Origin of the sequence: Pedobacter anseongensis, from assembly GCF_037482965.1 — a bacterium.
Lineage (GTDB): Bacteria > Bacteroidota > Bacteroidia > Sphingobacteriales > Sphingobacteriaceae > Pedobacter > Pedobacter anseongensis.
The window spans coordinates 461371-692056 of record NZ_JBBHKB010000003.1; the positions used below are offsets into that span (position 1 = coordinate 461371).

The following is a 230686-nucleotide window of genomic DNA, read 5'->3' on the forward strand; positions in this document are numbered from 1 at the left end:
TGTACGGCTTGTTGTCGCTCACTTGGATCGGTAACTTCTTCATACTTACCCCATAAAAGCACACTTTTCCAACGAAAAGTATCGATAATCTCATCTACCTGAAAACAGACATTTGGGTTTTTGCGCATGGCCTCAATTTTTTTTCCACCAGCAGAAAAAGCATAGATTGAATTTTTCCGATACACATAGTTAATTGGAATAATATACATTTCTGTTTCTGCTTGGCATCCTAACCTTCCAATGTGCAGCTTTGAAAGTAATGCACTGATTTCGTTTTGTGTGAGTTCGCCCAACATAGCTATTTTTTCTAAAGGAGACCGCAATGAATAGAACTGCCATCCTTTCTCAAATGTCGCATCGAAAACCAAAACTAGGAATGACTTGGGTCAATTGTAAGTATGATTGACCTCAATACTAAATACCTTCAGCACCAGTAAATTTGCTGGGGCGAATAACTAGGTTTAAAAACCTTATGTACCCTGCCTATTTCCAATAGTTCAGTCCATTCCACTATAAAAATCGGCTTTACCAATGGAAATTGCCGACGGGCCATCCTGCATTAGTCCATTTTGAGATGGAGAAACCTGGGACTTGCAGTCGATGGAATACCTTAAAAGCCCGACGGGTATTAAAATATTACCGCCAAAATAACGATCAGCTGATACCGATCCGCCAAAACTTCCCCGTTTATAAAATCCTGCCATCATCCATTTCTATGATACTTCCCGACTTATTTGCAAAACTTTCGCTATGCGTTACGATCAACAGGGTCTGTTGAAAGTTGTCTGCCAATTCTTGAAAAATATCGAATACCAGATCTGCATTTTTCTTATCGAGATTACCAGTAGGTTCATCACCCATGATAATCGCTGGGTCATTAATCAGCGCTCGGGCAATAGCTACACGTTGTTTTTCACCTCCAGAAAGCAGGTTTGCTTTCTTATGGCACAAATGTTCGATCTTCATCTGCTTAAGCTTTTCCATTGCCCTAAATTCAATCTCAGCCTTCGAATACCTAGCCAGCTTCAAGGCGGGGAGCATCACATTATCAAGTACGTTGAATTCATGGATCAGATAGTGAAACTGGAATACAAACCCGATCTTTTCATTTCTTACTTGAGCTAAAGTAACCTCTTCCTTACCCGTCATGCAAACTTGATCGATCCATAACTCACCTTCATAAGCGGTATCCATAGTAGAAAGTATATAAAGTAACGTAGATTTGCCACATCCAGATCTACCTACTATCGAAATAAATTCAGATTTTTTTACAACAAGATTAACATCCTCAAGAACTGTTAGCGCTACTGGGTCGTTAAAACTCTTGTAGATATGTCTACATTCCAAAATTACATTCCCCATCTTATTTCCCCCTTATAATTGAAACAGGATCAGTTCTACTTGCTTTTTTCGAAGGAAACCATCCAGCTAAATAAGTAGTGATCATCGAGAAAGCAAAACCGATAATATAAAAAACCAAACTATAATTTACAGGGTAAGTTGTTATCGTAGGTAAAGCTCGTGTAGTAAAAGGTACTTGATCTATGGCAAACGATAACAAAAAGCCAACACAAAGACCGGCAATCCCACCGGCCACACCTATCGCTAAAGCAATGATTAAAAATATCCGCTCAATATCCTTGCCGCTAAATCCGATAGCCTTAAGAATGGCAATTGTATCCATCTGCTCATAAATCATCATGTTGAGGATATTGTAAATACCAAAACCCGCAACGATGAGCAAAGTAATACCTACCGAATAAGAAATAATACTCCGTATGGAACTACCGGTTTCAAACTGGGCATTTGCCGTTTGAATATCTTCTGCATCTATCGAAAATAACTTACTATATTGAGTTGCAATAACTGGAGCCTGATCTATATTTTTGAGCTTTAAAGCAATATCTGTTACATAACTCCCCGATTTACCCATCAATTTTTGGACGGTAGCTAAGGAGGCGTAGCTCTGAACTTTATCGATGTCGGCTAATCCAGATTGAAAGAAACCTACCACCTTCAGCGGGAAGCGCCTGCCATCTGCGGTAGTCAAATAAACGATATCTCCTATCTCAACCAAGAGCTGGTCTGCAAGAATCTTTCCCAATACTATCCCATTTTTCGTATTTTTTAATTCAATAGGATCTGTACCAATAACATAGTCGCCAAAATGAAATAGGTTAACTTCAGACTCCACATCGATCCCGTTTACTACACCGGTGATATTGATGGCCCCAGCAGAAAAAAAAGATTGCGCAGTAACCCTAGGCGCGGCACCTAAGATAGAAGAATCTTGCTTAACTGCTCTAAGTAAAGCTTGGCTATTATAAATATCGTTTCTGTTATATCCAGATTTTAAAGATCTTATAAAATTGTAATTCTCACGATACAGATTATAAAGCTGCACAGGTTGATGAGTACTAGGTTTAATTTCCTGATATAACCTAACATGCGGTATCCGATTTAATATAAGCCCATCAAGCAGCTCATTTAAGCCGCTCATAAATCCGAGCAGGGCAATAAAGGCCGTAACCCCAAAAGTTACACCAATTGCTGCAACCAAAGTCTGCTTCCATCTTGCCAATAAAAGCGAGGTGGCGATATCAAAGATAAGAGATAGGCTCATGGTGTAGGTCGGCGTATTTTTTCTGAAGCAGTAATACCCTTCGTAATTTGTACATTTCGGTAATCTTTCAATCCTGTAACAACTCGTCTTTTTTGTCCATTTTCCAACAATACATACGTATTGTCTACTAAATAGCTTCTAGGGATAAGTAGCACATTTTTCATTGCATGTATAATAATATTAGCCTCAGTTGTCAAATTAGGATACATCATCTTTGGCTGCTTTAGAAACCTAGCCTCAGTTTTGATAGTTCGAGAGCTTTGATCCATCAAGGTACCTATTTTGGTAATAACCGCCTCAAATACTTGTTGCCCATAACTGTCTAAATGTACCAGCACTTTTTGGCCAATTTTGATGACCACGATATCTTTTTCATCCACATCCAGTTCTAGTATAAACACCTTGGCATCGCCTAGTAATGCTACTGGGCTTTGCGAGCTCACCAGCTCTCCTGGCTCCTTTAGCAGCTTATAAACCTTTCCATCAACCTTGCTGCGGACAAAATATTCTGCTGCCAAAGCACTTTGAACTTGCAGGTTCTTAGCAGCTAAATCTGAATCATAGCTAAGCTTTCGCTTAAGTTCATTATATTTTAAAATAAGCGACTCATAGGCAATTCTAGAATTCTTAAAGTTAAGTTCCATTTGCTCAAGTTGATTTAATGTGCCAACTGAATTCTTCCATAGCTCCTTTTGACGTTCAAAAAGATGTTCATCATTTACCATTTTGGCTTTCGCAAGATCAATCTGAATGTGAAGTTCCTTTAATGATTCACTCCACAAATTCGCTTCGGCATAACGACGAGAAACTGCAGCGCTCTCTTTTGTAAGGTCAACTGCATCTGCGCTAATTCTTAAAATGGGATCATTTTTACGTAGCAAATCTCCTTCTTGAACGAATATTTCCTTAACGATTCCATTCACGGCAGAAAAAGCCTCGTACTGGTCAAAACTTTTTATCCTACCATTGGCATAAACCGATTCGGTTATATCTTTAACTTCAGGATAAATATATTCGTGTTTTGGAGAACAGGATGAAAGGATAATTACAATGCCGATCACTTTAACTAACTGGGCCAAGTGAAGGTTTAGGACAAAATTTGTTAGCCCCATTTTTCGGATAAGCCTCATAACTTGATAATGGAAAGACGAAACTATTTATGCTCGCATTCAAAAATACAACTGCCTTTACGTTAGCAAACTGATCCAAGTCACAATTTTATCTGTTTTCTATTACTCGCTCGAGCAATACAACACTAAAATGATACCTATCAACAATAAGAAGCAGGTAAATCATTTTTTATTGGCTGCTAGATACTAAATTTGAATAGTTTAAACGCTTTACTTTAGTACGGATGAAAATTAACAACCAAATCAAACAAATTTTTATTATTGTGAGTTACTTATTAACTTAGAAAGAGCTCTTCTCAATTCTTTTACAATGGATCATATCGACTATTACAAAATACTAGAAATACCAAAAACGGCTACCGCCGCTGAGATTAAGTCGGCCTACCGAAAATTGGCACGAAAATACCATCCCGACCTTAACCCGAACAACAAAGAGGCAGAGAAAAGATTCAAAGAAATTAATGAAGCCAACGAAGTACTCAGCAATGCTGATCATAAAAAGAAATACGACGAATACGGAAAGGACTGGAAACACGCAGATGAAATTAAGAATGCTAGGCAACAACAATCAAGGTCAGAAGGGCAGCCATTTGGAGGTAGACAGCCCTTTAGCGGTGGCGAACAGTTTTCGGGAGAAGACTATTCCGATTTTTTCAGTTCGATGTTTGGAGGAGCCCGAAGCCATGGCAGGCAAACGAAGTTTAGAGGACAAGATCTTAACGCAGAACTACAACTTAATTTAACGGATGTTTACAAAAGCCAGCAACAAACCCTCACCATCAATGGCAAAAAGATAAGGTTAAATTTTCCAGCTGGAATAGAAAATGGACAAACCATTAAAATCAAAGACCACGGATCACCAGGAGCCAATGGTGGCCCTAATGGCGACTTGTATATCACTTTCTCTATCGTAAATAATACCAAATTTAAAAGAGAAGGTAAAAATCTTTATAGTGATGTAGCACTCGATCTGTATACCGCCCTGCTAGGTGGAGAAGTAGTGGTCGATACCTTCGACGGAAAGGTTAAGCTAAAAATACCGCCAGAAACACAAACGGGTACAAAAGTAAAACTTAAAGGAAAAGGGTTCCCTATCTATAAGAAAGAAAATGAATACGGCGATTTGTTTATTAACTACCAAGTAAAACTACCTGTTTCCCTCTCAGATAAAGAAAAAGAATTACTTAAAGAGCTACAAAAAATTAGAAACAATGGAGACAAATAATTTGATTCAAATAGAACATTTCTGTGTAAATTGTGATGTAGAAGTTTCTTTTATTAATTCATTAAATGAATACGGACTCATTGACGTGATTATTCTGGAGGAAAAAAAGTATATATCTCATGAGCAATTGAAGGATGTAGAAAAAGCGATTCGCTTTTATTATGAATTAAATATTAATATGGAAGGCATTGACGTAATTTTCAATTTACTTAAACAAATATCCGTTCTACAACAGGAATTGAAGACAGCCACGGACAGAATAAATTTATTTTAGCCCATTTACTAAAACATTAAATGAGTATTGGTTGGTGTGGGAAGATATTTCTTGCACAGAGTGTATACAATACATCTTCAAATAGCATGATACAAAAAAACGCAAAAAGCCTGCAATCATACGATGTGCAGGCTTTATTACTTTTTAATTCAACTTAAGCGGAGGAAGAGGGATTCGAACCCTCGGTACCGTTGCCAGTACGACAGTTTAGCAAACTGTTCCTTTCGGCCACTCAGGCATCCCTCCAGTTCTCGAAATATCCGTTTCGAGGTTGCAAATATAGCAATTCAAATAGCTTTGCAAAAAAAAATTACGTTGTTTGTAAATAATCTATTCGAACATGATAAATGCTCATAAGCATTGTCTTGAATATCAGCTTTATAGTTTCAAGATCTTTTAGCGTCAAATCGCAATTATCTAATTGATCTTGCTCTAGTTTGTAATTAATTATACGTTCAACTAAGGCATTTATACTCTGTGCGTCCGGGTTTTTTAAACTTCTCGACGCTGCTTCTACCGAATCGGCCAACATTAAAACACCAGTTTCTTTCGAAAATGGAATAGGCCCAGGATAGCGAAAAGTGTTTTCATCGACAAATTTCTCAGGTGAATTCTTTAAGAACGACTGATAAAAATAATCTACACGCGTGTTGCCATGATGGGTACGGATAAAATCGATTACATTCTCAGGTAATTTGGCTTTACGTGTAATCTCAATCCCTTTGTGCACATGCTTAATAATAATTTGTGCGCTCTGTTCATAAGGTAATTTATCGTGCGGACTAACAGCTGTATTCTGATTTTCGATAAAATATTGTGGATTTTCCATCTTACCAATATCGTGATACAAAGCACCAGCCCTCACCAAGAGGGAGTTACCTCCTATTTTAAAGATAGCTGCCTCAGCCAAATTGGCCACCTGTAAGGAGTGCTGAAAAGTTCCAGGTGCCTTAAACGCTAACTCCCTTAGGAGTTTATTATTAGTGTTCGTTAATTCGATTAAGGCTACATCCGAAGTAATTCCGAATACTCTTTCAAATGCATAAATAAGCGGATAGGCTAGTAATGAAAGCAACACACTAAAAATAAAAGGCAAGAAATTAACCCACTCTATTTGCTTAAATGAACCCTCTCGTAACAGAGCAATCCCCACAAACGAAACAAAATAAGCAGCTAAAATAAACGAAGCCGAAATTAATAACTGCTCTCTTTTTATTAAATTTTTGATGCTATAAATAGCAACCATACCTGCTGTGGTTTGAAAAAACACAAATTCAAAGCTGTTTGGAACAAAAAAACCAGCAATCAACACCACCAACAAATGCAAATAAAGCGCTAACCTCGTATCAAATAAAATCCTAATGATTATTGGAACAATACAAAATGGAATGTAATAAAGACTGGGCAAGTTTACTTTTATAGCCCAAGTTAAAGACAATAACATGAACGTTATCACCAGTAACAGTAAGGATAACTGCCTATTGTCTGCGAAAATATCTTTCCTAAATAGATATAAGAAAATCATTAATAACGTAATGATTAAACTTACGATCATCACCTGGCCTAAAAAAACCAATCGATTATCACCCACGGTCTTGGTTTGAGCTTCGTATGTTTCCTTAAACGACAGTAATTTCTGATAGATTTCATCATCAATAACTGTACCTTTAGCCACAATCACTTCATCTTTCTGAACCATTCCTCTTGTAGTAGAAAGACTGTTTACAGTATTTTTTTGAACAATTGTAGTTAATTTCTCATCAAAAATAAGATTGGGCTTTAAATGACTCTCTACCAAATCGATTACCGTATTACGGATACTCACTTTAGTAGAGCTAAAGTTATTTTTAAAATAGTCTAGCGCACTTTCCGTTGTAAAAACGTCCTGCGAATTACTTTTTGTAGATACATTATCTTTTAGCAAAGAAAAATCATAATACTTCCCAGTTTTTTGATGCTTTGGTACAATACCGATTATGCCCTTATCATAAACCAATGACAACATTGCCAATGCACGCTTTTTATTAACCTCCTTTTCGGTTTCAGTTAAGGCGTTCGACTTCCACTTTACATCAAATTCGTTCAAGAAAGCTTCACGCTGATCCTTAAAAACGTCGTTGTTATACTTATATATTGGAAACACGTTATCGAGCGCCTCGTCTCTATCCGTTGTGAGTTGAGGTGTAGTTTTTAAAATCGCAAAGCTGAAAGGAGAAACCAAATCTTTATTTAACCACGTTTTTCCCTTCTCAAACTCATACCTAAATCGGGGCTGTTTAGGCAAATAGAGTGTAATCAGTAAAACACAAATCACCATCATCACATATTTAATGTTCGATGAATACTTGCGGTAAAGTACTTTAGGGTTATTTCTAATCTTAGCCAAATGAGTACAAATTGATTAATTCAAAATTAAGATTAATTTCTCATATACAGCCAAAAAACTAAACAACCAACAAAACCAAAAAGTTATTTGCATAAACATTTGCTTTTATCAAGAATTATTCTTCACTTTATGATATCAAATTAATATCAATTATGTATCAAGAAAAAATTATAAAGCCAGTATCTGGTTACCTAGCAGCTACACTATTTTTAGGGCTTTTGGGCATCTCAATTCTTTGTTTCGCTTTTGAAGCATTTGTGTTAGGCGGGATTTTATTAACCCTTAATTTTGTATTAGTGGGTCCAGGATTAATTATTGTAAATCCTAACGAATCAAAAGTGCTTACGCTCTTCGGACAATACGTAGGAACAGTTAAATCTGACGGTTTCTTTTGGGTTAATCCATTTACAACAAAGACTAAATTATCATTACGCGCAAGAAATTTAAATGGCCAACAATTAAAGGTAAACGACAAAATGGGCAACCCTATCGAAATTGCGGCCGTAATTGTTTGGCAAGTAAACGAAACTGCAAAAGCCACTTTCGCAGTAGAAAATTATCTTCAATATGTAAATATACAAAGTGAGGCCGCAGTGAGGCACTTGGCAAATAGTTTTGCGTACGACCATATGGAAGACGAAAGTGCCGAAATTACCTTGAAAGATGGAGCCGAAAAAGTAAGTGTGCTGCTAGAGCAAGAATTAAACGAGCGCTTATCTAGGGCAGGAATTGATGTAATTGAAGCTCGTATTTCTCACTTGGCCTATGCACAAGAGATTGCTAGCGCCATGCTCCAACGCCAGCAGGCCACTGCAGTAATCGCTGCCAGACGCTTAATTGTTGAGGGAGCAGTTGGTATGGTAGAGATGGCCTTAGAAAAATTGTCTCAAAAAGGAATTGTAGACCTTGATGAAGAGCGCAAAGCAGCAATGGTAAGTAACCTTTTAGTGGTACTTTGTGGCGATAGACATGTACAACCTGTTGTAAACACAGGCACATTATACAACTAATGGAATTCGAAGAAAAACAGAAACTGGAACTGTGGTGGCTCTATATTCTAATAGGGCTAGAAACCATTATTTTGGGCAGCATCTTGTTTTTAGATAAGGGCGGAATGAGTTTCGAAAAATTAAAGGAAATTTATTTTGCACCTATTTTAGGAATTCTTCTACCCTATGTTTTGGTTTATTTCGTAACCCAAAATTCCCTCATTTTAAAAGTAGATCAATTTGGAGTAACGTATCGCTATTGGCCATTCACTTCAAAGCGAACCATTTCTTGGACAAGAATCGATAAAATGTATCTTCGAAAATACGATGCCTTGGGCGAATATGGTGGTTGGGGCGTAAAACATCGCCTTTGGTTTAAGTTTAACGATAAAGCCTATATTTTTAACGATAATAACACAGGTCTACAACTAGAGTTGAATAACGGAAAAAAAATACTCTTCAGCACCAAAAAGCCCGACGAACTTAACCTCTTTTTAATTAATCTAAAACGCACAAACAACATAGGAGCAATCGAAACCGATGTCAGACAAAGATAAAAAAGCCTTTGCGTTACGAATAAACCCTGCCCTACTTAAAGAGATAGAACAATGGGCCGCTACCGAATTTAGGAGCACCAATGGGCAAATTGAGTTCTTACTTAATGAAGCAATAAAAAAAAATAAAAAGCGGAAATAGGAAATAGGAAATGGGAATAGATGTAATCTACCTATATTTGCATCACCAAATATAGTTAAAGATAAAACATGAAACCATAATTAGTTATCACTGTGAAAGCGCTTCATATAAACTAATCATAGCTTCATACCAATTAAAAACATGTATAAACAGATGAAAGAAGTAGTAATTATAGCTGCCGTTAGAACACCCATTGGCAGTTTTGGCGGTTCGCTTGCCGGATTTTCGGCCACCCAACTAGGAGGATTTGCAATCAAAGCAGCCGTGGAAAAAGCCGGCATTAAACCAGAAAGCATTCAGGAAGTATACATGGGCAATGTACTGTCGGCCAATTTAGGGCAAGCACCTGCCACCCAAGCGGCAAAATTTGCTGGCCTACAAGACCTACCTACTACCACCATTAACAAAGTTTGCGCATCGGGTACCAAAGCCATTATGCTCGCCGCGCAAAGTATTGCTTTAGGGCAAAATGAAATTGTAGTTGCTGGAGGAATGGAAAGCATGAGCAATGTGCCTTACTATTTAGATAAAGCTAGAAATGGCTATCGTTTAGGACACGGCCAAATTACCGATGGTTTAGTAAAAGATGGTCTTTGGGATGTATATAACGATTACCACATGGGCTCAGCAGCCGAACTTTGTGCCGAAACCTGCAACATCACTAGAGAAGCTCAAGATAATTTCGCCATCGAATCTTACAAAAGAGCACAAGCCGCACAAATTGCAGGCAAATTTAATGAAGAAATCACACCTATTGAAGTGAAAGATAGAAAAGGAGAAATTACATTAATTAATAATGATGAAGAACCCTATGCTGTTAGATTTGATAAAATACCAGGCTTAAAACCCGTATTTAAAAAAGATGGCACAGTTACCGCAGCAAATGCATCCAGTTTAAACGATGGCGCTGCTGCTTTGGTATTAATGAGCGCCGATAAGGCTAAAGAACTCGGCTTAAAACCTTTGGCTAAAATTATTGCCTATGCTGATGCGCAACAAGCCCCAGAATGGTTTACAACAGCACCTTCAAAAGCAATTCCCTTAGCTTTAAATAGAGCCAACTTAACTTTAGCTGATGTAGATTATTTCGAAATTAACGAAGCATTTTCTGTTGTTTCCTTAGCAAATAACCAAGAGTTAAACCTTAGCTCCGAACAAGTAAATGTAAATGGCGGAGCAGTTGCCATAGGCCACCCACTAGGTGCTTCTGGCGCCCGAATAGTGGTAACCTTACTTTCGGTATTAGCGCAAAACAACGGTAGAATTGGTGTGGCTGGTATATGTAATGGTGGCGGCGGCGCTAGTGCAATAGTTTTAGAAAATCTTCGTTAATACTGTATTATAATCAGCATGGTTAAACAATGTATGCTATTAATTGTAATTGTATGTTGTGTATTCAAATCGAATGCACAGCATACTTACAACTTAAATAACACACCCCAACTTGATAAATTTCAAGATTCCCTACTCATTTTAAGCGAAGAAACATTTTCAGCAAAAGAAGACTTATTACGTTTCGAGAAAAATTCTGCCTTTATTAAGAAATTTATTGCTGCCCTAAAAATTAACGGGTCTTTTACTTATGGTTTCGACTCGCTTAAAAGAATTTCAATCTTAAAAGCATCTGATAATTCGTTCCGAATAATAACCTGGTTTGTCCCCCTAAACGACGGCACCTATCGCTATTACGGCACCATACAAATGGCAACGGCCAATGGAACCTTAAAATTATTCCCACTTAACGATGCTACATCCTCACTTACCGACCCCTATGCCATAACCAATTCTAAAAATTGGTTGGGCGCCCGCTATTACGAAATTGTACCGATGGTGATTAATGGTAAACAACCCTATTTTATCCTCTTAGGTTGGAAAGGCAACAACCTAAAAACCTCTAAAAAAGTGATTGATGTACTATCGTTCGAGAAAAATGAACCGGTTTTTGGAAAAAATATTTTCGAAACCACAAAAAATGAAGCCCTAAAAAACAGAGTGATCTTCGAGTATAGCAAACAAAATACAATGACTTTAATTTGGGATAGGAAAGTGAACATGATCGTTTTTGATCACCTGGCGCCCTACGAACCTAAAATGGTCGGTAATTTTGAATTCTACGGCAGCGATTTAAGCTTCGACGCCTATAAAATTACCTGGGGTCAACTTTCACTCTCAGAAAACGTGCCTTTAAGAAACGAAGCTACTGCAAATGAAGATTCCTATAAATCACCTAAAAAAGCATCTCAAGTTCTAAATCAGTAGCGATAGCCGCAGATGCACTGATTTATTTTTCCTTAATAGGCTCAAATTTAGTCCCAAAATGCGCGAATCTGCGACTATAAACACATCTTATGCAATCCGCATAAAATAGTTACGCTATAATATCAATAATCTTACTTAATTTGCATAGTAAACTAAACACACAAAACACTAAACTTATCATATGGCAAATGAAACCTCTACGCTAAGCCAAGACCAGGCATTAGACCTTCACCTCGAAAAAAGCGGTGTAGCAACCGATAAATTAATTAACCACCCTGTCGGATTATTTGTGCTATTCTTTACCGAAATGTGGGAAAGATTTAGCTACTACGGAATGCGGGCCTTATTGGTGCTCTTTTTAGTAAGCGAAGCAAGTAAAGGTGGCTGGGCATGGACCCGTCCAGAAGCCCTAAGCCTATATGGATGGTATACCGGATTGGTCTATCTTACACCCATTGTAGGTGGCTTTATTGCCGATAGATTAACAGGTTATCGCAAAGCGGTAATTTTGGGTGCTTTAATTATGACCATGGGTCATGCTTCGATGGCAATGGAGGGCGTTAGTTCGAATTTTTTTTATCTGGGTCTTGTTTTAATGATGGTAGGAAACGGTTTGTTTAAACCGAATATATCATCGATGGTTGGTAAATTATATCCTGCTATTAGCGATAAAAAAGATGCCGCTTACACCATTTTCTATATGGGCATAAACTCTGGTGCTTTTTTAGGAATTTTAATGTGCGGTTATGTTGGTGAAAAAATTGGATGGCATTGGGGCTTTGGATTAGCCGGGATTTTTATGTTTTTTGGAATGTTACAATTTTATTTTGGCCAAAAAATATTTGGCGTAATTGGCCAAAAAAACGACAATAAAATTAAAATAGTTGAAGGCGAAGAAGTGTTACCTAAAAAAGTGGTCAAAGAGCGCTTAGCTGTAATTTTTGTGCTTTCTATATTCACCATTTTCTTTTGGATGGTATTCGAACAAGCTGGTGGTTCGATGACCATCTTTGCAAAAGATTATACCTTAAGAAGCTTAACGGGCAGCTCTGGAACACTCTTTAAGTGGGCAGATGCCGCACTAACCATCTTTCCTTTGATAGCAGTTAGCGTGGTGTTGTTCGGGCTGGCCAAAAAAATTGCTAAAAAATACCCTGCTACCATATTCTTTACTGCCCTTAGTTTTATTATTATGTGGGGATTGGCCATTTGGAAAGTGGAAAAAGAATTTAGTGCAATAAATACTGAAGTTCCAGCTTCGTGGTTTGGAATTCTAAATTCCTTCTTCATTGTAGCATTAGCCCCATTTTTCTCTAAAATTTGGGAAACCAAATTTAATCCTAGCGGACCAGTTAAATTTGGCATGGGCTTAATTTTTGTAGGATTAGGTTTTGCAGGGCTAGCCTACGGCGGAAGAGATATCGCCGCTGGTGCCAGTGTTGCCCAAGTAAGCATGTTTTGGTTAATATTTGCCTATTTCTTCCATACAGTTGGCGAGTTATGTGTTTCTCCAGTAGGGTTATCGTATGTAAGTAAATTGGCACCTGCCAAACTAGTTGGCTTAATGTTCGGCGTTTGGTTTACCTGTACGGCTATTGGAAATTGGCTTGCTGGCGCGACAGGAAGCTTAATTGATAAAATTAGCACCGAATATTCGATCTCTACTTTCTTTTTAATTTTCACCATTCTTCCTATGGCGGTAGGATTAATTGCATTTGCCCTTACTCCGCTGTTACGTAAATGGATGAATGGAGTACATTAATAGCTATTGGCTATGGACAATTGACCAAAAACCAACAAACCAAAAAACCGAAAAGTGTCTGACAGCTTAGTCATTATCCCAACATATAACGAGAGAGAAAACATTGCGAAAATTATTCGCAAGGTTTTCTCTCTTTCTTTTGCTTTTGAAGTGCTCATTATTGACGATGGTTCCCCCGATGGCACCGCTGATATCGTTAAGGCTTTACAATTAGAATTTCCAAATCAATTGCACCTCGAACAACGAAATGGAAAGTTAGGCCTTGGAACAGCATACATTCACGGCTTTAAATGGGCATTAAGCAAGAACTACCAATATATCTTTGAGATGGATGCAGATTTTTCTCATAATCCAGAAGATCTTGTCCGATTAAGGGAAGCATGTTTACCATTCGGCCAAGATGTTAACAGCAACGCTGATGTGGCTATTGGCTCAAGATATGTTAAAGGTGTAAATGTAGTAAACTGGCCAATGGGACGCGTTTTGATGTCTTATTTCGCATCCATGTATGTGCGTTGGATTACGCGCATTACTATTCAAGATGCAACAGCTGGATTTAAGTGTTATAGACGATTAGTATTAGAAACCATCCCCATGGATAAAATTAAATTTGTGGGTTATGCTTTTCAAATCGAAATGAAATTTACAGCCATTAAATACGGATTTAAAGTAGTTGAAGTGCCTATTATTTTTACTGACCGAACCGAAGGCACCTCGAAGATGAGCACTAGGATTTTTAGAGAAGCTTTTTTAGGGGTGATACAAATGAAGATAAATAGTTGGTTTCGCAAGTATAACCGTTAACCTCTTCCAGATCTTATCATCCCTCCGAAATCTAATCGATTAAACATCGCATTCACAATCATCACCAACCGCTTCGTTCGTGTAGGTTCTGTTTTAGCAGTATTTAACCAATTGATAAAATAATTTTGATGCGATTTTGGCATGGATAAAAAACGTTCGAGCAATTCTTCTTCATCCGCCAAGCAAACTTCAAGATCATCGGGTATCTCTATTTTAAAATCAACATCAAACTCGAGATTCAATACCACCGAGGCACCACATTCTTTTCTTAATGCTTTTCTTAACGATTTTTTGAGTGGCAAAATGAATCCATCAAATTTTACAGGCATCATACACATTCCACTCACCGAAATTTGATCAATAAAGCCTCTCACGCGAACTTCTCGGCGATTATCAGCCTTTATCTGCTCTGCAGTTTCTTGAGGAATAAAAACATAAGACCATCCTGTTTTTTCACCATTGGTTTCAAATCGTTCTATTTCGGCTTGGAGGGTTATCATTGCACTAAATTAGAAAACATTTAACCAATATTGAAACGCTAAAAAAGCTAGAATTTCTCTTCAACACCCAACCCAAACAAGGCAAAATCATACTTTACTGGATCATTTGTATCAAATTCTTTGAGTTTCGTGGTTAATTCTACCGCAGTAAGCCAATCCGTTTGTTTCCTTTTAATTAACCCTAACCTTCTCGACACACGATCTACATGTACATCGCAAGGGCAAATTAAAGCCGATGAAGGAATGGCTTGCCACAAACCAAAGTCTACTCCACAATTATCTTTCCTCACCATCCACCTTAAAAACATATTTAGGCGCTTGCAGGTCGATTTTTGCAGCGGTGATGAAATATGCTTAATCGTCCTCCGAGGAAAATCTTCTAAGCTAAAAAAATAAGCTCGAAAATAGTTCAAAGCTTTTTCTGCGGTAAAGTACTCCATTTCAGCTCGCATGCAAGGCGATGAAGATAGCTCAATCCCAGCATTTACCTCAATTGGTAAATAGGCTAGATTAAATTGTTGTGGGGGCAAAAAAGCAGTTTCTAAGCTGTTCCACTGCTGGTAGTGTTGCTTAAAAAAAGATACAAAATACAACAAATCAGTATCGTTAAAGGTGCGATGCTTAAAGCCTAAAAGCGCTTTTAAATCCGCATCGCTATGATGAAGCATAAACTGATGAGGTTGATTATCCATCCTTAAAAACAGCTCGTTACATTTATTAATAATGGTTTTGCGCTGCCCCCATGCTAAAATTGCCGCAAAAAATGCAGCAATTTCAATGTCCTGTTTAACGAGGTACTGATGCGGAATACAAATTGGATCATTAGCGATAAAGCTAGGCCGATTGTATTGCGAAACTTTAAAATCCAAGAAATCTTTTAATTCATTGGTCATTTATTAATTGATCTATTGTTATATTCGTCTTTTCGAACGAGTGTAACGATGAGAAATCTAGAGAAAACATCCATAGATCTCTCGTCGCTCCCTACGGTTGCTCCCTCGAGATGACGATTCTTTCGTAGAAATATGTTTAAGAATCCAACCCCGCAACCCACAACCCAGAACTAACTTAAAGCCTGCTCTAAATCCGCCAATAAATCGTCGATATCCTCCACCCCAACACTTAAACGTAGCAAATTATCAGTTACACCAACTTTTTCACGCTCTGATTTGGGTATAGATCCATGAGTCATCGTAGTTGGGTGATTAATTAACGACTCTACCCCACCTAACGATTCCGCCAATGAAAACACCTTAAACCGTGAAGCAATTCTAAAGGTCTCCTTTAAATCAGCATCTTTCAACGTTATCGACACCATGCCCCCAAATCCTCGCATCTGCTTTTTTGCGATATCATGATTTGGATGGTCTTCGAATCCTGGCCAATAGATTTTATCAATTTTTGGATGCTTCTTTAAATAATGAGCAACTTTTTCTCCATTTTCGCAATGCGCTTTCATACGTAAATGCAACGTTTTAATCCCTCTTAACACTAAAAATGCATCCTGAGGACCAGGGGTTGCGCCACAAGCATTATAGATGAAGAATAAATCCTTATACAATTGTTCATCGTTCGTTAAAAGTGCACCCATTACCACATCAGAATGGCCACCGATATATTTAGTTACGGAATGCATTACAATATCAGCCCCTAAATCGATTGGGTTTTGAAGATAGGGCGATGCAAATGTATTATCAACCGTTAGCAAAATATTATTTGCCTTGGTAATTTTAGCCACGCCTTCAATGTCAATAATTCGCATGGTCGGATTGGTAGGAGTTTCTATCCAAACCAATTTTGTATTTTCATTTAAATAAGGCGTAATGTTTTCTGGATCTGATAAATCTAAAAAATGAAACTTGATGCCATATTTTTCATAAACCTTAGTAAAAATACGATACGATCCACCATATAAATCGTTTCCAGTAATTACCTCATCGCCAGGCTTTAATAATTTTAAAACTGCATCGGTTGCCCCCATTCCGCTGCTAAAAGCCAATCCGAATTTACAATTTTCGAGTGCCGCTAAACAATCTTCCAATGCCTTACGTGTAGGGTTTGTACCTCTCGAATATTCGTAACCCTTATGTGCTCCCGGCGATTTTTGCCAATAGGTAGAGGTTTGATAAATCGGGGTCATTACTGCGCCCGTAGTAGGATCTGGCTCTTGACCAGCATGAATGGCTTTTGTTGCAAACTTCATAACTATAAATTATTTGGTTGTATCTCTGAATTAAATAAATAACCTAAGCGCTTACCTGTTGGATAACCACTTGCGGCTACGATTGATTGTTTTTGGTGAAGGGTTACCGCTTTAACCTGCGCAAAGGGCGGAAGCAATAAATCACTATTGATACATAATAGAATAGATTTTTCGATAATATCAGTTAATTTTTCTTCTGTAATCGTATTGGCAGCAAAATCTTCATATAAAAAGCCTAATGCGCCGTCGCCTTCTACGATAAAATGTTTTTCTTTATTCACCAAAATACGTGCTATTAACGAACCTTCATCCGATAACCGATTATATTTAATCGAATCGGCTAAAAAATTATGCACATAAATAACACCGCAATAACTTAAACTTTCATCAGCTTTAACATAACTGCTTTGAAATAAAGAATGTCCCGCTTCAAAATTAAACACATTACTATGCATCGAAATCATCAACATATCGCCAGAAAATTTCAATTGCGCTTCAAATTGATTATTTTCTTTATAATTAATTTCAACTGTAGGATCTTTCTGTGAATAATCTTGATGAAGCTTTGCTGCTATCCTAGAAAGTATCGTTTTAGTTAAACCAAATACTTCAGCCGTACTACGATAAATTGCCTGCTTTAAAGAAGCTTTGCTTTCTAGTTGATTCAGTATTTCTTTATAGTTATTTTCTTGCATTTTTTGATAAAATAGACTCTAGACTTAAGACTCATGCCTCCAGACTTATTAATATGCTCTCGCAAACAATACTCTCTGTATAGAAGGTTTACCCGTAACCATACATACGCCATCTTCTAATGTGTTGTTTAAAGGAATACAACGTATGGTAGCTTTGGTTTCCTCTTTAATTTTTTTCTCCGTTTCGGCTGTTCCGTCCCAATGTGCAGCAATAAAGCCCGTTTTACCATCTAATAAGGTCTTAAATTCTTCATACGAGTTCGCCTCAGTGATATGCTCTTCTCTAAATTGGTGTGCTTTATTATAGATATTTTTTTGAATCTCTTCTAACAAGTTAGCAATGTAAATATCCAAGCCGTCTTGAGGTACGGTAAACTTCTCTTTCGTGTCTCTTCTAGCCAATTCTACCGTTCCATTTTCCATATCTCTTGCACCAATAGCTAAACGTATAGGCACCCCTTTTAGTTCGTATTCTGCAAATTTAAATCCTGGGCGTTGGCTGTCTCGATCATCGTATTTTACCGAAACGCCCAAGCCTTTTAGTTTCACTTTTAGCTCATCAACAAAGCTTGTAATTTTAGCCAAATCTTCCTCTCCTTTATAAATAGGCACAATAACTACTTGGATAGGCGCTAACCGAGGAGGTAATACTAAGCCAGCATCATCACTATGTGCCATTACTAAAGCACCCATTAATCGTGTCGATACACCCCAAGAAGTTGCCCAAACATGCTCTAATTTTCCCTCTTTACTCGTAAATTTTACATCAAAAGCCTTCGCAAAATTCTGCCCTAAAAAGTGAGAGGTACCTGCCTGCAATGCCTTTCCATCCTGCATTAACGCCTCGATACAATATGTTTCTAATGCACCAGCAAAACGCTCGGTCGGAGTTTTTTTACCCTTAACCACAGGTACAGCCATCCAATTCTCAGAAAAATCGGCATATACATCTAACATTCTTTCCGTTTCCTCGATAGCTTCTTGTGAAGTAGCATGTGCAGTGTGCCCTTCTTGCCATAAAAACTCAGTCGTACGTAAGAATAAACGCGTACGCATTTCCCAACGAACCACATTGGCCCATTGATTAATTAACAAGGGCAAATCACGATACGACTCAATCCAACCTCTATAAGTATTCCAAATAATAGTTTCAGAAGTGGGACGAACAATCAATTCTTCTTCTAATTTTGCCGTTTCGTCGACCACAATATTCCCATTTCCATCATTTTTTAAACGGTAATGTGTCACCACTGCACACTCTGTGGCGAAACCTTCTACATGAGCCGCTTCTTTAGAAAAATACGACTTCGGAATAAATAAGGGGAAATAGGCATTACTGTGGCCGGTATCTTTAAACTTTTGATCTAATACCGCCTGCATTTTCTCCCAAATGGAGTAACCGTATGGCTTAATTACCATACAACCCTTAACTGAAGAGTGCTCAGCTAGGTCGGCCTTTATAACAATATCGTTATACCACTGCGAATAATCATCATTTTTACTTGTAATGCCTTTGCTCATAACTATTTGGAACGTTTTTTGTGTTAAATATCTTGTATAATCGAATACAAAGCTATAAATTTATACCTACAATTTGGTTGCACACACAAACAAAAAACACACATATGAACACTAACCATTTATTCACTAGTATGCTCGCGGTATCGGCCTTGCTCGTTACTTCCTGCTCAACATCGAAGTTGGCTAAAAATAATGCCATTCAAGACGATGTTTACAATACTACTGCTCAAGCCAAAGAATACAAAGAAGCGGCCCCAGTAGAACAAATCGCACAAACAGATCAAAGAACAGACGATTATTATGGCACAAGCGATCCGTATTACGATATGGATTATGCTACTCGTATTAATCGCTTTTATTATGCTAATCCATGGCGTACGTATTACGATGGATACTATGGATATAGCCCTTTCGGGTTCAATAATTTTTATAGTCCATTTTATGGAAATGCTTTTGGATGGAACGATGGATATTATAATAATTTCTATAATTCTTATAATTACTGGGGATATTATGGTGCGCCTTACTACAACAATTATTGGGGCTTGTACTCCTACTATAACCCGTACCTATGGGGCGGTGGTTACTACGGCGGAGGTGGTGGTTATTATGGTAATATCGGAGGTGGTATACGTAACAGCGCAAATTATGGCCCACGCCCCACTAGAGGAAGCGAAAATGGCATAAATAGAGCAAATGGTTCTAGTTATACCGGTGGTTCAAACGGTATTGGCGATAGAGTTTCTTCTGCTGGAAGTAGAGCTGAACGCTATAACCCTACTAATGGTTCAACTGCAGGCCGTCCAAGTGGAACAACAACCAGTTCAACACCAACCCGATCAACTGAAAGAGATTCTAGACCAACACGGTCTAACGATGCCCCTTCAAGACCAACCTACACTCCACCAGTACAAAGTTCTCCTCCTCCATCAAGCAGCAGCAGTGGCTCAAGAGGTGGATCATCAGGTAGCAGTAGTAGCGGCTCATCATCGGGTGGCGGCAGACCAACTAGAGGGGGTGGTAGATAATCCAAAATTCATATACATCATGAATACCATCATGAGCATACTTTTACAAGCTTAAAATATGCTCATGGTTGCTTTCATCGCATTTAAAAATCAAATCATACTTTGATGAAAAAAATTATAAAACTAGTACTGGTAGCTATAGTAGCTATCAATAGTGCTTCTTATGCACAATATACAAGCGATGCCTTACGTTTTTCACAAACCAATTATGGCAGTACAGCACGGTTTAAAGCTTTAGGAAATGCGCAGATTGGCGTGGGTGGGGATATGAGTTCGCTTGGCGCAAATCCGGCAGGTTTAGGGTTATTTACCCGTTCTGAATTTAGTTTAACTCCTGAATTTAACCAAACGGGTATAAACGCCACTTACCTTAATCAAAACATGAATACCACAAAAAGTCAGCTAAATGTAAACCAACTCGGCGCTGTATTTTTTAGCCCAACGTACAAAAGAAAAGGACAAGATACTAAAAGAGGCTTGGTAAGTATGGTATATGGATTAGGTTACAACCGAAACAATGATTATGGGAGCGAAAATAATTTTTCTGGCATAAACAAAACTTCATCTATTGCCGATTATTTTGCAGAAATAGCGGGATCATCTAACCCTAACAATTTAACTGAAGGAACACCTGAACGCATTGCCTACGATAATTATTTAATTAGTTATGATGATGTTGCAAAAAACTATTATCCAGAAACTTTTGCAGACAACACCACAAGCAATGCGCAAAGCAAAAATGAATTGAGAACTGGAGCAGTTTCTGAATTTAATTTTGCTGCAGCTGCTAATATTAGCAACCAAGTTTACATTGGTGCAAGCATAGGCTTGTTAAACATTAGATACAATAGTGATGCGCAGTATGTAGAAACCGGTAAAGCAAGAGAGTATTTGAATGATAACTTAACCGGCAATAACATTAATTACAAATTGCTATTTAATCAAAATCAAATTACCAAAGGTTCTGGCTTAAATGGAAGAATTGGTGTTATTTTTAGACCTGTAGAGGCCTTAAGATTAGGCGCTACCCTACAAACACCTTCATGGTTTGTCATAGAAGATAGTTATACCGAAACACTCGATAATCGTGGTACAGTTAGAGGTTCATCAGATAGCAAAACATATGATTTCACCTATAACTTGCGTACACCTTTAAAAGCATCGTTAGGAGGTAGCTATATTATCGCTGGTCAGGCCCTCCTCTCTGCCGATGTCGATTTTATTGATTATGCAAGCACAAAATTTTCTACAAATGCTGATTATGTTGATATTGTTACCATTAACGATAATAACACATCCGTTCGAAAAAATTTCACTACTGCTGTTAATTATAGATTAGGCCTCGAATATAAAATTGATTTAATTAGCCTAAGAGGTGGATATTCGGTAAATGGAAGTCCATACAAAACAGACGAAACCGGTGTATTCGATTCTAAAGCATACAGTGGCGGAATTGGCTATCGCACAGGAAAATATGCTATTGATTTAGCCTACCAACGTGTAGAGAACACAGGTACTGTTAGCCCGTATACCTTAAATAATGGCAATGAGCCAGTGGCGAATACGGTTAATACAAAAAACAATGTCTTCTTAACCTTTGGGGTTAGATTTTAGCTAAGCGATTATTTATCAAAATAATTTAACCTTTTGTATTGAAATTGTTATCTTCACTTTTTAATTTAATAAAAAGAAGTTATGACAGGTACAGTAAAATGGTTTAACGATGCTAAAGGATTTGGTTTTATAACACCAGAAGAAGGCGGTAAAGATATATTTTGCCACCATTCTGCAATTAAAGCTACAGGACAAAGATCGTTGCAAGAAGGACAAACAGTAGAATACGAAGTAAAGGAAGGAAAAAAAGGTCCGGAAGCTGAAAACGTAAGAGTAGTCGGATAATAAGGATAAGTTTTTTTATTTATTTATTTGATGCAGAAAATGCCACCAATAATTTGGTGGCATTTTTGTTTCAAAACATATTTATTTCATAAGTGTTATAGACCAGTATGGCCATCATCCAATTCACCAATAAGGGAATTTATTGCAAAAAAGGCAATTTTTACATCGATCCTTGGGAACCTGTAAATCTTGCAGTAACCACACATGGCCATGCTGATCATGTAAAATGGGGCAATAAAAATTATTTGTGCCACGAGCTTACCAAACCCATCTTAACTACCCGGTATGGCTTAGAAGATACTATTCAAACCCTTCCCTATTCTAAATCAATTAATATTAATGGGGTAAAACTGAGTCTACATCCTGCCGGACATGTAGTTGGCTCTTCACAAATTCGATTAGAATATAAAGGTGAAATCTGTGTGATTTCGGGCGATTACAAAGTAGAATACGACGGCATTAGCACAGCTTTTGAGCCCATAAAATGCCATACTTTCGTGTCGGAAAGTACATTTGGCCTACCCATTTACCATTGGGAAACCCAAGAAGTTATTTTTAATCAAATTAAAGATTGGATTGCCCAAAATCTGCTTAAACAAAAAACCAGCATATTAGTAGCCTATAGCCTTGGAAAAGCACAGCGATTGATTAAAAACCTAGCCGGCAATTATCCTATTTATGTCCACAATTCTATTGCCAATTTAAATGATGCATTTGCTAAAGCAGGTGTTAATTTGCCCGAAACTATCCGAATAATGCCTGAAACAAAAAAAGAAAATCTTCAGCAAGGGATAGTGATTATCCCCCCTGCTTTGGCTGAGGGTAAATGGGTAAAAAGCCTAATGCAACCTGCTATTGGTATCTGCTCGGGTTGGATGATGGTAAGAGCTGGAAGAAGATGGCGTAGTGCAGATGCAGGATTTGCCTTAAGCGATCATGCCGATTGGCCAGGTTTACTTACAGCGATTAAAGCTACGGAGGCAGAAAAAGTATTCGTAACCCATGGGTCAACTGCAGTTTTTTCTAAATACCTAAATGAAATAGGAATTGAAGCTGAAGAAGTAAGTACAAAATACGGTTCCGAAGAAAATGATGAGGAAGAAGCCCCAATTAAACCAGCAGAAACACCTTGAAACGATTCGCAGCATTGATACAACAGCTCGAACAGAGCAATAAAACGAACGACAAAATTGCCGCATTGGTAGATTATTTTAACACAGCAAACGAAAAAGATAAGCCCTTTGTTATCGCTATGTTTACGGGTAAAAAACCAAAACGCCCGCTTAATACTTCACTAATTAAACAATGGGCAATTGAATTAAGCACCATTCCTGAGTGGCTCTTCATCGAAAGCTATCATAGCGTAGGTGATCTTAGTGAAACCATTGCCCTCGTTCTGCCCCCTGCAAAAACCCAAATCGATAAACCCCTATATCGGTGGATTAATGAACTTGCTGCTTTACAAACACAAACAGATGCGCAAAAAAAGGATTTTATTCTAAAAGCTTGGAGTGGATTAAGCACGCCTGAACGGTTTATATTCAACAAATTAATTTCGGGAAATTTTCGGATTGGCGTTTCAAATAAAATGCTAGTTAATGCAATTGCAAAGCAAAGTAATAAAGAAAGCAGTAAAATTATGCATTCCATTATGGGAAAGTGGAACCCCAATGAAATTACCTACAAAGCATTAACTGAAGGCGAACATGTAAACACAGACAATTCGTGGCCCTATCCTTTTTGCTTAGCCTATGCCCTCGATACCACACCAGAAAATATGGGTTCACCCACAGATTGGCAAGCTGAATGGAAATGGGATGGAATTCGGGGCCAAATTATAAAACGAAATGGAGAATTATTTATATGGTCGCGTGGTGAAGAATTAGTGACTGATCAATTTCCGGAGCTTCATTTTTTAAAAGATCAGCTTCCTGATGGAACGGTTTTAGACGGAGAAATCCTATCGGTTAAAAATGGTGAAGTACAATCGTTTAGCACATTGCAACAACGGTTGAACAGAAAAACAATCACTAAAAGTCAGCTCGCCAACGCCCCAATTGGCTTCTATGCTTATGATTTGTTAGAACATAAAGGAATCGATATTAGGTTGAATGATTTGGCACAAAGGAGACGACTTTTAGAAAATGTAATTTTAGGTCTAGAAACCCAAAACCTAGTTTCTCTTTCACCCATAATTCAATTCGAAACCTGGGAAAGTCTGACCGAACTTCGCTTAACCGCAAGAGAAATAAATAGCGAAGGAATTATGTTAAAAAAATTGGATTCAGTTTTTCATAGTGGCCGTAAACGGGGCGACTGGTGGAAATGGAAAATTAATCCCTACACCATCGATACCGTGATGATTTATGCACAAAAAGGAAGTGGCCGACGGGCTAATTTCTATACCGATTACACCTTCGCCGTGCGTAATGGAGATCACTTAATTACCATCGCAAAAGCATATTCAGGGTTAACCGATAAAGAAATTAAAGAAGTAAATTCCTTTGTAAATAAAAATGCTATAGAGAAATTCGGTCCCGTGCGAACCGTGAAGCCTGAACTAGTATTCGAAATTGCATTCGAAGGCATTGCCGAAAGTAAACGCCACAAAGCGGGTTTGGCTTTGCGTTTTCCGCGCATCGCCCGCTGGCGAAAAGATAAAAAAGCAGATGAAATTAATACCTTAGACGATCTTAAGCAGCTACTTGAAGCTTCAAATACTACAGGTTTAAAATCCGAAAGCAAGCCCTAATCAATCATTTAAAAGCATGTATGCAAAAAACACCCGGCTATAAAAAAGTAATCGACTGGCTAAAATCAGATGGCAAAAAACCTTTCGATTTTCAAAAAGAAGCATGGCAATATTATGCCGATGGTTATAGCGGATTGGTTAATGCCCCTACCGGATTTGGTAAAACATTCTCCTTATTCTTGGCAGTTGTAATTGAGGGTTTAAATAATGAAGCCACAAAAAAAAACGCTAAAGATCGGTTACAGTTAATTTGGATTACTCCACTCCGCTCTTTGGCAAAAGATATTGCCCGTGCAATGCGAGAAACAGTGTTAGAACTGGGCCTAAACTGGCATGTTGCCGTTCGCAATGGCGATACTTCGCAAAGCGAAAAATTACAGCAAAAAAAATCAATGCCCGAAATTTTGCTCATCACTCCAGAAAGTCTACACTTGTTGTTAGCCCAAAAAGGCTCTTCTATGCTGTTTCAAAACCTAAAATGCATTGTGGCCGACGAATGGCATGAACTCCTTGGAAGTAAGCGCGGGGTAATGGTAGAATTAGCCGTTTCTAGAATTAAAGGCCTAAATAAAGGAAAAATGTTAAGAATTTGGGCAATTTCGGCAACAATTGGAAATTTAGAAGAGGCATTAGACGTAATTTCTCCAGACATCACTAAAAAAAGAGTAATCGTTCGCGCCAAACTGAATAAAAAAATCATAATTAAATCAATTTTACCAGATGATATCGAGACACTGCCCTGGGCAGGTCATTTAGGCTTAAAACTAGCTTACAAACTACTTCCCATTATAAAAAAAAGCGAAACCACACTCATTTTTATCAATACTCGAGGTCAATCCGAAATGTGGTATCAGCACTTGTTGAATTTAGAACCTGATCTTGCGGGTCGAATCGCCATTCATCACGGATCTATCGATTTCGAACTGCGCAACTGGATTGAAGAATCGCTACATACTGGACTATTAAAAGCCGTTATTGCCACTTCATCTTTAGATTTAGGGGTAGATTTCAAACCTGTTGACACCGTTGTGCAGGTCGGATCGCCTAAAGGTGTGGCACGTTTCTTACAACGTGCTGGTCGCTCTGGCCACTCTCCAGGCGCCACTTCAAAAATCTATTTCTTGCCAACACACGCACTCGAGTTGGTCGAAGCCGCAGCCATTAAAGATGCCGCAAAAAACAATAATATAGAAAGTAGAGAACCCATGGTTTTAGTGTTCGACACCCTGGTCCAATATTTAGTAACGCTGGCCGTTGGCGATGGGTTTAACGACCAGCAGATCTATCAGGAAGTTAAAAATACGCATGCCTTTAAATTACTATTGCCCGAAGAATGGGATTGGATGATGCAATTTATCACCTCTGGTGGCGACAGTTTAACGGCCTATCAAGAATTTAACAAAGTAAGCAAAGATCTCGAAGATGGACTTTGGAAGGTAAAAAGTCGACAAATTGCCATGCGCCACCGTTTACACATCGGCACTATCGTGAGCGATGCCATGCTTAAAGTTAAATTCCTTTCTGGGGGGTACATTGGCATGGTGGAAGAATATTTTGTTTCTAAACTAAAACCAAATGATAGTTTTACGCTTGCTGGTAAAATTTTAGATTTCGTACAAATTAAAGACATGACCGTAATTGTACGGAGAAGTAAAAAGAAAAGGGCGATGTCGCCAAGTTGGTTAGGTGGTCGCTTACCCCTATCTTCAAATTTAGGCGCCGTTCTTCGAAGAAAATACAACGAAGTTTTAAACCAACATCATCAGGATGAAGAATTGGATGCGGTTTATCCTTTATTCTTAACCCAACAAGAAAGATCTCATGTCCCCAGAGAAAATGAACTTTTGGTTGAGATGATTAACAATAAAGAAGGCTTTCATTTATTTGCTTATCCATTTGAGGGCAGGTTGGTACACGAGATACTTGCGGCATTGGTAGCTTATCGATTAAGTAGATTGGTACCGATAACGTTTTCTATCGCCATGAACGATTATGGATTCGAGTTATTGAGTGACACCGAAATACCTATGGATGATGCGATTGCCTATGATGTGTTTTCTCCAGTTAATTTAGCACAAGATATTAAACTTAGCATTAATTCTACCGAAATGGCAAGACGAAAATTTAGGGATATTGCTTGTATAGCTGGATTAGTTTTTCAGGGCTACCCCGGAAAATATGTTGCAAATAGGCACCTACAATCGTCTGCAGGTTTATTTTTTAGTGTTTTTAGTGACTTCGACAAACACAATTTACTATTGCGTCAAGCCTACGATGAAGTTTTTTATCAACAATTAGAAGAGCCGCGTTTAATGGCGGCCTTGCAACGCATTCAAGAAAGCATCATTGTAATTACCTATCCGAAGCGCTTTACACCACTTTCTTTCCCAATAAAGGTAGATAGCTTGAGGGCAAACATGAGTTCGGAAGAGTTAGAGCATCGGATAGAAAAAATGAAGGTAGAAGCCAAATGAGAATAGTAGTTGCTTAACTTTGTCAAACTATTCAATTTGTGGAGAAATTATCGAAAATATGAGCATAAGCATTACGATTTGTGAAGAGGAATTAACTTTAGCTAAAGAACGAGCATTATTTTTACCCAAACAAAAATTACTGGTAATTAGCGATTTGCACCTCGGTAAATCAGCTCATTTTCGGAAAGCAGGTGTTCAGGTGCCATCAACCCTTGCAAAAGATGATTTGCAACGGTTGGCGATAAGTATCGATCAATATGAGCCAGAAACTCTACTCATAAATGGCGATATGTTTCATCATGAACTGAACACGGATGTTGATGATTTTGAAAAATGGAAACAAAATTACCCCTTACTTAAATTTGTTCTTGTAAAAGGGAATCACGACCGCCTAACGAACAAACATTACAACGATTTAAATATTGAAGTTCACGAACCCAGCTTCTGTACCAATAAATTTTGCTTTATACACGATTCTACCCAATGCAAGGAAGAAACACTTTATCCTGTTAGCGGACATGTCCACCCAGGTATAACGGTATTGGGTAAAGCTAAACAACGACTTAAATTCCCTTGTTTTTACTTTGGAGAAAAATATGCAATACTGCCTGCATTTAGTGTATTTACGGGATTATTTAATGTAAAAGCTAAAAAAAGTGATCAAATTTATGCCATTACGCCTAGTCAAGTTATAAAGGTTTAAGGTTTTTTTATACCAACATGCAACATTTAACAAGAAATTGCGACTACCTTATAGAAACGATTTTTTAATTAACAGCAAAGCAAAAAAATTGGCGCCCATACAGAAAAAAACAGATCATGAATTAATTGCCCTATGTCAGGCAAACAATGATTTGGGCTATTCCGAATTGTATACGCGGTATGCAAAGCGCATTTATAACTCGATCCATCGAATCGTTTCGCATACTGCAGAAGCTGAAGATATTCTTCAAGAAACATTTTTAACTGCTTTTAAAGAAATTGGCAAATTAAGTGGAATAGCAAGTTTTGAGGCTTGGGTAAAAAGAGTGGCAATTAATAAAGCTATTTCGCATCTAAGGAAAAAGAAAATAGAATTTTCTGATTTAGATACTACAGAAATAGTTGCAGAGAAAGAATACGATACACACGAAAATGAGTTATTCGAAACCCAAGTAGATGATGTGAGAAAAAGTATAGACCGCTTGCCTCAAGGTTATAAAACTATAGTTTGTCTCTATTTATTCGAAAACATTCCACAAGAAGAAATTGGCGCAATGTTAGGAATATCGCATAATACGGTAAGAACTCAATACCACCGTGCAAAAAAGAAGGTTTTATTATCACTAAAAGATAAAATTTACCATGAATGATCCTTTAAAGAAATATGTACAAGAACACCGAGACGACTTCGATACGCTCGAACCGTCTGCCGACATCTTGTTTAAGCTTAAAAAAGAGTTGAATCAGGGTCCTAAAGAAAAAACAGGGATGATGCGTTTAATCGTTAACCAAAAGTGGTTAGTGGCGGCTTCTGTTTTACTGATCCTATCCATAACGTATTATTTTATAACGAATGATAACCATCAAAGCATAAAGACACCACAAATAGTTAAAAATGTAACTCCAAATAGATCAGAGGCTGTTATAAATGAAGCTGTAGAGATGAATAAAATAACACCTAAAATTGCGGTTAAAAAACACAAAAAGCAGCCGAAAGGCATCGATATGCTTTCTGCATACCACGATTTAACTGATAGCACCTCTGCAAGTACACGTTTAGCGGCTATTCTTAAGATTCAAAAATCGAATAAAATTAGCTATGATGTAATTGATAAAATGACAGCAACGTTAAACCACGATTCGAATAGCAATGTTCGATTGGCTGCTCTTAATTTAATGAGCAAATACGCACATGATAGTTACGTAAATAATGCATTTATGCTGTCACTCTCTAATCAAAAAGACCCTTTGTTGCAATTGGGATTAATGGAATTGCTTAAACAAACCGATAATCCTAAGCTCGACGATAAACTCTACGCACTTGCCACCGATCCTACAACGCTTTCTGAAGTTAAAGATCAAGCATATTTTATATTACTCAATCAAAATAAACTTTAAACACAAATTTTAAACACAAACAATATGAGACAGAAATTAATAATTTTAATCGCATTTTTAAGCGTTAGCTTATATGCAAATGCCCAAGAATATCGAGTGGCGAAATCGAGTGGCACACTCAAACTTAACCTCACTAGCGTAATCGTAGAAGGTTACGACGGAAAAGAAATTGTTTTTTCAGGGCAGAAAGTAGTAGATGAAGAAACTACAGACGAAAGAGCAAAAGGGCTTGTTCCAATTAGTTCTTCTAAATATGTTGATAATACAGGACTAGGAATTAGTGTTACTGAAAATGGACAGGATTTGAATGTAAATTTGGTAGCTAAAAAACCAATTGGTATGCTAACAGTTAAAGTTCCAAATAATATTAAAGTTTCAATCATTAGCAATAATAATGGTCTTTTCTATACCTATACTTCTGCAATTAGTACAACACATAGTAGTACCGACAGTAGCCTTAACCCAGAAGTTAAAACTAAAACGGCCAATGATATCCTGATTAGAAATCTAAAAGGTGAAATCGAGGTATCCGTGTATGCGAACAAGGTTAGATTAGAAAACAATACTGGCCCAATGAGCATTAAAACGGTATCAGGTCCCATCGAAGCAGTGTTTTCTGGCGAAATTAAAGGTCCAGTTTCAATCATCTCCGCTACAAATTATGTAGATGTTACATTGCCATCAACTACAAAAGCCAATATCGAAATGAGCAGTAATTTTGGAAAATTGTACGCAGGTAAAGAATTTAAAATAGATTTGGATAAGGTAGACGAAAAAAGCGTATATAGCATCAGTACAAATGGCGAGCGTTATGCAACAAGGCTCTCTGGCCTAGCTTCGATTAGAGGCGAGAACGCTACCTCAGTTTCTGGCATACAAACAAGAACAAAAGGTAAAATAGCTGCTACTGCTAAGCCTAAAACCGATGAAGTTGTAGTTTCAGGTTATGGAACAAACGTAATTGCTTCTAAAAATGAAAAAGTAAAAGATACCTTAAGTGCAATAACTGTTAATGGCATTCAAATCAATGGAAATGGGAACATAGCATCAACTACAGGAGTTAACGGACAAGTAATTACAGGGCCTATATATTTAAATGCAGACAATCTTGGTAATTTCCCTGGTAGAGTTTCTTACAATGCTATTTTTAGCAGCGGCGACAGAATAAAAGGCAAATTAAATGGCGGCGGTGTCGATTTAATCTTCAAATCGACCAACAAAAACGTGTATTTAAGGCAACAATAGCACCACACACACAAACTATATCGTTAATTGGCAGTTACGAAAGTGGCTGCCAATTCTTTTTGTAGGCTTTCCATCCAATTCATAAACATCTCTTCCTCTATTTTCACAATTTCTTTAGCATGCATTTCCCAATCTGGCGAAAATTCATTTAATTGATTTATCATCTCTTCTAAATGCCCCTCTTCCTCTAAAATGATCGATTTTACGGTAACTTTACTCTCGTTTTCGGTTAGTACTGCCTGATAAATTGGGTAAAGTTCGTCTGCCCTTACTTCGATGGCATAGGTTACAAATAGATAAGCAGCAAATTTTAAATCCGAGCCCGACAACTTAAAATGCTTTTTCAAATACCTACATACGTTAACATCGAGTGTATTTAAATAGTAGCGCGTGTGGTTTGGCACCAATAACTCGGCATTTTTATAGGTTTTGCAAAGCGAATCATTAAGTTTTGCCAACTGCTTTTTTAAATAATACGCATGGCGATGTTCTTCAGCAGCATGCTTTAAAATCAATAACGTTACCTCTTCTTTATGTTCGGCGGCAGAAATTTTTCTCGCTCCGGCATTTTCCATAAAAGAAAGCGTATTTAACCATTTTGTGTGCAAAATGGTATCTTTTACAATGTTCGAAAGAAGTGTAGCTAAGTGCATATTATATTTCGTCTAGGGCTTGAATAATTGAGCTGTAAATATACGTCAGTTCTTCGTTAGTGATAATATATGGCGGTAAAATATATATGATATTTCCTAAAGGCCTCAATACAATCCCTTTATTCAAAAAGTAAGTATATAATTTATCTCTTAACGAACTTAAATAAGTAGTCGATTCGCCCGTTTCCCACTCTATAGCGATAATGGTTCCTGTCTGACGACTCGTTTTCACTTTGGGATGATTTGCAATTTTCTCCCTAAATAATGAATGTTGATGTTGAATTCGCTTAATATTTGGCAACGTTTTTTCGTCCAACAAAACATCTAAACTCGCCAGCGAAGCTGCACAAGCTACCGGATTAGCCGTAAAAGAATGTCCGTGATAAAGTGTCTTTAACTTATCGTCGCTTAAAAAAGCATCAAAAATTTTGGCATTGCAGGTGGTTATTCCTAGAGGCATTGTTCCACCTGTTAAGCCTTTGCTCAAGCAAAACAAGTCGGGCTTTGCACTTAACTGCTCGCAAGCAAAGTAAGTTCCTGTTCTTCCGAAGCCAGTCATCACCTCATCGGCAATGCATAAAATCTCATTTTCTTGGCAAGCAGCTAATAATTGATCCAAGTATTTTGCCTCATACATTTGCATCCCCCCTGCCCCCAAAATTAGCGGTTCGAAAATGAAACATGCGAGTTGAGATTTTAGGTGAGAGATGTGAGATGTAAGAGACGATACATTATCGGCATTGGGCAAATCGATAAATTCCACATCAAATAACATTTCATTAAAGGGATCGGTAAAAATGCTTCTTCCGCTTACCGACATCGCCCCGAATGTATCCCCGTGATAGGCATCTTTAAAGGCCAATACTTTTTTTCGTTGTGTATTGCCTTTATTACTCCAATATTGAAAGCACATTTTTAAAGCCACCTCAACAGCAGTTGATCCATTATCACTATAAAATACTTTCTCTTGCTTTCCGGGAAGCAGTGGCAATAATCGTTCTGCCAATAGAACAGCTGGCTCATGTGTAAAACCTGCAAAAATTACATGTTCCAACTGCAGCAATTGTGCCGAAACTTTAGCTGCAATATGTGCATTGGCGTGTCCATGGATATTTACCCACCAGGAAGATACCGCATCAATGTATTTATTCCCTTGCTCATCTATTAAATAAACCCCCTCTCCTTTTACTATAGGCAGTTGCGGTAAGGCCCCCTTCATTTGCGTGTACGGATGCCAAATTATCTTTTTATCTCTTTCTTGTAAAGTCATAGTACGTGTTGTTTCAAGGGCTTGATAGTGAACTTAAAAGCCAAATAAATAATTAATAGTATGAGTACCAACGTGCAGCTTAACGATCCTTCTACACCAAATGTACCGCCCGAAAAGTAGTTTTCTCCAATGGGCTTTGCAACAAGTACACCGGGGGTATCGCTTCCGCTAACTTTATAGCCTAATAAAATTCCTTGAGTAAAATTCCATCCTAAGTGCATGCCTATGGCCCAATTTATACTACGATGATATAAAGTGAATAAGGAAAATAGCATGCCTGCCAAGCTAATATTAATCAAAGCTAGTGCTGTAAATCCAGGATTTAGACTATGTAAAAGTCCAAAAATTAAACCATTAACTACCACAGCTATCGCTATTGGATAAGTTTCGGCTAACACAAATAATTGGTAAGTTCTTGAAAACAGCTCTTCAAAAACAGCAACAATTAAAAAATATAGAATATAAAATAAGAAAAAAGCAAGGCTGATCTTACCTGGCGAAAAGACTACAAAACCTTGAAGCAGTAATAATCCTCCACATACCAATAAAATAATCATCCCCATTAAAGTTCCGCTTAACACTTCTTTAAACGCATTTTTTTTTGATAAAAAGAAAGAGCTGATTGTAGTTGGCTTATATATTTTTGTCATAAAAAATAGGGCAGCAAAAATCGAAATCATGAGCAAAGGTTCGGTAATTATCATCGTATACACCTCATCAAGATCTTTTATACCTGGTATCCATTGTAAAGCACCAACTGGTAACGAACAAACGATAACACAAATGATAAATACCACCAATTTCACAATTGGCATTAAGTAATAAAGTAGCTGCTTACGCATAATTCATTTTTTTCAGTAGACTAACCACCGTCTTATCTGTTCTAAAGGTTACATCCTTTTCTTGAAGGTTACTAATTTTGGCCCATCGAAAGGATTGAGTAGATTGTTCATCAAAATCAAATAATGTCGATTTAACATCCAGTTTCAATGGAGAAATCGGCTTAACGATATAATATACACTAATCACTTGACTCTCGTTAAACGAAGATTTCTCGTAAAAATCTGTGGTATAAAAATGAGAAAGTACTTCAATAGCAACATTGCATTCCTCCATAAATTCCCTTTTCAAAGCTTCGATTAATCCTTCACCGAACTCTACACCACCGCCTGGGAATTTTATAAAATCCATCCCATGCTCGCGTTCATCGCTCAGTAGCACATCGTTGCTTTCGTTAATTAGCAAACCGTATACCCTTACGTTAAAATAGCTCATTCATTAAAATGTTTTTGATTTTTGGTCGCATTCTCCATCGTCCATTTTATCTCGCCCTTAAAAGCTTCTTGTCGAACCAAACAATTTGGCATTTTGCAATAATTACAACAAGCAGGCAAACAAGGATCGGCGTGAATAAAAAGCTCCGTTTTATAATCGCCAGAAACATTTATGAGCTTGTCTATGTTCGATATTTCTTGATGCACTGCATTTAAATCGAAATAATAAGGCAGTGTTACATGACAATCAACATGCAGTTCTGCACCATATTGCTGTGCCCTCAAATTATGTACATCAATCCAACTACACTGCCTATTTTCTTGAAGTATTGCTACAATATCTTTAACTAATTCGATATTACTTTCGTCCATTAAGCCCCCTACTGAGCGCCGGGTTAGCTTATAGCCGTTAAAAATGATATACATGCCCAATGCAATCGAAATTACCCCATCTAGCCAATAAACCTCCGTAATTTGTATCAGGATAATGCCAATCACTAATCCGCCACTGCTAATCGAATCGCTTAATAAATGTTTTCCATCAGCTTCTAAGGTGATCGATTTATGTCTTTTCCCTGTTCTAATAAGGTAGAAACCAATCATTAAGTTAATTAGTCCGGTTGAAGCAATGATTATTGCACCTTCATATAATTGCGTTATTTCTTTCGGATAAATTAAATCATACCCAGATTTAAAAATGATGATAATTCCAGCCAGCCCAATTAAAACGCCTTCAACAAAAGCAGAAAAAAACTCTACTTTTCCGTGTCCGTACGGATGATTTTCGTCTTTTGGCAATGTGGTTAAATAAATACTATAAAAAGCGAACGAACTTGCCAGCACATTTACAATGCTTTCTGCGGCATCAGTTAAAATAGCATTAGAATTGGTTAAAAAATAGGCTACAAATTTAGCGAGCATTAAAAAAATGCTCACACAAAGGGAAATTAATATCGCTTTCTTTTTTGGTTGCAATGTTGAGGAATTATCATTCAAAAGTACGGTTTCGGCAGTAAACTTAGCTACATTTATTTTATATATACAGTAATTGCACTGTATATAAAGTAGATGCAGCTTATTCTCGTCCCCCCTTGAAATTTCTATTTTAGGGGAAATAATACTAAAAAGTAATTTTTTTACCTGCTATTGGCAATCGATTTTTATATTTGCCCTTTCACAGCAACATTATGACATTTTTATCCGAAAGAATTAATAACCTATCCGAGTCCGCAACCCTTAAAATGACTAAACTTGGTCGCGAGTTAACGGCTAAAGGGATTAACATTATTAGCTTAAGTATCGGTGAGCCCGATTTTAACACCCCAGAACACGTAAAAAACGCTGCTAAAAAGGCATTAGACGAAAATTATACCCGCTACTCGCCTGTACCGGGCTATCCTGAGTTACGTAAGGCAATTTGCGATAAATTAAAGAAGGAAAATAATTTAGATTACGATATTTCTCAGATTGTGGTGTCTACAGGTGCAAAGCAGTCGCTATCGAATGTAATATTAACCTTAATTAATCCAGGAGAAGAAGTAATTATTCCAACTCCTTATTGGGTTTCGTATTCTGAAATGGTTATTCTTGGAGAAGGAAAATCAGTTTTTATCGATACCACAATAGAAAGTGATTTTAAAATTACGCCTGAGCAATTAGAAGCTGCCATTACACCAAAGACAAAACTTTTTATGTTTTCGTCGCCCTGTAATCCAACTGGATCGGTTTATAGCAAGGAAGAATTAGCTGGATTAGTTAAAGTATTTGAAAAGTATCCGAATATTTTCATTCTATCGGATGAAATTTATGAGCATATCAATTTTGTAGATAAGCACGAGTCGATTGCTCAGTTTGAAAGCATTAAAGAGCGTGTAATTATTGTAAATGGTTTTTCTAAAGCATTTTCGATGACGGGTTGGAGACTAGGCTACATTGCAGCAAGTAAAGAAATCGCAGCTGCAAATGATAAGATGCAAGGTCAAACCACCTCAGGAACATGTTCTATTGCGCAGCGCGCAGGTATCGCCGCATACGAGCAAGGTTTAGAAACTGTTTTGGAGATGAAAAAAGCATTTGCTCGTCGCAGGCAATTGGTGTATGATCTGCTAAATGATATCCCAGGTGTGAAAACAAATTTACCAGATGGTGCTTTCTATTTTTTCCCAGAAATTAGTTCGTTTTTTGGAAAGAAAGATGCAGAAGGAAATGTAATTAAAGATTCGGCCGATTTAGCATTGTATTTATTAAACGTAGGTCACGTTGCAACGGTGGGTGGCGATTCGTTTGGTAACAACAATTATATCCGTATCTCTTACGCTGCATCAGACGAGAGTTTGGTTGAAGCGTTGAGAAGAATTAAGGAAGCCTTAGGGAAACTAGCTTAATCAGAAAAGCAAATTTACATACAAAGGAGAGCCATAGCTCTCTTTTTTTTGGCTTATTTTTTTTTAAACAGCGTTCACTGAGAATTTCACAAAGAACATAGAGGGTTTAGGTAATAGGCTTACTTAAACCGCAAAGGTTGCAAAGGGTATTTCAAATTTGAGTTCGTATTTAACACCACCCAACTTTGCGCTCTTGACGTTTAAAAAACAAGTTTTAAAGTAAAAAAACTTCCAGTTGGTTAAAAAACAAGCTCCATACACGCTGTGAAATTCTCTTTTTCTCCTGTTTAAATAAAACCACCTACGACCTTATCGCTTCTACCGGATCCAATCTCGAAGCGGAAAATGCTGGCCAGAAACCAGAAATCATTCCGATAATAACTGAAATCCCAATTCCAAGAACAATATTTTTAAAGTATAGGATAATTTCGATATCAAATCCATGGGTAAACACGAGGGTAATTAGATAAACTAATCCTAACCCCAATGCCCCGCCCATAATACAAAGTGCAATGGCTTCGAACATGAACTGAAGTAAGATAAAATAATTTTTTGCACCTAATGATTTTTGAATACCGATAATATTGGTTCGTTCCTTAACCGAAACGAACATGATATTCGCAATACCAAAACCACCTACTAAAATCGAAAATCCACCAATCACCCATCCTGCAACGTTTACCATACCGAACATTACATCGAGTGCACCAGAAATCATCGTCGTTTTGTTTAGAGAAAAATCATCTTCAGCACCAGGCTGAATTCGACGAATAGATCTCATCACTCCTTTTAATTCACTTTCTACATCTTCTAAACTGATATTATCTTTACCCCTCACGGTAACTTGTGGATTGTAACGTTCATTATTGATATCAAAAATTCCTTTTGCAAAATTTAACGGAATAAGTACATTTTTATCTTGCGACATCCCCATCATATCCTCACCTTCTCTTTTAAAAACACCCACAACCGTTACTCTCCTACCCATAATCTTAACCTGTTTACCTATTGGATTTTCGCCATCGAACAAACCGTCTGCAACTTCTGCACCGATTATACAAACCGGAGAACCCGATCTACCTTCACCTTCTGTAAAATACCTTCCATCCTGAAAATCAAGATTCCACGTTAAATTATATTCTTGAGAGGCCGCATTTAAGCCAATTCCTTCAACAGAGCTGCTTCTATATTTAATGGTTCTATTGTTCGTTGATACTTCAAAGCAAACGCCTTTTGCAAGTTCCAATCGATTTTTTAAACCATTATAATCTCTTAAAGAAGGCTCTGGGCGATTTACATACTTCCACCATGGAAAATTGTCGTTAAATATCCATGGCCATTTATGAACAAAAAGTGTATTTGATCCAAGCTTATCAACACTACTCTGTAACTTATCACGCAAGGTATCAACCGCTGTAAATACGGTAATAATGGTAAAAATACCGATAGTAATGCCCAATAAAGAGAGCATTGTCCTGAGTTTGTTTTGGCGAAGCGCATCAAATGCAAACCTAAAACTTTCGCCTATAAGCCTAAAAATTATCATAATTAATATTTAGACCAAAAATAGAACAAAAGGTTACAGATAATGCAGTATATTATAAAAAATACAATTGGTTAATTGTCAATTCGCTAATTAGTTGATTTTTTTGCACGCTATAATGAGCACATTGTCACATTATCAAATTAGCTAATGGTAAATTATAAAAACCTAATATTAATTCGTAAATTTGCGCCCTAATTTACTACATCAAAAAACATGAAGTTATCTCAATTTAAGTTTAATTTACCAGATTCGCTTTTAGCGAACAATCCTGCAGAAAATAGAGACGAAGCCCGTTTAATGGTTTTGCATAAAGATAGTGGCAAGATTGAGCATAAAATTTTTAAGGATGTTTTAGGCTATTTTGATGATCAGGATGTAATGATCTTGAACAACACAAAAGTATTTCCAGCTCGTTTGTATGGAAATAAAGAAAAAACTGGCGCAACCATTGAAGTTTTTTTATTGCGCGAATTAAATAAAGAACTACGCCTATGGGATGTTCTGGTTGATCCAGCTCGCAAAATCCGCGTAGGAAATAAATTATATTTTGGCGACGATGATCTTTTAGTAGCTGAAGTAGTTGATAATACAACTTCTCGTGGTCGTACCATTCGCTTTCTATTTGATGGAACAGATGAAGAATTTCGTAAAAATGTAGAGATTTTAGGCGAAACTCCACTTCCTAAATACATTAAGCGTAAAGCAACTCCCGAAGATAAGGAACGTTATCAAACCATTTTTGCCAAGCACGAAGGTGCTGTAGCCGCTCCAACAGCGGGCTTGCATTTTAGCAGAGAATTAATGAAACGCTTAGAGTTAAAAGGCATTGATTTCGCAGAAGTTACTTTGCATGTTGGTTTAGGAACATTTAGACCTGTTGAAGTTGAAGATTTAACCAAACATAAAATGGATTCAGAGCAGTTTATTATTGACCAAGCTGCTGTCGACATTGTAAATAAAGCATTAGATAACAAAAAAAGAATTTGCGCCGTAGGCACCACCTCTATGCGCGCAATCGAATCGGCCGTTTCTTCTGGAAAAAAATTAAAAGCTGCGAACGATTGGACAAGTAAATTTATATTCCCTCCATACGATTTTAGTATTGCAAATTGCATGATTACCAATTTCCACACCCCTGAATCTACGCTATTGATGATGGTAAGTGCATTTGGTGGATATGAAAATGTAATGAATGCCTATCAAGTTGCCGTAAAAGAAAAATATCGCTTTTATAGCTTTGGAGATGCGATGTTGATTATATAGTATAGCGTACAGGGTATTTAGTATTGCGATTGGATGTTTTATCTCACTACGCAGTGCTCATTACTCAATACTCCTTAAATATGAAATATTACGCAATTATTGTAGGTGGCGGTTCTGGTAAAAGAATGCAACAGGTAATTGCAAAACAATTTTTGTTATTAAAAAATAAGCCGATAATGATGCATACATTATCGGCTTTTTCTAATTCTACTTTTAAGCCAGCACTTATTGTAGTTTTACCTCAAGACTTACATGCGCAATGGCAAGAACTATGCCATACGTACAATTTCAATATTCCACATTTATTAGTTAGGGGTGGTGAAGAGCGCTTTCACTCTGTTAGAAATGGACTAATGGCCATAAAGGGCGATGGGATTGTAGCAATACATGACGCCGTTAGGCCCTTAGTTAGTGAAGCCTTAATTGAACGTGGTTATGAAGCTGCAGCGAATTACGGAAATGCAATTGCTTGCATAAAAGCAAGCGATTCGATTCGAAAAGTTAAAAACGAAAAAAGCAAAATCCTTAATAGAGAAGAAATAGTCTTAATTCAAACCCCGCAAACTTTCGAGATTGGCCAATTGCGAAAAGGCTATCAGCAGCACTATAAACCTAAATTTACAGATGACGCCAGTGTGGTAGAAAAAGCAGGATTTCAAATTAATCTTATCGAGGGGGAAAGAAACAACCTGAAAATCACTTATCCTGAAGATCTGGAACTTGCTAGTTTTTTAATACGTTAACACTTTGACAATCTTTAAAAGATTGTCAAAGTGACAACTGTGCTATGCCGCACCCCTTATTACTCTTAAAAGTACAGCAACAATTGCTATAACAATCAGAATATGGATTAAACCACCTGTGTAATATCCTCCTAAGAAGCTTATTGCCCAAATGATAACTAAGATAACTGCGATTACATAAAGTAGATTTCCCATGGTGTTTTTAGATTAGGTTAATTTTGTTTTTTATACCACACTAACAACAGTTAATCTAAAATTGTTTGAATAGCTTTGACAAAGTTATAAGCAACTAAGCAAGAACGCTGTTAAAGCAAAAAAAAATCCCGGTTTTAAGCGGGATTTATGGTATGACTAATATTCGTCTTCGTTAAAGAAAAAATCATCTTTGGTGGGATAGTCGGGCCAAATTTCCTCTATGGTTTCATAAGGCTCACCATCATCTTCCAGCGCTTGTAAATTTTCAATCACCTCTACAGGTGCACCAGAACGTATACCGTAATCAATTAATTCGTCTTTTGTTGCAGGCCATGGAGCGTCTTCCAAGTGCGATGCCAGTTCTAATGTCCAATACATATTCTTATTATTAAAATTATTCCTATTTCTATTTGCGCAAAAGTATGTTAAAAAAAATGAGCAAAACAAATATTTTTTTCCACTATTTACAAACGAGGTATCCAGATGTTTTCTGCAGTTCCTCCGTCTGCATTTAGTTTCCTTCCCAAAACAAATAAATAATCGCTTAATCTGTTTAAATAAATTGTAATGTTACTGTCAACAAAACTCTCTTCAGCCAAATGCACAGTTAATCTTTCCGCCCTACGGCAAACACAACGTGCTAAATGACAATAAGATACAATTGTATTTCCTCCGGGTAGAACAAAATGTTTTAACTCTGGCAAATCTTCATTCATCTTATCCATTTCCTGTTCTAACAGCTTAACATCACTGTCTAAAAGGTCGGGAATTTTCATTTTAGAACGTTCGGGATCTGATGCTAAAGAAGACCCAATTGTGAATAACCTATCTTGAATTTCTTTAAGCACTTCTTGATGATGCGCATCGATAGGTTGACAAAGAATTAAACCTATGTAAGAGTTTAGTTCATCAACAGTTCCATAAGCTTCGATCCGAAGATGATATTTTGGAACACGAGTACCTCCTATTAAAGAGGTCTGGCCTTTATCGCCTGTTTTGGTATATATTTTCATTTATGGAGAGTGAAATTTGAGACGTGAGATTGACCACTTTGGCCTCAAACCTCCTATCTCATCTCTATTTAGCTAATTTTTTCAAAATCACTACCCTTTTTTTCCAAATTACTTAAACGTGGAGAAACTGTCTTTATATCTTCATTTGCGTAATCTTTTTCAATCAACCCATCGCGCATACGTACAATTCGATGCGCATGCTGTGCAATGTCCTCTTCGTGAGTAACTAAGATAATGGTATTTCCTTTACTATGAATTTCTTCTAAAAGTCCCATAATTTCTATGGAAGTTTTTGTATCGAGGTTACCTGTTGGCTCATCCGCTAAAATAATAGAAGGGTTATTAATTAGCGCTCTTGCCACGGCAACCCTTTGGCGTTGACCGCCTGAAAGCTCATTTGGCTTATGCGTTACACGATTTCCCAAGCCTACATTTTCGAGCGCTTTGGTGGCACGTTCGTCTCTTTCCTTCTTACCTGCACCCGCATAAATTAACGGCAAAGCTACATTATCTAAAGATGTTGAACGAGGTAAAAGGTTAAACGTTTGAAATACAAAGCCAATTTCTTTGTTTCTTACTTCGGCTAAATCGTTATCGGTCATCTGGCTCACATTAATCCCGTTCAGAATGTAATCGCCTTTGCTCGGCGTATCTAAACAACCTAAAATATTCATTAAAGTAGATTTACCTGAGCCCGATGGGCCCATCAGCGCAACAAATTCGCCTTTCTGAATTTCTAAACTAACTGATTTTAAAGCGTGGATAACTTCTGAACCAATTACGTATTTACGACCTATATCTTTAATGGTAATGAGTGCTTTGTGCATCTGTTTGAATTTATTTTTCGTTTTTAGACCATTATAACCTACCGAATGTTACAGGATAAGTTACTTTTGCTCATGATATAACTTATTTTTATCTATAGTGAAGCTATCATGAGCATTTACAGGGCTATGGCTGCTTATGCTGGTTTCAATGATTTTCGGAACAAAAAAGAAATTTTCGTTATGAACAGCCGAATTTTTTAGTCCTTCTGTGGTCGAGATTTCATTTTTAGCAACATCCGCTCTCCACACATTAGCCTGCTCATTCATGTAAACTAAAGGCTTTACATCCTCAGTATCCAATTCATTTAATTTCTCCATAAAAGTAAGAATCTTATTCATTTCTACCGTCAATGCATCAACCTCATTATCCTTTATCTCAATTCTGGCCAAATCAGCAACTTTATGTATGGTTTGTTGATCTATCTTCATCTTATTAATTTACTGTTAATCTTTTTAAACACCTCTTCCTTTAACTCTTCAGCACTTTCAACGCCTAATATACGAGTTGAAATAGGTTCGTGTATATAAATATTTCCAATTCCTGGTCTTGTGCCATATTTAGCACCATCATCCCACATTAATTCCCAAACATTTATACTACTTACAGGCACTATGGGAATATTTTTTTCGATAGCCAAACGAAACGGCCCGTTCTTAAACTCATGCAAGATAGGCGGATATAAGTCGTCGATTTTCCCTTCAGGAAAAATAATTAAACTCATTCCGTTTTCTAAGTTATCTCCAGCCTTTTTAAACGCCCTAAATGCAGAAATCTTACTTTCTCTAGAAACTGCAATATCTATTGTTCTAAAAAACATACCCAAAACTGGATTTTTCATCAATTCCTCTTTTCCCATAAAATGAAATCTTCCTTTTGCTAACATGCAAAACAACACAATGTCTAGATTAGAAGTATGATTTGCACAATAAATATAGGTTTGTTTTGGATCAAGTGGCTTTTCAAATTCGAAATTAAAGAATACACCTGCAATGGCTGTACAAAAAAAAGAATTTAAGGCCCTTAAGGCATTTAAAATCCTATAATACCTCGGATTTTTAGTAAAAACAAAATATAATGGAGAGAAAACAACAAAAAGCAACAAAATCCAGAATATAAAATAGAAATAATGTACCCGTTTTAGCAGCTTCATGATGATTCAAAATTACGATTTTTTTGGCTTCTTAGCTGATGTATAATTCTTAGCCTTTTTTAGCCGCAGATACGCAGATTTTACGTACTAAATTTCTTTCTGATATAAATAATTATAAATGAGTAATATCATATATACAGCAGGTTAAATATTGTAAAATTTTCCCTTGTATCTAATATTTTTTCCATCTTCAATCATAAATTAAATGGATAATGTATAACATTTCAAATTTTCCACATCAAGCCGAAACTTACGAATTAATTGGAATAGCAATGGAAATTCACAGCATTTTAGGAAAGGGATTTCTTGAAATTGTATACAAAGATGCCTTCGAAATTGAATTAAGGAATAGAAGAATTAAATTTGAACGTGAGAAAGAATACTATAATAAATTATAAAGATGAAATTTTGCCACATCGTTTTTATGCAGATTTTGTAATAAATGATAAAATTATATTAGAATTAAAATCTAAGGATGGGATAATTGACGCCCATTATGCTCAAGTACTAAACTACCTCGCTATTTCTAAACTAAGAATTGGCCTTCTAATTAATTTCCATAGCCAATCGTTAGAATTTAAAAGAATAATTCTCTCAAAATAAGAAAAATAATCTGCGCATCTGCGGCCAAAATATAATCTTTGTTCATAAAACACTACCTTAGTACTTCATGCTAACCGTAAAAGATCTATCCGTTAATTTTTATAATCAAGAAGATAAAACTTGGTTTGAAGCTGTTCATAAAGTAAATTTTACTTTACCAAAGGGAAAAGTATTAGGTATTGTTGGCGAGTCAGGTTCTGGAAAATCAGTTACCTCTTTTTCAATCATGCGTTTGCACGATGCAAAAAACACAGAAATTACGGGCACAGTTGATTTCGAGAAAATCAACCTGCTGAATTTATCGGCTGAAGAAATTAGAGCTTTTAGAGGAAATAAGATTTCAATGATCTTTCAAGAGCCAATGACCTCCTTAAATCCAGTATTTAGCTGTGGATTTCAAGTTCAGGAAGCTATTATGTTGCATCAAAAAGTTAATAAAGAAACCGCAAAAAAGCTTACAATAGATTTATTTAAGGAGGTTCAACTTCCACGACCCGATCATATTTTCGAGAGTTATCCACACCAACTGTCTGGCGGACAGAAACAGCGGGTTATGATTGCCATGGCTTTAAGTTGTAATCCCGAACTGCTTATCGCGGATGAGCCCACCACTGCACTTGATGTAACTGTTCAAAAAACGATATTAGACCTATTGCTACGCCTAAAAGATGAACGCCATATGGGTATGATTTTCATTTCCCATGATTTAGGGGTGATGAGCGAAATCGCTGATGAATTATTGGTGATGTACAAAGGTGAAATTGTAGAGCAGGGCTCAGCGAAGCAACTTTTCGAAAACCCTCAACACCCTTATACCAAAGGCCTTTTAGCGTGCAGACCAAGTCCACACCGCCTGTTAAAAAAATTACCAGTAGTAGCCGATTTTTTGAACGAAAACAAAGAAGTCGGGTTAAAACATTTACTTGAAATTAATAGGTACACCGAACAAGAAATTAATCAACGCAGGCATAAGTTATATATTCAAAAACCTTTACTTCAAGTTCAAAACTTAAATACATGGTATCCCGTTAAAAAAGGACTATTTAGTAGGGCGACTGATTTTGTAAAAGCGATAAATGATGTCAGCTTTGACGTATTTCCTGGGGAGACCTTAGGTCTTGTAGGCGAATCGGGTTGCGGAAAAACCACATTGGGGAGAAGTATTTTGAGATTAGTAGAACCCACCTCTGGTAAAATTATATTTGACGGGATCGATTTAATTGGCTTAAAGAAATCTACACTTACTAAAATGAGGCGTGATGTACAAATTATTTTTCAAGATCCCTATTCTTCATTAAATCCTCGAATAACTGTTGGAAATGCAATTATGGAGCCTTTACAGGTGCATAAAATATTCACCAGTGAAGCAGAACGTAAAGCACATGTAATTAATCTATTAGAAAAAGTAAATCTCAAAGCCGAACATTTTAATCGCTATCCACATGAGTTTTCGGGTGGTCAGCGCCAACGCATCGTCATTGCAAGAGCTTTAGCTTTACAACCAAAATTCATTATTTGCGATGAGTCGGTTTCGGCTTTAGATGTGTCGGTACAAGCGCAGGTTTTAAATCTTTTGAGGGCGTTACAGGAAGAATTTGGCTTAACTTACATTTTTATTTCACACGATTTGGCTGTTGTAAAACATATTTCAGACCGTATGATTGTGATGAATAAAGGTAAAATTGAAGAAGAGGGCTTCCCGGAGCGTATTTACAATTCGCCCGTGGCAGAATATACCAAAAAGCTAATTGCCGCAATACCCGGAAAAGTAAACATTCAAGCGGCTTCCTAACATGTTACGTTATTTTATTTTAGGTTTTATCTTTCTATCCTTGCAAGAAACAAGAATACCCAAAGTCGTGGTTTCCGAATTTATTTTCGAAGATGCACCTTTTAAAGCTTGCCATGCATCAACATTGGTAGAATTATCAAATCATAAGATAATGGCCGCTTGGTTCGGGGGGAGCAACGAAGGAAATAAAGATGTTTGCATCTGGGCTTCCATAAAAACTAATGAAACATGGAGTGTGCCGGTTAACATTGCCAATGGGGTTCAAAGCGACACCTTAAGTTATCCTTGTTGGAATCCGGTATTATTCAAAACCAAAACGAACCTTCTTGTCTTATATTACAAAGTTGGCCCTAATCCACGAGCTTGGTGGGGAATGATGAAAACATCGAAAGATAATGGCAACACCTGGTCTAAAGCGATAAAATTGCCGGAAGGATTTTTAGGGCCAATTAAAAATAAGCCTTTGCAGATCGCTTCTGGTGAGATTTTATACCCCTCCAGCACCGAAAGCCCAGATGAAAAAGTGTGGCAAATCCATTTAGAAAAAAGTGATAGTCGGGCTAAGCATTTCAAAAAAATCCTGATAAATGGTGGAGCATTTGGCGCGATACAACCCTCCATTCTTCACTATAAAGACGGCAAATTACAATTGCTGTGCAGAAGTAGGCAGAATGTAATTGTAAGCAGTTGGTCTACCGATCATGGGAACAGTTGGACAACGTTAAAACCCTTAACCTTACCCAATCCGAATTCTGGAATAGATGCAGTTAGTTTAAAAAACGGGTGGCAAGTATTGGTGTATAATCCGTTAGCTGCCGGAAAGAATTGGTGGGAAGGGCGGTCGATACTTAAACTAGCCGTATCAAAAAATGGCGTAGACTGGAAAGATGTATATACGTTAGAGCAACACGATGGTGGAGAATATTCTTACCCAGCTATTATTCAATCTGCAAATGGCGCTGTACATGTAAGTTATACGGCGGAACGCAAAAAGATAAAATACGTTGAACTACGTTTTTTTTAATTTCCATCTGCTAAACGTACTTGAAATCCCAAATCTTGCATAGGCATATTTATCGTTAAAATAAATGTTATAAGGATCTTCTCCATAATAACCGAAGGTAGCCATCAAAAATACATTTTGCATAAAAGGAAAGCTGTAATTAACGGATAATTCAGCATTTAATCGTTTTTCTGAAGCAAAAAATTGGTAATTCGTTAGGGAATTAATCGCGTAAGAAATAGAACCATTTATTCGCCATTTTTCCTTTTCGATATCATTTTCCGGATTTTGATAGACACGGAAAGAAATATCATAGTTTATGCGGGTAAATCCAAAATCGCCAGCTAGGGCTGGCTCATAAGCGAACCATTTATGCCATTGTAAACCAATCTTATGATGAAGCCCATAATAATCGCCATTTAACAATTTATCTGTATAATGCCCAAATCGATAGTTTGTTGTTAGATAATTCGTACTAAAATTACCGTTTAAGGTGTTAATTGCTCCATCTGCTAATATTGCACTACCGTCTTGTCCGTTAGAATGATGGGTAAAACTCAATTCAGCATAACTATAGTGTTCAATGTTTTTTGAAAAACGAAAATATAAGGTACCGCCCAATTTAAAACTGGGCGTTCTTACCCCTGCAGATTTTTCATTTCTTACCCGTACCGTAAATTCTGGATTCACAGAGAAGGCTATTGGCAAAGCTTTTGAAGCCAATACCATATAACTTGTAGTTAATTTACCATTAACTACATACTTGGTAGGTGCTCCTATTTCACCGAATGGCGAGGTATATGAAAGCTCGCTGTTTTCTTTGTATAGTTGGGGATAAGCAAGGTTTGCATTTTGCTTTAATTGCTTTAATGAATCTATGTTTTTTTGTGCAAAACTTAAGATTGGTTTAACTGCAAAGAAAACAATGAGGATTAGTTTATTCATATTTATATTTATATAAACGATTAAAACTTGGCTTGGGTTTTCTAAACCGCAAAGATGTGGAGCCTAAAGGTAGGGTCCTAGCTATCCTATTGCATCGATTAAACTTTGCGCTCCTTGCTACCTTTGCAGTTAAAATGTGTGTTAAATTTCCATATAATTCCCTATCCTAATCGTACATTTGCTATCTTCGGTAACCTACAGAAATGGCTATGGCTAAAAACAAAAATTCGCAAGTAAAACTCGTTTTAACTCAAATGATTAGTGACATTTTTACAAAAAATAAAAATGTTGCCTTAAATCATAAACAAGTAGCTGCAAAATTAAATTTAAAAGACCTCGATTCTGCCCATACCATCTTAGAGATTTTGGTAGAACAAGCCGAGAAAGGAATATTTATTCGTCCAGAAAGAGGCAAATTCAGGCTTAAAGACCTTAAAACATTTGTAATTGGGACGGTTGATATGACTGCAGATGGTTCTGCCTTTATTGTACCAGACGATGAATTTGAAAAAGATATTTTCGTTGCTCCACGTAAACTACGAAATGCATTACATGGCGATAAAGTTAAGGTGTATGTGTTTGCTAAAAAAACAAGCGGGCGCAAAAATGAAGGCGAAGTTGTCGAAATCATCAATCGTGCAAAAACCGATTTCATTGGAGTAGCGAAAATTTCAGAACGGTTTGCATTTGTGATACCCGACGACAGGAAGATGCTACATGATATTTTTGTGCCACTTAGCGATCTCAATGGCGCTAAGAATGGTCAAAAAGTACAAGTTTCGATAACAGACTGGCCAGAAGGCGCAAAAAATCCAATCGGAAAAATCATCAATGTTTTAGGCACACAGGGTGAAAACAATACCGAAATGAATGCGATATTGGCCCAATATGGCTTTCCACTAAGTTTTCCAGCCGCTGTTGAAAAAGAAGCAAACGAAATCCCAGAAACCGTAAGTGAAGAAGAAATTAAGGGCAGGAAAGATTTTAGAAATACCCTAACATTTACCATAGACCCAGCAGATGCCAAAGATTTTGACGATGCCATTTCCTTTAAAAAATTGCCAAATGGCAATTACGAAATTGGTGTACACATTGCCGATGTATCGCATTACGTAAAGCCAAAGACTGAATTAGACAAAGAGGCTTATGAGCGGGCAACTTCTGTTTATTTGGTTGACCGGGTTATCCCAATGCTTCCAGAGCGCTTAAGTAATGGGGTGTGCTCTTTGCGTCCTAACGAAGACAAACTGTGCTTTGCGGCCGTTTTTGAACTCGATGAGCAAGCCAATATCCTTTCGCAATGGTTTGGAAGAACGGCTATCCACTCTAATCGACGTTTTAGTTATGAAGAAGCACAAGAAGTAATAGAAACGAAACAAGGCGATTATGTGGAAGAAATTTTAAAGTTAAACGAACTGGCATACATCCTAAGAGATAAAAAATTTAAGGATGGTGCCATTAGTTTCGAAAGTACAGAAGTTAAATTTAAGCTCGATGAGCATGGAAAACCTACTGGCGTATATGTAAAAGAGCGTAAAGATGCACATAAGTTGATTGAGGATTACATGTTATTAGCGAACAGAAAAGTAGCCGAATTTATTGCTAAAAAGGGAAAGGGCAAGCAAAAATACACATTTGTATACCGTTCGCACGATTCACCTAACCTAGAAAATCTAAACAATTTTGCAACATTCGCCTCTCGCTTCGGCTACAAAATTAACATGAAAACCGATAAGGAAATTGCGAAGTCGCTAAACTATTTAATGGAAGATGTTGAAGGCAAGAAAGAGCAAAATATATTAACACAATTGGCTATCCGTTCGATGGCAAAAGCCATTTATACCACTAAAAAAACGGGGCATTATGGCTTGGCATTTGATTATTATACCCATTTCACCTCCCCTATACGTCGTTATCCCGATGTAATGGTTCACCGCCTTTTGGCCTTATATTTAGAGGGCGGTAAATCTGCAAACGAAGAAGAGTATGAAACGGCAAGTTCCCATGCATCTGCTATGGAAAAACGTGCCGCTGATGCAGAAAGAGCATCGATAAAATACAAACAAGCTGAATATTTAGAAAATAACGTAGGCAGTATATTCACTGGAATTATTTCGGGAGTTACCGAATGGGGAATGTATGTAGAGATTATCGAAAACAAATGTGAGGGTATGATTCGATTACGAGATATATCGGATGATTTTTATGTACTCGACGAGAAAAATTACTGCATCGTTGGGCAACGAAAACATAAAAAATATCAACTTGGCGACGAGGTACAAGTAAAAGTTAAAAAAGTTGATTTATCAAAACGTCAGATTGATTTTTCATTAATACAAGGGTAAATGAGACTTGTATTCTCTTTTTTATTAATTGCTATGTTCAGCACGTTGCTTAAGGCCCAAACCTTGCAAGGAAAAGTGATTGATTCTAAAACTGCCGAACCTATACCCTTCGTTTCGATAGGCATTATAGGCACGAATACAGCAACGGTTACTAACGAAAATGGAGAATTTGTACTTAAAGTAGAAAAATTTCCAATAAAGCTAAGATTTAGCCATGTAAGCTACCTCATTCTCGAAACCCCTATTAGTGAAGCGCAAAATGCATTAACCATTAGGCTTAGCGCAGCTGCTATTAACCTGAACGAAGTAGTTATTCGTGCCGATGAGGGTAAAAAGCTATTAAAATCGGCATTAGAAAAGGCAAAGCAATATTTAAATACTCCTTTTTATGCCAATGCCTTTTACCGACAATTAACATCTACGAATGATAGTCCGACCGAAATTCATGAGCTCTTTTACGATTTAAAATGGGATGTGAAATATGTACAAGGTTGGATAGCCAAGCAAAGTAGGTTTGCAGAGATAAACGATCCCTCAAAGTTTTCGTTAAACAATCAATCTTTTCTAACTTTTGCTTATGCAGGTTATGTTTTTCCTGATAAGAAAAGAAGATATGTAAGCATTAGCTATTTAGACGATTATGAAATAGAGGTAGACCGATATATTGAACAAAAAGACCAAGATATTGCGGTGGTGACCTGTAAGCTTAAAAAAACGCGTAAAAATCTATTTTATGTAAATTCTACCTATTACATTGGGGTAAAAGATTTAAAAATCTATCGCTTAGAGAATAAGATCTATAATTTACCGATCGAACTTTCGCCTAATTTAATTCAGAAGTTTCCTCCAATTGTAGAAACGATCGCAACCTTTAACGGCATTAACCGTTCCATTTCTGTATTAGAAAGCATGTCTACTAAAGTGTATTTAAGCTTAAGAAGTAACAACCGTGTGATAAATTCGGTAATAAGTTCGTTATTAACCGTATTTAAAATTGATGATATGCTAAAAAATCAGCAATTTAAGGGTCTAGATAGTGATACAAAAGATAAAAAGGTAATTCAATCGATAAAGTACGATGCTAATTTCTGGAAAAACAATCCGATTGTTAAGCAAACTACTTTAGAAGATGCCTTTATTAAAATGATGGAAAGCAAACAAGCGTTTGGCACCATGACTAATCCGTAAGCAATGCATAACCCAATACAATTATTAGAAATTATAGAGAAAGCGATTCCAAAAATAAATTACCCTAAGCATCCTGCTAATTTATACGAGCCGATACGCTACATTATGAATTTAGGAGGTAAGCGGATTAGGCCCGTTATGGTTTTAATGGCCTCTGAATTGTTTAATGATGAGGTAAGCATTGCATTAGATGCTGCCTTGGCGATTGAAACATTTCATAACTTTACCTTAGTTCATGATGATATCATGGATAACGCACCCTTGCGTAGAGGCGCCCAAACCGTGCATGAAAAGTGGGGAAATAACAACGCTATTTTAAGTGGAGATGTGATGATGGTTGAGTCGAATAAACATCTTTCTAAAGTAGACATTAAGGTATTAAAACCTGTGTTAGATACGTTTAATGCTACTGCACAGGGTGTTTGTGAAGGGCAGCAGTTGGACATGGAATTTGAGCAGCGTAACAATGTAAGTATTGCCGAGTATTTAGAAATGATCAGGCTAAAAACGGCCGTTTTACTAGGAGGAGCAATGAAATTAGGCGCCATAGTTGGCGGTGCAAGTGAGCAAAATGCCGATTTATTATACCATTTTGGCGAGAATTTGGGTATTGCCTTTCAGCTTCAAGACGACATTTTAGATGTTTATGGCAATCCTGAAAAATTTGGAAAGCAGGTTGGCGGAGATATTATTGCGAACAAAAAAACCTTCTTGCATTTAAAAGCATTGAGTTTAGCTCAACTTGAAGAAAGCAATGTATTAGTAGCTGAGAACGATAGCCCCGAAATTAAGGTAGAACACGTCACCCGTTTATACAACAAATATCAAATTAAAGAATTGGCAACGGCCGAAATGGAAAAGCATTTAGCTTTGGCAAATGAGGCGTTGAATAATTTAGCAGTTGAAGATTATAAAAAAGAGAACTTTAGGGCCCTGGTTCAGCAAATTTTAGAAAGAGAGCATTAAGCAGCAGTAGAGTTCTCTACTGCTGCCTTGTTGGAGATGACGATTTTTTTTCTACCCCAAATTCGTCCTATCGAGTGAGCGACCTTAAGAGCGACGAGATAGCTATAAGAAAATTATCCCCTAGTTCTCTCCTGCTGCCTCGTTCGAGATGACGATTTTTTTTACTTTTCAATTCGTCCTATCGAGTGAGCGACCTTGAGAGCGACGAGATATCTATAGGAAAATTACCTCCTAGTTCTCTCCTCGTACCTCGTTCAAGATGACGATTTTTTTTCCACCCCAAATTCGTCCTATCGAGTGAGCGACTTTAAGAGCGACGAGATATCTATAAGAAAGTTATCTCATAGATATCTCCTCGTACCTCGTTCGAGATGACGGTTTTTTCTACCCCGGATTCGTCCTATCGAGTGAGCGACCTTGAGCGACGAGATATCTATAAGAAAGTTACCTCCTAGTTCTCTCCTCGTACCTCGTTCGAGAAGACGGTTTTTTTCTACCCCAGATTCGCCCTATCGAGTGAGCAACCTTAACAGCGACGAGATATCTATAAGAAAGTTATCCCCTAGTTCTCTCCTCGTACCTCGTTCGAGATGACGGTTTTTTCTACCCCAAATTCGTCCTATCGAGTGAGCGACCTTAAGAGCGACGAGATATCTATAAAAAAATTATCCCCTAGTTCTCTCCTGCTGCCTCGTTCGAGATAACGATTTTTTTCCACCCCAAATTCTTCCTATCGAGTGAGCGACCTTAAGAGCGACGAGATAGCTATAAGAAAATTATCTCATAGTTCTCTCCTCGTACCTCGTTCGAGATGACGATTTTTTTTACTTTTCAATTCGTCCTGTCGAGTGAGCGACCTTAAGAGCGACGAGATATCTATAAAAAAGTTACCTCCTAGTTCTCTCCTCGTACCTCGTTCGAGAAGACGGTTTTTTTCTACCCCAAATTCGTCCTATCGAGTGAGCGACCTTAAGAGCGACGAGATATCTATAAGAAAGTTATCTCATAGATATCTCCTCGTACCTCGTTCGAGAAGACGGTTTTTTTCTACCCCAAATTCGTCCTATCGAGTGAGCGACCTTAGGAGCGACGAGATAGCTATAAGAAAATTATCTCATAGTTCTCTCCTGCTGCCTTGTTGGAGATGACGATTTTTTCTACCCCGGATTCGTCCTATCGAGTGAGCGACCTTAAGAGCGACGAGATATCTATAAGAAAGTTACCTCCTAGTTCTCTCCTCGTACCTCGTTCAAGATGACGATTTTTTTTCCACCCCGGATTCGTCCTATCGAGTGAGCGACCTTGAGCGACGAGATATCTATAAAAAAATTATCCCCTAGTTCTCTCCTGCTGCCTCGTTCGAGATGACGGTTTTTTTCTACCCTGGATTCGTCCTATCGAGTGAGCGACCTTAACATCGACGAGGTATCTATAAGAAAATTATCTTCTAGTTCTCTCTTCATACCTCGTTCGAGATGACGATTTTTTCTACCCCGGATTCGTCCTATCGAGTGAGCGACCTTAAGAGCGACGAGATATCTATAGGAAAGTTACCTCCTAGTTCTCTCCTGCTGCCTCGTTCGAGATGACGATTTTTTCTACCCCGGATCGTCCTATCGAGTGAGCGACCTTAGGAGCGACGAGATAGCTATAAGAAAATTATCTCATAGTTCTCTCCTGCTGCCTTGTTGGAGATGACGGTTTTTTTCTACCCCGGATTCGTCCTATCGAGTGAGCGACCTTGAGAGCGACGAGGTATCTATAGGAAAGTTATCCTCTAGTTCTCTCCTGCTGCCTTGTTGGAGATGACGATTTAATTAAACTGTCTCAAATTCCCACATTCACGAATTTGCAAATCCTCAAATTAAAAAAAAGTCAAAAAAAAATCCCGATTTCTCAATCGGGATTTTTTATGCTTTGACTATTTCTTACTCAGCAGCATCATCTTTAGCTGCTTTTTTAGCAGGTGCTTTTGCTTTAGGAGCTGCTGCTTTTTTAGCAGGTGCTTCTTCAGTAGTTTCTGCTGCTGCTACTGGAGCTTCAACAGTTTTCTCCGCTACAGCTTTCTTCGGGGCGGCTGCTTTAGCTACCGGTGCTGCATCTTCTACCACAAGAGGTAAAACAGATACATAAGATTTATTGTCTTGTTTCTTTTTGAACGTCACGATACCTGGTACCAGTGCAAATAAAGTATGATCTTTACCAATACCTACACCTTTATCTGGGTGATGTTTTGTACCACGTTGACGAACGATAATGTTTCCAGCGATAGCTTCTTGACCACCAAAGATCTTGATACCTAGACGCTTGCTATGCGATTCACGTCCGTTTCTAGAACTACCGGCTCCTTTTTTATGTGCCATTTTATTATAATTTGTTAATTAGCAATGTGCTAATTAGTGAATTGACGAATTAATTAACTACAGAGTGATACTCTCAATCTGGATTTTGGTGAAATACTGGCGGTGACCATTTTTCTTTTTATATCCTTTTCTACGTTTCTTTTTGAAAACGATTACTTTATCACCTTTTAAATGAGACACGATTTTAGCTGTAACCGATGCACCTTTTACTGCAGGAACCCCTACTGTAATTTTTCCACCATTATCAACCAACAATACATTGTCAAATTCAATACTAGCGCCTTCATCTCCTTGTAAACGGTGTACAAAAAGATGCTGGTCTTTTGCAACTTTGAATTGCTGCCCTGCTATATTTACTATTGCGTACATTGTTAAATAATTATTTTTTTAATTGTATATTTTTATCGAGGTGCAAATATAGAACAAATACTATTCAAACACAAATAGATAAGGAAAAATTAATAAGATTTTTAGGATTATAAGAATTTAGGACAAAAAGAATTTTGTTTATTACGAAAATTTCGTAGATTTACGAAAATAAAATAATTATAGAATTACCTGAAAAGAAATAATTACACATTTATAAATTCCAGAAAAATGAAAACTTCACTCAAACTTCTGTTCTTAATGTTAACAACCAAAACTGCTTTCGCTCAAGATCCAGATAAGGTACTCGCCAGAGTTCGCTACACCTACACCATCAAAACAGATACGCTTAAAAACGGAAAAGAAAGAACTGAAAATATGATTCTTTTTGTTGGAAAAAATGCTTCTTTATTTACCAGCATGAATAAAATTTCATATGAACGCTCAGAAGATCAAAAAAATCTCGCTAGATCCATTTCGCGAGCAGGGATGGGAAGTGGTGTTCCCACTGCAGTAAAGATTGATCGATCGGCAGGAGAATGGCTTACGAAAACCAATTACTTATTTTTTAATAAGGAGAAAAAAATGATCACAAAAGAAGAGATCATTGGCACTAGCTATTTAATTGAGGAAGCAATTCCAGAAATTAACTGGAAAATCACAAAAGATACAGCTACATTTTCTGGCTTAGCTTGTCAAAAAGCAACAGCTACTTATGAAGATAAAAATTGGACGGCTTGGTTCGCGCCCAGCTTACCCTTTCAGTCTGGTCCATGGAAGCTTCAAGGCTTACCAGGTTTAATAGTGGATGCTTTTGATGAAAATAAAGCCGTTCAGTTTGAATTTTCTGGTTTTGAAAAAGCAAGTGAAGGCGATTTTGTAAGGGCCAACGATATCAGAAAAAGACCAAATGCAGTTGCAGGCGATATCAATACAGTAGATGTAGGAATGGGGCTTGATGTTGCAGGTGCCTATTTTGATAATACTATTCTATTATCTACTTATCGAACAGCTAAAACCACAAGGAAAGAATACGATAGACTTAAAGCCGCTTACCAAAAAGACCCAAGAGGCTTTAGTAAAGCGCAATACGGATTTTAATAAACATACGATCATGAAAAACACATTTATAGTATTTCTTTTCCTACTTTCTACTAACACCTTTGCTCAAAAACCCGACCCTGTGATAGCTAGGGTGCACTATACGTATATCAGCAAAAGTGATACGCTTAAAAATGGAAAAGCACGCGCAGAAAATATGATCCTATTTATCGGTAAAAACACATCATTATACGCTAGCTATGATAAAATAAAACACGAAATTTCAGAAGAGCAAAAATTTTGGGCCATGATTGCAAGCGGCGGTGGGAAAGGAAAAGGTGTTTTTATCATAGACGATACCAATAGCAAATGGATGACCACCACCGCTAACCTTTTTTACGTGAAAGAAAATAAATTCTTTATAAGGGAGATTATTGCCTACAATGCCTACCTTGTAGAGGAAACAGCCCCTAAAATCGATTGGAAAATTAGTAAAGACACCGCAAGCTTTTCGGGGTTAGCCTGTTTAAAGGCAACAGCCAATTTCGAAGGTAAAAACTGGATTGCCTGGTTTGCTCCAAGCGTACCTTTTCCGGGCGGACCGTGGAAGTTAAATAGTTTACCAGGACTAATTATCGAAGCATGCGATGAACAAAAAGAAATCCAATTTCAGTTTGGCGGATTGGAAAATGCTAAATTAGGAGATCATGTACGCGACAGAGATATAACAAAAGGCCCTAATGCAAGCCCAAATAGCTACAACGCAATCGATCAGGCGATTGGTCGTGATGTAGGAAATGCGTATTTCGAAAACATCATTAGATTACCCATTGGCGCAATTAAAGTAACCAAAAAAGAGCTTGAAAAATTTAAAGATGCACTTAAAAAAGACCCTAAGGGTTTTAATAAGGCGCAATCAGGCAATTAAGATGAGTAGAATCCACAAATTGCTTCTTAAAACAGAAATTATGTGTGTAAATGATGATATGTAAATTTTGTAAATTGATGTAAAAAAACACGAGTTCATGATTGGCTTAGTAGGTTAACTTATATTTACCCAACTACAATTTAATTCAATTATGAATTTTTTTATCAGCTCTTTTCTTTTCTTAATCATTAAATCATTTTGTTTTGCTCAAATTCCTGATAAAGTTTTAGCAAGGGTACATTATACCTACATTAATAAAACAGATACCTTCAAAAATGGTAAAATTCATCCTCAAAATATGTTGTTATTTATTGGCAAAAATGCGTCTTTATATACGAGTTGCGATCGATTAAATCATCAGTTAGCAGTTGATCAAAAAATAAGAGCGAAAATGATGAGCCAAAATCTATTAAAATTGACGAGAGCGAATTAAAATTGATGGAGGCTACAAACCTGCCAGAAAGCAATCTCCACTTTTGAAGGAAAAAACAGATAAAAATTATTTCTTTATATCGGCAATTAGTTAAATAGTGTTAAAAGATTTTTCAAGTTACGAACAATTCGTAGATTTACGATAAATTAATTGTTTATTAACCAAACCAACACAACATGAAAACACTTTTTACATTCCTCATCGCTATCGCGATAACCTCATCTGCCCTCGCACAAAATCCTGATAAGGCTTTAGCTAGAGTTAGGTACTCATTTAGTCACATTCAAGATACCACGCAAAAAGATAAGCCCTATACCGAAAATATGCTTTTGGTAATCGGGAAAAACGCATCCGTTTATACGAGCTACGACAAAATTAACCGTAATCTAGAAATGGAGAAGCAAATTCAAGAACAAATGAAAAACCAAGCTGGAAGTGGGCAGATGACCATTAAAATCGGAAGTGAAGGCGTTATTCCTAAAGCAATTAATCCATTAGATTATTTCTTTTATGCAAATGAAAATAAGTTTTTCACCAAAGAGCGTATTTTTAACAACTACCTAGTCGAGGAAGATGCTCCTAAAATAAATTGGAAAATCACTAAAGATACCGCTAGTTTTTCAGGGGTAAAATGCCAAAAAGCTATTGCTAATTTCAAAGGCAGAACGTGGACAGCATGGTTTGCACCAGACCTGCCATTTCAAAGCGGTCCGTGGAAATTAAATGGCCTCCCTGGACTTATCATCGAAGCGATAGACGAAACCAAAACGGTACGCTTCCAATTTGCAGGAATCGAAAACATTAACCCTGAAGAAGCAAAATCGGTAGCGCAAGACGGACCAAAAATTGTAGTTCCTGGTGGCACGTTGGCAACAAGCGTTATGGGCATGGATGGCAATGCCTATCTAGGTGCAGAAATTAAACTTCCTACAGATGCGATTAGAACAAATAGAAAAGAGCTAGATAAGCTTAAAGAAGCGAGAGATAAAGATCCTCAAGGGTTTATGAATGCACAAATGGCAGCTCAAGGTGTACAAGTAGGAAATGTGCAACGATCGGTTAGAGTTGGAACAGGCCCTGCAATCAAAAAAATTGTCATCAACAACCCAATCGAGTTACCAGAGAAGAGCAAGTAGGCCATCACCAAACAAACACACAAATGAAAACGCTATATATACTAACAGTACTATTCCTTTTCCTTGGGATAACATCCGTCTTTGCGCAAAATAAGCTGAAAGGAAAAGTAAAGGATACCAAGGGAGCGCCTATTGCGTCTGCCAATATTAACTTAAAAGACAAAGAAGGAAATATTTTAAGCTTTACCCGTACCAACGATAAAGGTGAATATACGCTTTCTTTAACAGACGAGGTTAAAAATTTATCGTTAGAAGCTACAACAATTGGATTTGCCAAAAAAACCATCACCATTACCGAACTAAATAAAAGCTACGACCTGGTTTTAGAAGACGACCAAATTAACTTAAAAACCGTTGTAGTGAAGAATCGACCTTCTCTAACTGCCAATGGCGATACTTTAAATTACAAAACATCCGATTTTGCCGACAAACAAGATCGAAGTATCGGCGATGTATTGAAAAAAATGCCAGGAATTGAAGTCGGAGAAGATGGGAAAATAAGTTATAATGGCAAGGGAATTTCGGCTTTATATCAGGATGGAGATAATCTATTAGACGATAAATACAGTATTGGAACCAAAAGCATTCCGCATGATGCAGTAGATAAGGTGCAAGTAATAGAAAAAGACCAACCCATTAAAATGCTTCGAAAAAACAACATGAGCGACGATGTTGCTTTAAACTTAGTTTTTAAAGATGAGGCCAGGTTAAAGGTAATGGGCGATATCAAAGCAGGAATTGGCACCCCCGATCGATTCGACGGTAATGCCAATGCCATGATGTTTAAAAAGAAAGTAAAATTCATTAATAACATTAAAGGAAATAACATTGGGATAGATCCAGGAATGGAACTAACCTCATTTAATATGATGCAGTCGGACAATAGTAGGCCAAGTGGATTCTTATCAGCCGGAGCAGCAGGTGTACCTACTTTACCTCAGCGAAGAACCCTATTTAACAAAGCTGGACAGGCAAATCTAAATAATTTATACAATTTCAATAAAGACGTTCAAGCAAAAGTAAATTTTGCCTATTTATACGACCAACGTAACCAAATGTATAGTAAATTCTCAGAAACATACTTATCGGGGCAAACGATTACCTATAACGAACTTCAAGAAAATGCAATTAATCCACAAAAATTGCAAGGTAAGCTTAACTTGATTTCAAATGCAGAGACACATTATTTTAACAACACCTTTACGGTTAACTTTAACCCTATTAGAACCAGTTCTAACGTAATAACAAATGGAATTGCCGCTAACCAGTGGTTAAAACAAGACCCTTTCGATATATCTAATGAGATGAGTTATCGAAAAAAACTAAAATCCGACAATACATTTAACTTCTACTCCATTTTCACTAGAACTACAGCTCCAGAACTACTGAATATCAATCCCGGTTTAAACGAAGCCATTTTAAACAATGGAAAGCCATTTGCGGGTTTAAATCAATATGTAAAACTTCCAACTTGGTATACCAATAATTATACTTCATTTGGAGTAATAAAAGGCAATTTTGTTCAAACCTATAGAATTGGCTTTAATATCCAACACCAAAACCTCAATTCGGAATTATATCGTATACAAAACGATCAAACTACTGAGTTGATTTCGCAGAACATGACTAATGATCTAGATTGGCTTAGAACTAAGGTGTATACAGATGCAACTTATGAATACAATTCTGGAAAATTTAAAAGCAGCTTAGGATTACCTGTGAGTTATAATTTAATTAGATACGAAGATCAATCGAAAACTTTAAATCAAACCCTAAACAAAGTTTTTATTAACCCTTCGTTAAATCTTAAATATCAAACAGGTCCAGAAAATTATATTTCGGCAAGTTATAATTACAATAACGAAATAGGTGGCCTCGACGATGTATATCAAGGCACAATTTTAAAGAACTACCGCTCACTTTTTTCTAATAACGCCCCAATTTCGGAGCGTAAAACGCAAGGCCTTGGAGGAGCATTTAATTTTCGTAAAGCCATGCAAATGTTCTTTTTTAATGCAGGTATAAATTATTCAAAAACTACTCTTAATACTATTTCTTCGTTTACATTGAGCAATAACATACAACAACGTATTGTTTTACCTTACGAAAATGACGTGAAAAGCTTAAGTGTAACCGCGAATGCCAGCAAGTATCTTTTTAGCTTAAGAAGCACCATTAATGCTGGGGTAAGCTTTACTAAAAGTACATTTGAGCAGTTACAAAATAATCAATTATTACCTTTTACTGCCCAAATAAAGAGCTTTAAGGGAGGGATAGATTCGAAAATAACGAATTACTTAAACTGGTCGTATACCGGAACGCTTTCGGCAAGCACCAACACAACCACTAATGGAATTAAAAACAACAACCAACAGTTAAGACAACAATCGTCTATTACTGCTACCGCATTTAAAAGTGTATTTTTTACGCTAGCTGCAGAACATATTTTTACGCATCAAACTACGCAGCCCGATTTAAAATACTTGTTTGCCGATTTTAATGCAAGATATAGATTTGTTAAGCTTAAAACAGATTTGGAATTTGGTGTAACCAATTTAGCGAATATCAAGAAATTTGAAGCCAATTATCTTTCTGCAAACTCTTTTTCATCCGGAACTTATACCATTCCTGGAAGAGTAGCCATGATGAAAGCGACGTTTAATTTTTAGTTGCAACCCACAACAAAACCCCTTAAGCCGTAAAAAGTTTAAGGGGTTTTTTCAACGATTAAAGTCCCAGGAATTCGATTAGTTGCTTTTACGACAACCGATTTTATATCCTCAGCTTTGATCTTTTGAAGGTCTTCATGACGAATTGGCTTTCCATTAACGATATAAATAGGACTACCAATCAATGTTCTAGTGCTATCTTTAACATTATCCATTTTAGAACGATAACCTACTACAACAATTTCGTTTAATTTTGTTTCATCTTGATTTGGCAAAGGATTTCCAGTTTTTCTTAAAGTAATGCTAATATTTTCTACTTTGGGAGCTCCTGTTCTTCTTTTAGAAATAGAGTCTGGAGTATAAGAAATTGCTTCAGAACCTAACTTCACTCCTCTCATTACACCTTTAAACGAAGATATAATTTGATCATTCCTCCTAAATCTTTCCAACTCAAGCAAATCTGTGGTTGCGCGAGGTGTATCCGCTAACGCTGAACTCAAATTAACGATGTAGCGAATATTCATTACCGTGTCTCTTTTTAACTTATACGATAGTTTTAGATTAGATTTTCGTTTAGTGATAGACTTTACCACGGGAGGCTCGATTTTAACATCGGCCGGCTCACTAAACAGACTTACATGATCTAATGCTTTGGTTAAGGGTAATAATTGCTTACTTACTTCCTTTTTATTTACGGTAAAAGCCAGTGTAGTAATTAATAAAACTGGTAGTATTAATGCATAAATAATTAATTTTTTTGGTGATGAACGTTTTGCATTCATCATTTTTATCCGTTTTTTTAAATCCGATATGTTAAAATTATTAACCAGGGCTACACTAGCTTGCAAATTACCTACTCCTAATAAACTATACTGATACGCCTTCTTATCCATACCTTTTTTTACAATTTTAGCATCGGTAATAAATTCGATGTTCTCTTTTATTGCACGTTTCATTAACCAAACACCTGGGTTAAACCAATAAAAAACAACACTAATTTCGGCTAAAATAATATCTAGGGTATGCCATTCTTTCACATGAATTTGTTCGTGTGCTAAAATGGTATCCAATTCACTCGCCGAGTGGATAGCTGGATTAACATACACCGTTTGCCAAAATGAAAATGGACTCACTTTACCATTTAAAATTCGAACATTAAGATTACGAATAGCACCTGGTGTAGAACGTTGATGTACACGATATAACGATGCAAATTGAGCAGTTAAACGAATAGCCATAACAGCTACACCTAAATAAAAGAGCACCATCACAATTTCCCAGTAGTTGATAATTGCATAATTATCAATCAATTTATTCACATCAATTGTGGGTACCAAAGCCACAACATTCGGATTTAGCTGCTCTTGTCGATTAAAAAATTCCGTTAAATTAATAAAGGGGTAAATGGTTGAAAAAATTATTCCAACAGCTAAAAAGGCTCGATTTACAGTATAAAAAGTTAATCGACGTAAAACAAGATAATAGGCTGCAGCAAAAAGCAACAACACCAAGTTTATTTTAAATAGCATTAAGATTACCTCTGGCATGGCGATTCTATTTTTCTGGATTCTCGATCAAATTGATAATTTCTTTTAGTTCTTCAGCACTTATCTTTTTGTCTTTTGCAAAAAAAGCAACTAATTCCTTATACGAACTCTGAAAATAACTGTTTACAAAACCAGTCATAAACCGTTTTTTATACTCTGTTTCCTTAACTTTTGCGCTATAACGATAGGCATTTGCAAATTTTTCGCTCTTTAAAAACCCTTTACGTTCTAAGTTCTTAATGGTTGATGCTAGGGTAGTGTATGGAGGTGCAGGATCTGGCATTACGTCCATAAAATCCTTTATAAATCCCTTTCCAACTTGCCAAACGGCAAGCATTGCTTCTTCTTCTTGTAGTGTTAACTTATCCATATTTACGATTGTATCGTAAATTTACGATACTTGCGTTATAAAAACAAATAAATTAACGCGCCATTTATTATCTATGATATCTTCCTTCTGCCTCATCGATAGCCTGTTGCACTAGGGTAATGATTTGCATAGCAGAATCTAATAAAAGTGGATTTTCATCAAAATCACTATATACAGTAATTTTTTTCGATTTCTCTTTATAGTTAAATTGAAGTTCGTAAAAAGATGCTTTTGAATTCGGCTTCTTCTCTCCTATTTTATTTGGTAAATTCCAAAATCCTAATTCATTAATTCGATTATGAAGAAAAATAATCTCATTTGAACGTAGCTTAACCTGTGTTCTAATTAACGAATCGCTATTATTAAGGTAAGTATAAATGCCGTTTGCAGATGAATAGGTATTTTGTAGGCTATCAACAGTGCCCCATTTTAAGGAAAAAGATTCGAAATTAGCCACTGGATAAGGCGCTCTTTTTAAACCGATCACATAATAACCAACCACCGAAGTGATTACAATTACCGCAAGGGTTGCGATTAAAGAAAAATTCTTTTTTAATTCTTTTGTCATCCGATGAATAGTTGCATCATGTTAACCTCATTCGATGAGCAATTTGAAATCGGTTATGCTCATCGGACAAGGGAATTATCAATTGGCTAATTTATTCTGTTTTTCTTCTGCATCAATAAGGGTTTGCTCTATTATTTTTTGCATTTGTACAGCCGCATCTTTCATTCGTGGATTTCCATCAAAATCAGACAAGTAGGTTACTACTTTAGATTTTTTTTGATAGTTAAATTCCATGTAATAACGCACCGCTTTTGAAGATTTTAAATCTTCCTCATTATTGGCTACAATGGATGGTAAATTCCAAAATCCCTGCTCATCGGCGTTGCTATCTAAAAACTTTTTATCCCTCTCGCTCAATTTTACGTGCTTTATTATTAACGAATCTTTATCATCAAGATATTTATACTCGCCTGTTACCGAATTGTACGAATTTTCTAGGGTATTTCCTACTCCCCATTTGTAGGTGATGGAAACAAACTCTTTCGCCTTAAAGGGTGCGTTTCGTATAATGGGTGCGTAATAAATAATACTATAAATTAATAATGGAACCACTACCGTGAAAAAAATAAATAACTTCTTTCCTCTATCCGTCATATCAATATAATTTTAAATTAATCTAACGGTCCAGTTAGTTCGCCTTCCCATTTACTTACTACTGCTGTGGCAATGCTATTCCCGATTACGTTAGTTGCCGATCTTCCCATATCTAAAAGTGGATCGATGCCGATTAATAAGGCTAAACCCGCCTCTGGAATATTAAAGGTAGCAATTGTACCTGCTATTACCACCAAAGATGCTCTGGGAACGCCCGCGATGCCCTTGCTAGTTAACATCAAAATCAGTAACATGGTAATTTGCTGTTCAAAAGAAAGATGAATGCCATAGCATTGTGCTATGAATAGTGAAGCAAAGGTCATATACAGCATCGAGCCATCTAAGTTAAATGAATATCCTAAAGGCAGTACAAAACTCACAATCTTATCTTTACAACCGAAACGTTCTAACTGCAACATGGTACGTGGATATGCGGCTTCACTACTTGCTGTACTAAAAGCAAGCATTATTGGTTCTTTCATTCTGTTCATTAAGTTAAAGACTCTTTTTTTCAAAATGGTATAGCCAATCATAATCAACAAAATCCACAGAATAAGCATACTCGAATAAAACTCTCCTATAAACAAGGCATAGGTAGACATTACGCTTATTCCTTGTTTGGCAACAATGGCGGCCATTGCGCCAAATACTGCGAAAGGAGCAAAATTCATCACATATCCTGTAACTTTTAAAATAATATGCGCTACCGAATCAAAAAATTCGATTACTACTTTACCTTTTTCACCAATAGCTGCTGTTGCTACGCCAAAAAATAAGGAGAACACTACAATTTGCAAGATTTCGTTTGTAGCCATGGCTTCTGCAAAGCTTTTTGGCACAATATGAGCGATAAAATCTTTTACAGAAAGTGCAGTCGCTTTAATTCCTGTGTCTGTATGGCTGCTTGGTAAGGGCAAATTCATGGCTTCGCCCGGTTTAAATAAATTTACCATTAGCATCCCTAATAAGAGCGACATTAATGAGGCGCTAATGAACCACAACATGGTTTTCCCACCAATGCGACCTACTGCTTTGATGTCACCCACTTTAGCAACACCTACCACTAGTGTGGTAAATACCAAGGGGGCAACAATCATTTTGATTAACCGCAGAAAAATATCACTTAATAAGGTAAAAGGCTCTAAACCTTTTTCTCTTGTTTTCTCATTATCTTTACGAATGGCTACTTGAGCAGCTTTTTCGTTCTTTAGTGCTGCATATGCGGCTACAGTGGTGTCGCCCAAATTACTCATCTGGAGTTCAATCTTTTTTACTTGTACATCAGCCGAAGTAATGGATTCGTTATTTTTATTGAACGTATTGATATTTAGATAATACCCTACGCCAACACCAAGGATCAGTGCAATAAAAATAAAAAGTGTAAGTCTGTTCTTATTTGACATTTCTGCAGTTTAAGTTTTGATATAGATTGTAAAACTACAATAATTAAATTATTCTATAAACAATGTTGATAAAGCGTTAAAATTTTACATACTTTGCCGTAACAAAAGATAGAGATACGCATCTAAATTTTATCTAAATAGCGAAAATTGAACCAGAAAGACGTTTTATTTAAAGAAATATTTGATAAAAATTCTAAGAAGATTTTTCACTTATGCTATGGTTATACTGGCGATAAAGACTCGGCAAATGATCTTTTACAGGAAACTTTTTTAAAAGTTTGGCAAAATCTAGATAAGTTTAGAAATAAGTCGCTCATTTCTACTTGGATTTATCGCATTGCTGTTAATACCTGTTTAACCTATTTACGTTCCGAAAAAAGACAGGCAAAGGATGAGTTAACGGAGAATATCATAGAGAATAAGATCGAAGAATATTCTGAGAAAAATGAGCAAGTTGCACTCTTGTATACATCGATCTCTAAATTAGAAGAAAATGACCGTTTAATTATTACCATGGTATTGGATGAATTACCCTATAATGAAATTGCAGATATATCTGGAATTAGTGAGGGGAATTTAAGGGTTAAAATTCATCGTATTAAACAAAAATTAACCGAATTATACAATCAACATGCAAGAATTTGATCATATAGAAGCCCTTTGGGCTACGCATACGGTTGATGTAAAAATATCTTCCGACGAAATGCTTAAACAAGCAAAGAAGGAGGTGAATAACATACGCACCAAATCGCTATTAAACATTTTCGGCATGGCTCTTTCCTTTATAGCCGTGGCTTGTTTATGGTTGTTCAACTTCGAATCGTGGACAACACATGCCGGCATTACCATTATCGTGTTGGCGATTGCAGTATATACCATAATTTTATATAACAACTATCGCATCATCGCAAAGAGCGATTTTACAGTCAACCCCAATGAATTTATTAGCCAGCTAAAATTATATCAGCTCAATCGACATAGTCTTTACAACCGACTTTATTGGTTTTATGCCATTGCATTATCCTTAGGTATACTCCTATACTTCTTCGAATTATCGACCCATCTTAGCCTTTATACTCAAATTGCTTTTATTGGTTTAAGCTTTGGCTGGATGATTTTTTGTGCTACCTTGGTGCGTAAAGCAGTAATTAAAAAAGACAAAGAACGAATTGCTTTGTTAATCGAAAAATTTGAACGCATTAGTGGGCAATTTAAGGAGCATAAATAATTTATTGGCATGGCTTTCGTTGTAGTTAGCGATGATGAAAGTCTTATTCTTAATTGCAATCTTTTTTTCTGTTTTTACCACGCAGGAAAATACTGTTCTTCCAGAGCAAATTTCTTGGCGAAGGCATTTTTTGGCAGCGCCTGATGAACATTCTTCTTATTTTGCCTCCACTTCAACTCAATGGCATTACAGCTACAGTGCTACAATAAGGGGAAATGATTTACATATTGATTTCAAATTTTCTGCCGGGGTAGACCCCAATACTTCGTGGGTAAAGTTAAATCGACTTAGAGGTGCTGAAAGTAAACGAAAACTGCTTAATCATGAACAAGGCCATGTGAACATTAATTTCTTGCTATTGAAAGATGGAGAGCAAAAAGTAAGATTTCAGCACTATACTGTTAGAAATTATAAAAAAGCAATCCAAGAAAATGCAAACAAAGTGAGTGCATATTACAACGCTATGCAAACCCGTTACGACAAGGAGACCAAGCATGGATCGGATGATGCAAATCAGGCACGTTGGGATCAGCTTATTGATGAACAGTTGAGAAGGTTTATTAAATAGTTGGTACTACTAAGGCTTAACCTCCTTAGTCGAAAAACTATCTCCGCTCAGCTTATACTCGAGTGTTTTAACTAAAGTTGAGCTTTTCCCATTTTCTGTTAGTACTATAGGTACTGATCTAAACAACTCTCCATTTTTTACAAAAAAGGTGTCATTTCCCTGAAATCCTTTCTTAAGATTGCTATTTAATCCAGGAAAACTAATTTTATTGAAACTGTTATTGCTAAACTCGTACACATAAATGTCGTTCACATTTTTGCGTACTACATACTGAAGGTAAAGTTCTGGATTTCCATCGTTATCTAAATCCATATTCCAGGCATCAGTAAGTATACCTTTACGTTCTAAAGCGATAGATTTGTAATTATTTTTTAATGAATCAGACATCAGTAATAAATAGCCCCCCAACGTATCTACCCCTTTACCCCAGCTCAATATTTCGAAATGAAGACCGGGCTTAATTTCTATGTTCTTATAAAATGGAAAGGGATTTACCGATTTTTCTTTAACCACTTCTGGTTTGGCAACTGTTGTTGGCTCGTTGCTACTACAGGCTACAAAAACTAAAACAGGTAATGCAAATAATCCAACTTTAATCGCGTTTTTGATGTTCATCATTTTATTATTTTATCATTAATGTTTACCTGGTTTTTACCTCAACTGCTCCATTAGTATATACTGTTTCAACCACTACACTTCTTCTTCCACTCGGTGCGATCACAATCGTTTTGAGGATTTTCTTTTGTCCTTTCGGTACATTTATTTTTATGGGTAAAGTGTACTCCGTAGCATTTTCTGACGGACGGTAATTGTCTAATGTGTAGAAAATTTTAGCTCCTAGTATTGGCGCTTTAAGTTCGATGGTAAAATTCTCGCCTGATTGGGGTTTATCGGGCTGACCAATCGCAGTTGGAACCCAATAATTGGTTGCAGTTTTATCTAATCGAGCTAAATGTAAAGGGGCACGCTCTTCTGAAAAGTTCTTAAAATCTTTATTTGAAAGCTTGGTCCAAGCAATTTCTGATAAAGAAAGCAGTCTAGGTAATAGCATAAATTCTGCTTTTGCAGGAGTTTCGATATATTCTGTCCAAATGTTTGCCTGTACACCCAAAATATATTTTTGTTGATCAGCTGATAATTCTTTTGGGACCGGATCGTAAGCATAAACTTTAGCATAAGATGATAAACCACCAATGGTAAGCGGCTCGTCGGCCGAAGAAGATTGTTTATGATCAAAATAAAGTCCTGCAGAGCCTGGGGTCATAATCACATCATGACTTTGCTTCGCTGCTTCAATTCCACCTGCCTCACCTCTCCAGCTCATCACCGTTGCATTCGGCGCTAAACCACCTTCCAAAATCTCGTCCCAGCCAATAATCGATCTTCCTTTTTCATTAATGTATTTTTCCATCCTTTGGATGAAATAACTTTGCAGGCCATGCTCATCCTTTAGGTTATTATCTTTAATAAACTGTTGGCAAAACGCAGATTCCTTCCAGTATGTTTTCGGACATTCATCACCTCCTATATGGATGTATTTTGAGGGGAAAAGTGGAAGAACTTCGTCAATTACATCCTGTAAAAATTTGAAGGTGTTCTCTGTCGGAACAAAAACATCGTCGAATACTCCCCAGGTTTGTTGCACTTGCTTTCCCTTTCTACTGCCAGACCATGGTGTTTTTTCATTGATAAATGTATCACGTTCAGGAAAGCAACTTAACTCTGGATATGCAGCTATTGCGGCTGAAGCATGACCAGGCATTTCGATTTCTGGCACTACATTGATGTATTTTGAAGCTGCATAAGCTACTACTTGCTTAATCTCTTCTTGGGTGTAATACCCTTTATAGATTTCGTTATCTGTACCTCCAGTACCTGGATAATTACCTACAATAGTTCCATTTCTACTTCCCCCAACACTTGTTAATTTTGGGTATTTTTTAATTTCAATTCTCCAACCTTGATCATCCGTTAAATGCCAATGAAAAGTATTTAATTTATAGGTAGCCAAAAGATCGATGTACTTTTTCACAAAAGAAACTGGAAAAAAGTGCCTTGCTACATCGAGATGAGTTCCACGATATTTAAAACGAGGTTCGTCATTAATAACAACGGCAGGCAGTATAATTTTATCTTGTTTCTTTTCGGGCATCATTTGCATTAGTGATTGGGTTGCATAAAATAAACCAGCACCAGTGCCACTTAATTTAATTTGATTAGCCGAAATTTGGATGGTATAGCCTTCTTTTGCAAGTGATCCAGCATTTTTAGAGGTTAAAATAATTGCCTTTTGGCCTGTAGGTACCGATTTTGCCTCTCTTAATGCAAAACCACCTCTGCTTACAATAAAAGCATTTAAAAGATCTGCTGTTTTTGCATTTTCAGGTTCATTGCTAATAATTGCAACTGTTTTGTCTAGCACAAACCTTCCTTCTTTTTTAACAATGTTTAATGGGGCGGGAATAATACCCAAATTCACATCATTTTGGGCAAATATATTAACGGTACATGCTAAAGCAACAAAAAGTAATAACGATTTCTTCATTTTTTCTTGTAAGATTTGGTTAGCGTAAGATAGGGAAAAAAGGTTAAACACAAAAGCACTTTGGCTTTTTGCGTGGTGTTGACAAACCACAGAAAACGAAAATACACAGCGCACAATGAGCTAATTGTTTTAGGTTAACCGAAGGGTTCTTTTTAGATTAACCTCAAAGATGGCAAAGAGTGACGGCAATTTTACTTGGCGTTCTTTGCGAACTTTGCGGTAAAAATATGTATGCGTTTAATAAACGAAGTTCCGAAAAGCATGAACTTCGTATTCAGTGTAAAACTCGGCGAACGCTGCGATCTCTGTGGTTAGAAAACTAAAACAAAACTTTTACTTCATCTGTCTTAGCTGCCAAATAACGTTCGGCATCCAAAGCAGCCATACAACCCGAACCCGCAGCGGTAACAGCCTGACGGTAATAATGATCTTGAACATCGCCGCAAGCAAACACACCTTCGATATTTGTTTTTGAAGTACCTGGAATTGTTTTTAAATACCCCGTTTCATCCATTGTTAACCAACCTTTAAAAATATCGGTATTTGGTTTATGCCCAATGGCTACAAAAAATCCTTCCACTGCTAAAGTAGATTCTACGTTAGTTTTATTGTTTTTTATCTGTAAACCCGTTACATTTTTTCCATTACCTAGCACTTCAGTCGCTTCGCTATTGTAAATAACCTCGATATTCGGTGTATTTAGCACACGGTGAACCATTGCTTTACTTGCTCTAAATTCGTCTCTACGCACTAACATATATACTTTTTTACAAAGCTTGGCTAAATAGGTTGCTTCTTCAGCAGCGGTATCTCCAGCACCCACGATGGCTACATCTTGCCCTTTAAAAAAGAAACCATCACAAACTGCACAGGCCGAAACGCCAAATCCATTGTACTGTTGTTCGCTAGGTAAACCTAACCATTTTGCTGTGGCACCCGTAGCAATAATGACGGTATCGGCAGTAATGGTTTTAATCTCATCAACCACCACTTTATGCGGTAATGCAGAAAAATCAACTGAACTTACGTAGCCAAAACGGATCTGCGTGCCAAATCGCTCTGCTTGTTTTCTAAAGTCTTCCATCATCTCTGGACCCATAATGCCATTTGGATAGCCTGGAAAATTATCTACATCAGTAGTTTGGGTTAATTGCCCCCCCATTTCCATACCCGTATACATTACAGGTTTTAAATCGGCTCGAGCAGCATAAATGGCCGCTGTATAGCCAGCTGGACCAGACCCTATAATTAAGCACTCTACGTGTTCTATTTCTTGTTCGTTCGACATTATTTTATAATTAATATACAAATTTAAGCTTTAACTTGTAAAGGCCAAAGTGATAAACATAAAAGATGAGAATAGGGAGATAATTAGTGTTGAGCCTTGAGCAAACGCAAAAAATTACCGCCAAGGATCTTTTCAATATCCGCTTGTTGGTAACCCCTATCTACTAAGGCTTGAGTAATTTTTGGATAGTCTGCAACGCCATTTATTCCTGCTGGGAAAGATTCAGCACCATCAAAATCGGCCCCTAAGCCAACATGATCAGCTCCAATTAGCTTTATAATATAATCAATATGATCTACAATTACCGATACTGGAGTGCGAATAGCCTCCGATTCTGCCTTATGTAACGAAATTAAAGTATCAATTGCATCACTTCTCCCATACTTTTGGGTTAATTTTTTTAACTCCAAATCATATTTTGTTAAGAACACTTTTTGCCTTGTTTTATAAGCAGAATCTAAAAATCCATTATAAAAATTCAATGAAATTACCCCTCCATTTTTACCTATCGCCTTAATTTGATCGTCTTTCAAATTTCTTGGAACGGGGTTTAATGCATACACACAACTGTGTGATACCAATACTGGTTTAGTGGTAACTTTTATGGCATCATAAAATGTACGCTCTCCAACGTGGGATAAATCTACCAATACCCCAAGTTTATTTAACCGGGTCACAACCTTTTTTCCAAAATCGTTTAATCCTGCCCTTTCCGGCTTTACCTTACCAGATGTTTCTTCAGCAGCCGAACTTGCCCAAGGCGTACTATTATTCCACGTTAAGGTAAGATAGCTCATCCCTCTTTTAGCCAATTGATCTAGGTTATCGAGATTATTTTCGATCATGTGACCGCCCTCTACCCCTATCATTGCAGCTAATTTTTTTTCTTCAACAGCTTGCATCAATTCCGTATAATTTCGAACTAAGGTTATTTGCTTAGGATAACGTTTTATTAAGCTATATAACGAGTCGATCTCGCGGTTGGCTACTGCATATCCTCCGGTTTCATCGCACCAAATCGAAAAAACCTGCACATCAAGTCCCCCTTGTTTTGCTCTTGGTAAATCGAAATTGCCCGTTGCTTGAGGTTTGCCAATATCAATTCCAGATTTGATTTGGTTAAATAAGATATCACCGTGTGTATCTACTACAATTGCATTTTCGTGAATTAAAGTAGTTTTAATAGCTTTTTTCTTGTCTTTTTTTGATGTAGTTAATTGCTTAACTCCTTTTATATACGTTTCTTTCACCTTTCCTTTATCGTACAGCCATTCTCCATCTCTCTCACCTGCAAAATAGCTCCCCGAAATAATGGGTTTACCTTTTCTACTATATTGCCCAGTATAGCCATGTTTCACGTCATTCACATAGGTGGTTATGCTCATAATCTTTCCATCAGGATAGAACATAATCCATCTCCCACTTTTTTTTCCATCAATAAAAGAACCTTTTCCTGATATAAATCGCTCTTTATCTTTTACCACGAAATTGGTAAAATTAGTGTTATTAAAAGCCGAAATACTTGAATAGTAAACAAATGCGCCGTGCGGTACTGTTAATTTTTCATCTTTATACGTACCGGTAGTGAGAAGATTATTTCCTAAATCAAATATCTTCAAGGCATACAATTCTTCCCCACTCAGTTTCCCATATACACCATATGAATTTGCTTGGGTAGAATCGGAAACAACAGTTTGACCATTAAAATAAATAGGTTTATATTGCCCAAATGCAAGCAGACTCACACTTGACAAAACAATTAAAAAAAACAACTTCATAGCCTTAAAAATAAGGTTTAAGTTTGAATTATACCAACATTAAATGCTTTTTTAATGGGCGATTGATTAGCTGCCTCTATGCCCATAGCGATTACTTTACGTGTTTCTGTTGGATTTATTATCCCATCTACCCATAACCTGGATGCTGCGTAATAGGGGGTAGTTTGACTGTTGTATCGATTCGTAATCTCTTTTAATAGTTCGGCTTCTTTTTCGGGCGTAATGGTTTCGCCTTTTGCTTTTAACGAGGCCTCTTGAATTTGCAAAAGTACTTTTGCAGCCTGTGCACCACCCATTACCGCAATTTTAGCACTTGGCCATGCATAGATTAACCGTGGATCGTAGGCTTTGCCACACATGGCGTAGTTACCTGCCCCATAGGAATTGCCAATAATAATCGTAAATTTTGGCACTACAGAATTCGCCATGGCATTCACCATTTTAGCTCCATCTTTAATAATCCCACCCTGCTCAGAGCGACTACCCACCATAAAACCTGTTACATCTTGTAAAAACACCAACGGAATTTTCTTCTGATTACAATTCATGATAAATCTGCTCGCTTTATCCGCACTATCTGAATAAATAACACCGCCAAACTGCATCTCTCCTTTTTTAGATTTTACTACCTTGCGTTGGTTAGCAACTATCCCCACTGCCCATCCATCAATTCTGGCCAAACCACAAATAATGCTCTGGCCGTAAAGCGCTTTATACTCTTCAAGCTCGCTATTATCAACTAAGCGTTCGATAATATCCCGCATTTCATATTGCTTTTCTCTGTTATCGGGCAGAATACCGTATAACTCCTCTATATTTTTTTTTGGCAAGGCCGATTTAATCCGATCGAAACCAGCATTTTGAGGTGCCCCAAGCATGCCCATAATTTTTTTGATACTATCTAAACAGGCCTGGTCATTGGGATGTTTATAATCCGTAACGCCAGATATTTCGCAATGCGTAGTTGCTCCACCAAGTGTTTCGTTATCGATATCTTCGCCAATGGCCGATTTTACCAAATAAGAACCTGCTAAAAAAACAGAGCCCGTTCCTTCCACAATCATCGCTTCATCGCTCATGATCGGTAAATAGGCTCCACCTGCAACACAGGAGCCCATAATGGCCGAAATTTGTACAATGCCATCGGCAGACATATGTGCATTATTCCTGAACATACGTCCGAAATGCTCTTTGTCTGGAAAAATTTCGTCCTGCATCGGTAGATAAACGCCAGCACTATCTACCAAATAGATAACAGGCAATCTATTTTCCATGGCTATTTCTTGTGCCCGCAAATTTTTCTTTGCCGTCATCGGAAACCATGCGCCTGCTTTCACAGTTGCATCGTTTGCAACAATCATGCACTGCCGGCCACTTACATAACCAATGCCACACACCACACCGGCACTAGGGCAACCTCCTTGTTCGGCATACATATCTTCTGCAGCAAATGCCCCAACTTCTAACCATTCGCTATCTTTGTCGGTTAGATAGGCAATACGTTCTCTAGCTAAAAGCTTCCCTTTTTCCTTTTGCTTCGCTGCATTTTTCTCACCCCCACCTAAATATATTTTCTTCAATCTGGTTTTTAATTCGTAAACCAATTGTTTATTTACATCCTCGTTTTTGTTGAATTCTATATCCATGGCAGCAAGTTAAAGGTAAAATTGTTAAAACTAAAACCTAGAATGGTATTTAGTTTTAGGAGGAAGTTTGGAACAATGAAACCGAAAATCGGGTAAACTGCAATACAGCCGATAATTCCTAGCTTTAAACTTTATGTAGGCCCAAAACTCCAAGCTCTGTACTAAACAACAATCTAACTCAAAAAACGTTATTTCAGCATGCGATACTTAACCTTCTTCCTCATTTTTAGCTTAAAAATTTGCGTAGCACAAACCTTTAGCTTCCCTAAATTTGTAAAGCAAGGTAAAACACTCGAAGCTTTAACTCCTCAAAATTGGAAAATTATTGATACGGCTTATGGTGATTTAAATAATGATAAAATAGAAGATTTGGCCTTTGTGCTCGAATATTTTTTGCCCGTATCCGAGAATAGAGCATATGGTGATAATGAAACAGAATTAATTAAGGAGTTTCAAAAACCGAGGGTTTTAGCCATTTATTTTAAGAATAAGCAAAATGGGCCTTATGTTTTTGCTACGCAAAACAACAATTTTATTTTAAGAGCAAATGAAGGAGGTATAATGGGCGATCCGCTAAAAAACATCAACATTGCTAATCAAAATCTACAATTATCTTTTCAAGGAGGAAATAATTGGCGTTGGAAGCTAGATTATGAATTTAAATACCATAATAACGAGTGGGATTTAATACGTGCCAATAACCTTTACTACCATAGCGTATCGGGCGAAATGACAGAAAAAAAATATAATTTCTTGGACAGAAAAGTCTCTTTTATTTCAGGTAATATTTTTAAGAGAAATGCTGTCGACAACCAAACAGAAGAAATTCTTTATTTCAGCGGTTTAAGAACATTTGCGACGTTTAAGAAGCCATGGACCTGGGAGATTACGAAGGATAACTTTTTGTAGATTTACAGGTATTCTTCACCTTAAGAACAAATTTGATAAGGATCAAACAAAACAATAAGTTTTTTATACCTTTAAGTTTAACTTTCATATTGAAGAATTTATGCACTTTTCAAAAAAAGTTCTCTTATTTTCATTTTTAACTTTTGGTATATTTCAGCACCTCAATGCACAAACGAGCGACGATTTGTTTAGCGCTGCCAGAAAAAAAGCTTTCGACGAAAAAAACTATCCCAGCGCTATAGTTCTTGCTAAAACAGCCTTGGAAAAATCTCCTGATTATACCGAAATCCGGGTTTTCTTAGGCAGGTTATATACTTGGAGCAATAAAACTGATAGCGCAAGGGCAGAATTTGCTACAGTTATTGCAAAACAACCTACTTATGATGATGCTTTTGTGGCCTATGGAAATTTAGAATTCTGGGAAAATAACACAAAGAAAGCACTTGAAATTACAAATGAGGGTTTAAAGTATACTCCACAATCTGAATCACTTAAATTGCTAAAAGCAAAACTATTAACCGATTTGAAAGAATGGAAAAACGCTGAGCTCATTATTAATGATGTGGTAAAAAATAATCCAAAACAAACTGAAGCAAGAGCCTTGGCGACTAGGATTAGAGAGAATAGTGCCGCAAATAAATTTGGGATAAATTACGATTATATTTATTTTGATAAGCAATTTAAAGATCCATGGCATTTACTTAGCGCAGATTATGGCAGGCAAACTAATATTGGTCCAATTACCGGGCGACTTAACTACGCTAATCGCTTTAATGGAAACGGGATTCAATTCGAAGTAGATGCCTATCCGCGCTTGTCTAATACTTTTCAAGCTTATGTAAATATAGGTTATTCGCCAGATTTAGGGATTTTTCCAAGGTATCGCGCTGGCTTTTCTTTGTATGCCAATTTAAATTCAGGGTTTGAACTGGAAGGTGGTTTTAGGTTGTTACACTTTAGTGAAAACACTTGGCTTTACACGGCATCATTAGGAAAATATTATAAAAACTTTTGGTTTAACATTCGAACCTATATCAGCTCACCTACAAACGCCATTTCGCAGTCTTTTTCGCTAAATGCCAGATATTATTTTGGTGGAGCAGATGATTATTTTAGTTTTGGATTAAGTTCTGGTCTGTCTCCGGACGAACAGAGAAATAATGTCTTAGTACGTGCAACAACCTACAAATTAAAATCGAACGGCTTGTCGCTAGGTTATCGCAAATCCTTTAAGACTTTTAATATTCTGAGTATTAAAGCATCACTAGAAAATCAAGAATACCTTACCGATACAAAAGGAAATCAGCTTGGCTTAGGCATAGGGTATCTTAGAAGATTCTAATCTATATGATTATCAAAAAAATAAAAATTAGTATAGGGATAGTTATTTTTATACCTATAATTATGTGGATAATTTGGTTAGTTAGCCCACATCAAAAACTTGTAATTGCCATTATAGACAAAACTGTTCTTGATCGGAAAGGGCAAGAACACATTTCATTGAGTTGGATTTTAAACTATAATAAGTACACAAAAAATAATAAAGAATCTTACCAGATTGCTAGAGACTATTTTGGGTTCTTTCCGAAAGACGACCAAAAATTTCGCCTTCGAGGGTTAGAAAGGTTTTCTTCGCCACAACTTAATAATTTAAGTGAAGATGCAGATCTTGCTTACTTTACAGACACCTATGGCATTTATAAACAAGAGTGGTATCAACAAAAAACAACGCAAAGGAGTTCAGGAATATTGTATGGCGGACTGAGCAATCAAGATCTCGATTTTTTAAAATTAATGAAGAAAAAGAACAAATTGATAATTACTGAATTTAATACCATTGGTTCGCCCACACCTTCCGATATCAGAGGCCAATTCGAGACGTTATTTGGAATGAAATGGAGTGGGTGGACAGCTAGATATTTTAATAGTTTAGATACCGTTGTTAACAAAGAACTTCCGGTGTGGATGGTTAAAAATTATAAAACAATCAATCAAAACAGATGGCCATTCAAAAAAGCAGGAGTAGTATTTGTAAGTGATAAAGACCAGGTGGTTGTTCTTGAAGATTCTACTCATCTTAATGATGCAATGCCCTATATTATAAGCACTTCCGATGGTCAACAACAATTCGGCCTTCCAGAAAAAATAAAATATCCTTTTTGGTTCGATATTATTTTACCCGAAGGGCAAACAAATAAAGTAGTGGCTAAATTTAGTTTGAGCTTAAAGTCGCAAGGCATTGCTGAACTTAAACGTTATGGCATTCCCCCATCCTTTCCAGCTGTGCTTCATCAAAATGAAGCGCAACCCAAATTTTATTATTTTTCTGGTGATTTTTGCGACAACCCTATTTCGCTAACGAGTTCCTATTTTAAAGGAATAGGATTTTTTAAATTTCTATTTTATGATACAGAAGATCCAATGGAAAGAAAAAGCTTCTTTTGGAAATTTTACAAACCATTAATTACTAATATTTTAGAAAAAGAAAAAAATAATTAATGCAATTTATATTTCTTAACGATGCTATCTGGCAACAATTTTCCACCTTTCGCGATTTTATCATTTCTAGTTTTAAAGGTATTAAAACCATTTGTTAACTGATTTAATCGGTCTTTATCCTCAATTGGGGTTTCATCCATGTTAACATTTAGTTTAAATAATTGATTTTCATTAAGATGATATTCTCCCTGAACAAAATCGACCATAGCAGTTTTTGTTTGAATAAGTGGATACCTATGTATATTCCTAAAACTTCTGGATGTATCTAATCCATCGCCCAGCCAGCTTGAACCGGATGGCATTTTAATTTTTAAATTCTCTTTTAAGAATGCGAGTATGCTTGGTGTAATGTCGAAATGAGTGGATACCGATTCCATTTGTGCCGTCCGTTTTAACAATGGGGAGTAAATAATTAGAGGCACGTGAAAACGATCAATTTTACTTCGCAAAGGAATTTCTCCCATCCGGTGATCACCGGTGATGATAAAAATGGTGTTTGTATAATCCGATCTTTTTTGATAAGCCTTGAAGAAATTTCTAAGTGATTCATCAGCATACATAATGCTTGAATATTGGCGTTCAAAATTTCTATGTGCACTTTTTTTTGTTTCATCAAAACCAAGAAAATCCATTCTTTGTTCAAAAGCATGGATATATTTATCTTGGTTGTTAATTAAAAAAGGATCATGTGTGGCAACGGTTAAAATTACACTGATTTCAGGCTTTTGATTAGCAACTGGTAGCGTATTCGTTAAATAGTAAGAAAAAATCTGATCGTCGGCATAGCCCCAAGAAAATCCATTTCCTTTAGCAGGGAGTTTGTGATAATTAGATGGAATAGTATTTAGGTCTCTAATTTCGTCTACTAAATTCTTCTTTAAAAAAAAATTCATATTGTCAAATCTCGCATCACCACCATAGTAGAATGAGCTATGGTATCCGTTACTTTTTAACACACTATACAGCGAAAGGTGCGCTGGCATAGAGTCTCCCATTTCCAAAATCCCATTTTTTCCAAATGGCAATGATCCCAATATTGATGGTAAAGCACCAAAAGTTCGCCCCCCGTTACTCAAGAAGTTTTTCCAATACAAACTTTTTCCAGAAAGTGAATCTAAAAATGGAGTGAAATTACCCAAATAAGCTCCTTCATTCGTAAAGGCTCTGCCAAGGCCTTCAATTAATAAAATAACCACGTTGGGTGAAGATTTAATTGGCTTAAAAAATGGGGATAACACATCTGGAGTTTCGTTTGTATGATAAAAAGGGTAGGCATCCTCATTTGGGTAAACGAAAACGGTTGATGATCTTTCATCTCCCTCATACTGCTGTATATAGCTATCAGCATAAATATCGGTCTCGGAGGTTGAGGGCCAAAAATAATTTAGGGTTGAGGTTAGAAAATAATCAGCTTTATTAATCGCAAGATTACTATCATATTCATTCTTAAGGCTTAAAAAATGAACAGATGCAAAAACATTCGTTCCTACTGCAATTAATGCAAAAAGAGGTATCAAAAATGCAGCCATTAACCCAACCTTAATTCTTTTTGGAAAGAAAAATAAACCAATCCAAAATATTAACATCAGCAAAATCATACTTAAAATTGGAACAATACTTAAGCCGGAAGATGCACCTACTGTAGTTTTAATATCAGCAATGGAGTACCCGAATAAATCGGCGCCCAGCGGTAGCAATGAGGTATTAAAATAATTAACCAATAGAAATTGGATTATCGAAAAAAGAAAAAGAAGGATACTGGTTACCAATGTGGCTAACTTTGGCTTTACAAAATATAAGATTGTAAATAAAGGAAAAATAAATCCATAGATTTTTAGCCAGAATAAAATGTTATTCCAAAACGCAATGGCTAAAAATTTTAAAATCGACTCGGGAAAGGTTCTAGTAAAACCATTAAATAACAATTCAAATCCTGTAATCAGAAATAAAATAATTAACCAAGCCAACATTAATTGCAACAATAATTTTATCGCTTCAAAAATTTTCGGCTTAATTTTATCGGTATTTATCATAACAAAAGCTAATTTACTTTTTTAGGCGCATTAAATCCTTGTCGCGTCATTTCACCCCACGAATTTTTCTTTCTCAGCAAATCTATGTTACCCATTACGGCCGACCATACCACGAAAGGATGAAAGATAAAGGGCTCTAAAAATGCAGTAAGTATTAATCTAAGGATATCCTTTCGACGTTTATATTGATTATAGGTTAATATTTCCATAAGAATTGCAAATACAGAATATAAGAATCCAAAACTGAATACCACAGCTAATAAGCCAAAAAAGAATCGCCAATTGGTTAATCCAGCTACTGCGAATAAAACAAAAAAGAACATTCCTAAAAATTCAATAATAGGCGCTAAAAACTCGAAAAGAAACCAATACGGGTAGCTAACCAATCCCAAAAATCCGTATTTATGATTAAAAAACATCACTTTATGCATTTTCAACGTTTCAATAGTTCCTCTGGTCCACCTGTTTCGTTGTCTCCCTAATATTTTGAAGCTATCAGGTGCTTCAGTCCAGCATAACGGATCGGGAATAAAACCTACTTTATAAGGAAGGTTTAGTTCTTCCATGTACCTTCTCATTCGAACCACTAGCTCCATATCTTCCCCCACTGTATTATGGTCGTACCCCCCACTTTTAATTACAATCTCTTTATCAAACGCCCCAAATGCACCTGAAATTAACAACAAGCCATTTAATCGACTCCATGCCATTCTACCTAATAAAAATGCTCTGATGTACTCTAGGGTTTGTACACGAGCTAGAAATTTATTTGGCAAATTAACCGCAACAAGACGCCCACCTTCTACCGTGCAGTTATTTGCTATCCTAATTACTCCACCAGTTGCAATTACCCGTTGTTTGCTATTTTCTAAAAAAGGTTTCGCCAACTTAAGCAAAGCATCTTGCTCTAAAATACAATCTACATCTATACAAACTATATATTCTTTTTGTGCAATATTAACCCCAACATTTAATGCATCCGCTTTACCACCATTTTCTTTATCTACAACGATAAGTTTTCTATAAACCTTATTTCTACTTTTGTAAACACCCCGCACCGGTTTAGCCTTAATCTGTTCATTTACAAAATGTTCAGTTTTATAAAGATCATAAGCTTCAATTAATTTAGACAGCGAATCGTCTTTACTTCCATCGTTTATAATGATAACTTCGAGATTAGCATAATGTATAGAAAGTAACGAACGAACATTTTCAATCACATTTGCACCTTCATTATAAGCTGGAGCTAAAATACTCATTCCTGGAGCCTGACTAGCACTTGCCAGCTGTCTATAATCTGTAAAACTATTTTTATAAAGATGTTTTTTAATTTCACCAATAGAATAGATGCCAATAAAAATATAGCAACTTAATAGCAGTACAGAATACGCTAAAAGGCTATAGGTAAATATATCTACAACGATACTCTGCCAACTCATGCGCTCAATTCTCCTTCTATTTGTTTTAATATTAAGCTAAGTGGGGCAAATGCCGACTCTGGCAACAAGCGTACCTGGGCTATTCCATTTTCAGATAGATGGGCAATGGTTCTCACTATTGCTCTTTTTTGCTCTGGTTCTTCTCCTTCTAAAAAAGAAATCAAAACAGGGATGTCTTCTTCATTGCCAATTTGTTGAAGAGTTTTTACAATCGCTATCTGATTCTGTTCTACTTCACTACTGTACCTCTCTAATAACATCTTAGAGGTTTCGTCGATATATATTTTTTCGAGTGCAAAGATGGCTTGACGCCTTACATTTTTGGAAAAATGATCTAAACAAGCCTCTACTTGTTGATACAACTCGAATCGGTGGAAATTCTTTGCCAATTTTAGCGCAAATATAACTACACTTTCATTTTTAGATAAAAGCCACTTTTCTATTCCACTAAAATTATGGGCAGGCAAAAAACTCAATTCATTAAGCAGTTTTATTTGTTGCCAATCTGTGATTTGATAACTCACTACATCTAAAAAACGAAGTCCTTCAAAACCAGTGAGCTTAATCACTGAAATTTGAGCTTCCATTCTTATGAGTTCATTTTGATTGTTAGTATGCCTATAAATTTTACTTAAATGCTCCTTTAAATCCATGATCCCCAAGTCTTGGATGGCTTTTGCCTTTATATGCCATTTCTTACTTTGTAGATTTATCAAAGCATAATGGTCGAGCCCTAATTGTAAATATAACTTTTGCAAAAATGAACCTGCTACGCCCGACATATTCTTTTTTGCCAACAAGATTTCTTTAGTTAGAAGCCTTCTGAACCTAGCATTTTTTAATAACACCTCGGTTCGATGATTAATAGGAAATTTTACAAACTCTACATCAGCATTTTCACTAAAAATTGCATCTCTAACAAGAAGATCAGCTATGTTTTTCCATTTTTTATATTTACTACGTCGATTTTTTACAAGCTTAAGATAAATAAGCATATAAACAATTAGCAAGCAAGAAATACTGAAAAAACTTAATGCAATTAATTCAAAAAAAATCATTTCGTTCGAGACAATGAAAACCTTCTTACTCGAATAGAAAGTTCATTTGGACTAAAAGGTTTGGTTATAAAATCGTCTGCGCCCAATTGAAACGCTTCTAATACAACATCTTCCTGCCCCATACCCGACAAAATAATGATGGGAATATATCTTTCCCTTGCACGCAAAGCTCCAACAATCTCCATACCAGACGAATAAGGCATCATAATATCAGATATTACTAAATCGGGGTTTGAATCGTCAATTCTCTTTAGTGCATCTCTTCCATCTCGTGCAACAATTACTTCATGTCCATCTTTTTTTAGGCGCATCTCTAATGTTCTTAACATCAATTCATCATCTTCGGCAATTAAAACTTTCATAGATAAGCATTTAAAGATAAAAGCAAGCACATATAATAAGAGCAGTTATATATACAATTACAAGACTACTAAGATAAGAATTACAGTAGTTTTTTTTAACAAAAAAGACACTATTTTAATAAATTTTGTCGTAAATTAATTTCAAATTAAATGAAGATAAAGCCAAATATCGGTAGCTTTGTTAATTATTTGTATCTAAGCCATTTACCAAGAGCATATGTCAAATCCTACTTCATTACTCTCCAAAGACGAGCTAAATAGGTTAATTTCACTTTCCGAATTTGACCTAGATTATTCTGATTTATCACATAATTTTGAAGATCTAGTTCAACTAGCCGCAAAAGTTTCGGGAACTTCCATTTCGTTGGTGAATCTTATTGATTCTTATACGCAATGGAGCGTTAGCAAGTTTGGTCTTGATATTGAACAAATGTCTAGAGAAGATTCTGTTTGCCAATATACCATTCTCGAAAAAGACCAGCTCGAAGTAAAAGATCTTTCTGTCGATGAGCGTTTTAGTGACAAATTTTATGTTCAGCAACCCCTTAACCTTCGATACTATTTCGGTGTACCCTTAACCACAAAAGAAGGGCACAACATAGGGGCCTTGTGTGTGTTAGATAATGAGACGAAAACGATAAGCCCTGAAAAAGTTGAATTATTGAAGCTAATTGCTAATGAAATCGTAAATCGCCTAAATACTATAAAACTCTTACAAGATTTGAGGTATAAGCTAAAAGGCGCATCCGATGTCAACAAAAAAGTAGCCCACGATATAAGAGGCCCACTTGCAGGAATCATTGGTATTTCTGAAATTATAAACGAATTAGGTAATGAAAATAAAATTGAGGAAGTACTCGAATTGGTTAGACTTATTCACAAAAGCAGCAAATCGATTTTAGATTTGGCAGACGAGATTTTAACAAATGAAACCGACAGTACCAATACTACCCAAAAAGCTAATGATTTTAATTTAACGTTATTTAAGGAAAAATTAGAAAAATTATATTTTCCACAATCTCTAAACAAAAACATTGAATTTTCAGTAAGTATAAATCCTAAATATGAAAGCATTTCCATCTCTAAAAACAAACTGCTTCAGATTGTAGGAAACCTTATATCTAATGCCATCAAATTCACTCCACAAGGGGGTTTTGTGCATGTAAAAATGGATTTAGTCCTTATTGGCAGCATTAAAAATTTACAAATTTTAGTTAGTGATAGTGGAGTGGGGCTTACCGAGGAAGATATAGTGAATATATTATCAGGATCTAAATCATCATCGAATGGTACTACCGGAGAATTAGGTTTTGGCTTCGGTTTAACGATGGTTAAACATTTAATTGAAGGCCTCGATGGTACCTTGAAAATAAATTCAACGTTAGGAAAAGGCTCAAATTTTGAAATTCTATTGCCACAAATTAAATAATAGATGTTAATTTTAAAAAAAGGCATCTTTTACTTTCTTATCCCTTTACTATTGCTCTTTTCGTGTAAAAGGGAGCTGATTACTTTTCCTATGCCACAACCTAGTTTAGACTCTGCTCTTCTTTCTTTAAAAATATTCCCTGTAAATAATAGCATTACCTTTAGTGGTTATAAGTGGAATGTGACCAACTCTCCAAGTAAGCGGGCTGCACCAGGCAATAATTATTGGAGCGAAAATTCGATTTGGGTTGATGGAAAAGGATATCTTCATCTTAAATTAACCAAAGAAACCGGAACAAACAAATGGTTTTGTGCACAAATTAGCTCAGAAAAAAAATTCGGAAATGGTTTGTATGAATTTTGGGTAGAAGGAAGGCTTGATCAATTAGATAAAAATGTAGTATTTGGAATGTTCAATTATTCGGGAATTGATTATTATGATGAAATGGATATTGAATTTTCGAGATGGGGCGAGATTAACAACCAAAATCTCCATTATAATGTTTATCCCGAAGAAAATACGAATTCAGCAAGATGGGGTTCCTCCACTGAGTTTTTATTAACTGAACCTTATTCTATTCACCGCATAACACGAGCTAACTCATCGGTTAAATTTGAGAGCTACTCTGATTTTCTAGGCAGGAAAATTCATAGCCAACTCTATTCGGCATCAACCATCAGCAAAAAAGAAATGCCAATCTATATTAATTTATGGGCATTCAAAAACGTAGCTCCCTCTGATCAAAAACAGGTTGAGATCATCATTCAAAAATTTGTATTTACAGAATAGGGAATCTTAAGTCAAATTCCTATCCCTAAACCAAACTTCATCAGGCACGGCGGTAAAATTTTGCATTTTATGTACCAAAGCCTGCGCATCGGTCTCATTGAATACTAAATCCCGATTGGTTTGCTTTAAAAAGCGATGTTGCACCATTACATCGAGCTGCAAAAACAAAGGATCATAAAAACCATTCACATTTAGCACCCCAATTGGTTTCGCATGTAAGCCCAACTGTAACCAGGTTAACACTTCAAAAAATTCTTCTAACGTTCCAAATCCGCCTGGAAGAATAATAAATCCATCTGCTAAATCAGCCATTTTTTGCTTCCGCTGATGCATATTCTCGGTAATGATCATTTCGGTTAAGCCTGTGTGTCCCACCTCCTTATCCATCAGAAATTGTGGAATTACACCAATTACCTCACCATTTTTTTTCAATATATCATCGGCAATCACACCCATTACGCCCACACTCCCACCTCCGTAAATCAGTTTTATTCCTTCAGTTACTAAAACGGCTGCCAATTCTTCGATCGCATTTCTTAAAATTAGGTCTCCATTAAAATTTGAGCCGCAGTATACACAGAGTGATTTCATCCAGTTGATTTATTTTCTTATGGGTTGATTGGAGCCTTTGATGACTATTTTATCATGTCGGGTTCATTAGTTATTCACAAATTATCGTGTATAATTTGGCGCTTCTTTGGTAATGGTAATATCGTGGGGGTGACTTTCTCTCATCCCCGCAGCAGTAATTTGCACAAACTGAGCTTCTTGTAATTTTTCGATAGTAGCTGCTCCGCAATAGCCCATGCTGGCACGCAAGCCTCCCACATATTGATACATTACTTCGGCGAGGGTTCCTTTAAACGGCACGCGACCAACAATTCCTTCAGGCACTAGTTTTTTAATATCGTCTTCCACATCTTGGAAATAGCGGTCTTTAGACCCCTGCTCCATCGCTTCAATAGAACCCATTCCGCGATATGATTTAAATTTTCTTCCTTCGTAAATAATAGTTTCGCCAGGCGATTCTTCTACACCTGCAAATAGCGATCCCGCCATTACTGTACTTGCCCCCGAGGCAATGGCTTTCGCGATATCGCCCGTATGTTTAATTCCACCATCGGCGATAACAGGTACACCCGTTCCTCGTAAAGCTTTAGCACATTCAAAAACGGCGTATAATTGTGGAACCCCGACTCCAGCTATAATTCTGGTGGTGCAAATAGAACCAGGACCAATCCCAACTTTTACCGCATCAGCACCCGCATCGGCTAAAAACTTGGCAGCAGTACCAGTAGCAATATTTCCTACAATAACCTGTAGTTCTGGGTATTTTGCTTTTACTTCTTTTAATTTATCAACCACCCCTTTCGAATGCCCATGAGCGGTATCGATGGTAATTACATCTACTCCAGCGTTTACCAATGCATCAACACGGAGCATGGTATCGGCAGTTACACCCACTGCAGCACCCACACGTAAACGACCCCTATCGTCTTTACAAGCCGCAGGATAATTTTTAACTTTTTGAATATCCTTAAACGTTATTAAACCACTTAAATAGCCTTCTGCATTTACAACTGGTAATTTTTCTATCTTATGATGTTGAAGAATTTCTTCAGCTTGAGTTAAATTCGTGCCTTCTGGAGCAGTGATTAAATTTTCTTTTGTCATAACCTCCGCAATTGGCCTCGACATTACTTTTTGAAAACGCAAATCACGATTGGTAATGATGCCTACCAATTTATTATCTTGGCTCACCACTGGAATACCTCCAATTTTATGCTCCTTCATAATGTTAAAGGCATCGGCTACAATAGCGGTTTCTTGTAAAGTAACAGGGTCTTGAATCATCCCACTCTCTGAACGCTTAACTTTACGAACTTCCTCTGCTTGTCTATCAATCGTCATGTTTTTATGAAGCATGCCTAAACCACCGTTTTGCGCAATAGCAATGGCCAATTCAGCTTCGGTAACGGTATCCATTGCCGCCGAAACCAAAGGTACATTGAGCTTAATCTTTTTAGTAAGATAAGTGGATGTATTTACATCACGTGGCAAAATCTCAGAATATGCAGGCACCAACAATACGTCATCGTACGTTAAACCAGTTGCAATAAATTTTTGGGGATCGAGTTGCATAGCAAATAAATTAGGAGTTCTTATTTGCAGGGCAAAGATACGATTTAATCATCCAAATTAAAAATATCTTTTTATAATGAAGAAGTAATTTAAGTATGCACTATTTTTTTTAATCACCTGTAGCGTTTCTATAGGTTCTTACGTTTACGCAGTATATATCAATTCAAAAACCCATGAGGGTGGTGCCTTATTTGGTTTCTGAATTGAATTTTATGATTAAAAAGTAAAAAGATTATCTGCGTTTGCGGTTTAACTTAGAATGCTAAGGGTGGTTCCTTAATTAAAGCGCTAAGTTAAAGGTGAAGTATTAAAAGTTTAAAATTGTGCTGAAAGCGCAATTAGTTTCATCTAGGGGTGGTGCCCTAGATTATAATCCCACCTATTAGTTTGGATTATTAAGGTTTAGATTGCACCTTCAACATACTTACGGTCTGTAAAAATACAGACCGTAAAAATGGTGCTTCCTCACACAGCTCTTTCTTATCAACAAGTTAAGACAGCACTTGTCTTAGCAAAAAAATCTACTCATCTTTATTAAAAAATTACTTTAATGAAGAAATCCCTCCTTTTACTATTTTTTGTTGCTCTCCATTTTTCTGTTTTTGCACAAGACTTTAAATACGCTTTTATTAGCGATACCCATATTGGCGCCACTACCGGGGAAGAAGATTTAAGAAGAACCGTTGCCGATATCAATCTGCAAAAAGACCTCGATTTTGTGGTAATCACCGGCGACATCACCGAAATGGGAACAAACGAGGAATTAAAATTAGCTAAAAGCATATTTTCTTTACTGAAAATACCCTATTACATAATGCCAGGCAATCACGATACGGGTTGGTCTGAATCGGGCGGGGTGAGCTTCATTAAAGAATTTGGGTATGATAAATTTACGTTCGACCATAAAGGTTATCGTTTTATTGCATGTGCTTCTGGGCCTTATGTGCGCATGAGCGACGGACATATTCCTCGAGATGCCACTGTTTGGTTAGATGAAGTCTTAAAAAAGACGCCGAAAGATATGCCCATCATCTTTTTAAATCATTATCCAATTGATAACAGCCTGGATAATTGGTATGAGGTAACCGATCGATTAAAAACCCGTAATATCCAATACATCATTAATGGGCACGGACACCGTAACATCGCTATGAATTTTGAGGGCATCCCGGCCACTATGGGCAGATCGAATTTGAGAGCAAAGGACACTATTGGTGGGTATAACATCGTAAACATGACAAAAGACACGGTCTATTTTTCGATTAAAAAGCCAAATCAAGAACTGCTTCCCTCATGGCGAAAAATCCCATTAAAACCCTTTGTACATCAAACCTTAAAGGCTTACGAGCGACCAAGTTTCGATATCAATAAAAAGTATGCAACTGTTAAAGAGGTGTGGACGTATCATTCGAGTGCAAATGTGGTAAATACACCTGCATATAGCGATAAAGCAATTATTTTCGGAAATAGCTTAGGCTTGGTAGAAGCATTAAGTAGAAATACAGGCAAAAAGTTGTGGACATTCAAAACCAAAGGAGCTATTTATTCATCGCCAGTAATTAGTAAACAAACCGTTGTTTTAGGTTCTGGAGATGGAAACATCTATGCGCTAAATAGTAGTAGCGGCAAAGTTAGTTGGAAAATAGAAACGGCTAATGCGGTACTAGGTTCACCAGTTGTTGATGGCGAGCAGGTATTAATAGGAGGAAGCGATCATACCTTTAGAGCAATTGCCATTAAAACCGGTAAAGTAATTTGGGAGTTTAAAGAGGTTGAGGGAGCCATCGTAGGTAAACCATTAATTTACCAGGGCAAAGTTATTTTTGGTTCGTGGGGAAGGTATTTGTACGCGCTCGATGTTAAATCAGGAACACTCTTGTGGAAATGGAACAACGACAATGGAAACAGAATGTTTTCTCCTGCCATGTGCACTCCAGTAGCTGCTAATGGAATTGTTTACATTGCCGCACCCGATCGCTTTTTAACGGCAATTAATGTAAATGATGGGAGAACTTTGTGGCGAACCAAAGAAGCTATGGTTAGAGAGTCGATTGGCCTCTCAGCTGATAGCACTACCATTTATGGCAAAACTATGCAAGACGAAATTGTTGCTTATAAAGCAAATGGAACCGCCCCAGAATTAGCTTGGAAGTTAAATGCTGGTTTTGGTTACGAACACACCCCTTCCGATTTAGTGGAGAAAGGTGGGGTTGTTTTTTACGGCACAAAAAATGGAGTAGTGTATACTTTTGATGCAAAAACACATCAAAATTTATGGTTACATAAAATTGATAACTCCATGATCAATACCATTAACCCAATCGACAATAAAAACATTGTGGTGAGTACCATGGATGGAAAGGTAGCGCTTTTACGAAATGCTAATTAACTTTCCTTCTCACAATGTTGTCTTAATTGTTTCGGTCCTTGTGGCCAAATAAAAGCTGTAGTTTGTTTTTTCCAACCCATGCTTTTATAAAAATGATCGGCGCCTGGCGCAGCACTTAAATTAACAAAATGATAATCAATTAATTGGCTATTTAACCTAGTAACCAAATATTTACCGAGGCCCTGACCTTGATAATCGGGATCAACTACAATATCGGCCAGCATGGCATAATATCTTCCATCACCCACTACCCTGCCAAAAGCTATTATTTGTTCGTTTTTAAATATAAAAAGGGTAGCTGTACTGTTTCTAAATGCAGCTTCAATTTCTCCGGCTTTACGGTGCTTCCATTCTATTTTATAAAACAATGAAATTACGTAATCCCAATCAATTAACGATAAATCGGGATTGCTCACGTAGTTAAAATTTGGATTTTCTTTCACACTATTCATCCTTATTTACGCCTGTTTTATTTTACCAACCACAACCTCAACAAAATTCGCAGGATCTAAATACTTCTGTGCCATATGCTGTATTTCGTTTGGAGATATATTTTTAACTGTGTTGATATATTTACGATAGTAATCGTATCCCAATTTAGAAAAATGTAGGTTTTTAAATTTATCGGCATGCGAGAAAATATTTTCCAAGCTTCCTAACAACGAGCCAAGCATATAATTTCGAACTAAGTCTAACTCTTCATCACTCACCTTTTCTGTTCTTAACGCTTCTATTTCTTTATAAATTTCGGCTAAGGCATTTTCACACACATCAGCCCCAACTTCGGTGGCAATGAAGAAGTAACCCGCATGTTTTAAGGAAGCAACACCCGATCCAATGCCATAAGTGTAGCCTTTATCTTCACGAATATTTGCCATTAGCCTCGAGCCAAAATAGCCACCAAGTACAGTATTTAATACTTGAAAAGCCGGAAAATCGTCATTAGAACGGTTAATTGCCAATTTTCCCATACGGATGGCGTTTTGAACAGATTCAGGTTTATCGATCCTAATTTTACTGCCTGCAGTTGGTAAAAAGGCAAATTTATTTAATACAGAGGGTGATGAATTTCCCCAATCTTTTCCAAAAAACTCATCCAATAGCGCAAACTCTTTCAATTCAAATTTCCCCGCAGCAATGATGATGCAGTTTTCAGGCTTAAAAGCAGCCTGAAAATAACTAATGAGATCGTTACGCTTCAACTGATCATAATCCGTCATTGAAATATCCGATCCGTAAGCAGTATCTCCAAAAATAGCGTTAGCAAAAGTTTTCCGGGCTAGAAAATCATTCTTCTGCAAGTTAACCTGAAGTTTTTGCTTTTGATTCTGTATAAAAATATCCAACTCCTGTTGTGGAAAATTACTTTCGCTTAAAATGGCTTTTAAAATCGGTAAAACCGAGGAAAGATGTTTGCTTAAACTATAAAGCGTAATCGTTATATGATCGGCACCGTATTCGGTTTGCAAGAATGCACCGTAATAATCAACTTGTTCTGCTATTTCTTTAGCAGATAATTTCGTTGTGCCGTTGTTAATTAAACTATTTACCGTAACGGCTTGCAATGGCTTACTAGCATTCCAATTTATATTATCGAAAATAAATTCTACCCTAACCAGTTCTTTCTGACCTGCGTTAAAAGTATAAACATCGATACCGTTACTTAATTGTTTATTTTCTGGAGTAATAAAATTAATATCGTTTACCTGTTTATAGGCAGGTGAGAGGGCACGGTTAAGCATTGGCTAAATAGTATAGGGTTGATGATTTTTCTTTTACGAAGGTTTCCTTGGCGGCTTCCTTAATCTGCTCTGCAGTAATTAACGCGTACTTCTGCATCTCGGTGTTTAGCAAATTGGCATCACCTAATAATTCGTAATAGGCTAAATTCATTGCTTTATCCAATAAATTCATTTCAGAAAACGCCATAATCGACTCCGATTTGTTTTTAACCTTTGTTAATTCTAAATCACTTACCATTTCATTGCTGATTTTCTCCAGTTCTTTCCAAATTGCTTGCTCGGCAATATCCTTTTCTACCCCAGCAATTAATTTTCCTTCAACAATAAATAACCCTTCGTCTAAACTGCCAGACATGTAGGCATTAATATCGCTGAACAATTGTTGCTCTTTTAATAAGCTGTTATAAAGCCGAGAGGATTGCCCCTGTGATAAAATATCCCCTAATAAATCGAATACCTGATAATTAGGATCATTTCTAGCTGGCATTTTAAATGCAATATAAATAGCATTTAAGGGCACATTTGCATGTACAGTTAAAGAACGTGCTTCGGTTTGAGGAAGTTCTTGAGGCAAGTTGCGTTCATATTTATTTCCTGCAGCGATAGGCTCGAACCATTTTTCGGCAAGTTTTTTAACTTCAGCTGTAGTTACATTTCCCCCCACAACTAAAATTGCGTTTTGAGGAGTATAATGCTTTTTAAAAAATGCTTTTACATCTTCCATTTTCGCATTTTCAATCTGTGCTAAATCTTGCCCGATAGTAGCCCATTGATAAGGGTGGGTTTGATAAGCTAAAGGTCTCAATTTTAACCAAACATCTCCATAAGGCTGATTAAGGTAGCGTTGTTTAAACTCTTCCATCACCACATTACGTTGTGTATCTAAGCTCTTTTCAGAAAAAGCCAGGCTTAACATTCTATCGCTTTCTAACCAAAAAGCAGTTTCTAAATTTGTCGATGGCAGAGTGATGTAGTAATTGGTGATGTCGTTACTCGTAAAAGCATTATTCTCGCCCCCTACTCGTTGCAAGGGTTCATCATAATTTGGGATATTTATAGAGCCTCCGAACATCAGATGTTCAAACAAATGGGCAAATCCGGTTTTATTGGGTTCTTCGTCTCTTGCGCCAACATCATAAAGAACATTTAAAACGGCCATAGGCGTAGTAATATCTTCATGAACAATAACTTTTAAGCCATTTGCAAGCGTAAAGCGGTTAAATTCTATCATTTATATTTTTTGAGCCGTAAATATAGGAAAAGTCTGGAGTCTATAGTTAATAGTCTAAATTCTATTTTATCTATTTACAAACTCAAGACTAATGACTTCAGACTTTACGACTAAAACAATTATCTTTGTATATGGATACTGCCGAACTATTACAGCGAGCATTGAATTTCGACTTTTTAACAAAAGAAGAAGGTGTTTTTTTATATCATAATGCAGAAACTGCTGAATTAGCTTATGTAGCGAACGAATTGCGTAAAATTCAAGTGCCCAGTGGCAAAGTAACTTGGCAAATCGATCGTAATGTAAATACAACAAATGTTTGCATTGCCAACTGTAAATTTTGTAATTTCTTCCGTAGGCCCGGTCACGATGAAAGCTACATCACCGACATCGAAACCTATAAAGTTAAAATCGAAGAAACCTTTCGCTTAGGAGGCGATCAACTTCTATTACAAGGAGGCCACCATCCCGATTTAGGGCTAAGTTTTTATGCTAATCTTTTCAAGGAGTTAAAAGAGTTATATCCCGATTTAAAATTACATGCCCTCGGCCCACCGGAAATTGCACACGTTGCAAAACTAGAAGGCATTTCGCACACAGAAGTTCTTAAAACCCTAAAAGCTAACGGAATGGATTCGTTGCCAGGAGCTGGGGCAGAAATATTGAACGACCGAGTGAGAAGGTTAATTTCTAAAGGAAAATGTGGCGGGCAAGAATGGTTAGCTGTGATGCGAGCTGCGCATCAACTTGATATTACCACTTCGGCTACCATGATGTTCGGTCATGTCGAAACCATTGAAGAGCGTTTCGAACATTTGGTATGGATAAGAGAAGTTCAAAGTGAAAAACCTGCGCATGCAAAAGGATTTTTAGCTTTTATTCCATGGCCTTTTCAAGACGATGGCACTTTATTAAAGCGCTTACGTGGCATAAGCAACAACGTAACGGGCGATGAATATGTTAGAATGCTGGCCTTAAGTCGTATTATGTTGCCAAATGTAAAAAACATTCAGGCGAGTTGGCTAACGGTTGGTAAAGCTGTAGCCCAAATGTGCTTGCATTCAGGCGCGAACGATTTTGGATCTATAATGATTGAAGAAAACGTAGTTTCTGCTGCAGGGGCGCCACATCGTTTTACAGCAAAAGGTATTCAAGACGCAATTAAAGAAGCAGGCTTTGAACCGCAATTACGTGGACAGCAATATAATTATAGAGAATTACCCGCTGAATTAGAAGAACAGGTTATTACGTATTAAGGCTTGAGTTGTTAGTATTTAGTCGGAAATCTATTTTTTAGTAAAAAAATGGTTGCGATCCTAGCCATCCTATAATACGGGTAATCCTAATAAAAAAAAGAGGAGCTCTCGCTCCTCTTTCCTAAAAAATCAACCAATCTAAACCTAAATGTTATACTAATTTTTTTCCTGGCATTAAGAACAAGTTGGCAATAGTTATTACTGAGGCTCTATCTAAAGGCTCATCAAAACATTCAACAGCTGCTGTTTTGGTAATATTTGCATTACCACCAATACCAACAATGTTAACACCTGCTTGCACAGTGGTGTCCTCACCCGCATAAACCGCATCAACTTGTGGCACACCAGAATCATTTGCTTGACCTGAAGCGCCAAGGCTTACCCATGGTTTGAAAGTTGCACTTCCACCAGCTAATGCTGTACGCATTGAACGAATATGCGCTGCGTGACGAGCCTCAACCGAATGGATCTGTAAAGCTGTAGTTAATACATCATTACCAGCCAACACACCTGCTTGACCTTTATAAGCACGTACACCTGTATCTTCAAATCCTTGTGCCACTGCTAAAAATGTAGCATAATCAGTATATACTCCTGGGAAAGTTCCACCCGCTGTAAAATCAGTATCCGCATAAGGGATAGGTGCTCTTGCAGATGCACCCAATGCGCCAGCCAATAAATTAACGTGAGCCTGTTCGTGGTTACGAATTAATGTAATTGCAGCTAATGGAGCTCCTGCTGGGATTAGTCCAGGGGCAGCAACAACCGCATGGTTGTAAAAATTATATTCCAAATATTCTAATGATAAAGCAAAGTTTAACACATCGGTAACTTGAGACGGGGTAGATTGACCATATGCTTTTTGAAATACTGAGCCTAAAGCTAAGGGCATTGCCGCTAATGTGATTTTTTTTCCCATGTTAAAAAAATCCTTCATTGCTGCTCTTCTCGGGTTTAATCTTTCATAGATTTCACCATCTACTTTTTCAATTTCTTCTAATATATTTACGATATTCATGATTTCTAATTTTAAGATTAAAGATTAATTACGTTTACTTTAGTTTTAATATAAGTTCCTGCGATAGCAAGTACTTTATCTGGAGTTAAAGAGGCATCTAACCCTTTTGTATCATCAGCCCCTAAAGCATTGAGCTCATTTAAATTTGAAAAACTCCCATTAGAAATAAGATCACGGATATAAGCAGCGTGACGTGCTTCTACCGAAACAATTTTACCCGCAGCTAATAAATAAGTAGTATTTTTAATACGTACACCAGCTCCATTATAAGCAGACACGCCTAAATCTTCAAATGCTTTTGCAGTTGCCAACACACTTGTACGATCTGTAAAATTAATGCTTGAGAAATCTACTTCCAAACTACCAATAGCCGCTGTGCCTAATGCGGCTTTAAAAAATTCTCTGTGGGCAATTTCATGATATTGAATATCATTAAAGTAGTTTTTCTCTGCTGTGGTAAATGTTGATGGTGGTGCAGAAGCTACTTTAATGTAAAATGCGGCTTCTAGTTGTTCTAAAGCATAAGCATAATTTAATACGCCAAAATCATCTTTAAAATCTAGTGTTACACCAGATGGAACCATTACTTTATCTTTTTTACAGCCGGCAGCTGTTAAGGCTACCACTGCTGCTCCTGCACCTGCATACTGCAAGAAAGAACGACGTTGTAATTTAGCATCCAAAATACTGCTTTCTGTAAGCAATCCACTTTGGTCGTTTTTAGTTAAATTTTCCATAGTTTATAAATTCTTATTTAAGGTTCTTTAAAAGGTTATCTTTTTTAAACTACGAGAAGAACTTTGATACGGTTTTTTATAAATCAAAGTTTTCCCACTCCTATTAGGTGTACTCAAAAAACAAATATTTCCTAATCGTTATTTTTTTAGATAAATTGAGCCTTATAAAACAAAACGCCTGTGTTAAACGCAATTATCGTTGATGATGAAGAATTTGCCCGATCTTCACTCTATTTTCTACTTCAAGAAAACTGCGAAAATGTACATGTTTCGGGCATTGCAAAGTCGGTAAATGAAGCACGTATGCTCTTGAATCAGCATCAAATAGACCTTATTTTTTTAGACATTGCCATGCCTGGAGAAAATGGTTTTGAGCTTATTCCTCAAGCACAATTAGCAAATGCAACCGTAATTTTTACCACAGCATATGATCAATATGCCTTAAAAGCAATAAAGGCAAATGCGCTCGATTATTTATTAAAACCTATAGACATCGATGAATTAAAAGAAGCCGTAGAAAAAGCATCCAAATACATTAAGCTTAATAAAAATGAGAACAACAGGAATGAAAGCTTAAAAAATTTAGCAAACGATTTAACGAATAAATCAACAATTAAAAAAATAACCATACCAAATGGACAAGGTTATCGTTTGGTTGATATTAATGACATTACGCATATCGAAGCGGATAGCAATTATTCTGTTTTTAATTTAATTAATTCAGAGAAAATAGCAGTTTCTAAAGTGTTAAAAGATTATGAAGAAATATTGCCAGAAAACAGATTTTTCCGCATCCATAAATCTACCATTGTAAATCTAGCCTATATAAAAGAATATAACTCAAAAAATGGTTTACAAGTGGTGCTCAAAAACGGCGAATGCATTACAGTTTCCCGTCGCCGAGCCAGCGATTTTTTCGAAAAAATTAAAGCATTTACCAATTTACAAAATGAAGATTAACGTTCTAAAATATGTACTCTTAACGTTTATCGCTTTACTTTTTCAAGCAAAACTTGTCGACGCCCAAACCCTGTACCTTCCCCATTATACCACAAAAGACGGATTGCCCAGCAATAATTGCTATTTTACACTGCAAGATAAAAAAGGCTATATATGGATTGCAACTGATGCCGGAGTAAGTCGGTTCGACGGTTCAAATTTCGAAAATTTCTCGGTAGATGATGGCTTACCCGATAATCAAATTTTACAGTTAAAGGAAGATAGCAAAGGCAGAATTTGGTTCTTAGCACTTAATGGTCAGCTAAGTTATTTCTACAACGGAAAAATTTACAATTCCGAAAACGAACCTAAGCTTAAACTCTTAAAATTAAATGCTGTAGTCGTTTCATTTTTCGAGGATAGTAAAGGCCGGATTTGGTTCGGGACCAATAAGAACACCATTGCCTGTTGGAATGAACAATCGGTATTGCTATATCACTCTCCCAATAAGCAAAAGCAATTCATTAATGCTTTCATCCATGAAGATAGCAAGAGTAACATTTGGGCGTATAGTACACAGGCACTTCATGTGTTTATTGAAAGAGATTTCGTGTTAATTAATGATTCCATACGCCCATTATCGTATAAAACAAGCTTAAATCTTAAAAATAAATCGATGTACTTTTTGGATAAAGGCGGATTAAATTTAAAGACTGGATTTACGGTGAAGAAAGTATTAAATATTAATTCGAATTTATTAGCTAATAGTCCGGGTTACATTTACACTAACGACAAAGAGCTTTGGCTAAGTAATAATAGTGGTGTTTTTATTCTAGGCTTTAATGGAAGCAGCGAACAAATATTAAATGACATCGATGTGAACCAAGTTATCAAAGATCGAAATGACAACATGTGGTTTACGACTAAAAATGGAATTTATAGACTCCCTGACCCTAAAGAAAGGCTTTATATTTTAAATACAGAAAGTGGGTTAGCTAATAACACTATAAAAAGTATTACAAAAGACGGAAAAAACAGGCTTTGGCTAGGCCTAGGTGGCGCAAAAATTAATCTCTTAGCTGTAGATACCAAGCAAGTACAGCGCATTGATATTCCAGATAAGAAAAAATACGACAACATTAAACAATTTAAACTTGATACCGCACGCAACACGATGTATTTTGCATCAGACTTTGGATTGGGCAAACTCGAAAATATTTATAACACTAAGCCAAAAATTAGTTATTTAAGAGAAATTAATAATTCTATGTTTGTCGTTAAAAATTTTAGCTTAGATCAAGATAAAAAAGTCGCCTTGGCGTTATCTTCTGGGGTAGTAATTATCAACGATCGGATCAATAAGCTTGAATTTAACGCTTTAGCGTATAAAGAAAAGCAAGATTATTTTAAAGAACGCGCCTATCGAGTTTATTTTGACCAGCAACAACAACTCTGGTTTTCGAATCTGAATGGCGTATCGGAATTTGGCAATGGGAATTTAATTAAGCATTACGCAAATAATCCCATGCTTACGAAAAGGGTGAACGACATCAAAGAATTGCCCAATAGCGTTTTTGCAATGGCTACGGATGGCTATGGCATAGTATTTATGGCGAACAATAAAATCGTAAAGCATATTACGCAAAGTGATGGACTTAACAACAACATCATTAATAAGCTTTTTGTAAAAGGCGAACATTTGTGGGCTATAAGTAATAATGGTGTAAATAGAATATCTTATAAGAACAATAAAGTAAGTATTAATTCATTCGATTATGCAAATGATTTATTATCCGACGACCTAAACGATCTTTTTATAGATGACAATACTGCTTATTTTGCCACCAATAACGGATTAGTTTATTTTAACTTCAATTTAACATCGCAATTAAAAAGTGCGCCTAAAATTTATATATCATCTATCACCCATAACAAAATACCTTTAGATTTAAGTTCATCTAGTTTTAGTTTCGAGCCTGAGGAGCATAATATTGTATTAAATTACAGTGCTGTAGATTTTAAAAACAAGCAAATTACGTATCGGTATCGCTTAAAGGGCGATGTAAAGTGGACTGAAACAAAAAATAGACGTTTAGAGCTGTCGACACTCGAGCCAGACCACTACGTATTTGAAGTGAGTGCTAAAAGTCAAGATAACGAATGGAGCGTGCCTGCCAGAATTAATTTCGAGCTTGAAAAACATTTTTGGCAAACCTGGTGGTTTTTTTCAATTTTAATTGTGATAGGTGGATTCTTACTCTACATTATCACAGTTACCATAACTAAGCGGCAAAAGAATAAGGAGCAAGAGCAGTTATTGTTAAAGAATAAAACCTTAATGTTAGAGCAAAAGGCTTTACAAGCGATGATGAATCCACATTTTGTATTTAATGTAATGAATTCTATCCAACATTACATTAATACGAGCAATACTTCATTAGCTAATCGTGTTTTAACAGGCTTTGCCAAACTTATCCGTAAAAATTTAGAGATTTGTACCAAAAGCTATATTAACTTAGAAGAAGAGGTAGATTATTTGAATCTCTATTTAAGTCTCGAAAAAAATCGATTTGGCGATAAATTCAAATACCGTATTACCATCGATCCTAAAATTGATAAAGAAGAATCGTTCATTCCATCGATGTTGCTACAACCTTTTATCGAAAATGCAATATGGCATGGCATTATGCCACAAGAACAAGGTGGAGAAGTTGACATCAATATTAATCTGAATGATGAAGACTATTTGCAGATTAATATTATCGATAATGGAGTAGGTATTTATAATTCTTTAAAGCAAAAGAAATCTGGGCATAGAAGCAAAGGAATGGATTTAACCCAAGAGCGAATTAATTTATTAAACAAAATTGAAGCAAAACCTATACACTTGAATATAAAACAAAACGGAAAAAACGGTACAATCATCACTATTTTAGTTCCTCTCACCTAATTACTACCGTTTACTCAATTATCATTACCACTTACTCATTTTACTAGCTTTACAGTAAGAATAGCATTAAACTTGTTATAAGATATTAAACAATCCTTAATGGTTTGTTCAAAAACGTTCTTATAGGATTGACCAAGATATTTTTTAACCTAACCTAAAACTATATCTCAATTCAGGTTTCATTTGTGTGTTAAAAGCGTCCCAATAACAATTAGGACGCTTTTTTTTTAAATCACTAATCATTAAAATTTACGCTTAAAGCAATTTAATTCTGCGGCGGGAAATTATAAGGCATCCAGCCTTCGTAAATGGCAAGTTCTTTTTGCGTATGCTCACGAATGGGGATACCCCATTTCACAAAAAATGGAGCTAGGTTTCGATTAATTACTTTTGAGAAGGTAGTTACAAATACATCTGGTTTTTGGTTCTCTGGCGTTCTAATATCTTGTTCGGCAAATTTCTGATATGCCCTGAAAAAGGTTTTAAAGCTTTCCCATCCAAACGATTCTTGGATTTGCCTGAACATAATCAATCCTAAAAAAGGATCTTTTTTCCACTTCTCGTAATCAACACCTTCGGCAAAATACTTCTTCATTGATTTTTGAGTATTTTCTGATGATATGGCCGAGTGTGCATCATCCCTTCCACCTAGCAAACGATCGAACATATAGAGTGAAAAGAAGTTATTACTCACTTCGGTTGATCCGCCAAACACCCAATCTAAATTTTGCATATTGTGCCCCAATTCATGAAAAAAACCCCAGTTTGCACCACCTTTGCTTGGTTTCATCAGCACGGCAGGGTTTGCGGCAACATCGACAGTGTTGGTGCTACTGCTTGGACTATGATAGGTCATAAATGGGTAACCACTATGCATTGCCCCAGCGCTAATTTGTACATCAACCACCATGCGTTGTGCTCTGTAAAATGGCATTTTGATTTGTGCTAAATCCATTTCTCCACCCACAATTAAATCCCATAATTTCATTACCTCGCTTGGGTTAGTTACCTGCTGCAAATCTTCATTTGCCAAAGTTATGATCATGTTATCTGAAGCTAACTCGCCCCAAGGTGCTTTACTATCAGCTAGTTGTGATTTCCATGCGTCATCAGTGGTTTTACCCAAAATAAAAAGGGGCGCTGCAACCGCATGGCCGATGGTAATCTCATTTTCCCAAGTTGCTTCTCTTGGCGGATAAGTGATGTAAATTAGTCCCCCAAATGGTGAAGCAATTCTATTTTTTCCTTTAGCTAATTCTTGAACTTTGGTGATAATTGGCATTCTGCTCCATGGTTGTCTCTCAGCACTTCGGCTATTTAAACGGTCTGAATGTGATCCGATTTGTACCTTTAGGTGTTTAATATCAATACCATCTGGGACATCAATTTCGATATATTCGCCCGGAACAGCGTACAATCCTGTACTATAAAGAGTGTTAGCCCAATTTCCAGAATAGCGCAAACGCGTAACAATTGGGATTAAACTATCTACTATTTTTTGATGTTTTATAGTGATGGTTCGTTTTATGAACTTTGCTCCTTCTTTCACTGCTCCCGGAAAATAGGCTGCAGAAGGATGGGCTGTAATTTTTTTATAATCTTTAATAGCCAAATTGGTATTACACCATTCGCTAATCTGTTTTTTAAAGGCAGTATCATTTGCAGCCAATTTGTTCTTTGGACCAATAATTACTGTAGCAGGATCTTTCGTTACACCTTGGGCAAAAGTAGGTAGTGCCGAAGCTAGTAGGACAAGAATTAACAATTGTTTCATTTATGTAGTTGGTTATGTGTGTTGATAAGACTTAAAGTTTCTTTAAACGAAACACTTTTGTTTCGTGCGAGACGACCTTCCCTGCCCACTTATTTCCCTTACCAATTACTTTATGTTGCCATAAATCTTTGATTTCATATTTATCCGCAAGGCCTACATCAGAAAAGTTGATTAGTGAATTTTGTTCTGAATCACTTTTATTTAAAATTGCCAGTGCAAAGTCGCCGTTGGCTAATGGGCGAACAAATACATCCCATATGTCGGTTTTGATCTTCCGCTCTGCTTGCTTACCTAAAGCATCTTGATTTAAGGCAATTACTTCAGTGTTCGTAAATATGGTTTTTGTGTCTTCATCCAATTTACGGATATCGCAACTTGCATACAGGGGCGAGTTGAGCATGCAATATAGGCTCATTTGACTTCGATATTCTGCCGGGGCACATCCCTTACCATTCGTATACGCTGATGAGGGGCCCTTTAAGCCGTTGAGGCCAGCCACCAACATATCGCCATCATTCCATTTTCCTGGTCCAGAAAATTTGTCTAATTCACTGGTTTTATCAACCACATTATAAATACCCACACCTCCTTTACCTTCAACATCGATCCATTTATCACGGATATCGAATGTGGTTCTCCAGCTCTGTCCTCCAACTTCGGGGCCCCAATTCCAGGGTTGGCGCGGACCCCATTCACAAATCCCGAAAACGATATCTCGACCTGATTTACGGAGTGAATTTGCCATTTTAGCATAGCGCTGTTTGGCTGTGGCGACGTCTTTTGGGGCATTACAATAATCGTACTTCAGATAATCAATCCCCCATTTGGCAAATGTTTTTGCGTCTTGCTCTTCAAAATTTAAGCTTGCGGTATATTGACCACAAGTTAATGGCGCAGCATCTGAATAAATTCCTAATTTTATGCCTTTAGCGTGTACATAATCGGCCAATGCCTTTATTCCAGAAGGAAATTTTTTGGGATCAGGAATGATATTATTCTTGTTATCTCTTCCACCTTGCCATCCATCATCAATAAATATATAATTGAAACCCGATTTTAACATTCCAGTACTTACCAGAGCATCGGCAATTTCTTTGATACCTGTTTCAGTAACATCAACCTCCATCAAATTCCAACTCATCCACCCCATAGGTGGGGTTGGCGCTAAAATTGTTTCCTGCGCAAAAACCAGCGTAGATAAAAATAACAGGAGAATACTTAATTTTAGTTTCAATTTCATTTTTAGTCGGTAATTTTCTAATCCTTTAAATTCGTCCGTCGGTGTTATCTTGCCTAGGTAAAATCTTAACACTTCCGATTTCGTAGTTTTGACCTAAATCGATTACAATCGCATGGAGATTAGAAATACTAAAATTTTATAATTCATCACTTAATTGGCTTAATGTAATAGCTATAGGTATAATCTTTAAATGGAATTTGATACTGAATTAATGGCAATGAACCCCAACTATCGATTCCCTGAACACCCAATTGTTGCATATCCATATGCACAAAAATTTGATTACGTTTTACCAATTCTCCAGAATGATATTGCTTCTTCTCTGCTTCTGGATCTAAATCTTCTACCGAGTAGGGTAATGCATTAAAACTTAACAATTGATCTGCAAATTCAAAACGCACTCCCTTACCCGCTTTGTTGGTGAAGGCTACCCAACGCACATCTGTTTTATTTCCGCTTTCTTGTGGACGAGCATAGGGAAAATACTGATCATCGACCATAGAACTATACGTGCCAACTAAAGACGCTGTTTTGCGATCTGCATAGTTTTCGCCCGGACCACGACCATACCATTGGATGTTGCTATACTTTTTATCCAATTGTATATCATTTCCAATACGCATTAAAGTTCTATACTTACCTTTAACCGCTTTAAACTGCGTTTCCACTTTGATCGTTCCATCGGCGTATAAATAAAACACTTGAGTAGTACTTGCATCGCCATTTAGTAAGTTTGATGCTATACTAACCATACCGCCATAGGGTAGATCTGAAACTGGACCAGCTTCAATTTTAACAGGAGCCATTTTCTCATCGTAAACGTTACGCCACATCCGCAATTTTGTGTTTAAGCCTGCACCGATATCATTATCCGTTGGCGCACGATAGAAACCAGGCTGAGGGCCCGTAACTAAAATTTCCTTCCCATCGATTAAATAACTACTTAGTTTTCCCTTTCTTAAATCGAATGTTGCTTGAAAATTTTTTCCGCTAAAGACACCTTTATCTCCCAACTTTACATATTTAACTGGATTATCGATCTTAGTTGTTCTTACTTCATTTTCTTTTAGCACGCCTGCAATTGCAAGCTGTTCGTAAGCAATATCATAACCTTTCTCCAAAAAGGGTTCGGCAGATTTTAATCGATAGTAAATGTTTAAAAAATACTCTTTACCTTGTTTATAAATTGTTTTAAAGGGCAGTGTAAAGGTTTGTGTTTGGCGTGGACCAACATTTAAATCTGCAATAAGTCCCTTCTGTATCACTTTACCGTTTTCTACGAGTTCCCAATTCAATTGCACATTGCTAATGTCTTTAAAGAAATAGCTATTGTTTACAAGTATTTGATTCGAACCATTATACGTTGTCTTAATGTATTGATGTACTTTTTTAAGTTCAACTGCCATTGGGGTCATCTCTCGGTAGGCCGTTACCACACCTTTCACACAAAAATTGTTATCGCTATAATTTTCATCAACTGGACCAGCAAGTGGGAAATCGCCACCGTAAGCCATAATGCGCTTGCCATTTTTAACGGTATCAAGGGCTTGATTGATCCACTCCCATACAAAACCGCCCTGTAGCTTTGGATTATTTTCGATGGCATCCCAATACTCTTTAAAATTACCTAAGCTATTGCCCATAATGTGCGCATATTCGCTCATGATAAATGGACGGGCATTTTTTGACTTAGCGTAATTTGGCAAGTAATTTGGTGAAGGATATTGGGGTACGATTAAATCGGTATTATAATCATTTTCTGCACGTTCATATTGAACTGGTCGGCCATCTATTTTCTTTAACCACTCGTATGCTTCGTAGAAATTAACCCCATTACCTGCTTCATTTCCTAAGCTCCAGGTAATAATTGATGGATGATTTTTATCGCGTTCATACATGCGTTGAATACGTTCTAAATGCGGAACTCTCCATTCTTTATCGTTCGCAAATGAGGTTTCCAAGCTGTAATAACGACCATGACTTTCGATGTTGGCTTCATCGATTACATATAATCCATACTCATCGCAAAGTTCCATCCAATACGGATCGGGTGGATAGTGAGAATGACGAACCGCATTTACGTTTAGCTTTTTCATCATTTCCATATCTTTTTCCATATCGGCATGGGTTAAAGTATGGCCTTGCTTGGCGTTGTGCTCATGGCGATTTACACCCTTTAAGAACACTCGTTTTCCATTTACTAGAAAATCGCTTCCTTTAATTTCTATGGATCTAAAACCGATACGTTGAGAAACTACTCCTATTACTTTCTCATTTTTGTCTTTTAACGTGATGAATAGCGTGTACAACGTTGGAACCTCAGCCGACCAGGTTTTAACTTGATTAATCTGTGCTTTAAAAGATAAATTGCTATAGAAATTACCTAAAACGGTAGTCATTTTCGATTCGTCCTTCCAAACATTAGTGCCTTTTGCATCGACCAAATCTAAGGCAACGTAAAAGCTATCGGGGCGACTATGGTTGGTATGTTGATCAATTTTATAATTATCGATGCGCACATCGGCGCTTAAAAGTCCGTTCGTGTAAGACGGGTCTAGTGTAGCAATGGTTTTAAAATCGGCAATGTTTAACTTTGGGGTCGAGTAAAGGTAAACATCGCGTTCGATGCCCGAAATACGCCACATGTCTTGGCATTCGAGATAGCTTCCATCACTCCAACGGTACACCTGTAAGGCGATTAAATTTTCGCCTGGTTTAACATATTTAGTGATATCGAATTCGGCAGCAAGCTTGCTATCCTCGCTATACCCTACTTTTTTACCATTTACCCAAATAAAAAATGCCGATTTTACTGCACCCAAACTAATGAATATCTGACGTCCGTTCCAGTTCTCTGGGATAGTAATTTTTTTGCGGTATGAGCCAACCGGATTGTTATCTACTGGAATATCAAACGGTGGATTCATTCTAGCTCCTGTTAATCGCTTACCCGCAAACTCGTACGGTTGGTTTAAATAGATTGGTGTGCCATAACCATTCGTTTCCCAATTAGCAGGCACTTTAAAGTCGTCCCATTTACGATCATCAAACGTGGGTTGAAAAAAATCTGTTGGTCGCTTACGCGGATCCTTCACCCAATTAAATTTCCAAGAGCCATTTAGTGAAATAAAATAGGCTGAATTTTCTTTTGAGCGTTTTTCTGCTAAAGCCCTATTCTCGAACATATACGAACTCGCTCGCATTGGCAATCGATTTATAGAAACAATTTGTGGCGTTTGTAGTTCTACAGGTAAATCTTGTGCCTGTGCCAATGCCACAAAAAGTAATAAGATTGGTAAACAAAAGAGTATTTTCTTCATTTTGCTATTAAAATTTAATTGTCTTTAGGGTCTTATCTACTAATACTCCATCATTTGCTTTTAAATTAAAAGTGGTATTACGTTTTGCTTTTAGCTTAATGATAAATAAATCTGTATTTCCGTTTAATGGTGCTTTATTTCCAATATTTACAAAAGTTGGATATAATGACTTTTCACCATTGGTATGTAAACGATCATAGGTAAGGTTATCCATTTGTTTTACAGCAAGTGGCTCAATTCCAAGATATTCGAAATCTTGTGAAGGGTATGGTAAAGCAAAGCTGATGGCATTTACGCTTGCTAAATTCGTTCCTTTAACACGTATTTCTACAGTCTCTCCATTTTTAAAAGCAGTACGGGTTGTGGTTAAATTGATGCTTCCTGATAGTGGGGCTGCTTTTCCAACCTCTACTCCCCCATCAAGTTGAGTAGCAACCACCGAAATATCATATCCATCAATTAGGTTATTTTTATTAATATCGCCATTGCTAATGTAGCCTTCAAAATCTCCATCGCCCTTGCGCAAACCTGTGTAGTTACGATAAGAGGTTAAATCGTTTTCATCAATTACTTTATCGTTATTAATGTCTCCTGGAAGGTAACTTGTTGTTCCAGGCACTTTGAATACGTATAATTCTCTTCCAGAACCAAAGCCGTCAACAGCTGCAGTTACAACAATTTTGATAGAATTTGCAGCTGGATGATCTTTAAACTCGAATATTTTAGCAGCATTGGTTCTAGCCCATTCGAAATTGCCAGCTGAAATCCAATTCTCTTTATCATTGCTAAAGAAAATTTCTCCTTTTAGCAACACGCCATTGCCCCCATCTATACGCGGCAAATATTGGATTTTCGCTAATTGATTGGTACTTTTAAGATCGATAACAACCTCAAACGGAACGGAATTTTTTCCCCATTTGGTATGCCAGCCGTTATCTTCATCAAAATCAACTAATTTATTAATGCCCGATCCGCCTTGATTTTCTGCGGTAGTAGTGGCTTTAATTCCTTTAATTGCAAATTGTAATGGGTTAACTCCTGTTTTAGCATTGATGATTACCCAATTAGAATTTCCATCTTTATTTACCGCTCTTAGCTTAAATGTATAGTCAGTTTCTTGCGTTAAACCCTCAAACAGAAAGCTGGTATCTTTAATTGTACTGTAAAGCATATCCTTAAATTCGATTTCATAAAAGTCGGCATTTGCTACTTTTTGCCAAGTAGGTCGTAGCGTAAACGCAGTCTTGTTTTTTTCGGTTACTTGCGCTAAAGCAGGCGGGTTTAAGGCACCTGTAGTTACACGAATTTTATCTGCCGGCTCAAAATAAAAACCTTTAATACGAAGAACCACTTTATGTAAGGTTATATCGGTGGGCGCAAGTTTAACCAATATTTGAGGGTTTTTGGTGATGATTACTTTTTCAAATTCACTTCCATTGGTGCTAAACTTATTCAAATTAGGTGCTGCATCGTAAAAATAAGCGTTCGATAATTTTGCAAACTCATCAGCCGATTTGGCTGCTTTTAATTTTATGCGTGTACTTCCTACTTCCGCCTCAATAGCTTTAGGTGCTGAAGTTACGTTTACTACAAATGCAGTCGCCTTATTTTTAATGAAACCCTCAAAATTTCCTTTAGTAGGTGCTATAGTGATTAAAGCCTCATGATTGTTTACCGAAGAAGTAATCGACGTAGTTGTTCCCGCTCCTAAGGTGTAGGCTTCGGTTTTTCCATCATCATCGTAAGCTACGAAACTGCTGTTACCAGCGGGATACACTTCATACGTGCGAAGTGCGTTGTTAATTTCTGTAACATTATTATTTGGGTTCACCATTGGAATAATTGCCCCGCTTTTTATAAAAACAGGAAGTTTCCAGATTGGTGTATTAAAACTGTTAATGATTCGATTACCTTGGTAGGTTTCTCCCGAAAAATAATCTATCCATTGGCCTTCAGGCAAGTAAATGTTATGACGAACATCGTTTCCTTTTTCGTCGATGTTGGTAGCTTGATAAATTGGAGCGATCAAAAAACTGGGGCCGAAGAGGTATTGATATTGTGTAGCTATGCCTTGGGTATACGCATTTGGGGAAGCTAAAAACATTGCTCTCATCATCGGCAAGCCATTTACTGCCTCTTTGGCTATGCTGTATTGATAGGGCAGTAAAGCCGACTTTAATTTAAGATAGGTTCTGTTAATCGAAGCTGCTGGCTCGCCCTGTGCATGTGGGTATTTCTGACTAGCGCCCCAACCATCCATATTGAGTTGCATTGGCGTAAAGGTTTTCCATTGAAAATCCCTAATATTAACGGCAGCATTTTTACCGCCAAAAATGCCGTCCATATCAGAAGTAATATTAGGCTGACCAGATAATCCAGCGCCAATATACGTAGGGATATGAAAGCGGATGTACTCCCAATTGCCCCCCGTTTGATCGCCCGACCAAACGGCTGCATACCGTTGGGTACCTGCCCATCCATCTAATGAAATAATAAAAGGTCGTGCGCTATCGCCATAAGCCGGAATAATTTGACCCACATCAGCTACTCCATTTAGTCCGAAAGAATAACCTGCGCCTACCCAAGCCACATCGGTTTTTAAAACACGAACACCAGCTTCTTTCACTTCTTTTAAAATATCGCGTTGCAACAAGGCGCTTATTCCAGGTTTTGGATGAAGATCAGATTGTGTCCATAGCCCAATTTCGACCCCATTTTTACGGGCATAATCTCCGAAGCTTTTTAAATTAGCAATGTTTCCATCTAAAGTTTCAGTTTGCCCATAACCTGCGCCATAGCCATCATTAGGTAAAATCCAACCAAAAGGCATGTCATTCCTTTTATAACGATCGATTACCGCACGAGCCGAAAACTGATAATTGCCTTTTTCTCCATTTAGCGACTCTTTGATGCCTCCATTATCCTTTTGGCTTTCCTTATATTTCTGTCCATCCTCAAATAATATTCCTGTAGTATCTGCTTTCCAATAATCGCGATTAAATGCATTTAAATGCCCTTCATAAAAACCAAATTTGGGAAGTAAAACCGGGTTTCCCGTTAACTGATAAAAATCGCTCAGCAAGCCAGCTGCACCATCATTCACCATAAAAAAAACGTCTAGATAATTGGTTTCATGTGATAAGCTAATGACCCCTTTATTCTTAGCACCGAAATCGTAGCGACCTTTTTTAAACGTATAAAACAGTACACCATAACCTTTAGTACTCCAATAAAAAGGAGTTGGCGAAGCTACCCCCCCATCGGTCCAACTGTTCTGGTTCTCGATAGCGATTGATTTGCCCTTATGAGAAAAACGACCATTTTGTACGCCACCACCATAAAAATACTCATCAGGCTCACTCTTAAAGCTTAAAGAAACTTTATTGTTTGCAATTGCTATCGGTTCAATTTCTTCTGCCACTAGTTTTTGATTTTTTTGATTAATCAATTTTAGTAAGCTTGTTTTTTTATCAATTAACACCGTAATTGAGGCTGTAGAAATAAAAATTTGTCCGTTTTCATCTTTTATAGTAATTACCGACACGGGTTTACGCGGGTTCTTTACAAGAATTTCTGCGGTTGGTTTCGATTCTGGGTCTCTCATTTTACCTCCCTCGTTATCTTGAAATAACCTGAAAATATTTTCGCCATAAAAATCTAGCATCATTCGCTGGCCATGGGTAAGCTCAATTTCTACCATAGTAGTACCGATTTGCTTAACCGCTATTACACTAGGGTTTTCGGGCTTTTCTTGTGCCGAAACCGGTAAAGCAGTTAGTAAAAAAAGAAATGTGGCGCACCATAAGATGGACTTTATCATTTTATTAATAGAAAGTATGCTCATTATGTGTTGATCTAGAATTTAGAATAGCCAAAATACGCATGCAATTTGTCTTTACTGCAATTAGTTTAGCGCAAACGTTTGTTTCTACGTTCACCAACATAAAGAATAGTTGATAAGCAGCCGGGAGTTTAATGCCTTGACTTATTGTTTTTTAATGGTGGCATAGAGCTCGCTGCGCTCGAAAAATAAAGGAAATTCTTTAAAAATATGCAACTCGATTTTATCTTAATAGTTTAATAAACTAATATTTAATTAATTGATTTATAAAACTACTTTGTTCAAGAAATCAAAAAATAAGACAGTCAGAATAAGTCCTAAACTTAATTGGTCAGGTAAATACTTCTTGGCGAAATTCATCAATTTACTTTGCGCAAACGTTTGATATTTGGCTCAACTAGTATCGATGTTTTTGTTATCTTTAAATTTGATAAAACGGAAGGAGAAATTTGATGACAAAACCAGCTACCATTACTGAAATTGCGAAGAAATTAAATGTTTCTCCTTCTACGGTATCTCGTGCTTTACACGATCATCCTAGTATTAGCCCTGCAACTCGTGCAAAAATAAAACAAACGGCCAGGGACTTACATTACGAGCCTAATGAAAGAGCCATTCTCTTTCAAAAAGGCAAAACGTACACCATTGGCGTAATCTTGCCTGAATTGGCAGAATCTTTTTTTTCTACGGCAATTAGTACGATCGAAGATTTAGCCTATAAAAAAAATTACACCATCTTATTAGCCCAGTCTCACGATGATCAAGAGCGTGAAAAATTATTGGTCGAAAAAATGAAAAACTATAGGGTTGATGGCTTGATTATATCCGTTGCGAAAACCACTACCAACTTTGACCATTTCGAGCTCTTAAACCGCTATAGTATTCCAGTTGTTTTTTTCGACAGAATACCACCGCTTAAAAACATTCATTCTGTAGCCTGTAACATCGAAACGGGGAGTATTTCTGTGGTTGATTATCTTTTAAAAAGAGGGCATCGAACCATTGGATTAATTAATGGACCACATTCTTTAATGGCAAGTGGACAACGAAAAGAAGGTTATATCAAAGCCTTGCAAAAAAACAGGCTAAAGTTCGACCCCTCTTTAGTTGTAAATTGCGATTTAACAGAAGAGGGTACGAAAACTGCGTTAGAAACCTTAATTGCTAATACTAGAAAACCTACGGCTATTGTAACTTTTAATGATTATGTATCCGTATTTGCCATTAAACACGCTAAAAATTTAGGATTAATTAAATCTAATGAATTAGAGTTTGTAAGTTATGCAAACACACCAATGATTAATTTTATGGAAAATAGACCTATAGCTTCTATTGAACAGTTCCCCGAAATACAAGCACAACGCGCAGTAGATGTTTTGTTCGACTTGCTGCATAATGAACAAGAAGAGGAACAATCTTTCTATAAAATTACGATCGAATCGGAACTGGTAGAGAATAACTAGAACGCAAAAATCAAACGTTTGCGCAATACTATTCTATTTCTCCATAAAAATACCCCCTATCTTTAGTAGAGTCTTGTTAAACCTTCTAAAATAAATTTATTTAACGAACAACGTATGCGTAGAATTTTGTGCTTTCTATTATGTGGTTTTGCGATTACCACTTACGGACAATTACCAGAACCAAACCAAATTTTTTCACAAATGGAAAAAGTGGCCAACTGGCAATGGAAATCTTTAGAAACTTCTGGTTGGAAAAATTCTAAGAAAGATTGGACATCTGGCGCCATGTATACTGGGATGATGGCTTTTGGAAATTTGGCCAAAACAGACTTGTATTACCAGAAACTGATCCAGGTAGGAAAAGATAACCAATGGAAAATTGGCCCTAACCGTCATTTTGCTGATGATTACTGTGTAGGCCAACTATATTGTAAGCTATACGAAATCTACCAAAATCCTCAATATATTGCCGACTTTAAAAGTTTAGCCGATACCTTGGTGACTATACCCCATACCGAATCTTTAGCATGGAAAAAAAACATTCATTTACGAGAATGGGCTTGGTGCGATGCGCTATTTATGGGTCCCCCGGGTTTGGCCTACCTTAGTGAGGCAACAGGTAATGCACAATATCTGGATAAAGCATTAGCCTTGTGGTGGAAATCTACCGCATACCTATACGATAAAGAGGAGCACCTGTATTATCGCGATAGCCGCTATTTTACCAAACAAGAAAAAAATGGAGCCAAAGTTTTTTGGTCCCGCGGTAACGGTTGGGTAATTGCTGGATTGATAAGGGTGCTATCAACTATGCCCCCAACACATTCAGATTATAAGCGCTCTGTGAAATTATTTCGCAACATGTCTACTAAACTAGCACAGTTGCAACAGCCCGACGGTTCATGGCACGCCAGCTTATTAGATCCACAAAGTTTCCCCAGTAAAGAAACAAGCGGAACAGGTTTTATTACTTATGCAATGGCCTGGGGTGTAAATCATAACTTATTACCCTATAAAAAATATAAAAATGTGCTAGATAAAGCTTGGGCAGCGCTAAGTACATCCGTACATCCAGATGGAAAACTAGGCTTTGTACAAGCACAGGGGGCAGCGCCCGACAAGGTAGGCTACGATGATACCGATGTATATGGTGTTGGAGCATTCCTGTTGGCGGGAACAGAGCTTTTTAAATTGAAATTAAATCAAGATGTTAAAGGACTCATCAAGGAAGTAAAAAATAGTACTGCGCTTAGTAAAAGCGAGAGCATAGAAATTCCTTGGCGTAGCATCTATAGGAAGGTGAGCAGTAAAGACCCTCAGAAATTAACCGTACAAGATGCTGCAACCGGACAGCTTATCCCTTTAACATTTGATTATGAGGGCGCTACTGTAAAAAGCATTCAATTTAAACAGACCCTAACTGCCGGTTCCACTCGATATTTTATCATCCAATAAGGCATTATCAAGGAACATCTGACAACTAAAAACAAAATTATAAACAGATGAAAATAGTTAAAATAAGCTTTTTAGTACTTACTTTTAGTATAGTACTTACCAATTTAACCAGTGCTCAGAAAACGATTAAACCAAAACTCGAAAAGGTAGCTACCGGTGCTGAAGATCGTGCCTATTGGACTAATTTACTGTATAAAATAGCATCGCCAGTAATTTTAAATTTAGCCAATAGCACACTAAAGCAGAAAATGCCTGTCGAAGTTCCGCCAGGAATGAAAACCGACTTTTTTAAAAAAGTAACGTATTTGGAGGCCGTTGGCCGCACTATGGCAGGCGTTGCCCCATGGTTAGCACTACCTGATGATAACAGCGCAGAAGGTAAAATGAGGATAGATCTACGGAAAGCGCTCTTAAAGGGTATTTCGAATGCAGTAGATCCTACCAATCCTGATTATCTGAACTTTAGAACAGAAAGTCAGCCTATAGTAGATGCAGCATACATGGCGCAAGCCTTTTTAAGGGCTCCAAAAGCTTTATGGGCACCGTTAGATACCCTCACAAAAACTAGGATCATCGAAGAATTTAAAACGCTCAGAACCAGAACTGGCGCATATAACAACTGGGTGCTATTTGCTGGCATAAATGAAGCGTTTTTATGGAGTGTTGGCGAAAAGCCGGACCCTGCTCGCATAGAGTTTGCTAGAAGGAAAATGACAGAATGGTATAAAGGCGATGGGTGGTATAGCGATGGACCTAGTTTCAGTATGGATTATTATAATGCATACGTAATTCATCCCATGTTGGTAGATTTTTTAAAGGTACTATCCGATCGCAAAAAAGTACCACTAGAAGAATATAATACGGCTTTGCAACGCATGATTCGTTATTCTGAATTTTCAGAGCGGATAATTAGTCCAGAGGGCACCTACCCTGCAATGGGGCGTTCGGCTACTTATCGTACAGCTGCTTTCCAAGCTCTGGGACAAGTAGCATTAATGGAAAAATTACCTTCTCACATTAGTGAAGCGCAAATACGTTGTGGCATTACGGCAGTGATGCACCGTATGTTCGATTTCTGCAATAATTTCGACACAAATGGCTGGCTGGTATTAGGATTCTGCGGTTCGCAACCGATGATTGCCGATAGCTATACCTCAACAGGCAGTTTATATATGGCTACACTTGGGTTTCTACCCCTTGGCTTAGCAGCTAACCATCCTTTCTGGACAGCTGCTCCGGCAGATTGGACGGCAAAAAAGGCTTGGAATGGCATAGCATTTAAGAAGGATTATCATGTAGACTATTAGATAAAACTTATTGAAATAAAGCCTTAGCAGGAATTGCTTCTCTAGCAAAATAATCGGCCGACCATTCTAGCAAAACCTCTTTTTTTGAATGGGCGTAAGAGAAAGTAAAAGGATGTAATCCTGCTTTCAGTTTTACCTTACCTTGATTGTCTTTCCCTGTTATGTAGGCAGCATCGATTACACCAATGTGGTGAATTCTTAAAAAGGAGGCTTGATCTGAGGGGCTATAAAATGTATATTCTCCGTCTTTTGGAACATCGATATACCCGGTAATGGTTACTGTTCCTTCCCCTAATAACTCCTTATTTATGGTTCTGAAATCTGGAGACGACTTTTTAATACTGCCTAATGACGGCAAGGTTAGCCACCCAAACTTAGGTTTTTCGGCACTCCAAATTATACCTGGTTTTACACTTTTTGTTATTGAGGGTACAAATTCATTATCATAGGGTCTTATGGCATCGGAGTTTACCCGGCGGCTTTGCAGTACTTCATTTTTCATGTGTGTTTGAAGATCCGGCATCACTGTTGCGAGGTTTTTACGTTGACCAGGGTCTTTAACTACATCGTAGATTTCAAAATCATCTTGTTGATTTTTGATATCATACCTCACTCCAACATATTTACCCGATCTAATTACCTGCATTTGATTGCGTATTCTTTTGCGATGATCTATGGCAAATTCATCGTAGTTTGGACTTTTACCCTCAACAAAATACTCGACATAAACACTAGACTTAGCTGGCTTGCCTTTGCCTATAAGTGAAGGTAAAATCGAAACCCCATCGACACTTAGTGGGGGCTTAACTCCACTAGCATCTAAAAAAGTTGGCAACCAATCGTAGGCCGCATTTGCCGCCTTAATTTTTTTGTTCGCGGCGATATGTCCTTTCCAATAGGCAATAGCAGGCATTCTCAGACCTCCTTCCCAACAATCGCGCTTAATACCATCGAAAGGGCCAAAACTACCAAAAAAATTAGCTTTAAAAGGTGTAGAAAGATATGATTCAATGGAGGGCCCATTGTCAGAAGTGAATACTACCAGTGTATTTTCTTCTATTTTTAAGTCTTTTAATACCTGCATTAAATCTCCAACTGCATCATCAATTCGTCTAACCGAAGTTGCATACCGTTTATAGACATCTGGCCATTGAATTTCTGGAGTTACAGGGTCTTGATCGTCATCGTAAGTGGCATTTGCATAGTCTGGGTGGTAATAGCTGTCTGGCAAATTCGTTGCTGTGTTAATCATTTTGCCCGCTTTCCCTATCCATTGGAGACCTCCATTTAGCCCCTTTCCTTTTGGGTAAGCTTGTGTAGGTAATTCCAATACCGCATGTGGCGTATCGAACGAAATAAAAGCGAAAAAAGGTTGGCTTGCATTCGTCTTCGATTTATCTATTATCCATCGCTTAGCCGAAGCTGTCCACAAATCGGCAGTGTAGCACTTATCCAACTGCTTCGATACCTCGTTGTAATTGTGCCACACTTCTTTTTTACCTCGATATATTCCTTCTTTCGGGTAATGTTCATGTCCATCGGCATGGCGCATGTATCCATAAAAGTAATCAAATCCCCTTTTTAGTGGATGAGAAATCCAAGACGAAGTATCCTTTCCGACACCCTGGAGGCCCCATTTACCAAACAATGCAGTTTGATATCCTAATTTTTTTAACACACCTGGCATGGTATAATTATTTTCAAGCGCCTTGTCGAATTGGTTATCACGAACATTTGCATGTCCTTGATTTTGCCCAAGAAATAAAGAGGCTCGAGACGGCGCACAAACTGGAGCTGCTGCATAATGTTGCATCAACATTGCGCCGCCATTTGCCAATTTATCGAGATTTGGTGTTTGTGTAAAGGGGTGATTACGAATATTTTGACTTTTCCTTAGGTTTTGATAAAAAACGCCAATGTCGCCATAACCAAGATCATCTGTAAGAATGAAAATGATATTTGGTCTTTTCTGTCCAAAAGTTAACAGAGCAACCATGCTAAACACAAATAAAAGTAGTGTTCTTTTCATCATTATAAATGAAAGATAAAAAAAGCTCCCAACATTTTAATGAAGGGAGCTTAAAAAAAGTTAAGGATTACTTCAAAAACTCTATTTCAAATTGGCTTAAGAAGGGATTACCATCAATACCAAACTCTGGTAAAATTTTAACATTCATCCAATACAACATCGTTGCAGATACGGCTGCAGGTGTTAAAATAATAGATTTACCGGTGGCATTTGCATCTACTGTTGTGCCCGCGGGAACACTAGTCCCGATCGAAGGCCAAGAGAAAGGCCCAGACAGGTACATATCATACCCACCAACTGCTTTGTTCGATAATACACCTTCACCACCTTCATCAATGGGCCAAAAACCAATCAAGTTGGCATAATTTGGATGTTGAGTAATATCTTTCAATGCTACATTTGCAGTTACCACTGCAGCATCAAGTGCTACGTTAAAAATACTCAAATTAGCCGCATAAAAATCGGCATCACCCCCTACAGCTCCTATTTTTAATAATTCGGTGGTATTTATATTCTTCGACGCGCTTACATTATAAGAGTTTTTAAAAACGCCATCTACATAGGCAGAAGCTGTTCTTGTTGTTGAATTTACATATTTTACCGTCATAGTTAACGTATGCCACGAACCATCGGCTAATCCGGCAGCAATGCCAAGTTGCTGTTTACCGCCACCACCGTTATTTACACCTCCAAATTCTAAATTCCATTGATTATTTTCTTGCATCCAAAACCAGCCTGTATAGTTTGAAGTGCTTTTTCCCAAAAACTGTGGATAGGTAGATGTTTTATTAAACTTAGTTTGCATTTGAACGGTAAAATCTTTATTATCACCAAAACTGTACAAGCCATTGTCATCTGGTACCGCTGCAATTACAGCTGTAGTTTTAAAGTTAACGGTATTAAAACCAGATTTCTTAACTTCTTGTTCTTTTAAGCTGCTGTTAGACGCGATAATAAACCCAGGTTTAGGATCATCATTACTACCGCCATGATTGGTGGTTACTATAACTAGCCAATTTTCAGATGTATAATTTTTTCGAGCTTTTAAAGCGGCAACCAAATTACCCACATACTCATCGGCCTTTAGCACTGCATTTTTATAGACCGTGTTTGTAGCTAAAAAACCACCCTTCTCACCAGCGGCCTCTACCTCTCTAAAATTAACAATCATAGCACCTAAAGGTGTACTTGTGTTAATGATGTTTATTGCGGAGTCTTTTACCGCTAAATCTGTATTCACTATGGGAGCAAAGTCTACCACTTTTACATAATTTCTTAATTCTGGCCACGAGGTAACCATTGCGGTTTTTACAGATTTATATTGCAAAATATAATCGAAACTATTTCTAAAAACAGCTGGCGATTCATGCGAGTTTTCCCTGGGTGTGGGTTGAAAAGTGTTCTCTTTAATTAAATGTTTACTGTAACTCACTCCGGTAATCATGGTGGCCCAACTGGCCACATCATTTGCAACTTGTCCTCGTAACACATCATAACTATATTTTGATGTTTTTCTTAAGGCCTCTACGTTGGTTGGAGCTATGCTTTTTAGCTCAGAACCTGTTAAGCCATCAATACTGATGATTAACACCTTTCTTTGCGTATTTATGGTCGGCTTAAATTCTTCGAACACAGGTGCTGGATTCTCATATTCTTTACAACCCGTAACTACTATACCCATTAATAAAGCCAATGGGAAAATGCGAATGATTATCTGTTTCATGGTAATTTTAAGGCTTAATTAAATTCATTTCGGCGAATACTACGTATGGATTTTTACTGTACCCATTTTTTATCACCACTTTATAAAACTTAGCATTGATATTCCCGTTGGGGAAAATATATTCGAACCTATTGGCTGTGTTAGGCAAGGTAGTAGTGCCCACACTTGTATAGTTGATGTTATCTTTGCTACTGAAAATCTCTATTTCTTTGGCATCACCAGCACGATTTGTACCTGCACGACCATTAAAATACATGCCTTTAATTGGAATATTTGCCCCAGCACTTAAAATAAAGGTAAAGGGATAGGTTTGGTCAGGTGTTGGACTAGAATAGCGCGAGTGATAATAAGTGGTTAAATTTTCATCAACTAATGCAGCGAAAGAACCTTCCTGCGCCGGAGAACTCACCGATACTACGCTGGTAGTGAAAACGATACTTGCAGTTCCACCAGTTTTAGTTAATGGATTGTAGGTCCAAATCTGTTTGTTCAAAATCGGATATTTTTGCCCTATTTTAGCTTGCGATTGAGGGCTTACCAAAATGCCCCAAGCTTCGAAAAAAGGAATTAAATCTACCTTGCAATATTCTGATAGGTTTTCGTAAACAAAATCGTGTTTATCAAGATCATTATTAGCTAAGCGTTGAGCACTTCGCGCTTCGGTATATAATTTCGTCATCGCATCATAACCATAAAGCTCAAAAATCTGTACAAATGGCGTCATCCGTTTAAATGGGTCGTCCATCGCTGGGTCGCTATCAAAATTTTTAGTTCCTGCTTTACTTGCATAGGCAATAGCCAGTGGAAAACCACTGCTTACCGAAGGATGAAGTGTATTGTAGTTGGCACCAATTCTATTTGCCACCTTAAAACTAAATAAATTGTTAGTGGTTTCCCCTAAGGTACTCCAACTCCAAACATTTCCTTGTTGCATATTATGGCCAAACTCGTGATAAGAGCCCCAAGTACCAACACTACTTTTTAATCGGATAGCACTGGTAAAAGAACTAAACCACTCGGAATCATTAAGACCTACAAAAGGAAATCCGTTATGACCATAACCATTCGTTAACTGGATATCTAATACACCACGCCAAGGGCCTTGTGGACTTCTATCGCTAACATCTAATGCATTATCAGAAAGGCCCATCCAACCATTATAATCTAGATCAAAAACGGTATTCCACAATGAAATAGGTTCCACAATATTAGTTAAGGGTTCTGTAGCATTTGAAAATTGACTTACAATTTTATCTCGCGGAACTAAAAATATCACGCGTTTAGAGCGCAACTCTAACCAAGGTACTTTAGAAGCTAGAACTTTTGCTTTCCAACTTTCGTGCGTGTCTATCCCTAAAATAAAATCTGGAGAAACACATGCACCTGATATCGTAAACTCTACAGGGTCTTTAATCGCAAAAGAAGCATTAATATAAATTGTACCACCATAAATATTTCGCATGTAATTTACACCCGGATACAATTGTTGCCTATTAACAATAATTGGGTCCCGTAACAATGGAACTTTTCCCGTAAGGTTATCGGTATGCCCGCCTATTTGCATACTTAATCCATTTACTCCAGTTGGCACAACTAACTTAATCAATTCGCCTGGAGCAGCATAATATCCTGTACTAAACTGTGGCGTTGGCGCTACAGAAATCCGAAGATTTTCGTTGGTTTGTGGTGTAAAGTTTAGATCTAGCGTAAATTTCTGATTCGTTACCCTAGGTTCTGTTTGATCTACCAAACCTGGAAAGATACGTGCTTTTGCATAGCCCGATCGATCAATATTTGCCATATTCGTATCAACAGTTATACTTTTTTGGTTTTCAGATGCATCATCATAACCATCGTCAACTGCTATTCCATATTTTTTACAAGCTGTAAAACCACTTGCCAAAAGTAAGATGACGATGTAGTTTAAAAATCTGGTCGGTTTCATATTCTTAGTTCTTGTTTTTTAGGTTAGTTGTTACGAACATCTGTATAGGTTGGTCTCCAAATTTTTCCACTCAATTGCCAGCTACTTGGAATAGGTATGCCCATCCATGTATAAATTTGGTAAGGAATATCAACATTATTGATAACTACGCCAAAAGTTGCAGAAGAAAGAAGTGGCGAAATGTTTGGTGAAACATCCGAAAAAATGCTCCAATTCGCTGTACCAATTAAATTCATTGGTGCTGCGTTTCCAGTTACATCGTTAATTTGATTTCCTGACCCCTCATTGCCTCTAAAATATCCGATCAAATTATCATAATATGGATCAGTTGCTGGTGTTAATGGTGTTTTTTTACTATTTTCAATAATATCTGCAGTAGGAATAGCAATGTTATAAACTGCAAACTCCGTAATAAAGCAATCATCATTAGTATATTTTCCAAAAGTTAAAGGCGATGTGGTATTCAAATCTCCATTAAGGGTTAAATTAGGTGTTTGAGCAGGAACTCCATCCACAAACATACTCGCAACGCGGTTAGCACCATTCATATAAAATTTTACAGCAATAGAATGCCATTTCCCATCAGTTATGATTTGCGATGTAGGTCCCTTGGCTTGAGCGTTCCCTGTACTTCCAGCAAAGCTACAGTTGAGACTAATGATACCACCATCATCCTTTATAAAAGCCCAGCCTGGTATTCCTGGAGTTATTCCAGTAGTAACTCCTCTTTTTTGAAGAATTGCTGGATAGTTTCCGTTACCAGCCGTATTATCCCAACGGAGATTAAAACGAATAGTAGCATCTTTGTTTGTCCCTAAATTTAAAAAATTTGGATCGCTCTGCACAGCCGCATTGTTTACATTAAACTTAGGTGCAATGCCTGCATAAGGCAACGCACTAACATCAGGTTTTGGTGTAATTTGGCTTACAAAACGGGGATTATAGAAGATAATAAAGTTATTCCTACTTGGATCGCTATATGCACCTAAATTGGCATCATTAGGATTTACCGGAATAGCACCCCCCTTATTTGATGAAACCACTACCAACCAATCTTCTTTTACAAAATTAGTTCGTTGTTGTAAGGCAGACATGATATTACCAATATAGCTATCTAATTGTGTAATAGCACTTGTATATGAAGTTGTATTATCGGCATAGCCATTTGCAGCACCAGCAATTTCTGCACTATGAAATTGAGCAACAAGAACCGATGCATCTGGTCTTTTTAATTCTTCTATTACGGCATCTTTAACCTTAGCATCATCGTTTTCGAAATTTACTTTAGAACTCGCATCAATGGCCAAATTATCGTTAAAAACCTTGCTAGCTGCAATAGAAACACTTCTTAAGTTTGGCTTAACCTGCTTTAATCTTGTAAAAAGAGAAGGATAAGTAGCAATATCATTTCCAGAGAAATTTTCACTTACCACTTTATGCTTATCGCTAGTTACACCTGTAGTTGCATTTGCCCAAGCACCTGCATTGGTTAATGTATTGGTCTGAAAATCAGAAAGTGCATCATATGCATAAATCGATTTTTTAACCATTTGGGCTAAGGTTGGCGGATTTAAAGCTTTTAATGCGTTACCTCTTACGCCATCCAATATAAGGTAAAGCACTTTACGTTCCTTCAAATTTATAGTTGCCGTATCATTTGGATAGTCGGTTCTTAGTATGTTGGGAAAGTCTTTATTGCAAGAACTGAAGAACAGTACCATTAATAAGCACAATAGCGCTAGGCCATTTATTAATAGTTTTTCTTGCTTTTTAGTTAATTGATTCATATTAATATTTTTAAGTGTTAATTTTTTAGTTCCACTCTTACAATGTTTCCAAATTTCTTATTATCAAAGCGTTGGATGGAGCCAACAAGGATTACAGCAGGATTACCAAATGATGATGTAGTTTCAATAATTTTAAAAACTTGTCCACTAAATTGACCCGTATTATTATAACCAGCTGCTAAAGAGGCGTCAGCATTTAAGACCATAAAGCCTTGGCGGATAACCGAATTGTACGTTTTGAAATTTCCACTAACGATTACTTTACCATTGTTTAACTGTGCAGCGTAAGTAGCTGCACCCGATGCCATAGTACCAAATTTGAATGAATTGTCTAAACTTCCATCGGCATTAAGCAGGGCTACACCTTTCATCGAATTACCATTATAAGTTGTAAATGAGCCTGTAATTAAAATCCTATCCGTTGCAGCATTGTAGGTAACTGAAGTAATGTTATTATCGGCTCCAGTTCCGGCCTTAAACGTTTGATCTACACTTCCATCCAAATTAATGCGTACAATACGGTTTGCAGGCGTCCCATTAAAAGTAGAAAAGGCACCCACTAAAACCAATTTACCATCAGCTTGCTGAAAAGCATCGGTAATTTCGCCATTACCTGCTGGCGGACTTTGCTTCGTAGCTTTATCATAATGGAACGTCGAATCCATGGCCCCATCAAATTTCATGCAAACCATTTGTTTCATTCGGGTTACATCATAAACTTTGGTATCGTAAGTTGAACGATCGTAAAATACCCTTACATAATTTTCAAACCTTCCAACGGCATATATTCGATCATTAAAGACAAAAGATTTTCTGATAGCACCTGCAACCCCTCCGTTAAAAGTTGGTACAGTGTCTTTATTTTTTTTGAAATCATTTGGTGTGGGGTTGATCACATCAATTATGGTACTATCTAACGTCCCATCACTATTTAGCGTAGCAATACTGTTAATATTAATTCGTTTTCCGCGTGACGAATTAAAGCTGGAAAAGAAGCCAGAAATTAAAAATTTACCATTGGTTAAGCGATTAACACTATTAATTGAGCCCAAAGCACCCTTTCCAAAATTTAACGAGGTTGCATACGCACCTTGGGTGGTTATTTGTGCAATTGCGCCTATTGGTACTTTCACATTTCCTTTATTATCGAAGTTATCGAATGCCCCAGTAACTAAGTAATTTGCATTTGGTAAGCGTAGAATATCAAAAATTGTAGCGTTAGAACCTACAGTCGCTAAAAAAGAATCATCTGCGCTTACTTTCCCCTCTATTCTTAACAATGGGCCAAAAAAAGTTTGCCCCTCACTAATAACAGACATTCCTCCACTGCTTGCATCATTAGGAACTTTAATTCTTGCCGTGCTATCTGTAAAAGCTACTACTGTTGCTTCTACCTCGTTAATATAGAACTTGTACTTGTTCTCAAACTTCTTTAAGCCCCTGATGCTCACATTAACCTCGCTACCTGGTGCAGCAGCTTCGGGGTCCGGTAAACCCGCACCAAACTTAATGCCTAGGGGTTGCTTGCCCCCTTCGTAAGGATTTTCTCCGATAATTTCTTTTTTACAAGAATATAATCCAAGCACTAATAAGGCTAATAATAATTTACCTAAGTGCACTTTCTGTTTATGTAGTATATGATTCATATCAATTTCGTAATAAGATTAGGGTGTTGGAGGTAAAATACCATCTGCAATTACTTTATCAATAAATGTTCTTGTGTTGAAGCCAAAATTATGTTTGCTTATTAATAAGCCTCCGCTAAATACATTTTGTGCCAGTACATGAACAATCCCATTGGTTGGTGCAATATCCGACGATGAAACTGGGATATTTAGCAAGTTCAATGTCGGATTTGAAAAATCTGGAATGTAGGATAAGTACAGCTGACGGTATCCAGCATATTTTACAAATGTTTTTGGACTTCCATCCGCATTTCTCGCCGTTACCGCATCATTAAATAGTACACCAATATTCATTGTTCTACCCGCATATGAAGTATAACCTTGACCAGGAAAAGCAGCGAAAGCAATGGTATCTAACTGTGGATAATCTTTTAGGCGATTAACCCCTTTAAAGATGTACATGGATAGGGCCTCTTTCCATGTTTCAGGTCTAATTTGCTCTAATTTAGCTACGGTATCTTTTCCACTTCTTCGCAAATCGGCATTTAATGCCTTTAATGATTTATAAATGGCTGAACTCGTTGGGGCAAAAAATGTGATCTGTTCCTTTTCAAAAACATCGTCCATTCCTGCAATATTTATTACCCTAGTTAAGGTATCAAAGTAGGCAGGCTTTGATTTTAGGTAAGCAAGTATACTTCCATTAAAGTTGGGATTGGTAGTACCTGTATCAATAAAATATTCATCTCTTTTACAAGAAGTAATGATACTAAAGCCAATTAATACAAATATGGCTAATTTTAAAGTTGTTTTATACATCATATGATTACTAAGTAAAAATTATCTCCAATAGTTATTTAAAGTCATGTTAGGATTATTGGTTAATGCCACTGGATCTATTGGCCATGTCCATGCACCTGCATTGAAATCGGTAACCGTCATAGGAAACTTACAAAAGTTAGCATCTGTTATCCTTTTGGTTCTCACCAGATCATAGAAATAGTGGCCCTCACCCATCAATTCCCTTACGCGTTCGTAATAGATGTCGTCTTTCAAATTATCTCCTGTAGAGGTAATTGGTGTTGCATTGGCCCTATCCCTAACTTTGTTCAAATAACGTTTAGCTTCGATATCCGAATCTCGGTTTGCATTTGCTTCTGCAGCTAATAAATAGGCATCAGAAAGTCTGAAGATGATAATGTCGTCATCGTTTAAGATGTTTAATCCTTCGGCATACACATTTGCAAATTTCTTAAACTGGAACGTGCCGTTGTTCACAGTTCTGTTTTCGAACCAAGCATCTTTTCTACCATCGGGAATACCATCTGAATACACTTTATTTAGCCATTCTTTATCATAATAAGCTAAACTATTTGTATTGGTAACTGTCCCTTTTAATGGATAATGGCTTAATAAGTAACTAAGGTTAGAAAACGACGATAATTTTTCTCCGTTATTTGCATTTTGAAAAACTTCGAATAAACTTTCTTTGGTACGACCTTTAAAGATTGCTTTATATTGCTCATTATCATAAGGCAATAAACGGTAGTCTGTTGTTGTTTCTATTTCCTTTCCTAAGCTAATTACCGCATCATAATAGGCTTTTTTGTTGGCCTCTGTTTGATCAAATCCGGCAGCCCACATGTTCATGTGCATTAATAAGGCAATAGCACCTCCGCGCATGGCCCTAACACCTACTAAAGCAGGATCCGCATACGTCCACGGTAAATCCTCTTTAACAGCTTCCATATCTGCGATGCAGTTTCTTAATACCGTAACCATTGGAGTTCTAGGCAATTTTTCTTCACTAAAACCCTTGGTATAGTAAGGCACATCGCCAAACAACCGTACCATCATAAAATACGATAGGTTACGCATAAATACAGCTTCAGCCTTATACCGCTTGCGTTCATTTTCTGACAATGCAGTAGCTGGTACTTCATCTATTTTAGTATATAAAATATTGGCCGCAGCCACCACATCAAAAAACTCTTTCCAACGGGTGTTGGTTCTAAATACATAATTTGAAGACCATTGCCCATCAGCAGATAAACTTCTTAAGTTGTTTGTAGCCATTAACGATACATAGTTTCCTGCTGAAACATTAATTAAGGGGGCACTACGCATATCGGCTACCTGAGCAAATCCACTACCTTGTCCAACTTTTGCCCTAAAACGAGCATACAAACCATTTGTAAAGGCTTCGACATCGGCTTTAGTTTGCCAAAAATTATTTCCAGACAAATTATCTACCGGTACAATATTCAAAAATTTTTTGCAACTCATGGTAGCAATAGTTACCATCGCAAATATTAGGATATAAGTATATTTTTTCATTAGTATATATTTGTTTTTAAAAGGCATGAAAGTATCATGAGCCTTATTGTTTTTACTGGTATACTCATGATGGTTTTCATCATCATCTTAATTAAAACTCTACATTTAAGCTAAGTGTATATGTTCTTGGATTGGGATAAATAGACCCACTATCTCTACCCAAATCACTCACACTTTCTGGACTAGTACCCGAGTAATTCGTAATCATAAATACATTACTAGCTGTACCCCCAATTACCACTCTATTCATTCCAAATCTGCTTGTAAATTTTTGATTCAGGGTGTAGCCTAAAGACACATAACCCAATTTAAAATAAGAGCCATCTTCTTGGAATAAGGTCTGATTGGTTCGGTAAGGATTAACAATGCTAGATCTTAAATAATCATAAGGATTAGGATAAGTAGCAATTTGTCCAGTTCTTGTCCAAATATCATACGCATCAAGCGGTACAACACCAGTTGGATTGATGGCATAAACACCTTGTAAAGCTAAAGGATTGTTGAAAGAAGAAAACTGAGACGCCAGTGAGTTATTTAGCACATCTCTTCCAATTACATAGTTTCCTTGAACTTGCATGGTAAAGTTCTTATAACGGAAATCCATCGTTACACCTCCGTTAAAACGAGCTTGAGAGTTACCTGCTGCTACCAAATCTCTTTCATCTAGCACATAATCGCCGTTCAAATCCGTAAAGCGTGGATCGCCAGCTTTAAAATAACCTAAAGTTGAGTTGTTTGCACCTGAACGGTACCTTAAACCTGTAGAAGGATCAACAGGCACTTCAGCATTACTCGCGTAAACACCTTTAGTGTTATAAATGTAATTGGTTAAACTATTCTGTCCTAAGCGGTACAGTATAGATTGACCAGTGGTTGGATCAACATAAATAAACTCTCTAACTCCATCAGGCAAATGGGCTAAATAATCATTGTTAATTGCTCCGTTCACACTTATATTCCATTGAAAAGGTTTTGAAGGAGCGAAAATCCTCGCAGTTAACGTTGCCTCATAGCCAATGTTTACAACACTAATTTCATTGGTTTTAATATTAGTAAACGAGCTGATATTAGCTAATGGCTTCTCTCTTAATTGATTATCAATCTGCTTATAATAAGCTTCAAAAGTTCCGAATAAACGGTTGTTTAAAATACCAAATTCAAAAGCACCATTATAGGTGGTATTCTGTGTAGGCAATAAATTCGAATTCGGCAAAGTGGTCAAATTCATCACAACCGTTGGTGAACCATTGTAAATCGAGCCGTTAACATATTTCCCATATACGTCGTAGATATTTCCTTGTGGTTGCAATACCGTACCATAGCTTAATTTAATGGAGGCGCTATTAAACCAACTCTTCCATTTTTCGGTAAATGCTTCATTTTGCAAATTCCATCTTATACCAATCGATGGACTTTTAATGTAACCCGCTTCAGGTCCATTACTTGAACTTCTATCTGCACGATATGAGGCATCAAGTACATACCTACGCTTATAATTATAGCTAAAGTTACCAGCAAAGGCGGCCGACCTAAATTGGTCGAAATTGTTTAAGGTCCCCCCAAGCGAAGTAAGGTAATCATCAACCCCTACAATTGGCCCTCTTAGATAATCGTTAACTACCTTATTATTTTGGATAACGTCTGCCTTAAAGTTTCTTGAATCTAGCTCCGTAAAAGCATATGCACTGAAATTGTGTGCATCTTCGCCAGAACCATCCTTTAAGCTAAAATAGTAAGCCAATAAATTTCTATTGTATATGGTATTTTTTACACTGTTGAAGGTATAAAGCGATGCTGCATTTCCATTAATAGTTGAGGGTAAAAAGTTCTCTTCCACACCCGTATTGAACGTATAATTAAAATTAGAGGTTAAGCTAAACCCTGGTAGAAATTCATACTTCAGTTCTGTTGTGGTATTTAGTTCAGTGGTTTTATTATCATTATCGGTAGTTACGGCACCCAATACACTGTTTACAGCAGAAAATAAGGAGGGTGATGGTAATAAAGTAGAGGCTTGTCCACCTGTAGCCACGCCCGTGTTTAATAATCCATTGCCACTACCCTTCTGGTTCTTGCCTAAAGTTCCATTTATAGTGGTGTACAATTTGAACTTACTGCTTGGCATATATTGCATGTTCATTCTCAAGTTTGATCTCGTAAAACCTGTATTTTCCTGAATACCATTTTGATCGAAATAACCGAAGTTTACCTTGTAGTTAAAAGACTGATCGCCTCCATCTATACTTAGGTTATGACTTTGGTTAAATGTTGACCTAAAGAAGTAAGATTGCCAATCGGTTGAATTATTGTAATAAGCATTTAAGCTATCGGCCAAATACGGTGTTGCCCCTAATAACGCCAAGGCACGGTAATAACTGGTATCACTTTGCATAATTTGCGCCATACGCATATCACGTTCGCCTTTCCCACCAATAACTTGACGTAACTTAGGTGGGGTGCTTAAGAAAAATTGTGTATTATATCGAATTACTGGAATTTTTGAGTTACCTCTTTTAGTGGTGATTAAAATAACCCCATATGCACCTCTAGACCCATATAATGATGTCGCAGAAGCATCTTTTAACACTTCGATACTTTCTACATCTTGTTGTGGAATTAATGAAATCGGACTAATTCCTGGGCCGGCAGATTGAAATCCATACTGAAAATTGCCGCTATCATCAATCGGTACACCATCTACTACAAATAATGGTGAAGTAGATTGTAAAAATGCACCATCCCCAGACCCTGTTACGTTAATGTTAGACAAACCACGCATGGCGATAGAACCCCGCATACCCGGAGAACCTGTATTTTGTTGGATGTTTAATCCCGCTACCTTTCCTTGTAACATATCAGTAATGCTTGCTACCGGAACCGCTTGTAAATCTTTACCTGAAATCTTTACACTAGACCCAACAGATACTTCCTTCGATTTAGCGACATAACCCTGGATGGTAATTTCCTTTAATTGGTTTTGATCAGCTTCCATCAGTACGGTTAACTTTGTTTTGCCCGTAACGCTCATGGTTACCGGTTTAAAGCCAACGTAACGGAATTCCAATACTGCATTTTCGGGTACCACAACAGAAAAAGACCCATCTGGCTTTGTAGCGCCAATAACAGTTCTGTTATAGAAAATGTTCACATTTGGTATCCCGCCTGTATTATCAGCAACCGTACCGGTTACCGTTTTCTTTTGCTGTGCTTTTAAATTTTGACTGATGCCTAAAAACAGACATAAAAAAGCCATTATATAAAAATATCTCATGTTAGATAATTTAGTTTTCATTTGATTCTATTAATCGTTGATGAATTTAGGACGCTCTGTTTTAAACCAAAAAATGATTTCCCAGTCCCCTTTTTCATAAATAGCATAGTCTAGACTTAAGATTCCTGTTTCTTTAATGTTTCCAAAACCTTGTCTTTCATACTTAAATGTTGATCTTGCTCTTAAACCACTACCAATTGTATATTTAGTAGGATAAGCTGCTAAAGGAATGGGATAGGCAACTTTGTAGGTTACTTTTTCGTTATCCTTTACCATATCGAAACCGTGCACCAAGGTAGACCATTGCGTGGCGTTGAACTTATCAGGATTAATAGGATTAAATAAGGTATCGACAAATTTAAACGTCAACGAATTACCAGCATCGCTCTTTTTATTGAACAAAACCACAATATCTGCCTGAGATGCCGATAAAAATCTGCCAGTTCGCTCGCCTCTTATGTTACTAAAGTTTGGCGTAGTTCCTAAAGAAGAAGCTTGGCCATTAGTTGCATTAATAGCTGAAGGTTCGAATGCACGCTCTTTAAAAGGACGAAGCTTAAAGTCTTTGAAGTATTTACGACCACCTGAGTTTGACACCTCTACATCAAACACATAACCTGAATCGGGTTGCGCTTTAACGAAACTAGAATTTGCCTTGGCCCACATTACAAACTGACCAGAATGTTCACGGATTTCGAATAGTTGATGATTTTCAATAGTCCGTTTTGCTTCGATTTCGGCGATCGATTTCTCTGTACCATCATATGCTGATTTCCAAACTTGAACTGGGAAAAAATCGGTTAGTTCAGGTGCTACTTCTCCAGTAAACCTCCGCATGTTTACAATTTTAAAATTTAGTGGAATTGATGATGATCCAATATTAAAATTATCAGCAAATAAGCTATTTCTTCCTAAAACGGGCTGATATTGCTTGGTGGTAAATTGCATATCATTAGCTAATGATAAACGCACATCGGGTATATTGTCTTTACAGGCTGTGATGAGCAATGTGATGCCGACGATCACCACTGTAAGAAATGATAAAATTTTGTTTCTTTTCATTGTTTTCATCTTATTTATTAACCCTAACTACAAATTCATTAAAGCCATAATCATGTAATGGCGCCAAAATATTTACAATGGCATTTTTTGTTTTAATGTTTACCGCATTGGTACTAGCATTCTCCCAATTTTTTTCAAAAATTGACCCTTTTGGGTCACTATAAATGATAGATTGAGGCCCACCCCCAACAAAACCCGATGCATTTAATTTATTATATTGGATGTGCATTGGGTAGGCATAATTAATACTGAGTAAGTTTAAACCATCTGCAAAAGGGGCGTAACTATCGGTAGTTCTAATTCCTCTAAGGATGTATCTGGATGTGAGTGTATCAAGCTCTGCTAAATCACAATCCTTTAAATACATTGCTTCTTTTCCTTGCGCTTTGCGCTCGATGTTCAGGTTTTTAATCGCGGCCTGAAAACTTTGGTTGGTTGGTGCAAAAACAGTTATATCTTTTGTACTCAACGAATCTTTCAAATCAGGCAAACGATTCAAGACAAATAATAGCGAATCGAAGGTGTTTTTCTGTGCCTCTAAATATTGTAAAGCAGTACCGTCGTATTCTTTAATTGAATTCTCATAATCGTGATAGATTGAATCTTTTTCACAAGCGGTAAGCACTGAAATAAAAATTAACAGCAGTGTTAATGATTTTAAGTAGCCTTTTATATTTTTATATATCATCATGTTATAATTAAAAAATATCTTGGTAATTAATTCCAGTATGGATTTTGTTTAATGGTAGGATTAGCGTCTAAAATGTCTTTAGATACTGGCCAGTAAATTCCTCCATTGTTTAGCAAGGCATTAAATGCTGGATTATTCTTTTTAATCCGATTAAGTCTAACTAAATCGTACCATCTCCAGCCCTCTCCCATTAGCTCTCTTCTGCGCTCGGCAAATATGGCGTCCATCACATCAGCTGTTGATGACGACAAGAAGGGTGCAGTTCCTCTTAAGCCCGAAGCACGGTTAAGATTGGCAATTGCTTCGTCTCTTTGTCCCAACACCGCAAGTGCCTCAGCTCTTAATAAGGTTACCTCTTCGTACCGTGTAAATAATACAGCAGAAGTAAATAAGGAGAAGTTTCCACTAATTTGAGCACTACCTATACATTTTATCTTACTGAAGATGGGTTGCTCTGAACTATAATTAGTGAAGTAATTCTTCCGGTATAGCTTAGTCAGTGGGTCGATACTAAATCTTAAGTCGTTTAAGTCTGTAAATGCTTTACGAATAGTATCTTTTGGAACGTAAATTTCTGGATTAGCTTTTAAAATTAACGGGGCAGCCAAAGTTAATTGCTCTAAGTGGCCATTAGCGGTTGCCTCGCCATTACCGTATTCAAATCCAAATCCGACAATTTGAACAGCACGTTTAAAGGCAAATGGACTATAACCGTTTACATTTTCTGTTAACTCATCAACGCTAATGTATTTTACGCCAAAACTGCCGTCACCATTTAAGCCAGTAATATTATCTAAGAAGTATTTAGTATAAACTTCACAATCCAAATAGTTTTCCTGCCAAGCTGCAATGTGAGCCAATACTGCGTATGCAGATAATTTGGTAAATAATACACCGTTCCAAGTTGGCCACGTTGCACCGTAGTATATACCTGGAAAAATTGGATCAGAACCGCCATATCTAAAAGGCAAAACTTTGGCCGCTAGCAACAATTCTGAAGTAGCATAGGCCAGCACCTTTTCTTTTGAAGTACGAGGATGTGTAGAAAAATCACCATCGTGAGAGGTAATCAGCAAAGGAACATCACCCCATATCCGCACCATATAAAAGTAGGCAAATGCTCTCAATGCTCTCGCTTGCGCTACATCTACCTGATTATTAATGGGTGTGTATCTGGGATCGTTGGCTACGATTTCTCTTGATCGCTCGATAAATAAACTGGCAGAATTGATTACGGAATAGAATCTTTTCCAATTGCTTACCCTTTCAATTACGGGATAAGATGCATTTAATTGACCATCGATAATCGCCTTTAAATCTGATCTACCTGTTGAGGTGAAATCACCTTGACGTAAATCGCCCATAAGCCAATGCGTGTTATCTGCCACCATAGCGGTACGCATTAACGTGTATATACCAATTAAGCTACCTTTCGCATCTTCATAATTCTTCCAATTATTTTCCTCTGCGGCTAAGCTATTGGGTTGTACCTCCAATACTTTTTTACAAGAAAAACCTATGGTGGTAAACAAAACTGCTAGGAATGCCAGCAAAAATTTGTTGAATTTCATGTTATTGTTTTTTGTCATCATTATGTTCCCCTCCTATAAATCTAATTTTAAACCAATGGTATAGGTTCTGGCAATAGGCAAGCTGGTACCATTATAATATCCAGTGTAATTAATTAGCTCTGGATCAGTGCCAGAAAAATTAGTAATGGTAAATAAATTGCTGCCTGTTACATACAGATATGCTTTTCTGAAGCCCATTTTGGCATTGCTAATGAACTTCGCTTTAGATAAATCGTAGCCTAAGGTTACCGATCTCAGTTTAACATAAGATGCATTCTCTAAAAATAAATCTTGATCTGCTCGGTATGGGATTACATCACTCCAAACATTATAAATAGGGTAGCTTTTCAAGTTCTCGCTGGTTTGCCACGAGGTTACCTCTTTGATGGAGTTGATATCATTTGCCGACTCACGATTAGCAAAATCATATCTGCTGGCATCAAATTGATTGATCGCTTTTTGCCCTAAAGCAAAGAAAATATGAAAGTTTAATTCAAAATTTTTGTATTTGAAATCATTTATCCATCCACCAATAACCTTTGGTAACCTATCGCCCGTAAACTGTTTGTCTGCATTGGTGATATTATAATCACCATTATAATCTATCCATCGTGGATCGCCCTTTTTAAGCGTTAAGCCATTAAATGATAATTTTTGACCGTTTTTCGGATTTGTAGGCACTTCTGCATCGGTATTATAGATTCCATTATTTGTATACAACCAATAACTCCCTGATGATTCCCCTACCTTTAATTTATTATCGCCAATAACTAACTCATTTAAACCATCTGGAAGAGCCTTTAATTGATTATGATTATAATTAAGATTCAAGCCAGAATTCCAGTTCAATGCTTTCTCGCTGGCTATCACATTTGCATTCAAGGTTAGGTCAACTCCGGTGTTACTAATATCCATTCCATTTTTGTAAATGCTAGCGTATCCACTTTCGCCAGAAACAGGAATGTTTAAGAGTTGATTTTTATCGTCTTTTTTATACAAGGTAAGGGCAGCATTTAATCTATTATTAAACATCGTTGCCGAAGCATTAAGATTCAACCTATCTGCATAAGGCAAGGTTACCCCATATCCAACCCACCCGGTATTATAGGGGCGTGTAATCCCTTGAAAACCTCCAAAAGTTGGAATTGTTGGCTCTTCATACCATCCATATTCCGATCGGTATTGCGGACCTGCTCCAAACCGATCTGCAATAAATAGTTTAGCCACCCTAGACCATGAAGCCCCTATGCTTAATTGGTTAAATAATTTACTGCTTGTTAAAAATTGGTTTTTCAGGTTCCAATCGGCACTAAATGCAGGTGTGGTTAGCCATCTGTTGTCGGGCTGACCGTTAGACGAACCATCTCTCCTCACTACAGCGCCAACGGTTAATATATTCTTGTATTTGTATTTGGCCGAGCCATAGAAAGACATTAATCCATTGCTGGTTCTGTCGGTATATCTAAAAAGATAAAAATTATTGATGGCATTTAGGTATCCGCTTTTGCTAGAATTTCCTTCAACTACGTTAATCTTAATAAAATCACTGTTGCCATCATAACCTCTCGCGTAATTGTATTTATAAGTATCGCCCTGAACAGCTTGCCCCACTTCAAAATCAAACGTATTATCCTTATTTAGTTCATAATCATAATTCAACCTGTTGTTTAATCCAAAACGTTGATTGTATCCAAAATAACCCGACACGTAGTTAATATCATCCATTAATGTAGTTGGATAAAAGGCATCTCTTATCCCTTCGTTGTAATCAAATACTACCGCAGTATTAAAATTTAATTTGGGAGTTAACTGAAAATTTAATGATAATGAGCCGTTCAATAAATTGTTGCGATTATCATCCACCACTTTACTATATTCATTTAAAAATAGCTGATAGTTATCCTTATTTGGTGAAAGTGGATTTACAAAATCTGGCAAATATCGTACTTCGGCATATCGATCTCTTAAGCTTTTGTTTCTTGCCCTATCCATGCGCGATGCATTTAAAAAACTTGAAACGGTAAGCCATTTGAAGGGCATCATATTGATATTGAAAAACGCATTGTATTTGGTTAACGATGTTTCATCTGCATTCCCTGCATTCTTTGTTCCAGATCCATAAAACCTAAAATTTGCTTTCTCAGTTCCGCCTGTAATTCCTAGGTCGGTAGAAAAAATCGGTGTATTTTGGTAATACAAGTCATTCCAATTCGATTTTCCAAAATAATCTAAATTGGTAGAATCTCTTAAATAGGAAGCATAATTATTCAAATTTGCTTGTGAAGCATATTTTTGGTAGAAAGGTTGCCGAAATTGATTTTCAAATACACCATTCACAGTATTAGCACCATTTGCTTGTACCATACCGAAATAAGAGTTGAAGCTAATTTCTCTTAAACCGCTTTTAGCTGCTTTAGTGGTAATCCAAATGGCACCATTCGCAGCGTTGGGTCCAAGTTTAGCAAGGGATACGGGATCTTTGATTACTTCTATTGAAGCAATGTTATCGATATCAACATTCGCCAATAAATTGGTTGCTGGACCTATTCTGTTATAATCGTATTTTTGCACATCATACGCAAAAGGATGCTCCTGTACCAAATACACCCCATTAATAAATACAGCTGGTTGTAAGGTGTAAATGTCTTTCTTGTTGAAGATCGGAGTTGAAGCTCCTTGAATAATCATACTTTGTTCGCTGCCAGGTTCTCCGGTAGTTTCTTGAACATATAAACCTGAAACATTACCTTTTAATACTTGCTGTAGTGATAAATTAGGGATATTTCTTGAAGTGGAAACGTTAATTGAATCACGATTCCCTTTGAAACGAGCGCTAGCCCGAATACTGCGGCCGATTGAATCTTTTGTAGAGCTGTCGGCTTTTGTCGGTTCTTGCTGAAACATCAAAATGTTTACATTGAGCGCAATTTTTGAATCTACGTAATTGCCATGGTTTGCTTTGGATGCAATTGCAAAAAACAGTAAGAAACAAAAAATGGCAGGAATTTTTTTGTCCATTTTTGATTTTTTTAAGTTGACTGGTTAATATCTGTTAGAATTTGAGACGAAGCTGGCTTCGTAGAAGGATTTGATAACTATTCGCCTCAAGGGATACTGAGTAATGGTTTTTTCATATTTGGTTGTTTAGTTTAAAATTTTAAGTGGTTATTTGATTGAAGTAAATTTACATGCTAATTACATCCGTGCTTCAATTTACACCGCGCAAACGTTTGTGCTATACTTAATACAAATGTATTTTTGAATACGTTGATTGAAAGAAAAAGAAGGCCAGGCCTTAGTTCAAACTCGAAAAAGCTTATTTTGAGCGCAAAAAAACTATCTGCTATGGTTCAAATAGTTACCAACCAAAACCATGAATTTCATCAGTATTGCAAAACCACAAATATTCACGCAAACGTTTGTTAAATACACTTATTTTTTCTTTGCAATTGCAGCCACTAAGCACAAAAAAAGCCCACTAACGTGGGCTCTTGTTAAAGTGAATAGTAATCAGCGTTTTTGAAGATTATTTAGAATGTGACAGTAAGTTGTTGTGAAATCTCCAACTATGTACGATAGTTTCAAATACTTCTTCGCTATCGATGTACCGATTAAGAAGGACTATTTGGTTGTTGGCTCGGTTTAAATTGTGGTTTGGTCCAGATACCCGGTAATAGATATCACCGTTCAGAAAATCGGTAATGAAACGTAAGGCCTGCATAAAAATCATGAACTTTCCACTATAAATAAAAAGTTCCTTTTCCGAATTTTCTAGAACATCGTCCATTTCCTCCATATAGCCTTTATAGATTGCCGCAAAAATTTCAGGACGAATTTTAATGTCATTAATTACAGTATCTTCTTCATTCGTAGGCGAAAGATATGTTCTCATCATGTCGCCAACATCACTTATAAAATACCCTGGCATTACTGTATCGAGGTCGATTACACAAATCCCATCCCCATTCGAGGTGTTTAAAAGTACGTTATTTATCTTTGTATCATGATGAATTACGCGCAGGTTCAATTTATTTTGCTTTATAATTTCATCAAAATCAGCAGCAATATCCATATGCCTATCGATTTCTTCAATGGCCCATTGTGCACTTTTTTTTCGCTCAGCACTTGCAGCAAGTAAGGCATCTTGATATTGTGCAATCCGAAATGGAAGGTTATGAAAATCTTTTATAGAGATATTTAATCGTAAAGGATCATATCCATTAAGCAGCTTAGTAAATTTACCAAATTGTTTCGCTGCATGATAAGCCTGTTCAGCATGTTCAACCTCATTAATGGTAGTTGAATCTGAAACAAAAGGAAAAAGACGGTAAACACTATTGCCTATTTCATAAACGGGTTCCCCATCTTTAGTAGCAATAGGTCCAATAAATAGATATTTTGGAGCTACCCTATCAAGGTATTGCTTAATCATAACCATATTTGCGGAAATGTCTCTGGGGTTCGAAAAAACATCAGTATTCACTTTCTGAAGAATAAATTCTCCTTCTGTTCCCGAAACTTTCCATGTACTATTAATCAATCCATTTCCGAATTGTGTGTATTTAGCAGCTTTTCCATCCAATCCAAACCCCTCCAATACTTGCTCTATCATTTAATTAAGCTAAAAATTTTAAAAAAATTTATATTCATGAATCCTACTGTTAAAAACCACTATCATCTAGTGCAAAAATATTCTTTCTTTCTTTCCACTTTCCTTTTGTAAAATCAGGGAATTTTTGAGGCATATTTCCTTCCTTCAACGATTTGGTAGAAAGCGGAGTAATTACACTCATGGTAACTGAGTCATATACATCAATTGGAGTTTGCTTTTTAAGTTTTACAGCTTGAATAAATCCATTAAATACAAACCAATCCATACCTCCGTGACCCGCACCAAGTGCATCTTTTTCATATTTCTTCCAGAGTGGATGATCGTATTTTTCGAACCAAGTATTAGCGGCTTCCCATTGATCGTTTCCTTTACCTTTTTTTTCTATATAGATTGACTTATTAACGTCCATCCAAATTCCATTCGTTCCTTGCACTCTAAAACCAAGTGAATAAGGCCGCGGAAGGTGCGTATCGTGACTAAGCATTACGGTTTCGCCATTTGCGCAATTAATAAGTGTGGTAGTTACATCGCCGTTTTTATAATTTATTTTTGCATTCGGATGGCCTGGAGCTAAGTCTTCAATATAAGAGGATAGACCTCTAGCTTTTGAACTAAACGATACTAGATTAGTAAAGCGGTTACCACGATTAATGTTTGCGTATTGCATAATTGGCCCTGCTCCATGTGTGGGATAAATGTCCCCATCTTGTTCAATGTTAAACTGAGTTCTCCATTGCGCCTCACTGTAGGCATTAGGTCCATACTCTACGCCTCCTTTACCATTAAACAATACACCTCTTAAGTTATGTTGATAGCCGCCCTCAAAATGAACTAGTTCTCCAAAAATACCCTGCCTAACCATGTTTAATGCTGCCATAACATCTCTACGGTAACACACATTCTCGAGCGTCATGTAGGGAACTCCAGTTTTTTCGGAAGTATTTACAATATCCCAGTGATCTTGCAGGGTTAAGCCAGCAATTACTTCGCAACCTACATATTTACCCGCATTCATAGCATCAATAGCTTGCGCTTTATGAAATTGCCAAGGTGTTGATATAATTACGGCATCTATATCTTTCCGTTCGAGCAGTCTTTTGTAGGCATCTACCCCCCCAGTGTATTCTACCGCTACCGGCCTATTTTTCTTTGCAATAAAATTTCTACAATTACTTAGTGAACGCTCTTGCGTATCACAAATCGCAACGATTTCTACATCATCTCTAAGTGTACCGGCCGATATATGGCTCATACCTCTGGCCCCTACCCCAATATAACCAACTCTTACTTTCGTTTGATCACTTTTCGCAAATAACGATCCCTCGGGCAATATGGTAATTCCTGCCACTGCCACTGCGGTATTTTTAATAAATTCTCTTCGTTCCAATGTTTTATTTTCTATTTGGTTAATGGATTTAATTCTTTCTCGTTTTTCGAAAATACATACAGTTTAATCTCCGAGAAGAAAATAGGAAGGGTAAATATTACACAAACGTTTGCGCTGAATCCGGCAACTATATCGTTAAATTCCACTCCTTTATATTTCTAATTTAGCCAAAACATACTAAATATAGACCAAACAAAATCATTAATTAAACAAATGGCCCGACTAAATCTTTTGGAAGAAACGAGGTTTGAAAAAATACCAGTTTCTGTATATGCCGATAAGTACCAGGCAAGTAGAGTTGTTGCAAAGCGAATTGCAGACCTTATCAAACTTAAAAACGAAAAAAATGAGAAAACAATTTTAGGGTTAGCTACTGGCATAACACCTATCTATGTTTACAAAGAATTAATTAGGTTGCATAAAGAAGAAGGCCTTAGCTTTAAGAATGTAATTACATTTAATCTCGATGAATATTACCCAATGAGGGCCAACTCAGCACAAAGCTATGTTACCTTCATGAATGAAAATTTGTTTGATTATATCGACATTAACAGAACTAACATTCATATTCCCGACGGCACATTAAACAAAGAACAAATCGAGGCATTTTGTCTTTCGTACGAAAAAAAAATCAATGAATACAAGGGCTTAGACATTCAGATTCTAGGAATAGGCAGAACGGGCCACATTGGCTTTAATGAACCTGGATCGGCCATCAATTCTGGTACACGGTTGGTAGCGTTAGACGAGCTCACCAAAAGAGATGCTTCACGAGAATTCGGTGGGAGGAACAATGTACCCAACAAAGCCATAACAATGGGTATTGGAACAATATTTAAAGCAAAGGAAATTATCTTAATGGCCTGGGGCGAAAAAAAGGCATCAATTATTAAGAAAGCCGTAGAAGGTGAAGTACACGCCGATGTGCCTGCAACTTTCCTTCAATTATCAGATCATGTAGAATTTATAATAGATCAGGGAGCCGCAACAGACTTAACTCGCTTCGAATCTCCTTGGTTGGTTAAAGATTGCCTATGGGATAAAAAATTAATTAAAAAAGCCGTTATATGGTTGGCAACATGGCTAAACAAACCGATATTAAAACTAACGGAAGAAGATTACAACAACCATGGCATGGCACAATTAGCCATAGAAAAAGGTCCTGTTTATAGCATAAATATTCAAATTTTCAATGAAATTCAGCGCACCATTACCGGATGGCCAGGCGGCAAGCCAAATGCCGATGATAGTCAACGCCCAGAACGCGCCCTACCGAACACAAAAAGGTCAATTATTTTTTCTCCCCATCCAGATGATGATGTAATATCAATGGGAGGCACTTTTATCCGTTTGGCAGATCAGGGTCATGCCGTTCATGTAGCTTATCAAACCTCTGGAAATACTGCTGTATGGGACGATGATGTTCGCAGGTATTTAGAATTTGCGATAGACCTCTCTAAAGATCAAAAAATCAATACAGGTGCACTAGAAAAATGCAACGAAGAAACCAAGTTATTCTTTGCTGAAAAAGCGCCCAATCAAATCGATCCAATCGCCATACGAACAATTAAAGGATTAATTAGAAAGGGCGAAGCCATCGCAGGAGCACGATTTGTAGGCTTGGACGATAGCAATATTCATTTTATGGATTTGCCATTTTATGATAGCAGTAAAACAAACAAGGACGTCGACTTTGAAGAGGATATTCAAAAAACCATGAAGCTATTACAAACGGTAAAACCACACCAAGTATTTGCCGCAGGAGATTTTGCAGACCCACATGGCACACATAAGGTCTGTTTTGATATTGTTCTTGAATCGCTGAAAAGACTAAAAACAACTGAAACATGGATAGAAGATTGCTGGCTTTGGTTATACAGAGGAGCTTGGCAAGAATTTCAAGCATATGAAATAGAAATGGCAGTTCCATTATCCCCTCAAGAGGTTGAACGAAAGCGGCTAGCCATATTTAAACATCAATCGCAGAAGGACTTACCGGTATTTCCCGGAGATGATTCGCGTGAATTCTGGTTACGAGCTGAACATCGCACACGTGAGACTGCTCAGATCTATAACCGACTTGGGCTTGCTGAATATGAAGCAATGGAAGCATTTGTAAAATATAGTTTTTAACCAAAATGAACTCACTCAAAATCAACTCCCTGCCCGTAACAACCGTCCATCAACTAGATGAAATATCAGTTCTGCTCGACAATTTAGAACGCCATACCTTAAGCCATTATTTATGGAAAAAACTCTTTGTCAAACCTCGGGTAAATTTCACAATTGGGTATAATGCTACTGATCTCTTTGTAAAATTTTATGTACTAGAACCTTATATTAGGGCGGTATTCCGTAACCCTAACGAACCCGTTTATCAGGATAGCTGTGTCGAGCTATTTATCTCTTTTGGGGATGATGAGAATTACTATAATCTAGAATTCAATTGCATGGGAACATGTTTAGGACAATACGGTAAAAACAAAGCCGATCGTAAATTTATTGCGGTCGATCTGTTAAATGAAATAAAAGCTAAAACGCACATCACCAATGCCAATCAAAATGAACTCTATGAATGGGAATTAGCTCTTAAAATCCCATTTAGTGTTTTTAATACAAAAACGAGAACCCTGCAGTTCGATTCATCTGTTCGTGTTAATTTTTATAAATGCGGCGACGAGCTCGAAGAACCACATTTTATAGCTTGGAACCCCATCCATTCAGGTGAGCCAAATTTTCACTTACCTGCTTTTTTTGGTTCCGCTAGTTTTGAAAATAAGGCATAAATCGTGTTAACGGATTCAAAATTACTTCTAAATCCCTGCAAAGCAACCTGCTAAAAAAAATCAAAAAAGTTTTCTTAAAAAGCCAATTTCTATTACTTTTGAAATAAATAAAAAATCTAAAAAAGAGGTTTCTTTCTATTTATAAAGATTTTTCGTAATTTAGATAAGCAGTAGAATTTTCGTACAATTAATATTTTTTGTGTTATGAAGACGCCAAAAAAACCAGCTCAGAAAAACCCGATTAACAAGCCTCTTTCCAAAAAGGAATCAGACGATGAAGAAGATGACGATATTCAGGATATCGATACGTTAGCTGAAGAGGAAGAAGACGACTTCGATGTTCCGTTAGACGATTTAGATACCTTCGACAGTTTTGATGACGACGACGATGACGACGATCGATATTAATTGATTTATACTATTTCATATCCTAAAAGCATCCTTATGGGATGCTTTTTATTTTAACCACCCCATAATGCAGATTATACGCGTTGAAGATAAAACCGCTAAACACGTTTTTTTAAACGTTGTTGAATCCATTTATTGCAATGATAAAAATTGGATCCGGCCGCTAGACCAGGATATTGAAAAGATATTCGATCCAACGAAAAATCCATTTTTTAGTCATGGTAAATGTGTACGTTGGATTTTAACTGATAATGCTGGGGTAGCCATTGGAAGAATTGCCGCTTTTATTAACGAAAAGAAAGCGCACATTTACGAAAAACCAACTGGCGGAATTGGTTTTTTCGAATGTATATGTGATAAAAAAGCAGCATTTTTATTATTTGATACCGCTAAAAACTGGCTTATCGAAAATGGAATGCAAGTAATGGAAGGACCAATTAATTTTGGCGAAAATGATTCTTTCTGGGGTTTATTAGTCGAAGGCTTTACGCCACCATCATATGGCATGAACTATCATCAACCCTATTATCATGAATTTTTTACGGCTTATGGTTTCGAAACCGCTTACGAACAATTAACCAATCACATTAACCTTACCATCCCCTTTCCTGCCCGCTTTACAAAAATAGCCAACTGGGTGGCGGCAAAGCCAGATTACAGTTTTGAACATTTTTCGAAAAAGAACGCCGATAAATACATCAGCGATCTGATGGAAATCTATAACGATGGCTGGAAAGACTTTGAAAACTTCGTCCCCATAAAAAAAGAAACGCTACAAGAAAGTTTTAAGCAAATGGAAGTAATAATGGACGAAAAGCTAATCTGGTTTGCTTACGCAAATGGCGAACCTGCTTCGTTTGTAGTTATTATTCCTGATGCCAATCAAATGATAAAAGGCCTAAAGGGCAAACTTGGGCTTATCGAAAAGCTAAAATTTGCTTACAAACGATGGGTAGGCGTTACACGGATGCGTGCCATTGTAATGGGCACAAAAAGTAAATATCAAAAACTCGGATTAGAATCTGCGCTTATCATTAAGCTCGGGGAGTACGTACTCCCAAAAAATCAATATACCGAACTAGAATTATCTTGGGTCGGCGATTTTAACGAGAAAATGCTATCTTTTCATGAAGCGACTGGCGCTACCTTTGGAAAGCGCCACCTCACTATGAGAAAAACAATTTAGTCCTTTTTTAACATATTCCTAATCTCTTCATAAAGCTCTATCACTTTCTTCTGTAGATTAATAATTTCTTCTTCTTTAAACGCTAGCTTTTCCTTTAACATGCTGATTTCAGCTGCATTTTCTGAATGATGGTGCTCCCCCTCTTTAGAAATAAGGTCAACTACGGTTACTTGAAATAATGCTGCAATCTGCTCCAATCTCGACATATTTACGTCTGTAATACCTGTTTCAATTTTTGAAAATGCAGGAATAGAGATTTCCAATTGTTTAGCTACTTCTCCTTGGCTCCAGCTATTACGTTGGCGAAGCGTTCTGATATTTTTTCCTATTACAGTCATGCGGTTTTTATTATGGTTATAATGGTTAACTAGTCAAGTCGTATGCCAAATTTATTAGATCCATACCCCCAAAGTTACCCGAACTCATGAGTAATAAATTAGTATGATCGAAATTTAAACTTCGCAAATAACTTTCTAACGTATCTGAATCATTAAAAAACAATAAATTGGGATCACTAAATGCATCTCTAATTACAGCGGCACTTAGTGGCTCCATCTTCTTGTGTATAAAGGTTTTTTCGTCTACATAAACCATTCGAATATCAGCTTTATCCATCGTATTTTTATACTGTTTTAAAAATGCCGAGTTTAAACTACTAAAAGTATGTAATTCCATGCATGCAACTAGCTTTCTATCGCTAAATTGCGCTTTAACTGCATCTATCGTTGCTTTTAGTTTAGATGGGGAGTGAGCAAAGTCTTTATAAACGTTAGTATTATTTATACTATTGAGGAGCTCCAATCGCTTCGCAGCGCCTGTAAAACTTGTTATTGCCGACCTAAATTCATCCTCTTCTATACCTAGCTGTTTGCATACCAATAAGGCTGCATTAAGGTTCATTAAATTGTGATTTCCAAAGATATTTAAGGGAGTATTTGGGAGTAAAAATGTAATGCCATCTACCACCTTATGAGGTGGAATTTGATAAGGTATTTTCTGGATTGGAGCGCTCGAATTTTCGACAATTTTTTTTAATTCAGAATCCAACTCACAGTAAATTAATTTTCCATTGGGGAAAATTGTACCTATAAATTTATCGAATTGAGAAATATATTCCCCAAAAGTGGGGAAAACGTTGATATGATCCCAAGCTATTCCGCTAATTACTGCAAGGTTAGCGTGGTATAAATGGAACTTTGGTCGCCTGTCTATTGGCGATGCCAAATACTCGTCTCCCTCAATAATTATAACAGGTGCTGTGTCAGTTACTTTAACCATTGTTTCGAAGCCAGCAAGTTGTGCACCCACCAAATAATCGAAATCCTTTTGATAATAATTCAACACATGTAAAATCATGGAGGTAATTGTTGTTTTACCATGACTACCACCAATTACTACACGCAATTTATCTTTAGATTGCTCGTAAATGTATTCGGGATAGGAATAAATCCTTAAGCCTATTTCCTGTGCTTTTAATAGCTCTGGGTTATCGATACGAGCATGCATACCTAAAATTACCGCATCTAAATCGGCGTGGATATTGGTTACATCCCAGCCCTCTTGCCTTGGTAAAAGCCCATACTTCGCCAAACGACTACTTGAGGGCTCGAAAATTACATCATCAGAACCGGTAACCTCATATCCTTTTTGATGCAAGGCAATCGCCAAATTGTGCATCGCACTGCCACCAATTGCAATAAAATGAACTTTCATAATTAGCAAATTAATGAATTAGCTACGTAGTTAATTATTTTTTAAAAATTTTGCTGCTACCCAATCTCCTATCTTTTTATGATCAACATATTTCAGGTTAAATTTTTCGCAGTGTGCCGTAATCATGCCTAAATCTGGATTTTCGTAAAAACCACTAAAAAATATAGATCCTTTGTCTTTTAGCACCCTAGCATAACTTTCTATCTGGTCGAGCAAGATATTTCTGTTGATATTTGCCAAAATAATATCAAAATCTAGGGCAGGGATGGCCTCCTTACTTCCACATAGTGAAGTTAGGTTAGGGATATCATTTAAAGCTGCATTTTCAATTGCACTCTCGTAACATATATCGTCGTTATCGATGGCAAATACTGTTTTTGCACCTCGTTTTGAAGCTAAAATTGCCAAAATGCCCGTACCTGCACCCATATCTAAAATCAATTTTCCGGCTACATCCGTTTCTAAGATGTATTCCATCATCATCGTGGTAGTTTGATGGTGACCCGTACCGAAGGCCATTTTAGGGTCGATCACAATTTCGTACCGATATTGAGGTTGAGGTTCATGAAAAGTTGCCCTTACATAGCATTTATCGCCAATAATTAGCGGGCTGAAATTCTTCTCCCATTCCTCATTCCAATTCTCGGGGTCGATCTCGTGTATAGTGTAGGTGTATTGCAAATCCTCATCGACACCCCTCAACACTTCAGCTAAAGCCTGTTCACTAAATTGATCGGCAATAATAAACGCATCAAAGCCCGTTTCGGTATCTTCAAATGTATCGAAACCTGCATCGGCGAGTTCGGCAATGAGTATATCTTTTTGATACTCTTTTATTTCCCCAAAGTTAAAAACTACTTTTTTATAATCCATTACGAATTTAACGCCTTAATAATATCTGTAAAATCGCGAGATTTTAAGGATGCCCCTCCAATTAATCCACCATCGATATCATGTTGTGAAAACAAATCAGGTGCATTTTTGGCGTTACAGCTTCCACCATACAGAATAGTAGTATCATCAGCAACTTGCCAACCGTACTTTGCCTCAATTTCTGATCGGATAAAGGCATGTATATCTTGAGCTTGTTCTGGAGAAGCGGTTAAACCTGTCCCAATAGCCCAAACGGGCTCGTAGGCTAATACAACTTTTCCAAAATCACTGGCACTTAGCGTAAATATGCCATTTTCTAACTGCGATTTTAGAACTTGGTAATAGCTTCCATTATTACGCTCGTCTAAGGTTTCCCCAACGCAAAAAATCGGGGTTAAGTTATTTTGCAAAGCGATTACTGTTTTTTCAGCTAACAACGCATCAGTTTCAGCAAAATATTGTCTACGTTCAGAATGCCCTATAATTACGTATTCGCAACCGGTAGATTTAACCTGCTTAGCAGAGATTTCGCCAGTAAATGCTCCACTTTCGTTCTGATGACAGTTTTGAGCTCCAATTTTTACAATTCCAGAAGATAATTGTGCTAAACTGTTTAAGTGAATATAAGGGGCACAAATTACAGCAATTTGATCGCCCTTTTTTTCATCTCTAACCATGTTTACAATTTCAGAGAAGACCGAAATGCCTTCGCTGTAGTCCATGTTCATTTTCCAGTTACCGGCTACTATTTTTTTTCTCATGTTTATTTATTTTTTACCATCTAAGCATCTTAGTAGATCTTAGGGGTTTGTTTACTTATTTATTTTTACCATTTTAGAAACCATAGATTACCTAAGTTTAGTTTTTACGATACAACCCTTCTTTTGGTCTTTCAAACTCGTTAAAACCTTCTATACTGCTTCGTTTCCTCAAATACGTGTGTTAAAATCGCTATTTCCGTACCATCCAAGGCCATACCTCTCCTTTCATACACTTTCTTTGCAGTATCGAGCATTTTTGCCAAGCCATACACTTCGAAACCATGTGAACCTCCCCAGGCAAAATCGGGTATAAAGTTACGTGGAAAACCCGAACCAAAAATATTTGCGCTCACACCCGCTATGGTACCTGTATTAAACATGGTATTAATGGCACATTTGGCATGATCGGCCATAATTAATCCACAAAATTGCAATCCAGTTTTGCGGAAACTTTCCTTTTCATAATCCCACAGCCTAACTTCTGCGTAATTATTTTTAAGATTTGAGTTGTTACTATCGGCACCGATGTTGCACCATTGTCCCATTACGGCATTGCCCAAATAGCCTTCGTGACCTTTTGAGGAATAGCCCCAGATTACGGCATTGTTAATTTCGCCTCCTATTCTGCTGTGCGGACCGATGGTAGTTTGTCCGTATATCTTAGCGCCCATCTTAATCGATGAATCTTCGCAAAGCGCAAAAGACCCTCTAATGTGGCAGCCTTCCCATACTTCGGTGTTTTTACCGAGATAAATCGGTCCTTGCAAGCTATTAAAAGTAGAGCATTCGGCTTTTGCACCTTCCTCCGCAAAAAACTGATCGCCCAAAAAGGTATTCGTAGTGCTTAATACCGCAGATGTTCTTCCTTTGGTGATAAATGCAAAATCTTTAACCAATTCGATATGATTGTTTTTAAAAATATCTTCAGGAAACTGGATGTGCGTAAAAATTGAGGCATAGTTAACGTTTTTCAGTTTGCTCAAAGCATTATCACAATTGATATTATCCTTGGTATAGTAAGCAATTACTAAATTATCTTTAACCAATACCTGGTTTGTTCTTAGGCTAGTTATGGCGTTAACTAATTGTTCGTCGGGGCAAACCGAACCATTAATATACATTTCCGCAACGACGGATGGGTATTTTGCACTTAAATAATCTTGTGTAAGGTACCCAAAATCGGCATTTAGATGTTTTGCCCATTTTTCTGCAATGGTTAATATACCTAATCGCAAATCGGCTACTGGGCGCGTAAACGTTAATGGCCTGAGGGATAACCAGGCTTTATCATCAAATAAATTGATTTTCATAAGCAGCAAAAATAAAAAAAGTCCCGAGCAATGCATCGGGACTTTCAAATTATTTAGTTTACGGCTAAAATTATTTTTTAGCGTAACGGGTTTTAAATTTATCGATACGACCTGCAGTATCAACCAATTTCATTTTACCAGTATAAAAAGGATGCGAAGTGTGAGAGATCTCTAATTTGTATAATGGATACTCGTTGCCATCTTCCCATTTAATTGTTTCTTTGGTGTCTACACAAGATTTAGTTAAAAACTGATACTCGTTAGACATATCTTTAAATACTACAAATCTGTAGTTTGATGGATGCAAATCTTTTTTCATCTTTTTATATTTTTATGTTAATGAAGCTATCGTAAGCAGTTTATTGCTTTTTTAGGCGTTAACCCACGGCAGTTTCACGGTTTTTACTTATGAGGTTGCAAATATCTGAATTTTATTTTTGAATTGCAAGAGCAGGATAAAATTATTTAAGAGATTTATCCATTTCTTTTTTCCGCAAAAGAAACAACACCGAAACGTAGTGAAGCTCAATAACACCATCAAAAATAACAAAAACTTGTTACTAAACTCCCGGCTGATTACTTTCCTATCAAAGATTGTGCTTTGGCAAATTTGTGCTTTCCGAAAAGTAAAAGGCGGGAAAGAAGCTGAACGAAGAGGCAGTGCTTTTGCAGTGCGTAAAAAAAAATAGTTATGTCAATAGCCTAATGCAAAAATCTCCTACTCTTCTTCCTTAAGATTTAAGGCCGGTATAGCATGATGTTTATCGAATTAGCTAATTTACGAATTCACTAATTTACAAATCCCTATATTTACTCTTCATTCCATTCTTATGAACAGAAGAAACTTCCTCAAAAACAGTGCAGTTGCAAGCGCTTTATCAACGCTAAGTTTTTCTGCAGTTGCACAACCTTTAGCTACCGAAAAAAAAGAAATACACTTTGCAGACGATTTTGAGCTCAGCGAAACCAGCATAAATCAATTGCAGGCACAAATGCAAAGTGGAAAAACCTCTTCTAAAACCTTAATTAAGCTTTATTTAAAACGTATTGCTGCCATCGATAAAAGCGGGCCGAAATTAAACGCCGTTATCGAACTAAATCCAGATGCTTTAGCTATTGCTATCCAAATGGACAATGAGCGTAAGCAAGGCAAAATTAGAGGGCCTTTACATGGTATCCCCATATTAATTAAAGACAACATTAACACAGGCGATAAAATGCAAACTACGGCAGGTTCCTTGGCATTAGTAGGCAATGTCGCGTCGGCGGATGCCTTTATCGTTAAAAAACTACGTGACGCCGGAGCGGTTTTATTGGGTAAAACGAATTTGAGCGAGTGGGCCAATTTCCGTTCTACTCGACCTTGTAGTGGTTGGAGTAGCCGTGGCGGACAAACAAAAAATCCTTATATTTTAGATCGTAGTCCGAGTGGGTCGAGTTCAGGCTCAGGCTCTGCTGTTTCGGCAAATTTATGTGCTATTGCCATTGGCACCGAAACTAACGGCTCTATTATTGCCCCATCGTCATTTTGTGGTATCGTTGGGTTTAAACCTACTGTTGGCTTATGGAGCCGTAGCGGCATTATTCCGATATCTGCAACACAAGATACTGCCGGACCAATGTGCAGAAACGTAACCGATGCGGCTATTTTATTGGGCGCTTTAACAGGTATCGATCCAGATGATGCGGTTACGAAAACCAGCGAAGGGAAAACTTATGCAGATTACACGCAGTTTTTAAAAGCCGACGCCTTAATGGGCAAGAAGATTGGTATAGAAAAATCGTTTTTAGCAGGGCACGAAGGTGTAGTTGCGTTATATAAAGCAGCCATCGAAAAATTGAAAGCGCTCGGTGCCCAAGTGGTCGAAATTGAATTATTAAAGGAAATGCGTTCCATTAATGCGAGTGTTTTACAACCTGAGTTTAAAGCGGGTGTAAATGCATATTTAGCCACGGCAAATGCCAAAGTAAAAACCCTAACAGAAGTTATTGCTTTTAACAAGGCTAACGAAACTACAGCTATGCCCTATTTTAAGCAAGAAACCTTAGAAGCGAGCGATAAGGCACCTGATTTAAATAGTACAGCTTACAAAGAATCACTTGCAAAAGTGCTGTCCTCGCGAAAAATTATTGGCGATTTAATGGAGAAAAATGGGCTAGATGCTATTGCAGGCACCAGTTATGGCATCCCCTCCCTAATTGATCTATTTAATGGTGATTCAGGAGGTGGTTTTTATTTTGCATCGCCAGCCGCAATGGCAGGTTTTCCGCATATTACTGTGCCTATGGGCAGCATTTATGAATTACCAGTAGGTTTATCTTTCTTTGCCGGGGCGTATCAAGAACCTGTTGTTTTAGCCTTTGGGTACGCCTTTGAGCAGGCTACTAAGCATCGTACTAAGCCAAAGTTTTTGAAGAATAGTAATTTTTCGAGTGGGGTATAATGAGGTGATTGAAGCAAAAGATAAATTTTTTGGGCATTTCCAACAGTACATTAGATTAACAGACGAACTAAAATCGGCATTGAACGAGCGAATAAGCTTAGTTAGCTTTAAAAAAGGCGAGCTGGTTCATGATGCAGAGAAAGTATGTACAAAGTCTTATTTTATTCAAAATGGGCTATTCAGGGTATATTTTATTAAAGAAGGAAAAGAAATCTGCGAATACTTCCCCGCCGAAAATGAATGGGCGAACTCGCCAAAAAGTTTTAGCACACGGCAAAAAGACATTTATTATATCGATGCGATAGAAGATACTGAAACATTCTGCTTGCAGGTAAATGATTTGGTGTTTTTATTTGATCATTTTCCAGAAATGGAACGCTATGCAAGATTATCAATGGGCACCATTTTCGGCCATTTAATGGAACGTATAACTTCTCTTCGATTCACTTCCGCTAAAGAAAAATACGATCACTTTATACAAACCTATCACGATATTTATCATCGAATCCCACTCGGCATGGTGGCCTCGTATTTAGGCATTGCTCAAGAAACCTTAAGTAGAATTAGGGCCGAAAAATGATTTTTTGATATAGGTCAAATGATTCTACATTCACATCATCCATCTTTGTATTAAAACAAAGCAAATGAAAGCAAAACCATTTTTCATAATTCTAATACTGAATTTAATTGCCATTTATGCAAATGCCCAGGATACATTAAAGGTTAAAAATGTAGAAGCCATTTTATATACTGGAAACACTAAAAACCAGCCCCTTGTTGTTGGCTTAGGAGGGTCTGAAGGAGGGAATGCATGGGCTAGCAATTATTGGCAGAAAACCAGAGAAGAATTTTTAACTAAAGGATACGCATTTTTAGCCATTGGTTATTTCAATTGCATAGGAACGCCAAAAATATTAGACAAGATTGCGATAGACGAAGTTTATCAAGCTATTGCAACAGCAAAGAAGAATGCAAAAATAAACCCCACTAAAATCGCAGTAATTGGAGGATCAAGAGGTGCCGATCTAGCTTTGCTCTTAGGAAGTTATTATAACGATATTTCTTGCGTAATAGGAATGTCGTCTAGTCATGCTGTTTTTCCAGGGCATACACAAGAATTCGACACTTCATGTTGGACTTTCAAAGGGATAGAATTACCCTTTATACCAGTAAACGAAGATGCCGTTCCCTTTTTGTTAAAGAGAGATTTAAGAAGTGCTTTTGAAGCGATGCTAAAAGATACATTAGCAGAACAAAAAGCACTAATAAAAATTGAACGTATAAAAGGACCGATTTTACTAATGTCGGCCACCAAAGATGAGATTATCCCTGCCGTTGCCATGGGCAAAAAAATGATGCTTCGATTAAAAAATAATAGCTTTAAATACCCCTATGAACACATAATCTTCGAAGGATCACATGCCGAACCCACCAAGCATTTTAGCACAATTTTTAATTTCTTAGCGAAGAACTTCAACATGGCGAAAAAATAATGGCCACTTCTTAGCTTAACGTTAGTTTTCATTGACTGCGTTACCTCAAGCGAGTACTTTCCCAGATAACGTTACCTCAAGCGATGGAGGAGCGAGCGACGAGAGATCAGTCATTCCGGATCAAGCGTAAAACCTAATCTAAATTCTTTAGCGCATAAAAATGCCCCGCAGATAGGCGAGGCGCTAAATGTTTTCACAACGGAATAATCCTTATTGTGATTTGCTTTCAAAACAAATATACAACATTATTTTCATGATTAAATACGGGAAACCGTAAAAATGTAACTTTCGATAGATTTAAGTTTGAGTACATTTTTTAATTGTCATGTGGTTAATACTCACTCCTATTACGAATAGTGAAAATTAAATGCGATATTGTTTAGTATTAAATAAGCTCTTATGAAAAAAATATTAGGATTAGACTTAGGGACTAATAGTATAGGTTGGGCGTTGGTGGAGGTTGACGAAAATAATATTCCTATCGGCATTATTGCGATGGGCTCTCGAATAATCCCCTTATCAACTAGTGATAAAGAAGAATTTCAAAGAGGTTTATCAATTACAAAGAATCAAAGTAGAACTTTTAGTCGTACTCAAAGAAAAGGGTATGACAGAAAACAATTGAAGAAAAGTGATTTAAAGAAGATTTTAAATCAATATAATATCTTCCCTTCAGAAGAATTGTTAAAACTTCCAATGCTTGATTTATGGAAGCTGAGAAGTGATTCTGCTAATCCAAATGAAAATATTTCTGCAGAGCAATTAGGCCGTATCTTTTATATGCTGAATCATAAAAGAGGATACAAATCGGCAAGAAGTGAAGCAAATGCCGATAAAAAAGATTCCGATTATGTTCAGGCTGTTAAAGGGCGTTATGCTCAATTAAAAGATAAAAATCAGACCATCGGGCAATTTTTTTATGATGGGCTAAATAATGCAAGCATCAATAATTCTTATTTCCGAGTTAAAGAGGAGGTTTATCCAAGAGAAGCGTACATAGAAGAGTTTGATACCATTATTAATGCTCAGAAAAACAAGCACGATTTTCTTACAGATGAAGTTATAAATCGATTAAGAAATGAAATTATCTATTTCCAACGAAAATTAAAATCTCAGAAAGGTCTAGTGAGTATTTGCGAATTTGAAGGTTTTGAGAAAACAGTTTTTGATAAAGAAAAAGATAAAAACAAAATAGTTTTTGTAGGACCAAAAGTGGCTCCGAAAACATCGCCATTGTTTCAGCTTTGCCGAATCTGGGAAGCAGTTAATACCATTACTTTAAAGGTAAAAAATCCTGAAGGAAGCAAATATAAATGGGGTGAAAAAATTCCAAATTTAAAGGAGAAACAAATATTAGCAGCCTACCTATTTACGAACGAAATTTTAAGTTTCACAAAGCTTCTTGAAATTTTAAACCTAAAAAAAAATGATGTTTATGTGAATAAGCAAATTCTTAAAGGCATCAAAGGAAATGAGAGTTATGCTTCACTTAAAATGGTTTTAGGTAGTAATGAACTTTTACATTTTGATGTTTCCATTATTCCATCAAATCAAACGTCGATATTGGTAGATAAAAAAACTGGCGAAATATTGGAAGAAAGAGCAGGATTGGAATTGGATGCTTCATTGGAAAAAGAACCCTTATATCAACTTTGGCACACTATCTATTCCATAAAAGATTTAGATGAATGTAAGAATGCACTAATTAAACGATTTGGCTTTGAAAATGAAATAGCAGATAAGCTTTCCAAAATTGATTTCAATAAGCAGGCATTCGGAAATAAATCAAACAAATCAATGCGCAAAATCCTTCCTTTTTTGATGGAAGGTTATGATTATTCCCAAGCTTGCAATTTGGCTGGCTACAACCATTCTAACTCTTTGACGAAAGAGGAAAGAGAAAAGCAAATAACTTTAGATAAACTGGAACTCCTGCCAAAAAATAGCTTGAGACAGCCAATTGTTGAGAAAATTTTAAATCAGATGATTAATGTTGTTAATGCCATTCTTGAGCAATATGGAAAACCTACTGAAATTAGAATTGAACTCGCCCGCGAGCTTAAGCAAAGTAAGGATGAAAGAAATGATGCTGATTTGCAAAATTCAAAAAATAGAAAACTGAATGAAGAAATAGGTAAAAGATTAGAAGAATTGGGTTTGCCTTCTACTAAAAGATATATTCAAAAATATAAATTCATTTTTCCATCATTAAGTAAAAGTTTGAAAGATGCTAAAGTAAATAATCAATGTATTTATTGTGGAGAAACTTTTAATCTTACCGAAGCATTAAGTGGGGATGCATATGACGTTGACCATATTGTTCCAAAGTCCTTATTATTTGATGACTCTCAAACCAATAAAGTTTTGGTCCATAGAAAATGTAATTCAACTAAAACCAATCAAACAGCTTATGATTACATTGCAACTAAAGGAGAAGAGCACGTTAGAGTATATTCTGAAAGAGTGGATGATTGGTTTAACAGAGGAATTATTTCTTACAGTAAAATGCAGAGATTAAAAGTTTCGCATAAAGAATACCTTGAACGCAAAAGTTTGAAAAAAGAAACAGAAACAGATAAGAAGCTTTGGGAAAACTTTATCGACCGGCAATTAAGAGATACGCAATACATTGCTCGAAAATCTAGAGAGATTTTACAAAAAATTTGCAATAACGTAACAACTACAGAAGGTGGTATCACTACAAAACTTCGTAATCTTTGGGGTTGGGACGATGTGTTGATGAACCTTCAAATGCCAAAATATAGAGAATTCGGGCAAACTAAAATCAAGGAATGGACCAGCGAACACGGAAAAAGAAAGCATCAAAAAGAGGAAATAGAAAACTGGACAAAAAGAGATGACCATCGTCATCACGCTATTGATGCCTTAGTAATTGCTTGTACAAAACAAGGGTTTATTCAGCGCATCAATACTTTAAATTCTAGCGATACGAAAGATGAATTAAGAAAAGAAATTGAAGAACAGAAAAAGTTATTAGGAAAATCATTTAATGAGAATGATTACGAACATCTTCATAATTCAAAATTAACTTTATTAGATGATTACCTACGTTCTCAAATGCCAATAACGTTTAGTACAAAATATGTCGAAGCAAAAGCAGATAAAATATTAATTTCTTTCAAATCAGGCAAGAAGGTAGCCACAATAACGAAATTTAAAGCGACAGGAAAGAATAAAGATACTGGTGTTATTGTTCCGAGAGGAGCACTGCACGAGCAAAATGTCTATGGTAAAATAAAAACAATTGAAAAAGATAAGCCCTTAAAATATCTATTCGAAAATTCAGGTAAGATTATAAATCCAACGATTAGAAACCTTATTGAAAAAAGGCTTTTAGAGAATGGTAACAATCCTAAATCAGCTTTATCTACCCTTAAGAAAAATCCAATCTATTTGAATAAAGAAAAAACAGAAATTCTTGAAAAAGGGTCTTGTTATGAATATGTGACAGTCAGAAAATACCATTTAAGTACAATAAAGTCAAGTCAGGTAGATGACATTGTTGATGAAAGAATGAAGTTTTTGGTTAAAAAAAGATTAGCACAATTTGGAAATAAAGAGAAAGAAGCCTTTAAGGATACACTTTGGCTCAATAAAGAAAAGCAAATTCCTATTATAACTGTTCGTTTGTTTGCCCGTCCAGATGCTGATAATTTACAAGCAATTAAAAAAGATGAGAATGGCAATGAAATTGGATTTGTAGTGATGGGAAATAATCATCACATTGCCATTTATGAAGATAAAGACAAAAAACTTGTTCAGCACAGTTGCACATTTTGGCACGCTGTAGAGAGGAAAAAATATAAAATTCCTACGGTTATAATAAATTCATCAGATGTTTGGAATCAGCTTTTGGATAAAGAACTTCCAGAGTCGTTCTTAGGTAAATTGCCAGCAGATAATCTGAGTTTAAAGTTCAGTATGCAACAAAATCAGATGTTTATTTTGGGTTTATCAAAAGATGAATTTGATGTGGCATTAGAAAATAATGACAAATCTTTGCTGAGTAAATATTTGTATTTGGTTTGGAGTATTACTGATGGCGATTATTTTTTTAGACATCACTTGGAAACAAAGAATTCTGAACTAAAGAAAACTGATGGAGCTAAAGAAAGTAAAAGGTATTTTAGATTAAGTACAAAAGGACTCATTGATTTAAATCCCATAAAAGTTAGATTAAATCATTTAGGGGAAATCACAAAGATTGGAGAATAATAATTGACAATCATGATCAAACGTACCCTCCACTTCTCGAACCCTGCCTACCTTAACCTAAATCAAGATCAGCTTCAGATTGATCTTCCACATTTAAAATCGCTGGGCGAAAAGGAATCTAAAAAGTCGGTACCAATAGAAGACATTGGGATTGTTATTCTCGATCATCAACAAATTACCATCACCCATGGGTGCATAGCGGCGCTCTTAGCCAACAATGCCGCCATCATTACCTGCAACCACAACCACCTCCCTACCGGTATGATGCTGCCTATTGATGGGCATGATATTCAGAGCGAGCGCTTCCGTTATCAAATAGATGCATCTCAACCGTTAAAAAAGCAACTTTGGCAGCAAACGGTTCAAGCTAAAATATTAAATCAGGCAGCTGTGTTATTCGACAGAGGCCTCCCATGCGATAATATGGTGTATTGGGCAAGGTCTGTTCGCTCTGGCGATCCCGATAATTACGAAGCTCGTGCCGCAGCCTATTATTGGAAAAATGTATTTCCCAAAAAGGTAGACTTTTTTAGAGGGCGTGATGGCGACCCACCCAATAACTTATTGAATTATGGTTACGCCATTTTAAGGGCGATTGTTGCACGAGGACTTGTATCCTCAGGCTTGCTACCTACACTTGGTATTCATCATCGTAATAAATACAACGCCTATTGCCTGGCAGATGATATTATGGAGCCTTACCGCCCTTATGTAGATTTAATTGTTCTACGGATTATTGATAGTGGGGAGAATTTCTTGGAACTCGGAATATCTATTAAATCTCAATTATTGGGCATAGCCACCGTTGATGTGCAATTCGAGAAAGGAACTAGTCCGTTGATGGTAGGCTTACAAACTACTACTTCTTCACTTGCCAAATGTTATGAGGGGGTAATTAGAAAAATTAATTATCCTTTAATGAAAACTTTCGAACACAAAAGAATGAGTAATGCAATTGCCTTACCAAATGAAGTTATAGGATTAGAAAACGAAGAGGCGACTGAATAATTTAATGCATGCGCTTAAATGAATATAGAATTTTGTGGGTATTAGTATTTTTTGACTTACCAACCGAAACTAAAAAAGAGCGCAGCGTAGCTTCAAAATTTCGTAAAGAAATTATGCGCGATGGTTTTGCTATGTTTCAATTTTCTATATACTTAAGACACTGTAGCAGCAGAGAAAATGCAGAAGTACACATTAAAAGAGTTAAAAAATTGCTGCCTGAAAAAGGGCATATCGGCATTATGACGGTAACCGACAAACAGTTTGGGATGATGGAACTTTTTTATGGACGAAAAGAAAAAGAGTTACCTGATACTCCACAACAATTGGAATTATTTTAAATATTAATAAATTATAATAAAAAGTGTATAAAAGCTAAATTTGAGTGATTATAGATAACTAGGCGTATGAGGAATAAAGATAATGCTAATCAACCTATTAAATTGGTTACACCAATTGTTCCCTCTCAAAAGCGCATTAAAATTTATAAGTCGTTAGAGGAATCCAAAAAAGATGACGTAAATTACATAATTAATCAATCACCTATAGAGCGCTTAAGACAAACTGTTGATTTGATTTTAAAGGTTTATAATGTGACAAGAGAAAGTTTAAAACAAAGAAAACGCAGCAATAGAATTACTATTATTAAAGGATAATGAATTTATTTTCCGACAATCATCAAGAAATTATTAGCCACTTGCTTCAGTTTGAAGTGGATTTTATTATTATTGGTGGCTACTCAGTTATATTTCACGGATATGCTCGAACAACAGGTGATGTCGACATTTGGTTAAAACCAAGCAATGAAAACAAAGAAAAGTTCCTATTAGTGCTTAAAGCTTTGGATTTCTTTGAAGAGGATGTACAAGGAATAGCTAATTTAGATTTTACAACCACTTTGGTGTTTGCAATAGGTGAAGATCCAGAGAAAGTGGAATTTTTAACTCAAATTAGCTTAGTGAATTTTGAGGAAGCTAATCAAAGAAAAATTATTGCTGAAATAGATGAATTAGCCATACCATTTCTCCACTTAGATGACTTAATACGTTCTAAAATTAATACAGGTCGTTTAAAAGACAAAGCAGATATTGAAGAACTGCAAAAAATACAAAATTCAAAATAGACACCATAAAACCTAAGTTATTCTGAAATATTGGCGCTCTGCCATTGGAATAAACAAGATAGAAATAATTTAATGATTAGAATAAAAATCTGGACACCTTTGTCTCCAGATTTTTTTAATTCTAATTTTCGAACTAAATCTCTGATTAATAATCTTTTGAACTAGGGTCTGTTGTTGTAAATATCAGTAGTTCAAAGAATGAAAGCAAATCACAACTAGCCTACATATCAATGATTTTGTCTTGATGTTGTTGTAAATATCAGTAGTTCAAAGAATGAAAGCAAATCACAACAGCCTGGAGATAAGCCTAAGAATTTCGTGCGTTGTTGTAAATATCAGTAGTTCAAAGAATGAAAGCAAATCACAACAAACCAGGGTAACGGATCGGATGTTGAACCGTTGTTGTAAATATCAGTAGTTCAAAGAATGAAAGCAAATCACAACCGAACGAGAATACTACGTTTCCAAATTTTTGTTGTTGTAAATATCAGTAGTTCAAAGAATGAAAGCAAATCACAACTGAAACAGTAATATTACCATTTGTGGTGTTGTTGTTGTAAATATCAGTAGTTCAAAGAATGAAAGCAAATCACAACTGGTAAGTTATCGACTCGTTTGAAATTTCCGTTGTTGTAAATATCAGTAGTTCAAAGAATGAAAGCAAATCACAACTACGGTAACATCTTCATCCGATCCGGTTAAGTTGTTGTAAATATCAGTAGTTCAAAGAATGAAAGCAAATCACAACGTAAATGTTACATGGCTTTTTTGGTTTTAGTTGTTGTAAATATCAGTAGTTCAAAGAATGAAAGCAAATCACAACGGATAGCAAATAGTTCCTCTGCGCCATATAGTTGTTGTAAATATCAGTAGTTCAAAGAATGAAAGCAAATCACAACACTTACGGCTTAATTCAGAGCGAATTTCTTGTTGTTGTAAATATCAGTAGTTCAAAGAATGAAAGCAAATCACAACTACAGCGAATGACTTTTGGCTATACCTACGTTGTTGTAAATATCAGTAGTTCAAAGAATGAAAGCAAATCACAACTGCTTATTGTTCGGTGTCCTAAAAAGATAAGTTGTTGTAAATATCAGTAGTTCAAAGAATGAAAGCAAATCACAACTCACGAGTGTGAACGGCAACACTGCTAGTGGTTGTTGTAAATATCAGTAGTTCAAAGAATGAAAGCAAATCACAACTAGCAAGTACAAATGTTATTTCTTCGTTGAGTTGTTGTAAATATCAGTAGTTCAAAGAATGAAAGCAAATCACAACTATAGCGACTTGTTGTTTTGAAAGCTGGGAGTTGTTGTAAATATCAGTAGTTCAAAGAATGAAAGCAAATCACAACTCTCCTGAATTAGATTGACTAACCTTAAAAGTTGTTGTAAATATCAGTAGTTCAAAGAATGAAAGCAAATCACAACTTTGCGGTGTCATGTTTCAAATTTAAGTTAGTTGTTGTAAATATCAGTAGTTCAAAGAATGAAAGCAAATCACAACTTAGCCATGCACAATAAATTTATAAACTTGGTTGTTGTAAATATCAGTAGTTCAAAGAATGAAAGCAAATCACAACAGGTTGAAATTAGCAACACTCCTATCTATTGTTGTTGTAAATATCAGTAGTTCAAAGAATGAAAGCAAATCACAACTTTCAATCCTTTTGGTGTTGCTAACTACGAGTTGTTGTAAATATCAGTAGTTCAAAGAATGAAAGCAAATCACAACGCTGGGGCAATAACTATCGAAAGTCCTCAAGTTGTTGTAAATATCAGTAGTTCAAAGAATGAAAGCAAATCACAACTTGTTTAAAGACAAAGTATACCTTAAACCGGTTGTTGTAAATATCAGTAGTTCAAAGAATGAAAGCAAATCACAACTAGGTATCCCGAAAGTTTCGACGATGAGATGTTGTTGTAAATATCAGTAGTTCAAAGAATGAAAGCAAATCACAACACTATTAAGTATCTTATGCTTTTTAGGATTGTTGTTGTAAATATCAGTAGTTCAAAGAATGAAAGCAAATCACAACACAGAAGAGGAAGAGGATATTCAACGGACTGTTGTTGTAAATATCAGTAGTTCAAAGAATGAAAGCAAATCACAACTCCCCTTTGGACACTTTAGCTGATTTTCAAGTTGTTGTAAATATCAGTAGTTCAAAGAATGAAAGCAAATCACAACAAGCAACGATTAGCCTTACTTCATGAAAAGTTGTTGTAAATATCAGTAGTTCAAAGAATGAAAGCAAATCACAACTAACTGGCGGTGTTGTTACAAGCGTGATACGTTGTTGTAAATATCAGTAGTTCAAAGAATGAAAGCAAATCACAACGTAGAACAGATTAGTTAACAATTAAGTTAAGTTGTTGTAAATATCAGTAGTTCAAAGAATGAAAGCAAATCACAACCTAGTTGAGGTATGGTTTCTTCAATAGAATGTTGTTGTAAATATCAGTAGTTCAAAGAATGAAAGCAAATCACAACATAAAATCATTTTATCTGAACCCCATTGTAGTTGTTGTAAATATCAGTAGTTCAAAGAATGAAAGCAAATCACAACTCGCTACCGTCTTTAAGTTTAATAACTTGAGTTGTTGTAAATATCAGTAGTTCAAAGAATGAAAGCAAATCACAACGAGAAGTAAATGATTTGCTTTCATTCTTTCGTTTTCTTCTAAGTAGTTACCGGAAAGCAACCGCCCTAATAATTATTAAGATAAGAATATTCGTTTGAATACACTAGCTGAGTTTTTAACGAATGAATTCATAGTAGTCAATCGCCCTTATGAAACACTAAAAGCAGCCCATTTCCTTTTCGTACAGGAAACATAAAATCTAGGAACATACACAGCAAAATAAAAGGATAGAGGAGCAAAAACACCAATCCTGCCATAATATTTATAGGAAACCACAAGTGCGCCACAAATAGGAGGCAAAGATTGGTTAATTCATTGCTAAGGTTGCCCCAAAATCCATAGGTAACTATATGCTCGTGAATGCTAAATCCTGCATCTTTCCCTAATCCTAAGAGCGTTTTTTCCGAATAGATGCGCTTCCGATCTTGTACGGTTTCGTAATTTACATAGGTAGCTATTATTTTTTTATAATAGGGTAAGATAACCCTATTGTTTATCGGTGTATATAAAAACAATTTCCCGCCCGGAGATAGTGCCTTGTAAATACATTCGATTGCTTTTTTATCATCTTGTACATATTGTAAAACACCAATGCAAATAGCCACATCGTAGGCATTCGCCACATTCATTGATTCTATTGATGCCTGTTCAATTCGCACTCCTTTAAAATCCTTGGCATTGGCATATAATCGGCAAAGATGTACATTACTTTCATTTTTGTCGACCCCTAAAAACCTCGAATTTGGATATAATTTGGCAAATTGAAACAGAAATTGCCCTTCGCCACAGCCCACATCTATTAACTTAAAATTTTTAGGTAACGCTTTCAATAATTTCGACAAATGCCTTGTTACATACCATTTTCTTAACTGAAAAAGATAGGGAACTAAGTGCAAAACTGAAAGTAAATTAGGATTCTTGAGTAGCCAATGAGGATGATTATGTGTAAATATGGGTAGGTTCTCTTTCCCTTTCATTTTATGCTGTCGGATACCCAAAAGTACTTAAATTGGGCTAGAAAAAAGATTTTTGTACAATTTCCATATCTTTGCGCCAAAATCAACTACTCAATCGTGATTAATGTAAACAATATCTCCGTTTCATTTGGCGGAACTACCCTATTTAGTGATGTAACCTTTTCGATTAACGAAAATGATAAAATTGCCCTAATGGGCAAAAATGGCGCAGGAAAATCTACCATCTTAAAAATTATTGCTGGTGCAGCTAATCCTACTTCGGGTAGCGTAACCGGCCCTAAAGATGCCGTAATTGCTTATTTACCGCAGCATTTACTTACGCAAGACAACGTAACGGTCTTTGAAGAAACCTCAAAGGCTTTCCAAGAGGTAAATCAAATGCAAAAAGAGCTCGACGAACTGAATGAGCAATTAACCGTCCGCACCGACTACGAAACCGATGATTACATGAAGCTAATTGAGAAAGTATCGGAATTAAGCGAGAAATTTTATTCGATCGAAGAAATCAATTACGATGCCGAGGTAGAAAAAGTACTAAAAGGACTAGGTTTCGAGCGTAAGGATTTTAATCGTCCAACCTCCGAGTTTTCAGGCGGATGGCGCATGCGGATAGAATTAGCCAAGATCTTATTAAAGAAACCTGATTTGATCTTACTTGATGAGCCTACCAATCACATGGACATCGAAAGCATACAATGGTTAGAGGAATTTTTAATGAACTCCGCCAAAGCGGTAATGGTAATCTCACACGATCGTGCATTTGTAGACAACATCACCAATCGCACCATCGAAGTAACCATGGGTAGAATTTACGATTATAAAGCAAAATATAGTCACTATTTACAGTTGCGGGCCGATCGTCGTGTACATCAATTAAAGGCACATGAAGAACAACAACGTTTTATTGCCGACAACCAAGAATTTATAGATCGTTTTAAAGGTACCTACTCCAAAACGCATCAAGTGCAATCGCGCGTAAAAATGCTCGAAAAGTTAGAAGTAATCGAGATTGATGAGGTAGATACTTCAGCACTGCGTTTAAAATTCCCACCGGCACCTCGCTCAGGAAAGTATCCTGTAATGGTAGAAGATCTCACGAAAAAATATGGAGACCATGTGGTATTTGAAAAAGCTGCAATAGTAATTGAACAAGGCGAAAAAGTAGCCTTTGTGGGTAAAAATGGAGAAGGAAAGAGTACCATGATTAAGGCCATTATGGGCGAAATCGACTTTGACGGACATTTAAAAGTGGGACATAATGCAAAAATCGGCTATTTCGCACAAAATCAAGCCGCATTGCTCGACGGCAACTTAACCGTATTCGAAACGGTAGACCAAGTTCCATTAAGCGATGGAAGCATCAAGATTAAAGACCTTTTAGGTGCGTTCATGTTTAGTGGCGATGACATCAATAAAAAAGTTAAAGTACTTTCTGGTGGAGAGAAAACACGTTTAGCGATGATAAAGCTACTGTTGGAACCCGTTAATTTATTGATATTGGATGAGCCAACCAATCACTTGGATATGAAAACCAAAGACATTATTAAAGACGCTTTGCAAGATTTCGACGGAACTTTAATCCTGGTATCGCACGATCGGGATTTCTTAGATGGATTGGCTAAAAAAGTATTCGAATTTAGCAATAAAAGGGTGCGCGAACACTTTGAAGATATTAAAGGATTTTTAGCGTATAAGAAAATGAATAGTTTGAAAGAGATTGAGCAAGGGTAATAAATTACTTCGTATGTTTGAATCAACCAACTAAACCTGATAGTAATTAATCTCCAAAAATTTCTGAAAACCTTTAACACCATCAACCTTAACTTCTAATTTTTTTAAGACACCAGCAACTTTAATCTTTTTTGCAGGCAACTTTTCCTTGCTATGGTAATGGGCAACTAAGAACGTCTCTGAAGAATGATCATCGCGAATTTCGTAAATATCGTATTGGTCTACAATAGGTACTGGAATAAATGAGATTACTTTACCAGCAGAAATTGGTACTAAAACAAGCCCGTTAAATTCAGATTTTGAATTTTTAACCACTGGAACTCCGGTAATAATAGCGTTAGATCCGAGTACACCCCTTTGTTTCGCTTCCGAAGCCATGAGTTCTTGAGCCTTGTATTTAAGGAAATCACGTCTAAGTTTATCTTCCAACTTCGAAATAATATCAACTTGATCGGGCTTAGGCAATTGCGACATAGAAAGTTCCAAGAACAACACCAATTTCTGTCTTTCATTAAACATCCCAGCCACTTTGGTAAGCTCTGCTGCAGTAATTTGGCCATTTTCTGCTTTCGCAAACAAGTTGTAAAAACGACCACCATTATCAAGTGTGGCCAAGGCTTCATTAATGTCTTGATAAGGTATAATTTGTTTCATTTTAACTATATTTTTTCCAGGTTTCTATTTTTGCTTTCTGGCGTTCAATATACGCATCGGCGATGATTTCTGCAGAACTTTTGCCTTCGGTATTTTCTAATAATGTCTTCAATTTGTATTGATCTACATCAGCTTTATACAAAATCTGTAACAACTTCTGAAAGTCGTCTCCAACCAAATATTCGAACGTTTTAACCAACACATCACGCAACTTCGCTTCATTGATATCTTCAGGAATATCGAAATCTTTGGAGATGATTTTTAATAACATAGTATTAAAGTAATGAATATTGTGTATTGAGACTAATTATTTATTTCAATGTTACTGAAGCGGCATGCTTTTTCCATCACTATCAATCTTAATCCACTTACCATTATCGAACAACGCCGCTTGACAATCGCCAGCATGGCCATTAACATCTAAGCCTAGCACTTTGCCACCATAATAAAAACCCACATTCCCAGGCATAATGGTATGTCCTACTATAATTCTCGAAACATTAAACACGTTTAACGTTGTATTTACTTCCTCTTCGGTTGCTTTGGGAGCCGAAAAATAACCTCTATACCAAAAAAGCGAAGTTGCTCCTGTATAAAATGGGTCAATCGCTGGATTCCCTACTCCGCGTAATAACTTTACTTTGTCGTAGTATGGCCTACATAATTGATTAATTTCTGTAACGGAAAGTTTAAGTCCGTTAATTAAAGGCGCAACACCTGCATGCATGCACAAGTTATCGCCAATTTTCTCGATGGTATTTTTAGTGCGCAACCAGCGACCAAGTTCTGATTCAGTACCATAAAGCGACATATAATCCAACCCCATTACCTTCGCACTTTCTATGTATTTTTTCTGCAGATAACGTAAATCACCCGATAAGTTCATTATGTCGTGATTACCTAAAATAACGTGAACGTATCCCCCAGCCTTTACCGCCAAAGATTCTAATTTATACAAAAGCCACATCGCTTCTGGAACATGTGTGCCCCGATCGAATAAGTCGCCACAGATTACTAAATGGCCTCTACCGAACATCCATTTATAGCTTTCACTCATCACACCACTAGCAATAAGCAACGATCGAAACCCTTCAAATTCTCCTTCAATATCTGATAAGAATAACAGCTTCTCAGGCTGTGAAAATTCAGATTTCTCTTCCTTAAGTGTAGATTTAAGCGGTACAGTGAAATTCCATTTTGGATGTTCAGAAAATATCACTTTAGCTACTGCAGCTTTCTTTTGCGAAATCGGCACTGTAGAAGAAATCATTTTACCGGCAGATATAGATCTAAATACAATCTTATCCCCTTCATAACTTACATATGGGCCGTCATTCAATTCTTGCGCTGCCGCATTAAAATTAAATTGGACCAATGTAAACAAGGTTAACAGTCTTATCATCTTATTCGTTATTGCAGCGTATATTCGTTTGTATAAGCTCGCAATTTAATTAATTTTTACGTACTCACCATCTCCACTTCCTTACCTGGATTATCCGTTTCAGTAGCAACTTTATCCGTCTCGTCATTTTTTTCTGCGCGAATGTCTTTATTTTCGGCATGTGGCGTCACAGTTTCAATCTAAAGCTAATGACCAATGAGCCACCTAAACCCACTTTATTTCTTGACACAACTCTATCAACACCCCATTTGTTTGTTTTGGATGCACAAAACACACCATTTTATTATCAGCGCCTTTTTTAGGTTGCTCGTTTAACAGTACAAACCCTTCCTTTCTCAAACGCTCCATTTCTGCTATAATATCATCTACAGCAAAAGCGATGTGATGTATACCCTCTCCCTTTTTCTCAATAAACTTGGCAATTGCGCTTTCTTGTGAGGTAGCTTGGAGAAGCTCGACCTTGTTTTCGCCCGTTTTAAAAAAGGCAGTATTTACGTATTCTGAAGCTACTAACTCTGTTTTATAACAATCAGCATCAAGCAAACGTTGATAAATGTCTATCGAACTGGTCAGGTTTTTCACCGCAATACCAATATGTTCAATCTTATTCATAATTAAAATGGTTATGTGAATGTAAAAATGCGTGTTTTAATGGTAGGTTCATAACTATAATTTACGATTGTTCGTAAAAATATTTTGTATCTTTGTATATTATTAAGAACAAGAAAAAAAAGATGGAACTTCCTATTTACTTAGATAACAATGCCACTACCCCACTAGACCCTCGCGTTTTAGAGGCGATGTTGCCGTATTTCACTAATAAATTTGGCAATGCCGCTAGCCGTAATCATGCTTTTGGATGGGTTGCTGAAGAAGGTGTAGATTACGCACGTGAGCAAGTTGCTAAATTAATTGGCTGTACCGAAAAAGAAATTATTTTTACTTCAGGTGCTACTGAGGCTGATAATTTAGGTATTAAAGGTGTTTTTGAAATGTATGCCGATAAAGGGAACCACATCATCACTGCTACTACCGAACATAAAGCAATTTTAGATACCTGTAAACATTTAGAAAAACAAGGCGCTCGCGTTACTTATCTAAAAGTTAAAGAAGACGGGCTAATTGATTTAGCAGAATTAGAAGCCGCGATGACTCCAGAAACCATTCTTGTAACCATTATGTATGGCAACAACGAGATTGGCGTAGTGCAACCGATAAAAGAAATTTCGGCAATAGCGCACAAACACGGTGCATTGTTTTTTACTGATGCCACACAGGCGGTAGGTAAAATACCCGTAGATGTAAATGCTGATGGTATCGATTTAATGGCTTTTAGTGCACATAAAATGTACGGACCAAAAGGTGTTGGTGCTTTATATGTAAGAAGAAAAAACCCAAGGGTTAAGGTAACTTCACAAATGGATGGTGGTGGCCACGAACGTGGAATGCGTTCCGGAACCTTAAACGTACCAGGTATTGTTGGTTTAGGTAAAGCTTGCGAACTTTGCAGGCTAGAAATGGCCGATGAAGCAGTACGTTTATCTGCTTTGCGTGATAAATTAGAAGCAGCATTAACCACTATGGAAGAGAGCTATGTAAATGGAAATACGCAACATCGTTTACCACATGTAGCCAACATATCTTTTAAATATGTTGAGGGAGAAGGCTTAATGATGGCGATGAAAGATTTAGCGGTATCCTCAGGCTCTGCTTGTACATCAGCATCGCTAGAGCCTAGTTATGTATTAAAAAGTTTAGGCCTTTCTGATGATTTGGCACACTCTTCGATACGTTTCGGATTAGGTCGCTTTACCACCGCTGAAGAAATAGATTACGCAATAGAAAATACAAAAAAAGCCGTTAACCACTTAAGAAACCTTTCACCACTATGGGAAATGTTTAAAGACGGTATCGATTTGAGTAAAATTGAATGGGCAGAACATTAGTTGGCGGAGCCAACGGTTGCAGGTTACGAGTTATAAGTTGTAAGGCTGGATGCCTAAAATCCTCTTGCAAACACATAAAGTTGAAGCGTAATAGCTAAGGCACTCAAACCCACAACAGGCAACTCACAACACCTAATAAAAGAAAAAACCTCCCGAAAACGGGATTTAAAGAAAATAAAAATGGCATATTCAGAAAAAGTAATGGAACATTATACCAACCCTCGCAATGTTGGTACGTTAAATAAAGACAGCAAATCTGTAGGTACGGGTTTAGTTGGCGCTCCAGAATGTGGAGACGTTATGCGCCTTCAAATTGAAGTAGACAGCAATAATGTAATTACCGATGCTAAATTTAAAACATTTGGGTGCGGTTCGGCAATTGCATCTTCTTCATTAGCTACAGAATGGCTAAAAGGAAAAACAATCGACGAGGCTTTAACTATCGATAACATGGATATTGTTGAAGAATTAGCTTTACCACCAGTTAAAATTCACTGTTCGGTACTGGCAGAAGATGCAATTAAATCGGCCATTAACGATTACCGTGTTAAAAATGGCTTAGAAGCATTTGAATTGGCTAAATCGCACCATTAATTAGTATGTAGTATTTAGTATTATATTAAATACTAAAAGTAACGATATGCTAAACCACTAACCCGGTCTGAAACGATATCTAACTACTTTATACGAACTATTAAATACTATTAAGATGATTACCATAACCGATAAAGCAAAAAGCAAAATTGATCACCTAATGAAGGATTCAGAAATGGGTTCTGATTATTTTTTACGTGTTTCAGTAAAAGGTGGTGGCTGTTCTGGCTTGTCGTATAACTTGGATTTCGACAACGAAGCTCAAAAAGGAGATCAATTTTTTGAAGACCGAGGCATCAAAATTGCCCTAGATATGAAATCGTTTCTATACCTAGCTGGCACCGAATTAGATTTTACAGACGGATTAAATGGTAAAGGTTTTGCCTTTAACAACCCGAATGCAAGCCGCTCATGTGGCTGTGGAGAAAGTTTTTCAGTTTAAATTTTAATTTTACAGTTCAGAAAGGCGCTTAAATTTTAGGTGCCTTTTTTTGTTTTTACCAGCTGATGATGTTTCTATTTGCACCATCTTAGGCGTCAAAGGTTATCTTAGTTGAACAGTAACCAAACAACTTCGATTTTCTAAGCGGCCTTAGATGGTGGAAAAAAGCACTTAGTATTGCTTAGATGGTTAAAAACCTTTATCATTGTTAGCTAAATATAAATTAAGCCCATATGAAGGTTACATTTAACGAATTTTCTACTGTTCCGAGTCTATTAAGAAACGTTGTAGGAAATATTCATAATCCTGAAGAAACTTTTTTAATCCATAAGAAAGGTGTGAATTGGGAAGAAGTTTCCTTTGCAGCTACCCTAAGTAAAGCAGATTCCATTTCAGCTTTCTTCCTCGAAAAAGGAATTTCCAAAGGCGACCGATTGGGCTTGATGATCGAAAATTGTCCAGAATATGTATATTATGATCAAGGTATTCAGCAAATTGGCGCAATCAATGTATCAGTTTATCCAACTTTATCAGCGCATGAAGTAGCTTATATTATTAATGATTCTGGCATCAAAGCTTTGTTAATAGGCAATCCTTTTCTATTTAAAAAAGTAGTGAAAATTGCGGCAAATTGCTCGGAACTACTTTACATTATTCCAACCTTTGCCGACTTCGAAAAAATTGCTGTTCCCGCCGATGTAAAAGCCGAAATCATTCCCTTTAAAACTTTAGTGGAAAAATCAATTAGTGAGAGCGAGCATAAACAAATTAATTTACGTAGACGAGAGGTTTTACCATCAGATCTATCCTCTTTAATTTATACATCAGGTACTACGGGTACGCCGAAAGGGGTAATGCTTACCCACAACAATTTTGTCGAAAACGTAAAGGTGTGTTTGCAACAAATCCCAGTAATCGACAAAACTGAAACCTTTTTATCCTTCCTACCCCTATCTCACGTATTCGAACGCACTGCAACCTACCACGTTTGCTGTGCTCAAGGTTGCAAAATTGCTTTCGCACAGAGCTTAGAGTTATTGGCTAAGAATATGGGCGAAGTACGGCCTACCATCATGTCGTGCGTTCCTCGATTACTTGAGCGCATACACGATAAAGCCATTAAATCGGGTACCTCGGCTGGCGGAATGAAAGCTAAGATCTTTAATTGGGCCTTGGAAACTGGGAAAAATTACCGCGAAGCAAAAGAAGCTGGGAAAAGTGTAGGATTAGCGCTAAGCGCTAAAAAGGCATTAGCCGAAAAATTGGTTTTTAGTAAAATTAAAGAAAAAACTGGCGGAAGACTTAAATTTATGTTATCAGGGGGTGCAGCGCTACCGCGTAATGTTGGCGAGTTTTTTGGCGACTTAGGCATCAAAGTATTGGAAGGCTTCGGATTAACTGAAACCTCGCCCGTAATGGCTGTAACCGAGTATCACCGACAAGTGTATGGAACTGTAGGACGGATTATTCCAGGTATCGAAGTGGCTATCCAAGACATCGATACGAAAGAGATGATTACCATCCAAACCCATCATACCTTTAAAGAAGACTTTGAATGTGCAGAAGGTGAAATTATTGTGCGTGGCCATTGTGTAATGAAAGGCTATTTTAACAAACCTGCAGAAACTGCAGAAGCAATCGATAAAGACAAATGGTTTCATACGGGAGATATTGGACGATACTATAAAGGCAACCTGCAAATTACCGATCGTTTAAAAAACATGATCGTTAATGCCTATGGAAAAAATGTGTATCCAACCCCTGTTGAAAATATATACCTGAAAAGCCCTAAAATAGATCAACTATTCTTAATTGGTGATAAACGCGAATACATTACCGCTATTATCATTCCTAATAAAGAAACCTTACAAGAGAATTTTGATTTAAAAGAGTCTTTCTTTCAGGAAGAAAGTTCTTTTATCGATAATCAAGAAATAAAAGAATGGTTCGAAAAAGATATCAAGAAAATCTCTAACGAACTGGCCAAGTTCGAGCGTATTAAAAATTTCATTATTAAACGCAACCCATTCGATATCGACGAGGGTGAAATTACCCCAACTATGAAAGTAAAGCGCCGTGTAGTAGAGAAAAAATATGCCGAAGATATTAATGCGATGTACCAGGAAGCGGTAGAAGTTGACTAATATTTAATATTTCTTTCTCACTATTTATTTATTCAACTTGCCTACTGTTGATTTCTAAATAAATAAATCTCATCCTAAAGTTGTTGGCTTGAAAAGTCGCGCAAGTGAAATTTTAAACAAAAAAAGAAAGCTAATTCTTGGAATGATAAGAAAGATAAATTTACATTTAAAAATAGCAATGGAAGTTCTTGTGCAAGCATATTAAGAAAAAGTCTGCGCAATCTGCAAAATCTACAGGAGAAAACCCTTAGAATTACCATATCAACTACAAATTCACTACTTTTGCAAAAAATACGATACATGAGTACAGGATTATCAGAACAGGAATCATTACGCCGCGATTCATTAAAACAACTTCGCGAACTAGGGATTAATCCCTACCCTGCAGAAGCATACGAAATAAATGCGAATGCGGCCGATATACAAGCGAACTATGAAAAAGATAAAACAGCTTACAAGACCATCAGCATTGCTGGACGTATTATGGGCCGTAACATTATGGGTGCTGCTTCTTTTGCTGAACTACAAGATGCAACAGGCCGTATACAAATCTATTTAAAACGTGATGAGCTTTGTCCGGGTGATGATAAAACACTTTACAACACTGTATTCAAGAAATTATTAGATATTGGCGATTTTATAGGCGTACAAGGTTATGTTTTCACCACGCAAACTGGCGAAATCTCTATACACGTCACTAAATTAACCGTTCTATCTAAATCATTACGTCCCCTACCTATCGTAAAACGAGATGATGATGGCAATGTATACGATGGGTTTACCAATCCTGAATTGCGTTACAGAATGCGGTACGTAGATTTAACGGTTAATCCCGATTACAAGCAAATCTTCATCAACCGCTCGAAAGTAATTAATACTATGCGTAACTATTTCGACAACCAAGGTTGGATGGAAGTAGAAACCCCAATTTTACAAGCTATACATGGTGGCGCAGCGGCTCGCCCATTCGAAACACACCACAATACCTTAGCTATGCCTTTATTTCTACGCATTGCGAACGAATTGTATCTAAAACGATTAATTGTAGCGGGTTTTGATGGCGTTTACGAGTTCGGTAAAATGTTCAGAAACGAAGGAATGGACCGTACACACAACCCAGAATATACAGCAATGGAAATTTATGTTGCGTATAAAGACTACATCTGGATGATGGGCATGTTAGAAGAATGCTTAGAGAAAATTGCAGTAGCTATACACGGACAACCGCTTGTTAAAGTTGGCGAACATGAAATTAATTTCGCTGGTCCTTACGAGAAATTAACCATGTACGAGTCTATTCAAAAATATACAGGCATCGACGTTTCTGCAATGAGTGAAGCCGAAATTGCACAGACGTGTAAAGATTTGGGCATCGAGATTGATGATAGCATGGGTAGAGGTAAATTAATTGATGAAATTTTTAGCGAGAAAGTAGAAGCTAATCTAATTCAGCCGACTTATATTACCGATTACCCAATAGAAATGACACCTTTAGCTAAAAAACATCGTAGCAAAGAAGGTTTGGTAGAGCGTTTCGAGTTATTTGTAAATGGTAAAGAGATTGGAAATGCCTATTCAGAATTAAATGATCCGATAGACCAGAAAGAACGCTTTGAAGAACAACTAAAACTTGCCGACAGAGGGGATGATGAAGCCATGGCGATGGATGATGATTTTGTACGTGCCTTAGAATACGGCATGCCACCAACGTCTGGATTAGGAGTTGGTATCGATCGTTTGGTAATGTTGATGACTGATCAATCTACCATTCAAGAAGTTTTATTCTTCCCTCAAATGCGCCCAGAGAAAAAGAAAATTGAGCTAACTCCTGAAGAAAAAGAGTTATTCGACTTGGTAAAAGAAGAAGAAGAACCACTTCTAACGGAGATTAAATCAAAGCTTGCCGAATGGAGCAATAAAAAATGGGATACCACTTTAAAAGCCCTAACCGGCAAAGGTTTACTTAAAGTTAGCAAAACAGATGAGGGCTTATTTTTGTCGAAGAAATAGGTAATGGGGAATTGAAAATAGACGAGTTATTTAGCATTAAGGCTATTTCCTATTCTCTATTTTCTATTACCTCATGAAACACTAGAATAGCACTCACTTAACATAAGCATAACAAAAACTTAAAGCCTTAGCGTACGCAAATACGATAAGGCTTTTCTAATTTTAAGCTCTTAAAAAACAATACATTATGATTAACTCGAGCTTAGAAATCACCGAAAACCAATATTGCATCAAATTAAGTAAAGATACTTTTGATTTATCACTAGTTCGTCAACTCATAAAGCGTATACAAGCTGAAGAATTATTTTTTAGCCGTAAAGCTATGCAAGATGAAGATATCATCAGCAGAAGCAATGAAGCATACGAAGAAAATTTTGATCGGCTGGAAGATAAATAAGTCTAGAGTCGGCAGTCTAAAGTCTAGAGTCAATTTACTCAAGACTAATGACTCAAGACTAGCGACTGTAACGTACCTGCTGTTGCTTATCCATCAAGCCCATCTGATCTTTCATTTGTTTGATTTGATCAGCGAGCAATTTATTTTTATCAGCTTTTTTAGCCTCAGTTAAATACATCTGAGCCTCGCGTTTGTTGCGCTTCGCCATTGCTATTCCAGCTAAACTAAGTTTAGCCAACGCCACGTTATGATCCATGTGCAGGCCGTACGAAAGGGCTTGCTTAAAGTATTTTTCAGATTTCATCGGTGCTTTACGCGATTCGATTAATCCAATCAATAAATTATAATAGCCAAATTGCACTTTATTCAATTCTTTCTCATAGCTTTTTATTCTTGCTAGGCTTGCTTCGGCCTTTGGCATATTATCTTTACGTAAATGCCATTGGGCAATTAACATATTCTCATTGTAGAAAAAAGTAACAAAAACGAGTAGGCTTAAGAACACTAAAAGTATTCCCCAGCCCCAGAAACTAAAAATCATAAGTGCTACTGCAGCACCCACTAAAGTAAATCCAATAATTAAACGGATAAAGTTTGGCATAGTTTTATAATATTTGTACAAATATCGTGTTTATATACCAAAAAATAGATTTAAAATTTATAAATTTAAGGTGTTAATATAAATCATATACTGATGAAATCTATCATTTCGGCTATCTTATTATTATTTGCAATGAATGCAACTGCACAAGAATTGAATAAAAAAATTGAAGATCCAAATAGGCATAAAGAAATAATGTTAAACGTTTGTACTCGAGAAGCTATAACTTCTTTCGATGAGTTTAAAGCAAGTTATGATCCAAATTATGCCGCTTACAAAGTAGATTCGACAACACTGAAGGAATTAGGGAAATTAGCCAAAGGAAAAAAAATTACGATCGTTCTGGGAACGTGGTGCGGCGATAGTAAATATCAAGTGCCTAATTTCTTAAAAATTGCTGATGCACTTAATTTAACGGATAAAGATATCACTTTTATTGCGGTTGATGGCACTAAAAAAGCTGAAAATGGCTTAATTGATAAATTGAAAATCGAACGTGTTCCAACCATTATATTTAATGATAAAAAAGGAACAGAAATAGGACGTATTACTGAATCCCCAAAAGAAACCTTAGAAAAAGATATGCTTAAAATCTTAACTGAGGTGAAAACAAAGTAAAATGTCGGCAACTTTAGAACCGAGTTGGCTAAACATACTTGCCCAAGAATTTGAAAAGCCATACCTAAAAACCCTAAAATCCTTTTTGCTAGAAGAAAAACAGAACGGATTTTCAGTTTATCCGAAAGGAACGGATATTTTTAACGCCTTTAATCACACTCCATTTGAACAAGTTAAAGTGGTGATATTAGGTCAAGATCCTTACCATGGCACCAATCAAGCTCACGGATTATCATTTAGCGTGCAAAAAGGGATGCCTATTCCCCCATCCCTAAAAAACATGTATAAAGAATTGGCCAATGAATTTCCCGATTTTAAAATACCAACCCATGGCAACTTAACTTCATGGACCGATCAAGGCGTTTTATTACTTAACGCCACCTTAACTGTTCGTGCCCACGAAGCTGGTTCGCATCAAAATAAAGGCTGGGAAATTTTTACCGACAAGGTAATTACCGAATTATCTGCAAAACGTAGTGGATTGGTATTCTTACTTTGGGGACGTTATGCGCAACAAAAAGAGCGCTTAATCGATTCCACAAAACATTATATCCTCAAAGCGGCCCACCCCTCACCTTTCTCGGCTTATAACGGCTTTTTTGGTTCAGGCCACTTCGCAAAAGCAAATGCGTTTTTGAAACAGCAGGGGTTGGAGGAGATTGATTGGCAGATTGAAGATTAGTTTTTCACCACCTTAGAAAACCTTAGATTTTTTTTAATATATTCGTACATCATCTCTATTGATCCATTTAATCTAATTAATATGATTGATAGAAAATTCCTTAATGTATTAGAATATAAAGTAACCGGGGCATGTATTGAAGTGCATAAAGCATTGGGTTCCGGATTATTAGAAAGCATCTATCACAATTGCTTAAAGAAAGAGTTCCAATTAAGGAGTATAAATTTTATTTCAGAAAAGAAAATACTCATTAATTATAAGGATGAAGTTTTAGATACTAAGATTCGAGCTGATTTCTTTATTGAGAATTGTTTGATTTTAGAACTGAAATCGGTAGAAAGAGTTTTACCAATTCATGAGGCTCAAGTTCTCACTTATATGAAAATTTTAAAAGCGCCAAAAGGTTTGCTGATAAATTTCAATAGCATGAATATTATTCAACATGGCAAGAAACCCTTTATCAATGAATTTTATGATTTACTAAAGGATTAGCTATAGAAATTAACTAAGCCGATCTAAGGTTTCTAAGGTGATTGAAAATCAAGAAAGCAAAAAGATCAGTACTCCAAAGGCACAATCGGCTCCTTCTTGGTGGTCGACATAATCATCATCGTTTGAAACGTTTTAACGACCGATATTTTACTGATCTTATCCATAATTAAACGTTCATACGCCTTAATATCATTTACGTACACCTTCAATAAGAAGTCGGCCTGCCCAGTTACGTGATGGCATTCGGTAATCTCGTTAATCTGGTTTACCTCGTCCAAAAAGATTTGGATGGTATTGTTTTTATGAAAATCAAGCTGAACTTGGATGAAAGTTTTAATACCCAAACCTAGTTTCTCTTCATCAACCAATGCATGGTAACTCTTAATGTAACCCGACATTTCTAGTTTGCGCACTCTCTCTAAGGTAGGTGCTGGCGATAAGCCAATCTCTTGCGATAAAAGTAAATTGGTAATTCTACCGTTTTCTTGCAAAAGCTTAAGAATTTTAAAATCAGTTTTATCTAGTTCTGACGCCATAATTTTAGGGATTATTACCAAAGGTAGGATACTAACGCTTATTCGCCAAATTTTATTTTACAAATGCATTCAAAATTTCCTTTTTATTTTACAAAATATTTTTTAGATTTGTCTAAATTTATAATTAGATTAACAAAAAATGCAATCGTTCACCGAAGAAAATTACCTAAAAGTAATCTATCACCTGTCGGTTATCAGTAACCCGGTGCAAACTAATGCCATCGCCGAGCGTATCCAAACCAAGGCAGCTTCGGTTACCGATATGCTTAAAAAGCTCTCAGAGAAGGAATTGGTCGATTATATAAAATATCAGGGTGTAACGCTTACCGAAAAAGGGAAACTTACTGCCATAAATATTGTTAGAAAACATCGATTATGGGAAGTATTTTTAGTTGAAAAATTAAATTTCAAATGGGATGAGGTACATGAGGTAGCCGAAGAGCTCGAACATATTGCATCAACATTATTGGTAGAGCGATTAGATGAGTTTTTAGAGTTCCCTAAAGTAGACCCTCACGGCGATCCAATACCCGACCAACATGGAAACTTTGCGGATCTCTCTTTTATCAAATTGAGTAAGCTTAAAGCTACCGAAAAAGGCACGATTACCGGAGTAAGCGAACACTCTACTCCATTTTTAAAGCATTTAGAGAAACTTGGATTAATTCTAGGTAAAAAAATAGCAATATCCGAAATTATAGATTTCGACGGTTCAGTAGAATTGTTAGTCGACGATAAAAAAATAAACATTAGCAAGGAAGTAGCAAAGCACATTTTAATTAGCAGGTAATATATGAACCAAAAACAGTCATTAAGCGAAGTGCACAAAAGTGTTGCCACCGATAAGCGAAAAGGATGGCGCAGAATACTGGCATTTATTGGTCCGGCTTACCTCGTAAGTGTGGGTTATATGGATCCTGGTAATTGGGCCACGGATATTGCCGGCGGCAGTAAATTTGGTTATCAGTTAATTTGGGTGCTATTGATGTCGAACTTAATTGCATTGCTTTTACAATCCTTAAGTGCGCGATTAGGGATTGTAAGGGGACTAGATTTAGCGCAAGCTTCTAGAAATACCTATCCAAAATGGGTTAATTTCCCCTTGTTCATTTTAGCACAAACCGCCATTATTGCATGCGATTTAGCCGAAATTATTGGTATGGCCATCGGGTTAAACCTACTTTTCGGTCTTCCATTAATTTGGGGCGTGTCTATCACTATATTCGACACCGTGCTCTTACTTTTTCTTTTAAACAAAGGAATGCGAAAAATGGAGGCATTTATCGTGTCGATGGTTTTTATCGTTGGCGTTTCTTTTCTCATCGAAATGTTTATTGTTGAACCTTCCCTTAAAGAAGTTATTCGTGGGTTCGAACCCTCTTTGCTCACCGGCGATGCGCTGTACATTGCCATTGGTATTATCGGTGCAACCGTTATGCCACACAACCTCTATCTGCACTCTTCATTGGTTCAAACCCGAAAATTTGAACGCGATAGTAAAGGAATCAAAGAAGCTATTAAATTTAACTTTATCGATACTGCCGTTGCGTTAAACCTTGCATTTTTTGTAAATGCAGCAATTTTAATTTTAGCTGCAGCAGCTTTCTTTAAAAATGGTTTTCATGAAGTAGCCGAAATTCAAGACGCCCATCGCTTACTGAGCGATATTTTTGGTAATGTTGCCCCTGCTTGTTTTGCGATAGCGTTAATTGCGGCTGGACAAAGTTCGACCGTTACAGGTACTTTAGCAGGACAAATTATTATGGAAGGCCACCTTAACTTACGCATTCAACCTTGGCTAAGGCGTTTAATAACTCGCTTATTAGCTATTATCCCTGCTTTTTTTACCATTTTGTTTTTTGGAGAAAATGCGCTCGGCGGATTATTAATCCTAAGTCAAGTTGTACTAAGTTTACAACTCGGTTTTGCTATTATTCCCTTAATTCACCTTACCTCCGATAAAAAGGAAATGAAAGATTTTACCATCAAAACTTGGGTAAAAGTGCTGGCTTGGATGAGTGCGGTAGCCATTGTGAGTTTAAATATTAAACTTGTGGTCGAAGAAATAACAGGATGGATTGCCGAAGATAATGGCTGGTACATCTATGTAATTGTAATTCCTATGGCTATTTTAGTGGGTTTATTACTCGTTTATATCTTTATTTATCCGTTGATTAATAGAAACCAACGCATTGGTAATGTGCCTCATGGAAATGCCTTAGCCATAGAAAATGTAGAAAAAATTAACTATAAAAAAATAGGTATTACCGTAGATTTTTCTACCAATGATAGAAATACGATCCGCCATGCGCTAATTCAGGGCGGAAAAGAAGCTCATTATTACTTAATTCACGTGGTCGAAACAGCTGCAGCACGCTATCATGGAAAAACGGTAATGGATCACGAAACTCAATCAGATACCGAAAATTTGGAAAAATATCGTATAAATTTGCATGATTTAGGATATGAGGCTAGTCCACATATTGGTTTTGGAGGTACAGCAAAGGCCATCGCCGAGATTAGTAAACAAAATCAAATTGAACTGTTGGTAATGGGCGCACATGGACACAAGGGCTTAAAAGACCTTATATTTGGTACCACCGTCGATTCGGTTCGCCATAAAGTAACTATTCCAGTTTTAATCGTAAGATAATGAAGAAACTACTACTATTAATTATTTTAAGTTGGGCGTTTTCAACTTTCGCACAAAGTGATAAAAAATACACTTTGTTTCACCTGTTCCAAAAGATAAAATGCGTGGATTAAGCACAGATAGACCCGACATTACCGAAAGCCCAATTTCGGTCGATGCCGGACATTTTCAAATCGAAACCGATGTGTTTAAAACCACTATAAATAAAACAGCGGGTATAAAAACAGTAGAAAATAATTTTAATCTTGCGAATCTAAAACTCGGTATAAACAACCGTACCGATTTGCAATTGGTAGTTGGAAGTTATGCAAATAGCTACATAAAGGATAAAAGTGGAAATAAAATCAATAACTCATCAGGCTTTGGTGATTTAACTCTTCGAGTAAAATATAATTTTTGGGGTAATGATGATGGTAAAACAGCCTTTGCCATGATGCCTTATGTAAATTTACCTACGAGTGCCGATAATTCGAATATAGAAGCAGGTGTCGTTTTTCCATTTAGTGTAGATTTAGGGAACGATTTTGGTTTTGGAACACAAGTACAATTCGACGTCGTAAAATCTGCACTCACTTCTGGCTATCATGGTAGTTTTCTGCATTCGGTAGTACTGGGCAAAGAGTTTAGCAGATCGTTCGAAGCCTTTGCCGAAAGTTATTTTACAGTAGACGCAGAACGTAAACAATTTCAACTGTCTGTTAATGGTGGATTGGGCTATTTGCCTACTGAAAACCTAAAATTTGACATTGGATTTAATTATGGTTTAACCAAAAACACAGATAATGTTTATTTTATCGGCTTTTCTTTCAGATATTAGCAGATATTATGGCGAACGACATCCAAATAAAGAATAAAAGAGCATATTTCGATTATCATGTACTAGAAAGTTTTGTTGCGGGCATTGCCCTATTAGGTACTGAGATTAAAGCGATTAGACAAGGAAAAGCAAACATGACCGATGCATTTTGTATGTTCATTGGAAACATTCTTTACGTTAGAAACCTTCACATTTCTGAATATAGCCATAGTTCTTTTCATCATCACGACATAAAAAGAGACCGTGCTTTATTGTTAAAAAAGAAAGAACTCAAAAAGCTAAAAGTTAAGGGCGAAGAAAAAGGCTATACAATTGTGCCATTACGCATTTTTACTAACGACAGGGGTTTTGCCAAAATAGAAATTGCCTTGGCTCAAGGTAAAAAAGAATTCGACAAACGGGATAGTATTAAAGATCGCGAAAGTAAAAGGGAAATGGATAGAGCGATGAAGATTTAATTAACTATTTATCTACCAAGCCTGATCCCCAACCAGCGGTACAAATCTAAACGTGTCTAATTCTATCTTATCATAATCGTTCTCGTTAACACGGATCACTGTAACCATTTTCTGCGATTTTTCATCCCCTACCGGAATTACCAAAATACCGCCAATTTTTAACTGCTTTAAGAGAACTTCGGGTACAAAAGGTGCCCCTGCAGTAACAATAATTTTATCGTAAGGCGAATGTTCTTCGATGCCCTTAGACCCATCACCCAGAAAAAAATCGGCCTTATAGCCCATTCCTGGCAAGACTCTTATGGTATGCCTATATATGCTCTCTTGACGCTCTATAGTGTATACCTTTGCACCCAATTCCATCAAAATGCAAGTCTGATAACCAGATCCCGTACCTATTTCTAAAACTTTATCCCCTTTTTGAATGTGAAGCACTTCAGTTTGATAGGCTACAGTATAAGGCTGAGAAATGGTTTGTCCATCGCCTATCGGAAAAGCAATGTCCTTATAAGCCTGATTCCAAAAGGTTTCGTCGAAAAAGAAGTGACGTGGTACTTTACCAATGGCTTTTAATACGCGTTCGTCTGTAATGCCTCGTTCTTTAAGCAAAACAACCAATTTTTTACGTGCACCCTGTTCTCTGTAATTGTCTATAAATTTATACGCCATTATGCCCAAAAATAGGTTTTTGAATATAATTTAACAGTATTAATTTCCTAACAATTTCTTCTAGTAAGGATCCACATCAATCTGTACAATTATGCTCTTAAACTCCTTTTGCGTATTAAATTCTTTGATGGTATCCTTTATCATGCCCTTTACCTTTTGTACACTGATCGTTTTCTCAATCTTGATACTAATCTGCTTTAGATAATAATTTCTAATTCGGGCGATCAAAGGTTGTTCTGGACCTAAAATACGAGTTCCCAATTGCAATCTTAACGCAGTGGCCAAACTTTGAGCACCCATAGCTAACACATTGGCATCCTTATGTTTTACATTAATAAAAATCAATCGCGTAAATGGCGGATAATTATATTTTTCCCGTTCTAACAACTCATCGGCATACATTTCGAGGTAATTATTATCAAGCACCTGCTTGATGATACGATGCGAATCGTTGTAGGCCTGAATAATCGACAATCCTTGTTTATCCCTTCTTCCGGCTCTCCCTGCAACTTGGGCTAAAAGCTGATAGCTTCGTTCAAATGCTCTAAAATCGGGGTAATTTAACAGGGTGTCGGCATTAATTACCCCAATTAGGCCCACATTATCGAAATCTAGCCCTTTAGCCACCATTTGGGTACCAATTAAAATTTGTGTTTTCTTGTCTTGGAAGTCGGCAATAAGTTGTTGCATTCCATTTTTAGTTCGCGTACTATCTAAATCGAGACGTGCAATTTTTACATCGGGAAAGAGTAGCGAAAGTTCTTCCTCAATCCGTTCTGTTCCAAAACCTTTTTGCTCGATATGCACAGAGCCGCACGCAGGGCAAATAGTTATGCTATTTTGATGATAACCACAATAATGGCAATGCAGTTTTCCACTGGTTTTATGATAGGTTAAACTTACATCGCAATTCACACATTTTGGTGCATAGCCACAGGTGGCACAAATGAGGATAGTTGCATAACCTCGCCTATTTTGGAACAAGATAATCTGTTCTTTATTTTCGAGCGCCATGGTGATATGTTCTAGAAGCACACTTGTAAAATAAGCGGTCATCTTTTTCCGCTTCGTTTCTTCAGCAATACTCACTACCTCTTGCAAGGGCAATAACACCCCTCCAAAGCGCTCTTCGAGTTTTACCAATCCGTATTTACCTGTACTTGCATTATAATAACTTTCGATAGATGGCGTTGCAGAACCTAATATTACCTTTGCCCGATGCAAATGACCCAAGAAAACCGCAGCATCTCTGGCCTGGTAGCGCGGTGAAGGCTCATGTTGCTTGTAAGACGATTCATGCTCTTCATCCACTACAATTAATTTCAACTCCCCAAAGGGTAAAAACACAGCTGAACGTGCACCGAGCAGCACTTGGTACGTACCATTTAGCACCTTATTCCAAATCTCAACTCTTTCGTTATCATTAAATTTAGAGTGGTAAACTCCTATTTTATCTCCAAAGTATAATTTTATGCGTTCAACAATCTGCGTGGTTAATGCAATTTCTGGCAACAAGAAAAGTACTTGTCCACCCCCCTCAATTGCCTTTTCAATTAATTTTATATACAACTGTGTTTTCCCCGAAGCTGTAATCCCATGCAATAGCACCACATCTTTTTCCATGAATTTAGATTCTATCTCGTTAAATGCATGTTGTTGAGCCTCACTTAAGCTAAAATTAACTTCAAATTCATCCTGTGCTTCAGCCAGCCTACTTACTTGCCGCTTTTCTATACTAAAAACGTCTTTATCTATTAAAGCTTTTAGCGCCGCTTGTCCACTCCCACTCGTCTCTAACAACACCTGTTTAGAAATAATTGGGTTGGCTTTCGCTAATTTTAAATAGCCCAGCAGCGCATCCAACTGTTTTGGCGCTCTTTCTAATACCGAAAAAAGCTGCCTCAAATTTTCTTCATCTTTATAAAATGTATTTAAACGGATAAACGATTTAAGTAATGGTTTATACTTCTCCGTTACCTCTTCGGCTATATAGATGGCTTCTTTACTAATGAGCGAATTAATGGTAGGATAAACTTTTTTCTGACCTAAAAGCGCTATCACTTCATCAACACTCATACGTTGTTGCTTTAAAAGCACATCGAATATTAACTTTTCCTTCTCAGTTAAATCTAACTGTTCGGGCCATTCTTCTCTTAACACTAAAAGCGTTTCGCTAGCTAATTTTAAGCCCGTTGGCAAAGCAGCCGCCATTGCATCGCCCTCATTGCATAAATAGTACGATGTTATCCAATCCCAAAATTCGAACTGTTTTTTCGTAATTACCGGAAATTCATCAACAACATCGATGATGTACTTGGCTTCATAGAATTCGGGTGGAGTTGTACCTATTTTTTTAACGAGGGCGGTATATATTTTATGCTTTCCGAATTGCACCACTACACGTTTTCCAACCGCAACACTTTCACTAAGTTCGAACGGAACTCTATAGGTGTAGTTGATGGCTAACGATAACGGCAATATCACTTCCACAAAGAGCGTCTCCCTTTCCGAAAAATCCGATGCGCTGGCAAATAACATTATTTATCGCGTAAAGCAGCTAGGAAAAGGGAAATCCAACCTGCGATAAAACATAATCCTCCAATTGGCGTAAGCGGACCTAAAATTGAAGCAAATGAAACGTGATAGGTGTGTTTTAAGGCAAGTAGATATAACGAACCCGAAAATAAAACAATCCCTAACGTAAATAAAACAAAAGCCAGGGCAATTAATTTATGTTTATATCTGGCAAAAGTAGAAAGGTACAACAAGGCAAACGTATGATAAAATTGATACTCTACTCCTTTTTGCCAAATGGCCAAGGATTCGGAATCTACTATTTTTTTAAGGCTATGGGCACCAAAAGCACCTAAAACTACTGCTAATGCACCAAAAAAGGCTGCAGTAAGGATAATTCGTTTGTTCATTCGTTTCGGCTTTAAAGGATTGCTAATTTAAGAAAATGCAAGTATAAACTCGGCTAATCTCAACTATTAAATTAAATTTGCAAATATGCAATGAACCGTCCATTGCAAGGAACATCTGACCACTAAAACAAAAATTATAAACAGATGAAAAAAATTATAATTACAATGGTGGTACTGCTCATAGCGATGATCGTTATGGTATATCTCTATTTTTCTAATCTTAACAATAGTACGCGTGCAAACGACCTTTCAATAAACACCGTATCGGCCAATGCTGGCGTAGTATTTAGCTTCGACCACGATAAGAGTTTTTATGAAATTTTAAGTGGACAAGAATTATTTCAATATGCATTAGGGAAAACAAAATCCGACCAATTAAAGGCAATAAAAAAGCAGCTGATTGAACAAGAATTCACAACTTTTTTGGAAGAGCAAAAGATTTACATCGGATTTATTCCAGGACCAAGCAATCAAGTTGGCTATTTAATCTGCACTCAACTTAAAGAAGCAGTAAACCTAAACCAATTTTTAAGCCGTTATCTTCCAAAACGTATTAAAACTACCCAGCTAAAAGATGTAGTAAAGCTTACATTTTCAGATAGTGTTGCAGTTTATCTGGGCATAAAAGATAACCTTTTGGTCTTATCTGATGAAAGTGATCAGGTGCAAAAAATTATGAGTAACGATCTGGCTAAAACTTCAGATTTTGCAAATTATATTAAAGCAAATACAGGAATAACCAAAAATAGTTTAGCCAATCTTTATCTAAATTTCAATGCCTTGCCTTCCATTCTAAAAAACATCCTGAATAGTTCGTTAAATGGCGAATTGGATATATTTAATCAACACGATACTTACGCAACATTGAATTACAATTTTAGCAGCGAAAAATTATTATTTAACGGAACTACAAAATTGGGCAATGGAAACAGCTATTATAAATTATTTGACAAGTTAACAGACCAAAAATTAACAATCAACAACCTCTTACCAAAAACCACCGCTAATTACACCATTTATGCAATTTCTGATTATCAAAACTGGCTCGAAAGCTTATCGAAATGGTTAATTGAACAGAAGGGAAATGAGCGGGTTTTAAAGAATGAAGAATTGATTGCTAAAAAATATGGCTTAGACCTCAAGAAAATTTTCCCAAATTATTTTAAAAATCAATTTGTAACCTTTCAATTAGCCAGTGGAGAAAAATTTGGTGGAATTTCTTTAAGTAATGGAGAGAAGGTTGGTCAGCTTTTATTAGAGTTAAGTGCGGAGTATGCTCCAGATATTAAAATTTTTAGGGAAGCCGGCATACCGTATAGGTATTTTGGCGCACCGTTTAAAAAATTTGAAAAGCCTTTTTATACGATCATCGACAATTATTTAGTGATGGCTAATCATGCGAGTAGTATACAATTTTTTCTGAATAGTTATAGAACAAATGCGCTACTTATAAACGATGAGAATTATCAGCGTTTTAACGATCAATTATCAGCTGCAACGCTATCTTTTTACATTAATAACAAAAATTCGAATACCATTTTTGGAAGAAATTTAAAAGCACCCTACTATAAACACTACCAGTCAAAAAATGGATTACGAGAATTTGATGCTTTTTCGTACCAATTATCTGGCGATAAGGGGAAGTTTTTGAGTAATGTTTTGTTGGCTAAGAAACAAGAGAAAGTGACTATAGATTCACTAAAAAATTAAATTACCCACTGGCTTTGCATTCGTATTTAACACATTAACACAGAGATGCCGAGAATTCCACAGAGAACATAGAGGGTTTAGGTAAACACCACCCAATTTTGCGCCCTTCGTGGCCTTTGCGGTTAAAAAATTTAGCTCCGTACACTCGGTGAAAACTCATTCTCTCTGTGTTAAAAACCCACACAACTTTGCGGTTAAAAATTATCCCTTTTTCTTCGGAACCGTAAAAACAAAATCTTTCAAATAAAAAGGTTCAAAATACGCTACATCTTCAAAATTTTTACTGGTAAATGCTACATTTGCCAGTAAAGTCATGTTCGAAGCAGAATTATAGTTTGTAGTTAAAAATTTAGCATTTTTGTGCTGGATAGTTGAACTGCATTTTTCGGCACCGTTACCAATAAATGCCATTTCATATGTATCTAAAAGCGCTAAAAAACTCGAGTCATCGATTATTTTGGCATTAGTTGCTTCAACCTCCATTAAGTTATAATCAAAAATTGCTGTAAATACCTCCATTCGCCTAGCATCAATCATTGGGCAAATCAATCCTTTATAATCTGGTTGTTCAGCCAAAAAACCTGCTGCTATCATGCTTAACGTATTAATTCCAATTAGGGGCTTATCTAAAGCAAAACAAAGTCCTTTCGCTGTAGACACCCCTATGCGTAAACCCGTATACGATCCTGGTCCCTTGCTCACTGCAATAGCATCGAGATCACTGAATTTAATTCCAGCTTGTTCCATCACGTCATTTATGAATAAGGTGAGTTTAGAAGCATGAATATTTTGTGCAGTTTCTTCTTTTAAGGCTACTGTTTTTCCGTTTATGGATAAGGCAACTGAACAAACAGGAGTAGCAGTTTCGAGTTGAAGTATAGTAGGCATAGGGCAAATATAAGAAGAAAGTCTGGAGTCCGAAGTCTTAAGTCCAAAGTCTAATCTACAGAAAAAAATATACTCAAGACTGATGACTCGATCTAAGGAACAGGATCATGGCCATGCCTACCCCACGGATGGCAACTCCCGATGCGTTTTAAGGTAAGCCACCCTCCTTTAAAAGGTCCATGTTTTTTAATAGCCTCTACACCATACTGAGAACAGGTTGGAGTAAATCTGCAGCTTGCTCCCAACAATGGCGAAAGCAACAGCTGATACAGTCTAATAATGCCCAAAAAGAGCCAAGAAAACATAAGTTTAATGAAGTTCATTGGGATTGATTTGACTAATTAATTTCTTGAAAGCTAAATCTAATTTCTTTTCGAAAAAATCGTAATCATATTTTTCCTTACCAATAAACTGTAAAGAAAGTAAAAGTAAGGTTGTATGCTGGTGTAAGTGCAAATAAAGGAGTGTTTCTTTTTGCAAACGATAGGCCTCTCTAGTTCTACGTTTTATAAGATTGCGATCTACCGCCCGTTTGAAACGCTTTTTGGCTACATTAATCACCACTTGGACAGGGTATTGATGAGGCTCATCAACAAACAAGTAGGTAATGCGAAAGGGATAAACTAAAAAAGAAGAACCGCTTTTAAATAGTAAGTCGAGAGACTTTTTACTACATAACCGTTCTTCTTTCTTGAATGTGTTCATGTTTTTGATTGCTATTGGGCAGCTATATTTTGGCTGCTAACAACCAAAAATTATGCTTTATGACGACGCTCGTCAGAAACTGATAATCTTTTTCTTCCTTTTGCACGGCGAGAAGCTAATACTCTTCTACCGTTTGCTGTAGCCATTCTTTCGCGGAAGCCATGCTTGTTTCTTCTCTTTCTTTGCGAAGGTTGGAATGTTCTTTTCATAACTGTATAATATCTTAACTAGAGTTTTTTAATAAGAGGTGCAAATATAACCTGATTTTTTTATAAATGCAAGGAAGGGGAAGAATTATTTTTTTGCTTTGCGGTTGATTACACAGAATAGATTATTCTTTACCTGATGTTATGCATCCAGACACGCAACCCATAACCCGAAACTCGCAACTTATAATCCAAGCGAAGCTTTTAACTTAATGTATCCTGTTTTACTCACTGGTAGCCAAATGCCCGATTTTAGCAGCACCACATAGCTATCTTTTTCTTTTAGCTCTATTTTAGTAACCTGAGCCATATTAATAATATAGGAACGGTGAATACGGATAAATTGTGCCGAGTCTAAGGTTTGTTCAAAAAAGCTCATGGTTTTGTTCTTATGAAACACACCTTCAGTGGTATTTAACTTTACATAATCATCATCAGCTTCGATGTAATTTAATTCACTTACCGGGATAATTTTAATAACTCCGCTAGTTTTAACCACTATCCTATTGTTTTGCGCTGGTGATAGGGAAGCAGTTTCCAATAAATCATTGCTTGTTTCTTCTTTTGCCAATTTCGAAGGCAATTTCTGCATCGCTTGGTCGAAACGGTTTTTTTCGATGGGTTTTAATAGGTAATCTACAGCATTTACTTCAAAAGCTTTGATCGCATATTCGTCGAAAGCAGTCGTAAAGATTACCGCTGGGTGCTTTTCTACCAACTCAAGCATTTCGAAACCACTAATTTTTGGCATTTGAATATCCAGAAAAACAAAATCAGGCTTATGCAAAGCAATTGCCTTTAATCCCTCAAAACCATCGCTACACTCGGCCACAACCTCTATATCTGGATAGTCTTTGAGATAATGCTTAACAACATCCCTCGCTAGGGCCTCATCATCAATTAGTATCGTTCTTATCATCTTTCATTGGTTATTGTTATTTTTAATGGTAATGAAGCTATCATGAGTAGATCATTTAAATTTATCAATGGCATCCTCATGATGGTTTCTGTGGAATTTTAAGCGTTGTAATATACAAATTATCATTTTGAGTTTCAGTCTGCAAGAGATTGCTGTCGGCAAATAACAGGTATAATCTCCTACGGATTGCGGAAAGTCCAAATCCCGTACCCTTACTCGCTTTCATCTCTGGGTCGTAAGGATTAGCTACACAGATAACCAACGAATTGCTTTCTAACTTTACTCGAATGGTGATGGTGATGGCAGCAGAAGTATTATACAATCCAAATTTGATTGCATTTTCTACAATTGGTTGTAATAATGTGCCAGGCAAGCATAAGCCTAGTGTTTCTTCATCAATTTGCACATCAAGGGTTAAACGGTGACTAAATCGTACTTTTTCGATATCTAAATACAGTTGGATGTATTCCATTTCTTCGGCAACATTTACCCATACCTCATCATCACGTTTTAAAGTACCCCTTAAAAAGGAAGCCAACTTCGTAATCATTGTTCCCGCTTCGGTAGGATTTACAATGGTAAGCGCATATACCGAATTTAAACTATTGAATAAGAAATGAGGCTGCAATTGGTGCCTTAATTTATTTAATTCTGCTTCCTTTGCTAAGTTTTGGGTAGCCAATAATCGACCTTGCATTTCTGATTGCTCTTCTAGTCGATACCACAATATATTTGCCAAAGCACACCAAGCAAGACATAAAAAAATAACAATCGCCTTAAAAGGAAAAGTAGCTGCTAAAAATACTTGGTACGCTTTCTGATTAGTAAAGAGATAATTTAACGCATAATCTGTTAAAAAAACAACAATAAAAGTTAATACAGCGGTGAGCAATAAAAGCGAAAACATCCTTTCGTTTTTAGGTTGATAATAGCCTAGCATATTGCTCAGTATAATACAAGCAATGGCCAATATCCCATTATTAATGAGACTATCAGCCAAAGCAATTTGCCAATTAAAATCTGCAACATCGAAAATTAAATAGGCATATATGCCTACCCAACAAAGCAAGATAATGCTTGATACGAGCTTAATTTGTCTAACCGATAACGGAGTTGTCGTCAAAATCCTATCCTTATAATCTTAGTAGTTTCTAATATCTACCCCACCAAACATCGCTATTCCTTTAATAATTAATAATCTAGGCTTCCCATCGGTAATGGGCTGAATGCTTCTTTTATCGTCTAATCCACCAAAAATCGCAGTTACTTCCGATTTTACTTCCCATCCGGCAGGAATGATGATTTTAGCACCTCCAAATATTGCAGTAACATCAATCACAATTTCGCCTTCAAAATCGGCCTGTGTTAAATTCACATCACATCCACCAAACACAGCTGTAATTTCGCCACCTTTAAAGTTCTTTGAGTAAATGGTTTGATGGCTACCTCCAAAAACATTTACCGAATCTAAATAGTCGTTACTGCTCGTTTTTTTTTGCTCGGTTGAAGAAGAACTGCTCTCTGTGGTATCTGCTTCTGTATATGGGGTAAACGGTTCGGGTTGATTAAATTGTTTCCATCTCGCTTTATGGCGAAAACCCGTTTTTGGTTTAAATAGAATATAGAGCCCTAGAATAACCAAGATGCTCGGGAATATAATTTTACCAAAGTTAATACCATTCCCAAAAGCTTCTTTCAGGGTAAAAATCGACCCTATTAACACCAATATAAACCAAGCGCTATTTCTGAAATTATGTTTAACGCCAATAAATAACCCAATGATGATTAATAGGTTGCTCCAGTGCATTACCCAACTTGGCAAGTCGAAACCAAAATTATCTATCAATATAAGCGACCCTATTAAAACGATTATCAAACCAGCTAAAACTTTACCCTTTTGGTAATCCAGCTCTTTATTTCTATAATTTTCCATGTCTTTATTGTTTTGTTATTCAAATGTACCACTAACCTAAGCCCTAGCCTATAGCGTATTGCTATGTAGAAGCCAATTCTCGGTAAAAGCCATTAATTAATCGGTAAAATAATTACATTTTCTTTACCTAGCAAAATGCAATTGCATAATTGCCATTCAAAATGCTCAATTTAGTATATAATTGGTTAATTATTGTTCGTTAAAATTTAACTATAAATAGTATTCTTGGTTGTTTAAACTATCGTTATGAATGTAAAGCTACTTTTATTATTCTTTATTTTATCTTTCTCTTTAACTAGTTATGGTCAAGGAAAAATAGAAGACTATCAACGTGCCGAGTCTTTAAATGGTGCTATTCAAAATAAAATCCTGTATTCACCCACCCTTTTCAAATGGCTTACTACCAAGCAAGCTTATTTTTATTCCGTTTTAACGGAAAGAGGTACTGAATACCGAACCATAGCGATAAAAGGTTTCACAAAAAATGAATCCTTCGACCAACAGAAGTTGGCCCAAAAACTGACGGATTTGTTCAACAAACCCTTCCATGCTTACCAACTCCCCCTTTCTAGGTTAACCCTAAATAACGATGGCACTACGCTCGAGTTTAATTATGACAATAAAATGTGGAGCTGCGATTTGGCTACCTACGCGTTAAAAGAGATTAAAAATTTAGCCTATCCTTCCTCTCCCAGCTATTGGGGCGACCAAGAAAATGATCAACAAAATCGCAAAACGAAATCACCCGATGGCAGGTGGACTGCTTTTATCAGAAATTTCAATGTTTACATCCAATCTACCTCAGAAAAAAGCGAAGCTATACCATTGACTTTTGATGGAGCTGAAGGAGAATATTATAGCGACTATATCTCCTGGTCTCCAGATTCAAAAAAAATAGCCACTAATAAAGTACGCCCAAATAAACCCCATTTAATTTATTTTGTCGAATCATCGCCAACCACCCAGCTGCAGCCCATCTTACACTCGCGAAATTATTTAAAGCCTGGTGATGCTTTGCCCCAAATGCAACCCTCATTGTTCTTAATCGACACGAAAAAGCAAATCAAAATAGATCAAAGTAGTATTCAATCTCAATATAGTTTAACCAATTTAACATGGAGAAAGGATAGCCGGGCATTTACTTTCGAATATAACCAGCGTGGCCATCAAAAATATAGCGTACTTGAAGTAGACGTAACAGGAGCAATTACTGCACTTGTTAACGAAGAAAGTAAAACGTTTATCAGCTATAGCGGTAAAAAATTTCGTTATGATATCAACGATGGAAAAGAAATGATTTGGGCCTCGGAAAGAGATGGGTGGAACCATTTATACCTCTATGGAAATGATGGAAAGGTAAAAAATCAGATTACAACCGGAAATTGGGTGGTTCGAAATGTAATTTTTGTAAACGAAAACGATCGTTCTTTAATCTTTGAAGGCAGCGGGATGGAAAAAGATCAAGACCCTTATTTTATCCAATACTATAAGATTAATTTCGACGGCAGTGGATTGGTTAAATTAACTTCCGAAAATGGAAATCATAAAGCTACATTTTCAAGTGATTATCAGACGTTCATAGACACCTATTCAACAATAGAAAAGCCTCAAATTACCCTATTAAGAGACGGTAAAACAGGCAAAATAATAAAGGTTATCGAAGAAGGAAACATAAAGCCTCTATTGAGCACAGGATGGAAATTACCTGAAATATTTACAGCAAAAGGAAGAGACGGTAAAACCGATATTTGGGGAATGATTATTCGTCCGAGTAATTTCGATCCAGCTAAAAAATATCCAGTTATTGAGTATATCTATGCTGGTCCGCACGATTCTTTTGTACCGAAAAGTTTTGTAAACGACTCAAGAGGGTCATTGCACGAATTGGCCGAATTGGGCTTTATTGTAGTGCAATGCGATGGGATGGGCACTTCTAATCGCTCAAAAGCTTTTCATAATGTGGCATGGAAGAATTTAAAAGATGGAGGTTTTCCCGATCGAATAGCTTGGATAAAAGCTGCAGCAAAAAAATACAGTTATATGGATCTTTCAAAAGTGGGCATTTTCGGGAATTCAGCGGGTGGTCAAAGCTCATTAGGGGCCTTATTATTTCACCCAGATTTCTATAAAGTTGCCGTTTCTTCTTCAGGCTGCCACGATAACCGTATGGATAAAATGTGGTGGAACGAGCAATGGATGGGCTATCCAATTGGAAAAGAATATGCAGAATCATCTAACGTAGACAATGCCTACAAACTACAAGGGAAATTATTATTGATATTGGGCGAGTTGGATGACAATGTAGACCCAGCCTCAACCATGCAGGTAATTAATCAATTAATTAAGGCGAATAAGAATTTTGATTTCCTTATGGTGCCCGGCATGAAGCATTCTTTAGGAGGCGATTATGGCGAACATAAACGAAGAGATTTCTTTGTGAAAAATTTATTAAATATCGATCCCCCCGAATGGACTTGGAAAAGCAATATTACCATCCCCAAGCCTTAATTGGTTATTAATTGCTATTTTAGTGCTTTAAACAAATTTTATGAATCTAAGAACCTCCATTATTTTTGGGCTCCTGCTTTGGCCAATGTTAAGCATAGCGCAAGATATCACTAAACACTATAAAGTTTATGATGTTAAAAATGCAAAAATCAGCACTATTGACGCTATTATTAGTGATGTAAATGCTGCGAATGTGCTTTTCTTTGGTGAAGAGCACAACGATTCGATTGGTCATTACCTAGAAGCCGAGATCTTTAAGAAAATGAGTATTGCATTTCCCAGCAAAATAGCTTTAACTATGGAAATGTTTCATACCGATGTGCAACCTATAATTAACGAATATTTGAAAGGCATAATTTCAGAGAAAAATTTTATCAAAGAAGCGCGGGCTTGGAATAATTACAAAGATTATAAACCCATGATCGAATTCGCTAAAAACAACGGACTGGATGTGATTGGGGGAAATGCCGCAGCACGTTATAGCAATGCCGTTACACGTGGTGGATTAGAACTATTAAATCAACTACCCGAAAATTCAAAGGCCTTTTTTGCGCCTTTACCTATCGATACGGCTATTGGGCGATATTACGATAAGTTTATTGAAACCCTTGGTGGGCATAACATGGGCGGAATGAAAGTCTATCAAACACAGAGCTTTTGGGATGCAACCATGGCCTGGTCTATCGCTAACTATGTGAAAAAGAACAAAGATAAAAAGATTTTTCAGGTAAATGGGCGCTTTCATAGCGACGAAAAGCTAGGTACTTTAGCTAAACTAAAAAGGTATGCTCCTAAACTTAAAATTATAAATATTTCGTGTTTCTCTGCCGAGGATTTTGAAAATCCAGATTGGAGTAGGTATAAGCAACTAGGAGACTATGTAATCGTTACGGATCCGAAACTGAAAAGGACTTTTTAGTGGCGGTATAGTCATTTCGAACGTAGCGTAGCGAGGAGAAATCTATTGAGCATCTCTATAGATCTCTCCTATCGTCGAGATGACGAATTAAGCATATTATTTCTTCAATAAATCCCTGATCTCTGTTAACAATACTTGTTCTTTTGTAGGTGCAGGTGGCATTGATGGGGCTGCTGCTTCTTTACGTTTAAGAGAGTTAATTCCTTTAACTAAGATAAATACAACTAATGCCAACAATATAAAATTGATTGCCACAGTTAAAAAATTCCCATATGCAAAAATAGCACTATTTGGAATTTCCCTAGCTTTTTCTAGCTCCATGCCATTTGGCACTTCGCCCTTTAAAACGACGTATAGTTTACTGAAATCTGGCTGACCAATAATTACCGAAACAACTGGCATCACTAAGTCCTTTACTACACTATCAATAATCTTACCAAATGCAGCTCCGATAATTACACCCACAGCAAGATCCATTACATTCCCTTTTACAGCGAACTCTTTAAATTCTTTAACAAAACCCATATTTTTTTCTTTACAGTTAACTAAATAAAAGTACCTATTCTTACATAAAAGTAAAAAACTTTCTGAAAATACAAACGATACTTAAGGCATATCTTAACTAAATTATAAGATTAGCACTTAAATTGTTAAATTATCTAAAAGCAAATGCTTATTTTTGAGTTCGTAAAATTTCTTCTGCCAAAATGCTAAAACAACATTTACAACAAAAACTACTTCAAAAGTTATCGCCTCAGCAAATACAATTTATAAAGCTGCTACAGGTGCCAACTGTTGCTTTAGATACCCGCATAAAAGAAGAACTTGAAGATAACCCCGCTTTGGAAGATCCTAGTTTGATGACCAGCGAGGAGCCGATTAATGAATACGATGATTTAAACGACTCTGCAGATGATTTTAATCAAGAAGCAAAAGATGAAGCCAGTAGCGATGAGTTTAATGTAGAAGATTATCTGCAAGACGATAATACCAACGATTATGGCAATTCGTACAACAATAGCGACGACGATGAAGATAAGAAAGAAACGCCAATTGCAATCGAAAGTACATTTTTCGAAAGCTTACAACAACAACTCGATCTTGTTCCATTGTCCGACAGCGATTTTATCGTTGGCAAACAAATTATCGGAAGTTTAGACGATGATGGCTATTTACGTCGCCCAATAACCTCAATGATTGATGATTTGGCCTTTTCACAAAACGTAATGGTAGAAGAGGAAGAGGTTCTCGATATGTTAAAGGTGATTCAGGCCTTTGATCCTCCTGGAATTGCCGCACGCGATTTACAAGAGTGTTTGTCGTTACAGTTAAAACGTAAAGACCTTAATAATCCGATCATTAAGAAGGCGATAGCTATAGTAGAGCATCATTTAGAGGAGTTTACACGTAAGCATTACGATAAATTAGAAAAGTCTGTTGGCCTAAACAGCGAAGAATTAAAAGAAGTCGTCGCAGAAATTTTACGCCTAAACCCAAAACCTGGTGATTCTAATCAAGTAACCACAAAACAACTCCAAATCATTCCCGATTTTCATATCAGCAATAACGATGGCGTATTAATTTTAACCCTAAATTCGAAAAATGCGCCTGAATTAAGAGTTAGCCGCTCTTACATGGATATGTTCGATCATTATGATAAAGCTTCCCAAAAAGATAAAAAATTAAAAGAAGCCGTTCAATTTGTAAAACAAAAATTAGATTCTGCAAAATGGTTTATCGATGCCATTAAGCAAAGACAACAAACTTTGCTTAAAACGATGAATGCCATTATGCATTATCAATACGAATATTTTTTAACGGCCGACGAGCGCAAAATGCGCCCAATGATACTAAAAGATATCGCCGACAAAATTGGAATGGATATTTCTACCGTTTCGAGGGTGGCAAATTCTAAATACGTGCAAACCGAATTTGGCACATTCTTATTAAAATCGTTCTTCTCTGAAGCAATTCAAACCGAAAATGGAGAAGAAGTTTCGAATAAAGAAGTGAAAAAAATATTGGAAGACTGTATTGGTAATGAGGATAAACGCAAGCCTTTAGCGGATGAAAAATTAACCGAAATCTTGAAAGAAAGAGGGTATAACATTGCAAGGAGAACCGTAGCTAAATATCGCGAACAAATGAATATTCCAGTAGCAAGATTAAGGAAAGAACTGTAGTTTTTTAGGCTAGCATTCAACCCGTAAACCGATCCAAACATCAAACCAACCAAACACCTAACCACCCAACTACCACATCCTCATATTACTCACTGCTTGATAAACATTATTCAATTGAATACCCAAAACAATTTCGTGACTTCCAGAACTTACTTTATTTAATTCCGAAGTAGTAAAATCGTACGAATAGGTTAAATTAATTAATTTGCTGAAATTAAATCCGGCCAATGCAGAATACGAGTCTTTTTCACGATAACTGCCCCCAACCCAAAAACGATCTCTAAAACTCACTTTTAAATTCGCATCAAGTGATGTTGAAGTGGGCCTTACATATTTAACCATTATTGAGGGGATAGCAGAAATGGTATCGTCTATCGTTAATTTATAACCTACAGTTGCAAATCCATGGGGTACAATTTTACCTTGATCGTAGCTTACATCATTTGTGAATGCTAAACGCTGTGGCAAAATTTGCTGTACCGAAACTCCTGCAAAAAAACGAGCACCGTACAACCACAGTCCCGCAGCAAGATCGGGTTTATATTGCGATACAATGGTATTATTAAGTGCTGGATCTAATGGGTTTTCTAAGGTAAGATCAAGAACATTTAAACCAAAGCGCGTTACCCCAGCAGCAACACCCACAGATAAATTTAAGGTTCCACCCAATTGCAAGTGATAAGCATAGGTTACATTAGCATCTAATCTTGTTAACGGACCAGCTTTATCTAACATCACTATTGCCCCTACTCCATGGTGTGCAGGTGATGCGGTATAATTTTGCATATAATTATCGCTCATCGGATCTTGTCCCTTTTCGGGTAACGATAGTGGATTTTTCCAAAGATACTCACCACCTAGCGCCCAATGTATAGAAGCAAAGGTAGTTTCAGGCGATCCATCAATACCTGCCCACTGTTTCCTAAAACCAGCTTTAAAATCCGTATAATTTTCTATCCCACTTAAGGCTGGATTTAATAGAAAATTATTAAAAATGTATTGTGTATACTGTGGCCTTTGTTGTGCAAAAACCTGCAAACTTGCAAATACAATTACGATGAAGAGATATCTTCTCAATTTATCTAATTAAAGTTAATGGTCCAGTAACCGTTTTTCTTCCACTTTTTGGAGCGATAATATAGTAATAAACTCCGACAGGTAAAGGCTTATTATGAAAATTGCCATCAAATGGAACTTTGTATCCCTTACTTTCAAAAACTTTCTGCCCTGCTCTATTAAATATCTCGACCGTGTTATCTGGATACGAATCTAACAATAAAATATTCCAAACGTCATTTATTCCATCACCATTTGGAGTAAATGATGTTGGGGGATGCACTTCGCCCAAAACTTTGATGAAGATCTTGCTTTGAACTGTGCATCCTTCATCTGTACTTACAGTTAACGTATATTCGGTATCTTCTTCTGGTGAAGCTATAGGGCTAAGTACATCATCGTGATCCAAACCTATAGCAGGTGTCCATTTGTAAGTTACATTTTTTCCGCTTGCCTTGGCTGGAATTTTATACTGTCCACCAGAAAGAATGTAAACGGATGGACTGGCATCTGCTAATGGTGATTCAAAAACCATCATGTCTTGCTTTAGGGTAGAGTCGCATCCATTTGCACCGGTAAATGTATAGGTAATGGTATGAATACCTGGTCCGGCAAGCTTCGGATCAAACGTACCATCAGTTGCCATGGCCTTTCCACTGTACACCCCTATACCGTTTAGTCCCGATTGTTCTTGGCCTTGATGTAACTTCACAATACCATCATTTTCACAAACCGGCGTTAACGGCATAAAACTAATTTGGGGCGAAGGCTTAATCGTAACTGGCTTATTGATTTGATTGCTGCAGGTTGCACCCGAATACACTATTAATTGGAAATTGTAAACTTTATCGACATTCCCGCCGAACGAAGGGATGGTAAAGGTGTAGAGCTTATCAGGCAAAGGTTCTTCGTCGCTCAACACTTTTACGCCATCCATGTACCATTCTAGGCGACTAATACTTCCAATAACTACTTTTGAAGTATTTTTTAGAACGAGCTCTTTATTGCTACAAAAAGTGGCATTAACAACCTCGAAATTAGCTACCGGACTCGAATCATTTACGGTAAAATCTTTCTGCAGTGATACCGTACAACCATTTGTATTTTTAATCGTTAAGATCACTTTATAGGTACCTGCAGAAGTATACAAATGATTGCCCTCTATCGCATTCGATGTGTTTTGTGCTCCAGAAGCCGGATCACCAAAATCCCATAAATAACTTGTTAACCCCGTAATGCTTTTATCGTAATCTGTTGACAGATTTTTAAATATTGCGATACCATCTTTGGCACAAACCTCGGGTAATATAAAATCATTAATGGGTAAATCGGTAATGTTGAGAGTCTTTTGAAGGATTAAGCTCTTGCAACCTGAATTGCTTTTTGCTAGTAAACTTACGGTATAAGTACCAGCAGTTGTATAACTATGAACAGGGTTCTGTTGTAAAGAAGTCGTATTGTCACCAAAATCCCACAACCATTCAGTAATCTTAGCGCCCGCTCCGACGGTAGATTTATCTTCGAAAGCAATGGCTGTATTTATGCAACTATTAACGGTATTCGAAGTTAGGGTAATTCCATTAAATATCGTATTAAAGGCGGCTAGAGGTTGCGGACCAATCACGATATCAGTGCTTACCACATCAGAATAGCAACCATTGTCGGCACCAACAGTAAGCGTTACTTTAAAGGTTTTCGTAGCCGTTACCGCATACACATGAACTGGATTTTGTAAATCGACGATCGGAGAACCATCACCAAAATCCCAAAGCCAATGGGTAAGTACCTTACCCGAAACATTCGATGCACTTGAAGCAGCACTAAAGGTTATTTGTTCTGTGGCACATCCACTTGCAGCCACTGAAATTGCGGCCGTTGGCAAAGGATCTACCGTAAAATCGACACTTAACTCTTCAGTGGCCCCACAATTATCGGCTGAGGGTTTTGTGGCAATCACTTTAAAGGTATAATCGTTCGGTGTGATATATACAATAGGCTTAGGGTACACAAAAGTATAATAAACTATTCCGTTTCGGGTTAAGTTTCCAATAGGAGTTGGATTTGGTTCAGAAATTACACTATCACCATTTTGAACATCCCATTCTAACTTTGTAGGCATATAAGGGAGGTTAATTTTTAAATTAATAGGCAATCCAACACATCCATTAGTTACACTTTGTGCTGTACCTACAAGTTCGGGTTGAAAGGTAAAATCTTGAATATTTGCCCCTGCTAAATAAGCATATGACTCTACATTTCCATAGCCATAGGCAATAGCCGAGAAGCCCCCGCTCGCCGTTAATCGATGCTGGGGTTGCGAATTCGTAACGTCGATAATCCGATAGCTATATTCGCTATCAATTGGTATGAAACCACCTACTGGATTTCCATCTAGTCGAAACGAGGCCGCATCGATTGTTTTAATAACGACATTGATAAAAAATTTGGTAATCTGAGTAGGTACACCTTCTAATTTCGAGTAAACCGTAATGTTATTCAAGGTTTGTTCTACTGGATTTAAGACCGTAATTTCTGGGTCGCCGGGAAATGTTGTTGCTCCCGAATTTATATTGGTAGGATTATTAAGATTACAGGTTTGTGAAGTCTGATACTGTGCAACTGAAATCGGGCTAGACGCTTCGATTACACTAGCCATTTTCGAGGAAAAAGTAATAATAGAGCCTTTAGCATAGGGATTAGTTAAGGGAGTTCCATTTGCACTGGCCTGGCTTCCATCTACAGTAATAAATGTATTGTCTTCAGAAACAATAATCCGTAAAATATCAGTACTTCCATTTGTTGTATTGTAAAAAGGGGCAGTAACAAATTTCCTTCCCCATGAAGATACTGGAAATAATTGCTGATAAAGATTATCGCCCCCACTTGGGTTTCTTGTATTCCCAACTTCACAAAAAGAGGCCCAAGTATTCCCAGAAAAAACGGCGATAGGCTTACACCCATTAATTGATTTAACATAACTACCAGATAAATCATCAATAGATTGATATTGATAGATTTCCCCTTTATTTAGGGTAATCACAAAAGGTACATTTGCCTGATGTTTACCATTCCGTTCTACCTTTGTTGGTGTAATTTCTACATTTGTCGCATCTTCTGTTGCAACAATGTTGAATTCTGCAAAATTTGCCGTTGTCGAACTTTGATAACTATAGGTATAATACTCTTTACCGAGGGTATTTGTTGGCAGAACCATACTCCCACCTGTACGTGCAGCATTTGAAATTACACTGTACAAGGAAATTGGTTTTGTAGTTACAACATGTATAGCCCTATTCTGCTCAATAACATCTGAACCAGCAATATAAACATTAACTGTATTGGGGTCGATAATTACAGGCAAACAGGTATTTGCTGTAATTGAACCACTTGAAACCTGAACAACACCTACAAATACCTGATAAGTAGTAGCCTGATCAGCCGATAAGAATAGGGTTAATCGAGAAGCGAGTGCATCGATATGCCCACTGTAGGCAACATAAAAATCTTTCCCTTTGTTAGATGTATTTTGCGCCGATAGCTTTTGTACAAATGCCAAAATAACAAATAATAGGATTAGCGCAACTCTCTTTATCATTTATCTGATAATCGTTAATGAGCCAGAAATTGTTCGTCGGCCGTTATTCGGACTAATCCGATAATAATACACCCCTACAGGAAGTAGCTTGTTTTGAAAGGTACCATCGAAAGGGTTTAGGTAGCCTTTACTGTAATACACTTTTTGACCTGCCCTATTAAATACAGTTATTTCTGCCGCAGGATAAGAATCTAGAGACGCAATGTTCCAAACATCGTTTATTCCATCGCCATTTGGGCTAAATGAATTTGGTGGACTTAACTGATCCAAAACCTTAACTAATACCTGCTGTGAAACATCACAGTAGCCATCAATAGAAACGGTTAATGTATATTCCGTATCCTTCTCAGGAGAGGCAATAGGATTGATAATACTATCATCACTCAAACCTATTGAAGGTGTCCATTTGTATTTATAATTATAGGTGGCATTCGGGGTATTAATACCTGCTGGGATCTTTTTTTCTCCACCAGCAAGAATATAAACTGTTTTAGGTACATCAATTACCGTTGTTGCATATACTTCAATATCTTGCGAAACCGAATCAATGCAGCCCGCTACAGAAGCAAAAACATAGGTGATTTTATGGATGCCTACGCCGGCAACCGATGGAGTAAATATACCCGACTGCGTTACCCCTTTGCCTTTAAATGTCTTTGTGGCAGCAATTAATCCCATTTTTTCGTTTACCACAAACTGAAAAGGAGGATCTTTAAAACAAACCGGTTCTAGCGCATTAAATTCTAGTTTTGGAAAATCTTTAACTACGGTAAAAGTCTGCACATACTCATCAGACCAACACCCGGCTGCATTGGCAACCGAAAGTTTAACTGTATGCACTCCACGGGTAAATACATGAATAGGATCTTTATCTGTTTTTATCGTTCCATCAAAACTCCATTTCCATTCGGTAATCGAATTGCCCGTAATGTTACTGTTGTCTTTAAATACCGTTTGCGCCCCAGCACAAATCTCCGGAACATCGAAATGTGCATTACCAAGGGGAACAACTTCAACTTCGAAGTTAAATTCTAAATCGCCACTGCCTTCAAAACAAGGAGGTACATCATCTGGAAATAAGGTAGCCAAAGCAGTAATGATTTGTGATCCATTTATTGAAAATACTTTTTTTACAGGAGAAGTATAGGTAAATAATTTTGTACCTACATTGTCTAAAGATTCAACAGGTGGGGCTAATGTGTTATCAATAAAGCTAGTTCCATCTGAAAAATTCCATTTAATTGATTTTAAACGGTAGGGAACGGTAAGTGTAGGGTTGGTAGGCTGACCTAAGCATGCCGCTGATGAACTTCTTAACCCGCTAGATAAATTCAACAATGATATCGTGCTTGTAGAATACAAATTGGTTCCGGCAGAATAGGCATATGATTCGGTTCTTCCAAAACCATAGGCAATAGCATTAAACCCGTCGTCTGCCGTTAAAGTTAAGGTTTCTTCGGTAACTGAAATTTGAGCAAAAGAATAGGTTGGGTCTGATGGCATAGTAGTCCAAGAAATACCAGATGTTGTGCCATTAAGTCGAAATGTGCTCGTTTTGTTCGACTTCATAAATACATTTATGTATTTTTCTAATATTAAATTCCGATTTGAGGCAAAAACGGTAATATTTTTTATATTAAACTCGATTGGATTTAAAAGTACCATCTCTGGATCGCCTTGTAATTGTGTTCCTGCCGTTGAAGAACATCCTTCAGTTAAGGAATACTGTGCTACACTAATTAATTTATCAGCACTCACAATTGCTGGATCAACTAATATTGTGCTTTCATAATATTCACCCTTATTTTTTGTGGCAATGGTACTGCCATTCATTTTTATATTCGTATTGTCTTCTTGCGCCAGTACCCTAAAAATATAACTCCGGTTCTTAAAGGGAACTATTCCATAATTTTTCCCCCAGCTATTTACTGAATAGAGTTGCTGTAGTAATGGATCACTTGACATACCACATGGTCCAATGGTGATGGTAGTAGCTCCCGAAAATGCCGCAAATCGTTTACATAAAGATTTGCTTTGATCAATTTCAACAAATGTTCCTGTTAAATCCTCCTTACTAGTCGAAATAAACTCGTATACATCGCCCGCTTTAGCTAAATTGATCGGTATAGTTGTACCGTCGTTCTTATGCAGAATTAAATCTGTATCGTCTTCCACCGCAATTAAGACCAAATAATTCTGCCCAGAAGTTCCCCCTCCCGATTGCGTGTAATTCATAGAAAAATACTTTTGCCCTAAAGATTCTCTTGGAAGTATTAAAGTGGCGGCCGATCGATTTGAGGCGTAAACATGACTATAAGCCACAACTTTAGGCATCCCAGGTTCAACAACGATGTGTATTGCACGATTAGTTAACAGAATATTTCCTTCTGCATAGTCTATATAAGACTGTTGCCGATCTATCTCAAAAATCTCAATAGTATTGGCCTTAATATCTCTGGTTTCTGAATAAGCCCCACAACTTACGGTTACTCGAGAATTGTTTCTTGAAGTAACATTCACATTCATAGTGGCCAAGTTATTTCCACTCGGATCATGCGTTGGAAAGACGGTCCAAAAATCAGTTCCTTCATTAGAAACAGTTTGAGCATATGCATTTAGCCCAAACATGGTTAGTCCAACAAAAAAAAGACAAAAACATATTTTCTTGAGTAGCATCTCTCTTGATTTCAAATTGATACCGAATCTAGTCTTTTTATTGTTAACTAAAGACCATTCTCCACAAAAAGAAAGAACCTTTAACCGAAACCCCAACTTGGAGAAAAAAATAGGATTTATAGATAAAGATGCAATAAGTTAATAGACTGTATTTAAGGCTTTTCTTCGTAGTAAGAAACCTCCTAAACTAGCTATGATGGCCATGAAAACAAGTGTATAGGTATCAAGAGGGCACGTGAACAGATTAAAAGTTCGTCTCTTACCACTTATGGAATAATTCTTCTTATCTGTTTGACTTCCACTACCATCATAGATGGCGTAACAATTTGTATTAGAAGAGGTTGCGATAGTGTAATATTGACCACCACCTGAACATTGCGCTAAAGGAACGTAATAAGCCGCACCTGTAAAATAATTACTTGATACCACACCTGAGTAATACATCCTGCCCGTTGTAGAAACATAACACCCATTGGTTGCAGCACTTGCTACACTCCCAATACACAAAAACACTAGCAAAATTATGCACTTAAGAGACGTATTCACAACCGTTGGTTTTAGCAAATATACACTTTTTGAGAATAACTTTATTATTGCGAATATTTTTTTTACTACGACAATAAATTTTGCCTAGCTAAAAACTCCAACTGTTTATTTACCACTAAAAGCTTTTCGGTCAGCTCTTTGTTTTCTTTACGAAGCGTATAGATTTCGATGGCTTTATCAATATTAATCCTTAAATCTTCTTCCATCCAAGGCTTTTGAATATAACGATAAACTTGTCCTTTGTTAATGGCTGCAATTACAGCATCTATATCCGTATACCCCGTAAGAATCATACGAATAGGCTCCGGATAGACCTCTAAAATGGAAGCCAAAAACTCTACTCCAGTCGTTTTAGGCATTCGTTGATCCGTAATAATTACATGTATATCTTCTTTGTCGAGAATTTTCCTTCCTTCTTCGGCAGACTCGGCCGTGAAAATTTTATATAACCTCCGATAAGTAGCTGCAAAGGCACTTAAATTATGTGGCTCGTCATCAACATATAATATATTTGCGCTCATCTGTATGTAAATAAAAGTTAAAAATACTCTTTTATTATTACTCTTAAAAGATTAATTTAGATGTTTTAACTTTTAATTGTATATTTAGTATCAACAATCTATTATTTAATCCAAATAATGCAGTCTAAAACTGGTTTAGCGCTCAACATCTCTCAACTTATTAACCAAACCCAAGCGTTAAAAGACATTTATAAACCAGTCTTTTTCAGGCTTATAGATTCTGACCAGAAAAAAGCGTTTGAAAGCTTAATAACTAGCGAAAAAAATTTACACGTTTTTGATTTTATCGAGTCGCAAGTAGAAGAACTAATTAAATGTTTACAACCTACTATTGTTTTTTCGCCGCTTTCAGTATTAACTCAAGCGGTAAAAGATAGATTTAACGGAAATCCAACAGAAGAATACGGTGTTTGGGTATACTATCCCTGGGCCGCTAAACTGGTGCATTTATTAGATGAGCACGAATTTAGCATTGTACGTACAAACAGAAACAAGCACAAGATTACCGTGGAAGAACAAGAGCGGTTGTCGCACAAAAAAATTGGTGTGATGGGTCTTTCTGTTGGGCAATCTGTTTCGTTAACTTTAACGATGGAACGTGGTTTTGGCGAATTACGGATTGCTGATTTTGATGAGCTAGATTTAAGCAACATTAATCGGATTAGAACGGGCGTACAAAATCTGAAAATCAAAAAAACCACAATTGTAGCCAGAGAGATTGCCGAAATAGATCCTTTCTTAAAGGTAGTTTGTTTTGAGGATGGAATTACCGCCGAAAACCTCGATGCCTTTTTAACAGAAAATGGGAAACTAGATCTGTTGATAGATGAATGTGATAGTTTCGACATTAAAATTAACTCCCGTAAAAAAGCGAAGGCCCTAGGCATTCCGGTATTAATGGAAGGAAGTGATCGGGGTACGATTGATATTGAGCGATTTGATTTAGAACCTGATCGCAAAGTTTTGCACGGTATGGTTGAGCATTTAAACATGGATAAGTATGGCGAATTGGCTACCATGGATGAACGATTACCTTATATTACCGCCGTAACCGGAGTTGAAACCTTATCGCCTAGAATGAAAGGCTCAGCAATTGAAATTATGAGCAGCATTTCTACATGGCCGCAATTGGCCAGTGCCGTAACATTTGGAGGTGGAGTAACTGCAGATTTAGCACGAAAAATATTACTTGGAAACCTAAATGTATCGGGGCGATTTTTCTTGGATCTAGATGAATTGATTAGCGACCCTATAGAGTCCAAAATCCAAAGTCCAACCTCGAAAGTCGAATTGCTTACCACAGAAGAAATTGAAAAGTATATTCAGCAGCAAAACTTTCATTCACCTGTAAAAAGTGATGAAATAGACGAAAATACACTTTTGGCCATTGTTGATGCAGCTCATTTGGCACCATCTGGTGGAAACAACCAGCCGTGGCGTTTTCATTATCAACATAAAAAACTTCATCTTTTCGTAGAAGAAAGTGCAACCGAAGCCTTTTTAGATCCTGAATACATGTCGTCTTACACCTCAATCGGATCGGCAATCGAAAATTTACTTGTATCGGCCGCTAGCCATAACCTGCATGTTAATTGGGAATTAACTCATCATTTACTGCCAAAACATGTGGCCTGGTTTAGTTTTACCAAAAACTATACACCCACTGCGATCGAAAAAACTCTTGCCGCACAAATTAAAGAGCGTCATACCAATAGAAAGATAACACCAAGGCAAGCGATAGACTCTGCTGTTTTAAACGAATTAAGTCGCTTAACCGAGAGCATTTCCGGTGCAAAATTAAAATGGGTAGAAGATCCGATTCACCTACAATCGCTCGCTAACATTTCGTCGCATGCTGATTTATTGCGAATGTTTATACCCGAAGCACATTCAGATTTTATACATAAAGAAATGCGGTGGACCCTCGATGAAGTTAAAGACACTCAAGATGGAATTGGCATTCATACACTTGATCTTAGCTACAACGATCAAATTGGACTTCGGTTGGTAAAAGATCGTAGAGCAATCGATTTTTTAGAACAAATTAATGGGGGAAGTGCATTTAAAAAGTTAACTACGCAACAATTTACATCATCTTCGGCAATTGGCCTCATCACGATGCCAAAAACAGCTTTATCTCCATTTATAGCTGGAGGCCAGGCAGCTGAAAAATTGTGGCTAGCCGCAACGAGTTTAAATTTACAAATCCACCCAGTTAATGTTTCGTTAATATTTTTCTATAAAATTAAATCGGACAAAAATTTAGCCATAACCGATCAACAAAAAGCTAAATTAATGCAATTGGAACAAAATTTTAATGCGATATTTGAAAATACGCAACAAGAGGAAGCAATTTTTATGTTCCGCATTTTTAAAGCTCCATCTTCACCAGAAAGAACGATAAGAAAATCAACTAAAAAAATATTTTCCATTGGAAGAGCATAAATCAGACATAAAAAACGTAAAGTTCACAGTTTTTAGAGCTGTAGATGATAGGGATGCTTGCATGAGTTTTGTGGAAGGGCACAAGCGTGTATTAGAAATATTCGGAATCACCCAAATTTCTTCAGCAAAAGCGGATTGGATTCTTAATCCAGATGTTTACGTTGTTTTAGTTACTGATGAAGATACTAATAAGGTGTTAGGTGGAGGCAGGGTACATAAAGCAAACCGTAAAAATAGACTGCCGGTTGAAGAAGCGGTTGGATACATGGATGATAACATTTATCAAATGGTAGATGATTATACCGACGTGGGTACAGGCGAAGTTGCAGGCGTATGGAATTCATTCGAAGTAGCAGGTTTAGGAATAGGAAGTATTCATCTTAGTATAGCCTGTGTGGCTTATGCACCCTATGTGGGCATTACTACTTTATTTGGGCTGGCCGCACCCGCTACCTATAGAAATGTACTTAAAGGCGGCTTTGAGGTAATTACATCTTTAGGAAATAACGGGAAATTTTATTACCCAAAAGACGACATGACGGCTACGGTAATGTTTAACAAAGATATTGTTAATTTGCCTCTGGCCCACGAACCACAACGTTCTATCATTTTAGGAATGAGACATGAGCCATTATATAAGCAAGAAGTAGTATCTAAACAAGGCGATACCGTTACTTTAACCTTTGATATCCCTAAAGCATGATACTAACTACGTTCAATAGGTTATTGATAATTTTTCTCCTAATTCTTGGCAATTTTGCTTACGGTAATGATAAAAAAGAAATTCCTCCTTTTGATATCGCTTACTTTAAAGATGCTACCAATCTGCTTACGATAACTAAAATTTATAATAAGAATTTTACCCATCATTCAAACCAAGATGTATTAAATTTAGGGGTTGATGACGCAACTTTTTGGATCAGACTAAGCACTAAAAAGGATTTAATATTAAACAAAAAAATTCTTTTCATTGAACAAGGCAGGGTTAAAAGTTATGAAATGTATAGCATCAAGTTGGGGAAAAAGCCCCAACTCATAATGCCTTTTGTTACACTTGGCCACGATAATCTTAAAAATGTTCACGGTATTAGCTATCTACTACCGGATACCATTAAAAAGGGTGAGGTATTTTATTTAAAATTAAAATCTTACGAAAATTTTATCGCCAAAATCTACATCGTCACTCAAAATGAGATCGTAGATAACAATGCACTTAGGGACATTTTCTTTGGAATTTACACGGGTGTAATGCTCATTATGTTTATTTACAATCTCTTCTTATTTATTGTGGTAAGAGATAAAAGCTATATTCATTATGTATTTTATATCCTATTTACTTGGCTTACACAAATTTCTATACAAGGCTACGGCAAAATTTACATATGGGATAACATTCCCATATTAAATACAATTTCTGTTGTGTTATATTCTCTCTTGGGGTTATTGTTCGCAGGTTTATTCACTATTTCCTTTCTTAACACCAAAGTTTTTGTGCCTAAAGTTCATAAAATATTCCAGGTGTACATGACATTGGTTTTATTAAATATTGCCTGTGTATTTTTATTCGACAACCTTACTGCTTTCAAGATAATGCAAATTCTTATTATTTTTGGAGTAGTTCTGGCACTTTCAACGTCGTATTACGTATACTTTAAAAAACATTTTAAACCCGCTGGTTATTATAGTATTGCTTGGACGATATTATTAATTGGTGCAGTTTTATTTATCCTAAAAGATTTTGGGTTACTTCCCTATAATAATTTTACTATCTATTTGATGCAAATAACGTCTGCTATTGAAGTAACGTTGCTATCGTTCGCATTAGCGGATAAAATCAACTTTTTTAAAAAAGAAAATGAGATTGCTCAGGCACAGGCGCTTAATGCCTCTCTCGAAAACCAAAAGTTAATCAGAGAACAAAATGTAATTTTGGAGAAAAAGGTAGAAGAACGTACAGAAGAATTACAAAGTGCTAATTCTACCCTTAATGTTACGTTAACCAACTTGAAGAATACACAATCTCAACTGGTTGATGCCGAAAAAATGGCAGCATTAGGTCAGCTTACAGCAGGTATTGCACACGAAATTAATAATCCTATAAATTTTGTAACCTCTAACATTAAACCGCTTGAGCTTGATATAAATGATTTAAAGGAAATTATCACAAAGTACGAAAATCTTGATTTTGATAAGGATTTAAAAGATCAATTAGCGGATATTGAATCGTTTAAATCACAAATCGATTTAAAATTTGTGAACAATGAGATTACTACCCTCTTGGCGGGCATTAGTGAAGGCGCAAAACGAACCGCAGAAATCATTAGAAGCCTAAGAAATTTTAGTCGCCTAGACGAGAGCGACATGAAACCGATAGACTTGAACGAAGGTTTACAATCTACTTTAGTATTGGTAAAAAATAGCATGCCTGATAATTTAACAGTTGTTAGAGATTTGGGCAATTTGCCACAAGTTGAGTGTCAGCCTGGAAAAATAAACCAAGTGTTCATGAATTTAGTTTCGAATGCCATTCAGGCTATCAAATCTAAAGAAATTCAGGCCGACGAAGAGTTTTTAACAATAAGATCTTGGTACGAAGAACAGCAAGTAAAAATTAGCATTAAAGATACTGGAACCGGCATGACCGAGGAAACAAAACATCGAATTTTCGAACCGTTTTTTACAACAAAAGATATCGGCGAGGGAACTGGATTAGGGCTTTCTATCGTTTTCAGTATCATCGAAAGTCACAAAGGTCAAATCGAAGTTATATCTAAAGTTAATGTAGGTACAGAATTTATTATTACCTTGAACGTAAACACCTAAAATTAATTCATGATGAGTACGCCAAGCGTAAGAGTTTTGTATATCGACGATGAAGAAAACAATCTTCAAGCTTTCAAAGCGAGCTTTAGGAGGCAGTATGAAATTTACACTGCAATATCGGCAGCTGAGGGACTAAAAATTCTTCAGAATGTAAACATACAGGTAATCATTGCCGATCAAAAGATGCCAAATACTACAGGTGTGGAGTTTTTTAAAAGCATAACTGAAACGTATCCCGATCCAATCCGCATTTTATTAACAGGTTATACCGATATCGAGGCTTTGGCCGATGCGATTAACCATGGCGACATTTATAGGTACATTACCAAGCCATGGAATGATTTAGAATTACACAATTCAATAAAAAACGCATACGATTCGTATAAGGCAAAAATCGATCTTCGAAATAAAATTGCAGAATTAGAAAAAACAAATGACGAGTTAAACCGTTTTATATATAGTATTTCTCACGAACTAAGGGCACCATTAGTGTCTGTTATAGGAATTGTGAATTTAGTAAAGATGGAAAATCTTTACCATTCCAGTGGGGAATATTGGAGTTTGGTAGAAAGTTGTTCGAATAAATTAGATTATTATATTCAAAAAACGCTTCAATATTACAAGAACAACAAAACGCAGGCTGAAGAATCATTAATTGAATTCGAGCCCTTAGTGGCCGAGCTTATTGAACTTTATGCATTTACAAATAAAGATACTCAATTCACGTTAAATGTAAATCAACCTGTACCTTTTAAGGGCGATTTATTTAGGATTGAAGTAATTATGGGTAATTTAATATCGAATGCCATTAAATACCAGAAAGTGAACGAGCCTAATAAAAAGGTAAATATCGACATCGAGGTAACCAGCGAGTTTGTAGACGTTACTATTATTGATAACGGCGTTGGAATTTTAAACGAACACCTCGAAAAAATATTTACGCAATTTTTTAAAAGCAAAAATCATCACGGAAGTGGATTAGGCTTATTTATCGTAAAAGAAGCATTAAACAAATTAAATGGTCGTATAGCTGTAAGTTCTAGTTTGGAACACGGCACAACTTTTAAAATAAACATTCCAAATGCCAAATGATTTTAAAAAAGTGATGTTAATTGATGATAATGAAATTGACTTAAAAATCAATTCAAAAATCATTTCTTTGGCAAACCTTTTCGAAGAAATTATTATTTGCCAATCTGGAGAAGAAAGCCTCGATTATCTAAGTAAATACATTAATAATCCCGAAAAACTACCAAATTTTATCTTACTCGATATTCAAATGCCAGAAATGGATGGTTTCGAGTTTTTAGAACATTATAAAAACCTCCCTAAAGCGTTTACCACCAACTGTCAGATTGCCATGTTATCTTCGACCCTTGATTTTGGAGACATTAAACGAGCTGAAGCAAATGCCTATGTGGTAAAATTGTTGAAAAAACCATTATTACCAGCTGAATTGGCCGCGCTTATGAAATAAGCTTAAATCCAGTAACCCAATATTAATCCTGCTAACCCTGGGCCTCTAATGGCATAACTATCATATTTCCATCTGCGAGTTTACCGTTTAATTGGAAGCTAAATTTCTGTGGAGGTTGTGATTGCGCAATTGAAGCTAAAGAGAAACATAGTGCGAGTATTAAAAGCGTTAAAAATTTAAGATGGCTTTTCATAGAACATATTTTGATTTTTAAAAGGCATACCCAATGCGGGTGCCTATAAAACCTTCATTTTTATACGCTTCAAGTTTTATTGCAACATCTATCCCATTTTTAAAAGTGTAGCCAATGGCTGGAGAAAACACCCCAGGCAAACCAACTGCACCCTTCAGTCCAACAAGATTGATAACAAACCCACCTTCAAGCAATCCATAAAGTCCAAATCCTGTTTTATTGAAATTCCCTTTAATTCCAAATTTAAGCGGATAATATGATCTAGATTGTCCTTCAAATCTATACCCCCCTAAAACCCTATCTTTCTGTTTTATGGAAGTAAATCCGACTGTAATTGGCATAGATAGCCATTTTGTGATATTAAGCTGGTAACGCAAATCGCCACCAATTGCTAAACCAAAAGATTCAGTATTTGGACTTTGACCTATATTTAAACCAACACTAATTTTTTTTAGGGGTTTTGCTTGTGATTGAGCACTTGAAGCAAAAGAGAAACACAGCGCGAGTATTAGAAGCGTTAAAAATTTAGAATAGCTTTTCATCTTGAGAGGTATAATGTAAATTCATGTAACCAATGTACAAAATTCAACCCATAAAAAAAGCTTACCATTTTAACAACCTTCTAAAGTTTGTCAAAGTGGTAAGCTCATTTAGTAATAGTGCTTAACTCCTATTTTCCCAATTTAAATCCATAAGCCAAACGTATACCAAAGAAACCTCTGTTTTGATTATCCTCACTAAAACCTTCGTATTTAGCACTTAAATCTAAACCACTACCAAAAGAATATCCTAATGCGGGCGCAAGTATAAGCTCTGTTTCAGTACTTGGATAATCTCCTGTAGCAAAACCAGCTCCGGCCGACATCTCCGCATACCAAGCCGTACCTCTCGAACTGAAGAAATATTTTACACCTGCTTTTACAGGAATATAATCGTGATCAAACGCATATTTACCTGTTGCACCATCGGCGGCAAACATGCGGGTATAACCCGCAGTTAACGGAATAGAAAATCGTTTACTTACATTAAGTTGCAAACGTACATCAGCTGCTAAAACTGCAGATTGACTATTACTTGTAGGTGCACCAGCCGTGATACCTATACCTAGATTAGACTGTGCATTTGCATTTGTAGTTAAGAATAAAGCAACCGCAGCTGCTGCAGTAGCGATAAATTTAGTAGATTTTTTCATTCTATTGTTTTATTAAATTTTTTAATTTGCTTAATTACAGAAGATAACAAATCAGAAGCATTATAGTTTTTAAGAATAAAAAAAAGCTCAGCCTAAATTTTAGCTGAGCTTTCCTTATTAGTGAATTAATTATTACAGTTTAAAACCATAGGCTAAACGTAAGCCGAAATATCCGGTATTAATGGTATTTATATTCATGCCTTCGTACTTCGCTGCAAGGTCTAAGCCATTGCTCCACGCATAGCCTATTGCTGGCGAATAAACAAATTCAGTTCCACTATAATTTCCAACTGAGAATGCAGCACCAATTTCTCCAAGGCCATAGGCACCAGCACCTGTATCATTAAAGAAGTATTTTAATCCTGCTTTCAATGGAATGTATGCGTAATCTGGGGTGGTAAATGCACCTACGTCTTTACCGATAAATCGGGTATAACCCGTTGTAATAGGAATCGACAGTTGCTTGTCGACATCAAATTGATAACGAAGATCGCCACCAATAGCAAAACTATATGCATTACTTGTTGGAGCCCCAACATTTAAACCTATGCCAAACTTTGGCGAAGATTGTGCATTCACATTGGTTGAGAAGAATAAGGCAACCGCAGCTGCTGCAGTAGCTAAAAATTTAGAAGATGTGTTCATTTTTTATGTAAAATTTAGTGTTATAGACGTAATATCTACTCCACATAAACACAAAAAGGATGAAAAGGTTTTAGAAATTCGTAATAATAAGATGCGTAACGCCTCTATTATTTCTACCTCTAACATTATAGGTGTAGTTTTTTTCGAAAGTTGCAATAGTGATTGCAGGATGGGTATATAAATTTCGGATAAATGGGGTTTCTTTAATTACAACCATCCATTTTGCAGGTGTTGAGAATAAAAAATTGGCCAAACGCGTTTGATCTTGCTTATTAAATGCACTTTGATCGTATTCCGAAAATTCGCTATCGTAAGGTGGATCAAGGAAAATAAAATCGTCGGCTACTGGTTTCACTTCAGTTAAAAATAGTTCAAAATCTTGATTGCTAATTGTGGTTTTCTTAAATAAATTTGCCACCTCGTTGGTAAAAATTCGCTCTGCTTTTTCTCTGAATTTCTTTTTGTTATAAGCAATCCCACCGTATGGAATATTAAACTCGCCATTAGCATTGAACCTAAACATGGAAGCATAACAAAATTCACGAACAAAATACCAATTAGCTGCAGCTTTTGCCGGTGTTAAATGAATGAAATTCCTGAAATGTTGATTAAGTAATTTCCTAAAAAATAAATAACCCCCGCTTCTTACACCCGTTTCGAAGTGAGCATACAGCTCGTCTTCCGTAAAGCTTCGGTTTTCTTTAGGTGAAATTCTTTTAATTCGATTTGCCTTATCAGCTATGCTGGATAATATAATGGTTTCGAAAAGTGCTACATCTACCATAAAATCTACATCGCATAAGGCCGATTTAGCTGTTAAAAAAAATGCTACATTTTGCTCGAGCTCCTCTTTAAATTGGCTTTCCATTGCTCTATTTTCAATAAATTCGACAAAAGAATGCCCACATTTTTCCCATAAAAAAACGGTTAATCTACCCAGTTCATCCCATGCATCTGCATATAAAAACAACTCGTCTTTAAAGGCTTCGTTCTCGATTTCACGATAAAAATTAATCAAATCTGTACTTTTATCGTTAATTAGTGCCGGCACTTGGGGCTGCAAAGCAAAGAAAACTCCACCCCCACCAAAAAAAGGCTCGATATAGCGTGAAAAAGTGGGTATATAGGAACAGAAGAAGGCAAACTCATCAAATTTACCTCCGGTCCACTTTACTAAAGGCCGCAACTTCTTCTTCATAGCCCCGAATATGCAATTATTTTAACTGAAATTTATGTTTAATTAATCGCAAAGCTTCTTCCGTTAAGCTAAACATTTCTTTGTCAGCCCCTAACCAATTAATTTTAACGCCATCTTTTTCCATCTTTCTAAAAAAGGTCATCTGCCGTTTTGCAAATTGGCAAATCGCGATGGTAAGTCTTTCTTTTAAGGTAGTGTAATCTATCTCTTGTAGTAAATAGGAAGCTACAAATTTATACTCCAAACCATAAAAAGTAAGCATCTCTATCGATACCCCATTTGCAATTAATTTTTCAACTTCATCAATCAACCCCTCTTCTAAACGTGCCGCCAAACGATTACTAATTTTTGCTCTACGGGTTTCCAAATCATCTACCAAACCAATTACCAAAGGGTTTAATGAAGGCTGTTCTACCTTTTCTAAGGTATGATGTTGCAGATAATCGGCCACTTCGATGGCACGTAATAATCGCTTCGACGAAGAAAAATCGACATGACTAATCAAATTGGCAGGATAGCTCTTAATTTTAGCAGAAAGTTGTTCTTTCGAGAAACCCGAAATGCTAAGTCTTAATTTTTCATTAGTGGGCACCGCTGTAAACTCGTGGTTTTGCAATAAACTATGAATGTACATCCCTGTTCCACCGCATAGAATTGGCAATTTATTTTTAGTGGTGATGACTTTAAATGCGTTGTAAAAATCTTCTTTAAAACTATTTACATTATAGCTTTGCCCAGCCACCCTAATATCGATGAGATGAAAAGGAATTTTCGCTTCACGAAATTCGGCTAAATCTTTCCCCGTGCCAATATCCATATCTTTGAATACTTGGCGACTATCGGCGCTGATGATTTCGGTATCGAGTATTTTAGCGAGTTCGATAGCTAATTTTGTTTTACCCGATGCAGTTGCTCCTAAAATAATTAATAGTGGACTTGAGGTCATTAAACGTAAAGATGATATTTTAAATTACCCGTATTAAATACTTTTGCATACCCCAGTTGAGCTAAATATTCATCCAAATCTAAGTCTTTTTGTTGATCAAATGCTGATAAAATCGTTTTCGGTAAACGATGGGGGAAATACCTTAAGTTTGTTTTTTCTTCTACATAAAGATACGCCGGTTTCGTAACGGTTGTTAATTGGAAACCCAATTGATCATATCCTTTGCCTAGCGACCAATCGCGGTCGGCGTAGGTCATTAAATCGTTAACCCTCACTTGCTTTAGGTGATGTTTGATTAATTTACTTAATCCGCCTGTAAGGGTATATCCATCTTTCGAAGCAAAACGAACCAATTCTGCAGAGGTGTATTGGCTCCCTTTCGATTTCATGGGCCTTGATTCGCTGAAGCTCGCCATGGCAATTACTTCGCCCTCGATAGCCAAGCCATAATGATATTTCGCCTTTACAAAACCTTGTAAATGATAGGTATTAAAAAATTGGGCTGCTTGTTCGTTTTTAACTGCTATTAACTTTGCCTTTCTCCCATGAAAAGTTTCATTGAGGCCTAAAAATGATTTTATTCTACTCAATACTTGAGACTGCTTCGACAACCAAACATCTTCCCAAAGGTGAACTAGCAATTTCCCCTTCTGCTGATAGCGTTCTTGGAGTTTTAGAAGTTCTTCGGGCCGGAGTGGTGTAGCTAACGAAATGAGGTGAATATATAAGTTAGAGCTGCATTGTATAATGGTAAAGCCTTTATCGGTAGCTATATGCTCAGTTGGGCATATAGCCTTAAGTGCTTCGATTACACTCGCTGTTATACCCACCCCTTTTCTTTATATAATTTAAATCCTGCTGCCAATGAATCAGAAATTTGCTGTAATAAAACCTCATCAAGGTTTACGATTTGAAGGCTGGTTTCAAAGTAGAAATCTACATAACCCTTTTCAATCGCTACTCCAGCAAAATATTTTTCCTCCGTTTCTTTACCCTCAACAAAACCTGGCTCTTTCCAAAGATCGAAAGCAGTATCAGTATTTACTCGGGCATTAAACCCCATAGTGGTGTATGGTTGCATTTCTGCACGTATGGTTTGGAATATTTCTACAAGATCAGTCTTCATGGATTAGGCTTTTGTAAGCTATAACAAAAATTAACATTTTTTGTTCAAGAAACAAGCGCACAACTATTCGTCCCACCATTGCTTCGTTGGAAGGGTATCGTTTAAGTAAAACGACTGGCCGAGCATGGGTGTTGCTAATTTAACGCCCAATTCATCGCTTTTGGTTATCAATCTTTTTATTGGGTCGTCCCAATCGTGCAAAGCCAATCTAAATTTAGCCCAATGTACAGGCATTAAAACAGCCGAGTTTAAATCGATAGCTGCTTGCGCTACTTCTTCAGGAAACATATGGATAAATGGCCACATGGAGTTGTATTGACCGCATTCTAAAATAGATAGATCAAAGGGACCGTATTTTTCACCAATTTCTTTAAAATGAATTCCAGTTCCAGAATCGCCCCCAATAAAAACAGTACATGTTTCGGTTTTTAGCACAAAAGACGACCATGCCGTTTGGTTTCTTTTAAATCCTCGTCCCGAAAAATGACGCGCTGTAGTGGCCGTAAAGGTAAAATTAACCATTGGTGATGTACGTTCTCCCCATACCAATTCCGTAATTTGATTCGAAGCAATGCCCCAACGTTCGAGATGTGCTCCTACTCCCATCGAAGTAAGAAAATGCCTAGTTTTTGGTTTTAATTTTAAAATAGAAGCATAGTCGAGGTGATCGTAATGATCGTGTGTAATGATCATCAAATCTATGTTCGGCAAGTCATCAGGTTGAATAAAATTAGTCCCATCAAATCTTTTGGTTCCTAAAAATTGAAATGGAGAGGTTTTTTCGCTAAAAACAGGGTCGACCAAAATATTTTTCCCTTCGAGTTGAATGAGGTAGGATGAATGGCCGAACCAGGTTAATTTAAAGGGAATTGATGAAGAAAAATCAGGTTTTACATGAGGCAAAGTTTTTTTTGGCGAACCATTTTTATTGCCTTTTATTGCCCTTAACACCAACTGAAAATAGCTTACATCGTCTGCTTTTGCCGGGGTAAGGGTTAGGTTTTTAATTTCACCATCACTGTAGTTAGGCAGGTTTTTTATCTTTTGTAAACGAACCCCTTCAGGATGTTTCCCAAAAACGGGAATATTTAATACCCAAAAGGTAAGTAAGGCAAAAACTAATATTATTAATACGATGTACATATGATTATTTAAAATACAATAATATGTACAATTTTATGAAAAACCTCGTCGGTTTTTGAAACCTACGAGGTTTAATTTTAAAACAAAAACCTCCGATGTTTAAATCGAAGGTTTCATTATATAAAGGGTGGCTACTTAATTTTTTGGTTGTACCCTACCGCTTTTTTTATCTCGGTCTCTACCAATAATATAACCAGCACCAGCACCCGCTAAACCACCTATAATGGCACCACGACCGTCTTTTTTGTCAATTAACACCCCACCTAACGCACCCACACCAGCACCTATTGCAGTACCTTTAGCTGCCGAACTCCATCCTTTTTTCGTTGTAGCAGTTGAAGTTCCTGCATTGCTGCTATAACTTGATCCGCTCGATGAGTAATTTCCGCTTCTTCTTGCTGCTGCAAGTTCTGCTTGATGTTTTTCTTCAATCAGTCTTTCTTTTTCAGCGGCTTCAGCTCTTTTAAAACTATCTAACCTTAAACTATCTTTAACAGCAATCATCGCTTGTTGTTTTGCTAATGCTATTTCTTTTTCTTTATTGGTACATGATGCAAATACGGCAACCATGGTAACCATAATTAATATCTTTTTCATTTTGTTTATTTATTTGAGTATACCATACACCATGTAAAAATGATGCCAAAAATTTCGATTGTGTATAACTATATGAATTTATGAATTCCTATTATTACACTATTTAGATAAAAAATTGCCCCAAATTGCGTACATTTGCAGTAACGGAATATCAATGTGCTAATCTCAGCTTAATCACCTACTGTTCAATATCCCTATTGTTCAGCATTTCAAATCTTTAGCAGCTTACCGTTGCTGCACTAAGTGATCATATAAGAGAGTAGTCGGTTTTTAATTTATACAGTATCATTATGGCAAAATCTCAGGCTACTTTTATGAAAAAGCAATTAGAGAAAAATAGACAAAAGAAGAAAGAAGAAAAATTAGAACGTAAGCAAGAACGTCAACAGAACGCTACAGGTGGAGATCTAGAAAGCATGATGGCCTACGTAAATGAGTTCGGAGAGATTGTTTCTACCCCTCCAGAGAAGAAATAGAAGCAGTCATATACTTTACAAAATGTCAAGTTTATTTTACAAAATAGTAAAATAAACTTGACATTTTGCTTTGATGTTTACAACACGAGCCTCCAAACGCCACTCAATAACAAAAATTTAATATCTTGCATCGATGAAACTAACCGTTTGGGGAGCAGCAAAACAGGTAACTGGCAGCATGCATTTGCTGCAAACAAAAAACTATAATATCTTAATTGATTGTGGCTTAGATTATGAGAAAGGCACTCATCAAGAAGAAAATCAATATTTTCCTTTTAATCCTTCCACCATCGATGTTGTTATTTTAACACATGCCCATATTGATCATTCGGGAAATTTACCTACACTGGTTCGCATGGGTTTTGAAGGTCAAATTCTTTGCACCGCCCCTACTGCCGATTTAAGTGAATTATTACTTCTTGATTCGGTAAATATCTTTTTAAGTAAATTACACAAGCGTTCGCGTAGTAAACGGGGAAATTCGGGCCCAAAACCACTTTATTTGCAAAAAGATGTGATGGAAACTGTCGATCGTTTTGTAAGTATCAGCTTCGATAAGCCCTTTAAAATTAATGGAAATATTAGTGTAACTTTTATCCCTGTGGGGCATTTATTAGGCGCTGCTGCAGTAGTTTTATCGGTTACGGAAGATGGTGAAGAAAAAAGAATAGCGTTTACGGGCGATATTGGCCGTAAAAACTATCCGGTGCTTGTTAATCCAGCTCCTTTACCTCAAGTAGATTACTTAGTATCTGAATCAACTTATGGCGGACGGTTACATAGCAAAACGGCTACCCTTCAAGAAACATTACTTAAAACGATAGAAGAAAGCTGCATTAAAAGTCCGGGCAGACTTATTATCCCTGCCTTTAGCATTGGACGTACACAAGCTTTGGTATTTGCCTTAAATAAGATTTTTAGCGAAGGTTTATTACCTCCTGTACAAATATTTGTAGACAGTCCGCTGGCCAATTACGCTACTGATGTGTATCGAAAATATCATGAATTGGTAAACGATGAGGCGAAGGAATTTTATCGGCAAAAAGGTGATGAATTTGAGTTTGAAAATCTAATTTATGTGCACGACAAGAAAGAAAGTGTATCGGTAAGCAATTATTTAGAGCCTTGCATTATCATTTCATCGGCTGGAATGCTTGAAGGAGGACGTATTCAAGATCATTTATATCATAATATACAGAATTATTACTGCACCATATTATTTATTGGCTATTGTGCTAAAGGTACTTTGGGCGATCGACTATTAAGAGGCGATCCAATTGTGCGTTTACGTAATCGAGATTTAATGGTTTATGCCGCAATTAAAAAAACTGACCTATTAAGTGGACACGGCGATCACGATGATTTAATGGACGTGGTGAAAAATCAGGATAAGAACACCCTAAAAAAGGTGTTCCTAGTGCATGGAGAACTTAAGAGTATAGATGCCCTTGCTACTGCAATAAGCGAAGAGGGCTACAATGTAACTATACCGAATGTTGGTGAAGCATTTGAACTCTAGAATTAGGTCGTAGCATTGGCGCTAAATTTCGGTAGATTTCTCCTCAAAATCAGCGCAACAACAAATGAAATGACCAATCCAACAGGTAGTATTTCCATATAGGTTAATAAAATAACACCAAATGGAGTTTTATACATATCCTTGTAAAAATCCATGCTTGCCATTTCTTCTTTAATTTTAACAGCACTTGTGCCTTTAGCTTTTAATTCTTCCACAAAATTTGCAGTAAATCTTTCCATAAAATCTGGCATAAACAGATAATAACAGATTAGCCACACTAATACATAAACCGTAGAAGCGATTAGTGCGATGATTGCTCCAATTTTAAATGCTTTTCCTAAGGAGATTACCCCTCCGTTAAATTGATCGCGGTAGTTTTTAACGCCCACAAATACAAAAGAGAAAGCGATGAGCATAAAAGTGTAACCCAGAAGCATATTGCCTTCAAACTTGTTGGTCGTATAACAGGTTATGGTCATCGCAATAAGCATAGAACTAGCAATCAGTCCGGCTATTAGTCCAAAAATTAAAATGTTCTTCTTCATTTTTTTTAAGTTTAATTTTTTATAGTTTAAGTGCACAAAGTAAAGCTACAAAAAACAAAAAAGCCTCATACTTTAGGGTGATTTTTAGTTTTTAGGTGGGGGCATGTTAGCCTTAAAACCAAAAAACTAAGGTATCAATCCTAGTTTTTTCCCTAACTCAACGGCCTGGGTACGTCTTTTCACCTCCATTTTTTCGAATAGGCGGCTACTATGTGTTTTGATAGTATTGAGGGATAAGAACAGTTCATCGGCTATTTCTTGATTGCTTTTTCCGGCCGACATCAATTGTAAAACTTCCAATTCTCTAGTGCTTAGTCCCAGTTTTGCTAATGAATTTTCATTCAATACAAAATCGGAAGATGTGGTGATGTAAATTTCTTTCTCTACGATTTTTGGCTTACCCAATTTTAGGGCTAACCAAATTCCTAATGCTGTAAACAAAATGGCGATACCAGCTGCATAAAGTTCGAAAGAATGTTGAAAAATGATAAATCGAACTTCCAACCAACGCAAAACAAGAAGCAATAGCGCTAAACAAATACCGTATAAAAAGGTTTGCTTGTAACGAAACATCATTTTATAACACCAGTTCTTTAACTAATTTCTGAAGGGTTTCATCAGCATCCTTACAAAAACCAGGGTGTACTTTTGAAGCTTGTACTACAGTGCTTCGTGTTGCAGTTAACCAACGGAAACGAGAAGCACCATCTAACAGTCCGATCGGACCAGCATCTTTACCGCCTTCACAGATTTTTACGATCGCGTTAAGGTTATCGCTTAAAAAAGGAATTTCTATATCAGGTGCAAATGCTAAAATTTTGTCTTCATGTAAATAAATCACTGCTTTTAAAAATTTCTGCCTGGCACAAAATAAAATAACGCCTACGTTAATAAACTCTTCTCGCTCTACCCTAGGCACAACTCGAATAACTGCATATTCAAATATGTTTTGCTCTGGCATTTTGTGCTTCCTTTACAAAGGTTGAAGAATTTGCAATTCGAGTGTTTAAAAACTTAGCGTAGGCATCGCGTTGAGCTGAACTGTTGGGAAAAATATCTTCATTTAACCATTTATCGGGTACTGCTGCTAATACCGCATCAATTACTTGTGGGCTAAATAACTGCCTTAATTCGGCATCAGCTGCGTCCAATTCGCTAGCTTGGGGCAACAATACGTGATCTTTAACCAATAAGAAGGGTCTAACCGCTTGTTCTTCCCAATTTTGCCAAGAATGATGAAAATATAACGACGCGCCGTGATCAATTAACCAGAGTTCTTTATGCCAGAAAAGCATATTTGTATTTCGAGCCGTACGATCCATATTGGTTAATAAACAATCTAACCAAACGATTTTTGACGCCAAATGAGCAGCTATCTTAACAACAGTGGGATCATAAGTAATGGCTTCAGACAAGTAATGTAAGGCAAGATTTAATCCAACACTTGCCTTTAAAAGGTCCTGAATTTCTTCGTCAGGTTCTGTTCTGCCGAAGGCTTCGTCGAGTTGAGCAAACACCAATTCTGGAACGTTCAGTCCAGCTATTCTTGCCAACTCACCTCCAATAACTTCAGAAATTAAGGCTTTTTGGCCTTGGCCAGCTCCTCTAAATTTAAGTACATATAAAAATCCATCATCAGCCTCTGCAATGGCGGGCATAGAGCCACCTTCGCGCAATGGGGTAACATAGCGGATAACATTTACTGTTCTTAATTCAAGTTGCATCTGACCTTAATTTAGTCAAACTTAGCTAAATTGCTTTTGATATGCAAAGCAATTATTCATGCGCTACTAGCGCGAAATATATCATTAAAATTACAAACAAATTTCACTCCAATTAGCTATAATAGCAATTAAATACCGCAACCTATAAATGAATAAGAACATTGTTGTCTTAGAAGATAATTCAGACATTAGCGAGTTAATAAAACATCTATTAACCAACGAAGAGCACTACGTAGAAACGTATGCAAACGTACAATCATTTTGGACAGGGATAAAAGGTAAGGTTATCGATCTGATGATTTTAGATGTGATGTTACCGGATGGAAATGGATTTAGTATTTGTAAAACATTAAAATCTAATGAAGAAACAAAGCATATTCCGATAATGTTGATGTCGGCAAATTTAAATAGCCATGGTTATGGCAGTGAGTGGAATGCACAAGATTTTATTCAAAAACCCTTCGATATCGACAATTTTGTAGCCCGAGTAAGTTTTTTACTTTTATCCTAACGTTTATTTATCCAATCTTCAGCTTCTTCTAACGAGCTGAAAAATTGAGTGGTAATTTTTCCCACCGCAACATCCACACTTTTTTTTGCCGATAATTGACTGAATGCATTCGGCGAATAAATCCATGCAACAGAATGAATTCCTTTTTTTTCCATCATTGGGAAAAATACAGTCCCCACCCATTCTGAAGCATCAGACCACGATCCTATTACGCGACTATTATTGTTTAAGATTTTGGTAACTTTAAATCTTAAAATCATTTCCAAGGTTTTTAGACATCCATGTTTAACCGTTTCCATGTTTTGATGACCTATCCAATCCAATTCTAAACGATTATGTTCCTTACTATAATTAATTACAATGCTCTCGTCTTGATAAGATTCGTCTCTTTCTTTAACGGGAGTTAAATTTTGGTTATAAATAGGTAACCGAAAATAGAAGGTAGAACCAACGCCTTCTTCACTTTCTAACCAAAAATTACCCTTATGTCTTTTTAAGATTTCTGAAGCGATAAATAAGCCCAATCCTAAGCCTTCAAACCGCATACTGGAATTATCTACTCGATAATATCTTTCGAAAAGCCTATTTACATCTTGTTTTGGAATGCCTATTCCAAAGTCTTGTACACTTAAAACAATATTATCTTGCTCGTTACAACAATTTATAATTATCTTTTTACCGCTTGGAGAATATTTTACTGCATTACTTAGGAAATTATTGAGTACTTGCTCTAAACGAAAACGATCGCCTCTGAATAGTATAGGGTCGTTATTTTCCAAAATCACCTCATGCTGCAGGGCAATGAGCTTAAATCCCTCAACTACATCAGTAACCATATTATCGAAATTAAATTTTTCCATATTATACTGCATTTTCCCTGCTGTAATTTTGGTTACATCGAGCAAATCGTCGATCAGCTTTTCTAAGCGAACAATATTATCCGAAGATTTTTTTAAGTGCGGCTGTATATCTGATATATGCTGAGCGCGAACCATAAGTTGGTTAAACGCTTTAATACTTGTTAAGGGTGTTTTTAACTCATGACTTGCGATTGATAAAAACTCGTCCTTCCGCTTTTCATTTGTTTTTTGAAATTCAATGTTGGTGTTTGTACCTAACCATAACGTAATCTGACCGTGTTCTATTAATGGTAAGGCCCTTGCCAAATGCCATTTATAAGTTCCGTTTGCAAAAAGCAGCCTAAACTCTACCATATATTCGGTTCCATTACGTAGGGCATCCATCCATCGCACTAAACAATGTTGTAAATCATCAGGGTGGATAAAGGCTTGCCATCCTGATCCTACGATTTCGTGAATACTTTTCCCAAAATCGTTGCTAACCACTTCATTTACATAATCTAATTCACCATCTGGCCTGGCTGTCCACACTTGTTGAGGAATTGCATTTAGTAAAAACTTAAATCGATTTTCTCGTTCTCTTTCTTTAATTCGATTTACCACCACTTCGGTTACTTCAAAAGCAAAAACCATTACACCATCTGTTTCCCCCTCCATATTGTGCCTGGTTTGGTATATGAAATTAAAATAGCGATCTTCAATTGGCCCATCTATTGTTTTCGACAGGGGAATAAGCACTTCATTCCGATCGAATGATTCGCCTTTTTTATATACCCGCTCAATCATTTTTGGAATTTCAGTATAGGCTAACTCGGGAAGTGCTTCTAGCAATTTTTTCCCAATTAATTCACGTCCAGGAAAGAGCTCCTGATAATGAGGGTTAACCAGTTCAAATACAAAATCAGGGCCATCGAAAATGCATATTCCAGCGGGGGCTTGCATAAAAAACTGGGCTAAACGATCACGTTGCTTATCTGAATGTTGCTGTGCAAGCGATAATTCGGCAGTTCTCAATTTAACTTTATCGTCTAGCGTGCGGTTAAGATTTTCGAGAGTGGCTTGCGTTACCAACAATTTCGCATTCGATTCTACCAATTCTTCGTTAGCACTGTTAAGCTCTTCGTTAACCGATTGTATCTCTTCATTTAAGCTTAAAAGTTGTAGTTGGTTTTCCTCGAGAATTTTCCTGGCGTTTACCAATTCGGTGATATTGTATGCAAAACTTAAAATTCCATTTATTTCACCATGCTCATCATATCGGGCTTGATAAACCAGATTAAAATAGGTGTTAACAAGCGGTCCGTCTATTTCATTCGCTAAAGGTACACATACTTCATGCCCTTCGTAGGTGATACCAGTTTCATAAACTGCTTTTAACTGAACAATTAAGGGGTGACCTTTAAGTTCTGGCAATGCCTCTAGTAAAGGTTTACCGAGCAAATTACGTCCCGTGAAAAGCTTAGAGTACCTAGAGTTGATGTATTCGTATACCAAATTTGGTCCCGATAAAGTGGCCATTCGAGCTGGGATTTCAGAAATTAACTTTTCGAGCCGTTTACTCAATTGAGCAGATTTAGCTGCCAGTTCGGTTTGATTTTTTAACCCTTCCTTTAAATTTTGTTCGGCAATAATTTGTTCGCTAACCTCCTCTACTTGATGAATGAGGTAGTAGATTGATCCATCATCATTAAACACAGGGTGGTTCGAACTTTGCCAATAACGACCTCTTGCATTCTCATTAACTCCATTCCCATCGAACCGAATAATTGGTAAATAATGAGGCTTGCGTGTTTCTAATACCTGTTTTAAAGAATAATCTACCCGAACTTCTTCGGGTTCATCACGAATTGGAAAAACATCAAAAATATACCTTCCAACAATCGATTCTCTTGATGTCGAAACCACTTTACAGTAACTATTACTTGCCGTAAGGATGTACAATTCGGGCGAGAGAATTAAATACCTACCTGGTAAAGTCTCGAAGCTGCGTAATAAATCGGCACTGTAAGTAGGCATAATAGTACTAAGGTAAAATTCGTAATTTATTAATTAAAATATTTTCAATGACAATTTATTTTACTTTTCAATACAAGTTAACTCTTCAATATAAATTTAATATTGATTTAGATATTCTCCTTCACATTTATAAAATTTCGTTATTCTATTAAAAATCATAAATAATAAAATTAATTATAAGTAAATCATTTTTTAATAAAATTTTATTCCATTTTTTCATTTTATTTAAAATATAATTTTGTTTAGTTTTGCCTCATCTTAAGGCTATGAATAAACAATTTTATCTTTTTATGTTATGGATTTTTTGTGTAAATCAATTATTTGCGCAAACAAATCAAGGTTCTAGGCTAACCGCAATGGGCAAAAATGGGGCAGCAGTAAATGATGTCTGGGGAGTGGTTGCAAACCCAGCTGCCATTAGTAAAATAGCAGGTCCTACCATTCAATTAAGCCATCAGGAACATTATTTTTCAAAAGAAATCCGTAATCAAGGTCTTGCATTTGTTCTTCCTATTCGTCGGCAAGCTTTTGGTTTTAACCTACAACGCTATGGCATTCCTGAGTACCAGTCTTTTAACATGGGTATAGTGGCCACAAGACAATTTGGCCCAAAACTAGCTATAGGGCTTAGGGGGAACTATCATCAACTTAAAATAGATCATTATGGCGTAACAAGCGGCCTATCGGTTGATGTGGGTACCATTTATCAATTGTCAACCGAATTATCATTTGGCCTTTACCTCAACAATTTATCAAAACAAAGCTACCGAACTAAGCTTATCTCTACTATAATACCATCAACAGCTTATATAGGCATTGCTTACCGAACGAGCAGTAAGCTTCTGATAGCAAACACAATAAGCAAAAACGATGTAGCATTGGGAATTGATTATCAATTTATTCAAGCCCTCAGTTTACGTGCCGGAATTAGCCTTAATCCCTTCATACATTATTTTGGAATTGGGTTCAGCACAACGAAATTACTTGCAGATTTCTCATTCACCAAACATTCAAATTTCGGCTATTCACCACAATTAACAATCGGTTATGTTTTTTAAAATTTTATTGCTTCTCATCATATTCTCTTTTACTGTTCAGGCACAAGAAGATATCCTCATTAAAGAAATACTCGATGGAATAGTGGATGATTTGCCAGAAGATTTCGATTTTTCTGAGCTAAGCGAACGGCTTATTTTCCTTAAAAACCATCCAATAAACTTAAACCGCACTAAACCTGAAGAATTGAAAAGTATTTTCATACTATCGCCGCTACAAATTGCTAATTTCTTTTCCTACCTATCTTCAAACGGTAAGCTAATCGATGTTCTAGAACTGCAAGCTGTACCTGGATTTGATCAAGCAACTGTTCAAAAATTATTACCATTTGTACATTTAAATGAATCCGATTTAAAAGAAAGAATAACTAGCAAGAATTTAATTCGACACGGTGAAAATGATTTGGTAATTCGATCTGCGAGTACACTTGAAAAACAAAAGGGGTTTGGAGATTTATCGGGAAGTCGATATCTAGGAACTCCCGAAAAACTATTGTTTCGTTATAAATACAATTTCAATTCTCAAGTAGCTTTCTCCCTTGTTATGGAAAAAGATGCCGGTGAGAAATTAGCCATCCCAGCCGATTTTACTTCAGTAAATCTTACCGTAAATGATATAGGAAGCATTAAGAAACTAAGTATTGGCGACTATAGCTTGCAATTTGGACAGGGCTTAACCTTATGGTCAGGTTTTGGTTTTGGTAAAGGTCCAGATGTAACCAGTATCGCAAAAAAGGATGATGGTTTAAAAGCCTATTCTTCAGCAAACGAATATTCGTTTCTAAGAGGGATAGGTACTAAAATTGGTTTATCAAAAAAAATAGATCTTACTACTTTTTGGTCACTAAGGAAGCAGGACGCCACGGTAACGAATGATCAATTAACTACACTTAATGAAACAGGTTATCATCGAACACAAAATGAGCTAAATAACAGCAATGCGGTAAGGCAAAATCTATACGGTGCTGTTTTGGAGTATCATAAAAATTCATTTAATATTGGGATTATTGGTTATAGATCGTATTATAACAAAACATTTATCGCAAATACCCAGCCCTATAAATTATATGATTTTACTGGCCACAATTTAACCAATTTAGGCCTTCACTATAATTATGCAGTAAAAAACACTTACTTTTTCGGGGAAATCGCAAAGAGTTTTGAGGGCGGAATAGCATTTATAAATGGTATTTTGATTAGTCTTTCGAATCGTGTTTCGGCTGTTTTTTCACATCGCAACTACAAAACAACCTATTATAATTTCTTTAATCAGGTTAGCGCGGAGGCGGGCGGAGCAAACGAAAAAGGTTTTTATGCAGGTTTAAACATTTCACCCTCAAAAAAATGGATGCTGTCGGTGTATGCCGACTACTTTAAATTTCCATGGTTAAAATTCAGGATAGACGCACCTTCGCAAGGCTATGAACTTCTATCACAATTGGTCTTTACCCCATCTAAAAGCTTCAAAGCAAGCGCTCGGTATAAATCTGAATTAAAACAGCAAAATACAGACTTGGAAGTTCCTATTAACTACTTGGAAAATGTAAAAAAACAATCGTTTAGAGCAGATGTAAATTGGAAATTAAGTAAGACAATAGCCCTCCAAAATAGAATTGAGATAGTTAATTACCAAAAAGGTACTGCGAAAAATGAATATGGCTACATGGTTTATCAAGATTTTGCAGTTGCTCCTATTCGTTCTAAACTATCGGCTAACTTTAGGTTTGGCTATTTCAACACGGCCTCCTATAACAGCAGAATTTATGCGTATGAAGATGATATATTGTACAACTTTAGTTTTGGGATGTATAATGGAAATGGAATTAGAAATTATGCAAACCTTAAATATAAAGTAGTTAAGAATGTCGACCTATGGTTACGTTATGCTGTATTTTATTATAAAAATTTAGAGCAGATTGGCTCGGGTTTAGATGAAATTAATGGGAATAAAAAATCAGAAATTAAAGCTCAGTTAAGATTTCAATTCTAATTAACATGATAATTAGTGCTGAAATCATATTTGTAAGAATACTTATTCCATTACTACTGGGTATCTTCTTCTTTTACAATTTTGAAACCAAATTTCACCTTCAATTAAGCACATTTTTTACTGCTTTCATAGCCACATCGCTATTAGGAATTAATCTTTTATATAAATCCATAGCTGCATATCGATTTAAATACGTTACAGGAGGTTTATTTGCACTATTATTCTTCTTTTTTGGTGGATGGATAAACTTATTATGCAAAGATACTTTAAAGTCTAACTATTTCGGGAACCAAAGCTATGATCAACTAAAAATATGGGTAAACGATGAGCCTCAAATCGGTAATGGCACAATTCGATTTACCGCCAACATTACTACACTTTATAAAGATCAAACCGGTAAAAATGCACAAGGTAAATTACTCATCAACATCAAAACCGATTCATTATACAGAAACGTGTATAAGTATGGCGACGAACTAATTATTTCTGCGGAATGTACCCCCATACAGCCTCCTTTCAATCCCGGAGAATTTGATTTTAAAGCTTGGCTTGCTTTAAAAAATGTACATCATCAAGCTTTTGTCTCACAAAAGAATGTAATAAAAACAGGGGTTAACAAAGGAAATCCCCTCCTAAAATACGCATTAACCTTAAGAAAAAGTCAAGTCGATATCTATGAAAGAATTATAAAAGATAAAGAGGCATTTGCTGTAGCATCGACCTTAATTTTAGGGTATCGGGCCGATCTAAGTAATGAAACATTATCTTCCTATAGTAAAACTGGAACCATCCATGCTTTATCTGTTTCTGGAATGCATGTAGGCATTATTTATATCGTCTTAAATTGGCTACTCAGATTCCTCGATAAAAAGCGAAGCTTGAGAATTCTTAAAATAATTCTGATTTGCTCATTAATATGGTTCTATTCGTTATTAACTGGGTTTTCGCCCTCTATACTCCGTTCAGCCATTATGCTAACGGTTTATATTTTAGCAAAATCGTTCAATAAGCACACTAATGGATATAATATTTTAGCTTTCACCGCCTTCTGTATGCTCATTTGCAATCCGTTCTTGATTTGGGATGTGGGCTTTCAACTTTCATTTTTAGCAGTTTTGGGCTTGATTTATTTGTATCCTAAAATCTATAAATGGTTTTATTTTAAGCAACGCTGGATCGATTGGATATGGTCGTCTATTGCTTTAAGTGTGGCAGCTCAAATTGCCACATTTCCGTTAAGTATTTATTATTTCCATCAATTCCCTCTCTACTTTATTTTTAGCAATTTGTTTATTCTACTGCCTATAACGCTGTTAATGTACCTTGGAATAAGCATACTCTTATTTAAATTACATTTCTTAGCCCCGATATTCCAGTGGCTAATTATTTTTATGAATAATGGTTTAAAGTGGATTGCTAACTTACCATTTTCGGGAATTAATCAAATTTGGATCGATAAAATCCAATTATCGCTCTTAACGTTAGCCCTCATTTTGAGCCTACTAGCATTAACGAGCTACAAGAAACTAGCCCTTTTATCGTCTTTCTCGCTTCTTTTTATCTTCCAACTTTCAGTAAGCTTACAAACCATAAAAATTAAAAAACAGCGAAAAATTCTCTTTTTTAGTCTGCATAAAGGATATGCAGCTGCATTTATTAACGCACAGCATGCAGTTTTACTGAGCAATCTTAACCATACTGATAAAAATTTTCAATTCTATCTACAACCTGCACTAAATCAGCTCCACATCACAGAAATTCAATTTGTAAAATGGGAAATAGACACCAATTTTAAATTTTTCACAAAAAAGAACCATCAAATCAATTTCTTCGGATATAACATTCTATTGCTGGATAGTTACTTCAATCGTAAAATCATAAATAAAATACCTATTTTCAACATGGTTTGGTTACACCGAAATCCTAAATTCCAACTGCAAAAGTTGAGGAACCAGGTGCTCTTCGAAACGCTAGTAATCGATGCGACTAATTATGAAAATAACCTTAAAACATATATAGTAGAAGCAAATAAATTTCACATCCAATCTTATGTTTTAAAAAAAAATAAAGCATATTTGATTGATTTAAACCATCCACCCAAATGAGCGAATCGATTGTTTTATACGAAGTAGCAGACAGAATTGCTACAATAACGCTAAACCGCCCCGAGAAAAGAAATGCGTTAAATCCCACATTGGTTACGCGCTTAACTGAATTTTTAAATAAGGCGGGTAAAAGTAATGAGGTAAAAGTTATTATTTTAAAAGCCAATGGCCAAACGTTCAGCGCTGGAGCAGATTTAGCCTACCTTCAGCAATTACAGCAAAACAGCTACGAAGAAAATTTAGCTGATTCTGATCAACTGAAAACACTTTTCACCACACTATTAACATTACCTAAGGTAGTAATTGCCCAAGTAGAGGGCCATGCCATAGCTGGTGGATGCGGTTTAGCCACAGCATGCGATGTAATTTTTTCCGTTCCCGAAGCCAATTTTGGGTACACAGAAGTTAAACTTGGCTTCGTACCCGCAATTGTTTCTTGCTTGCTGATGCGCAAAACTAGCGAAACTATTGCTAAACGTATATTATTAACTGGCGAATTATTCTCTGCAGAAACTGCGCTAAGCTATAATTTAATTACTTTTGTAACAAAACGAGAAGAAATTGCTCAAAATGTACGTGAGTTTGCTTTAGCAATGTGTAATAATAGCTCAAGTAACGCATTAAAAGTAACCAAACAATTGATTAATGAAACTACTTATGCAGGGCTCGAAGAAAGCCTAGCAAAAGCAGTTCAAATTAATGCAAAAGTGAGGGAAAGTGAGGATTTTAAAAAAGGAATTGCCTCCTTCCTTAATAAGGAAAAAATTAACTGGTAAATTATCTAAAAAAACTAAATATGTTTAAATCTATCAAAACTGGCGTAATCGCCGCAATTTTAATTAGCACAACAATTGTTGCGTATGCACAAAAGAAATTAACTGAAGGTGCATTAACGTATACCGCTACGTATGATCCTACTTCCGAGCAAGAAGCGATGGTAGCCCAAATGCCAAAAGAAACCAAAACAAAATTCAATGGCAACCTTCTAACCACATCTTTTGAATCTGGACCAGCAACCATTAAGGTTATAATGGATTTTTCTACCCAAAACAACTTAGTCTTAATTGATGTCCCTATCGCTCAAATGCAATTTGCGGTAAAAGGAGATAAAGCCAGTATGGAAAAGGATAAAGCAGATAACCCAAAGCTCAGTGATTTTAAAGCAACTGGAGAAAAGCAAACAATTAACGGTTACAATACTGAGAAATATACGTACAAAGATAGCAAAGGTGCATCATACGAATTATGGGCAACCAATGATATCGAGTTGCCAGCAGGCTTCTTTGGCCCAGAGTTTAAGGATGTAAAAGGAGTATTGGTTAAATACACTAATTTTATGCAAGGCGGGCTTAAAGCAACTTTAACCCTTAAAAGCGTTTCTGATGAGAAAGTGGGTGCATTATCGTTAGAAGTGCCAAAAGGATACGATCTTAAAACAATGGAAGA

The 230686-nt window shown here is 36.7% G+C and carries 200 protein-coding genes, 1 tRNA gene and 1 CRISPR repeat array (2 of these 202 running past the window's edge); of the genes, 93 read left to right on the forward strand and 108 right to left on the reverse strand.

Features of this window, described 5'->3' with window-relative positions:
- From WG904_RS12795 to WG904_RS12815, 5 genes are all read right to left on the reverse strand, one after another.
- Nucleotides 1-296: the 5' portion of a pyridoxamine 5'-phosphate oxidase family protein gene (locus WG904_RS12795; RefSeq protein WP_339579715.1), read on the reverse strand. Its footprint begins 166 nt before the window's first position; only the first 296 of its 462 coding nucleotides appear in the window; the start codon lies at nt 294-296; its stop codon lies beyond the left edge, outside the window.
- A 201-nt stretch (nt 297-497) separates the two neighbouring features.
- On the reverse strand, nt 498-707 hold the full coding sequence (locus WG904_RS12800) for a hypothetical protein (protein ID WP_339579716.1): 210 nt from the start codon (nt 705-707) through the stop codon (nt 498-500).
- Nucleotides 688-1362: an ABC transporter ATP-binding protein gene (locus WG904_RS12805; RefSeq protein ID WP_339579717.1), complete on the reverse strand. Its 675-nt coding sequence runs from the start codon at nt 1360-1362 to the stop codon at nt 688-690. Before WG904_RS12805 ends, WG904_RS12800 begins: the two co-directional genes overlap by 20 nt.
- Before the next feature lies 1 nt (nt 1363).
- Nucleotides 1364-2623: an ABC transporter permease gene (locus WG904_RS12810; protein WP_339579718.1), complete on the reverse strand. Its 1260-nt coding sequence runs from the start codon at nt 2621-2623 to the stop codon at nt 1364-1366.
- Nucleotides 2620-3753: an efflux RND transporter periplasmic adaptor subunit gene (locus WG904_RS12815; protein WP_339579719.1), complete on the reverse strand. Its 1134-nt coding sequence runs from the start codon at nt 3751-3753 to the stop codon at nt 2620-2622. Before WG904_RS12815 ends, WG904_RS12810 begins: the two co-directional genes overlap by 4 nt.
- A gap of 310 nt (nt 3754-4063) precedes the next feature.
- Here WG904_RS12815 and WG904_RS12820 point away from each other — a divergent pair, with 310 nt between their 5' ends.
- Together WG904_RS12820 and WG904_RS12825 are read left to right on the forward strand one after the other, a co-directional pair.
- Complete coding sequence (locus tag WG904_RS12820) at nt 4064-4978, forward strand: DnaJ C-terminal domain-containing protein (protein WP_339579720.1); 915 nt, start codon at nt 4064-4066, stop codon at nt 4976-4978.
- Complete coding sequence (locus WG904_RS12825; protein WP_339579721.1) at nt 4965-5252, forward strand: chaperone modulator CbpM; 288 nt, start codon at nt 4965-4967, stop codon at nt 5250-5252. Before WG904_RS12820 ends, WG904_RS12825 begins: the two co-directional genes overlap by 14 nt.
- Nucleotides 5253-5411: 159 nt before the next feature.
- Here the strand turns inward: WG904_RS12825 and WG904_RS12830 are convergent.
- Nucleotides 5412-5498: transfer RNA gene (locus tag WG904_RS12830), tRNA-Ser, on the reverse strand.
- 64 nt (nt 5499-5562) lie between these two features.
- Nucleotides 5563-7638 carry an HD family phosphohydrolase gene (locus WG904_RS12835; protein ID WP_339579722.1) on the reverse strand — a complete coding sequence of 692 codons (2076 nt, stop codon included), beginning with the start codon at nt 7636-7638 and terminating at the stop codon, nt 5563-5565.
- A gap of 152 nt (nt 7639-7790) precedes the next feature.
- On the opposite strand from WG904_RS12835, the gene WG904_RS12840 reads away from it, so the two are divergent.
- From WG904_RS12840 to WG904_RS12870, 7 genes are all read left to right on the forward strand, one after another.
- Complete coding sequence (locus WG904_RS12840) at nt 7791-8648, forward strand: SPFH domain-containing protein (RefSeq protein WP_339579723.1); 858 nt, start codon at nt 7791-7793, stop codon at nt 8646-8648.
- Nucleotides 8648-9184, forward strand: coding sequence for a hypothetical protein (locus WG904_RS12845; protein ID WP_339579724.1), 537 nt, complete (start codon nt 8648-8650; stop codon nt 9182-9184). Before WG904_RS12840 ends, WG904_RS12845 begins: the two co-directional genes overlap by 1 nt.
- Nucleotides 9168-9323: a type II toxin-antitoxin system antitoxin gene (locus tag WG904_RS12850; RefSeq protein WP_339579725.1), complete on the forward strand. Its 156-nt coding sequence runs from the start codon at nt 9168-9170 to the stop codon at nt 9321-9323. Before WG904_RS12845 ends, WG904_RS12850 begins: the two co-directional genes overlap by 17 nt.
- Nucleotides 9324-9476: 153 nt before the next feature.
- On the forward strand, nt 9477-10655 hold the full coding sequence (locus WG904_RS12855; RefSeq protein ID WP_339579726.1) for an acetyl-CoA C-acyltransferase: 1179 nt from the start codon (nt 9477-9479) through the stop codon (nt 10653-10655).
- Nucleotides 10656-10688: 33 nt separating this feature from the next.
- On the forward strand, nt 10689-11582 hold the full coding sequence (locus WG904_RS12860; RefSeq protein WP_339579727.1) for a hypothetical protein: 894 nt from the start codon (nt 10689-10691) through the stop codon (nt 11580-11582).
- Nucleotides 11583-11763: 181 nt separating this feature from the next.
- Nucleotides 11764-13344, forward strand: a complete 1581-nt coding sequence (locus tag WG904_RS12865; protein ID WP_339579728.1) for a peptide MFS transporter — start codon at nt 11764-11766, stop codon at nt 13342-13344.
- Between the two features lie 54 nt (nt 13345-13398).
- Nucleotides 13399-14148: a polyprenol monophosphomannose synthase gene (locus tag WG904_RS12870; protein ID WP_339579729.1), complete on the forward strand. Its 750-nt coding sequence runs from the start codon at nt 13399-13401 to the stop codon at nt 14146-14148.
- Here the strand turns inward: WG904_RS12870 and WG904_RS12875 are convergent.
- The 5 genes from WG904_RS12875 to proS form a co-directional block, all read right to left on the reverse strand.
- Complete coding sequence (locus tag WG904_RS12875) at nt 14145-14648, reverse strand: YdeI/OmpD-associated family protein (protein WP_339579730.1); 504 nt, start codon at nt 14646-14648, stop codon at nt 14145-14147. The genes WG904_RS12870 and WG904_RS12875 overlap by 4 nt on opposite strands.
- Nucleotides 14649-14695: 47 nt before the next feature.
- A complete protein-coding gene (locus tag WG904_RS12880) occupies nt 14696-15541 on the reverse strand; it encodes a TIGR02757 family protein (protein WP_339579731.1) in 846 nt (281 codons plus the stop codon).
- Between the two features lie 170 nt (nt 15542-15711).
- Complete coding sequence (locus WG904_RS12885; protein WP_339579732.1) at nt 15712-16851, reverse strand: cystathionine gamma-synthase; 1140 nt, start codon at nt 16849-16851, stop codon at nt 15712-15714.
- A 2-nt stretch (nt 16852-16853) separates the two neighbouring features.
- Nucleotides 16854-17546, reverse strand: a complete 693-nt coding sequence (locus tag WG904_RS12890) for a hypothetical protein (protein ID WP_339579733.1) — start codon at nt 17544-17546, stop codon at nt 16854-16856.
- Between the two features lie 48 nt (nt 17547-17594).
- Entirely contained in the window at nt 17595-19067 is a 1473-nt protein-coding gene (gene proS / locus WG904_RS12895) for a proline--tRNA ligase (protein WP_339579734.1), read from the reverse strand.
- 104 nt (nt 19068-19171) lie between these two features.
- On the opposite strand from proS, the gene WG904_RS12900 reads away from it, so the two are divergent.
- The 10 genes from WG904_RS12900 (at nt 19172) to WG904_RS12945 (ending at nt 30565) form a co-directional block, all read left to right on the forward strand.
- Nucleotides 19172-20095 (forward strand): hypothetical protein, encoded by a 924-nt coding sequence (locus WG904_RS12900; RefSeq protein WP_339579735.1) that lies wholly within the window; start codon nt 19172-19174, stop codon nt 20093-20095.
- A 105-nt stretch (nt 20096-20200) separates the two neighbouring features.
- A complete protein-coding gene (locus WG904_RS12905; protein ID WP_339579736.1) occupies nt 20201-21709 on the forward strand; it encodes an OmpP1/FadL family transporter in 1509 nt (502 codons plus the stop codon).
- An 81-nt stretch (nt 21710-21790) separates the two neighbouring features.
- Nucleotides 21791-21994: a cold-shock protein gene (locus tag WG904_RS12910; protein ID WP_339579737.1), complete on the forward strand. Its 204-nt coding sequence runs from the start codon at nt 21791-21793 to the stop codon at nt 21992-21994.
- A gap of 107 nt (nt 21995-22101) precedes the next feature.
- Nucleotides 22102-23127 (forward strand): ligase-associated DNA damage response exonuclease, encoded by a 1026-nt coding sequence (locus tag WG904_RS12915; RefSeq protein ID WP_339579738.1) that lies wholly within the window; start codon nt 22102-22104, stop codon nt 23125-23127.
- Nucleotides 23124-24746 (forward strand): ATP-dependent DNA ligase, encoded by a 1623-nt coding sequence (locus WG904_RS12920; protein ID WP_339579739.1) that lies wholly within the window; start codon nt 23124-23126, stop codon nt 24744-24746. Before WG904_RS12915 ends, WG904_RS12920 begins: the two co-directional genes overlap by 4 nt.
- A gap of 20 nt (nt 24747-24766) precedes the next feature.
- Nucleotides 24767-27220, forward strand: a complete 2454-nt coding sequence (locus WG904_RS12925) for a ligase-associated DNA damage response DEXH box helicase (protein ID WP_339579740.1) — start codon at nt 24767-24769, stop codon at nt 27218-27220.
- 58 nt (nt 27221-27278) lie between these two features.
- Complete coding sequence (gene pdeM / locus WG904_RS12930) at nt 27279-27923, forward strand: ligase-associated DNA damage response endonuclease PdeM (RefSeq protein WP_339579741.1); 645 nt, start codon at nt 27279-27281, stop codon at nt 27921-27923.
- Between the two features lie 37 nt (nt 27924-27960).
- A complete protein-coding gene (locus WG904_RS12935) occupies nt 27961-28572 on the forward strand; it encodes an RNA polymerase sigma factor (protein WP_339579742.1) in 612 nt (203 codons plus the stop codon).
- On the forward strand, nt 28565-29320 hold the full coding sequence (locus WG904_RS12940) for a hypothetical protein (RefSeq protein WP_339579743.1): 756 nt from the start codon (nt 28565-28567) through the stop codon (nt 29318-29320). Before WG904_RS12935 ends, WG904_RS12940 begins: the two co-directional genes overlap by 8 nt.
- A 24-nt stretch (nt 29321-29344) precedes the next feature.
- Nucleotides 29345-30565 (forward strand): DUF4097 family beta strand repeat-containing protein, encoded by a 1221-nt coding sequence (locus tag WG904_RS12945; protein ID WP_339579744.1) that lies wholly within the window; start codon nt 29345-29347, stop codon nt 30563-30565.
- Nucleotides 30566-30588: 23 nt separating this feature from the next.
- On the opposite strand, the gene WG904_RS12950 is transcribed toward WG904_RS12945, so the two are convergent.
- The 5 genes from WG904_RS12950 to WG904_RS12970 are packed head-to-tail and all read right to left on the reverse strand — an operon-like array spanning nt 30589 to nt 34683.
- A complete protein-coding gene (locus WG904_RS12950) occupies nt 30589-31218 on the reverse strand; it encodes a hypothetical protein (RefSeq protein ID WP_339579745.1) in 630 nt (209 codons plus the stop codon).
- Nucleotide 31219: 1 nt separating this feature from the next.
- The gene (gene bioA / locus WG904_RS12955) at nt 31220-32488 is read right to left on the reverse strand and encodes an adenosylmethionine--8-amino-7-oxononanoate transaminase (protein ID WP_339579746.1); all 1269 of its coding nucleotides are present in this window, start codon (nt 32486-32488) and stop codon (nt 31220-31222) included.
- On the reverse strand, nt 32485-33330 hold the full coding sequence (locus WG904_RS12960) for a CPBP family intramembrane glutamic endopeptidase (RefSeq protein WP_339579747.1): 846 nt from the start codon (nt 33328-33330) through the stop codon (nt 32485-32487). Before WG904_RS12960 ends, bioA begins: the two co-directional genes overlap by 4 nt.
- Complete coding sequence (locus WG904_RS12965; RefSeq protein WP_339579748.1) at nt 33323-33763, reverse strand: NUDIX domain-containing protein; 441 nt, start codon at nt 33761-33763, stop codon at nt 33323-33325. Before WG904_RS12965 ends, WG904_RS12960 begins: the two co-directional genes overlap by 8 nt.
- Nucleotides 33760-34683 carry a cation diffusion facilitator family transporter gene (locus WG904_RS12970; protein WP_431844432.1) on the reverse strand — a complete coding sequence of 308 codons (924 nt, stop codon included), beginning with the start codon at nt 34681-34683 and terminating at the stop codon, nt 33760-33762. The genes WG904_RS12965 and WG904_RS12970 overlap by 4 nt, the downstream gene beginning before the upstream one ends.
- A gap of 266 nt (nt 34684-34949) precedes the next feature.
- On the opposite strand from WG904_RS12970, the gene WG904_RS12975 reads away from it, so the two are divergent.
- Nucleotides 34950-36146: a pyridoxal phosphate-dependent aminotransferase gene (locus WG904_RS12975; protein ID WP_339579750.1), complete on the forward strand. Its 1197-nt coding sequence runs from the start codon at nt 34950-34952 to the stop codon at nt 36144-36146.
- A gap of 301 nt (nt 36147-36447) precedes the next feature.
- On the opposite strand, the gene WG904_RS12980 is transcribed toward WG904_RS12975, so the two are convergent.
- Nucleotides 36448-37692: an ABC transporter permease gene (locus tag WG904_RS12980; protein ID WP_339579751.1), complete on the reverse strand. Its 1245-nt coding sequence runs from the start codon at nt 37690-37692 to the stop codon at nt 36448-36450.
- A gap of 213 nt (nt 37693-37905) precedes the next feature.
- Between WG904_RS12980 and queA the strand changes: the two genes are divergently transcribed.
- The gene (queA, locus tag WG904_RS12985) at nt 37906-38955 is read left to right on the forward strand and encodes a tRNA preQ1(34) S-adenosylmethionine ribosyltransferase-isomerase QueA (RefSeq protein ID WP_339579752.1); all 1050 of its coding nucleotides are present in this window, start codon (nt 37906-37908) and stop codon (nt 38953-38955) included.
- Between the two features lie 80 nt (nt 38956-39035).
- Nucleotides 39036-39698, forward strand: coding sequence for a 2-C-methyl-D-erythritol 4-phosphate cytidylyltransferase (locus WG904_RS12990; RefSeq protein WP_339579753.1), 663 nt, complete (start codon nt 39036-39038; stop codon nt 39696-39698).
- Nucleotides 39699-39740: 42 nt separating this feature from the next.
- Here WG904_RS12990 and WG904_RS12995 read toward each other — a convergent pair whose 3' ends face one another.
- The 6 genes from WG904_RS12995 to WG904_RS13020 form a co-directional block, all read right to left on the reverse strand.
- Nucleotides 39741-39893 (reverse strand): lmo0937 family membrane protein, encoded by a 153-nt coding sequence (locus WG904_RS12995; RefSeq protein ID WP_339579754.1) that lies wholly within the window; start codon nt 39891-39893, stop codon nt 39741-39743.
- Between the two features lie 156 nt (nt 39894-40049).
- A complete protein-coding gene (locus WG904_RS13000) occupies nt 40050-40271 on the reverse strand; it encodes a DUF2795 domain-containing protein (RefSeq protein WP_008240955.1) in 222 nt (73 codons plus the stop codon).
- Nucleotides 40272-40357: 86 nt separating this feature from the next.
- The gene (locus tag WG904_RS13005; RefSeq protein WP_339579755.1) at nt 40358-40906 is read right to left on the reverse strand and encodes a cob(I)yrinic acid a,c-diamide adenosyltransferase; all 549 of its coding nucleotides are present in this window, start codon (nt 40904-40906) and stop codon (nt 40358-40360) included.
- Nucleotides 40907-40974: 68 nt separating this feature from the next.
- A complete protein-coding gene (locus WG904_RS13010) occupies nt 40975-41733 on the reverse strand; it encodes an ABC transporter ATP-binding protein (protein WP_339579756.1) in 759 nt (252 codons plus the stop codon).
- Between the two features lie 60 nt (nt 41734-41793).
- Nucleotides 41794-42162: an Asp-tRNA(Asn)/Glu-tRNA(Gln) amidotransferase subunit GatC gene (gene gatC, locus WG904_RS13015; RefSeq protein ID WP_339579757.1), complete on the reverse strand. Its 369-nt coding sequence runs from the start codon at nt 42160-42162 to the stop codon at nt 41794-41796.
- Nucleotides 42159-42884, reverse strand: a complete 726-nt coding sequence (locus WG904_RS13020) for a lysophospholipid acyltransferase family protein (RefSeq protein ID WP_339579758.1) — start codon at nt 42882-42884, stop codon at nt 42159-42161. Before WG904_RS13020 ends, gatC begins: the two co-directional genes overlap by 4 nt.
- 212 nt (nt 42885-43096) lie before the next feature.
- On the opposite strand from WG904_RS13020, the gene WG904_RS13025 reads away from it, so the two are divergent.
- From WG904_RS13025 to WG904_RS13035, 4 genes are all read left to right on the forward strand, one after another.
- On the forward strand, nt 43097-43282 hold the full coding sequence (locus WG904_RS13025) for a GxxExxY protein (RefSeq protein ID WP_339579759.1): 186 nt from the start codon (nt 43097-43099) through the stop codon (nt 43280-43282).
- The gene (locus tag WG904_RS19645; protein WP_431844427.1) at nt 43254-43487 is read left to right on the forward strand and encodes a GxxExxY protein; all 234 of its coding nucleotides are present in this window, start codon (nt 43254-43256) and stop codon (nt 43485-43487) included. Before WG904_RS13025 ends, WG904_RS19645 begins: the two co-directional genes overlap by 29 nt.
- A gap of 67 nt (nt 43488-43554) precedes the next feature.
- Nucleotides 43555-45279, forward strand: a complete 1725-nt coding sequence (locus WG904_RS13030) for an ABC transporter ATP-binding protein (protein ID WP_339579760.1) — start codon at nt 43555-43557, stop codon at nt 45277-45279.
- Between the two features lies 1 nt (nt 45280).
- Nucleotides 45281-46303, forward strand: a complete 1023-nt coding sequence (locus WG904_RS13035; RefSeq protein WP_339579761.1) for a sialidase family protein — start codon at nt 45281-45283, stop codon at nt 46301-46303.
- Here the strand turns inward: WG904_RS13035 and WG904_RS13040 are convergent.
- Nucleotides 46289-47227: a hypothetical protein gene (locus WG904_RS13040; RefSeq protein WP_339579762.1), complete on the reverse strand. Its 939-nt coding sequence runs from the start codon at nt 47225-47227 to the stop codon at nt 46289-46291. The two genes, WG904_RS13035 and WG904_RS13040, sit on opposite strands and share 15 nt — an antisense overlap.
- A gap of 209 nt (nt 47228-47436) precedes the next feature.
- Between WG904_RS13040 and rnr the strand changes: the two genes are divergently transcribed.
- Genes rnr through WG904_RS13055 form a run of 3 tightly spaced genes read left to right on the forward strand, consistent with a single transcriptional unit; the run spans nt 47437 to nt 51726 of the window.
- Nucleotides 47437-49572 carry a ribonuclease R gene (gene rnr, locus WG904_RS13045; RefSeq protein WP_339579763.1) on the forward strand — a complete coding sequence of 712 codons (2136 nt, stop codon included), beginning with the start codon at nt 47437-47439 and terminating at the stop codon, nt 49570-49572.
- On the forward strand, nt 49573-50760 hold the full coding sequence (locus WG904_RS13050; protein ID WP_339579764.1) for a carboxypeptidase-like regulatory domain-containing protein: 1188 nt from the start codon (nt 49573-49575) through the stop codon (nt 50758-50760).
- 3 nt (nt 50761-50763) lie between these two features.
- Nucleotides 50764-51726: a polyprenyl synthetase family protein gene (locus WG904_RS13055; RefSeq protein ID WP_339579765.1), complete on the forward strand. Its 963-nt coding sequence runs from the start codon at nt 50764-50766 to the stop codon at nt 51724-51726.
- 1928 nt (nt 51727-53654) lie between these two features.
- On the opposite strand, the gene rpmA is transcribed toward WG904_RS13055, so the two are convergent.
- Nucleotides 53655-54089, reverse strand: a complete 435-nt coding sequence (gene rpmA, locus WG904_RS13060) for a 50S ribosomal protein L27 (protein WP_339579766.1) — start codon at nt 54087-54089, stop codon at nt 53655-53657.
- Nucleotides 54090-54146: 57 nt separating this feature from the next.
- Nucleotides 54147-54458 carry a 50S ribosomal protein L21 gene (rplU, locus tag WG904_RS13065; RefSeq protein ID WP_055133669.1) on the reverse strand — a complete coding sequence of 104 codons (312 nt, stop codon included), beginning with the start codon at nt 54456-54458 and terminating at the stop codon, nt 54147-54149.
- Nucleotides 54459-54686: 228 nt separating this feature from the next.
- Here rplU and WG904_RS13070 point away from each other — a divergent pair, with 228 nt between their 5' ends.
- From WG904_RS13070 to WG904_RS13090, 5 genes are all read left to right on the forward strand, one after another.
- The gene (locus WG904_RS13070) at nt 54687-55556 is read left to right on the forward strand and encodes a GLPGLI family protein (protein WP_339579767.1); all 870 of its coding nucleotides are present in this window, start codon (nt 54687-54689) and stop codon (nt 55554-55556) included.
- A 13-nt stretch (nt 55557-55569) separates the two neighbouring features.
- The gene (locus WG904_RS13075; RefSeq protein ID WP_339579768.1) at nt 55570-56424 is read left to right on the forward strand and encodes a GLPGLI family protein; all 855 of its coding nucleotides are present in this window, start codon (nt 55570-55572) and stop codon (nt 56422-56424) included.
- Nucleotides 56425-56575: 151 nt separating this feature from the next.
- On the forward strand, nt 56576-56857 hold the full coding sequence (locus WG904_RS13080) for a hypothetical protein (protein ID WP_339579769.1): 282 nt from the start codon (nt 56576-56578) through the stop codon (nt 56855-56857).
- 176 nt (nt 56858-57033) lie between these two features.
- Nucleotides 57034-57993, forward strand: a complete 960-nt coding sequence (locus tag WG904_RS13085) for a GLPGLI family protein (RefSeq protein ID WP_339579770.1) — start codon at nt 57034-57036, stop codon at nt 57991-57993.
- A 23-nt stretch (nt 57994-58016) separates the two neighbouring features.
- Nucleotides 58017-60662 (forward strand): carboxypeptidase regulatory-like domain-containing protein, encoded by a 2646-nt coding sequence (locus tag WG904_RS13090; protein WP_339579771.1) that lies wholly within the window; start codon nt 58017-58019, stop codon nt 60660-60662.
- A gap of 38 nt (nt 60663-60700) precedes the next feature.
- Here the strand turns inward: WG904_RS13090 and WG904_RS13095 are convergent, their stop codons facing one another.
- The 5 genes from WG904_RS13095 to WG904_RS13115 form a co-directional block, all read right to left on the reverse strand.
- Entirely contained in the window at nt 60701-62209 is a 1509-nt protein-coding gene (locus WG904_RS13095; RefSeq protein WP_339579772.1) for a M56 family metallopeptidase, read from the reverse strand.
- Between the two features lie 7 nt (nt 62210-62216).
- Nucleotides 62217-62579 (reverse strand): BlaI/MecI/CopY family transcriptional regulator, encoded by a 363-nt coding sequence (locus WG904_RS13100; protein WP_339579773.1) that lies wholly within the window; start codon nt 62577-62579, stop codon nt 62217-62219.
- Nucleotides 62580-62646: 67 nt separating this feature from the next.
- Nucleotides 62647-63147, reverse strand: coding sequence for a hypothetical protein (locus WG904_RS13105; protein ID WP_339579774.1), 501 nt, complete (start codon nt 63145-63147; stop codon nt 62647-62649).
- Between the two features lie 78 nt (nt 63148-63225).
- Complete coding sequence (locus WG904_RS13110; RefSeq protein WP_339579775.1) at nt 63226-63741, reverse strand: hypothetical protein; 516 nt, start codon at nt 63739-63741, stop codon at nt 63226-63228.
- Between the two features lie 17 nt (nt 63742-63758).
- The gene (locus WG904_RS13115; RefSeq protein ID WP_339579776.1) at nt 63759-65144 is read right to left on the reverse strand and encodes a dicarboxylate/amino acid:cation symporter; all 1386 of its coding nucleotides are present in this window, start codon (nt 65142-65144) and stop codon (nt 63759-63761) included.
- 147 nt (nt 65145-65291) lie between these two features.
- On the opposite strand from WG904_RS13115, the gene WG904_RS13120 reads away from it, so the two are divergent.
- From WG904_RS13120 to WG904_RS13130, 3 genes are read left to right on the forward strand one after another with little or no spacing between them, the layout of a single operon-like run.
- On the forward strand, nt 65292-65789 hold the full coding sequence (locus tag WG904_RS13120) for an RNA polymerase sigma factor (protein ID WP_339579777.1): 498 nt from the start codon (nt 65292-65294) through the stop codon (nt 65787-65789).
- Nucleotides 65776-66372, forward strand: coding sequence for a hypothetical protein (locus tag WG904_RS13125; RefSeq protein ID WP_339579778.1), 597 nt, complete (start codon nt 65776-65778; stop codon nt 66370-66372). The genes WG904_RS13120 and WG904_RS13125 overlap by 14 nt, the downstream gene beginning before the upstream one ends.
- 31 nt (nt 66373-66403) lie before the next feature.
- Nucleotides 66404-66940 carry a DUF922 domain-containing protein gene (locus WG904_RS13130; protein WP_339579779.1) on the forward strand — a complete coding sequence of 179 codons (537 nt, stop codon included), beginning with the start codon at nt 66404-66406 and terminating at the stop codon, nt 66938-66940.
- 9 nt (nt 66941-66949) lie between these two features.
- Here the strand turns inward: WG904_RS13130 and WG904_RS13135 are convergent, their stop codons facing one another.
- From WG904_RS13135 to WG904_RS13155, 5 genes are all read right to left on the reverse strand, one after another.
- A complete protein-coding gene (locus tag WG904_RS13135; RefSeq protein ID WP_339579780.1) occupies nt 66950-67558 on the reverse strand; it encodes a hypothetical protein in 609 nt (202 codons plus the stop codon).
- A 22-nt stretch (nt 67559-67580) separates the two neighbouring features.
- A complete protein-coding gene (locus WG904_RS13140) occupies nt 67581-69485 on the reverse strand; it encodes a beta-N-acetylhexosaminidase (protein WP_339579781.1) in 1905 nt (634 codons plus the stop codon).
- Between the two features lie 319 nt (nt 69486-69804).
- A complete protein-coding gene (gene trxB / locus WG904_RS13145; protein WP_339579782.1) occupies nt 69805-70773 on the reverse strand; it encodes a thioredoxin-disulfide reductase in 969 nt (322 codons plus the stop codon).
- Nucleotides 70774-70856: 83 nt separating this feature from the next.
- Nucleotides 70857-72551 (reverse strand): membrane dipeptidase, encoded by a 1695-nt coding sequence (locus tag WG904_RS13150; protein WP_339579783.1) that lies wholly within the window; start codon nt 72549-72551, stop codon nt 70857-70859.
- 17 nt (nt 72552-72568) lie between these two features.
- A complete protein-coding gene (locus tag WG904_RS13155; RefSeq protein ID WP_339579784.1) occupies nt 72569-74197 on the reverse strand; it encodes an acyl-CoA carboxylase subunit beta in 1629 nt (542 codons plus the stop codon).
- Between the two features lie 198 nt (nt 74198-74395).
- Between WG904_RS13155 and WG904_RS13160 the strand changes: the two genes are divergently transcribed.
- The 3 genes from WG904_RS13160 to WG904_RS13170 all read left to right on the forward strand — a co-directional run bounded on the left by WG904_RS13160 (nt 74396) and on the right by WG904_RS13170 (nt 77605).
- Nucleotides 74396-75106, forward strand: coding sequence for a hypothetical protein (locus tag WG904_RS13160; protein ID WP_339579785.1), 711 nt, complete (start codon nt 74396-74398; stop codon nt 75104-75106).
- Nucleotides 75107-75206: 100 nt separating this feature from the next.
- Nucleotides 75207-76448: a YaiO family outer membrane beta-barrel protein gene (locus WG904_RS13165; protein WP_339579786.1), complete on the forward strand. Its 1242-nt coding sequence runs from the start codon at nt 75207-75209 to the stop codon at nt 76446-76448.
- Nucleotides 76449-76510: 62 nt separating this feature from the next.
- Nucleotides 76511-77605, forward strand: a complete 1095-nt coding sequence (locus WG904_RS13170) for a hypothetical protein (RefSeq protein WP_339579787.1) — start codon at nt 76511-76513, stop codon at nt 77603-77605.
- On the opposite strand, the gene WG904_RS13175 is transcribed toward WG904_RS13170, so the two are convergent.
- The 4 genes from WG904_RS13175 to WG904_RS13190 are packed head-to-tail and all read right to left on the reverse strand — an operon-like array spanning nt 77602 to nt 82497.
- Nucleotides 77602-79638, reverse strand: coding sequence for an LTA synthase family protein (locus tag WG904_RS13175; protein ID WP_339579788.1), 2037 nt, complete (start codon nt 79636-79638; stop codon nt 77602-77604). The two genes, WG904_RS13170 and WG904_RS13175, sit on opposite strands and share 4 nt — an antisense overlap.
- An 8-nt stretch (nt 79639-79646) precedes the next feature.
- A complete protein-coding gene (locus WG904_RS13180) occupies nt 79647-81077 on the reverse strand; it encodes a glycosyltransferase family 2 protein (protein ID WP_339579789.1) in 1431 nt (476 codons plus the stop codon).
- Nucleotides 81074-82072 (reverse strand): HEAT repeat domain-containing protein, encoded by a 999-nt coding sequence (locus WG904_RS13185; protein WP_339579790.1) that lies wholly within the window; start codon nt 82070-82072, stop codon nt 81074-81076. Before WG904_RS13185 ends, WG904_RS13180 begins: the two co-directional genes overlap by 4 nt.
- 59 nt (nt 82073-82131) lie before the next feature.
- Nucleotides 82132-82497, reverse strand: a complete 366-nt coding sequence (locus tag WG904_RS13190) for a response regulator transcription factor (RefSeq protein WP_339579791.1) — start codon at nt 82495-82497, stop codon at nt 82132-82134.
- A gap of 217 nt (nt 82498-82714) precedes the next feature.
- On the opposite strand from WG904_RS13190, the gene WG904_RS13195 reads away from it, so the two are divergent.
- Together WG904_RS13195 and WG904_RS13200 are read left to right on the forward strand one after the other, a co-directional pair.
- Nucleotides 82715-83926: a GAF domain-containing sensor histidine kinase gene (locus WG904_RS13195; RefSeq protein ID WP_339579792.1), complete on the forward strand. Its 1212-nt coding sequence runs from the start codon at nt 82715-82717 to the stop codon at nt 83924-83926.
- Nucleotides 83927-83929: 3 nt separating this feature from the next.
- Complete coding sequence (locus tag WG904_RS13200; RefSeq protein WP_339579793.1) at nt 83930-84715, forward strand: glycoside hydrolase family 16 protein; 786 nt, start codon at nt 83930-83932, stop codon at nt 84713-84715.
- Nucleotides 84716-84721: 6 nt separating this feature from the next.
- On the opposite strand, the gene WG904_RS13205 is transcribed toward WG904_RS13200, so the two are convergent.
- Complete coding sequence (locus WG904_RS13205; protein ID WP_339579794.1) at nt 84722-85306, reverse strand: LOG family protein; 585 nt, start codon at nt 85304-85306, stop codon at nt 84722-84724.
- 81 nt (nt 85307-85387) lie between these two features.
- Entirely contained in the window at nt 85388-86857 is a 1470-nt protein-coding gene (guaB, locus tag WG904_RS13210; RefSeq protein ID WP_339579795.1) for an IMP dehydrogenase, read from the reverse strand.
- 550 nt (nt 86858-87407) lie between these two features.
- Here guaB and WG904_RS13215 point away from each other — a divergent pair.
- Complete coding sequence (locus WG904_RS13215) at nt 87408-89246, forward strand: outer membrane protein assembly factor BamB family protein (protein WP_339579796.1); 1839 nt, start codon at nt 87408-87410, stop codon at nt 89244-89246.
- On the opposite strand, the gene WG904_RS13220 is transcribed toward WG904_RS13215, so the two are convergent.
- The 3 genes from WG904_RS13220 to WG904_RS13230 are packed head-to-tail and all read right to left on the reverse strand — an operon-like array spanning nt 89243 to nt 92219.
- Nucleotides 89243-89698 carry a GNAT family N-acetyltransferase gene (locus WG904_RS13220; RefSeq protein ID WP_339579797.1) on the reverse strand — a complete coding sequence of 152 codons (456 nt, stop codon included), beginning with the start codon at nt 89696-89698 and terminating at the stop codon, nt 89243-89245. The genes WG904_RS13215 and WG904_RS13220 overlap by 4 nt on opposite strands.
- A gap of 6 nt (nt 89699-89704) precedes the next feature.
- On the reverse strand, nt 89705-90988 hold the full coding sequence (locus WG904_RS13225) for a M16 family metallopeptidase (RefSeq protein WP_339579798.1): 1284 nt from the start codon (nt 90986-90988) through the stop codon (nt 89705-89707).
- The gene (locus WG904_RS13230) at nt 90981-92219 is read right to left on the reverse strand and encodes a M16 family metallopeptidase (protein WP_339579799.1); all 1239 of its coding nucleotides are present in this window, start codon (nt 92217-92219) and stop codon (nt 90981-90983) included. Before WG904_RS13230 ends, WG904_RS13225 begins: the two co-directional genes overlap by 8 nt.
- A gap of 131 nt (nt 92220-92350) precedes the next feature.
- Between WG904_RS13230 and WG904_RS13235 the strand changes: the two genes are divergently transcribed.
- The gene (locus WG904_RS13235) at nt 92351-93475 is read left to right on the forward strand and encodes a CofH family radical SAM protein (protein ID WP_339579800.1); all 1125 of its coding nucleotides are present in this window, start codon (nt 92351-92353) and stop codon (nt 93473-93475) included.
- Nucleotides 93476-93626: 151 nt separating this feature from the next.
- Here WG904_RS13235 and WG904_RS13240 read toward each other — a convergent pair whose 3' ends face one another.
- Entirely contained in the window at nt 93627-94493 is an 867-nt protein-coding gene (locus WG904_RS13240) for a ferritin-like domain-containing protein (protein WP_339579801.1), read from the reverse strand.
- Between the two features lie 17 nt (nt 94494-94510).
- On the reverse strand, nt 94511-95230 hold the full coding sequence (locus WG904_RS13245) for a ferritin-like domain-containing protein (RefSeq protein ID WP_339579802.1): 720 nt from the start codon (nt 95228-95230) through the stop codon (nt 94511-94513).
- Nucleotides 95231-95410: 180 nt separating this feature from the next.
- On the opposite strand from WG904_RS13245, the gene WG904_RS13250 reads away from it, so the two are divergent.
- Both WG904_RS13250 and WG904_RS13255 read left to right on the forward strand, forming a co-directional pair.
- Nucleotides 95411-96190 (forward strand): LytR/AlgR family response regulator transcription factor, encoded by a 780-nt coding sequence (locus WG904_RS13250; RefSeq protein WP_339579803.1) that lies wholly within the window; start codon nt 95411-95413, stop codon nt 96188-96190.
- Entirely contained in the window at nt 96180-99119 is a 2940-nt protein-coding gene (locus WG904_RS13255; RefSeq protein WP_339579804.1) for a sensor histidine kinase, read from the forward strand. Before WG904_RS13250 ends, WG904_RS13255 begins: the two co-directional genes overlap by 11 nt.
- A gap of 265 nt (nt 99120-99384) precedes the next feature.
- Here the strand turns inward: WG904_RS13255 and WG904_RS13260 are convergent, their stop codons facing one another.
- From WG904_RS13260 to WG904_RS13275, 4 genes are all read right to left on the reverse strand, one after another.
- Nucleotides 99385-100893, reverse strand: a complete 1509-nt coding sequence (locus WG904_RS13260; RefSeq protein WP_339579805.1) for a M60 family metallopeptidase — start codon at nt 100891-100893, stop codon at nt 99385-99387.
- A 31-nt stretch (nt 100894-100924) separates the two neighbouring features.
- Nucleotides 100925-102133, reverse strand: a complete 1209-nt coding sequence (locus WG904_RS13265; RefSeq protein WP_339579806.1) for a glycoside hydrolase family 27 protein — start codon at nt 102131-102133, stop codon at nt 100925-100927.
- A gap of 146 nt (nt 102134-102279) precedes the next feature.
- On the reverse strand, nt 102280-105453 hold the full coding sequence (locus WG904_RS13270; protein ID WP_339579807.1) for a glycoside hydrolase family 2 TIM barrel-domain containing protein: 3174 nt from the start codon (nt 105451-105453) through the stop codon (nt 102280-102282).
- Nucleotides 105454-105460: 7 nt separating this feature from the next.
- On the reverse strand, nt 105461-109297 hold the full coding sequence (locus WG904_RS13275; protein ID WP_339579808.1) for a TIM-barrel domain-containing protein: 3837 nt from the start codon (nt 109295-109297) through the stop codon (nt 105461-105463).
- Nucleotides 109298-109746: 449 nt separating this feature from the next.
- On the opposite strand from WG904_RS13275, the gene WG904_RS13280 reads away from it, so the two are divergent.
- The 3 genes from WG904_RS13280 to WG904_RS13290 all read left to right on the forward strand — a co-directional run bounded on the left by WG904_RS13280 (nt 109747) and on the right by WG904_RS13290 (nt 113519).
- Nucleotides 109747-110757 (forward strand): LacI family DNA-binding transcriptional regulator, encoded by a 1011-nt coding sequence (locus tag WG904_RS13280; protein ID WP_339579809.1) that lies wholly within the window; start codon nt 109747-109749, stop codon nt 110755-110757.
- A 114-nt stretch (nt 110758-110871) separates the two neighbouring features.
- Nucleotides 110872-112212 (forward strand): glycoside hydrolase family 88/105 protein, encoded by a 1341-nt coding sequence (locus tag WG904_RS13285; RefSeq protein ID WP_339579810.1) that lies wholly within the window; start codon nt 110872-110874, stop codon nt 112210-112212.
- A 47-nt stretch (nt 112213-112259) separates the two neighbouring features.
- A complete protein-coding gene (locus WG904_RS13290; RefSeq protein WP_339579811.1) occupies nt 112260-113519 on the forward strand; it encodes a DUF2264 domain-containing protein in 1260 nt (419 codons plus the stop codon).
- 7 nt (nt 113520-113526) lie between these two features.
- On the opposite strand, the gene WG904_RS13295 is transcribed toward WG904_RS13290, so the two are convergent.
- The 14 genes from WG904_RS13295 to WG904_RS13360 form a co-directional block, all read right to left on the reverse strand.
- On the reverse strand, nt 113527-115551 hold the full coding sequence (locus WG904_RS13295) for a sulfatase-like hydrolase/transferase (protein ID WP_339579812.1): 2025 nt from the start codon (nt 115549-115551) through the stop codon (nt 113527-113529).
- A 64-nt stretch (nt 115552-115615) separates the two neighbouring features.
- Nucleotides 115616-117271, reverse strand: a complete 1656-nt coding sequence (locus WG904_RS13300) for a LamG-like jellyroll fold domain-containing protein (RefSeq protein ID WP_339579813.1) — start codon at nt 117269-117271, stop codon at nt 115616-115618.
- A gap of 7 nt (nt 117272-117278) precedes the next feature.
- A complete protein-coding gene (locus WG904_RS13305; RefSeq protein ID WP_339579814.1) occupies nt 117279-119216 on the reverse strand; it encodes a M60 family metallopeptidase in 1938 nt (645 codons plus the stop codon).
- Between the two features lie 23 nt (nt 119217-119239).
- Complete coding sequence (locus tag WG904_RS13310; protein WP_339579815.1) at nt 119240-121003, reverse strand: DUF4983 domain-containing protein; 1764 nt, start codon at nt 121001-121003, stop codon at nt 119240-119242.
- 17 nt (nt 121004-121020) lie between these two features.
- The gene (locus WG904_RS13315; RefSeq protein ID WP_339579816.1) at nt 121021-122649 is read right to left on the reverse strand and encodes a DUF5008 domain-containing protein; all 1629 of its coding nucleotides are present in this window, start codon (nt 122647-122649) and stop codon (nt 121021-121023) included.
- An 18-nt stretch (nt 122650-122667) separates the two neighbouring features.
- On the reverse strand, nt 122668-123450 hold the full coding sequence (locus tag WG904_RS13320; protein ID WP_339579817.1) for a fasciclin domain-containing protein: 783 nt from the start codon (nt 123448-123450) through the stop codon (nt 122668-122670).
- A gap of 18 nt (nt 123451-123468) precedes the next feature.
- Complete coding sequence (locus WG904_RS13325; protein ID WP_339579818.1) at nt 123469-124965, reverse strand: RagB/SusD family nutrient uptake outer membrane protein; 1497 nt, start codon at nt 124963-124965, stop codon at nt 123469-123471.
- A gap of 91 nt (nt 124966-125056) precedes the next feature.
- Nucleotides 125057-128257, reverse strand: coding sequence for a SusC/RagA family TonB-linked outer membrane protein (locus tag WG904_RS13330; RefSeq protein ID WP_339579819.1), 3201 nt, complete (start codon nt 128255-128257; stop codon nt 125057-125059).
- A gap of 9 nt (nt 128258-128266) precedes the next feature.
- A complete protein-coding gene (locus WG904_RS13335; RefSeq protein WP_339579820.1) occupies nt 128267-129298 on the reverse strand; it encodes a DUF5007 domain-containing protein in 1032 nt (343 codons plus the stop codon).
- 10 nt (nt 129299-129308) lie between these two features.
- On the reverse strand, nt 129309-129989 hold the full coding sequence (locus WG904_RS13340; RefSeq protein WP_339579821.1) for a hypothetical protein: 681 nt from the start codon (nt 129987-129989) through the stop codon (nt 129309-129311).
- Between the two features lie 26 nt (nt 129990-130015).
- Nucleotides 130016-131560: a RagB/SusD family nutrient uptake outer membrane protein gene (locus tag WG904_RS13345; protein WP_339579822.1), complete on the reverse strand. Its 1545-nt coding sequence runs from the start codon at nt 131558-131560 to the stop codon at nt 130016-130018.
- A 33-nt stretch (nt 131561-131593) separates the two neighbouring features.
- Nucleotides 131594-134578 carry a SusC/RagA family TonB-linked outer membrane protein gene (locus tag WG904_RS13350; protein WP_339579823.1) on the reverse strand — a complete coding sequence of 995 codons (2985 nt, stop codon included), beginning with the start codon at nt 134576-134578 and terminating at the stop codon, nt 131594-131596.
- Between the two features lie 508 nt (nt 134579-135086).
- Nucleotides 135087-136172, reverse strand: coding sequence for a phosphotransferase enzyme family protein (locus tag WG904_RS13355; RefSeq protein WP_339579824.1), 1086 nt, complete (start codon nt 136170-136172; stop codon nt 135087-135089).
- Between the two features lie 49 nt (nt 136173-136221).
- Complete coding sequence (locus tag WG904_RS13360) at nt 136222-137559, reverse strand: Gfo/Idh/MocA family protein (protein ID WP_339579825.1); 1338 nt, start codon at nt 137557-137559, stop codon at nt 136222-136224.
- A gap of 213 nt (nt 137560-137772) precedes the next feature.
- Here WG904_RS13360 and nagB point away from each other — a divergent pair, with 213 nt between their 5' ends.
- The 4 genes from nagB (at nt 137773) to WG904_RS13380 (ending at nt 141939) form a co-directional block, all read left to right on the forward strand.
- On the forward strand, nt 137773-139692 hold the full coding sequence (gene nagB / locus WG904_RS13365; RefSeq protein ID WP_431844428.1) for a glucosamine-6-phosphate deaminase: 1920 nt from the start codon (nt 137773-137775) through the stop codon (nt 139690-139692).
- A gap of 5 nt (nt 139693-139697) precedes the next feature.
- The gene (locus tag WG904_RS13370; protein WP_339579826.1) at nt 139698-140345 is read left to right on the forward strand and encodes a carbohydrate-binding family 9-like protein; all 648 of its coding nucleotides are present in this window, start codon (nt 139698-139700) and stop codon (nt 140343-140345) included.
- A 204-nt stretch (nt 140346-140549) separates the two neighbouring features.
- Complete coding sequence (locus WG904_RS13375; protein WP_339579827.1) at nt 140550-140753, forward strand: hypothetical protein; 204 nt, start codon at nt 140550-140552, stop codon at nt 140751-140753.
- A 67-nt stretch (nt 140754-140820) separates the two neighbouring features.
- On the forward strand, nt 140821-141939 hold the full coding sequence (locus tag WG904_RS13380) for a GNAT family N-acetyltransferase (protein ID WP_339579828.1): 1119 nt from the start codon (nt 140821-140823) through the stop codon (nt 141937-141939).
- On the opposite strand, the gene WG904_RS13385 is transcribed toward WG904_RS13380, so the two are convergent.
- From WG904_RS13385 to WG904_RS13410, 6 genes are all read right to left on the reverse strand, one after another.
- On the reverse strand, nt 141936-142277 hold the full coding sequence (locus WG904_RS13385; RefSeq protein ID WP_339579829.1) for a helix-turn-helix domain-containing protein: 342 nt from the start codon (nt 142275-142277) through the stop codon (nt 141936-141938). The two genes, WG904_RS13380 and WG904_RS13385, sit on opposite strands and share 4 nt — an antisense overlap.
- 25 nt (nt 142278-142302) lie before the next feature.
- Nucleotides 142303-143652 carry a UDP-N-acetylmuramate--L-alanine ligase gene (locus WG904_RS13390; RefSeq protein ID WP_339579830.1) on the reverse strand — a complete coding sequence of 450 codons (1350 nt, stop codon included), beginning with the start codon at nt 143650-143652 and terminating at the stop codon, nt 142303-142305.
- Nucleotides 143653-143682: 30 nt separating this feature from the next.
- Nucleotides 143683-144525 carry a 50S ribosomal protein L11 methyltransferase gene (gene prmA / locus WG904_RS13395; RefSeq protein WP_339579831.1) on the reverse strand — a complete coding sequence of 281 codons (843 nt, stop codon included), beginning with the start codon at nt 144523-144525 and terminating at the stop codon, nt 143683-143685.
- Complete coding sequence (gene tpiA, locus WG904_RS13400; protein WP_339579832.1) at nt 144525-145286, reverse strand: triose-phosphate isomerase; 762 nt, start codon at nt 145284-145286, stop codon at nt 144525-144527. Before tpiA ends, prmA begins: the two co-directional genes overlap by 1 nt.
- 140 nt (nt 145287-145426) lie before the next feature.
- A complete protein-coding gene (locus WG904_RS13405; RefSeq protein WP_339579833.1) occupies nt 145427-146596 on the reverse strand; it encodes a putative sugar nucleotidyl transferase in 1170 nt (389 codons plus the stop codon).
- 70 nt (nt 146597-146666) lie between these two features.
- A complete protein-coding gene (locus WG904_RS13410) occupies nt 146667-146915 on the reverse strand; it encodes a type B 50S ribosomal protein L31 (protein WP_131554097.1) in 249 nt (82 codons plus the stop codon).
- A gap of 199 nt (nt 146916-147114) precedes the next feature.
- On the opposite strand from WG904_RS13410, the gene WG904_RS13415 reads away from it, so the two are divergent.
- The 9 genes from WG904_RS13415 to WG904_RS13455 all read left to right on the forward strand — a co-directional run bounded on the left by WG904_RS13415 (nt 147115) and on the right by WG904_RS13455 (nt 156897).
- Complete coding sequence (locus WG904_RS13415) at nt 147115-147285, forward strand: hypothetical protein (RefSeq protein WP_339579834.1); 171 nt, start codon at nt 147115-147117, stop codon at nt 147283-147285.
- Nucleotides 147286-147426: 141 nt separating this feature from the next.
- Nucleotides 147427-149040: an amidase gene (locus WG904_RS13420; RefSeq protein WP_339579835.1), complete on the forward strand. Its 1614-nt coding sequence runs from the start codon at nt 147427-147429 to the stop codon at nt 149038-149040.
- 4 nt (nt 149041-149044) lie between these two features.
- Entirely contained in the window at nt 149045-149620 is a 576-nt protein-coding gene (locus tag WG904_RS13425; protein WP_339579836.1) for a Crp/Fnr family transcriptional regulator, read from the forward strand.
- Nucleotides 149621-149684: 64 nt separating this feature from the next.
- Complete coding sequence (locus WG904_RS13430) at nt 149685-150533, forward strand: acyl-CoA thioester hydrolase/BAAT C-terminal domain-containing protein (protein ID WP_339579837.1); 849 nt, start codon at nt 149685-149687, stop codon at nt 150531-150533.
- Between the two features lie 399 nt (nt 150534-150932).
- Entirely contained in the window at nt 150933-154769 is a 3837-nt protein-coding gene (cas9, locus tag WG904_RS13435) for a type II CRISPR RNA-guided endonuclease Cas9 (RefSeq protein ID WP_339579838.1), read from the forward strand.
- Between the two features lie 12 nt (nt 154770-154781).
- Entirely contained in the window at nt 154782-155777 is a 996-nt protein-coding gene (cas1, locus tag WG904_RS13440; protein ID WP_339579839.1) for a type II CRISPR-associated endonuclease Cas1, read from the forward strand.
- An 8-nt stretch (nt 155778-155785) separates the two neighbouring features.
- Entirely contained in the window at nt 155786-156115 is a 330-nt protein-coding gene (cas2, locus tag WG904_RS13445; protein ID WP_339579840.1) for a CRISPR-associated endonuclease Cas2, read from the forward strand.
- Between the two features lie 66 nt (nt 156116-156181).
- Nucleotides 156182-156430, forward strand: a complete 249-nt coding sequence (locus WG904_RS13450; protein WP_339579841.1) for a hypothetical protein — start codon at nt 156182-156184, stop codon at nt 156428-156430.
- On the forward strand, nt 156430-156897 hold the full coding sequence (locus tag WG904_RS13455; protein WP_339579842.1) for a DUF6036 family nucleotidyltransferase: 468 nt from the start codon (nt 156430-156432) through the stop codon (nt 156895-156897). Before WG904_RS13450 ends, WG904_RS13455 begins: the two co-directional genes overlap by 1 nt.
- 170 nt (nt 156898-157067) lie before the next feature.
- Nucleotides 157068-159542: a CRISPR direct-repeat array (repeat unit 46 nt; unit sequence GTTGTTGTAAATATCAGTAGTTCAAAGAATGAAAGCAAATCACAAC).
- 137 nt (nt 159543-159679) lie between these two features.
- Here WG904_RS13455 and WG904_RS13460 read toward each other — a convergent pair.
- Entirely contained in the window at nt 159680-160519 is an 840-nt protein-coding gene (locus WG904_RS13460; RefSeq protein WP_339579843.1) for a class I SAM-dependent methyltransferase, read from the reverse strand.
- 96 nt (nt 160520-160615) lie between these two features.
- Between WG904_RS13460 and WG904_RS13465 the strand changes: the two genes are divergently transcribed.
- The gene (locus WG904_RS13465; RefSeq protein ID WP_339579844.1) at nt 160616-162250 is read left to right on the forward strand and encodes an ABC-F family ATP-binding cassette domain-containing protein; all 1635 of its coding nucleotides are present in this window, start codon (nt 160616-160618) and stop codon (nt 162248-162250) included.
- Nucleotides 162251-162280: 30 nt separating this feature from the next.
- On the opposite strand, the gene WG904_RS13470 is transcribed toward WG904_RS13465, so the two are convergent.
- From WG904_RS13470 to mce, 4 genes are all read right to left on the reverse strand, one after another.
- Complete coding sequence (locus WG904_RS13470) at nt 162281-162904, reverse strand: hypothetical protein (RefSeq protein WP_339579845.1); 624 nt, start codon at nt 162902-162904, stop codon at nt 162281-162283.
- A gap of 1 nt (nt 162905) precedes the next feature.
- Nucleotides 162906-163175: a hypothetical protein gene (locus WG904_RS13475; RefSeq protein WP_339579846.1), complete on the reverse strand. Its 270-nt coding sequence runs from the start codon at nt 163173-163175 to the stop codon at nt 162906-162908.
- Between the two features lie 51 nt (nt 163176-163226).
- On the reverse strand, nt 163227-164306 hold the full coding sequence (locus tag WG904_RS13480; RefSeq protein ID WP_339579847.1) for a metallophosphoesterase: 1080 nt from the start codon (nt 164304-164306) through the stop codon (nt 163227-163229).
- Between the two features lie 204 nt (nt 164307-164510).
- Nucleotides 164511-164918 carry a methylmalonyl-CoA epimerase gene (mce, locus tag WG904_RS13485; protein ID WP_339579848.1) on the reverse strand — a complete coding sequence of 136 codons (408 nt, stop codon included), beginning with the start codon at nt 164916-164918 and terminating at the stop codon, nt 164511-164513.
- A gap of 122 nt (nt 164919-165040) precedes the next feature.
- Between mce and WG904_RS13490 the strand changes: the two genes are divergently transcribed.
- The 6 genes from WG904_RS13490 to WG904_RS13515 all read left to right on the forward strand — a co-directional run bounded on the left by WG904_RS13490 (nt 165041) and on the right by WG904_RS13515 (nt 171839).
- Entirely contained in the window at nt 165041-166252 is a 1212-nt protein-coding gene (locus WG904_RS13490; RefSeq protein WP_339579849.1) for an IscS subfamily cysteine desulfurase, read from the forward strand.
- Between the two features lie 180 nt (nt 166253-166432).
- Nucleotides 166433-166846 (forward strand): Fe-S cluster assembly scaffold IscU, encoded by a 414-nt coding sequence (gene iscU / locus WG904_RS13495; protein ID WP_339579850.1) that lies wholly within the window; start codon nt 166433-166435, stop codon nt 166844-166846.
- A gap of 115 nt (nt 166847-166961) precedes the next feature.
- On the forward strand, nt 166962-167288 hold the full coding sequence (locus WG904_RS13500) for a HesB/IscA family protein (RefSeq protein WP_339579851.1): 327 nt from the start codon (nt 166962-166964) through the stop codon (nt 167286-167288).
- 233 nt (nt 167289-167521) lie between these two features.
- On the forward strand, nt 167522-169432 hold the full coding sequence (locus WG904_RS13505; RefSeq protein ID WP_339579852.1) for an AMP-dependent synthetase/ligase: 1911 nt from the start codon (nt 167522-167524) through the stop codon (nt 169430-169432).
- A 300-nt stretch (nt 169433-169732) separates the two neighbouring features.
- The gene (gene lysS, locus WG904_RS13510; RefSeq protein WP_339579853.1) at nt 169733-171442 is read left to right on the forward strand and encodes a lysine--tRNA ligase; all 1710 of its coding nucleotides are present in this window, start codon (nt 169733-169735) and stop codon (nt 171440-171442) included.
- Between the two features lie 187 nt (nt 171443-171629).
- Entirely contained in the window at nt 171630-171839 is a 210-nt protein-coding gene (locus WG904_RS13515) for a hypothetical protein (RefSeq protein ID WP_339579854.1), read from the forward strand.
- Between the two features lie 58 nt (nt 171840-171897).
- On the opposite strand, the gene WG904_RS13520 is transcribed toward WG904_RS13515, so the two are convergent.
- A complete protein-coding gene (locus tag WG904_RS13520; RefSeq protein WP_339579855.1) occupies nt 171898-172440 on the reverse strand; it encodes a DUF2892 domain-containing protein in 543 nt (180 codons plus the stop codon).
- Between the two features lie 93 nt (nt 172441-172533).
- Between WG904_RS13520 and WG904_RS13525 the strand changes: the two genes are divergently transcribed.
- From WG904_RS13525 to WG904_RS13535, 3 genes are all read left to right on the forward strand, one after another.
- Complete coding sequence (locus tag WG904_RS13525; RefSeq protein ID WP_339579856.1) at nt 172534-173058, forward strand: TlpA family protein disulfide reductase; 525 nt, start codon at nt 172534-172536, stop codon at nt 173056-173058.
- Nucleotide 173059: 1 nt separating this feature from the next.
- The gene (gene ung, locus WG904_RS13530; protein ID WP_339579857.1) at nt 173060-173740 is read left to right on the forward strand and encodes a uracil-DNA glycosylase; all 681 of its coding nucleotides are present in this window, start codon (nt 173060-173062) and stop codon (nt 173738-173740) included.
- 81 nt (nt 173741-173821) lie between these two features.
- On the forward strand, nt 173822-174232 hold the full coding sequence (locus WG904_RS13535; RefSeq protein WP_339579858.1) for a GxxExxY protein: 411 nt from the start codon (nt 173822-173824) through the stop codon (nt 174230-174232).
- A 65-nt stretch (nt 174233-174297) separates the two neighbouring features.
- On the opposite strand, the gene WG904_RS13540 is transcribed toward WG904_RS13535, so the two are convergent.
- Nucleotides 174298-174768 (reverse strand): Lrp/AsnC family transcriptional regulator, encoded by a 471-nt coding sequence (locus WG904_RS13540; RefSeq protein WP_090992261.1) that lies wholly within the window; start codon nt 174766-174768, stop codon nt 174298-174300.
- Between the two features lie 139 nt (nt 174769-174907).
- On the opposite strand from WG904_RS13540, the gene WG904_RS13545 reads away from it, so the two are divergent.
- The 4 genes from WG904_RS13545 (at nt 174908) to smpB (ending at nt 178696) form a co-directional block, all read left to right on the forward strand.
- A complete protein-coding gene (locus WG904_RS13545; RefSeq protein ID WP_339579859.1) occupies nt 174908-175558 on the forward strand; it encodes a metal-dependent transcriptional regulator in 651 nt (216 codons plus the stop codon).
- Nucleotides 175559-175561: 3 nt separating this feature from the next.
- A complete protein-coding gene (locus WG904_RS13550) occupies nt 175562-177421 on the forward strand; it encodes an Nramp family divalent metal transporter (RefSeq protein WP_339579860.1) in 1860 nt (619 codons plus the stop codon).
- A gap of 100 nt (nt 177422-177521) precedes the next feature.
- Entirely contained in the window at nt 177522-178238 is a 717-nt protein-coding gene (locus WG904_RS13555) for a transporter (RefSeq protein WP_339579861.1), read from the forward strand.
- Between the two features lie 8 nt (nt 178239-178246).
- The gene (gene smpB, locus WG904_RS13560; protein ID WP_339579862.1) at nt 178247-178696 is read left to right on the forward strand and encodes an SsrA-binding protein SmpB; all 450 of its coding nucleotides are present in this window, start codon (nt 178247-178249) and stop codon (nt 178694-178696) included.
- Between the two features lie 12 nt (nt 178697-178708).
- Here smpB and WG904_RS13565 read toward each other — a convergent pair whose 3' ends face one another.
- The 3 genes from WG904_RS13565 to WG904_RS13575 are packed head-to-tail and all read right to left on the reverse strand — an operon-like array spanning nt 178709 to nt 182289.
- Entirely contained in the window at nt 178709-179365 is a 657-nt protein-coding gene (locus WG904_RS13565) for a protein-L-isoaspartate(D-aspartate) O-methyltransferase (protein ID WP_339579863.1), read from the reverse strand.
- A gap of 60 nt (nt 179366-179425) precedes the next feature.
- Entirely contained in the window at nt 179426-181903 is a 2478-nt protein-coding gene (gene priA, locus WG904_RS13570) for a replication restart helicase PriA (RefSeq protein ID WP_339579864.1), read from the reverse strand.
- Entirely contained in the window at nt 181903-182289 is a 387-nt protein-coding gene (locus WG904_RS13575; protein ID WP_339579865.1) for a DUF423 domain-containing protein, read from the reverse strand. The genes priA and WG904_RS13575 overlap by 1 nt, the downstream gene beginning before the upstream one ends.
- 144 nt (nt 182290-182433) lie before the next feature.
- Between WG904_RS13575 and WG904_RS13580 the strand changes: the two genes are divergently transcribed.
- The gene (locus tag WG904_RS13580) at nt 182434-183999 is read left to right on the forward strand and encodes a hypothetical protein (protein WP_339579866.1); all 1566 of its coding nucleotides are present in this window, start codon (nt 182434-182436) and stop codon (nt 183997-183999) included.
- 201 nt (nt 184000-184200) lie between these two features.
- Here WG904_RS13580 and tsaB read toward each other — a convergent pair whose 3' ends face one another.
- From tsaB to WG904_RS13615, 7 genes are all read right to left on the reverse strand, one after another.
- The gene (gene tsaB / locus WG904_RS13585; RefSeq protein WP_339579867.1) at nt 184201-184887 is read right to left on the reverse strand and encodes a tRNA (adenosine(37)-N6)-threonylcarbamoyltransferase complex dimerization subunit type 1 TsaB; all 687 of its coding nucleotides are present in this window, start codon (nt 184885-184887) and stop codon (nt 184201-184203) included.
- A gap of 92 nt (nt 184888-184979) precedes the next feature.
- Nucleotides 184980-185210, reverse strand: coding sequence for a membrane protein insertion efficiency factor YidD (yidD, locus tag WG904_RS13590; protein WP_339579868.1), 231 nt, complete (start codon nt 185208-185210; stop codon nt 184980-184982).
- Nucleotides 185197-185592: a ribonuclease P protein component gene (gene rnpA / locus WG904_RS13595; protein ID WP_339579869.1), complete on the reverse strand. Its 396-nt coding sequence runs from the start codon at nt 185590-185592 to the stop codon at nt 185197-185199. Before rnpA ends, yidD begins: the two co-directional genes overlap by 14 nt.
- Before the next feature lie 50 nt (nt 185593-185642).
- Nucleotides 185643-185801 carry a 50S ribosomal protein L34 gene (rpmH, locus tag WG904_RS13600; protein ID WP_055133745.1) on the reverse strand — a complete coding sequence of 53 codons (159 nt, stop codon included), beginning with the start codon at nt 185799-185801 and terminating at the stop codon, nt 185643-185645.
- Nucleotides 185802-185982: 181 nt separating this feature from the next.
- Nucleotides 185983-186717: a LytR/AlgR family response regulator transcription factor gene (locus tag WG904_RS13605; protein ID WP_339579870.1), complete on the reverse strand. Its 735-nt coding sequence runs from the start codon at nt 186715-186717 to the stop codon at nt 185983-185985.
- A 76-nt stretch (nt 186718-186793) separates the two neighbouring features.
- On the reverse strand, nt 186794-187840 hold the full coding sequence (locus tag WG904_RS13610; protein ID WP_339579871.1) for a sensor histidine kinase: 1047 nt from the start codon (nt 187838-187840) through the stop codon (nt 186794-186796).
- 18 nt (nt 187841-187858) lie between these two features.
- Nucleotides 187859-188650: a LiaF transmembrane domain-containing protein gene (locus WG904_RS13615; protein WP_339579872.1), complete on the reverse strand. Its 792-nt coding sequence runs from the start codon at nt 188648-188650 to the stop codon at nt 187859-187861.
- 246 nt (nt 188651-188896) lie between these two features.
- Here WG904_RS13615 and WG904_RS13620 point away from each other — a divergent pair, with 246 nt between their 5' ends.
- Nucleotides 188897-191158: a S9 family peptidase gene (locus tag WG904_RS13620; RefSeq protein WP_339579873.1), complete on the forward strand. Its 2262-nt coding sequence runs from the start codon at nt 188897-188899 to the stop codon at nt 191156-191158.
- A gap of 40 nt (nt 191159-191198) precedes the next feature.
- Nucleotides 191199-192077 (forward strand): ChaN family lipoprotein, encoded by an 879-nt coding sequence (locus WG904_RS13625; protein WP_339579874.1) that lies wholly within the window; start codon nt 191199-191201, stop codon nt 192075-192077.
- Nucleotides 192078-192173: 96 nt separating this feature from the next.
- Here the strand turns inward: WG904_RS13625 and mscL are convergent, their stop codons facing one another.
- A complete protein-coding gene (gene mscL / locus WG904_RS13630) occupies nt 192174-192602 on the reverse strand; it encodes a large conductance mechanosensitive channel protein MscL (RefSeq protein ID WP_339579875.1) in 429 nt (142 codons plus the stop codon).
- A 182-nt stretch (nt 192603-192784) separates the two neighbouring features.
- On the opposite strand from mscL, the gene rpoN reads away from it, so the two are divergent.
- Nucleotides 192785-194260 (forward strand): RNA polymerase factor sigma-54, encoded by a 1476-nt coding sequence (gene rpoN, locus WG904_RS13635; RefSeq protein WP_339579876.1) that lies wholly within the window; start codon nt 192785-192787, stop codon nt 194258-194260.
- 69 nt (nt 194261-194329) lie between these two features.
- Here the strand turns inward: rpoN and WG904_RS13640 are convergent, their stop codons facing one another.
- The 4 genes from WG904_RS13640 to WG904_RS13655 form a co-directional block, all read right to left on the reverse strand.
- Complete coding sequence (locus WG904_RS13640; protein ID WP_339579877.1) at nt 194330-195337, reverse strand: PorP/SprF family type IX secretion system membrane protein; 1008 nt, start codon at nt 195335-195337, stop codon at nt 194330-194332.
- 1 nt (nt 195338) lies between these two features.
- Complete coding sequence (locus WG904_RS13645; protein WP_339579878.1) at nt 195339-198911, reverse strand: PKD domain-containing protein; 3573 nt, start codon at nt 198909-198911, stop codon at nt 195339-195341.
- Nucleotides 198912-201539 carry a T9SS type B sorting domain-containing protein gene (locus WG904_RS13650; protein ID WP_339579879.1) on the reverse strand — a complete coding sequence of 876 codons (2628 nt, stop codon included), beginning with the start codon at nt 201537-201539 and terminating at the stop codon, nt 198912-198914. It lies immediately after the preceding gene.
- 659 nt (nt 201540-202198) lie between these two features.
- A complete protein-coding gene (locus WG904_RS13655) occupies nt 202199-202654 on the reverse strand; it encodes a response regulator (protein WP_339579880.1) in 456 nt (151 codons plus the stop codon).
- A gap of 117 nt (nt 202655-202771) precedes the next feature.
- Between WG904_RS13655 and WG904_RS13660 the strand changes: the two genes are divergently transcribed.
- Genes WG904_RS13660 through WG904_RS13680 form a run of 5 tightly spaced genes read left to right on the forward strand, consistent with a single transcriptional unit; the run spans nt 202772 to nt 209399 of the window.
- Nucleotides 202772-205099, forward strand: a complete 2328-nt coding sequence (locus WG904_RS13660) for an Rv1355c family protein (protein WP_339579881.1) — start codon at nt 202772-202774, stop codon at nt 205097-205099.
- Entirely contained in the window at nt 205086-205802 is a 717-nt protein-coding gene (locus WG904_RS13665; protein WP_339579882.1) for a hypothetical protein, read from the forward strand. Before WG904_RS13660 ends, WG904_RS13665 begins: the two co-directional genes overlap by 14 nt.
- Nucleotides 205799-207922, forward strand: coding sequence for a 7TM diverse intracellular signaling domain-containing protein (locus tag WG904_RS13670; protein ID WP_339579883.1), 2124 nt, complete (start codon nt 205799-205801; stop codon nt 207920-207922). Before WG904_RS13665 ends, WG904_RS13670 begins: the two co-directional genes overlap by 4 nt.
- 9 nt (nt 207923-207931) lie before the next feature.
- Nucleotides 207932-209014 carry an ATP-binding protein gene (locus WG904_RS13675; protein WP_339579884.1) on the forward strand — a complete coding sequence of 361 codons (1083 nt, stop codon included), beginning with the start codon at nt 207932-207934 and terminating at the stop codon, nt 209012-209014.
- Nucleotides 209004-209399, forward strand: coding sequence for a response regulator (locus tag WG904_RS13680; protein WP_339579885.1), 396 nt, complete (start codon nt 209004-209006; stop codon nt 209397-209399). The genes WG904_RS13675 and WG904_RS13680 overlap by 11 nt, the downstream gene beginning before the upstream one ends.
- Before the next feature lie 210 nt (nt 209400-209609).
- On the opposite strand, the gene WG904_RS13685 is transcribed toward WG904_RS13680, so the two are convergent.
- From WG904_RS13685 to WG904_RS13725, 9 genes are all read right to left on the reverse strand, one after another.
- Nucleotides 209610-210134, reverse strand: a complete 525-nt coding sequence (locus tag WG904_RS13685; protein ID WP_339579886.1) for a hypothetical protein — start codon at nt 210132-210134, stop codon at nt 209610-209612.
- Nucleotides 210135-210262: 128 nt separating this feature from the next.
- A complete protein-coding gene (locus WG904_RS13690; RefSeq protein ID WP_339579887.1) occupies nt 210263-210784 on the reverse strand; it encodes a hypothetical protein in 522 nt (173 codons plus the stop codon).
- 132 nt (nt 210785-210916) lie between these two features.
- A complete protein-coding gene (locus WG904_RS13695; protein ID WP_339579888.1) occupies nt 210917-211429 on the reverse strand; it encodes an outer membrane beta-barrel protein in 513 nt (170 codons plus the stop codon).
- A gap of 70 nt (nt 211430-211499) precedes the next feature.
- Nucleotides 211500-212627: a DNA adenine methylase gene (locus WG904_RS13700; RefSeq protein ID WP_339579889.1), complete on the reverse strand. Its 1128-nt coding sequence runs from the start codon at nt 212625-212627 to the stop codon at nt 211500-211502.
- A 16-nt stretch (nt 212628-212643) separates the two neighbouring features.
- A complete protein-coding gene (gene miaA / locus WG904_RS13705) occupies nt 212644-213573 on the reverse strand; it encodes a tRNA (adenosine(37)-N6)-dimethylallyltransferase MiaA (protein ID WP_339579890.1) in 930 nt (309 codons plus the stop codon).
- On the reverse strand, nt 213573-214403 hold the full coding sequence (locus WG904_RS13710; RefSeq protein ID WP_339579891.1) for a hypothetical protein: 831 nt from the start codon (nt 214401-214403) through the stop codon (nt 213573-213575). Before WG904_RS13710 ends, miaA begins: the two co-directional genes overlap by 1 nt.
- Nucleotides 214394-214699, reverse strand: coding sequence for a hypothetical protein (locus WG904_RS13715; RefSeq protein WP_339579892.1), 306 nt, complete (start codon nt 214697-214699; stop codon nt 214394-214396). Before WG904_RS13715 ends, WG904_RS13710 begins: the two co-directional genes overlap by 10 nt.
- A 63-nt stretch (nt 214700-214762) precedes the next feature.
- On the reverse strand, nt 214763-215842 hold the full coding sequence (locus WG904_RS13720; protein ID WP_339579893.1) for an MBL fold metallo-hydrolase: 1080 nt from the start codon (nt 215840-215842) through the stop codon (nt 214763-214765).
- Between the two features lie 135 nt (nt 215843-215977).
- Nucleotides 215978-216439, reverse strand: coding sequence for a YMGG-like glycine zipper-containing protein (locus WG904_RS13725; protein WP_339579894.1), 462 nt, complete (start codon nt 216437-216439; stop codon nt 215978-215980).
- A 290-nt stretch (nt 216440-216729) separates the two neighbouring features.
- On the opposite strand from WG904_RS13725, the gene WG904_RS13730 reads away from it, so the two are divergent.
- A complete protein-coding gene (locus tag WG904_RS13730) occupies nt 216730-216915 on the forward strand; it encodes a hypothetical protein (RefSeq protein WP_339579895.1) in 186 nt (61 codons plus the stop codon).
- A 133-nt stretch (nt 216916-217048) separates the two neighbouring features.
- Entirely contained in the window at nt 217049-218434 is a 1386-nt protein-coding gene (locus WG904_RS13735) for an MBL fold metallo-hydrolase (protein WP_339579896.1), read from the forward strand.
- 2 nt (nt 218435-218436) lie between these two features.
- Here the strand turns inward: WG904_RS13735 and WG904_RS13740 are convergent, their stop codons facing one another.
- The 4 genes from WG904_RS13740 to WG904_RS13755 form a co-directional block, all read right to left on the reverse strand.
- On the reverse strand, nt 218437-218979 hold the full coding sequence (locus WG904_RS13740; protein WP_339579897.1) for a DUF4199 domain-containing protein: 543 nt from the start codon (nt 218977-218979) through the stop codon (nt 218437-218439).
- A 126-nt stretch (nt 218980-219105) separates the two neighbouring features.
- On the reverse strand, nt 219106-219555 hold the full coding sequence (locus tag WG904_RS13745) for a response regulator transcription factor (RefSeq protein WP_339579898.1): 450 nt from the start codon (nt 219553-219555) through the stop codon (nt 219106-219108).
- 1 nt (nt 219556) lies between these two features.
- Nucleotides 219557-219940, reverse strand: coding sequence for a DUF3037 domain-containing protein (locus WG904_RS13750; protein ID WP_339579899.1), 384 nt, complete (start codon nt 219938-219940; stop codon nt 219557-219559).
- Nucleotides 219918-220703, reverse strand: a complete 786-nt coding sequence (locus tag WG904_RS13755; protein WP_339579900.1) for a HipA family kinase — start codon at nt 220701-220703, stop codon at nt 219918-219920. Before WG904_RS13755 ends, WG904_RS13750 begins: the two co-directional genes overlap by 23 nt.
- Nucleotides 220704-220851: 148 nt before the next feature.
- Between WG904_RS13755 and WG904_RS13760 the strand changes: the two genes are divergently transcribed.
- Nucleotides 220852-221214 carry a response regulator transcription factor gene (locus WG904_RS13760; protein WP_339579901.1) on the forward strand — a complete coding sequence of 121 codons (363 nt, stop codon included), beginning with the start codon at nt 220852-220854 and terminating at the stop codon, nt 221212-221214.
- Here WG904_RS13760 and WG904_RS13765 read toward each other — a convergent pair.
- The gene (locus tag WG904_RS13765) at nt 221211-224090 is read right to left on the reverse strand and encodes a PAS domain-containing protein (protein WP_339579902.1); all 2880 of its coding nucleotides are present in this window, start codon (nt 224088-224090) and stop codon (nt 221211-221213) included. The genes WG904_RS13760 and WG904_RS13765 overlap by 4 nt on opposite strands.
- A 266-nt stretch (nt 224091-224356) precedes the next feature.
- On the opposite strand from WG904_RS13765, the gene WG904_RS13770 reads away from it, so the two are divergent.
- The 5 genes in view from WG904_RS13770 to WG904_RS13790 are tightly spaced (at most 20 nt apart) and all read left to right on the forward strand, a layout consistent with a single transcriptional unit that may run on beyond the window.
- A complete protein-coding gene (locus WG904_RS13770) occupies nt 224357-225148 on the forward strand; it encodes a hypothetical protein (RefSeq protein ID WP_339579903.1) in 792 nt (263 codons plus the stop codon).
- Nucleotides 225138-227135: a helix-hairpin-helix domain-containing protein gene (locus tag WG904_RS13775; protein ID WP_339579904.1), complete on the forward strand. Its 1998-nt coding sequence runs from the start codon at nt 225138-225140 to the stop codon at nt 227133-227135. Before WG904_RS13770 ends, WG904_RS13775 begins: the two co-directional genes overlap by 11 nt.
- A 5-nt stretch (nt 227136-227140) precedes the next feature.
- Nucleotides 227141-229240, forward strand: a complete 2100-nt coding sequence (locus tag WG904_RS13780; protein ID WP_339579905.1) for a ComEC/Rec2 family competence protein — start codon at nt 227141-227143, stop codon at nt 229238-229240.
- Entirely contained in the window at nt 229237-230016 is a 780-nt protein-coding gene (locus WG904_RS13785; protein WP_339579906.1) for an enoyl-CoA hydratase/isomerase family protein, read from the forward strand. The genes WG904_RS13780 and WG904_RS13785 overlap by 4 nt, the downstream gene beginning before the upstream one ends.
- Nucleotides 230017-230036: 20 nt before the next feature.
- A protein-coding gene (locus WG904_RS13790) for a DUF4412 domain-containing protein (protein WP_339579907.1) crosses the window boundary here: on the forward strand, nt 230037-230686 show its 5' portion. 31 nt of this gene lie beyond the right edge of the window; only the first 650 of its 681 coding nucleotides appear in the window; it begins with the start codon at nt 230037-230039; the stop codon falls past the right edge of the window.

Coding starts and splice junctions, on each gene's coding strand:
- WG904_RS12800 (WP_339579716.1), bottom strand. CDS start 707: ATGATGGCAGGATTTTATAAACGGGGAAGTTTTGGCGGATCGGTATCA.
- WG904_RS12805 (WP_339579717.1), bottom strand. CDS start 1,362: ATGGGGAATGTAATTTTGGAATGTAGACATATCTACAAGAGTTTTAAC.
- WG904_RS12810 (WP_339579718.1), bottom strand. CDS start 2,623: ATGAGCCTATCTCTTATCTTTGATATCGCCACCTCGCTTTTATTGGCA.
- WG904_RS12815 (WP_339579719.1), bottom strand. CDS start 3,753: ATGAGGCTTATCCGAAAAATGGGGCTAACAAATTTTGTCCTAAACCTT.
- WG904_RS12820 (WP_339579720.1), top strand. CDS start 4,064: ATGGATCATATCGACTATTACAAAATACTAGAAATACCAAAAACGGCT.
- WG904_RS12825 (WP_339579721.1), top strand. CDS start 4,965: ATGGAGACAAATAATTTGATTCAAATAGAACATTTCTGTGTAAATTGT.
- WG904_RS12840 (WP_339579723.1), top strand. CDS start 7,791: ATGTATCAAGAAAAAATTATAAAGCCAGTATCTGGTTACCTAGCAGCT.
- WG904_RS12845 (WP_339579724.1), top strand. CDS start 8,648: ATGGAATTCGAAGAAAAACAGAAACTGGAACTGTGGTGGCTCTATATT.
- WG904_RS12850 (WP_339579725.1), top strand. CDS start 9,168: ATGTCAGACAAAGATAAAAAAGCCTTTGCGTTACGAATAAACCCTGCC.
- WG904_RS12855 (WP_339579726.1), top strand. CDS start 9,477: ATGAAAGAAGTAGTAATTATAGCTGCCGTTAGAACACCCATTGGCAGT.
- WG904_RS12860 (WP_339579727.1), top strand. CDS start 10,689: ATGCTATTAATTGTAATTGTATGTTGTGTATTCAAATCGAATGCACAG.
- WG904_RS12865 (WP_339579728.1), top strand. CDS start 11,764: ATGGCAAATGAAACCTCTACGCTAAGCCAAGACCAGGCATTAGACCTT.
- WG904_RS12875 (WP_339579730.1), bottom strand. CDS start 14,648: ATGATAACCCTCCAAGCCGAAATAGAACGATTTGAAACCAATGGTGAA.
- WG904_RS12880 (WP_339579731.1), bottom strand. CDS start 15,541: ATGACCAATGAATTAAAAGATTTCTTGGATTTTAAAGTTTCGCAATAC.
- WG904_RS12885 (WP_339579732.1), bottom strand. CDS start 16,851: ATGAAGTTTGCAACAAAAGCCATTCATGCTGGTCAAGAGCCAGATCCT.
- WG904_RS12890 (WP_339579733.1), bottom strand. CDS start 17,546: ATGCAAGAAAATAACTATAAAGAAATACTGAATCAACTAGAAAGCAAA.
- proS (WP_339579734.1), bottom strand. CDS start 19,067: ATGAGCAAAGGCATTACAAGTAAAAATGATGATTATTCGCAGTGGTAT.
- WG904_RS12900 (WP_339579735.1), top strand. CDS start 19,172: ATGAACACTAACCATTTATTCACTAGTATGCTCGCGGTATCGGCCTTG.
- WG904_RS12905 (WP_339579736.1), top strand. CDS start 20,201: ATGAAAAAAATTATAAAACTAGTACTGGTAGCTATAGTAGCTATCAAT.
- WG904_RS12910 (WP_339579737.1), top strand. CDS start 21,791: ATGACAGGTACAGTAAAATGGTTTAACGATGCTAAAGGATTTGGTTTT.
- WG904_RS12915 (WP_339579738.1), top strand. CDS start 22,102: ATGGCCATCATCCAATTCACCAATAAGGGAATTTATTGCAAAAAAGGC.
- WG904_RS12925 (WP_339579740.1), top strand. CDS start 24,767: ATGCAAAAAACACCCGGCTATAAAAAAGTAATCGACTGGCTAAAATCA.
- pdeM (WP_339579741.1), top strand. CDS start 27,279: ATGAGCATAAGCATTACGATTTGTGAAGAGGAATTAACTTTAGCTAAA.
- WG904_RS12940 (WP_339579743.1), top strand. CDS start 28,565: ATGAATGATCCTTTAAAGAAATATGTACAAGAACACCGAGACGACTTC.
- WG904_RS12945 (WP_339579744.1), top strand. CDS start 29,345: ATGAGACAGAAATTAATAATTTTAATCGCATTTTTAAGCGTTAGCTTA.
- WG904_RS12950 (WP_339579745.1), bottom strand. CDS start 31,218: ATGCACTTAGCTACACTTCTTTCGAACATTGTAAAAGATACCATTTTG.
- bioA (WP_339579746.1), bottom strand. CDS start 32,488: ATGACTTTACAAGAAAGAGATAAAAAGATAATTTGGCATCCGTACACG.
- WG904_RS12960 (WP_339579747.1), bottom strand. CDS start 33,330: ATGCGTAAGCAGCTACTTTATTACTTAATGCCAATTGTGAAATTGGTG.
- WG904_RS12965 (WP_339579748.1), bottom strand. CDS start 33,763: ATGAGCTATTTTAACGTAAGGGTATACGGTTTGCTAATTAACGAAAGC.
- WG904_RS12970 (WP_431844432.1), bottom strand. CDS start 34,683: ATGCTCGCTAAATTTGTAGCCTATTTTTTAACCAATTCTAATGCTATT.
- WG904_RS12975 (WP_339579750.1), top strand. CDS start 34,950: ATGACATTTTTATCCGAAAGAATTAATAACCTATCCGAGTCCGCAACC.
- WG904_RS12980 (WP_339579751.1), bottom strand. CDS start 37,692: ATGATAATTTTTAGGCTTATAGGCGAAAGTTTTAGGTTTGCATTTGAT.
- queA (WP_339579752.1), top strand. CDS start 37,906: ATGAAGTTATCTCAATTTAAGTTTAATTTACCAGATTCGCTTTTAGCG.
- WG904_RS12990 (WP_339579753.1), top strand. CDS start 39,036: ATGAAATATTACGCAATTATTGTAGGTGGCGGTTCTGGTAAAAGAATG.
- WG904_RS12995 (WP_339579754.1), bottom strand. CDS start 39,893: ATGGGAAATCTACTTTATGTAATCGCAGTTATCTTAGTTATCATTTGG.
- WG904_RS13000 (WP_008240955.1), bottom strand. CDS start 40,271: ATGTATTGGACATTAGAACTGGCATCGCACTTGGAAGACGCTCCATGG.
- WG904_RS13005 (WP_339579755.1), bottom strand. CDS start 40,906: ATGAAAATATATACCAAAACAGGCGATAAAGGCCAGACCTCTTTAATA.
- WG904_RS13010 (WP_339579756.1), bottom strand. CDS start 41,733: ATGCACAAAGCACTCATTACCATTAAAGATATAGGTCGTAAATACGTA.
- gatC (WP_339579757.1), bottom strand. CDS start 42,162: ATGAAGATAGATCAACAAACCATACATAAAGTTGCTGATTTGGCCAGA.
- WG904_RS13020 (WP_339579758.1), bottom strand. CDS start 42,884: ATGAAGCTGCTAAAACGGGTACATTATTTCTATTTTATATTCTGGATT.
- WG904_RS13025 (WP_339579759.1), top strand. CDS start 43,097: ATGTATAACATTTCAAATTTTCCACATCAAGCCGAAACTTACGAATTA.
- WG904_RS13030 (WP_339579760.1), top strand. CDS start 43,555: ATGCTAACCGTAAAAGATCTATCCGTTAATTTTTATAATCAAGAAGAT.
- WG904_RS13035 (WP_339579761.1), top strand. CDS start 45,281: ATGTTACGTTATTTTATTTTAGGTTTTATCTTTCTATCCTTGCAAGAA.
- WG904_RS13040 (WP_339579762.1), bottom strand. CDS start 47,227: ATGAATAAACTAATCCTCATTGTTTTCTTTGCAGTTAAACCAATCTTA.
- rnr (WP_339579763.1), top strand. CDS start 47,437: ATGGCTAAAAACAAAAATTCGCAAGTAAAACTCGTTTTAACTCAAATG.
- WG904_RS13050 (WP_339579764.1), top strand. CDS start 49,573: ATGAGACTTGTATTCTCTTTTTTATTAATTGCTATGTTCAGCACGTTG.
- WG904_RS13055 (WP_339579765.1), top strand. CDS start 50,764: ATGCATAACCCAATACAATTATTAGAAATTATAGAGAAAGCGATTCCA.
- rpmA (WP_339579766.1), bottom strand. CDS start 54,089: ATGGCACATAAAAAAGGAGCCGGTAGTTCTAGAAACGGACGTGAATCG.
- rplU (WP_055133669.1), bottom strand. CDS start 54,458: ATGTACGCAATAGTAAATATAGCAGGGCAGCAATTCAAAGTTGCAAAA.
- WG904_RS13070 (WP_339579767.1), top strand. CDS start 54,687: ATGAAAACTTCACTCAAACTTCTGTTCTTAATGTTAACAACCAAAACT.
- WG904_RS13075 (WP_339579768.1), top strand. CDS start 55,570: ATGAAAAACACATTTATAGTATTTCTTTTCCTACTTTCTACTAACACC.
- WG904_RS13080 (WP_339579769.1), top strand. CDS start 56,576: ATGAATTTTTTTATCAGCTCTTTTCTTTTCTTAATCATTAAATCATTT.
- WG904_RS13085 (WP_339579770.1), top strand. CDS start 57,034: ATGAAAACACTTTTTACATTCCTCATCGCTATCGCGATAACCTCATCT.
- WG904_RS13090 (WP_339579771.1), top strand. CDS start 58,017: ATGAAAACGCTATATATACTAACAGTACTATTCCTTTTCCTTGGGATA.
- WG904_RS13095 (WP_339579772.1), bottom strand. CDS start 62,209: ATGCCAGAGGTAATCTTAATGCTATTTAAAATAAACTTGGTGTTGTTG.
- WG904_RS13100 (WP_339579773.1), bottom strand. CDS start 62,579: ATGGATAAGTTAACACTACAAGAAGAAGAAGCAATGCTTGCCGTTTGG.
- WG904_RS13105 (WP_339579774.1), bottom strand. CDS start 63,147: ATGACAAAAGAATTAAAAAAGAATTTTTCTTTAATCGCAACCCTTGCG.
- WG904_RS13110 (WP_339579775.1), bottom strand. CDS start 63,741: ATGACGGATAGAGGAAAGAAGTTATTTATTTTTTTCACGGTAGTGGTT.
- WG904_RS13115 (WP_339579776.1), bottom strand. CDS start 65,144: ATGTCAAATAAGAACAGACTTACACTTTTTATTTTTATTGCACTGATC.
- WG904_RS13125 (WP_339579778.1), top strand. CDS start 65,776: ATGCAAGAATTTGATCATATAGAAGCCCTTTGGGCTACGCATACGGTT.
- WG904_RS13130 (WP_339579779.1), top strand. CDS start 66,404: ATGATGAAAGTCTTATTCTTAATTGCAATCTTTTTTTCTGTTTTTACC.
- WG904_RS13135 (WP_339579780.1), bottom strand. CDS start 67,558: ATGATGAACATCAAAAACGCGATTAAAGTTGGATTATTTGCATTACCT.
- WG904_RS13140 (WP_339579781.1), bottom strand. CDS start 69,485: ATGAAGAAATCGTTATTACTTTTTGTTGCTTTAGCATGTACCGTTAAT.
- trxB (WP_339579782.1), bottom strand. CDS start 70,773: ATGTCGAACGAACAAGAAATAGAACACGTAGAGTGCTTAATTATAGGG.
- WG904_RS13150 (WP_339579783.1), bottom strand. CDS start 72,551: ATGAAGTTGTTTTTTTTAATTGTTTTGTCAAGTGTGAGTCTGCTTGCA.
- WG904_RS13155 (WP_339579784.1), bottom strand. CDS start 74,197: ATGGATATAGAATTCAACAAAAACGAGGATGTAAATAAACAATTGGTT.
- WG904_RS13160 (WP_339579785.1), top strand. CDS start 74,396: ATGCGATACTTAACCTTCTTCCTCATTTTTAGCTTAAAAATTTGCGTA.
- WG904_RS13165 (WP_339579786.1), top strand. CDS start 75,207: ATGCACTTTTCAAAAAAAGTTCTCTTATTTTCATTTTTAACTTTTGGT.
- WG904_RS13170 (WP_339579787.1), top strand. CDS start 76,511: ATGTGGATAATTTGGTTAGTTAGCCCACATCAAAAACTTGTAATTGCC.
- WG904_RS13175 (WP_339579788.1), bottom strand. CDS start 79,638: ATGATAAATACCGATAAAATTAAGCCGAAAATTTTTGAAGCGATAAAA.
- WG904_RS13180 (WP_339579789.1), bottom strand. CDS start 81,077: ATGAGTTGGCAGAGTATCGTTGTAGATATATTTACCTATAGCCTTTTA.
- WG904_RS13185 (WP_339579790.1), bottom strand. CDS start 82,072: ATGCTTATTTATCTTAAGCTTGTAAAAAATCGACGTAGTAAATATAAA.
- WG904_RS13190 (WP_339579791.1), bottom strand. CDS start 82,497: ATGAAAGTTTTAATTGCCGAAGATGATGAATTGATGTTAAGAACATTA.
- WG904_RS13195 (WP_339579792.1), top strand. CDS start 82,715: ATGTCAAATCCTACTTCATTACTCTCCAAAGACGAGCTAAATAGGTTA.
- WG904_RS13200 (WP_339579793.1), top strand. CDS start 83,930: ATGTTAATTTTAAAAAAAGGCATCTTTTACTTTCTTATCCCTTTACTA.
- WG904_RS13205 (WP_339579794.1), bottom strand. CDS start 85,306: ATGAAATCACTCTGTGTATACTGCGGCTCAAATTTTAATGGAGACCTA.
- guaB (WP_339579795.1), bottom strand. CDS start 86,857: ATGCAACTCGATCCCCAAAAATTTATTGCAACTGGTTTAACGTACGAT.
- WG904_RS13215 (WP_339579796.1), top strand. CDS start 87,408: ATGAAGAAATCCCTCCTTTTACTATTTTTTGTTGCTCTCCATTTTTCT.
- WG904_RS13220 (WP_339579797.1), bottom strand. CDS start 89,698: ATGAATAGTGTGAAAGAAAATCCAAATTTTAACTACGTGAGCAATCCC.
- WG904_RS13225 (WP_339579798.1), bottom strand. CDS start 90,988: ATGCTTAACCGTGCCCTCTCACCTGCCTATAAACAGGTAAACGATATT.
- WG904_RS13230 (WP_339579799.1), bottom strand. CDS start 92,219: ATGATAGAATTTAACCGCTTTACGCTTGCAAATGGCTTAAAAGTTATT.
- WG904_RS13235 (WP_339579800.1), top strand. CDS start 92,351: ATGGATACTGCCGAACTATTACAGCGAGCATTGAATTTCGACTTTTTA.
- WG904_RS13240 (WP_339579801.1), bottom strand. CDS start 94,493: ATGAATATCGTAAATATATTAGAAGAAATTGAAAAAGTAGATGGTGAA.
- WG904_RS13245 (WP_339579802.1), bottom strand. CDS start 95,230: ATGGAAAATTTAACTAAAAACGACCAAAGTGGATTGCTTACAGAAAGC.
- WG904_RS13255 (WP_339579804.1), top strand. CDS start 96,180: ATGAAGATTAACGTTCTAAAATATGTACTCTTAACGTTTATCGCTTTA.
- WG904_RS13260 (WP_339579805.1), bottom strand. CDS start 100,893: ATGAAACAATTGTTAATTCTTGTCCTACTAGCTTCGGCACTACCTACT.
- WG904_RS13265 (WP_339579806.1), bottom strand. CDS start 102,133: ATGAAATTGAAACTAAAATTAAGTATTCTCCTGTTATTTTTATCTACG.
- WG904_RS13270 (WP_339579807.1), bottom strand. CDS start 105,453: ATGAAGAAAATACTCTTTTGTTTACCAATCTTATTACTTTTTGTGGCA.
- WG904_RS13275 (WP_339579808.1), bottom strand. CDS start 109,297: ATGAGCATACTTTCTATTAATAAAATGATAAAGTCCATCTTATGGTGC.
- WG904_RS13280 (WP_339579809.1), top strand. CDS start 109,747: ATGACAAAACCAGCTACCATTACTGAAATTGCGAAGAAATTAAATGTT.
- WG904_RS13285 (WP_339579810.1), top strand. CDS start 110,872: ATGCGTAGAATTTTGTGCTTTCTATTATGTGGTTTTGCGATTACCACT.
- WG904_RS13290 (WP_339579811.1), top strand. CDS start 112,260: ATGAAAATAGTTAAAATAAGCTTTTTAGTACTTACTTTTAGTATAGTA.
- WG904_RS13295 (WP_339579812.1), bottom strand. CDS start 115,551: ATGATGAAAAGAACACTACTTTTATTTGTGTTTAGCATGGTTGCTCTG.
- WG904_RS13300 (WP_339579813.1), bottom strand. CDS start 117,271: ATGAAACAGATAATCATTCGCATTTTCCCATTGGCTTTATTAATGGGT.
- WG904_RS13305 (WP_339579814.1), bottom strand. CDS start 119,216: ATGAAACCGACCAGATTTTTAAACTACATCGTCATCTTACTTTTGGCA.
- WG904_RS13310 (WP_339579815.1), bottom strand. CDS start 121,003: ATGAATCAATTAACTAAAAAGCAAGAAAAACTATTAATAAATGGCCTA.
- WG904_RS13315 (WP_339579816.1), bottom strand. CDS start 122,649: ATGAATCATATACTACATAAACAGAAAGTGCACTTAGGTAAATTATTA.
- WG904_RS13320 (WP_339579817.1), bottom strand. CDS start 123,450: ATGATGTATAAAACAACTTTAAAATTAGCCATATTTGTATTAATTGGC.
- WG904_RS13325 (WP_339579818.1), bottom strand. CDS start 124,965: ATGAAAAAATATACTTATATCCTAATATTTGCGATGGTAACTATTGCT.
- WG904_RS13330 (WP_339579819.1), bottom strand. CDS start 128,257: ATGAAAACTAAATTATCTAACATGAGATATTTTTATATAATGGCTTTT.
- WG904_RS13335 (WP_339579820.1), bottom strand. CDS start 129,298: ATGAAAAGAAACAAAATTTTATCATTTCTTACAGTGGTGATCGTCGGC.
- WG904_RS13340 (WP_339579821.1), bottom strand. CDS start 129,989: ATGATGATATATAAAAATATAAAAGGCTACTTAAAATCATTAACACTG.
- WG904_RS13345 (WP_339579822.1), bottom strand. CDS start 131,560: ATGAAATTCAACAAATTTTTGCTGGCATTCCTAGCAGTTTTGTTTACC.
- WG904_RS13350 (WP_339579823.1), bottom strand. CDS start 134,578: ATGGACAAAAAAATTCCTGCCATTTTTTGTTTCTTACTGTTTTTTGCA.
- WG904_RS13355 (WP_339579824.1), bottom strand. CDS start 136,172: ATGATAGAGCAAGTATTGGAGGGGTTTGGATTGGATGGAAAAGCTGCT.
- nagB (WP_431844428.1), top strand. CDS start 137,773: ATGGCCCGACTAAATCTTTTGGAAGAAACGAGGTTTGAAAAAATACCA.
- WG904_RS13370 (WP_339579826.1), top strand. CDS start 139,698: ATGAACTCACTCAAAATCAACTCCCTGCCCGTAACAACCGTCCATCAA.
- WG904_RS13375 (WP_339579827.1), top strand. CDS start 140,550: ATGAAGACGCCAAAAAAACCAGCTCAGAAAAACCCGATTAACAAGCCT.
- WG904_RS13380 (WP_339579828.1), top strand. CDS start 140,821: ATGCAGATTATACGCGTTGAAGATAAAACCGCTAAACACGTTTTTTTA.
- WG904_RS13385 (WP_339579829.1), bottom strand. CDS start 142,277: ATGACTGTAATAGGAAAAAATATCAGAACGCTTCGCCAACGTAATAGC.
- WG904_RS13390 (WP_339579830.1), bottom strand. CDS start 143,652: ATGAAAGTTCATTTTATTGCAATTGGTGGCAGTGCGATGCACAATTTG.
- prmA (WP_339579831.1), bottom strand. CDS start 144,525: ATGGATTATAAAAAAGTAGTTTTTAACTTTGGGGAAATAAAAGAGTAT.
- tpiA (WP_339579832.1), bottom strand. CDS start 145,286: ATGAGAAAAAAAATAGTAGCCGGTAACTGGAAAATGAACATGGACTAC.
- WG904_RS13405 (WP_339579833.1), bottom strand. CDS start 146,596: ATGAAAATCAATTTATTTGATGATAAAGCCTGGTTATCCCTCAGGCCA.
- WG904_RS13410 (WP_131554097.1), bottom strand. CDS start 146,915: ATGAAAAAAGATTTGCATCCATCAAACTACAGATTTGTAGTATTTAAA.
- WG904_RS13420 (WP_339579835.1), top strand. CDS start 147,427: ATGAACAGAAGAAACTTCCTCAAAAACAGTGCAGTTGCAAGCGCTTTA.
- WG904_RS13430 (WP_339579837.1), top strand. CDS start 149,685: ATGAAAGCAAAACCATTTTTCATAATTCTAATACTGAATTTAATTGCC.
- cas9 (WP_339579838.1), top strand. CDS start 150,933: ATGAAAAAAATATTAGGATTAGACTTAGGGACTAATAGTATAGGTTGG.
- cas1 (WP_339579839.1), top strand. CDS start 154,782: ATGATCAAACGTACCCTCCACTTCTCGAACCCTGCCTACCTTAACCTA.
- cas2 (WP_339579840.1), top strand. CDS start 155,786: ATGCGCTTAAATGAATATAGAATTTTGTGGGTATTAGTATTTTTTGAC.
- WG904_RS13450 (WP_339579841.1), top strand. CDS start 156,182: ATGAGGAATAAAGATAATGCTAATCAACCTATTAAATTGGTTACACCA.
- WG904_RS13455 (WP_339579842.1), top strand. CDS start 156,430: ATGAATTTATTTTCCGACAATCATCAAGAAATTATTAGCCACTTGCTT.
- WG904_RS13460 (WP_339579843.1), bottom strand. CDS start 160,519: ATGAAAGGGAAAGAGAACCTACCCATATTTACACATAATCATCCTCAT.
- WG904_RS13470 (WP_339579845.1), bottom strand. CDS start 162,904: ATGAAACAAATTATACCTTATCAAGACATTAATGAAGCCTTGGCCACA.
- WG904_RS13475 (WP_339579846.1), bottom strand. CDS start 163,175: ATGTTATTAAAAATCATCTCCAAAGATTTCGATATTCCTGAAGATATC.
- WG904_RS13480 (WP_339579847.1), bottom strand. CDS start 164,306: ATGATAAGACTGTTAACCTTGTTTACATTGGTCCAATTTAATTTTAAT.
- mce (WP_339579848.1), bottom strand. CDS start 164,918: ATGAATAAGATTGAACATATTGGTATTGCGGTGAAAAACCTGACCAGT.
- WG904_RS13490 (WP_339579849.1), top strand. CDS start 165,041: ATGGAACTTCCTATTTACTTAGATAACAATGCCACTACCCCACTAGAC.
- iscU (WP_339579850.1), top strand. CDS start 166,433: ATGGCATATTCAGAAAAAGTAATGGAACATTATACCAACCCTCGCAAT.
- WG904_RS13500 (WP_339579851.1), top strand. CDS start 166,962: ATGATTACCATAACCGATAAAGCAAAAAGCAAAATTGATCACCTAATG.
- WG904_RS13505 (WP_339579852.1), top strand. CDS start 167,522: ATGAAGGTTACATTTAACGAATTTTCTACTGTTCCGAGTCTATTAAGA.
- lysS (WP_339579853.1), top strand. CDS start 169,733: ATGAGTACAGGATTATCAGAACAGGAATCATTACGCCGCGATTCATTA.
- WG904_RS13515 (WP_339579854.1), top strand. CDS start 171,630: ATGATTAACTCGAGCTTAGAAATCACCGAAAACCAATATTGCATCAAA.
- WG904_RS13520 (WP_339579855.1), bottom strand. CDS start 172,440: ATGCCAAACTTTATCCGTTTAATTATTGGATTTACTTTAGTGGGTGCT.
- WG904_RS13525 (WP_339579856.1), top strand. CDS start 172,534: ATGAAATCTATCATTTCGGCTATCTTATTATTATTTGCAATGAATGCA.
- ung (WP_339579857.1), top strand. CDS start 173,060: ATGTCGGCAACTTTAGAACCGAGTTGGCTAAACATACTTGCCCAAGAA.
- WG904_RS13535 (WP_339579858.1), top strand. CDS start 173,822: ATGATTGATAGAAAATTCCTTAATGTATTAGAATATAAAGTAACCGGG.
- WG904_RS13540 (WP_090992261.1), bottom strand. CDS start 174,768: ATGGCGTCAGAACTAGATAAAACTGATTTTAAAATTCTTAAGCTTTTG.
- WG904_RS13545 (WP_339579859.1), top strand. CDS start 174,908: ATGCAATCGTTCACCGAAGAAAATTACCTAAAAGTAATCTATCACCTG.
- WG904_RS13550 (WP_339579860.1), top strand. CDS start 175,562: ATGAACCAAAAACAGTCATTAAGCGAAGTGCACAAAAGTGTTGCCACC.
- WG904_RS13555 (WP_339579861.1), top strand. CDS start 177,522: ATGCGTGGATTAAGCACAGATAGACCCGACATTACCGAAAGCCCAATT.
- smpB (WP_339579862.1), top strand. CDS start 178,247: ATGGCGAACGACATCCAAATAAAGAATAAAAGAGCATATTTCGATTAT.
- WG904_RS13565 (WP_339579863.1), bottom strand. CDS start 179,365: ATGGCGTATAAATTTATAGACAATTACAGAGAACAGGGTGCACGTAAA.
- priA (WP_339579864.1), bottom strand. CDS start 181,903: ATGTTATTTGCCAGCGCATCGGATTTTTCGGAAAGGGAGACGCTCTTT.
- WG904_RS13575 (WP_339579865.1), bottom strand. CDS start 182,289: ATGAACAAACGAATTATCCTTACTGCAGCCTTTTTTGGTGCATTAGCA.
- WG904_RS13580 (WP_339579866.1), top strand. CDS start 182,434: ATGAAAAAAATTATAATTACAATGGTGGTACTGCTCATAGCGATGATC.
- tsaB (WP_339579867.1), bottom strand. CDS start 184,887: ATGCCTACTATACTTCAACTCGAAACTGCTACTCCTGTTTGTTCAGTT.
- yidD (WP_339579868.1), bottom strand. CDS start 185,210: ATGAACTTCATTAAACTTATGTTTTCTTGGCTCTTTTTGGGCATTATT.
- rnpA (WP_339579869.1), bottom strand. CDS start 185,592: ATGAACACATTCAAGAAAGAAGAACGGTTATGTAGTAAAAAGTCTCTC.
- rpmH (WP_055133745.1), bottom strand. CDS start 185,801: ATGAAAAGAACATTCCAACCTTCGCAAAGAAAGAGAAGAAACAAGCAT.
- WG904_RS13605 (WP_339579870.1), bottom strand. CDS start 186,717: ATGATAAGAACGATACTAATTGATGATGAGGCCCTAGCGAGGGATGTT.
- WG904_RS13615 (WP_339579872.1), bottom strand. CDS start 188,650: ATGGAAAATTATAGAAATAAAGAGCTGGATTACCAAAAGGGTAAAGTT.
- WG904_RS13620 (WP_339579873.1), top strand. CDS start 188,897: ATGAATGTAAAGCTACTTTTATTATTCTTTATTTTATCTTTCTCTTTA.
- WG904_RS13625 (WP_339579874.1), top strand. CDS start 191,199: ATGAATCTAAGAACCTCCATTATTTTTGGGCTCCTGCTTTGGCCAATG.
- mscL (WP_339579875.1), bottom strand. CDS start 192,602: ATGGGTTTTGTTAAAGAATTTAAAGAGTTCGCTGTAAAAGGGAATGTA.
- rpoN (WP_339579876.1), top strand. CDS start 192,785: ATGCTAAAACAACATTTACAACAAAAACTACTTCAAAAGTTATCGCCT.
- WG904_RS13645 (WP_339579878.1), bottom strand. CDS start 198,911: ATGATAAAGAGAGTTGCGCTAATCCTATTATTTGTTATTTTGGCATTT.
- WG904_RS13650 (WP_339579879.1), bottom strand. CDS start 201,539: ATGTTTGGGCTAAATGCATATGCTCAAACTGTTTCTAATGAAGGAACT.
- WG904_RS13655 (WP_339579880.1), bottom strand. CDS start 202,654: ATGAGCGCAAATATATTATATGTTGATGACGAGCCACATAATTTAAGT.
- WG904_RS13660 (WP_339579881.1), top strand. CDS start 202,772: ATGCAGTCTAAAACTGGTTTAGCGCTCAACATCTCTCAACTTATTAAC.
- WG904_RS13670 (WP_339579883.1), top strand. CDS start 205,799: ATGATACTAACTACGTTCAATAGGTTATTGATAATTTTTCTCCTAATT.
- WG904_RS13675 (WP_339579884.1), top strand. CDS start 207,932: ATGATGAGTACGCCAAGCGTAAGAGTTTTGTATATCGACGATGAAGAA.
- WG904_RS13680 (WP_339579885.1), top strand. CDS start 209,004: ATGCCAAATGATTTTAAAAAAGTGATGTTAATTGATGATAATGAAATT.
- WG904_RS13685 (WP_339579886.1), bottom strand. CDS start 210,134: ATGAAAAGCTATTCTAAATTTTTAACGCTTCTAATACTCGCGCTGTGT.
- WG904_RS13690 (WP_339579887.1), bottom strand. CDS start 210,784: ATGAAAAAATCTACTAAATTTATCGCTACTGCAGCAGCTGCGGTTGCT.
- WG904_RS13695 (WP_339579888.1), bottom strand. CDS start 211,429: ATGAACACATCTTCTAAATTTTTAGCTACTGCAGCAGCTGCGGTTGCC.
- WG904_RS13700 (WP_339579889.1), bottom strand. CDS start 212,627: ATGAAGAAGAAGTTGCGGCCTTTAGTAAAGTGGACCGGAGGTAAATTT.
- miaA (WP_339579890.1), bottom strand. CDS start 213,573: ATGACCTCAAGTCCACTATTAATTATTTTAGGAGCAACTGCATCGGGT.
- WG904_RS13715 (WP_339579892.1), bottom strand. CDS start 214,699: ATGAAGACTGATCTTGTAGAAATATTCCAAACCATACGTGCAGAAATG.
- WG904_RS13720 (WP_339579893.1), bottom strand. CDS start 215,842: ATGTACATCGTATTAATAATATTAGTTTTTGCCTTACTTACCTTTTGG.
- WG904_RS13725 (WP_339579894.1), bottom strand. CDS start 216,439: ATGAAAAAGATATTAATTATGGTTACCATGGTTGCCGTATTTGCATCA.
- WG904_RS13730 (WP_339579895.1), top strand. CDS start 216,730: ATGGCAAAATCTCAGGCTACTTTTATGAAAAAGCAATTAGAGAAAAAT.
- WG904_RS13735 (WP_339579896.1), top strand. CDS start 217,049: ATGAAACTAACCGTTTGGGGAGCAGCAAAACAGGTAACTGGCAGCATG.
- WG904_RS13740 (WP_339579897.1), bottom strand. CDS start 218,979: ATGAAGAAGAACATTTTAATTTTTGGACTAATAGCCGGACTGATTGCT.
- WG904_RS13745 (WP_339579898.1), bottom strand. CDS start 219,555: ATGATGTTTCGTTACAAGCAAACCTTTTTATACGGTATTTGTTTAGCG.
- WG904_RS13750 (WP_339579899.1), bottom strand. CDS start 219,940: ATGCCAGAGCAAAACATATTTGAATATGCAGTTATTCGAGTTGTGCCT.
- WG904_RS13755 (WP_339579900.1), bottom strand. CDS start 220,703: ATGCAACTTGAATTAAGAACAGTAAATGTTATCCGCTATGTTACCCCA.
- WG904_RS13760 (WP_339579901.1), top strand. CDS start 220,852: ATGAATAAGAACATTGTTGTCTTAGAAGATAATTCAGACATTAGCGAG.
- WG904_RS13765 (WP_339579902.1), bottom strand. CDS start 224,090: ATGCCTACTTACAGTGCCGATTTATTACGCAGCTTCGAGACTTTACCA.
- WG904_RS13770 (WP_339579903.1), top strand. CDS start 224,357: ATGAATAAACAATTTTATCTTTTTATGTTATGGATTTTTTGTGTAAAT.
- WG904_RS13775 (WP_339579904.1), top strand. CDS start 225,138: ATGTTTTTTAAAATTTTATTGCTTCTCATCATATTCTCTTTTACTGTT.
- WG904_RS13780 (WP_339579905.1), top strand. CDS start 227,141: ATGATAATTAGTGCTGAAATCATATTTGTAAGAATACTTATTCCATTA.
- WG904_RS13785 (WP_339579906.1), top strand. CDS start 229,237: ATGAGCGAATCGATTGTTTTATACGAAGTAGCAGACAGAATTGCTACA.